We start from the raw sequence: 230,686 nt of genomic DNA, 5'->3' as shown, positions 1-230,686 counted from the left end.
TGCAGGATATGCCTGTCGGGCCTTATTTCAGGATCGGCTATGCCGTTCTTCTGTTATTTCTCATCATTTATCTCGGAACATTAATAGACTTTTTGTTCCAGCCTGTTGTGATTACGGTTAAAACCTTGTTTCCGCCCATTGTATTATCGGGCGTCCTTTACTATTTGTGCCGCCCGCTCGTCAGAGTGCTGCATGCGAAATTAAAGCTGCCCGAAGGAATCGCGATTTTAGCGATTTATGCGGGAACAGCCGGCCTTTTTGTCCTCTTCCTTTATACGGCGGGCCCTGCCGTTCAAAAACAGTTTACAGCCTTCACAGATCATATTCCGGAGCTTTCCGCAAAAGCTGAAAATTGGATCGGGCATCTTCAGGACAGCAAATGGTTTTCCCGGCTTCAGCATGGGGATTCCTTTAAAAAATTAGCAGACAAAGCCGCAAATTATTCCGGTTCAATCGCTGATTCTCTCAGCAGCCTGGCCGGTACGGCTGCCAATGCCGCCATCACCGCAGCCATTATTCCGTTTGCGCTGTATTACATGTTAAAAGAAGGAAACAAAGCCCCCCGGCGACTGCTGCGGCTTCTTCCGGAAAAACATAAAAAAGAAGGAAAACAAATCCTTCAGGACATGGATGAAGCTCTCAGTTCATACATACAAGGACAGCTGCTCGTCAGTTTTTGTGTCGGCGTACTCGTCACAATCGGCTATTTTATAATCGGGCTCGATTATCCGCTCGTTCTGGGCGCGTTCGCCATGGTGACAAACCTGATTCCGTTTATCGGGCCTTGGATCGGCACATTTCCCGGAGTCATTGTCGGATTGTTCGATTCACCGACCGAGGCGGTGCTGGTGATTACGGTCGTCGTCATTGTACAGCAGCTTGAAAGCCAGCTGATTTCCCCGCAAATTATGGGACGGAAGCTGGACATTCACCCGCTGACCATTATTTTTCTTCTGCTTGCCGCCGGCAAATTCTCAGGAATTGCCGGGATGCTTCTGGCCATTCCGGGATATGCGGCCGCAAAAGTGGTCATAAGCCACATGCAGAAACTATTCATTCTCAGAAAAAAAACAAAGCTAGGAGAGAAATGATTCATCCCCCATGTCTTCACATCGGTCAAAATGAAAAAACGGCGGGCTGAAGAAACCCGCCGCACACGGAGGTAAAAAAGATGAACATCGGTGATGTCATTTTTCAATTGATTTCATTTATTGCAGCCGCATTTTTCCTGTTTGCCGTGATATACGTATTCAGAAGCTTGAACAAGCGCCGCATACAATTGGACAGAATCGAAAAGAAACTCGACGCGCTGCGCGAAGAAAAAAACGAAAAGTTATAGTTCATTCAGAAGCAGGCGCAACGAGCTCCACTTTTATCCGATCCGGGTCCTCCGTGTATACGGCGTAATGCGTGCTTCCGCCTGCATATGGATGGCGGTCCCTGTAAAGCACGGGGCATCCTCTGGCAAGCAGCTTTTCTGTCATCTCGTCAACCTGCTCTCTTGATGCAGCATGAAAAGCCAGATGGTTCAGCCCGACCCGGCATCTGTGGTACTCCGGTGTTAAAAAACGCTCCTCTGTCTGTACAAGCACAACATAAAATCCTGCGTTTTTCCAGCTGATGCCGGAGTCCCAATTTTGAAATTCTCTATAACCGAGCTCACCTAAAAACCATCCCCAAAACCGGGCGGAGGCTTTCAAGTCAGATACATACAACTCAATATGATGCATCATAATATTCGCTTCCTCCTCCCATCACACCCGCCTTACCAGCACCTCTTCAACTTTATGGCCATCACCTTTTCTCAAAATCAAATCCGATCTGAATTTTGTCGGCAGGATATTTTCATACAGATTCGGACGGTTGACGCTCTCCCAAATGGAGGCGGCCATGGTATCCGCTTCTGCATCAGACAAATCCTTAAATTTATGAAAATAAGAAGCCGGATCCTGAAAAGCGGTTTCTCTTAAGAGGCGGAAACGCTCCAAATACCACGTGAAAATCCGGCTTTCTTCGGCATCCACATAGATCGAAAAATCAAAGAAATCCGATACAAAAATCCGCGGATCTTCCCTGTCGTCCTCTAAGGTCGGCGACTGCAGGACATTGATTCCTTCGATAATAACGATATCCGCACCTTCGACAACCTCGACGGCGCCCTCTTCCCTGTCATACGTAAGATGGGAATATACGGGCGCCTCCACTCTCTCTTTCCCCGACTTTATATCGTTCAGAAACTCAAGCAGCGCTTTCACGTCGTAGCTTTCCGGGAATCCCTTTCTGGACAGAAGGTTTTTCCTTTTTAATTCCGCCGTCGGATACAAGAAACCGTCGGTTGTCACCAGGCTCACCTTCGGCCTGTCCGGCAGACGGGAAAGAAGCTTTTGCAAAATTCTCGCCGTCGTGCTTTTGCCGACGGCGACGCTGCCCGCGATTCCGATGATAAACGGGATTTTCGCTGAATGCGGATGCTTCAGAAACACATTGACATGCTGATTCCGTCTTGCGGCAGACGTGACATGAAGATGGAGAAGGCGCACAAGCGGAATGTAGATCGTTTCTACTTCTTCCACCGACAGGTAGTCATTCAGCCCCTCTACCGCCTTGGCTTCTTCCTCTGAAACGGCAATGGAAAGATGGCCGCCGAATCCGGCCCACGACTCGCGGCTGTGCTGCGTATACAATGTATGTAAGTTCAATTCTTTACTTTTCACAATTCACACCAATCTCTCTGTATGGCTTTCCGATAAAAAAACAAACGCTTACAAAGATTGTAACGGAAAACCGCTTCACTGTCTGCCCATTTTTTTCAAAAATGAGGAACCGATCCGGCTGTACTCTTCCATTTCCTCCTCCGGAACCATGCTTCCGCCGGTGCTCCACACAAGGTGCACGGCATTTTCCATCTCAAGCCCCCGCTCTTTTATATAACGGTTTCCGGCTTCGGTCTGAACGACCTTGACGGCCCCGGCCAGTCCGGCGAGTGCAGAGGGTTCAAGGCTCTTATTCTCGGCCGCCCTTAATTGATAAAGCAGCGAAAAAAGCGTGCCGTCATCGGCGGTATAACAGCCGCTTAGTATAGGCTCCATCAGAGGGCCGGCCAGTCCGGACGGCCTTCCCACCGCGAGTCCGTCGGCGGCCGTTTGATTATCAAGACCGATATCCTGCACGCTGATTCCGTCATGCAAGCCGGAAAACAGTCCTAACAGCATACACGGTGAATGCGTCGGCTCACCGAAAAAAATATGGACATGCTCGCCATAGATCAGCTTTAGCGCAAGCGCGACGCCGCCCGGGCCTCCTCCGACCCCGCACGGCAAATAAACGAAAAGCGGTTCATCTGCATCAGGCTTTATGTTCATTTGGTCGAGCTGCTTTTTCACACGGCTTCCCGCAACGGCATACCCCAAAAACAGATCCCGGGAATGCTCATCATCAATAAAATAACAATAAGGGTCCTGCTTCGCCTGCATGCGCCCCTCTTTGACAGCCAGACTGTAGTCTGCTTCATATTCGATGACGCGAACCCCCTTTTCCCGGAGCAGCTCCTTTTTCCACTGCTTTGCGTCACTGGACATATGAACGGTCACACAAAAGCCGAGCTTCGCGCCGATTATGCCGATACTCAGACCTAAATTGCCCGTAGAGCCGACGGCTATAGAGTATTTTGAGAAAAAAGCGGTAAACCGTTCTTCAGTCAATATGCTGTAATCGTCGTCTGCTGAGAGCATTCCCGCTTTTACCGCGAGATCTTCGGCATGCTTCAGCACTTCGTAAATCCCGCCGCGCGCTTTAATGGAACCGGAAATCGGAAGTTCGTCGTCGCATTTCAAAAGCAGACGCCCGGGGAAAGCCTGAGCGGCGCTGTGTTCCAGATGCTTCTTCATTTCATTAATCAAGACAAGCGGAGATTCAATGAGGCCTCCCTCCGCTTCCGTCTCCGGAAAAGCCGACGCGATATAAGGCGCAAACCGGCGCAGCCTTTCTTCCGCTTCGGCAATCTCCTTTTTCCATTCAGCGCCATGCTTTACTGGATCATCGGTTTTATGCGGATTGATCCAAAATACTTCACGCGCCTCCGCCATTTGCCTGACTAAAGGCTCTGCCATCAATGCCTTGTGTATATCCCGGTCGGACATTCCTTTTTCCCCCTTGTTACTTTTTCTTTAATGCGCGGCCGGCCAGTTTTTCTGTAAACGATGGGAAAAGCTGATACAGCTTCGTCCCGAGGCTCATCCATCGCGGAAGATTCATTTCCCGTTTATCCGTCAGAATCACGGATGTAATGCGCTCTGCCACATGGTCGGCATCAAGCATCCATCTGCCGACGCTTTTCACATAACCGCCCTCTTTATCTGCAATTGTAAAGAAGTCTGTTTTGATCGGACCGGGATTAACCGTTGTCACGGCTACACCCGTACCGGCCAGCTCAAGCCGCAGCGCATTGGAATACCCTAACACGGCGTGCTTCGTTGCGGAATAAAGGCTTGATTTCGGCGTCGCCAATTTGCCGGCCTGTGAGGCGATATTGATAATATGGCCGCTTTTCGCATGAAGCATCACAGGAAGACAGGCCTTCGTACAGGCGATTAATCCGAAGACGTTGACTTCAAACATTGCCTTCATATCATCCAAAGATGAATCAGCGGCCGTTTCAAAAATGCCGAAGCCGGCGTTGTTGATTAATACGTCAACATGACCGATCAAACGCCTTACGTTTTCAGCCTCTTCTGCATGCCGGACGTCAAACGGAACGACATCACACTGTCCGCCGCGCGCGGTAATCGTCTTTTTCACTTCCTGCAAGCGGTCCTCCCGCCTGGCGGATAAAAAAACATGAGCCCCTTCTGCCGCGCAGGAATATGCAAGCCGTTCTCCGAGTCCGCCGGATGCTCCGGTGATCCAAATCCGCTTATCCGTTAATCTGCCCATTTCCTTCACCCCTTCACAGCTTTAAACTTCAGAGTGTTCCCCGACTGAAAGGATACAGCCTTCCCTTCGGCGGCCAGCACGTCAAGATGGCCGATCGTTTCTGACATCGTTAAAAACAATTCATTTTCATACACAGCCGGAAACAGCCGCCGGCATACCTGGAAAGCCGTCAGCGTTTCCTCTGACAACAGGCGCAGCACATATTCCGACCGACTTCTCTGTTTTTCAAGCCGCCTGTCAAAAGCAGGCTTTACGTCTGTCAGCAGATCGCCGTGTCCCGGATATAAAAAGGACGGGTTTACGTCATACAGCCGCTTCATTGAGTTCAAGTAGTCGAGCATCGGGGCCGCGCGCACGCCCCCCTTTTCCGGAGCTTCCAGAATCGGATTGGTGGAGCTGTTGGATAAAAGCAGATCGCCGCTGAACATTTCACCGCTTTTTTCATGGTAGAGCGCAATGTGAGAAGCGGCATGACCCGGGATTTCGAGCACCGTCCAGCCGTTAAGCCCGTCAATTTTTCCGCCTTCCCTCACTGTTTTCGTTAACGGACGGTTTGCAGAAAATAAGTATGACAGCTTAACTGTTTTATGTATGTCTTCAGGCGTCAGGGGAACGTCCATTTCAGTCATAAGCGACAGAAAAAAGTCCTCCTGCCGGGCGATATACGACTGATCCTGAGTAATGTACCTGTCATTCAGCGGATGCCCTATTACTTCCGCATCGTCGGAAAAAAGGTGCAGCAGACCTGAATGATCTGCGTGATGATGAGTGAGCACCACCTGTTCTATATCCGCCGCAGAAACCCCGTGTTCCTTAAGCTGCAATGAGAGCGATTCAGCCGCTTCCTTTGTATTCGGGCCGCAATCAATAAGGGTTAAGGCTTCATCTTTTACTAAATAAACGATAACGTCGCCGACTGCAAACGGAGTCGGCACACGTATCGGAATGATCTTTCTCGCTGCCATGTTTACGCTCCTTCGTTCTTTTCATTCCTGAATAATCATATTTTAGCGTTTTCTTTTCACTGTGTCATTATTGCCGCATATCGGAAAAAAAGATTGACATCCCGCTCTTGCGCATAGCATAATGAACAACAAACTAGAAAACACGGAACGCGATGACGAGGAACTAGTATATAAACAACGGCAGCAGAGAGCAATGTCCCCGGCTGAAAGACATTGCGGCCCTCTTGTTTACAGAACCTGCCCTCAGAGCGGTTAGGAAAACCTAAACGTATCCCCTCGTTACGGGATTTGAGCTGAGCACGGCTGATTCGTGCTAATGTAAGGTGGTACCGCGAAACCTTTTCGTCCTTTTTGACGGGAAGGTTTTTTTGTGTTTTGAGAAGAAGGAGGATTTATATGAAGAAAATCGGTTTTATCGGGGCCGGATCAATGGCGGAAGCAATGGTGAACGGACTGCTGCAAAGCGGAATGACAGCCCCCGGACATATATATATGACAAACCGGTCAAATGACAGCCGGCTTGAAGAGCTCCAAAAAACGTACGGAGTAAAACCGTGCCGGGATAAAGAAGAGTTTTTCAGCAATACCGACATTCTCGTTCTCGCCTTTAAACCGAAAGATGCGGCAGAAAGCATTGAGAACATTCGCGAATACGTGAAAGATCAGCTTGTGATTTCTGTCATCGCAGGGCTGACGATTCACACGATTCAGCAATATTTCGGCAGAAAGCTCACCATCATCCGGGCGATGCCGAATACATCCGCGGCCATTCAGCAATCGGCGACCGGTTTTTCCGCAAGCTCCGAGGCGAGTGAAGCTGAAATCCGGACGGCAAAAGAGCTTCTGGAAACAATCGGAGAAGCGACGCGCTTTGAAGAAAAACACCTTGACGCCGTCACAGCCATTGCCGGAAGCGGTCCCGCCTATGTGTACCGGTATGTCGAAGCAATGGAAAAGGCCGCCCTTCAAGCCGGCCTGCCGGAAGAAACGGCAAAAGAGCTGATTTTACAAACCATGGCCGGGGCGACGGAAATGCTCAGAACAAGCAGCAAACGGCCTGAACGCCTGCGCAAGGAAATCACAAGCCCGGGCGGCACGACTGAAGCAGGCCTTCGCGCATTAGAAGAGCGCCGCTTTGAAGAAGCCATCATGCACTGCATCGCAGAAACCGCAGCACGGAGCGCCGAAATTAAAGAACAATTCGCAGGCTCCGTTCTGCAAAAGACGGACCAGTGATAAAGCATGGGGCTTCCCATGCTTTTTTCATTCTGTTTAACTGCCGTATAAGCGGCTGATTCTCTCTTTTACTTCAGGAAGATGGAATGTGGCTTCGTGCATTTTCACCTCTTCCTCAACCGCTTTTGTCAGCTCTCTTTTGATCCGTGCGGTCACATTGGTTTTCAGCGCAACCAGTGAGGCTCTCGGTTTATCCGCCAGCAGCCGGGCTAATTCGCGGCCTCTTTGAAGGACGTCTTTTTTCGGCAGCACTTCAAACGGAACTCCCCGTTTTTCCAGAGCGGCGCCGCTGAAATTCGCGGCAGTAAACAGCATTTCTTCCCCGAGGACAATTCCCAGTTTTTCAGGCACAATATACGTCGCGCCCATTCCCGGTGTAAATCCGTACTTCATATAATTACAAGAATAAAAACTCTCTCTGCTTAAAATCACGAAATCCGCGCTCAGACCGATCGTAAAGCCGGCTCCGATCGCATGCCCCTGCATGACGGAAATCACAGGGATCCTGCAATCCAATAAAAGACTGTGAAGCTTTAAATCTGTAAATTGGAGCTTTCCGCTCTGAATGGTCAAAAGCCCCTCCTGCGTTCCTCCCGTGCAGAAATAATTTCCGTAACCCGTCAGAAGGACGGTTTTATAGGACGGATGGGCATTGATGTCTTGGAATACCCGGTGCAGCTCTCTGACAAACTCTTCTGACAGCCCGTTTTTCCCGGCCGTATCCTGCATTGTGACCTGCACAATGCCCGGTTCTGTTTCCTGTACATCAATCATTGGATTCATGTTTATTCTCCGTTTCTTTAAAAATACTCAAGCCTTTCCGGCTCTTATACTAGGTCGTCCATTCATACTTTCTGTGAAACTCTTTTATTTCAGTCAGCACCAATCGCGTTTTTCCTTGATGCGCATTCGGGATGTCTGCTGCGGGCGCGGCATTTCTTGTGCCGAATTTTACGATGCCGCTGTCTTGGAGCAGCCGGTCATAATCAGCCATCGATAAACGGACGCGTTCATCCAAATGCCGGCTGATCTGAAATTGATTCTGCCGCGTACGGCTTTGCGGCATAACGACACCGCTGTAAAATTCAGAGCAGCAGCCCGAACCGTATGAAAAACAGCCGACTCGTTTCGGCGTTTCAAAAGAGCCGTTATCAATCGTGCTGGCAAGAGATAAAAATACGGTGGCCCCCATGATGTTGCCGACGCGCTGACAGTATTGAATCCCAGGCAGCACGCGTTGCTGAAAATCCGCTTCAATGTCTTGCGGCGTAGCCTTTGCCAATTTTCTCATCATCGTCCGATGCGCTCCTTTTACCATTCCGCCAAACGGAGTATGAAAAGAAAGGTATTGAAATGTATTCTTATAATCCGCCCCGCTCACACGCTTTCGGTATTCCTGAAATGATTTTTCACAGCAGTCCAAATAAGACATGAGCGACAGATCAGCATCCCCCGCTTCACTATCCGGAATCGGACGGCAGGTATCCATGACTTCATACCCGTAATACCCGCTTGCGCCTTGATCAAGCAAAAAGACATGAGGGGTGCTGCTGACTAAAAGCGCCACAGCTCCCGCCCCCGCACTCGGTTCGGCATAGGACCATTCCTCCGTCAACGCGTCACCGCCTTCAGCCACCAAAAAGCGGGAAATATCCGTTCCGATGATGAGCGCTTTCGCTCCCGGCGATGTTTGCGATAAGATGAAATTCACGCCCATTTGAAACCCGGCCGTTAAAGAATAGCAAGCCTGTTTCACCTCAAATAACCGGCAATTCCGCTTCAGCTGCAAATAATCATGGACGTATGTACTGATGGATTTGCCAAAATCAATCCCGGATTCCGTACAGGTGATCACCATTTCAATCTGATTCCGTTCCTCTTCTGACAGAGAGTCGATAATCGGTTTTGCGGCATTTACGGCGAACGTAATCGGATCTTCAAACGGAAGCGCCACCACTTTTTCTTTCATCAGCAGGTTCTCAAACCTTTTTTTATCCAAGTCCCGATGTTCCGCAAGCTCCATGACGTCTACATACGCGGTTCCGCCAAACACGTTCATTGCTTCGATTCCTACATTCATTTCTCCAAGCCCCCAGAGTAAAGAGGCTTCCTGCGGAAGCCTCTTTTATTTTTCCGTTCAAAATTCAACAAGCAGCCTGTCAACGCCGTGAAATACAGGGCTCGGAACCAGATTCGGCTCTTGATCCTCAGTAAAACGCCATGCGGGCATCTGTTCAAAAAAGTGGGAAAGCGCGATTTTCGCTTCAAGCCGGGCCAGCGGCGCTCCTAAACAATAATGGCTGCCCTGACCGAATGACAGATGCTGATTCGGCTTTCGTCCCAAGTCAATCTGATCGGCATTTTCAAACTTCTTTTCATCTCTGTTCGCCGATCCAATCCACGCATACACTTTTTCTCCGGCCGGAATCGTTTTTCCGCCAATCTCGCTCTCAACCGCGGTGTAGCGGGTTACCCGCTGAATGGAAGGTCTGAGGCGGATGACTTCCTCAATAAAGTCAGGAAGGAGCGCCTTATTTTCAAGCAGCCGGGGCAGAATGTGCGGGAACTCCTTGAGACTGAGAAATGAGTTTCCGATCACATTTTCCGTCGTTACGTGCCCCGCGACAATCAACAAGCCGCAAAAACCGATTAATTGCTTGTCTGACAGCGGCTCTCCGTCTAAATCAGCTGAAATTAAATGGCTGATTAAATCATTTTGCGGCTGTTTTCTCCGCTGTAAAATAAACTGCATGAAGTATCCGATCATCTGCTTTTGCACTTCATTCATTTTCTTTTCATCTTTTACATTCTGGCTTTGGTCGACCCAGCTTTTAAAGATATCTCTGTCTTTCGGAGGAAATCCTAAAAGCTCTGCGATCACGATAATCGGAAGCGGAAATGCGTAATCTTCAATAATGTCCATCCTGCCTTTTGAACGGACGGCCTGAAGCAGGTCATCAGCGATAGCGGCTATACGCGGTGTAAGAGACTCAACCGATTTCGGCATGAACGGCTGATTGACCAATTTTCTGAAGACGGTGTGTTCAGGCGGGTCCATTTTCAAAAGGCTGTCTTTGTTAATATGCCGAATCATTTTTTCCTGTTTGTCCGCACTTAAGTATTTATGATCGGAAGAAAAATGACTGTAGTCAGAAATCACCCGCTTCACTTCATCATAGTTGAAGATTTCCCAGCAATCTTCCTTTTCATTGTAATGAACGGGAGAGGTTTCTCTCATCGTTTGGTACCACTTGTACGGCTGCTGCTGTCTGATTTTTGTTAAACTGGTCATTTTCATTCCTCCAAGATGTGATCAAGATTTGAAATGACCCGCCGAAGCTTACGAGTAAACCCGGCGGGCGGATATGTGAATTTACGGTCTTGTTTTGGCGGGCTGCTTCAGCATCTCACCATGCACATTCAGTATCTTTTCCTGCAGCTGCAGGAAGCTGTGTTCTGTCATTCCATCTGGCGAATATAAAACGCCGCAAAATTCAGAAATCGTTTCGGCTGCGCTGTCTTCAGCCAATAACGTCATATGGTTGGATACCGCCACATCCATGATGGCGATATTTGTCATATGCTCTTCCCACTGGCTCCAATAGTTGACGAAATCAGCGGATAAAATATCAGCCCTGATTGTAAAATACGGATCAAGCTCACCCAAGAAAATACCGTTTTTATTTCGGAAATAATAGCATGTCACCCCGTTCGGATCCGGAAGCGGCAGGAGTTCGTAATCAGTGATTTCGTAAGCGTCCTGAACGTTTATATTCTGCCTGATCAGATTTTTCACCAACGCGTCCGTCTTCGTTAACCCCCGCTGTTTGGCTTTTGCGATTAATTGCTCTAAAAATATATCTTCATGAAGATCGGCATCTAGTTCATCACGATGAATCAAGGTTTCAGATATGCGTTCCGGATGTTGATAGATCGGTGCAAATAAAGCCATGTTCACCGTCTGCAGCATCATATTTTTATCAAATAATTCATCAGGAATGTTTATTTCCCGCGCACCCGCTGAGTCAAAGGAGTCGAGCATGACGATTGACTCAACGGTTTCTCCAGCCAGCTGCAATTGCCGTGTGACTTCATAAGCGAGCATGCCCCCTAATGAATAGCCGCCTACATCGTAAGGACCCCGGGGCTGCACGGTACGTATGAGCTTAACGTAATACTCGGCCATGTTTTTAATGCCGCGGATCGGTTCCCGTTCTGTCATCCATCCTCTTGCCTGAATTCCGTAAAAAGGACGCCCGGTCCGTTCGGCAACAGGCTGGTACAGCTCCACTGCCCCCAGCGCTGAATGAAACCAGAAAATCGGTCTTCCCTTTCCACCCGGGTTAAGACAGATCAGCTCGGGCGGTTCTTGATCATCTGTCTCTTCTGATATATCGTTTTGTTTCGTATGTTCCCCATGTACTTCCTCAGTGTCTTTTTGGACAGAACCGGTCAGATACCCGGCTAATGTTGCGATTGTCGGATATTCATAGACCAGATTTGCCGTAATAGACGCTTGATAGGTTTTATTAATGGACTGAACCCATTCCACACCGATAATAGAATCCAGCCCCATCTCAATGAATGCCTCATGCTCATCAATATCTTCCGGCTTCAGAAACAGGATGTCCGCAAGGCTTTCTTTGAGCTCTTTGCGCAAAGTGCCGTCAGCGATGCCGGCAAGGGGAGTTTCTGCTTCCGGGATTTGCGGACGTACCGCTGTTTCCTCCGCTTCAGCATACTCGGGTTTCTTTATTTGCCCCGCTATATATTCCGCAAGCTCCTTAAGCGTCGGGTGTTCATACACCTTATTGGCAGTAATCTCAGTGTGGTGCGTTTTATTTACTGTTTGTATCCATTCAACCCCGATAATGGAGTCAAGCCCCATGTCGATGAAAGGCTCATCAGCATCAATATCTTCCGGTGACAAAAATAAAATATCTGCCAGGCTTATCCTCAATTCTTCAAGCAATGTTCTATTGTCTTCGAAAACGGCTTTTTCTGGCTGATGGACAGAAACAGTACCATCCAAAGGCTGTAACACGATCGGTTTTTGCAATGTCTCCGGTTCAAACGCTCTCATTTCGATCTCAGTTAAAGGAGTCAGAGAAAGCAGCCCTTCATGTTCAGGCTGCGGCGAAGACGGGAGAACGGTTTGCGTTTCAGACTTTTTCTTGGCTTGACCTGGTAAAGAACTGTTTACATCACCCGCCCAATACCTTTCTTTTAAAAACGGGTAGGCAGGAAGCGGCGTTTTATAATATTGCCCTCCGTCAAAAAGCCGTGTAAAAGGAAGATCATACCCTCTGCAAAAAAGGTCAGCGATATGTGCCAGGCTTTCTCTGTACTGTGCGGGCGAAGCCGCCGAGCGGCACTGTTCAATGCATTCCATTCCGAATGTTTTCATTCCGGCTTCTTCTGCCGGCTTCTGATCCTTCAAATTGGACACAAACACACCCGGAAGCTCTCTTTTTACAAGCCACTCCGATAACACCCGCTTCAGTTCGTCCGCACTGCTTACGATACAGGCAAACCGGTGATGTAAATGCTTTCTGCCGAGCAGGAGCGTATAACTTATATTTCCCAGATCGCTGTCTTTGTTCTTGCTGAGTGAATCCAGCAGGCGTTCTGCCTGAATTTCCAGCTGACGCTCCGTCCGCGCAGATAAAGGAATGAGGCAGGCCGGTTTTGCCGGCGACCGGCGCACAGTTTGCGGCGCCTCTTCAATCACAAGATGGGCATTTGTTCCGCTGAATCCGAATGAACTGATGGCGGCTCTGCGCGGTGCATCCGGATTCCGTTCCCACGGTATCAGTTTTTCATTCACAAAAAACGGGCTGTCCGCAACTTGAATATGCTGATTGGCTTGATGAAAATGCAGGGAAGCCGGAATCTGCCGGTGCTTCAGCGACAGCAGGATTTTAAACAGTCCGGCCATCCCCGCGGCCGCAGCGGCATGTCCGAGATTGGTTTTCACAGAGCCGATGGCGCAATATCCTTTTTTATCCGTATAGCGGCGGAAAGCGCGCGTTAATGCGCCGAATTCGATCGGGTCGCCCAGTGCAGTGCCCGTTCCGTGAGCTTCCACCATTTGAATGGTTTCCGGATCAATGTGAAAAGTGTCATAGACATGCCGTTCCAATCGTTCTTGAGAAAGCGCGCTTGGGGCGGTTATTCCGTTTGTAGCGCCGTCCTGATTCATTGCAGAGCCTTTTATGACGCCGTACACATGATCTCCGTCACTAACGGCGTCGCTAAGACGTTTCAGCACCACCGCTCCCACGCCTTCACCAGGCACGAACCCGTCCGCGCTTTGATCAAACGTATGGCAGCGTCCGGTCGGTGACAGCATATTCGCCTTATTTGACGACTGATAAAAAGCGGGAGTGGATTGAATGAAAACCCCGCCCGCCACCGCCATTTCCGTTTCTTTCGTCCAGAGCCCCTGACATGCCAAATGAATGGCTGTCAGCGAACTGGAACATGCTGTATCAACAGTGATCGCCGGACCTTGTAAATTAAGGTGATAGGCGATCCTTGCCGGAGTGACGGAATTGTGATTGCCCCAAAAAGCCTGCGCGGGCCCCTGCTGTTTAAAAATGGCCTGGTAATCTCCGCCGCAGGAGCCGGCATACACGCCGCATTCCCGGCCTCTTACCGAGTCTCCCGCATATCCCGCATCTTCAAGCGCTTTCCATGATTCTTCCAAAAACAGCCTCTGCTGCGGGTCCATATAGGTCGCTTCACGTCCCGATATATGAAAGAAAACGGGGTCAAAACATTCAATGTCCTCTATAAAACTGCCATACTGGCATTGGCTGTCAGAGACATCCCATCTGTCTGCTTTTTTAATCAGATCCCGTCCGGCGGCTAAGTGTTCCCAAAACTCTTGGAGATTCTCCGATTCAGCAAACCGCCCGCTCATCCCGATAATCGCGATCGGTTCTTTTTCAGGTAACACAGCTGCTGATTTTACTGTATCGGCCGGATCCTTTTGTTCGGAGCGATACGTCATTTGATACGGCTCAGAAACGCTGATGACGATTTTCCCGATATTTCCGCGGTCATCCAGACAGTGATACGCTTCTTTTATGTCTTCAAAGGAAAAGATTTTTGAGATGACAGGCTGAATGACTCCCTCTTCCGCCAGCCGCTGCAGTTCCAATTGATAATCCTTGACCTGATCCGGATTTTGAAGGGACAGCTTCCGCAAATCCACGCTGTGAAACGATTGATTGTTATGAAGGACGGACAAGTCGACTGATTTAGCGGATTTCAGCGCAGTCATGGCAATTTCGATATATCTTCCGCCCGGCGCCAGGCAATTCATTCCTTTTTGCATGGCATCACCGGCCAGGGTATTAATGACAACATCCACCCCACGGCCGCCGGTCATTCGCATGATTTCCGTTTCAAAATCTTCTTCTAAATAGCAAATGGTATTGTGGACCCCGAGCGAATGCAAATACTCAATTTTTTTCTGTGATCCGGCCGTGGCATATATTTCCGCGCCGATATGCCGGGCCATTTGCACCGCGATCAGCCCCGTTCCTCCCGTCGCGGTCTGAATTAATATTTTTTCGCCTTTTTTAAGTCCGGCTTTCCGGAAGGCGTCTATCATTGTCACCGCCACGGTGGGAAGAGCGCATGCTTCTTCAAAGGTCAGCCGGGCCGGTTTATGATAGACTTGATGTTCTTTACATGTGATGAGATTCGCCTGAGATCCAAATTCCTCTCCCATGCCGACAATCACTTCATCACCTGGAATGACAGATGTTACATGCCTCCCTGTCTTGATCACGACGCCGCTTGCTTCAAATCCCGGAGTGAACGGATAAGGCGGCATCGTCGGGTACAGCCCTCTGACACAAAGCAAGTCTCCGAAGTTTAAAGAAAAGGCGCGGACGGCTATTTGAACCTCGTCATCTTTTGTCTCGGGCACTTCACTGCGGGCAATCGTCAGATCTTCAATGCCGCCCGGACGGTCAATCACAACCCGGAACATTCCCGAGTCATCGGACTTTGCGAAAGAAGGCGGCATACGTTCTTGTTTCGGTTTCTGATAACCGTTTTCCTTTCTTTCCGTCTGCAGAGGTTTTTCAGCAGGCCGTTCTTCCTGAAGCGCCGGGCGGATTTTCGCTCTTTCGGTCTCCAGAGAAGAGGCTATGATGGTTTCGTATTCTTCCGAGATATAACCGGTCAGCAGTTTCACATGATAGTAATCAAATAAAATCGTTGTCTGCAGTGTAAGATTCAAACGCTTATTAATCTCGTTAATCACATTGACGGCCAAAATGGAATCAATGCCGTATTCAGAGAAATTCAGTTCTTCCTGAATATCCTCTTCTTTCATTTTTAATACATCGGCAATACTTGTTTTGATGACTGAGCGGACATGGGAAGCGACCGATTCCCCATCAGCCTTAACAGCTTGATGCTCCTCTGGCGCGCGGCTGCGGGGAACAGGCTGTGCGGGCTTTCGGAAAACTTCGGCCGGGGCGGCGTATGGCTTTCTGCCGTCTCTGATCCCTTGCATCCGGACGAGTCCGTCACTCTCAGCTGCGATAATCTGCTGACCTAAATCATGAGCCGTTTCAGCAGGGAAACAAACCGCTCTGTATCCTTCCGAATGCAGCACACGCTCCCACGATTTTGGATATAAGCCGGGACTTCCCGGAATCCGAAGCTCAGCATCCTCATAGGACCACCAGCCGTCAAGCAGCCCGAAGGTTAAATGGGTAAAAACAGAACGATCGCTGATTTCGTTTATCAGAATCATCCCGTTGTATTTCAGAAGCGCTTTCAGACGGCGCAGTGTCAAACCGATATTTTTTGTGGCGTGAAGCACATTGGCGGCGATGACAATATCGTAAACACCCGTTTTGATATTTTGTGATTCGCAAGGCTCCTCCGCATTAAACAAGGCTGTTGTCAAATACGGCACATCAGGTCCATATTCCTGTTCGGCATGCATTAAAAAAGCTTTAGAAACGTCCGTATAACAATATTCCGCAATCTGTTTTGCGAATGGTTGCAGTTTTGTAAACAGCATGGCGCTCGTTCCGCCCGTCCCGGCCCCTACTTCTATCAGCCTGATGCGGGCATCGGGGTGTTCTGTAAGATAGGCTTTCAGGTAAGCGGCCGCGGAATCTGCTAACACTTCATTAAAATAATCCGCGACAGGATTATGCTTATAAACACCTTCAACGAGCCGCATTGATGAATCGGGAAATACGATATCCGTAGCCGGACGTTCCCCTTTTAAAATGGAAGGCATCGCTTTTATCGTCGCCTCAGCCAATTCAGCTTGCGCAAGCTCCCCATTGGGAAGCAGGCGTTTATGGGCATTCCACTCATTCCAGACTGTGCGGCCGTCCGGACGCTGATCCGTGAGGAGGGTGATCGTGTATCCGTCATACGCGATATATCCGTTTTCTTTTAATAGATTCAGGCTTTCTTCCAGCCATCTGCCGTATGTGCCGATCACGCCGGCGCTCCGCATGGATGCTGCAGGTGTAGTGACAGGCTCGCTGAAAAACCCGATTGACTGTAATTGGTAAAAGAGCAGTTTGCAAAGAAGGCTGTTCATATGCGCAACTCCATTTCTCGTTTTAAAGTCTCAAGCCGTTCATTCCGATCCGGATTTTGCCGCTTGACGCTTTCCATAAATGAAGGCTCCGGGCCGGATACAACCGATATTGCATCTTGATCCGTCAGCGCGGCTAAGCCGTGCGGAGCAGCTTTAATGAATGCCGCTTGGCTGAACGGTTCTGATAGTAAGACTTCCAGCGCCTCCATTGCTTCATCGGGTTCAATAGAACCGATCCCTGACGCCTCCATCCGTTTTCTGTAAGACGGGTCTGATACAACGCCCAGACTGCCCCAATATCCCCAATTCATGACTTTCACTTCACAATCAAGCAAGGAAGCGATATGGCGGGCAAAGGCGTCTTGAAATGTACACCCTGCCGCATAGTTGCTTTGCCCGGCATTTTTTGTGAAAGAATTAACGGATGAGAAAAACAGCACAACATCAAGCGGTTCTCCCTTAAAAGCTTCGATCATTCGGACGCTCGTATTCACCTTAGCTGAAAAAGCGTTTCTGAAAGAAGCTTCATCCATATTCGCCATACTTTTGTCGGCAAGCGTTATCGCGGAATGGATGACTCCCGTTATATCGCCGTATTGCTCTCTTACGGAACGGACGGCAGCCTTAAGCGCTGCGGCATCTTGAGCATCAGCCTGTATATAATGCGGCGCGGGACCTGATAGCGCCAGCCTGTCTATTTTGCTCTGAATCTCCTGATCCTTCGGCCGCCTGCCGATCCATATTATCCGTGCCTTGTAACGGGTGATCATGTATTTGCTCCATGCTTCTCCGATGCCGCCCGCTCCGCCGATGACAGCATAAACGCCGCCTTCTCTGTACGACATACGCGGAGCGGAGCTTGTCAGCACCCGGACTGTTTTTTGCTTGTGCCAAGCTCCGTTGCGGTACGCGGCAGCATTTCCGTCCGGATCTGGAGGGAGGCGCCAGATGTCTTTCATTTCAGACGAATCACTGTCTTCTTCTGCATCAATCAGCCTGATGTCCCAGTTCGGATATTCTTTTGCCAATGAACCGATCAAACCGTGTACGCCTGCATGCTCAGGCTGCGGCAGATCACCCGGATACACGCACTGTGTCTGCCGGGTGACCGCCGTAAAGCTGATGTTTCGATTTCCATACCCGAGTGACAGCAGCGCTTTGATGAAACGGAAACATTGAATCACCCCATTCTCCTGCTCATCAAGCATTTCCTGACTGACGGATGCGGGTGCGAAACGATCCGGCGCAATCCATAAGAAATGGCGGATATCTTGATACCCGGCTGTCAATTTACGTAATGTTTGCTCGCTTGAATGATCCGGCGTCTCCGCCAGATGGGCGCGGGGCCACATTTTTGCCGCGGCCTTTATGGTATTTCCCGGCTTTCCGATGATCAGCAATTGTTCCTGATCAACCGCTCGATTTTCTTCCAGGGAAAAGAAAGTTTTGTCCCAAACAGGGGCAAGCATCGCCGTCTGAACTTCCTGCCGTTTGCTTTCGGTTTGGTTTGTCTGCCGGACCGCCCGGCAGACAAATCCTGTCAATCTCATACAAACAGCGCCGTTTTCATCACATAAATCAATATCCAGCGTCAGCGCTCCGTTATCTGACCGATCGCTCTGTTTGCGGACAAGCGCCCACATCGTTTTCTGAGTCGGCTGAAATATTTCTGCCTGCCTCAGGGAAAACGGCAGCATCGGAGTGTCTCCGGCAGTATCTGAACCGGCACCCAGTGACGCCTGAAACGCGGCATCTAAAAGACTCGGGTGGATGACAAACTGATCGGCGGTACTGTCTGCCGATTCCGGCAGCGACAGCCGGGCTGCAGCGCCCCTCTCTCCGATCATCAGCTGATCAATTCCTTGATGGCTCGGCCCGTATATCATACCCGCATGCCGGAAAGCCTGATAAACCTCATCAGACGTCATAACCGATTGGCCGCAGCCGGACAGCCAGCCCTCTAAGTGAACTGACGGAACCGCTGCTATCTCTCCTGATACCGCGGTGCCTTTACTGTATAAAATCCGTTCTCCCCCGGGTTCTTCCGATAGGCTGTAAATCGTAAATTCAATGTCTTCATTTTCCTTAAGGATAAGGCTGATATGGACTTCTACATCCGTCCCATTATGAACGACAGGCCTCATCCATATGAGATCTTTCAAATACAGTCCTTTACGTCCGTCCGGCACAGCGCATGCGGCACGCTCAACGGCCGCCCTGGCCATTTCGATCACGGCGGCTCCCGGGAGCACCTTCTCCCCATTGACTGTGTGATCAGTGAAAAAGAATTCCCGTCCGGTAAAAACGGATGTGAATTTCAGCTCCCACAGATCGGATGTGTTTTCATGAAGCAGCGGATGGATCACCGTTTTGCCGTCATCCCTTTTTGAAACCGCCTCGGCTTCATCTTGAATCCAGCATCTGACCTTTGCAAACGGATAGGCGGGAAGGCTGCTTCTCCGGGGTTTTTGTCCCGAATATAACAAGTTCCAGTCCACATCGACTCCCTGCACCCACATGTTCAGCAAATGACCGTACTTTCTCTTTTTCAGCCATTTGACCATGGCTTCCTGCAAATCTTCATCAGATTCAAACACAGCCACTGTCTCATGATTTCGCTTCGCCCGCCCCCTGTAAAGATGCGGTGCGTTTTCATTTTCCAAGTACGATCTGAGCTTGTCCTCCAGCTCCTTAAGGGAGTCCGCAATGAAAGCCAGCCGCTCATCCATCGCTTCCCGCCCCGCCTGTAAAGTGTACGCGACATCAAATAAGTCCGGCTTATCCGTATGCTTCTTTTGAAGAAAAGCAAGAAGGCGCTCCGCATATTCTGTCAGACGCTCCCCGTTTTTCGCAGACAGCAGAATGACAGCCGGCTCTTGGCTGCTGATTGCTTGTTTTACCGGAGCCTCATATTCTTCAATAATGATATGCGCGTTAGAACCGCCCGCACCAAAGCTGCTGATCCCCGCCCTGAGCGGCTGTTCTTCTCCGTCTGCGGCAATCCGTTTCCAATCTGTTAATTCCCGGCAGACGGAAAACGGCCCTTCGTCAAATTGGATATTCGGATTTAAAACATCCGCATGCAAAGATGGGGCGATTTGTTTGTGCTTCATCTGCAGCAGCACTTTTGTGACAGCCGCGATGCCTGCTGCCGATTCCCCATGTCCGATATTTGATTTGACAGACCCGATGAGACATGTTTCAGGAACATCACCGAATGCATCGGTTAAAGCCCGGATTTCAATCGGATCGCCTAATTTCGTCCCTGTCCCGTGCGCTTCCACATAGCTGATCTGGCCCGGAGACACCCCCGCTTCCTGTAAAGCTTGAGAAATGACTTCGCTCTGCGCCTTGGGGTTCGGTACGGTGTAACCGCTCGCTCTTCCGCCGTGATTAATGGCAGCTCCTTTAATGACGCCGTAAATCCGATCTCCGTCTTGTACGGCGTCTTCTAAACGTTTAAGAAGCAGCACCCCGACTCCTTCTGCCGGAATATAGCCGTCACCCCCGGCGCCGAAACTCCCGCAGTGTCCTTTAGATGAGATGAACTGCCCCTGGCTCAGCATGAAGTACTTGTTAGGATGAACGGTGAGATTCACTCCGCCGGCAAGCGCCGCGCGAATCCGATGATCCCGCAGATCCCGGCACGCCATGTACAATGAAGTCAGAGAACCCGAACACATCGTATCGACCGAAATGCTCGGCCCTTGAAAATCACAAAAATAGGAGACACGGTTAGCAATGGATGAAATCCCGCCGGGGAGCCCGATATGCCGTCCTTTCACTCCCGCTTCAGCCGCGAATAACGGGTATTCCTGATACATGACACCGGCATACACACCTACCTGACGGCCCAGTTCAGGTGATGTCCTCGTATATCCCGCATCCTCCATCGCCATCCACGCATGCATTAAAAACAGCCGTTCCTGAGGATCAAGGTGTTCCGCTTCACGGGGGGAAATCTTAAAGAACTCAGGATCAAAATCGGCGATCCCGTCAATGAATCCGCCCCATTTGCTGTAGATCGCTCCCGGCGCCGTCCGGTCCTCGGAAAAGTAATGTTCCCATTTCCAGCGGTCTTTCGGAATTTCGGTAATGCAATCCTTTCCTTGTTTGAGATTTTCCCAAAACGCATTGATATCATCGGCCTGCGGATACTTGCCGGAAATTCCGACAATGGCAATATCCAGCGGGTTTCCTTTCGTTTTCTGACGGCTTTGATTCCCGGACGGGGCAAAAGACGCATTTTCAAGCCGATTTGGCTGAAGCACCTCTTTCACAGACGCGTTTTTCAATTCCGCCAGCTGTTCTCCGGTATGGCTGAGGACTGCGGCGTCAAATGAGAGAAACCCGTCTTTTTTATGTTTGATTGTATTCACCACATAGACGGTATCAGACATGACAGGTCCGTAAAGCGTCAGCCTCTCAATCATGAGCGGGACGTGAATCCGCTTTTTCAGCTGCAATTCTTCTTCACCGAGCGACATATAACAAGAATTCAATATAAGCGGGTCAAATGCAAAGTGATGCAGATCGCCTTTTTCTTTTTTTCCTGATAAGTCCAGCTGCAATAAAAAGGAGCTCTCACTCATTTTGTATCCCGCCGTTACCGTTTTCAGCATCGGGCCTATCGTGAAGCCGGCAACCGAATCGTACAGACGGGAAATGACATCCGGCGCCACCTTTTGTGCATGCGCCTTCATTTGTTCAACGTCATATGATTTTTTCACGGGTGCCTCTATACCTCTGCTTATTTCTCCTTCGGCACACGTCTTCCGGCTTTCTTTACCTGAAACAGAGCAGCTTGCGGTAAAGCGTTCGGCACTCTTTTCTGCTGCAAATGAAATGTCAATATGTGCGGCCTCTCCCGTCTCCAGCGTGACGGGCCCGCCCGTAAAACGGATATCTTTCAGCTCGGCGGGATACGTGTCGGAATGAGACGTTCCGGATGTTTCAAGCACCAGACACGGATACACTACACCCATCAGTGCCGGTTTGCCGAAAACCAGATGATCCTGAAGGAATGCTTCATGTTCATAGAAAGTAAATGTCTGACTGCCTGATTGCGTTTCAGAGACCGGTGCTGCATCCGCGACAAGGCCGGATGATTCATCTGTCCCTTTTGTTTTTATGTCTTCAAGCAGCTCGGATATGCTGCTGCATTCAAATAAAAGAGTCGGATTCAGACGCAGATCAAACGCCTCTTCGATGTCTTTAATAATGGCCAGAAGCTGTGACGATTCAAGGCCTAATTCAAAAAACACGGTGTGCGCATCATTTCTTGTGACAGGACGGCCTACGTATGTTGAGAAAATGCGGTATAAGGTTTCCTCCATCTGCTGAACGCCTGGTGTCAGCTGCCGGTCTGTCCGCACCTTTTTGGCTGTCAGGCCGAGCAGTGAAGCAATATGCGCACCGCTGGGGTTGTAAAAGTCAATATCCATTTTCACCATTTCAGACGGCGTGCCGGACTTTTTCGAAATCACCGCGTAACAGCGCTCCGTAACGGTTTCAGCGGCAAAAAACGAATCATAATAAATCGGTAAAAACAAACCGGCGCCTGCAGCTGTCTGCAATACGCCGGAGGCCATGGCGGCACCGTCCATCAGCGCGGGGTGAAAGAGAGCGCCGGGGAGATTTTCCTGGCATGAATCAGACTGCCGAATATCAAGGAAACATTCCTCTTCATTTGCATAGATCTCTCCTTCCGGCTTCATCAGCCCGTCATGCGACAGTCCCCGGCTTCTCGCGTCTTCGTAAACCGTATGCAAAGAGACTGATGGAAGTGCGGCTTGTTGTTTTTTCTCCCCTGCGTCAAGGCGCCTATCTGATGAGAAGACTCCTTCATGCACCTCCGCTGATAAGAAAACCGTCCCGGAATCCGCCCCGCAAATCGAGGCAGTCCAGAACTCCTTTTCTTTACTGAATATGACACTCACATCAAGCCGCTCTGACCGCTTCACTGATAAAGGATGATAAATGGTCACCCGTTTCAGACAGATGGAACGGAATGAAAGATCAAGGCTTTGCTTTGCCAGCTGATACAGCATATCAATATAGGCCAGACCGGGCATGACAGATTCCCCGTGAACAAGATGGTTTTTCATAATGGGATGTTCTGCCGTCAGGCGCAGATTCACTGTTTTTTTCATGGTTAGTCCCCTTTTAAAAACGTCACGTTGTCACCTGCCAAAACGAGTCTGCAGGTGCAGTGCTTGTCTCTGCTTTTTTCTCATATTTCTTTAAAAGATCCGCAATGTCTGTTTTTTCATTACTTGTTTTTTCCGCTTCATTCTCCGTGCTGTTCCAGCCGCCCAAAAGGGGGTAGTGTTTTTTTCTGAATTCCGGCGGCTGAGGCGCCCGGTGATGTTCCCGCTGCCTTTCACCTCTGTATTCTTCAACGAGGATATGAGCATTTGTCCCGCCGTCAGGAAATGAACTCTGAGCTGCGACGCGGGGTTTCTTCTCTGAATGCCAATCAACGGGTTCACGATTAAAATGAATACGCGACGCTTCAAAGTCATAATGTTCAAATGGCTCACGCGCTGATAAGAAAGGCGGAATCCGCTTATGATAGACGCTCAGCACACATCGGATGAAGCCCGCAAGACCTGAAGACAGAAGCAAATGCCCTACATTCGGTTTCACCGATCCGATCCGGCAGGGCAGAAGCGTTTTCCGGTTCAGCTGATAGACATCTGAGAGCGCCTTGATTTCCACCGAATCAACGATTGGGGAACCGCCTCCGTTCACTTCTATATATCCAATGTCTTCGGGCGACTTTTCCGCCATGTCAAGCGCAGTTTGAATGGCGTCTCTCTGCGCTCTTATATTCGGTGAACCGGGACCGAGCGTCCGGCCGTCATTGTTTACCGAGACGGCTTTTATGACGCCGTAAATACGGTCTCCGTCCCGCACCGCATCGCTCAATCGTTTGATAAAAACCGCCCCCGCTCCTTCTCCGAGCACTTCTCCCGCTGATTCACGGTCGAATATATGAAACACGCCGTTCTCATTTAAAATGTTGCGCGCTCCGAATAACCGGTGCGCGGACGGAGATAAGAGCAGACTCACCGAACCGACTAAGGCCGCGTCAATTCTTTTGGCCAAAAGGGCGTCTTTTGCAAAGGACAGCCCGATCAGCCCTGAGGAACAGGCTGTATCCACGACAAGGCTCGGCCCTGTGACATTCAAAAATCGTGAAATGTTGGCCGCCAAATAGTTTTGCCCCGCCCCCAAAATCGGGTTAGGCGCCTGCAGGATATGTTCCATACTGACTGAAGGCTGCGCCCTGCCGCCGATGTACACGCCGACTTTCCGGCCCGATAAATCCTTTTGGCCGTACCCGGCATCATTTACTGAATGAACTGCTTCTTCTAATATGATCCGCGCCTGCGGGTCCATAATTGCCGCGTCTTTTTCAGAGATGCCGAAAAAGCCAGCATCAAACATGTCGATATCATCAATCCACCCCGCATAATCCTTTGCATTTGCTGTTGCATGCCAGCGCGATGCGGGGACAGGCCGAATGGCGGTGTTTCCTTTCATCAGCAGCTCCCAAAAAGCATCCGTTCCGCCCGCCCCCGGAAAACGGCAGGACATACCGACGACGGCAATATCGTCTTCGGTATCCGCTTTCGGCTTTATGGATGTTCTCTCTTCAGCGGCGGCGGTTGAATCAGGCTGGACGTCCCTGTCTTGAACGAAACCATTTTCTTTTGTCACAAAATCGGCTTCATGATGCGCTGCGAAATAGTCAACCATTTCTGTAATCGTTTGATATTGAAGCATTAAGGACGGTGTTAACTTTATGCTGATCCGTTTTTGCAATGATTGAACCAATTCCGCAAAGAGTATTGAGTCAATCCCGTATTCATCAAACGGCATATCATCTTTTATCTGCTCATCCGTCATTTTCAGTTCTTCACTGAAGACTGTGCGCACCCATTGACGAATCATATCCTTCACCTTTTGGTCACCGGCAGTGCTTTTTTTCACGGGAGCTTCAGATTTCTTCACCTTCAGAAGATCACCAAAATCAGTCTCACTGTCTTCTGGAACACAAGGAATTCCGCAGCTTTGTCCGTTTAAAATGATGTAATCTAAAAACTTCAGTCCGTCTTTGGCAGACAACCTGGAAAGTCCTGATTTTTGATAAGCAGGTGTTTCCGGCAGGCCTTCAGCCATGCCGGTTTCTTTCCAGACGGGCCATTGAACGGCTTTAACAAACACGTTCCCTTTACCTGCTTGATGATTTGCAAAAGAGTCCATAAACGAATTAGCCATCGCGTAGTCACTTTGCCCCGCAGCAAGCGAAGGGATCAGGCCCGAAACGGATGAGAACAAAATAAAAAACGACAGCGGCTCATTCTGAACAGCTTCATAGAGACCGCGAAGCCCTGTTACTTTCGGCGTGCAAACGCTTTCGATTTCAGTTTCGGTTTTGTTATAAAAAGCGGGGTGTTCTCCCATTGCACCCGCGCAATGAAAAACGCCGGTAATCGATCCCATCGTGCCGCGGATGCTGTCCATCATGTTCCGGAGCCCCTTTTGATCCGTAAGAGAAACGCTGTAATAGCGGATCTCCGCGCCCCGCTCGGCTAACCTCTGCATCCGCTCGGCTTTTTCCGGGAGAATGCCGTCCTTTTTCATGTCTGCCCACTTTGAGGAATCGGGAAGCGGCTCCCGCCCCATGATGACCAGTTTCCTGCATCCGCGTGAAACGGCATGCTCCGCCGCAATTGCGCCGATCCCGCGCGATCCGCCCGTTATTAACAGCACATCATAAGACGAATAGGAAAGCTCAGGCGCCGCCGAAACATTCATACCCTGCTTCAGAAACGGCACATAACGGCGATTCAGCCTGTAGCAGCATTCACTGACGCTTTTGGCCCGCGGCTGTAAAAATTCAGTCTCAATCTGTCTGCTTAATTCTTCTGTATGCTCAATCTCACAATCGCTATCTATCGTAAAAGAATGAATGTTGGCATACTCAGCGCCCAGCATCCGGTACAGCCCCGCCATTTTCGCCCCTTGCATCAGAGGTTTACTTTCCTTGAAAGGCTGGAGGCGGTGTGTCACTTGGCTGAACACAGCGCCGCTATGACGGAATGACTCAAGAGCCTGCTGTAAAAAGGCAAGCTTTCCGTGTTCTATCTCTTCCTGCCGTTCATATTCCGCGTCATATGCGGTTATGTCGACGACCCCGAGTATCTGTTTGTTTTGAAGAGACTCCCGCACTCTGCCGTAAAGGTTTCGCCCCGATGCGGCGGCGTAATAATCGGCGCCGTCTTTTGCCTGATGGATGAAGCAGATCGTTTCAATATGGCCGTTTCCTTTAAAAAGAGCATCGGCCAATCGGCTCGTCTTATCAGTTGCAAGTATCATTACTGTTCCTGATAATGCTTCAGATTCCGCCGGATCTTGCTGCTTCCAGTCTTTTTGAAGAATGATCTTTTGGTTTTCCGCCGGTTCGTCTGTCTGTTTCCGGATATCCGCGGGCACAGGCACCCAATACCGCTCCTTCGCGAACGGATATACAGGAAGGCTGACCCGTTTCGACTTCTCTCCTTCGTATAACAGGCTCCAGTCAACGGCGGTTCCTTTTGCCCACTCAGTGAGCAATCTGGAATATTGCTTGTTTTTCAGCAGCTCGGCCATTCCTGCTGATGAAATATCATCTTGAGCACGTCCGCGGAAACATCCTTCAATTTCTGTTTTCCGTTCAAGCACATCCTTCAGTTTCGCTTGCAGGCCGCAAACGGATGTAACGATCAATGCCAGCCGTTCAGGCATCGCTTCTCTGCCTGTTTGAAGCGTGTAGGCCAGGTCTTTAAGGTTGACTTCTTTTTCCCGTAAAAAGCGGTCATACCGTTTGACATATTCTAATAGGCGTTCTTCATTTTTTGCCGAAAGCAGAAACAGAACCGGCTCGTCTTCCCGTATATTTACCGATTTCTTTTCAGCCTGCGGCGGCAGATATTCTTCTATGACAAAATGGGCATTGCTCCCGCTGGCGCCAAAAGAACTTAAACCCGCTCTTCTCGGCTGGTCAGAATGTGACGGCCGTTCCCATTCTTCCAGCCGGTCCGCCACATAAAACGGCGTGTCCGGAAACGGAATATGGGGATTCAGCGTGTCCGTGTGCAATGACGGAAAGATTTCTCCATGCTTCAGCTGCAAAAGCACCTTTGTTAATCCGGCGATCCCGGCGGCTCCTTCTAAATGGCCGATATTTGATTTGGCAGAGCCGATGGCGCAAAACCGCTTCTTGTTTGTCCATTTGCGGAATGCGCGGCTCAGCCCTTCAATTTCAATCGGATCACCCAGAGACGTGCCTGTTCCGTGGGCTTCAATATAGCTCAGTGTCTCCGGATCAATGCCGGCACTCTGAAAGGAATCTGTAATGACTTCCGCCTGTGATGCCGGATCAGGCACGGTCAAACCGGATGTTTTTCCGACATGGTTTAAAGCGGAGCCTTTTATTACGCCATATACCGGACAGCCCATCTTTTCCGCTTCTTGAACGGTTGTCAGTAACACCGCGCCGACGCCTTCTCCCGGCACATAACCGTCACCGCCGTCGGCGAAGCTTTTGCAGACGCCTTCTGAAGACAGAAATCCGGCATTCGCCAAAAACGCATATTTATGCGGGTGTGTGACCGCATTCACACCGCCGGCAATGGCGAATTCGCACTCCCCCCTTTTTATGCTTTCACATGCCAAATGTATGGATGTGAGCGAAGAAGAGCACATCGTATCAACAGCCATTGACGGCCCTGTAAAGTTCAGGCAGTGAGACACGATATTCGGAACAGAGGCAGGCGTCACGCCCATAGACAGCGGTGTGCCCCGCTGTGTGATTTCAGCGCCGAACAGCTCATAATGGTTCCAAAACACACCTGCGAATACCCCGACGCGTTTTCTTTTTTGTGAAGATGGCCCGCGCGCCGTTCTGTCCTGATAAAAACCGGCATCTTCACAAGCTTCCCAAGCCGTCTCTAAAAACAGCCGCGCCTGCGGGTCCATCATTTCAGCCTGGCGCGGAGTCAGATTGAAAAACAGCGGATCAAAGCTGTCTATGCGATCTAAAAATCCTCCGTAACGGTAGAACTGATCTGCTTCATATGAGAAAGAATAACCTTTCCATCTGTCTTTCGGCATTGTTGTGATGCAGTCTTTACCAGAGCGCAGATTTTGGTAAAATTCATCCATGCTTCCCGCTTGCGGATATCTTCCCGCCAATCCGATTACCGCAATATCGTGCTCTTCTGTGTGTCTCTCTTGTTTTCGGCTCCTTCTCTTGACAGCTGCATGGGATAATGAAGAGCGGTTCTTGTCTGCCATCGGACCCAATCGGCCCATGCTTTCAGTTACAGCGGGCTCCTTCCCGTATAAAATAACGGATTGCAGTTTGCCGAGTCGCAGCATATATTCAAGTGAAGCCATCCCTTCCCCGGCCGGAAGCGGGCTGGTGCCGGTTGCATCATTCATGATCTCTTTCATCAAGCTGTCAACCTGCATGCCGCCATCTTCCCAAAGCGGCCAGTTGATCGTCATAGAAGCCCCGGTCCGTTCGCCTTTTTCCGCTTTGCAATCGCGATATTTCATATATTCATCCATAAAAGCGTTCGCTGCGGCATAATCTGTCTGGCCCGCATTTCCGGCCAACGCCGAGAATGAGGAAAATACGGCGAAAAATTCAAGCGGTTCATGCCGTGAAGCTTCGTCGGCATGAATCAGGCCGCTGATTTTCGGCAGGAACACCTGCTTCAAGTCAGAACTGTCTTTTTGGATGATAAATTGATCTTTTAAAACACCGGCACAATGAAAAATACCCGTCAGCCGGCCGAAGGTTTCTGTAATCTGAGCAAATGCCCGCTCTGTTTCGGCTTTATTGCCGATGTCCGCTTGAACGTAAAGAACTTCTGCGCCCAATGCTTTCAGTCTGCTGATCTTCTCAGACTGTTCCGGCGAACGGCCGATGAGTGCGAGCTTCACTTTTTCTTTTTCTGCAAGGTGACGGGCAAGCAGAAATCCAAGACCGCCGAGGCCTCCTGTAATGACATATACGCCGTTTTGTTTCCAAGGAGACTGTGTCTGCCCGTCCAGTTTCTCAATACGTTCGAACAATTTGATCTGCCGCATATTGTCTTTATACCGAATGTCTGTGCAGCCTGCATAAGAGCAGTCTGCTTCTGCTCTAATGATTGCGGCCGTCTCACTTGGCAATCTCTCATTCTTGTCACAGAAGGTGATCACCTGAGTGCGAAGAGCCGGATTTTCCAGATGTGCCGTTTTCAGCATAGCCCCGAGAGCGGAAGACAATGCCGCTCCATTCTCAACGGCGCATACAAGCTGAATCAATGTATGTTCTTTCGGATGGTCTGTCAGTTCCCGTTTGAGCATACGAAATATGCGCTCGGCATCTGCTTCAAACTGCTCATCTGCAACCTTATGCTCCCTTTTCAGTTCTATCACTTCCGCTTCCGGGCAATGTGCGCCGAGTTCACCGGTGAGACGGGGTCCTGCATCGGCAGCGATAATGAGATGACGGGTGTGTTTTTGCCCGTTCTGCACCGCCGTTTCCAGCGGATGATCTTTCCAGGCGGGTTCAAAAAACAGAACCTCATCAGCGATGTCAGCGTCTGATGTTTGCCGTTCTTCGGCCGAATCTTTCAGCACACAGCCCGCTTCATTGATAAGGTAATCCGCAAGGCGGCGGACAGATGAATATTCAAAAAGCAGTGTCGGATAAAACTGCTGCTGAAAAGTCTGCTCTAATATCTTTACAAGCTTCAGCAAATGCGCCGAGTCAAGCCCCATATCATAAAAGCCTTTCCGCACATCAATATCCTGTGCCGGACGATTGATCAGCCTGGCGATTTCCGACTTTATGTAAGTCGCCATGTTTTGTTCCGGCGTTTGCTGTTCAGACACGTCTTCTGCGGCCACAGGACTTTCGGGCTTTCCACGGCCGCTTCTGTTCTGCTGAGGCGGCTTCTCTTTGTCTATCAGATGGGTAATCATATTCGCTTGTCTGACCCTTTTTACTATCAGTTTCTCACATTCGGCCAATACGTTCCCTGCCCTGTCGTAAATCGTGAAGTCGGCCGAATAAACATCAGGTTCGCTGTCTGATGCGCCGCTTTCAGTGCGGCTGTTTTTCGCAGAATAAGTGTAAATCGTTTTCGGAAACGGCTGATGTATGCAAAAACGATTGATCATAAAAGGAATATAAGGTGTGTCATTTTGCTTTTGGGCCGACAATGCAAAGGAAGAGCCGGCAAGGGTGGACGCATCTAAAAAAGCCGGATGCGCCTTAAATTTCTCCCGGAATCCTTCAGCCAAATCACTCAGAGTGAGCTCCATTAATTCTTCTTTATCCTGAAGCTGATAAACGGCCCCTTCATTTTTCATAAACTCGCCATGTTCAATATGGCTTCTTCTTGCAATTCCGTAAATGTCATGCATGTCCCATTTTCGGCTTGCGTTTTTCATGAACGCTTCAATATTCAGTTCTTTTGCCCGGGGCGTGTCTTCTTGCAAATAAAGCTGGCATTCCATATTCTCATCCCGGTTTCCGCCAAGCGGTGTGCCGTTTTTTGCTTTTTCGCTAGTGATCTCAACTTTCCAGCTGTCACGCGCCGGCGTAAAGGTGACATACAGGTGTTTATCAAACTCTTCAGATGTTACAACAGGCTGCTTAAAAATAATCTGTCTTAATTCTATAGGCCTTTCACCGAGGTACCCGGCGGCGAGCCGATACAGCATATCTATTAAAGTCACGCCCGGGAGGACGCGGATTTGATGAACGCGATGATCCCGGACGATATAATTCGTATGGCTGATTTTCTGCAGGAACGTTTTGACTTGATCGGTGGCAACTGCCAATCTATCACACCTCGCTTATTTCAAACATTGCTTCTGTGCCCGCCTCATTTTCTTCCGCTTCGGGCAACTGTGCTTTTTCAGGCCAATACCGCTGTTTTCGGTATACTGTCTGGCCGCCTTTCGGTTCCATGGCCGCTTTTCGCTCTTTCGGTATTCCTTCGTTGCTGACAATGATATGGGCATTATTCCCGCCCAAACCGAACGCGCTGACCCCGGCCCTGAGTATCTCTTTTTTTCCGTCCCACCGCTTCAGCTCAAGCACAGGATAAAGCGGCGAATCATTAAATTGAAAGCGGGGGTTCGGTTTATGGCAATGCAAAGTCGGCGGCAGTTCTTCATTGGCAATCGCCAGCAAAACTTTGATGATTCCCGCCGCGCCCGCCGCACTCAGCAAGTGGCCGATATTGCTTTTGACGCTTCCTACACCGCAAAATTGTTTTTCATCGGAATAAGCAGACAAGACATTGGTTAATCCCTTTAATTCAATCGGGTCGCCGATCAATGTACCGGTTCCGTGCGTCTCTACGTATGTCATGGTGTCCGGCTCGATTTCCGCTGATTGAACCGCCTGCTCAATCAAGTCCTGCTGCGCCCGGGGATTCGGCGTCGTCACGCCCATTGTGCTGCCGTCATTATTAATCGCAGAGCCGTCAATAACGCCGTATATTTTATCTTCGTCTTCTATCGCTTTTTCGAGCGGCTTCAGCATCAGCACACCGCAGCCCTCTCCTATTCCTGTTCCGTCCGCATCGGCATCGAAAGATTTTGAACGGCCGTTTGGCGATAAGATTCTCGCCGCGCTCATTGTGAGAAAAGGTTTTTCATCAAGCAAAATGTCAACCCCGCCCGCAAAGGCCGCTTCCGCTTCTCCATTTTGAATAGCCTGCACGGCCAAATGAATTGCCGTTAGCGAACTGGAGCAGGCCGTATCTACGACCAGGTTGGGCCCTGTAAAGTTATAAATGTGCGCCATATGTGCGGTAATAAAATTTTGCCCCGCGCCAATAATCGCGTCTTTTTGCAAATATTGAAATTTCTGATGAAACGCACCTGCCCTTGCACCGGCAAAAACGCCGATACGGCGGCCCCAGAGATCCTCTTTTTGATAACCGGCATCAGCCAAAGCTTCCGCGCTCACTTCGAGCCACTGCCTTTGCAGCGGGTCTATCATCGGTGCCAGCGTTTCTGAAATATTAAAATACTCCGGGTCAAATTGATCAATATCGTGAATAAAACCGCCCCATTTACTGATGCTTTTTCCTTCTTGATATTCACCCGGCTGATAGTGTTCCCCGGTGTCCCATCTGTCCGGCGGAACTTCAGTGACGGCATCCGTTCCGCTGCGGAGATTCTTCCAAAATTCTTTTATATCCCCCGCTTTCGGAAAATGGCAGGCCATGCCGATGATCGCAACCTTTCCCCGTTTCTCAGGCTTATATGCCGTTTTTTTGCTCCGTTTCGGCGTCTTCTGCAAAGGAACCTTCTCCGCGGAAACTGCTGCATCTGCCGAAAAAGCTTCCGGACAATGTGCGGCTAAATAATCCGCGAGCTTTTCTATGGTAGGGTGTTCCAGAAGGACAGTCGGATCAATTGAAACGGACGGCAGTTTTTGATCAATCTTTGTCAGTACTTGCGCCAGAAAGATTGAATCCATTCCGTATTCCTGAAAAGGCACATCGATATCCATATGCGTTTCATCGATACTCAGCTCTTTTGCCAAAAGCGACCTCAGCCAAGATTGAATATCAATCCGGTTATGTTCCCGTTTTTTTGTTTCAGGAGGTTTGGAAGCTGTTCTCATTTCTTTATGGGCGGCTGGCTTGGCGTTTTCCAGCGCTTTGATGTCCCAATCATGTTTCACTTGTGCCGGCAGCACGACAGCTCCGGGTCTTTCTCTTAAAATGTAATCAAGCATCTTGAGACCTTCCGCGTCAGAGTGCCGCAGCAATCCCGTTTGCTCATAAATCCCGCTTTTTGTATCCCTGCTCATGCCCGTCTCATCCCATGCCGGCCATTGTATGCTGATGATGCCGCTCTCATTGTTTTCTGCAAAATAGTCCATGTAAGAATTAGCCATCGCATAATCGCTCTGTCCCGCCGCAAGAATCGGGACGGCTGCCGAGACAGATGAAAACAGGACGAAAAATGCCGGCGCATCATCCTTTACACTCTCATACAGACTGTGAAGGCCGTCTGCTTTCGGGGCGAGCACCCGCGCGATACTGTCTTTGGATTTGCGGAGAAAAGCAGGGTTTTCACGGTCCGCAATTCCCGCGCAATGCAGAATGCCTCCGACAGGTCCGAGCGTTGAGGTTACCTCTTTTATAAGCCGTCCGACTGCCTGCTTATCCGTCAGATCAACTGCTGAGACGCACACTTTTACGCCTTGTGATTCCAGCTGCCGGATAAGCTGTATTTTTTCCGAAACGACAGGGTCTGTTTGCTCAAGATCCCACTCGGTTTTCGGCGGCAGCTCCTTTCTGCCTGTCAAAAGCAGTTTCTTCACACCATATGCGGAAACGAAATGCTTGGCGCATAAAGCGCCGAGTCCGCGCGTTCCTCCGGTTATCATCAGGACGGCGTCTTTTGGAAACGCAGTCCGGTCTGTTTGCACGGCTTCTGGTTCAATCTGATCAGTCTGCCGAAGAACATAGCTGAAGCGCATGCCGTCCCTGCAGCAAACAGCAGATTCCGTTAAGTCTGATTCAATTTCTTGTTTAATAAAAGCGGCTGTCTGCTCCAGCGGCTCTTCAGGATCAATATCGGCGTGACAGGTGAGAATATGGCTGTATTCATGCCGCAGCATGCGATAAAGCCCCGCTTTTTCAATACCATGCATAGCGGCCGCCTTATTTTTGAAGGCTTCAAGCCCTTTTGTAAGATAAAGCATTTTCATCTTTTCTTGTCCGCGGCCGTATTCAATCAGCTGCTGCAGCGATGCCACCCAGCTGATGTCCTGCCGCTTTTGTCGGGAGCCGCAGCCGGTGAAGTCAATAAACCCCGAATAGATGGCCGCATTCGGACCCTGTAAGAAAGAGATGAGCTGATTTTCCTGCACAATGTCAGCATCATTCAGCTGTTTTTTCACCTCGGCGGCAAGGTCTTTTGTATCCTCGGAGACGATGAGCGCTATTTTGCTGTTGAACGGCTCGGATGAAGACACTGCCTCGCACGGTTCCCATGTTTTTTGCAATACTACTGTTTTTTGATTCGAAAGCGGCAGCTGCTCCCGTTTCGGCACCCAATAGCGGTCTGCTCTGAACGGATAGGAGGGCAGGCTGATGCGGCGCGGCTTACTGTCCGTATACAGCTGCTCCCAATCCGTGTCAAATCCGTTTGCCCAGAGCCGCAGCACTTTCCTGTATTTCTTTTTCTCAAGCCAGGCGCTGACGAGGTCAGCGGCGTCTTCATCGTCTGAGAACATGGAAATCGTGTTATTCTCGCGTTTTTTACGGCCGCTGATGATATCTTCGCTGTTTTTTTCCATCAGAAACGCGTTCAGTTTTTCAGTCAGTTCCTCTGCGGAGCCTGCAATGATTCCCAGCCTCGCTTCCATCGCATCCCGTCCGGTCTGCAGTGTGTATGCGGCATCTGCAAGATCGATATGGCGGAATGATCCGTTTTGGATAAAATCGCGAAGGAGACGCGCTCTTTCTTTCAGCCGCTCTTCATTTTTAGCCGACAAAACAAAAAGAGATGACGCTTTCTCACGGGTTTCCTGCTGTTCCGTCTCACTTCTGCCCATGTATTCTTCAATAACGATATGCGCATTGACGCCTCCGAAACCGAATGAGCTTACACCCGCCCGGCGGGGCAGGACCCGGCCGTTTTCATCACGCAGCGCTTCCCACTCCTTTGTTTCTGTCACAATGTAAAACGGGCTGTCCTTCAATTTGATATGGGGATTGATGTTCTCGCAATGCAGACTTTTGGCGAGCGTCCGATGTTTCAGCTGCATCAATACTTTGATAACGCCCGCAATACCTGCCGCGAGCTCCAAATGTCCGATATTTGTCTTCACTGAGCCTATCCCGCAATATCCGCCCGGAGCCCCGTCTGTTTGGAAAGCTTTTTTCAATGCATTGATCTCAATCGGATCTCCGAGTGCCGTTCCTGTTCCGTGCGCTTCTATATAAGTGATCGTTGACGGGTGAATACCGGCTTTTTGATAAGCGCTTTTCAGCACATCCGTCTGAGCCTGCGGATTCGGCGCGGTAAGCGACGCTGAGCGTCCGCCGTGATTTTCCGCTGTACCGCGGATGAGGCCGTAGATGTGATCCCTGTCATGCTCTGCCTCTGAAAGCTTTTTCAAGACAATCATGCCGGCACCCTCTCCTCTGACATAACCGTCAGCCTGATCGGAAAATGTTTTGCAGCGCCCGTCTTCACTAAGCATGCCTGCTTTTTGAAAACCGATATGCCCTTCAGGCGTGACGATCGTGTTGACGCCCCCTGCGACCGCCATATCACAATCTCCCGTTTCAATGGCTTTTACCGCGTGGTGAATGGCGACTAAAGAGCTTGAACAAGCGGTTTCTACCGGCTCGCTCGGCCCGTGAATATCAAGAAAATAACTCATCCGGTTCGGCCCGACGGACGGCACGATTCCGGTCATCGTATACCCCTCGACAGGAAGACCCGCCTTATTGATTAAGGTTTGATATCCGCTTCCCAATGTGCCGGTGAAAATACCGGTTTTTGTTCCGGCAATCCGTTTTGCTGAGTACCCCGCGTCTTCAATGGCTTTCCACACATACATCATTAATAGACGCTGCTGAGGATCCATCATTTCAGCTTCTTTCGGAGATATCCCGAAAAACAGCGGGTCAAACCCGGCGATACCATCTATAAAACCGCCCCATTTAATTGACGTTTTATTTGCGTCCGCTGCCGGATCGCCGTAATATTCGCGCCAATCCCAGCGATCTCGGGGAATTTCTGTGATGCAATGCTCCCCTTTTTGTAAACGTGTCCAGAATTCATCTATGTCTTTCGCCTGCGGAAAAATACCGCTGATTCCGATAATGGCTATCGGTTCGGTTTTTTCTTCTGATTTTCCTTTTACGGATACGGGCGTTTCCCGCTTGGCATGAACGGCCGCCGGAGCTTCAGCTTTTCTTATTCCGGCTTTTGGAGCGGTTTTTAAACTCTCTCTTTCTAAGCCGCTGAATGCTTCTTTCCATTCAGATATCAAATGACCGCTCAGTTTGCGCAATGTCGGAAATTCAAAGAAGATAGTCGGGCTGAGCTCAAGCTGATAAGTCCGATTTAATAGATTTGTAAATTCAGTGAAGATTATCGAATCAAATCCGTATTCCGTCAGTTCGCTGTCAGCCTCAATATCTTTCATGCTTACCTTTAAAAGATCTGATACATGCCGCTTTAGTTTCTCTTGAACCTGATCTTTCAGATCTCTTGCATCTGCCACTGCCGGAGCTTGTCCGGCGGCGCTTTGTTCTTCGCCCAGATCGAAAATATGCCTGCGAATCCGTTTTTCGTCGCCTTCTGCCACCATGACCTGGTGTTCTCCGGAGGCAAAAGCGGCGTACAGCGCTTGGATGCCTGAGGTCGATCGCATGGCTTTCATTCCGGTCTGTTCGTACATCAGCCGTTCGGTCTCTTTGTCCACGCGCATACCTCCTTCTTCCCAAAGCGGCCAGTTGACAGACAGGGTCTGCCCGCTCCGCTCGTTGTCCCGCACGAGACGGTTCCGGCGGGCTGCATATACGTCCATAAATGCGTTGGCTGCCGCATAACCGGCCTGCCCCGGATTTCCCATGCCTCCCGCCAAGGAAGAAAACAGAATGAAAAAGTCCAGCCGCATATCTTTCGCTGCTTCATCAAGATTGATAAGCCCTTTCACTTTCGGCGCCATGACGGCCTTCCGTTCGTTTTCTGTCTGGTTCAGAATGTAGTTGTCAGCGATCACGCCTGCGCCGTGAATGATCCCGTCGAGTGTTCCGTGCTCCTCCTGTATGCCGCGGACGAGGGCGCTGACCGCCGCCCTGTCTGTCACGTCAACCGATTGATACAATACACGGGCGCCTGACGCTTCCAAGCGCCGTAAGCGGGCGGAGCGCTCTTCATCAAGCACTTCTGCCCTCCCCGTTAATACGAGGACGGCGTTTTTGACGCGGGAGGCTATTTCTTCAGCGAAAATCAGGCCGATGCCGCCCGCTCCCCCGGTGAGGAGGTAGACCCCTTCGTCTTTCCACGGAACGGCGCCGCTTTGAGAGGCCGGCAGATGACGCCAGTTTCTGACGAGACGTTTGCCGTCTTCATAACGGATTTCCGCTTGTTCAGGATGCGCCCGATTTTCTTTCAGCTTGGCAAGAAGCGATGATGCTGACTCGTCCGGATCGGCTTGGATGACTTGGCCGTACAGCTTCGGATGTTCAAGGTGAGCCGTTTTCAGAAAAGCGGCCAGCCCCGCCAATACATTGTCTTCCCCCCTGTCGGGGACAAGAAGCTGGATCAGCGTTTTTTTCTTCTGTTTTTCTTTGATAAGACGCGTGACGATCGCTGACAGCTCCGCCGCGCAGGCGTCATAACGCTCTTCAATCGGACCTTCGCTGTCAGCCGCACATACGGCGCCGCTTATGTCCTCAGCGTTCATTCCGCCATACAGCGTCACGTATCTGAAAGACTCTTCTTGTCCGCCGCCTTCACCCGGCGGTGATTCCTGCCACTTTGGCTGAAGCAAGAGCGGTTTTTCCTCCGTTTCCTCTTCCAGAAAACGGGCGGTGAGCCCCGTCAATCGGACACATACCGCACCGTTTTCATCACACAGCTCAATATGATAGGCGCCGTCCTTTGAGGAAAGCACCGCCCACATCGTCTCACGGCACGCAGAAAACACCTGCATATCCTGAAGGGCAAACGGCAGGAACGGCCGTCCGGACGCAGAACCGTCTGAGAGCACGAGACCGATAGAAGCCTGAAGGGCGGCGTCCAGCATGCTCGGATGCAGGATGAACGGCTCCTTTTCCTCGCGGGCGGACGGCGGGAGAATGAGCTTCGCGAGCACTTCTCCGCTTCCGGCATAGACGGCGTCAAGCGCCTGATGCGACGGTCCGTAGGTGATGCCGAGGCTGTCGAATGCTTCATAGCACTCAGCCTTTGACAAGTGACGACCGCCGCAGCGCGCCTGAACCGCTTCCACATCGAGTACAGGAGCACGCTCCGTCTCTTCGAGCACGGCCTTTCCCTGGAAAAAGACAAGCGGCTCTTCTCCTTCGGCATACGCTTCAAAAGCAATGTCTCCGTTTTCTTCCGGCTGAAGCTTTACATGAAGCGTCACTCCTTCAGAAAGCGCCGTCACCGGCCGGAGCCAAACGATCTGTTTGAGCCGGACACCCGTTTTCCCGCCCGGCAAGTCTTCAGCAGCAAGTGTAACGGCGGCCCGGGCCATTTCTAAAGCAGCTGCGCCCGGAAGCACCGGTTTTCCATTGACGATATGATCGGCAAAAAACGGTTCATGCCCAGAAAAAACAGAAGTAAAGCGCTGGGCGGTAAAAGTCGATGTATTCGCGTGAAGCAGCGGGTGGAGCTTTTCGCGTTCAGCTGAATTCCGGCTTTCAAGCTCTCTCTGAAGACGATCGGACGCCCAATACGTCTGCCTGGCAAACGGGTAGCCCGGCAGATTGCCGATTCGCGGCAAAGGTCCGCCATAAAGCAAGTCCCCTTCGATTTCATAACCTTGACAATAAAAATCTGCTAGCACGCATAACAGCTCCTGATATTTTCTATGGCCAGAATATGAGGCGCTGCACTTGCCGAGCACTTCTATTATGTGCTCCTGAATATGCTGACGGCCTGCAAAGTGCTGCGGTACTTTTCCCGAAAACACATAAGGATGATGTTCATTAAGCTTTGCCTGCTTCCATACATACACTGCGTCATCAGCATCTTGCACTACGATGGCGGCGCGATGGTTAAAGTGATGCCGTCCTTTTAACAACGTATAGCTGAGCTGGGCCAGATCATTTTCTTTCAGTCCGCCGTTTTCCGCCCAAGTGATCATATCTTCGATTTTTTCGTGAAGAGCCTCCTCTGTTTTTGCAGACAAAGTAAGTAAATATGCAGGGGCATCACGATGAGGTGAAGCGCTGCGCTTATAGCTTTCCATAACGACATGGGCGTTTGTTCCGCTCATCCCGAATGCGCTGACTGCCCCCATTCGGTTTTTACCCGGCAGAGAAGGCCACGGTTTACCCGTTTTATTCACATAAAAAGGACTCTTCTCCCAGTTGATATAGCGGTTTTCCCCGCTGCAATGCAGACTGGCGGGAATCATTTCACGGGAGAACGCCTGTAAAAGACTGATCAAACTGACAATGCCTGATGCGGCAAACGTGTGGCCGATATTGGTTTTAATTGATGTGAGCGCGCAAAATGCTTCTTCGTTTGTATAGGCAGAAAATGCGTCATAAAGCGCGTTAATTTCCACCGGATCACCGAGTTTTGTACCTGTGCCGTGTGTGACGATATATTCGATATCTTCAGGGTTGATACGGCCCCGGTCATAAACGGAAGTAAGCAGCCGGGTCTGCGCGACGCCGCTCGGAGCGGTAATTCCGTTTGTTTTCCCATCATAATTGATGCCGCTCGCCCGAATCACCCCGTAAATCGGATCACCATCCGCTTCCGCCTCTCTCAGCGGCTTCAGAACAACCGCCGCGGCCGCTTCCCCCGGAACCATGCCGTCAGCCCTTTTATCAAACGCGAAGCATTTCCCGTTTTCCGACAGCATTCCGGCTTTATCTATCGTTTCAAAAAAGTCCGGGGTATTCATGATATTCACCCCGGCCGCAACAGCTGTGGTGCACTCTTTATTCTGCAGGCTTAATACCGCCTGATGGACAGAAACGAGTCCCGAAGAACATGCTGTATTTATCGCCATCACAGGACCTGATAAATTCAAGTGATAAGCCAGCCGCGCCGCCAAAATACCGTTATGATGAGACGTGACATTGCCTTTGTCCCGTGTTAAAAGGTGATAATCTCCTTCTTCCGCCCCCACAAACATACCGATCGTCTGCTGCCTGATGTGACTGGCGCCGTAGCCGGCGTCCTCAAGGGCCCTCCACGCTTCCTGAAGAAGCAGCCGCTGTTTCGGATCCATCGTTTCAGCTTCCCTCGGCGATATTTCAAAAAATAAAGGGTCGAATTCGTCCGCCCCCGGTACAGCGCCGAGTTTCCATTTTGAACTTGTGAAACCTTTTTTTGCGACCGGTGCGACAACATCCTTTTCCTGAAACAGAATGTCCCACAGCTCGTCCGCCGTGCGCGCCTGAGGAAATCGGCCGCTCATGCCGATAATGGCAATGGAATCAGCTGCCTGACTGCCCTCGGTTCCGGCGTTCAGCTTATTTCTTCCCCTCTGCTTCTTTCGCTTTTCCGTTCCTGTCTTTTCAAAGACAGATTGATCTGCGGATTCAGGTTTCTTTTCTTCATAGACATGCTCCATGACGGACTTGTGTTCCGTCAGAAAATAGCGGACGACCTTCTCCAGTGTGGAATGTCCGAAAAACAGGGCCGGTGTCACTTCAATTCCGTAATGAGCGGACAAAGAAGAGGCGAATTCCGCCAAACTGATAGAATCAAAGCCGAAATCAGCCAGATTGTCAGTGTCCGTCAGTCTGTTCTTGTCTATTTTCAAAAGCCCCGCCGCCAGTTCTTTCACATCCCAGCTTACGCATTCTTCCAGTGTAAAGCCTTTCATTTCACTCCGCCTTCCTGAAAACGGGACGTTCCTGTTTACAGAACCCGAAATCGGCCGTTCGCCTTGATCTATCTGCAGGAAGCGTTTGGCCCTCGACGGAAAACCGGCCAGGACGAGATACTGGCTGGACGGCTGGACTAACAATGTTTCAAAAGCGTCGAGTCCTTCCTCTGTGTATAAATAACGCTGTCCGCTTGATTTTAAATACATATCGGTGCTTTCCGCCGTGCCGACATGCATCCCCCCTTCTTTCCAAAGCGGCCAATTGATTGCAAGTGACTTGCCGCTTCTGAGTCCGAGGCTCACAAGTTTTTCCCGATGACGGACAAAAGCCATTTGGAAGCGGTTCCCCATCGCGTAGTCACAAGAACCGAAGTCTCCTAAAATCGCTGAAGAAGAAGAGAAACAACAGAAGAAGTCAAGCGGCTCCCGTGACAGAACCTGATCTAACACCGCGGTGCCGTCCGCTTTTGGCGATAAGACTTGCTGAAAGGTTTGCAGATCTTTCTCCAGAATGCTTTCAGTGCCTTGAAGACCTGCAGCGTGAATGACACCGTGAATCGGCCCGCATCCTTTCTCTTTCGCTTCTTGCAAACCTTTCTCCATCTGAGCCTGATCTGCGGCATCCGCCTGCACGTAAAACACCTTGGCGCCTGATTCTTCCAATCTCTTTATCTTGTTCAGCACCGGGCCGCCTGCCGCTGATCTCCCCGTCAAAATGAGCGTAACCGGTCCTTTTTCAGCGAAATATCCGGCAAATAACAAGCCTAATCCCCCGCATCCGCCGGTAATCAAGTACGTTTTCCCGCTTTTTATCACACGCTTCTCAACAGGGGCAATATCCGTCTGCTTCATTTCCATGACGTGACGGATTTCCCCACTGTACATGACACTGCGGAACGACTCGCTGTGAAGTTCTTCACATACGTTATGGATCAGTTTTTCTAACGGTCCTTTTTGTTCAAAATAAACCGCGGCCGTATCCGTCTCCGGCAAGATCAGTTTCAGCGACCGTTCCAGCCCGATCCATGACTCGGCGTAACTGATATCGGTATCGCTCCCGCACTGAGCGGAAAGAAAGATTCGCCTCGGTTTAAAACGCAAAGAAGCAGCTGCGCGGATCACATGATACAGAATGGAATAGTCTTTCACGGTCTTTTCATCTTCAAGCGGCCATCCATACAAAATGGCATCCGCTTTGCCTGCAGCCGTTTCAATATGCCGAAACGTTTCTTGATATGCTTGTCCGTCAGTGATTTTAATTTGATAATGCGTGTTTGAAAGCTTTTGAGTTTCCTCACCCTGTGAAATAAAAAACACGCCGGCTCCCGGATAAAGGGATTGTAAAGACTGATAAGCATGCTTTCTGGCAGCTTCTCCCGTAAGAAAACAGATGACCGTTTTCAGCTCTTCATGAATGGATTTCTTCAAAGGCTGCTGCGTCCACATTTCTTCAAATATCATCATCTCGGATTGTTCCTCTTGCCCGTGATCCTGCTGAGACGGCAGTCTCATTCTTATCCCTTTGATTTCTGCGCAGACAGTGCCGGTTTCGTCACAAAATTGAATGTCACAGCCGGTTTGATTCTTTTTATTAATATACATCCACATGCCGGATGAGCACGGACGCATGACGCGCAGTTCTTCAACCGCTTCAGGCACGATATGGACTGACGGCTCCGTTTTTGCCAGGACTTGAAAAGCTGCGTCCAGAAATTCCGGCGGCAGATGATATCCCGGATTACAGCCGCTTTCATCTATAAGAGCAAGCTTCGCCCAAACCGCATTTTCTCCCGCATAAAGCTTTTCAACGGTGCGGAACTCCTTACTGATCGTTACACCTGACGTGCCTGGTGTTTCATAATCGAATGACAGCGGGCGGCAGTCTTTTTGTAAGGAGGCAATATCCAGCACGCGGGATGGCTGTATGTTCCCTTGTCCGATGATTCCATAATGATGCAGCTTCTCTTCGTCACTGTATATTTCATAATGGATGCCTTCCTCGTCTTCAGACAGAAGGGAGAGATTGACGCCCGCACCGTGATGTCCGCCGGTAATCGGATCAGTCCATGCCGCCGTTCGGATCCATATCTCTTTTTCTTCAGAGCTGTCTGCCGCATGATGATAAGCCGCAAGCGCCATTTCTAAATAAACGGCTGCCGACAGAACCCGCTCCCCTCTCACATCCTGGAAAACGTGTTCCCGGCCTGTAAAAGATGTATGATAGCTTTGCTCCGCCAAGGTTGACGTATTTTCATGCAGGAAAGGATGCACATATTCAGTTGTTCCTGTTTTTGGTTCTTCCCGCTTCATCCAGTAGCTTTCTTTTGCAAATGGATAAGACGGCAGACTGATACGATGCGGCAGCGCGCCTTTATATAAAGATGCCCAATCGACGGGCGCCCCGTGGACCCAGGCATTCAAAAGACTGTCAAATTGACGTTTTTCCATCCAATCACCGACTGTGCCTTCCGTCTCTGTGACAGCACTATCACTCCGGCCCGTAAACACCCCGCTTACGGAACCGGCATTATTCAGAAAAGCAGTCAGCTTCTGTTCCAATTCAGAAACAGAGTCCGCTGTCATCGCCAGCCGTTCTTCCATCGGGACCCTGCCGACTTGAAGGGTAAATGCCGCGTCAAGCAGATTTGCATCTGTAATTGTTCCGTTTCCGGCGGCATTCGACAGCAACAGAGCCCGCTCGCGCAAGCGGTCTTTATCTTTTGCCGATAAAACAAAAAGCGCCGGACGGCCGAAGTCCGCCGAAGTCATTTCAGCCGGTTCATACTCTTCTATAAGCAGGTGGGCATTTGCCCCGCCCGCTCCGAAAGAAGATGTACCCGCGATTCTCGGATATTCCCGTGTTACTCCTTCAGATTCTATGACCGGCCGTCTCCATTCCGCCGTTTCCTGCTGCACGATAAAAGGAGAAGTTTCAAAATCAATTTCCGGGTTCAGCTGCTTTGAATGCAGCGACGGCACCAGATATCCGTGTTTCATCTGAAGAAGAATTTTGGTGACCGCAGCAATGCCCGCCGCACTTTCCAGGTGTCCGATATTGGATTTAACAGAACCGATGGAACAAAATTGCTTTGCATCCGTATAGCGGCGGAAAGCCTTGGTTAACCCCGCGATTTCAATCGGGTCTCCCAAGGAAGTGCCGGTGCCGTGGGCTTCCAGATAGCTGATTGCTCTCGGATCAATCCCTGCCCTCTCCATCGCGTCTGCGATCACTTCCCCTTGTGCATTCGGGTTCGGAACGGTGAACCCGTTCGTTTTGCCGCCGGCATTCAGAGCGCTTCCTTTAATGACACCGTATATATGATCATGATCTTCAACAGCCTTCTTCAACGGCTTTAACACGATACAGCCGACGCCCTCTCCGTCAACAAACCCGTCAGCCTTATCACCGAACGCTTTGCACGCGTTTGACGGCGACAGCATTCTCATAGAAGAAAGTCCGATATAATGAACCGGATCTGTAATCAGGTTTACGCCGCCGGCAATCGCGCATTCAGATGCACCTGTTCTGATGCTTTCTGCGGCGAGATGAATGGCGGTTAAGGATGAGGAGCATGCGGTATCGACCGCGATGCTCGGACCGTGAAAATCAAACACATAGGATACGCGGTTCGGGATAAAGTGGTAGTGGGCCCCTGTCGGATAGTTGCCGTTCATGACACCTGCAAAGACACCAACCTTTTTACCGGCGCATAGTGAATCAGGGGTATATCCGGCATCCTCAAGGGCCGCATAAGCGGTTTCCAGAAACAGTCTCTCCTGCGGGTCCATGCGCTCCGCTTCTTTCGGGGAGATTTTAAAAAACAGCGGATCAAATTTATCAATATCTGTTAAAAAGCCGCCCCACTTCGTATACATCCGGCCTTCCTTACCTTTTGTCTCATCATAGTAGTCCCGCCAATCCCAGCGGTCTTTCGGAATTTCGGTGATTCCGTGTTCACCGGTCTTTAACCGTTCCCAGAACTCATTAACATTTTCAGCTCCGGGATACTTCCCGGCAAGACCGACAATTGCCACTTCAAGGTGTTTTGAGGGCGGTTCGGAAGCGGGCGGCGCTTTTTCAGAAAAAGATGCCGCTTGGCGCTTCGTCAATCCGGCGCTTTTTTTGCGGCTTTGCTTTTTCTGTAGAGTGTGCGGCACCTTTTCGGCTTCTTTATTTGTCTTGAAAATCCCAGCCATATCTTCCTGTCTTGAGCTGACGAGATATTCCGCTAATCCGCCGATTGTCGGATACTCGAAGAACAATGTGCTGCTGATATCAGGGACGTCTTCCCGCACGCGGTTGGTCAGCTGTACGATTAAGATGGAATCGATTCCGTATTCTTCAAGGGGCGTATGGGCTTGAACGTCCTCAATCGGCATCTTTAAGATGACGCTGACGATCTGTTTCAGATACTCTGTGCTTTTTTCAAGCAAAGAGCCGGATGATACCGCTTCAGTATGAGGGAGTTCTTCTGAAAATCGCGCATGCAGTTCGCGCTCCTTCGTTTCAGCCAAGTATGCGGCAAGCTCTTCTATCGTCCGGTATTCAAAAAACAGCGTGCTGCTGATATCAGGGACGAGATCCCGCAGCTCATTCGTCAGCTGAACGATCAGAATAGAGTCAATGCCGTATTCATCCAGAGGAGCCAGCGGGTTTATCTCTTCTGCCGGCATTTTTAATACTTTTGCCGCAGCCCTTATCAGAAAAGCCGCTGTCTTTTCCGAAAGCCCCTCTCCCGCTTGTTTGATGGGGAGCTGACGATCAGAGGATGTTCGCGGTACGTTTGATTGGCGCTTTTGCGCGGTGTAAGCTTCCCTGCTCTGCCTGATGACTCCGTTGCTTTTCGCTGTGATAATCTGCTGGGTGTGCAGACGTTCGTTTTCAGCCGGAAATTGAATGGAATGAAAGCCTTCAGCCATTAAAACGGATTTCCATGTTTCCGGATAAAGACCGGGGCACCCCGGAATCCGCAGCGCCTCATCTTCGTACAGCCACCAGCCCTCTAATAAGCCGAATGTAACATGTGTAAACGGCGTATGCCCGCCCAGTTCATTAACGAGCAGCAAACCGTCTTTTTTCAATACGGCTTTTGCCGTCCGTAAGGTTTTCCGGATATTTTTGGTGGCATGCAGCACGTTTGCGGCGATAGCGATATCGTAGGTTCTCAGATGTAATCCCTGGCCCGCCGCAGGCTTCTCCACATTAAACAGCTGATACGTCAAAAACGGATTGTCCGCGCCGTATTCCTTTTCGGCATGCATTAAAAAAGCTTTTGACAAGTCGGTATAACAGTATTCCTGAATATGGTTTTGATAGGGGCGGAGCTTTTTAAACAGTGTGCTGCTCGTTCCGCCGGTGCCCGCTCCGATCTCCAGCAGACGGATGTTTGCCTCAGGATTGTTTTTAATTACATTTTCCACATAAATACACGCTTCATTTGCCAGCACATCGTTGTAATAATCAGCGAGAATGTTATGCTTATAGATTCCTTCAACAAGCTCCATTGAAGAATCGGGAAACATCACGTCAGTGGCTTTTATTTTGCCTGTTAAAATGTCAGGCAAAGCTTGAATGACGGTATCCGCCAGCAGAGCCTGCGCTTTCATATCCGGATCTTTCAGCCATTCGTTTTTCTTCTTATGCCACTCTTCCCACACCGCGGCCGTTTCACCGCTTTTAAAATCGCTGTCTAAAAGACGTATGCTTTCTTCCAGCCAGCGCTCATATAAAGGCAGACAGGAAGCTGCCGGCGCTTCGCCGGTCAGACCCATTGAACGCAGCGTCACCCGCAGCACTTGCAGCAAAAGCCGATTCAATTCTTTCATTTGATTGCTTATTTCTGTTCTTAAGGATAACTGTGTACGGTCTTTTTGTTTGTCTCCCTTACCCAAAACCTTATCCTCCTAAGAAAATTAAATTTGCTCCGTCATTTTGACAGGCAATCAGATAGTCACAAATTCATGAGGGTTCATTCCCTCGATCGGAATCGGCTTGGTCAGCTTCATCAGCCCCATGCGGGAGATCGGCTGCGTCAGCAGAGTTTCCAGCGCCTGCATCCCTTCCGCCCGGCTGATCAGTCCGAGACCGATTGCACTCAGTCTGTCAAACTCTTCAGAAATGTGATTGTCAGCCCGCTCCCAATACCCCCAGTTCATCACTTTGACCGGGCATGACAGCCGCCCGGAAAGCTCATGGGCAAATGCGTCTTTAAATGCGCACCCCGCCGCATAATGACTTTGATTCGGATTCTTAATATATGAAATAACCGAAGAGAAAAAGAGAATAAAGTCCAAAGACTCTTTCGCAAATACTTCGGCAATGTTGACGGAAATATCCACTTTCGCCGCAAGGCCGGCGTGAAACTGTGATTCTTCCATATCTTTTACGCTTTCATTCGCAAATACCATCGCTGAATGAACGACGCCGCTGATGGTGCCGTATGTGTTTTTAATCTGTTCATAGACGCGCTGAAGCGATGGAAGATCAGAAGCATCTGCGGCTATATATTCGGGAGCCGAGCCTGATGGCCGGTACCGGTCTATTTTTTGGCGTATCCGGCTGTCCAGCGGCCGCCTTCCGATCCAGACGACTCGGGCTTTATACGTCGTCACCATATAATCTGTCCAAACCTCGCCGATGCCTCCCGCACCGCCGATGATGACATATACGCCTCCATATCGGTAAGGAACACTTTCAGACGGCCCGCTTTGGACCGGAAGCAATTGAGGCCGGTGCCATTCCTGATGTCTGCGCACCCATGCTTTACCCGTACGGTCGCGGGGCAGGCTGAATATGTCTTCTGTGGGGAAATCCCCCCCGTCTTCAAGATCGACCAGACGGATGTGCCAGCTCGGATGTTCTTTTGCAAGAGACCCGACGAAACCATGCACACTGGAATGAGCGGGACGCACCTCATCATATTGGGTGATAGGCTGTGCTTGGTGCGTAATCACCGTCATCCCGAGCTGCTCTTTTCCATACCCGAGACCGATAAGAGCTTTGGCCGCTCTGAAAATTTGCAGCACCCCGCTTTTTTGATCATGGATGTAAGAATCAGCCGGCTGAGGGGCAAACCAGATCATATGCTGAATCTCACCGAGACGGCGGAGCCGATCGGATATCACTTCAACGGAAGCACTTTGGCTGCTATCAAATCGCACAGCTTTAGGAAACAATCGTAAAACCGCGTCCGCCTGCCCGTCTGTACCGCCTATGATGACAGCTTTTGCTTCAGAAACGGGGAAGCCGGTTTGGTTGTCTATCGGTTCCGCGTCCCATACCTGCATCAGTTTGACGGCTCCGGTAAGGTTACCCGGCAGATCGTATTGCTTGTCATCCGTTTCAGCCGGCGCACTTTCGGCCATCCGGGCAGAAAATCCTTTTATTCTTACACACACATTGCCGCGTTCATCACATATATCAATGTCCATTCTTCGCACGGCCGGTGTTTCATGCGTCACAAATACGGCCGCCCACATGTTTGGACTGCACGGATGAAAAACGGTCAGTTCATGCAATTCAAAAGGCATTAACGGCTGCTCCGGATAACCCGCTTTATCTTCATTCATAACGCCGATGGCCGCCTGAAAAGCGGAATCTATCAGACTCGGATGGAGCACAAACTGTTCGGCCTCATCACAAACGGAAGCAGGGAGCACCAATCTAGCCAAGGCTTCTTTTTCCCCGCAATAAATGTGATCAATTCCTTGATGTGAAGGTCCGTATACCATTTCCGCCTTTGCAAATGCCGCATAGCAGTCTTCCTTTGACAGCACTTTTTTGCGGCAGCGCGCTTTCAGCTGTTCAATATGCAAAACCGGCGCCTCAGACAGCGGCTCAATCACAGCACTGCCTTCACAATAAATGTCTGAATCGTTGTCATTGCTGTACACTTGAAATGAAACATTGCCATTATCCTCCAAGGAAAGACCTGTCGTCATACGCAGCGGCTCTTTTTTATGAACGGCCTGGCGTATCCAGCTGATATACCGCAGCGAAATGCCGGTTTTAGCCGTGTATTCAGCGGCTAACGGCGCGGCAGCCAGTTCAGCCGCGGCTCTCGCCATTTCAAGATAAGCCGCCCCGGGGAGAACACGCTTGTTTCGGACGATATGATCGGCTAAGAAGAATTCATCTCCGTTCAGTACCGTGCTGAATTTTTGTTCTAACAAATCTGATGTATTGCGGTGAAGCAGCGGGTGAAGCCTGCTTTCTGTATTTACGGAAGTAACGGGATGATCGGGCTCCGGTATCCAATATCGTTCCTTTGCAAACGGGTACGTCGGCAGACTCATCCTGCGCGGTTTCTCCTCCTGATACAGCCGCGTCCAGTCTATCTCAAATCCTTTTGACCACAGCTCCGCAAGTTTTTTGTAAGTGCCGCTGTCCGTCCATTTTCGGATCAGCTCCTCCGTATCCTGATCATCATTCAGGAAACCCCTGATTTCCGTTCCGCTATCAGACCGCCCTTGAAAGCAGCCGTCAATCTGCCGTTTTCGTTCTGTAAATTCGGTTAATTTCCTGATCAGGTCCGCTTGATCGTTCACTAAAAAAACAAGCCGTTCTTCCATTGCCAGCCGTCCCGTTTGCAGCGTATATGCCAGTGACCGCAGGGAAAAAGATTCATCAGGCTGCTTATCTAAGCCGGACTGACCGAAAAGACCGGAAAGAATATTCTTATGTTTCTCATCGTTTGTAAGACATTCTGCTAAAGTCCGGACGGAAGTATGCTGTATGAGATCAGTCATGTCTATTGCCAGCCCGTATTGATCCGTCATCAGCTCAGAAAACTGTGTCAGCTGCATGACATCCAAGCCGAATTCCTTCCAATCCTGTTCATCTTCTACCGTGCCGGCCTCTACATGCAGAACATCCGCCAGAACGCTGCGTAACGCATTTTCCAGCTGATTTTGCATTGTATCTCTTTTGTCATGAAGCGGCCCGCTTCCTTCAGGCGCTTCATCTTTGAGAAACATCAGCAGGCGGGCAGCGTATTCTTTCAGCCGCTCCGGATTTTTCGCTGACAGAGGCACAATATACGGTCTCTCTTGATTCTCCGTAATGCCGGGGCTTTTGGGCCTGTACTCTTCTAAAATGAGATGAACGTTTGACCCCGTCGCCCCGAATGAACTGATGCCTGCGCGTCTCGGACAGGAATGTTCAATGCCGTTCTCTGTATACGCCGGCTTTTTCCATGACTCGGTTTTTTGCTGCACGTAAAATGGCGAGTCCTCTAAACGGAGATACGGATTAATCGTCTCTGAGTGCAAAGAAGGGACAAGCGTTTTGTGAAACAGCTGCAAAACCGTTTTATGAAGCCCGCTGATCCCGGCGGCTGATTCCGCATGTCCGATATTCGATTTAACGGAACCGATCGCACAAAATTGCCGATCCTCTGTAAACGTGCGGTAAGCTTTAACAAGACCTTGTATTTCAATCGGATCTCCTAAAGAAGTTCCGGTTCCGTGCGCTTCCACATAAGAAATCGTCCGGGGATCGATCTCCGTCTTTTCAAGGCATTCAGCTATCATATCCCCCTGCGCCACGGGGCTCGGCACGGTAATCCCGCTGACGGTCCCCACGTGATTGACGGCGCTGCCTTTTATCACCGCATAAATATGATCCTTATCTTCTTCGGCCTTGTGGAGCGGCTTCAGCAGCACGGCTCCGATGCCGTCAGCTGAGACATAGCCCGTGCCTCCTTCGCCGAACGTGCGGCACAGTCCGTCACTCGAATGCATATCCATCAAGCCGTATGTGATATATTTTGTCGGGTGCAATGATAAATTGACGCCTCCGGCAAGAGCTGCTTCACATTCACCGCGTCTCAGACTTTCCGCCGCCATATGGACGGCCGTCAGAGATGACGAACACACCGTGTCAACCGCCATGCTCGGCCCGTGAAAATTGCAAAAATATGAAACCCGGTTTGCGATCGGCGCATAGTTCAAGGGATAAGGAAAGACCAGCCCTTTGGCCGCAGCTTCAGCGCCGGCAAGAGAATAATCCATATGCATCACCCCGGCAAACACACCGACGTTCATTCTCTTATTCGGCCCTTTCGGCTGAACGATTGTTTCCGGGGTGTAGCCCGCATCCTCAATCGTTTCCCAGCATGTTTCTAAAAACAATCGTTCTTGCGGATCTTTAGCTTCTGCCTCCCGCGGAGAAATCCGGAAAAATTTCGCGTCAAAACAATCCGGATCGTCTATAAAACCGCCCCATTTGGAAATCGGCTTGCCGGACGGCGATCGCAAATGCTCATATGTCCTCGTATCCCAGCGGGAACGAGGCACTTCCGTTACGCTGTTTTCTCCATTTTTTAAATTTGTCCAAAATTCACGAAGATTTTTGGCGCCGGGGTACCGTCCCGCCATCCCGACGATGGCAATATCTCCATTCTGCGTTCCGGCTGACGCCGATTTTTTCACGCGGATTTGGGTCGTCCTCTTTTTTTCCCGGTGCAAAGGCTCAGCACTTGAAGGCCCGCTTTGAGCATGACCGAAACCGGCTCCGTAATGTTCGCACAAATATCCCGCCAATTCCGCGATTGTCGTGTATTCAAATAACAGTGTCGGCAGAAGCTGCGTTCCGATTTTTTGTTCAATTTCCTTTACCATGTCCAACAGCCCCGGAGAATCCAGCCCCATTTCATAGTAGCCGATATCCGGGTCAATCTCTTTCACAGGTTTGTTCAATCGGGCGGCAAGCAATTCTTTTAAATAAAGGATGCACTGTTCAGTAAGGCTGGCGGAAGCCTCCGCATGGCGGGGCTCAGAAGGCGCCGGTTCCGCTTGCGGAGCCGGGACGGCATTCCGCCCGTCAGGTTCTTTCTTTTGCCGTTTCTGATTGATCAGTTCCGGGTCCCTCACCAGTTTATTGGCGAAGTTTTTCAGTTCGCCGACTTTTCTGCCTTCCTCATTGAAAAACTCCATTGTCACGTAAACGAGATCTTTCTTACGGGTGACGGATTCTTTTTTTATCTTGGTGATACATGTTGTCTGCAGCAATTCGGCGCAATAAAACGATTCATAAAACAGCGGCAGAAATAATTGCCCCTCCTCCCTCGTCAAAGGAGCGAGATATACATTGGAGCCGATGCTGCTCGCATCTATCAATGCGGGATGAAACATCGCCTCTTCTGCATGTTCCAGCTGATCCTTTTGCACCGACAGATCAATATAAATCTCTTTTTCAGTTTGGTAGACGCTTCCGCAGCCTTTCATCATTCCTGAATGAACCAGTTCTTGATCCCTGCATTCCTCGTAAATGTCCTCAAGCGGTATTTCTGCCGCCGTTTGTTTTACGGCATCTATCCGGACGCTTTCTTGGAAGCCGGCGGGCTTGACGGAATGCATTTGCGCCGCGGCATATACCTTTGTCTCTGCTGCTTCGTCACCTTGTTTTTGCCCTTTCACCTCTACCTTCCACTGCCCTTCGCCGTTCTCTGTACAATCAACGGAAAGCAGGATTGTTTCTCCCTGTTCAGGAGCTAAAGGGTGAAAAATCGATAAGTGCCTGAGTTCAAGGCCGGCATGAAAAAAACCGTTTTCTCTGAAAGTCTGATAGATCAGGTCAATATAAGCCAGACCCGGCAGCAGTTCCTTTCCATAGGCTTTATGATGTTTCAGAACGGGATGCTGATTGTTAATAAGAAGCTGCTCTTGCATATGAACTTCCTCCATATCGACGTTCAATTTTCAGCGCAATCAGTAAGTCTTCATTTGTTTCCAAAACGTATTCGGACGGGACTTATGTGCGTTTTCATGCAGGCTTTCGGCTTTGTCCGAACGAATAGGCCGGCGTTTTAATTCCTGTCTCGGCAAAGGCTTTCTAACCGGGGTATACGCCTCTTGCTCCCAGGCTTCCACTATGACATGGGCATTCGTCCCTCCGTCAGCGAAGCTGCTGACGGCGGCAATCCGCGGTGAATCCGTCCATTCACGCAGCGCGTGCGAAAAATAAAACGGCGAGGCGGACAGATCGTAATGCGTCATCGGCTCTTTGCCCGAAAGGAAAGGCACACGCATTCGGTGCGAGAGCATAAGCACTGTTTTAATAAATCCGGCAATCCCTTCAGCGCATAACGGGTGTCCGATATTCGGCTTCATCGACCCCAATTCGCAAGGCGCGCTGTTTTGCATGCGGTACACCGCTTCAATCGCCCTCAGTTCCAAAAGGTCTGTTACTTCAGAGCCTGAACCGTTTGCTTCAATGTAGCTGATATCCTCCGCTTTTCTGCCGCTTTTGGCAAGCGCCTTGGCCATCACTTCTTTCTGCGCCTGTATATTCGGTGTGGCAGGCCCCGCGGTTCTGCCGTCATTGTTTACGGAAATACCTTTAATGACCCCATGAATCCGGTCCCCGTCTTTTACAGCCTGGGCCGCTGTTTTTAAATACACCATTCCGACGCCTTCTCCCAATACGATGCCGCCGGTGCGGCGGTCAAAAATATGAAACGCAGGCTCTTCGCTTAACAGATTGCGAAGTTCGAACATCCGGTGGGTTTGACCGGATTCCAGCAGACTGACTCCCCCGACCACCGCTGAGTCGATTTCACCGCAAGAAAGCGCCTGTATCGCCATATTCATACCGACAAGCGCTGAAGAACAGGCCGTATCCAAAACGAGACTCGGCCCCTTCAAATCAAAGAATTGAGAAAGATTGGCCGCTAAGTAATTCGGGCCGGCGGCGACTATCGGATTTTTTGCATGCTTCAGACGGTTTTCGTCAGGCATACTGCCTCCGCGTCCTCCTAAATAGACACCGGCTGACCTGCCTTTCATTTCTTGTAAAGAGTAACCGCTGTCTCTGAACAGATGAAGCGCCTCTTCTAATATAAGAAAGGACTGGATATCCATTGCCTTGATGTCTTCTTCGGGAATAAGGAAAAACTCCGGGTCAAAATGCGTTACATTTTTTAAAAGGCCCGCATAATCCGCCTTCTCCGTTTTCCAGCGCTCTTTCGGCACCCTTTGAATGGCTGACGTTCCTTCAGACAGCAGCTTCCAATAAGCTTCAATTGATTCAGCTCCCGGAAAACGGCAGGACATTCCGACAACAGCGATGTCTTGCGCCGCTCTAGCACCAGAAGGCTGAATAACAGCGGCTGCTGTTTGTTTGGGAACGTCCGGGATTACAGGCTGAACCGGTTTTGAAACGGCAGCTTTGATTTCCGGATATGCTGTTTCAAGCCATCCGGCCAGCGCAGCAACCGTAGGGTATTCATACAGCACCGCCGGGTCAAGGTCAGCTTTGATCCTCTTTCCGATCGCTCTGGACACTTGGGCAAGCATGATGGAATCGGCTCCGTAATCTTGAAACGGTGTATCAGATTCAAATCTTGACGGCTCCAGTCTTAATTCCCGGCAGCAAATGCCCGTCAGCCACTCCTCAACACTTTCTGTATCGGCCTGTTCCTGCTGCTTTGTTTCAGTAAGGCCGGATGAAAGCAGCAGACGGTCAGGCTCCCATTTTTCCGGGTGAATGACGGCCGGCATAATAACAGATCCGCAATCGCCTGCCATGATGGCATCAAACAGGCTCAGCCCTTCTCTGTCAGTGATGCTCTTTAAACCGCTTTTCAGATAGGCCCGGCTTTTTGATTCGCCCATACCCGTTTCTTTCCAGCTCGGCCATTGGATGCTCAGCACCGGAAAACCTTTTGCGGCCGCAAAATAATCCATATAGGCGTTAGCCATGGCATAATCGCTTTGCCCCGCTCCTAATTCCGGCATCACGCCGGACACTGAAGAAAACAGCGCAAAAAACCGGAGAGGCTCCTTGTGCAGCGCTTGATACAACAGGTCCAGTCCGTCTGTTTTAGGCTCAACCACGGGCATCATCTGTTCTCTGGTTTTACGGATAAAGGCCGGATGATCGAGATCTACGGCTCCCGCTGCGTGTAACACGCCTCCTATCGGCCCCATTTGATCTTTCACACGGCTGACGGCCTGCTCATATTCAGGGCCGGAAGATACAGACAGCACTTCCGTTCGGACACCTTTTTGTTCGAGCTCTCTGATTCTTCTCACTTTTTCAGAAAACGGGGAATTCCGTTTGATATGATCATCCCACTCCGCTTTCGGCGGCATGGTTTCTTTTCCTGTAAGCACGAGTTTCGTGACTCCGTATCGTTCGGCAAAATGCCGGGCGAATAAATATCCGAGTCCCCGGGTCCCTCCGGTGATCCAGAGCACATGGTCTTTCGGAAATGAAAATTCTTTTTCTGCTAAGCTGTTTGTTTCTTTTAACCGCGCGTGATAGCGCACACCGTTTCTGTAACACACTTCGATGTCTTCAGAATCGCGAAAAAACTCCTCTGCGATCTGGTTTGCCAGCTCAGGATCTTCGGCAGTCCGTTCTGCATCCATATGCCGCGAGCGGATATCCTTATACTCACTTTGGAGCATCCGGTACAATCCGGCCTTTTTTGCACCTGAGAAATTTATCGTTTCATTTGCAAAAAGTTCAAGCCCCTTTGTCACACAAAGCAGCTGAAGCTTTCGGCCGCGGTTTCTGTTGTCAATGAGAGACTGCAGATGATGAATCCAGCCGTCATCATGATTGATTTCCGTTCCGCATCCGGTCACATCAATCAGACCGCCAAACCGGGACGCGTCCCCAGATATTTCCGATGACGCAGCGTCAATGATTTCAGACTCGGGGAAATAACGGCACAGCTCAACGGCCAAATTTCCTGTCTGGTGATCGGCGGCTATTCCGATGACGCCCCGCACTTCCTTAACCGAAACACTGCTGCTTTCTGCCCAGCTTTTCTGTAAAAAGCGGGTTTCACGCAATGTTTCAGAATGTGTTTCAGCATCACGAACATTGTCCGGCGCTGCATCGACCGGCCAATACCGGTCCTTTATAAATGGATAACCGGGAAGGCTGATGCGGTGCGGCAGGCTGCCATTATAAAGCTCTGACCAATCAATCTTCAGCCCTTTTACCCAAAGTTCCAGAAGCTTCGCGAATTTTTTTCGTTTCATCCATTTACGGACGGCGTCCTGCATATCTTCATCCTTAAAAACGGCTAGAATGTCTTTATACTGTTTGCTTTTTCCGATAAAACAGCCGTCTGTCCCGCCATCAATAAAACGCTGCAGTTTTTCCGCTAACTGCTCTGTCGACGTCACGATAAACGCCGCACGTTCTTCCATCGCTTCTCTTCCGGTTTGAAGGGTGTAAGCCGCATCCCGGAGGCTGCGGTCTGTGACGTCATTTTTTCTGATCGCTTGAAGAAGCTGCTGCGCCCGCTGCTTCAAGCTGGCCTCCTGTTTGGCGGATAATAAAATGACTGCGGGATCTTCATCTGTGAATGGCTCAGAAATCTCCCTATCAGGTTCAATATATTCTTCTATCAATATGTGGGCATTTGCCCCGCCCGCGCCAAAAGAAGAGATGCCCGCGATTCTCGGAATCTCCTTTTGCGCTCCGTTTTCCTCAATGACCGGCCGTTTCCAGTCTGCCAATTCACGCTGCACCACAAACGGCGTCCGGTCGAATACAATATTCGGATTCAATTTCCGGCAATGTAATGAGGGGGCCAGCTTGCGTTTTTGAAACTGAAGCAGCAGTTTCGTTACACCGGCAATGCCTGCCGCGGCTTCCAAATGCCCGATATTGGATTTAACTGAGCTGATGGCGCAAAAGCCTTTATCTGACGTTTTCGTTTGAAATGCGCGGGTCAAACCGTCAATCTCGATCGGATCTCCGAGTTCAGTGCCCGTGCCGTGGGCTTCGATACAGCTGATCATCCGCGGATGTATTCCTGATTTATCAAGCGCGCCGGAAATCACGTCAGCCTGGGCGCTCGGACTCGGCACTGTATACCCGTTTGTTCTGCCTCCGTGATTGATATGAGTGCCGCGAATCACACCGTAAATATGGTCCTTATCAGCCATCGCTTTTGACAGCGGCTTTAACAGCACGGCCCCGACGCCTTCACCGGGAACAAATCCGTCCCCGCCTTCACCGAAACTTTTGCACGTTCCGTCTTTTGAAAGCATTCGATAGGCGCTGAGCTCCGCATAAGCCGAAGGATGCGTATACACATTCACACCGCCGGCAATCGCCATGTCGCATTCGCCGCGAAGGATGTTTTCACACGCTTCATGGATTGCAGTCAGCGAAGATGAGCACATCGTGTCGACCGGCATGCTCGGCCCTTTCAGATTAAGAAAATAGGAAACTCTGTTGGCCGCTGAACTGAACGACGTTTTCGGCTGCAGGGTGCCGCCGTTTTTCCAGTACATTCCGTACCCGTTTTTCGTAATGCCCGCAAAAACGCCGACCCGGCCGTTATACAGATTCTCAAGCTGTTCCTTCGTATAACCGGCATCCTCCAGCACCTGCCAGCACATTTCAATAAAGAGACGCTCCTGCGGGTCCATATTCAAAGCATCACGGGGTGAAATTTGAAAAAACAGCGGATCAAAGAAAGCGGCATCTTTCAGAAACCCGCCCCGCTTACTGTAACTTTTCCCTTCTTTCACGGCCGTTTCGGGATCAGGATTGTAGTATTTGTCCTTTTCCCAGCGCTCTTCGGGAATTTCCGTCACACAGTCTTTTCCGGCAGCTAAGTTATCCCAGTACGCTTCAAGTGTTTCAGCTTGCGGATAACGTCCGCTGACTCCAATAATCGCAATCCCTTCTTTTGTCTGGTTCTCATTGGATAAAGAAGGCCGTTTCTTTCGCTTGATAAACGACGGAAGCACCGGAAAATCTTCATTTGCCAAAACCTGTTCTGATATGCCTGAACGGTGGTCATCATCATTTGTCCACTTTCGGCATTCTTTTGGGTAATCCGTGACGAAGTGAGCTGCCAGGGAGCCCAGTGTCTTATATTCGTAAAAAACCGTTTTGGAAAGGTCACCGAAAAGCAGAGACAATTCGCGGTTCAATTTCGTCACAGTGACTGAGTCGATTCCGTAGGTTTCCAGCGGCTCTTCAGTGTCTATGTTGGAAACAGCAATTTTTGTAGTCAGGCCAAAAAGCGTTTTGAGCTGAAGAAGCGTTTGTTCATACAAACGTTCACTGCGGTGTTCGGCTTTGGTTTTTCCGGGAGCGCCCGTCTTGATGACAGGCTGCAGCTTCAACCCCGACAGGGAAGCCCATATTTTTCCTTCTCCGTCACATAAATCAATATAAAAGCTCCCCGCCTTCTCTTGTATCTCGGCCCATACCTTGTCAGGACAAGGTTCATAAAACAAAAGCTCGTCCAATGAAACCGGGGCGAGCGTTTTATATTCTTTGCCGCCAAGCAGCGCGCATGCCTCTGTCACACTTTGCATCACACAGGGAGGGAGGCCGAATCGGGCGGATTCTTTTTGGTCTGTCAATGGAATTGATATGTCTGCCAGCATCCGTCCTGCTGAGGCGTAAATACGCTCAATTCCTTTCATGTGCTCACTGTATTGAACGGTATCGTTCTGAGTGATGGCTTCAATTTGCTGCTGATCCATCAGGAAGCCGCTGTTTTCCTTCAAGCGGCTGATATCCAGCATACCAGGCGCAGCATCAACTGGCTGAATCGTCCCTTGGCTGTACACATCATGATGACTGAAATCGGCAGAAAATGGATTATAAATCTCAAACCTTTTGGCTTCACCCTCTGCGGGTATCAGCCTGATTTCGATATGGAACGGTTCAGCCTCAGTCAGAATGGGCTTTGACCACACGATATGTGTCAGCCGGACAGCCTCAGTCTCCTTTACTGTCAAAGCAGCCGCAGCTCTCGCCATTTCCAAAAGAAGTTCTCCGGGCATAAGCTTTTTACGCTGTAAAGAAACATCAGCGAGAAAAAATTCCCGGCCGCTGAAAGCTGCCGAGAATCCCAGTCCCGTTTCATCGGAAATATGCTGCTGAGCAAGCGGATGAAGGGAATCCGCTTGGCGAAGTCCCATCCGCATATCATAATCGCGCAAAATGCCGATCGCATCCTGTTTTGTCATTTTTTTATTTTTGACGTCAGAAAAAACCCGGTGCAGAAACTCTTTCATATGGTTTCCTCCATTACGCTAATCCCTGTAAAAACCGATCGTTCTTTTTACAGCGGCTTCTATGCTTATTTCGTTTCTCTCCAATTCATCAAGCAGGTGTTCATAAGTCTCAAGCGGGGACATATCAGTCTCATAAGTCTCCCGGTGCCTTATATGCTGCGCTCTGTGCGGTATCCAGCAATGTGTTTTCGCAAAAGGATAGACGGGCAGGCTGACTTTTTTTGGCCTTTCGTCCGGATATAATTTATTCCAGTCGACATGCAAGCCTTGCACCCATAATTTTGCAAGCATTGCATACTTTCCTGCTTCAATCCATTGATCTATGGTCCCGCTCATTTCTGCGTTGTCCGTCATCTCTGTAAACAGCTGTTTCATCGCTTTGTTCCGGCCTGTAAAGAAATTCTGCCCCGTCTCCTTGCCGCTGAGGAAATCATTCAGCGCGTTCGTAAGCTCTTCTTTTGTTTCAGCAATGACGGCAAGGCGCTCTTCCATTTCATCCCGGCCAAGCTGAAGCGTATAAGCGATACCTTCAAAAGTTCCGTCAGCTGATTGTGACTTTTCCAAATATCTGCGCAGCTGTTCCGCACGTTCCTTCAGCTGTTCCGCCGTCTTTGCCGAGAGAATGAATAAGGACGGCTGAAGTTCACCGACAGTCCATTGTTTCTCTTCAACAGGAGAAACATATTCTTCGAGCACGACATGAGCGTTGACACCGCCAAATCCGAACGAGCTGACACCCCCTCTCCGCGGCAGTTCATTTCCGCTATCATCAGTCGCCGCTTTCCACGGCTGAGTGTCGCGGACGAAATAAAACGGGCTGCCGTCGAGGCTGATATACGGATTAACGGTTTCACAATGCAGACTTTTAACGAGCGTTTTGTGCTGCATCTGCAAAATAATTTTTAAAAGCCCGGCCATGCCGGCGGCAAGCTCTGTGTGGCCGATATTCGTTTTGACGGAACCGAGGCCGCAATGAGGCTGATCGGGTGCCGTTACTCCGGCTTTCTGATAAAGCGCTGCAAAAGCCGCTTTGAGTCCGTTGATTTCTATCGGATCTCCGAGCGCCGTTCCCGTGCCGTGGGCTTCAATATAACTCACTGTACGGGGGTCGATGTTCGCTTGCTGATACGCTTTTATCATGACTTCTGTCTGTGCTTTCGGATTTGGCGATGTAAGGGAAGCCGCCCTTCCGCCATGATTTTCCGCCGTTCCGCGAATAACGGCATAAATACGGTCGCCGTCACGTTCCGCAGCGGATAATGTTTTCAAAACAATCATACCGGCACCTTCAGCTCTGACATACCCGTCCGCTTGATCGGAAAATGTTTTGCAGCGCCCGTCTTCACTGAGCATTCCCGCTTTATTAAAGCTAATATGCATATCCGGCGACACAATAGCATTGACGCCTCCTGCAATCGCGATGCCGCAGTCTCCGGCCTGAATTGCCCTGACCGCACGGTGAACAGCGACCAATGAGCTTGAACAGGCGGTTTCAATCGGTTCGCTCGGCCCATGTATATTCAGAAAATAGCTCATGCGGTTCGGACCGATTGACGGAACCGTTCCGGCGGCGGAAGAACCCTCAATCTCTATATGGAACTTTGAAGCTTCCTGAGCGTAACCGCTGTTTGTAGTGCCTGCAAAGATGCCTGTATTTGTACCTGACAGGCTTTTGGCAGAGCAGCCGGCATCTTCAATCGCTTTCCATACATGCATCATTAAAAGTCTTTGCTGAGGATCCATCATTTCGGCTTCATGCGGAGAAATACCGAAAAATAAAGGATCAAATTGAGCGGTTTCATCAATGAAGCCGCCCCACTTTACATTGCTCGCATTTTTATCTTTCTGCGGATTTCCGTAATACTGTCTCCAGTCCCAACGCTCCGGCGGTATTTCAGAAATGCAGTCCTTTTCTCCGGCTAAATTCTCCCAAAACATTTCCGGATTTTCAGCCATTGGAAATGCACAGCTGATTCCGATTATCGCCACGGGCTCAGGTGCAGCTGCGGCTTTTGTTTTAGGAAGGCGGGACTGAATCGAGAATGGCTCCGTCTTCATTTTTTTACGCACAACCGGTTTCTCCGTTTCTGTTTCTGCCTGTGAGCCGAATGTATCCGGATGTTCCGTCAGCAAGTATTGGGCAAAACTAAAGACTGTCGGGTATTCAAAAAACACGGCCGGTGTCAGTTCAAGCCCATACGTTTTATTTAGTTCATTTGCAAACTGCGTGAATGAAACCGAATCAAAGCCATAATCTCTCATCTCTGATTCAGCATCTATCTCGTCTTCTTTCACCTTCAGAATGCCTGATATCATATGTTTGAGTTCCGCTTGTACTTTATTCGGCATATGGACGGGCGTCTTCCTTGACACATGAATGCTACGGGATGGTTCCGGCGCTTCAGGCATCAGGTTTTTTCGAATCCGTTTTTCGTCGCCTTCTGCCACCATGACCTGGTGTTCTCCGGAGGCAAAAGCGGCGTAAAGCGCCTGGATGCCTGAAGCCGAGCGCATGGCTTTCATTCCGGTCTGTTCATACATCAGCCGTTCGGTCTCTTTGTCCACACGCATACCGCCCTCTTCCCAAAGCGGCCAGTTGACGGACAGGGTCTGCCCGCTCCGCTCGTTGTCCCGCACGAGACGGTTCCGGCGGGCTGCATATACGTCCATAAATGCGTTGGCTGCCGCATAACCGGCCTGCCCCGGATTTCCCATGCCTCCCGCCAAGGAAGAAAACAGAATGAAAAAGTCCAGCCGCATATCTTTCGCTGCTTCATCAAGATTGATAAGCCCTTTCACTTTCGGCGCCATGACGGCCTTCCGTTCGTTTTCTGTCTGGTTCAGAATGTAGTTGTCAGCGATCACGCCTGCGCCGTGAATGATCCCGTCGAGTGTTCCGTGCTCCTCCTGTATGCCGCGGACGAGGGCGCTGACCGCCGCCCTGTCTGTCACGTCAACCGATTGATACAATACACGGGCGCCTGACGCTTCCAAGCGCCGTAAGCGGGCGGAGCGCTCTTCATCAAGCACTTCTGCCCTCCCCGTTAATACGAGGACGGCGTTTTTGACGCGGGAGGCTATTTCTTCAGCGAAAATCAGGCCGATGCCGCCCGCTCCCCCGGTGAGGAGGTAGACCCCTTCGTCTTTCCACGGAACGGCGCCGCTTTGAGAGGCCGGCAGATGACGCCAGTTTCTGACGAGACGTTTGCCGTCTTCATAACGGATTTCCGCTTGTTCAGGATGCGCCCGATTTTCTTTCAGCTTGGCAAGAAGCGATGATGCTGACTCGTCCGGATCGGCTTGGATGACTTGGCCGTACAGCTTCGGATGTTCAAGGTGAGCCGTTTTCAGAAAAGCGGCCAGCCCCGCCAATACATTGTCTTCCCCCCTATCGGGGACAAGAAGCTGGATCAGCGTTTTTTTCTTCTGTTTTTCTTTGATAAGACGCGTGACGATCGCTGACAGCTCCGCCGCGCAGGCGTCATAACGGTCTTCAATCGGACCTTTGCCGTCAGCCGCACATACGGCGCCGCTTATGTCCTCAGCGTTCATTCCGCCATACAGCGTCACGTATCTGAAAGACTCTTCTTGTCCGCCGCCTTCACCCGGCGGTGATTCCTGCCACTTTGGCTGAAGCAAGAGCGGTTTTCCCTCCGTTTCCTCTTCCAGAAAACGGGCGGTGAGCCCCGTCAATCGGACACATACCGCACCGTTTTCATCACACAGCTCAATATGATAGGCGCCGTCCGTTGAGGAAAGCACCGCCCACATCGTCTCACGGCACGCAGAAAACACCTGCATATCCCGGAGGGCAAACGGCAGAAACGGCCGTCCGGACGCGGAACCGTCTGAGAGCACGAGACCGATAGAAGCCTGAAGGGCGGCGTCCAGCATGCTCGGATGCAGGATGAACGGCTCCTTTTCCTCGCGGGCGGACGGCGGAAGAGTGAGCTTCGCGAGCACTTCTCCGCTTCCGGCATAGACGGCGTCAAGCGCCTGATGCGACGGTCCGTAGGTGATGCCGAGGCTGTCGAATGCTTCATAGCACTCAGCCTTTGACAAGTGACGACCGCCGCAGCGCGCCTGAACCGCTTCCACATCGAGTACAGGAGCACGTTCCGTCTCTTCGAGCACGGCCTTTCCCTGGAAAAAGACAAGCGGCTCTTCTCCTTCGGCATACGCTTTAAAAGCAATGTCTCCGTTTTCTTCCGGCTGAAGTCTTACATGAAGCGTCACTCCTTCAGAAAGCGCCGTCACCGGCCGGAGCCAAACGATCTGTTTGAGTCGGACACCCGTTTTCCCGCCCGGCAGGTCTTCAGCGGCAAGTGTAACGGCGGCCCGGGCCATTTCTAAAGCAGCCGCGCCCGGAAGCACCGGTTTTCCATTGACGATATGATCGGCAAAAAACGGTTCCTGCCCAGAAAAAACAGAAGTAAAACGCTGGGCGGTAAAGGTCGATGTATTCGTATGGAGCAGCGGGTGAAGTCTGGCTGCTTTCTTACTTTCCGCTGAGCCTGTTTTGTCAAGTGACACATCAGCTTTTGTCACCCAATATCGGTCTTTGGCAAAAGGGTAGGCCGGGAGACTGATGCGGCCCGGGTTGCTCTGATAAAGAGCTGACCAATCGACGTCAAGTCCTTTAACCCAAAGGTCAAGCAGCTTTCCGTATTTCCCTTTTTTCAGCCAGGCATTTATAGTAAGCGCCATATCTTCATCAGAAGTGAGCGAAGCCGCCAATGAATGATGTTTGGCTGTCCTGCCCCGCCAGATATGAGCATGGTCGATATTATGATCGTTTGAGAAACTCATAAGCTTCATTTTCAGTTCTTCTATCGACTCGGCCGTAAATGCAAGCCGCTCAGCCATCGGTTCTCTTCCCGTCTGAAGCGTGTAGGCGATCTTGGCTAAATCCCCATCAGAACGTTTTTTTCTTATGACATCATCCAGAAGCTGGCGGGCGCGCTCTGTCAATTGCTGCTCATTTCGCGCTGATAAAATGATAACAGCCGGTTTTTGCGGAGAAACGAGCACTTTTTCCATTGGTTTCAGGCTGTCAGACGGCACATATTCCTGAATGATGACATGTGCGTTTGAACCTCCTGCTCCAAACGAGGAAATGCCGGCAATTCTCGGATATTCCTTCATTTCACCCGTGATATTCAAGACAGGTCGTTTCCATTCCGTTTCTTTTTGCTGTACGAAAAACGGAGTGTGCTCAAACTCAATATTCGGATTCAATTCCGCCGCATGCAATGAAGGGGCAATCCTCTTATGTTTCAATTGCAGAAGCAGTTTGGTGATTCCCGCAATCCCGGCAGCGCTTTCTAAATGTCCGATATTTGATTTAATGGAACCGATGGAACAAAACTGCCGGTCTTCTGTTGTCAGGCGAAAAGCTTTCGTTAACCCGTCGATTTCAATCGGATCTCCGAGCGCAGTGCCCGTTCCGTGGGCTTCCAAGTAACTGACCGTTCTCGGGTGAATGTCTGTCCGTTTCAACGTCTCTGCGATCAGATCAAACTGCGCTTTCGGATTCGGCACCATATAAGCGTTTGTCCTGCCTGCTGCGTTCAGCATGCTTCCTTTGATAACGCCGTAAATATGATCGCCGTCTTTCTCCGCTTGAGCAAGCGGCTTTAACACAATCGCCCCTACTCCTTCACCGTCAACAAAACCGTCCGCACTGTCTCCGAAAGATTTGCATTTATCACCGGGAGACAGCATTGAAAAAGCGGACAGCCGCTCATAGTGGGCCGGATCAACGATAAGATTGACTCCGCCGGCAATCGCTGTTTCACTCATTCCGCTCCGCAGGCTTTCTGCGGCGAGATGGACAGCTGTTAAAGAAGAAGAGCATGCTGTATCCACAGCCATACTCGGCCCTTGGAAATTGAACAAAAACGATACTCTGTTTGCGATAGACCAGTCGCTGGGGACTGTCGGGTAATTGCTGTTCATCACACCCACAAAGACTCCGATTTTCCGGCTGTCACAAAGCGTGGCCGGGGTGTACCCCGCATCTTCAATGCTTGAATAAGCAGTCTGCAGAAACAACCTTTCCTGCGGATCCATCCTTTCAGCTTCCGCGGGAGATATACGGAAAAACAGCGGATCAAATTTATCGATGTCATCGAGAAAACCGCCCCATTTTGAATAAATGGACCCCCATTTTCCGCGTTCCTCGTTATAAAACGTTTTCCAGTCCCAGCGATCTTTCGGCACTTCAGTAATAGAATGCCTGCCGGCTTTTACATTTTCCCACAGCTCATCAACGTGATCGGCGCCCGGATACCGACCTGACAGACCGATGACAGCGATATCCTGGATATAGGGATCTCCGTTCGTCCTGCTGCCTTCCTCGTTTTGAGGAATTTTGTTTTGTTTTACATTCAGGTTATCTGTGTGATCAGACAGCTGCTCCTCACGCACACCCATCGCTTTCATAAATGCTCCCCGCTGAGAAAGAAGCAGGTAATCCGCAATTTCTTCTATCGTCTGATATTCAAAAAAGAGGGTGCTGGTCATTTGGTCAAACACGTTACGAAAAGCATTCGTGAGCCTGACGACCAGAATAGAATCCAAACCGTATGCGGTTAAGGAAACCGACGGATCCATTCTCCCGCTCGGAATCTTCAGCGTTTTTCCTATTAATTCCGTCAGATATGTGATGCCCCGTTCTCTTACGTTTGGAATCGGCGCGGCGCTTTCTGCGGGAGCCTGCACCCGTCCGGCGTTTTCGGGATGAGCCGGTCCATTCCCGAATTGCCGCTCGAGCGCTTCTTTACGGGAAGACAGAAAGTAATCAGCAAGCTCATCAATGGTTTGATATTCAAAAAACAAAGTGCTGCTGACAGAACCGAAGACGTCTTTTAACGCGTTGGTCAGTCTGACGACCAGTATGGAATCCAATCCGTATGCGGTTAAAGGTTCATGGGATAAAAGACGATGCGCCGGCACTTTAAGCGCTTCACCGATGACCTTCTTCATCAGTTCAACGCTTTTTTCTCTCAGGCTGAAATGCAAAGTATCATCCGAAAGACCATCTACGTCATACGGACGGCGCTCCGGCTTCTCTTCTGACGCCTGCGGGAGGGCAAGCCTGACCGTTCCGTCACTTTCAGCCGCTATAATCTGCTGGCCTAAGTCGTGTGCGGCTTCAGCCGGAAACAGAGGATGGACGAATCCTTCAAGCGAAAGCGCTTCCGCCCAGCCGGCCGGCTCAACCCCCGGACAGCCCGGAATCCGTAAATCATGATCCTCATACAGCCACCAGCCTTCAAGAAGGCCGAACGTCACATGGTTGAATATGGTGCGGCTGTTGATCTCATTTATAAACAGCTGGCCGTTTTTTTGCAGCATTGCTTTCGCATGGCGCAGCGCAGAGCGGATATTTTTTGTCGCATGAAGCACATTGGTCGCAATCACTGCGTCATACGTGCCGATGTCCGGCGCTTCTGTTGATACCGGCTGCTCAGCGTTGAATATTTTATAAGTGACATAAGGATATTCCGGACCGAATATGTCTTCTGCATGTAAAAGAAATGCTTTAGAAATATCCGTGAAACAATATTCGGCAATATGCGCTTCATACGGTTTCAATTTTCTCATGACCGCGGCGCTCGTCCCGCCCGTTCCGGCTCCGATTTCTAAAATGCGGATTTTCGCCTGCGGGTCTTTTTCCAGACGTTCCTTCAAAACTTCAATCAATGTGTCAGCAAGCTTGTCATTGAAAAAATCAGAAATGATATTATTGCGGTAAATGCCTTCCACAAGACGGAAGGAGGAGTCAGGGAACATCACTTCCGTTGCCGGAAGCTTACCGGTTAAAATGTCTGGAAGCACACGCAATGTCTCTTCTGCCAATTTGACATGCGCCCTCATGTCTTTCTGGCGCAGCCAAGTCTCTTTTTTCCGCTCCCATTCCTCCCATACCTGCCCTAAATCCGTTTTTTCCGGAGCAAGCGCTAATTCAGTCAGGAGGACAAAGCTCTCTTTCAGCCATCTGCTGTATTGTTCCGTTATGCCGGCAGCCGATTGAAATAACGGCAAAGCCTGATCAAGCCCGGCTCCCATCTCATAAAGGGTTGATACAAGCATTTTTTCAATAAGGGATTCCATCTCTCTCATGCAGCTCATGACACTTGATGCTTTTAACCGCTCAGCTTCGTCATTGTGCGTGATGTTAACCGCTAATTGTCCGAGTGCGGAAGGAATCTTTTCCGGATAAACCGTTACTTGTTCTTTCAGATCGTCTTTCATAAAAACCGGATCTGTCGTTTTAATCAGCGCCAGCTGGTCATGAGGTCCGGAAAGCAGGGTTTCCAGCGTTTTCATCGCTTCGGGCGCCTCAATAGAAGCGATTCCGTCCCGCTCCATCCGTTTCCGGTATTGTTCTGAAGCGACAACGCCGACACTTCCCCAAAAGCCCCAATTGACAACTTTTACGGCATACGGCGCTTTTTGTGAGACCCGCTTAGCAAAAGCGTCTTTAAACGTGCACCCGGCGGCATAATTGCTCTGTCCCGGCGCTTTTTGAAACGACATCATCGAAGAGAAAAACAGCAAGAAATCAAGTGGTTCCCCTTCAGCTATCCGGGCAATCTGCAAGCTGACATCGGTTTTTGCAGAAAGTGAAGCGCGGAATTGATCCTCTTCCATATTGGCAAAACTTCGGTCTGATAACACGATGGCGGAATGAATGATCCCGCGGACCTTTCCATTTTCCTTCACAATGGTGTCATACGCCCGTTTGAGAGAGTCATAATCCGCAGCATCCGCGCTGAAATATTGCGGTGCGGGACCTAAAGCTGCGAGTCTTTTCAGTTTTCTTTCAATCTGTGTATCTTTTTTCCTTCTCCCGATCCAGACAATTTTCGCCTGATAGGTCTGAATCATATATTCAGTCCATACTTCTCCTATTCCGCCTGCTCCGCCGATAATCACATAAACCCCGCCGTGCCGGTATAATGAAGGCTCATCTGTATGAGGCTGGCAGACGGCCAATTGCTGGCGGTGCCACTGACCTGCACGAAAGACCCACGGGTTTCCCTCGGGGTCCGCCGGTAAAGAGAAGACATCGGGAAGATGCCGGTATCCCCTTTGAGATTCCAAATCAAGAAGCCGGATGCTCCAATTGCTGTATTCTTTTGCGAGCGACCCCGCTAATCCGTGTATGCTTGCATGACTGGGATTGACCTCATCATGTTCATGAATCGGCTGTGCTTGAAACGTGCAGATTGTCAATGATAGTTGTGCCGTGTCAAAATTCAGAAGCAGAAGCGCTTTTATCAGCCGGAAAAGCTGCATGACCCCGTGCTCCTGTCCGTCGGCCGTATCCGCATCATAAACGGATGGAACGGGATGATCCGGCGCCGCCCATATCATGTGTTGAAAAGAACCTTGCGCTTTCAGTGTTTCAGCCATTTGTTCCGCGCTGTCCAAAGAAGTGATGTCCGGAAAACGGACATCGGAATACATCTCTTTCAAAGCCTGCTGAAAATCCAGCCCGGCCCCGATGACGATTATTTTTTCTTCACGCATGAAAGGCATGCCGGTTTCCGGAATGGTGACGGTGTTCCAAACCGGTGTCATAAGCAATTCCGTTTCACGGCTTTTCTTCGGCGTGAGGCCGGCTTTTTGGTTAAAGCCGGCGCTTTCCTGCACCTCTTTTATGATAAAATCTTTCACTGCCGCCAACAGCACGCCGCGCTCATCACAAATATGCAGATCAAATTGGTGAACGGAGGCCGCTTTTACCTCCGCATGCACAAATACGGTTTTCGCTAACGGTTCAAGCAGCAGTATTTCTCCGAAGGAAAACGGTACGATAAGCGCAGGCTCTTTTTGAAATTGCAGCACATGCGCCATTGCGGTTTGAACAGCGCCATCCATTAAGGACGGATGTAGGATGTACTGTTTAAAATCGGCTTCCAAGTGTGACGGGAGCGTTAATTTGGCCAGTGCTTTCCTTTCTGTATAAGAGAATTCGCGGATGACCTGAAAACTGTCCTTTTGCACGATTCCCGCCTCAGAGAACGAGTGATAGATGTCTTTCGGCTCCGTTCTCTGCGCAAATAACGCCGGGAGCTGAAAGACCTGGGCCTCAAAAGGCGCTCCTTTTTCTCTACAAATCACTTCTCCTTGCGAAAAGAGAGTGCCGGCCGCTCCTTTTTCCTTAATGACATAGCTTATACGCTCTTTTTCCGCTTCAAACTCTATCATGACGGATCTTGGGTCTGTCCCTGTCACAATCGGCTCCATGTACCACACATTTTGGAGAGAGACGGCCGGACGTTCTCCCCACAATGCCGCGCCGTATGCCGCCATTTCCAGATGACAGACTCCGGGGAGCACATATTTTTCGTTCACTAAATGATCTTTAAAGAAATATTCATCCTTGGAAAATATCTTTTGAAACGTCCCTTTCCGGGCGGATGAAACATTCTCATCAAGCAGCGGATGCAGCGCTTCACGCCTTTTGATAGATTGGGGCTTTTTCGTATACCGCTTTTTTTGATCGGTCAGCCAGGACGTTTCCTTTAAAAACGGATACGTAGGAAGCGGAACTTTCTGATACGGCGTCTCCGGCTTTTTGAAACCTTGAAGGCCTTTGACCCACAGCGCGGCAAATTTTTCAGGATCTGAAACGGATTGGCCTGAAACGTCCGGCCGCCCGGGTGACGCTTTTCCGAAGTAAATATGTCTGCCGTCACTGTGGCCGCTGACAAAGCCGTCCAATCGCTGTTTCAGCTCAGAAAGGGATGATGCGATTACCGCAAGCCGGAAGGAGAAAGGCTCTCTGCCTGACAATAGGGTGGCAGCGATATTTTCCAGGCTGTATCCGCCGGCAGAAGGCGAGTTTTCCAATCGGGCAAGAAAGGAGCTCAATTTCCCGGCATATTCTTTCAGCTGCTGTTCGGAATGTGCGCTTAGTACGACGGCATGCGGTTTTTGTTCAGTATTCCCGTCCGCTTGCCGTTTTGGCTGATAAGCACCTACGATCAGATGGGCATTAGAGCCTCCTGCGCCGAATGAACTGATTGCGGCGATTCTCGGTTTATCTCCTTCAGCCGGCCACGGCCGATTGTTTCGGACAACATAAAATGGCGAATCAGAAAAAGAAATCTTGCGGTTCAGTTCCTCGGCGTGCAGACTGGCGGGAAGCGTTTCATGTTTCATGCTTAAAAGCACCTTGATTAAACCGGCGATCCCTGCAGCCGCTTCCAAATGTCCGATATTGGATTTCACCGAGCCGATTCCGCAGTCATTTTTCTCATCGGCCTGTTTCTCAAATGCCATAGACAGACCGCGTATCTCAATCGGATCGCCGAGTGCCGTGCCGGTACCGTGAGCTTCAATGTAGCTGATATCCTCCGGACTTACCGCGGCTCTGTTTATAGCGGATAAAATCAGGTCCCGGTGCGCTTCCGGATTCGGCACCGTATACCCGGTCGTTTTGCCGCCGTGGTTAGTGGCGGACCCCTTAATGACACCGTAGATGTGGTCGTTGTCCGCAATCGCTTTTTTCAATGGTTTTAACAAAACGGCTCCCGCGCCTTCACCGGGCACGTAACCGTCTCCGCCTTCACCGAAACTGCGGCATTTTCCTTCAGAAGACAGAAAATGCGATTGGCTTAAAAACATGTATTTTTGAGGATGTAAGCTGAGGTTGACGCCTCCGGCAAGCGCCATTTCACAGTCGCCCGACATAATGGCCTGACAAGCCTGATGGACGGCGACAAGCGATGAAGAACACGCCGTATCAACAGCGATGCTCGGCCCATGGAGATCAAGGAAATAAGAAACCCGGTTCGGAATCCCCCAATATAAGGAGCCGGGGCCTTTATACTGATCTTTGAGGAAACCTTCTTCGTGTGCAATTAATGAATATTCATTCCAGGTCACTCCGGCGAATACACCGATTTGATCCGTCGGCCTCGCCGCCGGGTTCCCGTAACCGGCATCCTCCATCGCCTCCCAGCAGCACGTGACATACAGTTTTTGCTGAGGGTCCATTAAATCAGCTTCCCACGGGGAAACAGAAAAAAACAGCGGGTCAAATCGATCCGGACGATCAATAAAACCTCCCCATTTACTGTATGACGCGTATTCTGCCGTTTTCTCTTCCGAGTAATAAGAGCTGTCCCATCTGTCCTCAGGGATTTCGGAGACACAATCTTTATTTTCCATTAAATTGTCCCAAAAATCATGCTGGTTTTCCGCTTTCGGAAACATCCCGCTCATTCCGATAACCGCAATATCAGAACTCCTGTCCGTTCCCGGTTCGGGCACCTTTTCAGCCGCCTGTACAGGAAGCACTTCTTCCTGCCGGCTTCCCATATCAGGCTCCGTTTCTTTGAATTCAAGAACGCTTTCGGGATTTCGTTTCTGCGTACTTAAAAACTCACTCAATTTCTCAATGTTCGGATATTCAAACAGCAGCGTTTCAGAAAGGCCGGTAAATTCTTTATGCAATATGGTCATGATTTCTTCACTGATGAGAGACGTCACGCCAAGAGTAAAAAAAGCGGTTTTATCTTCTGCTTCGGTCACCTCGGCACCCAGCTTTTCCGCTATTACCGTTCTTAAAAATTCGTTAATACATTTCATGAGGATACCATCCCTTGTACAAAAGAATTTTTCTGTGCTTTAACAAGTTAATCCGCCGTCTATCGCCATTGTCTGTCCGGTCATAAAGGACGATTCAGGAGAAAGCAGGAAACGAACGAGTCCGGTCATATCGTCTGTTTCGCCTAAACGCCCCATCGGCGTCCTTCTGATAATCTGCGATTTTTGTTTTTCCGGCATATTTTTCGTCATATCGGTGTCCACAAAACCGGGCGCAAGTGAATTGACACGGATTCCTTTGGACCCGAGCTCCCTGGCCAGACTTCGCGTCAAGCCGTCAAGAGCCGCTTTGGATGCGCTGTAGACTGAAGTGCCTTTAAATCCTCTTGAACCGATAATGGAGCTTATGTTAACGATTGATCCGGAATTTTGTTTCAGCATGACCCGGGAAACGTTTCGGGTCAGCTTGATGACTGAACCGATATTCAGATTGAGGATGCGGTCAATGTCTTCATCATTGGTCAGGGGCAGCAGCTGATCAAGGTTCAAACCGGCGTTATTGACCAAGCCGTCTATTCTGGAAAACTTGCGGTATACTTGAAGAACAAACTGTTTCATGGCGGCATCATCCGCCGCATCCGCCGCTTCCCAATAAAAACGGTCACGGTACTTTTCACTCTCTCTCAATGTGTTAATAAAATCAGATTCACTGCGGCTGAAAGCGGCTACTTTGTAATTCTCATCCAAAAGCGCCTGTACAATCGCTTTTCCGAGCCCCCGGCTACCTCCGCTGACGACCGCTACTTTTCCGTTATTCATATTTGCCTCCTGTTTTACACGTTTCTTATTTTTTTAAATCGGTCATTAGACAGTTTCCGATCTGTAACAGAGATGATCTGCGGTATCTGATATGGCTGCAGCTTCTGTCTGCAATGAGCTACGGCCCGCTTTCTGAAAGATTTGATATCTTCCTCTTTTTCAAGCACGGCCTCTGCCGCAACAATCTCGCCCGTAATCGGATTTTTTCGGCCCGTTATGAGAACATCCCGGACATTCGGTATCTCCAGAAAGACGCTTTCCACCTCTGCCGGAAACACTTTCTCTCCTCCCACATTAATGATTTCACTCTTTCTTCCGAGAATTCTTATATATTCGCCGTCTGTTTCCACCTGGTCACCGGTGTCGTACCAGCCGTCTTCATCGAAAGGTGAGGGTGCGTTTAAATAGCCGAGCATCGCCGACTCAGAACGGACCCAAAGCGTGCCTCCGGTAATTTTGGTCTCTGTTCCGGCACCGCCTACTTTCATCCAAGTGGATTGGCTGTCTTTTGATTTCGTTGAGAATATACCCAGTTCAGTTAATCCGTATGTTTGTTTCAGCCGTACATCCGGAAACAGCCGGTGAATGCCGCGCAGCGTTGATTGCGGCATCGGTTCTGTGCCGTAAGTGATCAGCCGGAGTGAAGAGAGGTTATAGCCGGCACCCGCCTTGGACATCAGCAGCATGTTTAAAAAGGTCGGGGTGGCGGGGAGCACTTGGACAGCATGTTTGTCGACCGCCTGATAAACGGACTCCGGCGTTCTGCTGACTGATGTGACGATCGTTCCCCCGTTAAACAGAATCGCAAACAGCGTATTAATGCCGCCGATATGATCTAATTTCAGAAAAATGAGCGTACGCAGCGGTTTTCTCTTCGCCGTTTTGTATTTTTCAAGCAGCCGGCCGGCGCTTAACACGGATGCTTTGCTTTTGCCGGAGGTTCCCGATGTGAAAATAATAATGCCTGATTCCCCTCTCTCGCGCAGGTCATCAAGCAGAGGGTGAGAGGCGCTTTCAGAACCTTCACGAAGCGTCCAGCTGTCATTTTCATTTATTTCAATGATTTGATTCACTTTCGCGTCTTCAAACATATCGAGGTGCTTTTCCCTTGATTCATTGCTGAGAGGGACAACGATATTTCGGTTTAACAAAAGCGCCATCAGCAAAAAAATGGCGTTCGGGGAATAATCCCCGATAAGCGCCACACATTCTCCTTCACGTATTCCGTTTTGTTTAAGTTCTTTCTGAAAAAAGCTGATTCGTGTCAGCAAATCATCATACGTAAAAGTCTGCCCTTTAAAAATGAGAAACTCACTGTCTTGCGTTTCCCTAAGCTTATCAGTCACCCAGCTGATATCTCCCCTGCTTTCTGTTTTCATGATTGAGCACTGTCCATATATTTTTGATAAATATCACAAATGCTGCCGACGGTTGTAATGCTGGAAATTGTTTCTCCTTGGGAAAAAGGATCTACTCCGGTTTCCATCTCCATCTGTGCGACTAATTGAGCGATATCCAGTGATGAGAAGCCCAGATCCTCTATGACTCTCACTTCATCTCCCGCTTCGACGGCCCGATATGACTGCTGTTCTTGAATGTCCTGAATGATTTGAGCGATGATCTGCTTCATTTCCTTGGTTTGTTCCATTTGCTTTCAGCTCCATTCTTCATTTTATAAACTTCTGATGACCCGTTTATAATCCGGAATATGATCTTGTGAAGAGGTCGGCACCGCCAGCAGCTTATCCACCTTGGAAATGGCCAGCAATGTATGATTTCTTTTCATATAGACTTCAATCTGATAGCTGATTTTCGCCACTGAGATCATACTGAGGGACTCACCGTGAAAGTCGGGATCGCATTCTTCAATGTGTCCCGTCATATAAATATCAAGCTCTTCATCTGCAAAACAATTTCCGTAATAATACGTCTCTCTTTCAAGCAAAAATAAATGCCGCGCGATTGAAACCGGAAAACCCGGCTTCGACCGGCGCGTCATCCATTCAAATTCCGCCGCATCCATTATCTTGCTGAATTTCGCAAACACCATGGCATGCCCGGGCGCAGCATCCTGATCAACAGGAACCCGATATAAAACGGGGTCTGCTGTTTTGAGATTGCCCGGCTTCATACCGAAGGCGTCCGTTCTGATTTTCTTTGACCGCATCAGCGCGTAAGGCGGCTTGGCTAGCTTAGAAAGTTCCGCAATGCACTCAGCCTTAGGCGCTGAGACTTTGCGGGTCGAACCTTCTGTTTGTGTGACGTCGACGACAATTAAACTATTGGCTTTCATTGAAGGAAACCGTCCCCGGTCCCACTCGCTTTTATCAGAGCTGACCGCTCCTTTCGGCCCGAACAAATAATCAGATTCTAATATGGTTTCTCCAAAGCGGGAGATATCGACTCCGACGGAAACCTCGTCCCATAATCGGTACTGATCAAGAGGCTTATCTGAAGGAACTTTGAGATGTGTCATAAAATAAGCCGGATACAAAATCAGCCCTTGGTGATCGGCCATCTGATCAGGCCGGAATCCCGTTCCGTCCGTTAAATGGTGACTGTGTGCGTTGCCGAATAACAGCAGCAGCGCGTACTCATTCAAATTCCCTAACCCGACATGGCTCATCGTTAATTCATGATTTTCAATCAGCATGGTCTGTCCTCCGCAGAAAAAATGTAATGGCTGGTCATACTCAGCCTGTAATCGATACCAGCCTTTGCGCAAGAAGGCCGGCTGTTTCTTCCATGAGCTGTTTGCCGATCAGATCGACATGCCTGTTTCTCCAATTTTCAAGCGGGGTTCCTTTCACCCACTGATTAAACGCGCCGAGCGCAGGGCCGCAATGAATTTGGTAATCTATTTTACTTTCGCTTTTTCCTTCCAGAGCGAGCCTTGTCGTATGAGAAAAATACCATTTAAATACCATCGCCATTTTGTGTTTCGGATTCTGTTCGGCTTTGGCAATCTGTTCAGGAGATTTATCACGTTTCAACTGCTCATACACTTCTTCAAAACCGCGCTGGAAATACTTATCTTCAATTAATGTTTTCGTTTTTTCATCTATTTCATCTAAAGAATTGTATTGTCTGTACAAGTCAAAGAGTTTATTGGCTCTTGCCGGGAAAAACAGTCCTTTTTTCAGCACCTGAACCCTCGCGCCCGCTTCAAACATATCTCCCGCGGGAGCGTATGACGTATCCTGCACGTTCGCTTCCTGAAGCAGATCTTTCACTGAATCACTTGTCCCGGCTTCGACCGTGCATTGATTAATAGAACCGGTTCCGATAAATTCGGCGCCGAGCAGAAACGCCGCAGCAGCCGCTTCCGGAGTGCCGATGCCGCCGGCTGCGCCGATTCTTACTTTTTTCGCATAACCGTGCTTCTCCATCATGCGGTCTCTGAGTCTGATCATGGCAGGCATTAATGTATACGGAATCCCTTGGTCGGTATGCCCTCCTGAATCCGCTTCAACGCAAATGTCATCAGCCATCGGAATTTCTTTTGCAAGCGCCGCTTCCCCGGCTGTCAGCCGATTATCAGACACAAGTCTTTCCAGCACATGAGCCGGAGCAGGATTCAGAAAGGCCTCAGCGACTTCAGGTCGGGATACTTTCGCGATGATTCTGTTTTGAACTGACACCGACCCGTCATGATTCCTGCTTAATCCCTTTGCCCTGTATATAACAAGAGCGGGAGTTATGCCCATAAATGCCGATGCTTCAATAAGATGAATGCCGTTTTTCAAATATAAATCTATCATTCTGACTTCCTTGTCAGGTGACATCATATGATGAAGAAGATTCATTCCGAATGTTTCCCCTTGCCGCAGTGCAGACCGGATGGTTCCGATGGCCTGTCCGATCCGTTCGATACTCAATCCGCCCGTTCCGAAAAAGCCCAGCATTCCCGCTTTTGCCGCTTTAATGACCATCTGTTCCGAAGCAATTCCCCTGTACATGGAGCCCGTCATGTAAGCATATTGGATGTTATAATCTTTTTTAAAATCTTCGTTCCCTAATCTCATTCCCGCCGTTTTTTGCGGATCAGCTGACGATGCTTTGACATCGGCAGTATCAGACTCTTCTTTCGGCATAGGTAATGGGGCGGCATCTTTTTTAATCTGCCGCGTCAGTTTTGTCAGCACTTCCCCGGGCCCGACTTCTGCAATTTCATTATTTTCAAGTCCCATCAGACGGCGTATCGTGTCCGTCCACTTTACCTGATTGGTCATTTGCAAAGTCAGATTTGTTTTGATTTCATCATTCTGATAAGGTGCGGCATGAAGATTTGAGATCACCGGAAAACGAAGAGGCAAAAACGCCGTTCTTTCTAAATAATCCGCGAACTCTTTTTCAGCATCTTTCATATAGCGGGAATGGAAGGCGCCGCTCACATTTAAAGGAAGGTACATTCTCACGCCGGCTTTTTCAAAGACGGGGCCCGCTTTTTCAATGTCTTGTTTCGTTCCGGCGATCACAATTTGCGAAGGTGAATTGTGGTTAGCGATATCAATGCCGGTCAGATGATAATCGGATAGAACCTCTTTTACTTGTTCAGCCGTAAACCCCAAAACCGCCGCCATGCCTCCGGGAGCTGCCTTGCTCATGAGCTCCCCTCTTTTTTTCACAAGCTGCAAACCGGTCTCAAAATCAAAGCAGCCGGCCGCAAATAACGCATTATATTCTCCTAAACTGTGCCCTGCGGCGTAATCAGGCTCTCTGCCGGACTCTTTCATTTTCTTTAAATAACTGAGTGCACTCACCGTATATAACGCCGGCTGGGTAAATTGCGTTTTCCCCAGCTGGTGATTCGGATCCTCCAGACACAATTCTTCTATAGAGTAGCCTAATATGTCATCAGCCTGACGTGTCAGATCTTGAAATTCATCAAACAGTCCGGCTCCCATTCCTTTAAATTGAGAACCCTGCCCCGGGAACACAAACGTAAGCATCTTATCCTCATCCTTTCCGCATCGCCAATTTTGTACATCACATGTGGATCTCCATACAAAAACGTCTCTTATTTCATATATTGACTGGTGTAAACACCGGCATAAAAATAAAAACACAAACGCGTTTGCGATTCAGCACAGGTTTAGAAATCGCAAACGCATTGTGTTTTCCTTTTCTAACATAATTTATATAAAGACATCTTGCTTGTTTACTGAATGTTTCGCATGACAAGCTGCAGTGCCAATATGCCCGAAAACAGCCATGACGGCACACTTCTCCCTTATCATGTATATGTAGATATATACACTACAATCATTTTTATAATCCCTATTTCCTCTTCAACGTGCCGAAACAGCGATTGAAATTTAATAGGTGCTTTACATCAATTTAATAAATTTAACAAATAGTTGCTATTTAAAGAGAATAATATCAATTTATAGATAATAATGTCAAGGCTTTATTTCGTTATTTTCTGACATTTATTCCACAGTTTTATGTTCGGTGGACAGTCGGCATAATTGTTTCGGGATAAATGTCAGATAATTCCCTGAACCCTATTCATGTCAAAGAAAATTCATCGCTTCTCTGTCAATTGGGTCTATACTTATTTTTCATTTTCATATATTATGTAAAAAAAAGACGAATTAGAAAAATTTTTAATCACTTTAAATACTATCCATTAAATACTTTCTTTGTATAATAATTTCTTATTATTCTAAGGAGGACCCAGTCATGAAATGGTACGCACTTTTTGTAGAGTCCGGAAAAGAAGAAACAGTTCAAAAATTTCTGCGTCTGCAGTTTGATGAGCAGGCTCTCTACTCAATCATACCCAAGAAAAAAGTCACAGAACGAAAAGCCGGAATCAAATACGAGGCACTCAAAAAGATGTTTCCGGGATATGTGCTGTTTAAAACGAAGATGACAGAGCGGACATTTCATAAAATCAAAGAACTCCCCATTTCATGCAGAATCGTGAATAACGGCGCATATTATTCCAAAGAGCGTAAAACCTATTTCACGACAATTAAGGATGAAGAAATCCTCCCTATCATTAGGCTGATCGGAGAAGGAGACACTGTAGATTATTCAAAAGTCTATATTGAAAATTCAAAAGTAACCGTTGCCTCAGGGCCTCTTAAAGGAATGGAAGGCATTATTAAAAAGATCGATAAAAGAAAAAGACGCGCCAAAATCTGCCTGTCTTTTATGGGACTGGACAAAATGGTCAACGTCGGAATTGAAGTGCTCTCCAAACCCTAGCATTTCAAAAAAAGCATCAACAGCATGTGCCGTTGATGCCCTTTTTATATACAAACGAAAGCCCGACACCGAAATAACCCCGCTCACCACCGTCACGGTCAAACTTTTTGACATAGTTGACCTGAAGCCGGGCTGCGCCCATGAGGCAAAATCACATTTAGGGGAAGATACATTTTAATCAAGAGCGGTGAATTGACGGTTGAGCTTGATGACGAAAAGCATGTGCTGACTTCGGGCGATGCCGCACAGTTATTTTAATTCCTCGGATGAACCGGTGACATATTTTATGCTGTTCTATTATGCTGAACCGGCTTAAACGCACATCAGGCTTCTTCAGACAGAAGCCTGACGGACCGCAACCCATTCTTGTATGCATTGAATCAGTTTCTGGACAGAAGGTGTCTGCGTCTCCTTTGTATGAGCTGTCAAAATGCCGAGCTGCCTGGAGACATACCGGTCGAACCGTTTGATGAGCACATCACAATCATTCACCAAAAGCTGCGGCAAGATGCTGATCCCCAGATTGTTCCGCACCATTGCAATAATCGCTTCATCCCCTCTGATTTGATAAGCGACCCGCGGCGTAATCTTTTCTTCCTTCAGCACTTTCAGCACATCAAAATGTGTCTCCGGATAAGGCACGATACATTTGACGGACTCCATGACATGTAACGGAACCGTTTCACATTGCGCCAATTCATGCTGCGGGCTCATCACCGCTACAATCGGATCCTCGCCCAACGGGTAAAAATGCCACTTCTCGCTGTGGGATGTGCCGATCGCCGCATCAATCCTGTCATCTTTCAGCCATTCTTCCAGTTCAGTAGAATTTCCTTCAAACAGATGCACCTTAATGGAAGGATACAGCTCATTAAATTCCCTCAAAATTTTCGGCAGCCATTTTACCGCCACGCTCGTAACAGTGCCGAGCCGGACTTCCCCTCTTTCTAACCCATTAATATTATCAACGGTTTCAGACAGTTTTTCATAGTTTTTTTGAATTTCCTTCATAATATGTAACACTTTCAAGCCATTTGCGGTGGGCCTCACTCCATGCCGCTGTCTGATCAAAAGCGGAAAACCGTACTCTTCCTCTAATTTACTGATCATTTGGCTGATGTTCGGCTGTGTGTAATTCAATATGGCAGCGGCTTGGGTCAGGCTGCCGCTTTCAACCGTTTTAATAAAGGCTAAATGCTTCTTTAAATCCAACCGGCTTCATCTCCCAGATATCATTCTTTATTATCCAATGCATTAGTTATATTTAGTTTACTTATACATCAATCAAAAATAAAATGGCAATGTTTCCATCATTATACTTGATCACAAACAGAAGGTGAGCGTTTCAGCATGAGTTTTCTCATTCAATTTTTTATCGGCGGCACCGTTATGGTGGCCGCCGCGTATTTAAGCAAATCGAAATACTTATTCTTATCAGGCGTTATCACATTGCTGCCGATCATGACGTTACTGAATATTCACTTGCAGCTGAAAAATATGAGCCCCGACGATTTCAGAACCAGCTCAAAAAAACGGAATATTCGGTGCCTTCGGCGCAGTGATCTTCATCAGCAGTATTTTCATCCTGACAAACTGGTTCAAAGGAGGCCACGCAGTCATCGGTGCGTTTCTCATCTATATTTGCTATATGATCGGCTGTAAATGCCTGTTATGAAGATACGGCCACGCTGTGTATAAAAAAATGCCCGTCCAGAACAATAAGAACGATGTGTTCAGTTGTGAGCAGTTTATATGACTGAATGATCATGAGTTGTTATAATCAATGTCTAAAAACATTCCGGGAGGCGAAATAAATGGCCAGAAAATTATTCACACCATGGACCGTTAAAGATGTAACGATCAAAAACCGTATTGTTATGGCACCGATGTGCATGTATTCCTCACATGAGAAGGACGGAAAACTGCAGCCTTTTCATATGGCGCACTACATATCGCGTGCAATCGGACAGGTCGGCCTGATTATCGTGGAAGCGACAGCCGTTAATCCTCAAGGGCGCATTTCCGATCAGGATTTGGGCATTTGGAGCGATGATCATATCGAAGGTTTTGCCAAACTGACGGAACAAGTGAAAGCGCAAGGATCTAAAATCGGCATTCAGCTTGCGCACGCCGGACGTAAAGCTGAGCTTGAGGGAGACATTTACGCTCCGTCAGCCATTCCGTTCGATGAGCAGTCCAAAACACCGGCTGAAATGACGACAGAACAAATTAAAGAAACCATTCAGGAATTCAAACAGGCAGCGGCGCGCGCGAAAGAAGCCGGCTTTGACATTATTGAACTTCATGCCGCACACGGCTACTTAATGCACGAATTTTTGTCCCCTCTGTCCAATCACCGTACAGACGAATACGGAGGCTCACATGAAAATCGCTACCGCTTCTTAGGCGAGACCATTGAAGCCGTCAAGGAAGTCTGGGACGGCCCGTTATTTGTCCGTATTTCTGCATCGGATTATACAGACAAAGGGCTGGACATTGCGGATCATATCGGTTTTGCGAAGTGGATGAAAGAACAGGGAGTCGACCTCATTGATTGCAGCTCAGGCGCACTCGTTCAAGCTGATATTAACGTCTTCCCCGGCTACCAAGTGAGCTTCGCGGAGAAAATCCGTGAACAGGCCGAAATCGCAACAGGCGCCGTCGGTTTGATAACGACGGGAACAATGGCCGAAGAAATTCTGCAAAACAACCGCGCTGACCTTATTTTTGTCGCGAGAGAACTTCTGCGCGATCCGCACTTTGCAAGGAGTGCAGCGAAGCAGCTGAATACTGAAATACCGTCACCGGTCCAATACGACAGAGCATGGTGATGAAGTGACAGCCGGAGTTTTTCGATCCGGCTGTCTCTTTTTTTATTTTTCGAGAAACGATTGCCGAAGCTTCTCCGTCTTCCCTATAGAACCAATTAGAGGAGATGACTCCAATGAAAGCAGCATGGATGGAAAGGACATATTTGATTGACGGGTGTCCGTTTTATACGAAACACCGTAAAGGCGCCGGCGAAGTGACGATCGTCTTTGAAGCCGGCTACGGCACTTCTTCTGAAACATGGACATCATTACTCGCTGACATAGATGAAGAATTTGGGGTTTTCACATATGACAGAGCCGGAATCGGCAAAAGCGGACGAAGCCGAAACAAGAGAACGGCGGACCATATGGTACAGGAATTAAACGCTCTTCTTCTGAAGGCCGGCGTCAAGCCTCCTTACCTTGTCGTCTCGCATTCATACGGCACGATTATCAGCAGACTTTGGGCGAGCCGGAACCGCCGGGATATTCTCGGGATGGTGCTGCTTGATCCGGTTTCTGAGGATCAGGAGACGAAAGTGCTTCCGCTTCTTCCTGAAGAAATGAAGGCCGCCTATTTGAAACAGTTCAAATTGGAAGGATCACACGCGGAATTTTTAACGAGCCTTAGGCAGATCCAGCATCAGCAGATTCACTTCGGCGATATGCCGCTGTTGATTTTATCATCGGGAGAGCGGGATGAGCGCTTAAAGCACGCTCATGAACAATGGGTGAAACTGCACAGAAGCATGCTTGATGTCTCTTATCAAAGCGGATGGATTCAGGCCAAAAACAGTTCTCATGCCATTCACCACGATGAACCGCACATCGTCCACCTTGCCATTTATGATGTTTGGTGCGCGGTGCGCCAGCAAATGAATGCTCCTGCCTATCAGGCGGTAAACTGATAAAACAAAAGCCATTGTGCAACGGCACAATGGCTTTTGTTATCGTGATCTATTTTGTCTCACGATGCAAAGTATACTTTTTCAACCGGGGTGAATACTTTTTCATTTCTAACCGGTCCGGATTCGTCCTTTTGTTCTTCGTCGTGATATAATTTCTGTCCCCTGTCTCTGTACAGGCCAATGTAACATTCACACGCATCATTTTCACCCCTTATATAAATCGTAATTATTACGTTTTATTATATCTCATCAGAAAAAAATGTCAAGCGTCTATTTTTTAAGACCGCTCCACAGTGACCTCCATGAAGTCAAATGCGATCTTACTGTTCTCAAATACCGCTTTCGCCTCATGTTCGAGACGCTCTATCGGCGATTCACCCTGATACCTTGCGCTGATATGAGTTAAGATCAGCTGTTTGGCGCCTGCTTTTTTTGCCGTTTGCGCAGCCTGTTCTGTCGTCGCGTGATAATAATTATGTGCGAGCTTTGCATCTTCCTTGGCAAACGTCGCTTCATGAACAAGCACATCCGCATTGCGCGCAAGCTCCGTTACCCGCTCTGATGCCCTCGTATCCCCGGAAAAAGCGACGATTCTCCCTTTTTTCGGGGATTCCAGAAAATCCCGCCCGTTAATGATTCTGCCATCGTCAAGTGTGACCGTTTCGCCTTTTTTAAGTTTCTGATAGACGGGTCCGGGCGGGATATTCATTTCTTTCAATCTGCCGGCCTGCAATGCGCCGGGAATATCCTTTTCCTGAACCCGGTAGCCGAACGCTTCCACACCGTGAATGACGGATGCTGCGGTAACAATGAATTGCTCATCTTCAAAAACCGTCCCCTCTTCGATTTCATGTACGGTAAGAGGATACGTCAGATGAGTCGCCGTCACGTTCAGGCTTGTTTCGATAAAGGCTTTAATGCCTTTTGGCCCGTAAATCGTCAGCTCTTCTTCACCGCCCTGAAATGAACGGCTCCCCAACAGACCCGGAAGACCGTAAACATGGTCGCCGTGAAGGTGGGTGATGAAAATCTTTTCAATTTTCCTCGGTTTGATTGTTGTATGTAATATCTGATGCTGAGTGGCTTCTCCGCAATCAAACAGCCATACCGAACGCCTTTCTTCAAGAAGCTTCAGCGCGACGGACGTTACGTTTCTCGTCTTTGCCGGCATGCCGGCCCCCGTCCCTAAAAATAATAATTCCACAATGCTTCCTCCTAGATCTTTGTACTACTAAGAATACAGGATCAGGCTGAAAATGTGAATTCACCCGGGCCTTCTCCGGCCTAATTAATTTTTTTCCGCAAACCGCAAAAAACAGGCTGAAATGTTTGCTTTCAATGAATTTTAGATTTAAAATGAAGGAAATATGCGGGGTTTTAAACCATGCTTCAGATAAAGTGAGGTACTCTAAGTGAAAACAAACGACAAACCAAAAGCAGTAATTGTAATATTTGGTGCCACAGGGGATTTGGCAAAACGAAAACTTTACCCATCCATTCACCGTTTATATAAAAATGGTCAAATTGGTGAAGAGTTTGCAGTTGTAGGTGTTGGAAGAAGACCTTGGTCAAACGAGGACCTCCGGGAAACGGTTAAAACGTCTGTTTCTTCTGCCGGGCAAAAAGACATAGACGATTTCACATCTCATTTTTATTACCATCCGTTTGATGTAACGAATCCGGGTTCCTATCAGGAGCTGAATGTCCTGCTGGATCAGCTTGAACATACATATGAAATCCCGAACAACAGAATGTTTTACTTGGCGATGGCTCCTGAGTTTTTCGGCACGATCGCAAAATCACTTAAAAACGAAGGTGTCACAGCGACAAATGGCTGGTCCCGTCTCGTCATTGAAAAACCGTTCGGCCATGATCTGCCGAGTGCGAAAGAGCTTAACAAAGAAATACGCGAAGCTTTCACGGAAGATCAAATTTACCGGATCGACCATTACTTAGGCAAACAAATGGTTCAAAATATCGAAGTCATCCGGTTTGCGAATGCGCTGTTTGAGCCGCTGTGGAATAACCGCTACATCTCAAACATCCAGATTACGTCAAGTGAAGATCTCGGCGTTGAAGACCGTGCGAGATATTATGAAAAATCAGGCGCACTCCGTGATATGGTTCAAAACCATATTTTACAAATGGTCGCTCTCTTGGCGATGGAACCGCCGATTAAACTGAACACGGAAGAAATCCGCAGCGAAAAAGTGAAGGTGCTGAGAGCTCTCCGCCCTGTCGCTCCAAACGAAGTGAGTGACTTCTTCGTCCGCGGACAATACCAAGCAGGTACGATTGACGGAAACGCTGTACCGAGCTATACAGATGAACAAAATGTAGCACCGGATTCCAATACGGAAACATTCGTGTCCGGAAAGCTGTTAATCGATAACTTCCGCTGGGCCGGCGTTCCGTTTTATATCCGCACAGGGAAACGGATGAAAGAAAAATCAACGAAAATCGTCGTTCAATTTAAAGACATTCCGATGAACCTTTATTACGGCAATGAAACGAATGTAAATCCGAACCTGCTTGTCATCCATATTCAGCCGGATGAAGGCATCACACTATATCTGAACGCTAAAAAATTAGGCGGAGCCGCTCATGCTCAGCCGATTAAGCTGGATTACTGCAGCAACTGCAGTGATGAAATGAACACACCGGAAGCCTATGAAAAATTAATCCATGACTGTCTGCTCGGTGATGCGACAAACTTTGCCCATTGGGACGAAGTGGCGCTTTCCTGGAATTTCGTCGATGCGATTTCCGAAACGTGGGCAGCCGACAAAACCCTTTCTCCGAATTATGAAGCCGGGTCAATGGGACCGAAAGCTTCGGACGATCTTCTTGAAAAAGACGGCCTCCACTGGTGGAATATATAAGAAAAAATTAAAAAACCGCGGCGCCGTTCATGACGGCCCGCGGTTTTTAATATCAGGAAAAGCCCCCGCAATCAATGCGGGGGCTTCTTCATTACTTCATCCATTCAGTATGGAAAATGCCTTCTTTATCTGTGCGTTCATACGTATGCGCGCCGAAGTAATCACGCTGCGCTTGAATCAAGTTTGCAGGAAGCACTGCCGTACGGTAGCTGTCGTAATACGCAAGTGCGCTTGAGAACGAAGGTACCGGCACGCCTTGGGCTACGGCAAGTGAAATCACTTGGCGAAGGGCGCCTTGGTAGCTTTCTGCAATGTTTTTGAAGTAGCTGTCTAACAGCAGGTTGTCAAGCTCCGGTTCACGGTCATATGCGTCTTTGATCTTTTGCAGGAACGCCGCGCGGATGATACAGCCGCCGCGGAAGATCATCGCGATTTCACCGTATTTCAGATCCCAGTTATATTCTTCAGACGCGGCTTTCATTTGGGCGAAGCCTTGTGCGTAAGAACAGATTTTACTCATGAAGAGCGCTTTTCTGACCGCTTCAATCAGCTCTTCTTTATTTTCAGTGACCGGCTTAACGTCTGGTCCGGACAGAAGGCCGCTTGCTTTCACACGCTCTTCTTTCATTGCGGAAATGAAACGCGCAAAAACAGATTCAGTGATAATCGGAAGCGGCACGCCTAAGTCAAGAGCGCTTTGGCTTGTCCATTTACCCGTTCCTTTTTGGCCAGCTTTATCAAGGATGACGTCAACAAGCGGTTTGCCCGTTTCTTCATCTTTTTTAGTGAAAATATCAGCCGTGATTTCAATCAGATAGCTGTCAAGCTCTCCTTTGTTCCACTCAGCGAATACTTCGTGAAGCTCTTCGGCAGACAATCCGAGCACCTGTTTCAGAATGAAATATGACTCAGAGATCAGCTGCATGTCACCGTATTCGATACCGTTGTGCACCATTTTTACATAGTGCCCCGCTCCGTCCGGGCCGATGTATGTCGTACAAGCTTCTCCGTCCACTTTAGCAGAAATGGCTTCTAAAATCGGTTTTACGAGTTCGTGCGCTTCCTTTTGGCCGCCCGGCATAATAGAAGGCCCTTTCAGCGCTCCCTCTTCACCGCCTGATACACCCGTTCCGATAAAGTGAATGCCGCTTTCGGCAAGCTCTTTGTTCCGGCGCTGTGTATCTTTATAGTATGTATTTCCGCCGTCAATCAAAATATCGTCTTTTTCCAGATGAGGAAGAAGAGATTGAATCGTCGCATCCGTTGCAGTTCCCGCTTTAACCATTAATAAGATTTTACGGGGTGTTTCAAGAGACTGGACAAACTCCTCAATGCTGTATGTGCCGACAACATTTTTGCCTTTTGCCTCTTCTAAAAACTCTTCCGTTTTGCTGCTTGATCTGTTGTATACAGACACAGAAAATCCCCGGCTTTCGATGTTAAGAGCCAGATTTTTACCCATTACCGCAAGACCGATAACTCCGATTTGTTGTTTTGACATATTCTAACGTCCCTTCTTCAAACGTTTAACCATTTTAAAATTTAAATTAAAATAAAATGATATTTATACTAAAGAAATTATCATACATAACCCCTTTTTTCAAGTTATTCACCTTTTCTTTTCATCCTGAAAAAAGTCTCTGTTAAAGCTCGTTCCCCTTGTTTTGCTTTCTTCTTTTTTTATAACGGCGCCTTTTCTGATCAGGTTTTGGCCGTACTTTTCATTCAGCTCGTTCATCATCTGAAAAATCGGCTCATCCTTTGCGTCCTCCTTGAATGAAAACAGATCAAGCTGTTTATACGCCTGCTGTTTTTCAACCAGTTCCGTCCCGGTGATGCCGAGAAGCCTTACCGGATTTTGGTTCCAGTGCTTGTCAAACAGTTCCATCGCCGCTTCCATGATGTCTTTTTTCTGATCAGCCGGATTGCTGAGGGTCATGCTTCTTGTGACCGTTTTCCAATCCGCATACCGAATCATGATGAACAGCCGGCAGGCCATGACCTCCTTACGCTGGAGCCGTTCGCTCACAGACAGCGCGAGCCGGTCAAACACGCCCGTTAATTCATCCCAGTCAGCCGAATCATGCGACAGGGTGGATGAGTTGCCGACGCTTTTAAATTCATAAATCCGCTCGGGATTGACTTCTGCAGGATGGATGCCGTTCGCTTTATCCTTCAGCCTCGGGCCGTTTATGCCGAGAAGCGTTTTCAGCGCATGTTCATCTCCTTTTGCCAAATCACCGATCGTTTTGATGCCGAGCGTTTTTATTTTTTCCGCAGTTTTCGTTCCTATACCGTGCATCTCTTCAATCGGAAGAGGCCATAAGACGTCCGGCAGCTCTCTTTTTCTTAAAATGGTGATGCCGAGCGGTTTTTTCATGTCAGACGCCATTTTAGCGAGAAATTTATTCGGGGCGATGCCGATGCTTGACGGAAGCAAAAGCTCTTTTTGCAGTCTCGCCTGAATGTCTTCTGCTGTCTCATACGCCCTGTGTCTGTGCGGTGTGTCCGTAATATCCATGTATCCTTCATCAATAGAAACAGGCTCGACTAAATCCGTATACTCCCTCAGAATGCTGAACATTTCTTTTGACGAACTCCGGTAGCGGTCAAAATTCGGAGGCACGACGATGAGTTCCGGACAGAGGCGTTTTGCCCGCCACACCGGCATGGTGGTCTTTACGCCCCGCGCTCTCGCTTCGTAGCTGCAGGTGACGATGATTCCTTTCCGTTCCTTCACGTTTCCGGCAACGGCGATAGGTTTTCCTCTTAAAGACGGATCATACGCCATTTCTACAGAGGCATAAAAACTGTTCATATCGATATGAAATATAATTCTCCCTTTTCCGGCCACTCCCGGCGCCTCCTTTCCTTACATAGACAACCTTATATATATGTAGTAAAATAAGAGCTGAATGGATGTGATAAAATGATTCTTGAGTCAATGAATGACTTTTTATTTTTAGTCGATTTTTTCACAATTATTCTTCCCGCTCTGACCGCGATCGGCATCGCTTTTCTTTTGCGTGAGCGCCGCGCAGGCGAGCATTGGAGAACGAAACGAATAGATGAACATCAAGCAGTCGTTCAGCTGAACCGAACAGACTTTCTTATTATTATATATCATCGCATTACAACTTGGATACGTAAAGTCATCCGCATGAATTCACCGGCGAATGATGATGAAGATGTCAGCTTCCTCCTTTTATAACGGCAAGTGAAGATAAAAAGGAGGAGACATAATTGTCTAAAACATATCAAAAATGGATTGCATTCGGATTGTTTTTTATCGTACTGTGCACAGGCCGCTCGGCTTTTGCGGCGACATCTCAGACTCAGACGGGAGGCCTCGGGAATATCGGTTTTTTCCACGATTACCTGATCGAGCCGTTTTCGGCACTTTTAAAAGGGGTGGCGGGCCTGTTCCACGGTGAGTACGGACTGTCGATTATTCTGGTGACGATTATCGTCCGGATCGTTGTATTGCCTTTGTTTGTGAACCAATTTAAGAAACAGCGGGTGTTTCAGGAAAAAATGGCTGTGATCAAACCGCAGGTCGACAGCATCCAGGCTAAAATAAAACAAACGAAAGATGCGGAAAAACAAAAAGAACTGCAAATGGAAATGATGAAGCTTTACCGTGAGCACAATCTGAATCCGATGGCAATGGGATGTCTTCCGATGCTGGTGCAATTCCCGATTTTGATCGGTTTTTATTACGCCATCCGCTCAACGCCGGAAATTGCTTCACACTCATTTCTGTGGTTCAGCTTAGGGCATTCTGATATTCTTGTATCACTGTGCGCGGGGGCCATGTATTTCTTACAGGCTTATATTTCCCAAAAATTAAACCAGAAATATTCACCGGCTGCTCAAAATCCGGCCGCGATGCAGTCAGCAAAAATCATGGTCTTTATTTTCCCTGTCATGATGACCGTTTTTTCGCTTAACGTACCGGCTGCGCTGCCGCTTTACTGGTTTACAAGCGGACTGTTTTTGACAGTGCAGAACGTACTTTTACAGCAGACGCATCATAAAAAGAAACAGGCTGCGGCTCAGGCGGAGCCCGCCAAATCATAATACTGAAACCCTGCCGGAACCTATCCGGCAGGGTTTTTTTCTTGTATCTGCGAAGCTTTACGCCAATTATCATGAAGAATGAAAAAAGCACCCGATCAACTGGGTGCTTCGTTTTTAGTTGGCCGCTGTTTCGATAATGGCAACGACCATTTCCGCCGTTTTGACGAGCTCTTCAATCGGCATTTTTTCATTTTTCGTATGGATTTGTTCATAGCCTACTGACAGGTTGACTGTCGGAATGCCGTGGCCGGCAATGACGTTTGCATCACTTCCGCCGCCGCTTGTCTGAAGTTCGCTCGGACGGCCGATTTTTGCCGCTGCTTTTTTCGCGACTTCCACAACCTGATCGCCGTCCTGATATTTGAAACCCGGATACATGACCGCGATGTCCACTTCCGCGCGGCCTCCCATCTCAGCTGCAGCAGATTCGAAAGCTTCTTTCATTTTCTGCACTTGCGCTTCCATTTTTTCAGGCACTAATGAACGCGCTTCAGCCAGAATATCAACCTGGTCGCAGACGATATTGGTTTGCGTGCCGCCTTCGAAACGGCCGATATTAGCCGTTGTTTCTTTATCAATACGGCCGAGCGGCATTTTAGAGATTGCTTTTGATGCGATGGTAATCGCGGAGATGCCTTTTTCCGGTTCCACTCCCGCATGAGCCGTTTTCCCGAAAATGGTTGCTCTCACTTTCGCTTGTGTCGGCGCGGCTACAATAATGTTGCCGACTTTTCCGTCTGAATCAAGCGCAAAACCGTATTTCGCGGTAATGTCTGAACGATCCATTGCTTTTGCCCCGACTAATCCCGATTCTTCTCCGGCCGTGATAATGAATTCAATGGTGCCGTGCTCGATGTTTTGTTCTTTCAGCACTTTAATGGCTTCAAACATTGCGGCAAGACCCGTCTTATCATCAGCGCCGAGAATCGTCGTGCCGTCGGATTTTACATAGCCGTCTTCCACAATCGGCTTAACGCCTTTGCCCGGAACAACCGTGTCCATGTGCGAAGTGAAATAAATCGTATCCGCATCTTTTGTGCCCTTTAACGTACAGATTAAGTTGCCGGCTCCATGCCCGGTCACTTCTTTTGTATCATCTTCTTTTACGCTCAATCCTAAATCAGTGAATTTTTGTTTGAGCACCTTGCTGATTTCCGCTTCATGTTTTGTCTCTGAATCAATTTGAACGAGTTCAAGAAATTCTTCAAGCAGACGTTTTTCGTTTACCATTTTCAGTTCCCTCCGTTTAAAGCGGTATATTACCGTGCTTTTTTTTCGGTCTTTCCTCTTCCTTATGCGCAAGCATGTCAAATGCCTGAATCAATTTTTTCCTCGAGTCTTCCGGCCGGATGATATCATCCACCATTCCGCAGGCCGCCGCTTTATACGGACCGGCGTTTTCCTTTTCGTATATGGCTTTTTTTTCGCGCTTCGTCTTCTCCGGGTCGCCAGAAGCCTGTATGTCTCTGCTGTATAAAATCGACGCCGCGCCTTCCGCTCCCATCACGGCGATTTCCGCATTGGGCCAGGCGAATACAAGATCTGCCCCGAGCCCTTTCGAATTCATGGCGACATAGGCGCCTCCGTAAGCTTTTCTGATGATGAGCGTCACTTTCGGCACCGCCGCTTCGGCAAAAGCATACAGCAATTTTGCTCCGTGACGGATGATTCCCGCATGTTCCTGCTGAAGGCCCGGAAGAAATCCCGGAACATCAGCGATCGTCAATAGCGGAATATGAAACGCGTCGCAAAAACGGATGAATCTCGACGCTTTGTCAGCGGCATCAATCGTGAGGCTCCCCGCCAAGTGTTTCGGCTGGTTTGCGACAACACCGACTGTACGCCGTCCGAGTTTCAGAAAACCGACAGCAATGTTTTTGGCAAAATACGGCTGAATGTCAAAAAACGTTCCGTCATCCGCCAGCTCTTTTATTACCTGTAACACATCGTAAGGTTTCGAACTGTCCGCGGGAACGAGGGTGTTTAATAACGGTCTGGCGTCTTCCTTTTTAACGGGTAATGCCGTCTGTCCGCCGTGCGGGAGATAAGAAAGCAGGGTTTTCACAGCGGAAAGTGCCTCTTTTTCCGTTCGTGCAGAATAGTGGGCATTTCCGCTTATCACATTATGTATTCCCGCACCGCCTAAACTTTCCGCGTCAATCTGTTCACCCGTCACCTGTTCAATGACTTTCGGGCCTGTAATAAACATGTGCGACGTATGTTCCGCCATAATCACAAAATCAGTCAAAGCGGGTGAATAAACAGCACCGCCGGCACACGGCCCAAGGATGACAGAAATTTGCGGAATCACTCCCGAGTAAAGGACGTTGCGCCTAAAGATATGACCGTATCCATTTAATGATACCACACCCTCTTGAATTCTCGCACCACCTGAGTCGTTCAGCCCGATGATCGGGGTTTTGTTTTTCGCCGCCAGATCCATTACCGCCGCGATTTTTTCCGCATGTGTCTCGCCGAGCGTCCCGCCGAGTACGGTAAAGTCATGGGCAAACAAATACACGGGCCGTCCGTCAATTGTGCCGTATCCGGTAACAACGCCGTCTCCCGGAGCATTCTGGCACCCGGGCGTGCGGCTTTTGGCAAACGGCTGCAGCTCTGAAAAACTGTCTTCGTCCAATAAATAGTCAATTCTTTCTCTTGCCGTCAGCTTGCCTTTTTTGTGCTGTTTTTTATTTTTTTCCGCTCCGCCGCCGTTTGTTAAAAAGGAACGTCTTTCGTTTAAGTGTCTGATATGATCACTCATGTTCATCTTGAGTTTCTCCTTTTTCAATTGTTTCACAAAGCTCAATCAGGACGCCGTTCGCCTCTTTTGGAGAGAGAAATGCGATCTTCTTCCCGCCCGCTCCGTTTTGCGGTTCATGATGAATCAAGGTCATGCGGCATGATTCAAGCTCCTTGATCGTTTCCTTCATATCGGCGCAGCGGAATGCCAAATGATGCAGCCCTTCGCCTCTTTTCTGTAAAAAAGAGCTGACGGGAGACGCGTCCGACAGCGGCTCAATCAGCTCAAGCTTTGTGCCTCCCGCTTCTAAAAAAGCAACTCTCACATTTTGGCCGTTTACCAGCTCGTCTCCCATATACGTAAGCCCGAGCATCCGTTCGTAAAATCCTCTCGCGGCTTCAATAGAGCTGACGGCAATGCCGACATGATCAAGTTTTTTCATAGCGCGGCCACCTGCTTTCCGCCATAGGATATGGCTTGTTCATACAAGCAAAACACGTTAAAATGGTAGACAGTAATCTTAAGGAGTGAAACAATGTCTCAAAAATTTATGAAAAGCGCCGTCATCGTCATTTTGGGCGTATTTATACTTTCAACCCTCCTCTCAGGTATTATGATGTATTTGCGGTAAAAAAGCAGGCGCCTCATTGCAAGGGGGTTTCCTGCTTTTTTATGAGGGCTTTCCGCTCTATTGCAATGTCCTCAAATGAGCGGTTTTCTTTTGTGATCAATACTTTCGTTCCGGGAGGGATAATCCGGAAAATACGGATGACATCCCGGTTTTTCATACGGATGCAGCCGTTTGATACAAATCCCCCGATCAGCTCTTCTCTGTTTGTTCCGTGAATGCCGTATATCCTGCCGTCGGTTCCTTTCGCATCAAAACCGATCCAGCGGACGCCGAGCGGGTTTTCCGGCGCGCCTCCCTCTACATTTTTCTTCCGGTAATACGGATTGACGGCTTTGACCGTTACCGTAAATTCTCCTTCAGGCGTCAAATCATCCGTTTTTCCCGTCGCCACCTGATAAATGCCTTCTATTCGGTTATCCTTCACAACAGCAAGCGCATTTGTGGCTTTATTGACGATAATATAAGGGTCACCCGGCAAAGGGTTCGCGCCAAGCGGCCAAAGCGGAGACAGCAGCAGGGCGGCTGACAATAAAAAAAATCGCATGGGCTCCCCTCCTTTTTTCATTAGAATGACCAATGAAAGGAGGACTCATGCGATTGATCCATATGTTTTTTTACAGCTTGATGCCTTTGAAATAACTTTTAATCACGAGATATTGTTCCATCTCACCGAGGAGGTGGAACAAAGCCGCCCGCGCTTCAAACTCCTCGCGCGTTGCCGGGAGCGGCATTTCTTCAAATTCCGTTCTCATTTCTGCAAGTCTTTTTAAAAATTTATGAGCGGTATTGCCGGGATGAATGGCTTCCCTTAATTCATGGATGAAATGGGCGATTATTTTGCCCTGCTCCACCGTTATTGAAATAGAGGTAATCTTCGGCAGCAGCCGTTCAATGATTTCAAATTGTTTCTGTCTCATCTTAAAATAATGATAGTAGAGATTTTCATGACGCAAAATATGATTCTGCACGTCCCGATAGGCGAGGTTTTTCGCCTCTTGAATCATCTGATGCGTCTCCGGTATTTCCTTCCCCGTCCAATCTTGCTCACCAGTTAACAAATACCGTTCGATTTCGGCGAAGATGACGGAAAAGTTGTCCTCGATTTTTTTCCTGTACGCCGCGAGTTTTCTGTCGAGGCTCGGCATATACAGATTCATTAACAGCGCGACGCCGATACCTACGGTGATCAGCTGGAACTCATTCCAGATAAACGCCATCGTAATGCCGCCGGACATATATAAATGAAGAATGATTACTGAACTGGTGACGATCCCTTCATTTATTTTTAAAGCGACTGTAGTCGGAATGAACAGCACCAGCAATATTCCGATCGCAAACGGGTAATAGCCGATCAGTCCGAAAAAGACATATGAAAAGACGATCGCCAATAAACAGGCGGCAAATCGGGCCCACGAGGCCTGAAGCGACCGCTTTTGCGTAATTTGGATGCACAATATGGTGATGATTCCTGCGGATGCGAAGTTTTGCAGATGCAACAGCTGGGCTAAATAAATGGCCAGCGCCGTTCCAAGTGCGGTCTTTAGTGTCCGGTAACCGATTTTAAACATTGCTTGCTCCATTCTGTTTGTTTCTTTCTCAAAAAAAAGAAGAAGAGCACCCTTCTTCTTTTCTTACAGTTATATTTTATAATATTTTTTCTAAAAAGTCCTGTGCTCTTTTTGACTTCGGAGAAAGAAAAAATTCTTCCGGCTGCCCGTCTTCCACGATCGTCCCTTCATCCATAAATAATACGCGGTCTGCGACTTCTTTGGCAAACCCCATTTCGTGCGTTACGATCACCATCGTCATGCCCGTCTGCGCAAGCTCTTTCATCACCTCAAGAACTTCTTTGACCATTTCCGGGTCAAGAGCCGAGGTCGGTTCATCAAACAGCATGATGTCAGGATTCATCGCAAGCGCACGCGCGATGGCGACCCGCTGCTTCTGTCCGCCTGACAAACGGTTCGGATAGTCGTTCCGTTTGTCAAGCAGTCCGACTTTTTCAAGGAGAGCGCACGCCTTTTCCTCCGCCTCCTTTTTAGACTCTTTCTTCACGCTGACCGGCGCGTATGTGATATTTTCAAGCACCGTTTTATGAGGAAACAAATGAAAATGCTGAAATACCATGCCGATATTTTCCCGCACTTTCAGTTTATTCGTTTTAGCTGCGGTAATTTCGTTTTCTTTAATGGCAATCGTTCCGCCGCTCGGGGTTTCCAGCAGATTTAAGCAGCGCAGAAACGTTGATTTGCCGGAACCGGAAGGGCCGATGACAGCGACGACTTCCCCTTCTTCGATCTGTGTTGAAATGTTTTTCAGTACTTCATGTTTCCCGAATGATTTTGACAGGTTGTCGACCTTAATCATTGGCTTTCAGCTTCCTTTCTACGCCTTTTCCGATGAATGCTAAGATCAAAACGAGCACGTAATAGATTAAGCCCGCCACAATAAGAGGTTCTAAATAGTTGTATGTTGCGGCGCCAGACTGGTAGGCCCGTCTCATAATGTCGCCAAGACCGATAACTGTGACGATCGCCGATTCTTTCGTTAAGGTGATTAATTCGTTAATAATAGCCGGAGAAATGTTTTTAAACGCCTGCGGCAGCAGCAGATCTTTCATCATTTTTCCGTACGGCACGCCGAGAGCGACGGCAGCCTCTTTTTGTCCTTTGTCAATTGCGTTGATTCCCGCTCTGATAATTTCAGAGACGTAAGCGGCTGAATTGAGCGATAATGCGGTGACCGCCGCCCAAAATTGATCGATCTGAAAGCCAAGGAGCTGCGGCATACCGAAATAGATGATCATCAGCTGCAGCACGAGCGGCGTGCCGCGGAATATCGAAGTATAAAAATCCGCAATCCATTTCAGCGGACTGATCGTGCTGATTTTAAATAAGCTGAGCACGATGCCTAATACAAGACCGATGAGCGCTGAAACGAGCACGATTTTCAATGTGACCGCAAGGCCTTCCAATATAAAAGGAATTTGGGGGATTGTCGCTGAGAAATCCAAATTCATACGTGTGATCTCCTTTGTCTTTATTCAAGATAAAAAGCTCAACGAAAAGTTGAGCTTTCTTTTATTTCTCGTTGGTGAACCATTTTTTCTTCAGTTTTTCGATTTCTCCGTTTTTCTCCATTTCTTTCAGCGCTTTGTTGAACTTCGCTGTCAGATCACTGTCTTTGCGGAACGCAATCGCGGAACCCGATTCGTCTGATTTCGCATCTGCTGACGCAAAGCCCTGCAGATCGTTATTTGAACTGAAATAGCCTTGTGCTACGATGTCTTCGATAATCGCGGCATCAAAACGCCCGGATTTGATCTCTTCGGTTAAGTCTGAGATCCGGTTGCGGTCTTCGAGCTGAAAACCGTATTTCGAAGCGAGCTTCTTGCCTTTTTCCTCTTGAATGGAGCCGAGCTGAACACCGACGGTTTTGCCTTTCAGATCATTCAGGGATTTAATGCTGCTTCCCTTTTTCGTAACAATCATATTGTTAGCAGTATAATAAATATCAGAAAAATCAACTTGCTTTTTCCGTTCCGGCGTAGGTGTCATTCCAGATAAAATCATATCTACCTGCTTGGACTTCAAGGCTGTAATCAGGCTGTTGAAGTCCATGTCCCGCACCTCAACGTCATAGCCGGTCTTTTTGCCCAGAGCTTTCGCCAGATCAACGTCAAACCCGGTGATCTGATCGCCGTCTTTATATTCAAATGGTTTATAGTCAGCCGATGTACCCATAATCAGCTTGTTCTTTCCGCCCTCTGAGCCTGAATTGCCTGATCCGCAGGCGGACAGCGCAAAGGTGATACATGCGGCAGCTAATACCAACAGCCATTTCTTCATGATTCATTTCCCCCATATCTACTGATCTCTTAAATTTGAATATTTATTCGTTAACTTGTATTTTAAACACTTTTTAATTGTGATGCAATACTATTTTTGAAAAATATATTTTCCTTTCTGTGTTTATTATAGTCATTGTTTTTCAGATTAGTGACAGCTGAACGCCGATGTATAAATATTTATATTTATACAGATTCCATATAAAAAAAACCCCGCAAGCGCTTGCTCCGGGGTTTTTCTTTCACTTATACTTCTTCACAATATTCTTCAAATGCTTCCTGCAGTTTTGTGACGACGGCCATCGGCTCATGGCCTTCAATTTCATGGCGTTCCACCATTTTCATGATTTTCCCGTCTTTTAAAATGGCAAATGACGGAGAGGACGGCGGATAGCCTTCAAAGTATTCTCTCGCTTTGGCTGTCGCTTCTTTATCCTGTCCGGCAAATACTGTCACAAGCTGATCCGGGCGTTTATCGTAATGTACGGAATGGTACGCGGCAGGCCGTGCAATACCGCCTGCGCATCCGCACACAGAGTTGACCATGACGAGTGTCGTTCCTTTTTTCGAAAGCGCTTCGTCCACTTCCTCAGCGGTTTTCAGCTCTGTATACCCGGCGGCCGTGATTTCCTGGCGGGCTTGACGCACGACATCATTCATAAATAAATTAAAATCCATATTCAACTGGGACCTCTCCTTTTTGATCATCTCTTCTTATGATAGCAAGGAACCTCCCTATCGGCAAATGACACCGCTCATATCCAATTGTTTTTTGTCCCTTTTATGTTTCCCGATGTAAGTTTATGACCCTTTAAAAACGGGAAACTTGGTAAGGAGATTGTCTGAAATAAAGGAGCAGTCATATGAGCCAACGGAAAGCAGTTTTAATTTATAACGGAAACGCCGGTCAAAAGCAGATTGATAAAACGCTCGGCACGGTCGTCCCCATTTTGGCCCAATCAGCTGATGAACTTTTGATTAAACCGACCAAACATCAGGAGGATGCCCGTCAGTATTGTGAAAATCTCGACAGTTCAGTTGACCATTTATATATTTTAGGCGGAGACGGCACTGTGCATCAATGCATCAACAGCATCAGCAAGCTTGATCACAGACCCGCTGTCGGCATTTTGCCGGGAGGAACGTGCAACGATTTCTCCCGGGCGCTCGGCATCCCGCAAAACCTTCAAAAGGCCGCTGAAGCGCTCGCGGCCGGACATAAACGGATGATTGACGTCTGTAAAACGGATGACGGCTATTTTCTGAACTTCTGGGGCATCGGACTGATCACCGAAGCATCAAGCCATATCAATGAAACTGAAAAAGCATGGCTTGGTAAAATCAGCTACTTCACGAGCGCCTTGCGGACGATGACAAGCGCGAACCCGTTTCCTGTCAAATTGACGATTGACGGCGAGGTGAAAGAAGACGAAGCCGTAATGGTGCTTGTCATGAACGGGCATTATATCGGGACAAACAGAGTTCCCCTGCCTGATGCCAGCCTCCGGGACGGCTTAGCCGATGTGTTAATCTGCCGCAACACAAGCCTTGCCGCGTTGCGGGAGCTGATGACGATGGAGCAGGGTTCATTTGATGATTTCAAAGGGGAGCTGTCCTATATTCAGGCCTCCAGAATTGAAATCGAAACCGGACGTGAAATGGACGCGGATACAGATGGCGAGGTATACGGAACAACACCTTGTACGATCGAAGTGAAAAAACATCATCTCACTATGCTTGTTCCCGAGAATTCACAATAAAAATAAAAAAAGCTCCTTTTGCCGCCCGGGCAAAAGGAGTTTTTTTAATAGACGGAAGTATGTTCATCAATGTTTTCTAAAATCTCTTTGACGCGTCCGAGGAATCGGCCGCACACGAGCCCGTCGAGCACCCTGTGATCTAAAGACAGGCAAAGATTAACCATATCACGAACGGCGATCATCCCGTTATTCATGACAACCGGACGTTTGACGATAGATTCTACCTGAAGAATCGCCGCCTGCGGATGGTTGATAATGCCCATAGATTGAACTGAGCCGAAAGATCCCGTGTTATTGACGGTAAATGTGCCGCCCTGCATATCTTCCGCAGTAAGTTTTCCGTTTCTCACTTTTTTCGCAAGATCCGTTATTTCTCTGGCTATGCCTTTAATCGTTTTTTCATCAGCATGCTTAATAACCGGAACAAACAGCGAATCTTCCGTGGCAACGGCAATGGAGATGTTGATGTCTTTCTTTTGGACGATTTTGTCTCCCGCCCACATGCTGTTCATCTGCGGGAACTCCTTGAGAGCCTGAGCCGCCGCTTTTACAAAGAAAGCGAAAAACGTTAAATTAAAGCCTTCTTTCTGTTTAAATGAGTCTTTAATGCTGTTTCTGTACGCCGTCATGTTCGTGACGTCGACTTCCATCATCGTCCAGGCATGCGGAATTTCTGTTTTGCTTTTATGCATATTGGCGGCGATGGCTTTTCTGACGCCTGTAACCGGAATTTCAATATCACCGGCTGACAGAGCTGGTGCCGGTGCTTGTTTTTGCTGTTGTTTCGGCGCTTGTTGCGTTGTTTGAACGGCAGCCGGCGCCGGTGCTTCCGACTTCTGCTGCATTCCCGAATCAATGATCTTTTGAATGTCTTTTCGCGTAATTCTTCCGCCTGCACCCGTTCCTTCAACTTCTTCAAGCTGAATGCCGTGTTCTCCCGCTAATCTGAGCACGGCCGGCGAATAACGCGCTTTATTCGACTGATCTTTACCTTGACGGTTTGCATCAGTGTCTGAAGGGGTATTCTGCTCTTCTTCCCGCTTCGGCGCCTCTTCCGTTTCCGTTTCTTCTGTTTCAATTTTGCAGATGATCTCGCCGACTGCAAGAGTCTGGCCTTCTTCTCCTACAAGTTCTCTAATCGTACCGGTAAAAGAAGACGGCACCTCCGCATTCACTTTATCTGTCATGACCTCCGCGATGGGGTCATATTTATTCACTTGATCACCGGGAGATACCAGCCACTTGCTGATCGTCCCTTCCGTCACGCTCTCTCCGAGCTGAGGCATAGCCATTTTTTCAATCGCCATGTCAAAAACCTCCTTACGTCTTTAAAACTCCGCTAATTCTCTCATCGCGGCTTCTGCTTTGTCAGGATTCATCATGAAGTATTTTTCCATTGCCGGCGCATAAGGCATTGCCGGAACATCAGGACCTGCAAGCCGCTTGATCGGCGCGTCTAAATCAAATAAGCAGTTTTCAGAAATAATGGCGGCGACTTCGCTCATAATGCCGCCTTCTTTCGTATCTTCTGTGATCAGCAATACTTTTCCCGTTTTAGACGCGGCTTCAATGATGGCTTCTTTATCTAACGGATAAACCGTACGCAAGTCTAATACGTGCGCGGAAATTCCGTCTTTTTCAAGACGCTCGGCAGCCTGCAGAGCAAAATGGACGCATAATCCGTACGTAATAACAGTAATGTCGCTGCCTTCGCGTTTTACATCCGCCTTTCCGATCGGAAGGACGTAATCATCCGCAGGGACTTCGCCTTTAATCAGACGGTACGCCCTCTTATGTTCGAAAAACAGCACCGGATCTTCGTCACGGACTGCAGCTTTCAACAGCCCTTTTGCGTCATAAGGAGTTGAAGGCATGACAATTTTAAGGCCCGGCTGGTTGGCAAAAATGGCCTCCACAGATTGGGAATGATACAACGCGCCGTGCACGCCGCCGCCGTAAGGCGCTCTGATGACCATCGGACAGCTCCAATCATTGTTTGAACGGTAGCGTATTTTTGCCGCTTCTGAAATGATTTGGTTGACCGCAGGCAGAATGAAATCGGCAAACTGCATCTCGGCAATCGGACGCATGCCGTACATCGCGGCGCCGATCCCGACACCGGCAATCGCTGATTCAGCAAGCGGCGTATCCATTACCCGCTCTTCTCCGAACTGTTCATAGAGACCCGCCGTGGCTTTAAACACGCCGCCTTTTCTCCCGACGTCTTCCCCGAGAACAAACACGCGCGGATCTCTTTCCATTTCTTCCTTCATTGCTGCATTAATACTGTCAATATAAGACATTACAGACATAAGTATTCCTCCCTACTTCGCATAAACGTGATCAAGCGTTGATTCAGGAGATGCGTATGGCGCTTTCTCCGCTTCGTCTGTCGCTTCGTTTACGATAGCCATGATGTCATCCAGCATGGTCTTTTCTTCTTCTTCACCTAGAAGCCCGGCTTCTTGCAAGTATGCTTTGTATAAAAGAAGCGGATCTTTTTTCTTTGCTTCTTCTACTTCTTCGCGTTCTCTGTAGCTGCTGTCGTCGTCATCACTGGAATGCGGCGTCAAACGGTAGGAAACCGTTTCTATTAATGTAGGGCCTTCGCCTTTAGACGCCCGTTCGCGCGCTTCTTTTACGACCCGGTAAACTTCCAGCAGGTCGTTTCCGTCAACAGTGACTCCCGGCATGCCGTAGCCTGCCGCCCGGTCGGATATTTTCTCGCACGCCACCTGTTTGTCATACGGGACAGAAATGGCATACTTATTGTTTTCACACATGAAAATGACCGGCAGTTTATACACGGCGGCAAAGTTTGCCCCTTCGTGAAAATCCCCCTGGTTGGAAGATCCTTCTCCAAAGGTAACAAAAGAGACGATATCCTTTTTATCCATGCGTCCCGCAAGCGCGATTCCGACTGCATGAGGAACCTGCGTCGTAACAGGGGATGAGCCCGTTACGATTCTGTTTTCCTTTTGCCCGAAGTGGCCCGGCATCTGCCTTCCGCCTGAGTTCGGGTCAGCTGCTTTCGCAAAACCCGACATCATCAAATCCTTTGCAGTCATACCGAATGCAAGCACAACTCCTATATCTCTGTAGTACGGAAGCACATAGTCGGTATCACGGTTTAAGGCATAGGCCGCGCCTACTTGTGCCGCTTCCTGTCCTTGACATGAAACAACGAACGGAATTTTGCCCGAGCGGTTTAAGAGCCACATTCTTTCGTCGATTTTTCTGGCTAACAGCATGGTTCTATACATTTCAACGGCTTCTTCGTCAGAGAGCCCTAATGCTTGATGGCGGTTTGTAGTCATTCAAACCCCTCCTTCTTTCCTTTTAAAAATGAATCGCGTTTCCGTCTGCGGCTAACGCAGCTTCTCCAATCGCTTCTGACAGCGACGGATGCGGATGTATGGATTGGCCGATTTCCCAAGGCGTCGCGTCGAGCACCTTGGCAAGCCCCGCTTCAGAGATCATATCGGTGACGTGCGGGCCGATCATATGAACACCGAGAATATCATCTGTATTCCGATCGGCGACGATTTTGACAAAGCCGTCGCTTTCTCCGTATACAAGAGCCTTTCCGATCGCCATGAACGGAAACTTCCCGATCTTCAGGTCATGCCCTTTTCGAAGAGCTTCCTCTTCTGTCAGACCGACGCTCGCCGCTTCCGGATTTGAATAAATACATCTCGGCACAAGAGCGGCATCAAGCGGAGCCGGATTAAGACCCGCCATATGCTCAACGGCAATGATGCCCTCACGGGAGGCCACATGCGCAAGCTGCAGCCCGCCGACAACATCACCGATCGCATAAATGTGCGATTCCTTCGTCTGCCCAGCTTCGTTCACGATGATAGAACCGTTTTCCGCTTCAATATCCGTGTTTTCAAGCCCGATCCCTTCAATGTTCGGCTGGCGGCCGATGGAAACAAGCATTTGTTCCGCGTGATACGTTTCTTTTTTTCCATTCTTTTCAGCGGCAATTGAAACGCCGTCCGCTTTTTCCAATGTATCCGGAAGCACTTTCGCACCCGTCACGATCTTAATTCCTTTTTTCGTTAACAGTTTTTCCATCTCGTTTGAAATATCACGGTCTTCCGTCGGCAAAATGCGATCCGCATATTCAATCACAGTGATATTGACGCCGAAATCGTTCAGCATGGATGCCCATTCAATTCCGATGACACCGCCGCCGACGATCATCATGGAATGGGGCAGACGTTCAAGCTCTAACGCTTCATCTGATGTCAGAATATATGTACCGTCTGCTTCTAAACCCGGCAGCATTTTCGGCCTTGAACCGGTTGCGATAATCAATTGTTTCGGTATCAGCATGTCGTTTTCTTCACCATTTGCGTATTCGACGGAAACCGTACCGGGAAGAGGTGAGAAGATGGAAGGGCCGAGCATACGTCCGTACCCGTTGAATACATCAATCTTCCCCTTTTTCATCAAGTGGGCGACACCGCCGGCCAGCCGGTCAACGATTCCCTGCTTTCGTTTTTGCACGCTGTCAAAGCGGAGGGAGACACCTTCCGTTTCAATGCCGAATGCTGCCGCTTCCTTTGCGGTTCGGTACACTTCCGCGCTTCTTAACAGCGCTTTACTCGGGATACATCCTTTATGCAGGCATGTTCCGCCGAGCTTTTCTTTTTCTACAACGGCCGTTTTTAAGCCGAGCTGGGCCGCTCTGATGGCGGCTACATAACCGCCCGTGCCGCCGCCCAGAATGACCACATCATACTCAGTCGCCATTTGTTTTCACTCCTTCGCCGATCTGATATTGCTTTGACTGCTCCTCACCGGCTAAAACCCGAAGCGCGCCTTGCGCGAGAGATTGCAGTTCATTTTCTCCCGGGTACACCAGTACATCCGAAATCCAATCTATGTACGATCTGATGGCGGATACGAAACTTTTCCCGTACGCCAATCCGCCCGTCAGGACGATAATGTCTACTTTTCCTTTTAAAACGGCGCTTGCCGCCCCGATTTCTTTTGCTACTTGATAAGCCATGGCGTCATAAATGAGACGCGCGTTTTCATCTCCGGCCTGAATGCGTTTTTCCACCTTCACCGCGTCCGTTGTCCCCAGGTAGCCGGAGAGTCCGCCCGTGCCGACAAGTTTTTTCATCATATCGGCTTTTGAATACTTGCCGGAAAAACACATTTCTACCAAATCACCCGCCGGAACAGTTCCCGCGCGCTCCGGGCTGAAGGGTCCTTCTCCGTGAAGCCCGTTGTTGACATCCGTCACCCGTCCGCAATCATGGACACCGACTGTGGTGCCGCCGCCCATATGAGTGACGATCATCTTCATCTGTTCATACCGTTTGCCGAGGGACGCTGCCGCCTGACGGGCAACAGCTTTTTGGTTCAAAGCATGGAAAATGCTTTTCCGCTTGATTTCAGGCATTCCTGATACTTTGGCGAGCGGAGTCATCTCATCCACCACGACCGGATCGACGATATACGCGGGGATATTTAATCCGTCAGCTATTTCCCTGGCAATAATTCCGCCCAGATTAGAAGCATGCTGGCCGTTGTAGCCGTTTTTCAAATCAGTGATCATGGCGTCATTCACTTCATAAGTGCCGCCCTCAATCGGTCTGAGCAGGCCGCCTCTGGCACAAACGGCATCGAACTTTGAAATGTTGATGCCCTGTTCGTGCAAAGACTCAAGAATGCTTATTTTTCGAAATTCGTATTGGTCGATAATGCTGTTAAATGTTTTCAGCTCTTCTTCGGGATGCCGCAGCGTCTTTTCAAAGATACAGCGTTCATTGTGAAAGACACCGATTTTCGTTGATGTTGAGCCTGGATTCAGAATGAGAATGCGTTTTTCCTTTTCGAACATTTTCATACCTCCAGATCAAATTCCTATCGTCTGCTTAATATACTTTGGCCGTTTTGCAGAAACTGGCTTCTTGAACGGCGCATGCGCTCAATTCGTTCCTCAGCCAGACGGTCAGCCGCTAAGTATGTCGGAATGCCGTCACGCGCGGAAATATCGAGCACCCGCTCAATGTTTGCATAGATGCCTTCAACCTTTTTCAAAGCCCGCTCAGCATTGTAGCCGTAAAGCTCATCGGCCACATTGATGACGCCGCCTGCATTGATGACATAATCCGGAGCATACACGATTCCCATTTCATGAATGGTATCGCCGTGACGTGTTTCTTTCAGCTGGTTATTGGCCGCTCCCGCAATGACTTTCGCCTTCAGCTGTTTAATCGTGTCATCGTTAATGACGGCGCCGAGAGCACATGGGGCATAAATATCGCACGCCTGTGAGTAAATGTCGTCAGGATCAACTGCGCGGGCGCCGAAGTCCTCAACGGCACGTTTAACAGATTCTTTATTGATATCCGTTACGATTAAAGAAGCGCCTTCTTCGTGAAGGTGGCGGCATAGATTGTAAGCCACATTTCCCACGCCTTGCACGGCAATTGTTTTACCTTCCAGTGAATCAGTGCCAAACGCCGCTTTCGCTGCGGCTTTCATCCCTTTGTAGACGCCGTATGCCGTAACCGGGGACGGATTTCCTGATGAACCGAATGCCGGAGAAATTCCGGTTACATAGTCTGTTTCATCATGAATGATGTCCATATCTTCAACGGTTGTGCCGACGTCTTCCGCCGTAATATACCTTCCGTTTAAGCCTTGGATGTAGCGCCCGAACGCGCGGAACATTTCTTCATTTTTATCTTTGCGCGGGTCTCCAATAATAACGGTTTTCCCGCCGCCTAAGTTTAAACCGGCAGCCGCATTTTTATAAGTCATGCCTTTTGCGAGTCTTAGTGCATCTTCAATCGCCGCTTCTTCACTGTCATATGTCCACATTCTTGTTCCGCCGAGTGCTGGGCCGAGCGTCGTATCATGAATCGCGATGATCGCTTTTAATCCGGATTGTTCATCTTGGCAGAATACCAATTGTTCGTAATCATAAGTCTCCATATATTTAAAAATTTCCATAGGTTCGTTCCTCCTACTGTTCTTGTGATGCGCAAATCGCAAGCGCAATTGAATACAGTTTATTTTCTGCGGTATCCGCTCTGCTCGTTAATGCGATCGGCGCTTTTGCACCGGCGATGACGGCAGCAACATTTGCTTTCGCAAAATAAATCATTGACTTATAAAGCATATTTCCGGCCTCGATTGAAGGAACCAAGAGAATATCCGCCTGGCCCGCTACGCTTCCGGAAATCCCTTTTTGCAGCGCAGCCGCTTGGGATACGGCATTATCCAAAGCAAGTGGTCCGTCCGCAATGCAGCCGGTAATCTGTCCTCTGTTGCACATTTGGACGATCGCAGCCGCGTTCAGCGTCGCCTCCATTTTCGGATTAACCGTTTCAATAGCGGCAAGGACTGCGGCTTTCGGCATAGGGTTCCCTACTGAATGTGCGACGTGAACCGCATTTTGCAGAATATGCCCGAGCTCTTCAAGAGACGGGGCAATGTTCAGCGCTGAATCAGTCACATACATCAGCCGGTCATAGTCCGGCACCTCAAAAACGGCTACATGTGATAACACCCTTTTTGAACGAAGCCCCTCATGGCGGTTTAAAACCGATTTCAGAAGAGTTGAGCTCGGGAGATTCCCTTTCATTAAAACGTCCGCCTCTTGTTCACGCACTGCGCGCACTGCTTTTGCCGCAGATTCTTCGGGTGAATCGGCGTGGATGATTTCAGCATTGAACTTCGGCTCATTTGCCAGGAGCTCTTTCAGCTTTCCGCTGTCACCCGTCAGTAAAAATCGTGCCGACAAGTGTTCTGCCGCCATTTTGACGGCCTGGATCACTTCTTTATCTGCTGCGTGGGCCACTGCAATGGTTTTTGCGTTTTTTGCCGCGGCTTTTTCAACTAGGTCTCTCAGCTTCATTTTGTACCACCTTCCTTGTGCGAATCCGCTTTTAACAATGCAAGTTCCGTGCCAAATATGCGGGAGGGTTTATTCCGGCTTTTTTCAAGAAAACATGCAGCTGTTTGCGCTTTCTCTGCAATTTATTGCATGCCGTCATTTGCAAGGCCGTACTTGTCCATTTTGTAGTACAGGTTCCGAATGCTGACACCAAGCGCTTTTGCCGTTTTGGTTCGGTTGAATTTATGCTTTTCAAGCGTTTTTTGAATGACGTGCGCTTCAAATTTTTCAACAGCCTGAGACAGCTTTTCCCCTTCCACATCCGGAAAATCACTTTGGGTGCCGTTTTTTTCATTCAGCTCTGATTCAAAAACAGGCAGATGCTGCTGTTCGATCCGTTCCATGTGCGGCTCTAAAAATATCATTGCCCGTCCGAGAACATTTTCAAGCTCCCGGACGTTTCCCGGCCAGCTGTAGGCTGATAAAGCTCGCAGCGCGTTCGGCGTGAGCCCTTTTACATTGCGGCCGTAATCCTGATTGATTTTTTCAATGAGCCGAATGCTCAGCGCTTCAATATCTTCTTTGCGCTGCCGAAGCGGCGGGATTGAGATCGGATAGCGGTTAATCCGGTAATACAGGTCTTCACGGAACGCGCCTTCCGCCATGGCCTTTTCGATATTGACGTTTGTCGCTGCGATAATTCTGACATTGACAGAAATCGCTTTAGCGCCGCCGACTCTGATAATTTCTTTTTCTTGCAGAACTCTGAGCAGCTTTGCCTGGGTGCTTTGGGTCAGCTCTCCAATTTCATCTAAGAAAATGCTGCCGTTATTCGCTTCCTCAAAAAGTCCTTTTTTGCCTCCGCGCCTCGCGCCCGTAAACGCGCCTTCCTCATAGCCGAAAAGCTCGGATTCTAGCAGGGATTCAGACAGGGCCGCACAATTGACCCGAATGAACTTATTGTATTTTCGGTCGCTTTCATTATGGATGGCGTGGGCGAAAAGTTCTTTTCCAGTGCCGGATTCTCCCCGCAGCAGAATCGTCGCCGGCGTTTTCGCCCCGAGCTTCGCCTGTTCAAGGGCGACGAGCATTTGTTCACTCGTGCCGATAATGTCATCAAACGTGTATTTCGCTTCAAGCGTGCGGATGATCTGGCGCGCCCGATTCAGCTCAGCAGTCAGCGTTTTAATTTCTGACACATCGTGAATGACGCCGACGCTGCCTTTTAAAATACCGTCCACAATAACGGGGGCAACATTTACGATAACATCCTTTTTATTGGGGCCGACCTTCATCCTCACACCCCGCACGGGCCGCCTTGTCCCCAATACTTTCAGGTGCATGCTCTCCCCTTCTGAGATATCGGTGGAAGCGGGTTTTCCGATGACTTCGCTTTCTGACAGCCCGGTCATTTTTGTATACGCTTTGTTGATTAACATTCCGATGCCGTTTTCATCAACGACAGAAATGGCCTCGTCTGATGATTGTATAATCGCTTCAAGCATGGTGCGGATTTGTTTTAAGTTCGTGACCTCTTCCGCCAGTTCAACTGCGTCGGTGATGTCTTTAAACACGCATAACGCGCCGAGAAGTTTTCCGCCTTCATCAATGATCGGCAGTCTTGTCGTGACAATCTGCAGGTGCTTTCCGAGAAGCTGCTTCTGGTTATATTCCGGCTCTCTCGTTTCCAGAATCCGCGGCAGCTTTGTGTTCGGCACTACATCTTTAATTGGGCGGCCGATGACATCCTCCCGTTTTTGGCCGACCATTTTTTCTGCCATCTGATTAAATAAAATGATCGTTTCGTTGACGTCTATAAATATCATGCCGTCGTGCGTTGAATTAAAAATCCGGTCATGCTTATACGTCTGCGACTTCAGCATTTGGATAAGCTGCTGTTTTTCCTCCATCAGCTGAAACACCATGTACGCCAATTTTCCCGGCATGACGATGGTTTGTTCTTTTTTTTCATGGAGCAGCTCATCCATGACCGCTTTATCGCCTGTTGTATGGATGATAATATCTATATCTTCAGTTATGTAGGGTTTCCAATCTGATGAGGTTGCAATTCCATATTTCCGGGCTTCTTGCAGCCCTTGCGCCTCCGGATCTTGATCAACCACCGCAATAATCCGGATCAGCTTTGTTTTCATCAAAATCTGTAGGAGCGCCGTGCCTCCTTTACCAGCACCTATAATCAGCACCTTCTGCATCCCGATACCCCTTTATATGAAAAAATTTGCACACCTGTATTTCCCGTTGCAATAATTTGCACAACCCCTATGTTACCACGTTTTGATCTCTTGACAAAATATTTTTTCGATTGGACAATAAAGGAAAACATATCGTAAAGGGGTTTTCTGAATATGAGCCGGCTTGTTGCGCTTTTGATTCTGGTCCTCCCCGGCGCTGTCGCGGCGCTCGGCATTAAGCTGATGAGAGATGCATTATTCGGGCATGCGTTTTCCCCGTTTCCGTCCCTTTTTCTTCAGGGGGCGGCCGGATTGGCGTTTTTTTTGTTCGGCCTTTATGTTCTGGCCGGATTTATTCTGTACAGAGATCGGAAACGCAATCAAGTCAGCCCGCGGTTCAGGAAAAAAAAGCTGTAAAAAAAGCCCTTGCAAAAAAAGGGCTTTTTCAGTCGTCCGGCAGTATTGTTTTGGCAATGGATTGATCCAGTTCTTCATAGTCATCGTAAGCGATCGTTTCATATAATTCTTTTCTCGTCTGCATATCCGAAAGCCCCTCTTTTTGCGAGCCTTCTTCTTTCAGAAGGCGGAAAATACGCTCAAAAGCCTTGGCTGCCGTTCTGAGTGACGTGACCGGGTAAATGACCATCTGACAGCCCATATCGGAAAATTCATCAGCACTGTAATACGGCGTTTTTCCGAATTCAGTCATGTTTGCGAGAATCGGCACACTGATTTGTTTGGAAAACGCTCTGAATTCACTTTCGGATTGGAGCGCTTCCGGAAAAACAGCGTCAGCACCCGCTTTTATATAAGCGGACGCCCTTTTTAATGCCCCCTCCAATCCTTCCTGCTGCCTGGCGTCTGTTCTCGCAACAACAAGAAGAGTCGGCGCGGCCCGCTTGACCGCTTGGATTTTTTGTGCCATTTCTTCAATCGGCACGAGCTGCTTCCCATTCAGATGTCCGCATTTTTTCGGCAGGCGCTGATCCTCCATCTGGACGGCGGCCGCGCGCGCTTCATACATTTCTTTCGCCGTCCGGGCGGCATTCAGCACGCCTCCGAAACCCGTGTCAATATCGACAAGGACGGGCAGATCAGACGAGCGGACCAGATCTTTAACCCGTTCAGCCATTTCCGCCGACGTGATGATCCCTAAATCGGGCAGCCCTCTGCTCGCCGTGTAAGCCGCGCCTGATAAATAAAGAGCCGAAAAACCCGTTTTCTTGGCGATAAGAGCGGCCATGGCATCGTGAGCGCCGGGAATCTGCAATAGATCCGGCGCTGCCATCAGCGTACGGAACCGCTCTGCAAGCTCCTCTTGAGACGACTGCTTGCTGACGATCCACGTCATGTTTGTCACCCTCCTATTTTATACGAGAAATAAGTCCATAAATTCACTAACGCTGAGCTTCTGCATTCGGCCGCTATCTTTACAGACCTCTTCGATTTTCCGCTGTTGCTTCAATGAAAAATGAGTGCTGATGTTTGCTGAAAACTTGGCAAGAATCTTCGGAACGGCTTCTTTTCTGCGGAATCGGTGCCCGAGCGGATATTCACATTCAATCCGTCCCGTAGCCGTGCCGTCTGTAAAATGCACCTGTACGGCATTTGAGATGGATCGCTTATTCGGGTCTAAGTAATCTATTGAGTACGCTTTGTGTTCCGTCACCTCCATTTTGCTCCGCAATGTATCAATTCGCGGGTCAGACGCCGTTTCCTCTTCATAATGATCCGCCGTGATATCTCCGAAAAGCAGCCCGATTGCCGTAATGTACTGGAGGCAGTGATCCCGGTCAGCCGGATTGTGAAGCGGCCCTTTTTTATCGATAATCCGGATTGCCGACTCATGCGTCATAATCGTGATCCTATCAATGTCTTCGATGCGGTCTTTCACCTCCGGATGAAGCCGGACCGCGCATTCCGCCGCTGTCTGGGCATGGAATTCAGCCGGGTAGGATACTTTAAACAAAACATTCTCCATCACATAGGACCCAAGCGGGCGGGCAAGCTTTATTTCCTGCCGGTTAAATAATACGTCTTGAAATCCCCACCCAGATGCGGTCAGAGCCGTCGGGTACCCCATTTCACCTTTGTGCGCCATAAGGGCCAAATATACCCCTCTGCTCGTCGCGTCGCCGGCCGCCCATGATTTGCGTGATCCGGTATTCGGCGCATGACGGTACGTTCTGAGGCTTGAATTATCAATCCAGGCATGAGATACGGCGTTATTGATTTCCTCTTTTGAGCCGCCCAGCATTTGCGCGCAAACAGCCGCAGTCGCCACTTTCACAAACAGCACATGGTCAAGCCCGACTCTGTTTAAGCTGTTTTCCAAAGCGAGAATTCCTTGAATTTCGTGCGCTTTGATCATTGCGCAAAGCACATCGCGCACGATAAGCGGTTCTTTCCCTTCTGAAATCCGCACTCTGGATATATAATCCGCACAAGCCAATATGCCTCCGAGATTGTCAGACGGATGACCCCATTCCGCAGCAAGCCACGTATCATTATAATCGAGCCACCTGTTGATACAGCCGATATTAAAAGCAGCCGTGACCGGGTCTAAAACAAAAGGCGTGCCCGGGACTCTGCTGCCGTTGGGCACGGAGGTTCCCGGGACAATCGGGCCGAGCAGCTTTGTACATTCGGGATAGCTGAGCGCCAAAATTCCGCAGCCTATCGTATCAAGAAGCACATGTCCTGCCGTAGCGAAAGCTTCTGAACTGTCAATCTCCTGATGGAGCACGTAGTCAGAAATCTCTTCGATTACAGCGTCCATTCGGCGGGGTTCTGTCATGTTTTCATCTTCCTTTCTCATCTGTTTACAGGCGCGCTCCGGTATAGCGGACACGCGGGCGGAAAAGCCGGTTTCGGCTGTGCTGTTCAGTGACGTGGGCACACAGGCCGACCGTGCGTGCGCTGAAGAATATAGGCGTGTACAGCGGTATCGGGATGCCGAGCATGTAATAGACCGGCGCTGCGTAGTAATCTAAGTTCGGATAAAGGCCTTTTTTCTCCCGCATGACGGTTTCGCCGGCTTCACACATATGATAAAGACGGAAATCACCTGAAAGATCAGACAGCTTTTTTAACGCTTCTTTCATCATAAGCGCCCTCGGGTCCATTTTTTTCATGTAGACACGGTGGCCGAAACCCATGATTTTTTCTTTGTTTGCGAGTTTTTGAGTTAATAATTGTGTAAACCCGTCTGTATCCTTCGCTTCCTCAAGCATGTACATAACCGCTTCGTTCGCGCCGCCGTGAAGGTTTCCCTTAAGCGAGGCGACAGCCCCGGTCAGCGCGCCGTAAATATCCGATTGCGTCGAAGCGATGACACGGGCCGTAAACGTTGAGTTCGGCAATTCATGCTCACTGTATAAAAGGAGCGACCGGTCGAAGATTTCTTCTTCCAAAGATGACGGCGTTTTTCCGGTAATCATATATAAAAAGTTTGCGCTGTATGATAAGGTTCCGACCGGCGCCAAAGGCTCCAGCCCGTTGATGACTCGATAGCTGTTGACTGTCAGATTCGGCATTTTGCCTATCAGTCCGCGTACACGGTGCTGATTTACGGAAGATGAACGGTCATCGCTGTCCTTGTCAAAGCCTCCAAGCGCGGACAAGCCCGTCCTCAGTCCGTCCATCGGGTGAGTATGTTCGGGCAGCAGACGGCATATGTGCAAGATTTCCTCGGGAAGGTGTCCGCCGCGCCGAACGTCTTCTTCAAGCGTTGCCTTCTCTTTCGCATCAGGAAGTCTGTCTTCCAATAAGAGATGAACAATGTCCATATAGCCGGCCGTTTTAGAAAGCTCAATCAGATCGTGGCCTTTGATTAAAATACTGCCCTGCTGTGTATCCAGGAAAGAAATCCCCGTTTCCACCGCAATGACGCCATCTAAACCGGGAGAATAAGATTCCATGGTTTCGCTCCTTTGCGCACTTTTTATTGAAGAAGATACTTAGAAATAATCAGCCTTTGAATCTCATTGGTTCCTTCATAGATTTGCGTGACTTTCGCATCCCGAAATAAACGCTCCGCGGGATACTCTTTCATATAGCCGTAGCCGCCGTGAATCTGCACAGCCTCCACCGCCGCTTTCATCGCCGCATCGGACGCGAATTGCTTCGCCATAGATGCTTCTTTTCCGCACGGAAGCCCTTGCTGATACAGATCAGCAGCATGATAGACCAATAATTTGGCAGCTTCCGCATTCGTCGCCATGTCAGATAATTTAAATGAAACGGCCTGATTCGAAGCGATGGGTCTGCCGAACTGGCTGCGGGTTTTGGCGTACTCCACCGAGCAGCCGAGCGCCGCTTCGATAATCCCGAGCGCCTGAGCCGCTATGCCGATCCGTCCGACTTCAAGGTTTTTCATGGCGATTGAAAAGCCTTCGCCCTCTTCGCCGAGCCGGTTTTCAATCGGAATTTCCGCTTGGTCAAACTGCAATTCGACAGTATTGGAACCTAACAATCCGAGCTTTTTTTCTTTTTTTCCGATAGAAAAACCGGGTGTGTTTTTTTCAACGATAAACGCTGAAATCCCCTTTCTCCCCTTACCCGGATCGGTTATGGCGAATGTCAGATACAGATCTGCCGCTCCGCCGTTTGTAATAAAGATTTTTGAACCGTTCAGAATATATGAACCGCCTTTTCGCACGGCCGTTGTTTTCAGGCCTCCCGCATCAGATCCGGATTGAGGCTCAGTAAGCGCAAAAGCCCCAATATATTCGCCCGCTGCCAGCTTCGGAATATACGTTTGTTTTTGGGCTTCTGTCCCGAAATGCAAAATCGGGATTGTCCCTACCGATGTGTGGACGGATAAAATGACGCCGACGGCCGCGCTGACTTTTGATATTTCATGAATCGCTAAAATGTAAGATGTTGTATCAGCACCCGCCCCGCCGTAAGCTTCCGGGACGGGAATGCCCATCAATCCCGCTTCGCCCATTTTTTTAATCAGCCGCTCCGGAAATTCATCTGTTGATTCCATGAGCTCAACCATCGGCGCGATTTCCTTTCGGGCAAAATCACGCACCATTTTTCTCATCATGATGTGCTCTTCTGTAAAATGCATGGCTGCCGTCTCCCCTCATGATCTTTACGTCATCTGCCGTACTCATAAAAACCGCGCCCGCTTTTTTTGCCGAGCCAGCCGGCGCTGACATATTTTCTGAGCAGAGGGCATGGGCGGTATTTCGGATCTCCGAGCCCCGCATAGAGAACCTCCATAATGGAAAGGCACGTATCCAGCCCGATGAAGTCAGCTAAAGTTAAAGGACCCATCGGGTGCCGCATGCCGAGCTTCATCACCGCATCAATCGCTTCCTTTGAAGCTGCTCCTTCGTAAAGGCAATAAACGGCTTCGTTAATCATCGGCATTAATATGCGATTAGATATAAAGCCCGGGAAGTCATTGACTTCGACAGGGGTTTTATTCATCCGGACGGCAAGCTTCTTTACTGTTTCCGCCGTTTCTTCCGATGTGGCGAGTCCTCTGATGACTTCGACAAGCTCCATGACAGGAACCGGATTCATAAAATGCATGCCGATTACTTTTTCAGGCCTTTTTGTGGCCGCGGCAAGTTCTGTAATGGGAAGAGAAGACGTATTGCTTGCCAATACGGCATGAGGGGGACAGATTTTATCAAGTGTGTCAAACAATTCTGCTTTTGCTTTTTTGTTTTCGGCAATGGCTTCAATTATAAAATCAGCATCTTCCGCTTCTGTGAGTTCTGCCGGGGAAATACGGCTGAAAACGGCATCTGTCTCCTGCTGTGACTTCCGTCCTTTTGCCTGCTCTTTCTCCAGGTTTGTCTTTATGCGGTGAAGACCTTTTGTTACCGTTTCCGGCTCCCAATCGTATAACTTGACGGCAAACCCGGCTTCTGCAGCCGTCTGCGCGATGCCTGCTCCCATCTGACCCGCACCTGCGACCATGATTGTTTTCATCTTCATCCGGCGCTCCCTCCTTTGATCAGTACACCTCAAGCAGGACGGCATCTCCTTGAGCCGCTCCGCTGCATATAGCAGCTACGCCTAACCCCCCTCCGCGACGCTTTAATTCGTATATTAAACTCATGATGATTCTTGCTCCGCTTGCGCCGATCGGGTGGCCGAACGCGATTGCCCCTCCGTTTACATTCACTTTTTCCCGGCTGAACCCGGCTATTTTTTCACTCACCAGCACGACGGACGCAAATGCTTCATTTACTTCAAACAAATCAATATCGTCAACGGACAGTCCGGTTTTTGTCAAAAGCCGGCTGATGGCCTCTCCCGGCGCGCTTGCCAGCTCGGACGCTTCCAGTCCGACTGACGCAAAGCCAAGTATCGCTGCGAGCGGCCTGACATGCTGCTTTGCGGCTTTTTCCTCTGACATCAGCACAAATGCTCCGGCCCCGTCATTTACACCGGGAGCGTTTCCGGCTGTAACCGTTCCGTCGGCTGTAAAAATTGGCTTGAGCGCTGCAAGCTGCTCAAGGCTCGTATCAGGACGCAGCCCCTCATCCGCTTCAACAGTATGCTGTTTGCCCTTTTTGCCGGTCCAGGTGACGGGGACAATTTCTTCACGCAATTTGCCCGCCTCGGCCGCCTCAGCCGCGCGTTTCTGGCTCAAAAGAGCGTAATGATCCTGTTCATCCCGGGAAATGCCGTACTTTTTGGCCGCAGTGCTTCCGTGGACAGCCATATGCACCTGGTCGAACGCACAGGTCAGCCCGTCATGAACCATTAAATCCTGAAACACCCCGTCCCCCATCCTCACACCCCAGCGGCCGGCCGGAATGGCGTACGGAATGTTGCTCATGCTTTCCATTCCGCCTGCAATCAGCACGTCCGCATCTTTCGCCCGGATCATTTGATCACAGATGGTAACGGCCCTGAGCCCTGATGCACAGACCTTATTAATGGTTTCAGCCGGAACGGACCACGGAAGCCCGGCATATCTTGCAGCCTGCCGTGCCGGAATCTGCCCGGCACCCGCCTGGACGACCATTCCCATCACCGCTCCTTCCGCTTCGCTTTCACTGATAGCGGCGCGCTTGATTGCTTCTTTTATGGCAATGCCGCCAAGCTCGGCCGCCTTTACCTCTTTTAATGCGCCGCCAAATTTTCCGAACGGCGTTCTTGCCGCACTGACGATAACCGTTTTTCCCACAATTTTGCCTCACTTTCAATAAGATAAAAGATAACGCTTACACAAAACGCCCTGTTACAATATATGAACCGGCTGACCGAGTTATGAGTGCACCGCCTTTTTCCCGCCCATAAAAAAAGAAGACTGTCTGAACAGTCTTCTCAGCTGCGGCATTCTTCTTTTATAGAAACAGCCAGCTTTGGATAATCGGTGAAAATTGCGTCTGCTCCCGCTTTCATCAGCTGCTTCATATCCTCAGGACGATTGACGGTGAACGGACGGAGCGCCGCTTGGTGTTTTGCAAGATGTTTGATCACTTCAGCGCTCACCGCCGGCGTACCGAGCTTCGGATGATAACCCGAAGCGGGAATGGCGGCAAGATACCGTTCAGGCCGGTACAGCACATCCATTGTCAGCACCGCCCGTTCAATTTCAGGCGCCAGGGCGTGGCAAACCGCGAGACTCTCATGATTAAATGAAGAAAAAATAACGCGCTTTTCCAGTCCGTAATATCTGACTTTTTTAATCACTTCTTCTTCCATTCCTTCGTAACGGAATACACTGTTTTTCAGCTCAATGTTTATCAGAAAATCAGCACGTTCCGCAAAACGCAGCACATCTGACAAAAGCGGAATTCTGACACCTTTAAAAGCATCTTTCCATTTTCCGGCGGCATCGGCGGTTCTGATTTTGTCATACGCCGTATCTTTCACAAATCCTTTCAAAGACGTCGTGCGGTCGAGGGTTTCATCGTGAATGACCACGATCCGGCCGTCTTTTGTCATCTGTACATCAAGTTCGATTCCGTCAGCCCCGTCCTTAATCGCTTTTTTGAACGCGGGCATCGTATTTTCAGGGCAGTCGCCCGACGCCCCCCGGTGGGCAAAAATATTCGTCATATGTGTCACCTCAGGTGTTTGTCATCGGTTTTCTCTATTATAATCGTTATGCACATAAGGAGGGCGCTATTTACACATATTTTATAATTACCGTCCGCTGTAATAGGTTTCGATTCCGTTTACAACGGCGTCCGCGGCGTGCTCTTGTCCGTTATCGCTTTTCAGCTTGTCCGCATCTTGAGGATTTGTGATAAAACCTAATTCAGCCAGCACACTCGGCATCTTTGAATATGTAATGACATAAAAAGGAGCTTCTTTTACGCCTCTGTCCTTCATTCCTAAAGACGTGACAAGCTGCTGCTGGATGTCGGAAGCAAGCCTTTCGCTGTCTGCTCCTTCATATGTCGAATTAAAATACGTTTCCGTGCCCGATGCCGTTGAGACGGCTGAATTCGTATGGAGGCTGACGAATAAATCGGATTGGCTGGCGCTTGCTTTCGCCACCCGCTCGTCCAAACGTAAAAAAGTATCGTCAGTCCTTGAAGCAACAGGTTTTGCGCCTTCTGTCTCCAATTTGGCGATCACCTTGTTTGACACCGCTAAATTGATGTTTTTCTCAAGCAGTCCATTTCCGCCGGCCCCGCTGTCTTCTCCGCCATGTCCGGCATCGATATAAATGGTTTTCCCTTGCAAAGGTTCAGCTGCATAAGCAGACGGCGCAAGCAGAAGAAGAGCGGCACCGAAGGCAGCAGCGCTTTTTGTCAGTAAACCCACGTTTTTTCCTCCCCGTTTTCACATATCTGTTTCTTTTTTCAGTTCCTCAAGCCGTAATTGTCCGTTGCTCTCTTTTTTATAGGTGATTTGCACCGCCGTATGTTCAGGCAGAGACTGACATTCAAACCGCTTAGCGAAAGGCACCTTCACCTCTTGCCTTTCTCCGTCAATTTCGACCGCGATCGTATCGTTTCCGGCCGATTTTATAAATGTTCCTTCCTGTGTAAATGACGGCGCCGCATCAGCCTCCGCGGTATACTCGCAGCCTGATAACAGCCATGCGGTGAAGATCAGAAGTATGACAGACTTCACACAGATCACCTCACGTTTTCTCATTCGGCTTTATCTTTGAACAGAATGACCGATTTGTAAAGGGAGCCTCCATTCCTCCAACGCTTTTCCATATTTGGAATGAAGGCTATCTGACCTGCTGTTTACCTGAACTTAGAAAGAAAACAAGCTGATCAGTCTATGAAAAAAGTTCTGTCTGAAGGCCGAATATGCAGAATTTAACGGAAACGGACGACTTTCTGTTCATTTTGAAAAAATATCAGATCGGCAAAAAAAGAGAGCCGCGTCATGCGCTCTCCCGAATAGAAACATTCATATTTATTTTGAGCTTTTCATAAAATGAACGGGACAACTTAAAAGAGCAGCGTATTGGCGGCAATGATGAGAATAATCACTCCGCTCAGCACCGTGCTGAACTGTCCGACGTGAAAAGAACCGATGCGCAATGACGCGGCTTTTTTTCCAAGCGAGCAGCCGATCCATATGGTCAAAAAGCTTCCGACCGCCGCAGTAATGGAAATGGCAGCGGGAGAAAGCCCGATCAACCCCGCGCTTAATCCGTTGGTCAGCGCATTTGCGGATACGGCCACCCCGAGAACCATGGATTCCAATATACCGATTTCTCCCGAACCGTCGGCATCCGCTGCCTCCGGATTTTGCAGCAGACCGGCAAAACGGCCTTTTTTTCCTGACGCGCCAACACGCGCTGTTTTTCTCGGCACAGCCAGCAGAATGATGCGGATACCGATGACAGATAAAATAAACGCCGCCAGCAATACAGGAAGAAAGCCCGGTAAAACGGCTGAAATCCATTTGCCGAAATAAATTCCGATATAACTGAATACAAAACAGATAAAAGCGATCATCATATTTGACGCATGCAATATTTTGATTTTTCTGATGCCGTATGACATCCCCACTCCTAAATTATCAATGCTCGAGGACACTGCCAAACCTAAAATCAATAACCAAGCCATGTTCGTTTCTCTCCATTCTTTGATGTCTTTTCAACATGTTGTGCCGTTGAATCTACACTATCCTATTCAGCAGCACAGAAAAGGTACCTTTTCTGCAAAAATTATTGATTAATGATCATCATTCCGGCGGAAACGAGGTGACACCCTTGACAGAAAATAAAAATACGACACTGGGGCCCCTTTTAAAATCACTGCTTGATAAGCACTCGCTCTCCATGAGAAAACTCGGCGCCTTAACAAACATTGATACGGCCACCATCTCCCGGATTATAAACGGCAAGCAGAAGGCCAATTTAAAGCATCTTCAGGAATTTTCAAAACATCTCCGCACCCCGCTGGAGGAATTGCTTGAGGCGTCAGGCATAGACATCGGCCATGAAAAAGAAGCTGCGCCGCAAGACCCGATGCACGCGATTCAGGATATGCTGAATATGGCCGAGATGTTTGATCAGCCTTTTTCCCGGGAGCAAATTGAGCGCGAACTGACCAGATATGAACAATATGCCAAAACCCAGCAGGGCCATCGCCTGATTTGCGATGAGTTTCAAAAGAAAATGGACAATGAAGAAAGCGTCGGCCCTTTTATTGATCATTTGAAAAACATGCATCATCAGTATATGGATGAATCAACACCGGCTGAAGACCGCGCGATTCTCGGGAGCGCGCTGCTGTATTATATTTTAGCGACCGACGTCATTCCGGATTACATGTTTCCGATCGGCTACCTGGATGACGCCATCGCCGTTCAAATCGCTTTGAACCGGCTGAAAAAAAAGTAAAGGCGCTTAAAAAAGCGCCCTTTTTGTGTTGAAAAATATGAAACACCGCATTACGGTTTTGTCAAAACAGAGACAGCTGTCATATGATACATCAACCTAACAAAAAGGAGGGTGTCTTCTATGGACAGCAACACAGTTGTGGCAGTGTGCGCTCTGTTAAGTGTTGTGATTCAGATCGGAACGATATTCGCCGCAGGAAAGTGGAAAAAAGAATAAATAAAAACAAATTGACGGTTTTTTCGCACAAGCGTATGCTTATAAATAACCTTGTAAAAGATAAGAAAGAAGATATGCATATGAAAAAAATCATTCTCCTCTTCGCCGCCGCTGTCATATTCAGCTCGATCGGCCATCAAATTTCAGGAGGATATAAAGATCCTGAAAAGGAACGGAGAAAACCGTTTCATTCGTTTAGATGGTTCAGCCGGTCATAACCTCAGGAAGAAGAACAAGCAAAATAATTGCACACAATTAAAACATAAGCTAGAATACGGACGAGTTAAACTCCTAAGGAAGAAGGCGAAATGATGAAGCAAACTTATAAACCGCTGTTTGAACCTTTTACGTTCGAAAGCGGCGTCACCATACCAAACCGCATTTCAGTCGCACCGATGACACACTATTCATCAAATGATGACGGAACGATTTCCGACCGTGAATTAAGCTACATTACTCCCCGTTCAAAAGAAATGGGCATGGTTATTACGGCATGTGCAAACGTAACGCCGGACGGCAAAGCGTTTCCAGGCCAGCCCGGCATCTATGATGATTCTCACATTCCCGGCTTGAAAAAACTCGCTCAGGCGATCCAGTCTCAAGGAGCGAAAGCCGTTGTGCAGATTCACCACGGAGGATTGGAATGCCCTCCTGAACTCGTGCCAAACAACGACGTCGTCAGTCCGAGCGGCTCAGAAGAAGACGGGAGACAAACGTCCCGGGCTCTCACCGAACAAGAAATTGAGCACATCGTGAAAGCATTCGGCGAAGCGACACGCAGAGCGATTGAAGCCGGCTTTGACGGTGTTGAAATTCACGGGGCAAACGGGTACCTGATTCACCAATTTTATTCACCGAAAACAAACCGGCGCACAGACCGCTGGGGCGGAAGCGATGAAAAGCGCCTTGCGTTCCCGCTTGCAGTCGTTGACGCTGTCAAACAGGCAATTGATACACACGCTGAAAATCCATTCGTTCTCGGCTACCGCCTGTCACCGGAAGAGCCGGAAACACCGGGGCTTACAATGAAAGAAACATTCATGCTCGCTGACGCGCTTGCGGAAGAGAACTTGGATTATCTGCATATTTCACTGATGGATGTCAATTCCAAAGCCCGCCGCGGAGCGGATACTTCACGGACGCGGATGGATTTATTAAACGAACGCGTCGGCCATAAAGTGCCGCTGATGGCCGTCGGTTCCATCTATACCGCGGACGAAGCGCTTGCTGTATTAGAAAGCGGAATTCCGCTGGTGGCTCTGGGACGTGTCATTTTGATTAACCCCGAATGGGCGGTGCTGGTCAAAGAAGGCCGCGAACAGGAAATCGAAAAAGCCATTCAAGCATCTGAAATTGAGAAATACCGACTTCCTGAACCGTTATGGGAAATGATTCAGAATACAGGCGGCTGGGTGCCGTTTGAAAAGTAGACTAAAAAAACTGCCGGATGTCCGGCAGTTTTTTTGATTTACAAGTTTTTACCGCTTTGTTTACTCCTATTTCTAACACACAGCGTACATATAGTAAATAGATTAATAGAAAGGAGACCGTATATGATGGCTGGTTTTCCTATTACGATTAACAGTCTTTCCGGAAACGGGGTTGTCAATGTCGGCGGTGCGTTTTCGATAAGTCCTTTAACCGTATCAAAAACCGTCTACGGCTCAGGTGGGGGAAATACAGGGATGGTCCTGCAAATGAATCAATCCAGCACATCTCAATCTTCAAGCTCTCAATACTCTGATCAAAATGTAACGAAAACACTATGACATCCGTATTTCCCTCCCTTTCCGGCTGGCAGCAGCCGGATTCTTTTTGCCGTTTTGTTTAATCTTATTCCATATCACAGCGTACATATAGTTAGTAGACTGTGAGAGAAAGGAGAAAAAATAGAATGAGCGGTTGCCCGATTACGATAAACAACGTATCAGGAAACGGAGTTGTCAATGTTGGCGGCGCCATATCCATCAGTCCGCTGACTGCATCAAAAACCGTTTTCGGTGCCGGAGGGGGAAATATCGGCATTGTCATTCAAAACAATGCTGTAAGCCAGTCCAAAATGTTTGAACATCAATTTTCAGATCAGAATATTGTAAAGTCAATTTAAGGGCTGCCAAGCAGCCCTAACTGCATAAATAAAGCAGGCACACTGATTTCCCGAAAACTTGATTTTAAACATCAGCGATCACCTTTCCATGTTTTGAATGATTTCAGTTAAAGATGAATAGAATGCAGATTGAAAGCATGAGTACTGAATCTCATTAAGGAAAGAAGGAATCGTGATGAAAAAACTTTGCCGGGAAGTTTGGATTGAAGTTGACCTTGATGCGATAAAAAAGAATGTACGGGCGATCCGCCGCCATATTCCGAATACGTCTAAAATTATGGCCGTCGTAAAAGCGAACGCTTATGGCCACGGGTCTGTGGAAGTAGCGCGGCAGGCACTGGAAAGCGGGGCGAGCGAGCTCGCTGTCGCAAGTGTCGAAGAGGGAATTGTGTTACGGAGAGCGGGAATTACGGCACCTATTCTTGTGCTCGGCTTCACAGCTCTCAGCTGTGTGAAAAAATCTGCCGTTTGGAACATAACATTATCAGCGTTTCAAGTCAGCTGGATCAAAAAAGCGAATCGGATATTGGAAAAAGAAGCAGATTCGAAACGGCTGTCCATTCATATCAATGTGGATACGGGAATGGGCCGGCTGGGTGTGCGTACGGAAGAAGATCTTTTAGCAGTGGTGAAAGCGCTCAAGTCGAGTACATATCTGTCATGGGATGGCATCTTTACACATTTTTCAACAGCGGATGAACCGGACACTGAGCTGACGATGCTGCAGCACGAAAAGTTTATCAGCTTTCTCCGCTTTTTAAAAAATCAAGACATTACGCTGCCTACCGTGCATATGTGCAATACAGCCGCCGCTATCGCATTCCCGGAATTCAGCGCCGACATGATCCGTTTAGGCATTGGGTTATATGGTTTATATCCGTCCGCCTCGATAAAGGAACTGAACCTCGTGGATCTCACACCCGCACTAAGTTTAAAGGCGCGTATCGCTTATGTGAAAGCCATGGTGACAGATCCCCGGACCGTCAGTTATGGCGCCACATATATCGCCGAACCTGGTGAAACCATCGCGACGATTCCAATCGGCTATGCTGACGGTTACTCCCGCGCCCTGTCCAACCGCGGGTTTATTCTTCACCGCGGCAGACGGGTGCCGGTGGCGGGGAGAGTGACAATGGATATGATCATGGTCAGTTTAGGTGAGAATGAGGGCAAACAAGGAGAAGAAGTCGTCATCTACGGTAAACAACAAGGAGCCGAGATTTCCGTTGATGAAATTGCCGAAATGCTCGGTACGATCAGCTACGAAGTCTTATCTGTGTTAAGCCGCCGCGTCCCCCGCTTTTATTTCAGAGACGGCAAAATCATTAAAATATCAGCTCCGGTATTATACGTGTAGACGGCATAGATCCCGCATTTATGTATAGAACAAGTACCGGCGTGAGTGATTTCCATTGTTTTCGTCAGCAAAATTTCAAAACGCCTTCTCTTCCGCGTTCATGCACGGAATAGAAGGCGCGAAAAAGACATTTAGCCAAAAGCTTGCGTTACGAAGCTTTATGCTCCAATCTCAGCTTGTCAGCAACCATCGCGATGAACTCTGAATTGGTTGGCTTTGCTTTTGTCATGCTTACCGTATATCCGAACAGTGAAGAAATGGAATCAATATTTCCCCTGCTCCATGCGACTTCAATGGCGTGGCGGATGGCCCGTTCTACACGGCTTGCGGTCGTGTTGAATTTTTTGGCGATGTCGGGATAAAGGACTTTTGTGATGCTGCCGAGGAGTTCAATATCGTTATACACCATGGAAATGGCTTCACGCAAATAAAGATAGCCTTTGATATGGGCAGGCACACCGATCTCATGGATAATGCTTGTAATGCTGGCATCGAGATTTTTCCGCTTCGGCTCAGGCTGGCTGCGGATAATGCTGCTTTGCGCAGACGGCGCACGGTGTGTGACACTGCTGACATTTCCGCTTACCTGGCGAATATGGCCGACAAGGTTTTCCATATCAAACGGCTTCAGGATGAAATAGGACGCGCCTAAATCGACGGCTTTTTTCGTAACGTCTTCCTGACCGAATGCCGTCAGCATGATGACGTTCGGCTGCTTCTCGAGCTCTGATTCCCGCAGACGCTCCAAAACCGCAAGTCCGTCCAGATGCGGCATGATAATGTCTAAAACGAGCACATCTGGATTCTTATCTTTAAACAAAGAAAGACATTCCTGTCCGTTATAAGCAACGCCGATCACTTCCATATCATCCTGTCCCTCTATATATTCACTCAACAGGCTTACAAGCTCTCGATTATCATCAGCAACACAAACTTTAATTTTCTCCACGTTTCTTCCTCCCCCAATGTATTAACAGGACGCAACCCATTTGACTGCTACATGTTACATTCGACAAAACCACTACTTCCCCTTTTAAAAAATCCATATTTACCAATAATAGTGGTATATCTTTGTTTTTCTAGCATTTTCTAGGTTTTTCGACTAAAAATTAAGTTTGACAAATCAGGAAACGTGAATTTGTCGAAAAATCTTCATGTCTTATTTTACATGAATCCAGGAAAGAAGTGAAGAACGCATCACATAAAAAAACTGCCGGATCATCCGGCAGTCAGCTTGCTTTGTCTTTCCCGTAAACATCAACACCCGCTTCAGACAGCATCCATTCGATATGAACGCCGTAGCCGCTTGTCGGATCATTGACAAATACGTGGGTTACGGCTCCGACGACCTTTCCGTTCTGGATGATCGGGCTTCCGCTCATCCCCTGAACGATTCCGCCGGTTCTTTTCAGCAGTTTCGGATCTGTCACTTTCAACACCATTCCCTTTGTCGCCGGGAATTTTTGCGGCGTGGTGCTGACGATTTCAATATCAAATTTCTCTACTTTATCGTTTTCGATAACCGTCAGCATTTGCGCAGGTCCTTTTTTCACTTCATTTGACAAAGCAATCGGAAGCGCTTTGTCGGAAATGTTGTTTTTAATCGGCTGATGCAGTGTCCCGAAGATGCCGAACGGGCTGTTGCGGTTAATATCGCCGATCGTTTTCCGTTCTGACGAAAACCTTGCCAGTTTTTCGCCGGGATTGCCGCCTTTTCCTTTTTCAATCGATGTTACAGTTGAACGGACGATTTCTCCGTCTTCTACAACAATCGGTTTTTTTGTATCCATATCAGAGATGACGTGGCCCAATGCGCCGTATTTTTTTGTTTTCGGTTCAAAAAATGTCATGGTGCCGATGCCGGCTGCCGAATCGCGGATATAAAGGCCGATTCGATATTTCCCCTCGGCTTCGTCCTTTGTCGGAATCAGCTTTGTTTTGATTTTTTGCTTATCGCGTTTCACCAATAAATCCAAAGATTCACCGGTTTTGCCCGCTTTTTGAATAAACGGGGCGATGTCGCTCATTTTTTCAATTTTATGTCCGTTCATTTTAATAATGATGTCGCCAGATTCAATTCCCGCTTGTTCTCCCGGAGACTTTTTTCCATCCTTTGTCATCACTTGGTGAAAACCGACCACCAAAACACCGACTGAATGCAGTTTTACACCGATGGACTGTCCGCCCGGAATGACCTTCAATTCTGGAAGGACACGCACTTTTGTTTTTTTAATGGGAAACCCGGCAAGATCATATACTACTTCTGACCGGCCTTGTGTTTGCCCTGTTATGTTTGCATGGCCGTGCTCTTCTTTCAGCGTAAAGGCTTCTGATAATTCGCCCTTTTCAGCGCTTATTGATGCATTGACCGGAACGGCCTGTGTCTGGTTTTCAAAGACGCTCATTTCTGATGGTATCAGTAAATATTCTTTAAACGGCTTAAAAAAGCCTACACTTAGTAAAGAAACAAGGAGAATTACACCTATTGCTTTCCTCATGTTATCGTGCATTCATTCCTTCACTCTCCTCGCTCCTATCCCACACCACTTTCTTTTTCTGCTACATCTATACTTTTGCCTTCCTGCGCTTGATTTATAACCGGCATACGAAGAAAAACATTGGATACACTGTTAGAGAAATGGAACAAAAAAATAAGCTGCCTGTATCAGCAGCTTATCCTGTCGTTTTTACCTGTCCGGCCTGTTTTAAAAGCTCTTGTGCATGCCGTTTTGTCAGATCGGTCACTTCGACGCCCGCAATCATGCGGCCGATTTCCGCTACCTTGTCCTGTTTGGAAAGCGGCGTGACATGCGTTGTCGTCCGGCCGTCTTTGAATTCTTTTGCGATTAGAAGGTGCGTATCCGCCATAGCTGCAACCTGCGGCAGGTGTGTAATGCAGAGCACCTGTGAACCGGTCGATACTTTATGGATTTTTTCCGCGATGGCTTGGGCAACCCGCCCGCTTACACCGGTGTCCACTTCGTCAAAGATGATGGAGGTGACATCCTGCTGGGAAGAAAAAATACTCTTCATCGCCAGCATCACCCTTGAAAGCTCGCCTCCGGAAGCGACCTTTGACAGCGGTTTTAAAGGCTCACCGGTGTTTGTTGAAATTAAAAACTTCACAAGGTCAATCCCCTTTTGGGTAAGCTGCACGGGCTGCCCGTTAACAACCGGTGCTTCACTGGCTGACGGATCGGTTTTCACGAGAAATTCCGTATCAAACGTTGATTTGCCCATATACAGACTTTTTAATTCCTGATGAATCGCTTCCGCCAGTTTCTTAGCCCAAGCTTTTCTGATTTTTGATAAATTGGCGGCTTCTACGGCCACATCTTTGCCGACCGACTCCAATTCCTTCTTCAGCGCTTCAAGGTGGCTGTCGCGGTTCTCGATTTGATCGATTTCCTCTTCTATTTTGGAGCCGTATTCCAAAATGTCTTCTACCGTCGCTCCGTATTTGCGCTTCAGCTGTTTAATTTCGTTTAAACGGGTTTCAATAAAATTCAGCCGTTCCGGGTCATATTCCAGATCATCTAACAGATTGCGCATCTGAAAGGTTGCATCCTCCAGCAGATAATAGGAACTTGACACACTTTCTGACAGCTTTTGCAGCGGTTCATTGATATCCGAAATATCTTCAAGCTGGGCAGAGGCCATTCCGACCCAGTCAAGCCCCCCCTGTTCGCTGCGGAGCGCATTATAGGCGTTTTGCAATGATTCATAAATTTTTTCAAAATTGGATATCTGCTTCCGCTCTTCCTGAAGAAGCTCGTCTTCATTCAATTCAAGCTTCGCCGACTCGATTTCTTCAAGCTGAAATTGAATCAGGTCTAACCGATGCGCCATTTCCTGCTCGCTTTCTGACAGCTTCTTCACTTTTTTGAGCAGCTTCATATAACGCTCATAGCCTTCATGGTAAGCCTGAAGCGCGGATTCGGCCTCAGCGCCCGCAAACCTGTCCAACAGCTCTAAGTGTTTATCGTCCTCCATTAACAGCTGGTTATCATGCTGTCCGTGAATATCTAATAAAAGTCTGCCGATCTCCCTTAAAGCCGCAATCGTTACTAATTTTCCGTTGACACGGCAGACGCTTTTTCCTCCGGCATTAATGTCCCTTCTCATGACAATCATGTCGTCAGATGCGTCTATTCCCTGCTCACGGCATACTTCAAAAACGGGATGACCGCTGTCCAAAAGAAACAGTCCTTCAAGCTCGGCCTTTGTTTCACCGTAACGGACAAATTCAGACGAGCCGCGGCCGCCGACTAATAGGGAAACGGCGTCTATAATAATTGACTTGCCGGCCCCTGTTTCTCCCGTCAGGACGGTGAGCCCCCGTTCAAACGAAATCGTCAGTTCCTCTATAATGGCAAAGTTTTTTATTGATAGTTCAGCTAACAAACAGCATTCCACCTTTTATCTGATAATTACGCTACAGCAGCTCCAAAAGACGGCTTTGAACGCCCTCCGTATCTTCAGGCGTCCTGCAGATGATTAAGATCGTGTCATCTCCGCAAATCGTGCCCATGATTTCTTCCCATTCGAGATTATCCATCAGAGCGCCGATTGCCTGAGCATTCCCCGGCATCGTTTTTAATACGATCATATGGCTTGCTGAGTCAATTTTTACGAACGCATCCATTAATGAACGCTTCAGTTTTGACAGCGGATTGAACCGCTGATCCGCCGGCAGGCTGTATTTGTAGGAGCCGTTGTTTGTCGGCACCTTTACGAGATGCAGCTCTTTAATGTCTCTGGAGACAGTCGCCTGAGTTACCTTATATCCTTCTTCTCTCAGCATGTCAACTAAGTCATCCTGCGTTTCAATCTCATGGCTTGTAATAAGCTCTCTGATTTTTATATGCCTTTGGCCTTTTGTCATGTAAGCACCTCTGTTTTCAAGCTGTTCTTGTCATTATGTTAACCGCTTCTTGATAAAAAGTACATGATGGCAGAAAAAAGGAATAATAGCCCCCTATTATTCCGGTACATCTGTCTTTTTGGCTTTTAATGTTTCATGTGCTTCGCGGACGGTACGGAGAATGTCTTCTTCCGGCAGTTCAGCGCCGTTTCCGTCTTCTCCGCCCCATTCCAAATGAAGCAGAAACTCAATATTGCCGTCTCCCCCTGTAATCGGTGAGAAGGACAGTCCTTTCACTGTATATCCTTCAGAAGCGGCAAATTGATTCATGCGGCGGAGAACGTCAGTATGAACGCCGGGATCTCTGACAATGCCTTTTTTTCCGACGGATTCCCGTCCGGCTTCAAATTGCGGCTTTACCAGTGCAATACAATCGCTCCCCGGTACAAGCAGCGTTTTTAAAACCGGCAGAATGAGGCGGAGTGAGATGAAAGAAACATCGATTGTCGCAAATTCCGGCAAACCCTCTGTGAAATCGGAAGGCTCGGAATAGCGGAAATTCGTCCGTTCCATGACGACGACCCTCTCGTCCTGTCTGAGCTTCCAAGCAAGCTGATTATAGCCGACATCCACTGCGTAGGACCGCTCGGCTCCGTTTTGGAGGGCGCAATCCGTGAATCCCCCTGTAGACGAGCCGATGTCAATCATCGTTTTGCCTTTTACCGAGACAGGAAACACTTCCAAGGCTTTTTCAAGCTTTAATCCGCCTCTGCTGACGTATTTAAGAGGGTTTCCTTTTACCGTTAACGGAAGATCCCGGGCGATTTTTTCACCCGGTTTGTCCAATCGGTTTTCATTTGAGTATACGATGCCCGCCATAATGGCGCGTTTCGCTTTTTCCCGCGTTTCCGCAAGGCCTTTTTCTACAAGAAGTACATCTAATCGTTCTTTTTTTGCTGTCATGATCCAATTCCTTTATGTGTCTTCGGGGGCATCAGCAGTTTTATCCGGTTCATAACCTCAGCCTTCGTGAGACCGATTTCTTCAAGCAGGGCGGTTACGCTGCCGTGCTCAATAAACCGGTCTGGGATGCCCATTCTGTCAATCGGTGTATGATACATGCCGAGGTTATGAGCGAATTCGAGAATCGTGCTGCCGAATCCGCCTTCAAGCACGGCTTCTTCTATCGTTAAAATCGGCAGACCTTCATTAAGAATGGCCTTCATCATTTGTTGATCAATCGGTTTTATGAACCGCGCATTCACGACACGCACGGACAGGCCTTCTTTTTGCAGTTCTTCAGCCGCTTCCAGCGCCATTTCAATGGTCGTACCGAATGTTAAAATGACCGCGTCTTTTCCGGGACGGAGCACTTCCCATGTTCCGATCGGAATGGTTTTCAGCTCTTTATCCATCTTTACGCCGAGTCCGTTTCCGCGCGGGAAGCGCATCGCAATCGGACCTTCCTCGTAGGAAAGGGCTGTATTGACCATATGGCGGCCTTCATTTTCATCCTTCGGCATCATTAAAACGAGGTTCGGTATATGCCGCAAAAAGGCGATGTCAAAAACGCCTTGATGCGTCTCCCCGTCAGCGCCGACCAAACCGGCGCGGTCAATGCCGATAAATACATTCGCGTTTTGACGGCAGATGTCATGGACGACCTGATCGTACGCCCGCTGCAAAAAGGTCGAATAAATCGCAAGAAACGGCTTCATGCCTTGGAGCGCCATTCCAGCCGCCATCGTCGCCGCATGCTGTTCTGCGATTCCAACGTCAAACATGCGTTCAGGGAATTCTTTCGCAAACCCTTCCAGTTTGGAGCCGACCGGCATGGCCGGTGTAATGGCGACAATTCTGTCATCCTCACGCGCCAGCTCCTGCACGGTGCCGCTGACAAGTCCGCTCCATGAAGGCGCCGCGGCTTTCGGCTTGACGAAATCACCCGTATTGATTTTGTACGGCCCCGTTCCGTGCCATGTGCCGATTGTGTCGGTCTCAGCCGGTTTATAGCCTTTGCCCTTTTTCGTAATGACATGTAAAAGGACAGGGCCTTTCGTTTTTTTGGCGTATTGCAGGTTTTCAAACAGTTCGTGGTAGGAATGACCGTCAACCGGGCCTAAATACGTAAAGCCCAGCTCTTCAAAAAACATGCCTGACACAAGCATATATTTTAAGCTGTCTTTTATCCGTTCAGCTGTGGCAGCCAATTTTCCGCCGACGGCCGGGATGCGCTTAAATAAATATTCAAGCTCGTCTTTTACCCATTGATATTTGCCGGCCGTGCGAAGCCGTCCCAGCATAGAATGAATCGCCCCGACATTCGGCGCAATGCTCATCTCATTATCATTCAGGATGACGATCATGTCTTTTTTCTCATCACCGATATGGTTCAGCGCTTCAAGCGCCATTCCTCCGGTTAAAGCGCCGTCTCCGATAATCGGGATGATATATTCTTTCGATCCTTTAATATCACGGGCGGCAGCCATTCCCATCGCGCCTGAGAGCGAGGTTGAGCTGTGGCCTGTTTCCCATACGTCATGTTCGCTTTCGCTGCGTTTCGGGAAACCGCAAAGCCCTTTATATTGGCGCAAGGTTTCAAACTCCTTGCCGCGTCCGGTTAACAGTTTATGAACATAGGACTGATGTCCGACATCCCATAAAAATTTATCTTTCGGACTGTCAAATTCTTTGTGAAGCGCAATTGTCAGCTCGACAACCCCGAGGTTCGGCCCGATATGGCCGCCAGAAGCAGACAGCGATGTGATGAGAAAATTGCGGATCTCCTCACTCAGCTCTTCCAGCTGTTCAATTGACATCTTTTTAAGAAATGACGGGTCCTGTATTGATAAAAGATCCAAAGCGGATCAACTCACTTTCAGCATGAATTTCTGCAAATTAAACAGTGTCTTTTTGAAAAAAGAAAAAGACTCCCTTTGTATTTTCATCGAAACTGCTTACATTTTACCATAGGAGCGGCAGCCCCTTCAAATCAGGACCGTTTTTAATGATCTCTCGCCGCGATTAAATCACAGAGGTCATGCAGCAATTCTTTCTGAAGAGAAAGGCCGCTGATAATCTGTTTCGCCTCGCTGATATGATACGCAAGCTTTTCTTTCGCGCCTTCAAGCGTTAAAAGCGACGGATACGTTGATTTTTCGTTCGACGTGTCTGAGCCGACCGGTTTGCCGATCCTCTCCTCATGCCCTTCAATATCAAGGATGTCGTCTCTGATTTGAAATCCGATGCCGATATGGCTGCTGAACAAACGGAGCTTTTCGACTTCATCCTCCGGCGCATCTGCCAAAATGGCGCCCGCCGTCACGGAAAAACCGAGGAGCTTGGCCGTTTTCCGCTCGTGGATGGATTCCAGCTCCTCAAGCGTTATCCGCTTTTGTTCCGCTTCCATGTCGGCAGCCTGTCCGCCGACCATTCCTTCCGTTCCCGCCGCGCTGATCAGCTCATCGACGAGACGGAGCCGTTTTTCTGCTGAAACCGCCTCAGACACATGAGATGTGATCAATTTAAAGCTTTCTGTCAGAAGCCCGTCTCCGGCCAATACGGCCGCCGCTTCTCCGAAGACTTTATGGTTTGTGGGCTTTCCCCGGCGCAGATCATCATCGTCCATGCAAGGAAGATCATCATGGATTAAGGAATACGTATGAATCATTTCGACAGCGCATCCGACCGGAATCCCGTCCTTTTCATCTTTTCCGTAAGCATTCAGAACGGCTAAGACGACGAGGGGGCGCAGCCTCTTACCGCCCGCTTCCAAAGAATACAGCATAGATTTTTTGAGGGTTTCAGGCATCGCAAGCCGTTCTGTATACAAAGAAAGCTGCTGTTCAATCAGTTGTTTGCGCGATGCTAAAAATGCGTCCAGTTTATTTGTCACCTTCGTCTTCCTCCTGAACGCTGAAAGGTGCAAGTTCTCCGTTATCTTTTAAAATAAAGTCCATTTGCTTTTCGACATGCTGAAGCTTTTCATGGCACATTTTTGAAAGGGCCATCCCTTCCTGAAAATAATTAATCGCCTGCTCCAGCGGCACGTCTCCTTCTTCAAGCTTTGCCACAATGCCTTCAAGGCCTTTCATCGCCTCTTCAAATGTCAGCTCTTCACTTTTTTTGGTTTCTGTCATTTTCGTTCGCCTCTCTTTTGCAATACTTCACACGTCAGAACGCCGTCTGTCATCTTTACTTCTAGCGTATCATTTTGTTCCACTTGATCAACGCTTTTGATCAGCTCTTTGTCTTTATAGGCCAGACTATATCCTCTCTCCATCACCTGAAGGGGACTTAATGCATTCAGTTTACCAAGAACCGTCTGAAACTGCGAATGAAGCTGCTTCAGCTGGACATTCATGCTTCGGGCGAGCTGATTTGAGCGCTCCTCGTACCGTTTTTTCGCCTGTTTCAGCTGGGTTTCAGGGTGGAGCGCCGTTAATCTGTACGTATTCCGCTCCAGCTGCCTTTGTTTCATGTCCGTAAGCCCTGTGAGCTGTGATTGGAACTGCTGATACAAAAGGTCAAACTGCTGTTCTTTTTGGGTATACAATCGTTTCGGAAAACGGAACGCGTAGGATGACTGGAGCGATTGAACCCGTTCTTTTTTCTTGCTGATATGCTGCTGCATCGCTCTTGTCAGGCGGACTTCCGCCGTTTTTGTCCGTTCCATTAAGTCCGTCGTGTGGGGGACGGCGATTTCTGCCGCTCCTGTCGGCGTTGCCGCCCGGATATCCGCGACGAAATCACTGATTGTAAAATCTGTTTCATGTCCGACGGCTGATATAATCGGAATGGCGGAAGCAAAAATCGCCCGGGCCACGATTTCTTCGTTAAATGCCCACAATTCTTCGATCGAACCCCCTCCCCTTCCGACGATCAGGACGTCACACATTTTTTGTGCATTGGCTTCTTCAATGCGCTTCACAATCGATCTGCTGGCATTTTCACCTTGAACGAGCGCGGGAAGCACAATGACTTTCACAAGGGGGTATCTTCTTTTGAGTGTGGTAATGACGTCTCTGACGGCTGCTCCCGTCGGTGACGTGACGACCCCGATCGTGGCCGGAAAAGCGGGGATGGCCTGCTTATGCCGGTCATCAAACAACCCTTCGCCGGCAAGTTTTTTCTTTAATTCTTCATATGCTAAGTAGAGCGCCCCCACACCGTCCGGCTGCATTTCTTTCGCGTACAGCTGATAGCTTCCGCTCGGTTCATAGACGGAGATGCCGCCTCTTACGATGACCTTCATTCCGTCTTCGGGCTTAAACGCAAGCCTCGAACTTTGCCTCTGAAACATGACGGCCTGCATGCGGGCATGCTCATCTTTTAATGTAAAATAGATGTGGCCTCTCGTATGGATTTTAACATTGGAGAGCTCACCCTTAATCCAAATGTCTTCAAGATGAGGGTCCACATCGAATTTTCGTTTAATGTATTTGGTCAGCGCGGAAACCGTGACATATGCCGCTTCACTCACATCCTGCACTCCTTTCATAAAGGCTTTTTGCCCTAAACTAAGAAAACCCGCTCTGGCTGAAAGGAGCCTTAAGAAGCGGGTATCGTGCTCATTGTCACACTTTTTGTGACTGTCTCCGGTTATCTATGATAACGTACGTCTGGCAGATTTAACAGTATTATGCGCAAGCATTGTGATGGTCATAGGACCTACTCCGCCCGGCACCGGCGTAATGAAAGATGCTTTTTCTTTCGCTTCATCAAACTGAACGTCTCCGCAGAGTTTTCCGCTTTCGAGACGGTTGACGCCGACATCAATGACAATGGCGCCCTCTTTGATTTGATCGGCTTTGATGAAGTTCGCTTTACCGACCGCTACCACAAGAATATCTGCTTTTTTCGTATGCTCAGACATATTTTTCGTGCGGGAATGGCAATATGTGACGGTCGCGTTTTCGTTCAGCAGCAGCTGGCCGACCGGTTTACCGACAATATTGCTTCGTCCGACTACAACAACTTCTTTGCCGGAAAGATTTACGTTCGTCTTTTTCAATAACTCGACAATTCCGTGCGGCGTGCATGGAAGAAATGTATCTTCGCCAAGCAGCATTTTCCCGACGTTGAGGGGGTGGAAACCGTCAACATCCTTATCAGGGGAGATCCGCTCTATTACGGCTTTTTCAGAAATATGATCCGGGAGCGGCAGCTGGACGAGAATGCCGTGGAATTCCGGATTTTGATTATACTGATCAATCACTGTTAAAAGCTCCGCCTCGGTTAAGCTTGAGTCAAAGCGGTCAAGCTTAAATTTCATTCCCATTGTTTCAGCGGCTTTTTTCTTGCCTGTCACATATGAAACAGAAGCGGGATCGTCTCCGATTAAAATGACCGCCAATCCAGGCACTACGCCTTGTGCTTTCAGCTCTTCTACTTCTTTTGCCAATTGTTCGCGTTTTTCTTTAGCCGTTTCTTTTCCGTCGATGATTGTTGCAGTCATTTTCTTTCCTCCTATGATTCGATATCAGTTTTAATGTTAGAAAGAACCCCGTTTACGAATTTTGCAGCTTTATCGTCGCCGAACCGTTTTGCCAGCTCGATTGCTTCGTTTAATGACACGTTAGCAGGAATGTCGTCAGAATAAACCATTTCATACACCGCCAGACGCAGGATCGCGCGGTCTACGTTTGCAATCCGGTCAAGCTTCCAATTGACAAGATGGCCGGAAATCATTTCATCAAGCTGAACCTGATGTTCGATCACTCCGTACACCAGCTGTTCAAAGAAGGCATCTGTTTTTTCACCATCAAGCGCGTGCTCAATGGCATCGTTCGGTGCAATATCGCTGACATCAATCTGAAAAAGTGCCTGCAAAGCTTTTTCTCTAGCTGTTCTTCTTTTCATTTTCTTTCTCCTTCAGATCCGCTTTATCCGCTTGTCGTTAAGCTTAAAGAGATCATAACATATTTTTTTCTCAATCGCATGTCGAAATTTAGGTTTTTTCACCCTAATGCCGAATATTTTCACAAACAGTATTAATTTCATTCGGATTTCACAGCATGAAGAAACTCGGCTGCCGTTTGTAAGCCGGCTTTCTTCATGCCTGAAATGACGGGAAACGTATAAAAAACCAAAGGGCTGCCCATCCCCTTGGTTTTTATACGCTCATTACATTTCTTCGTCGATTTCGACTTCTTGGGCTTTCGTGTCAAATTGAATGCCGACGATATGAATATTGATTTCATTAATGGTCAGAGACGTCATGTTTAATAAGGTTTGGCGGATATTCTCCTGAACGCTTGCCGCCACTTTCGGGATCGAGATCCCGAATTGAACGACGCAATAGACGTCGATGGTAATCCCGTCATCGGCTAAATCGACCTTTACGCCTTTGCCGTGATTGATTTTGCCGAAGCGTTCTACGACGCCCGTGGCGAAATTGCCGCGCATTTCAGCAACTCCTTCAACTTCGGAAGCGGCGATGCCGGCAATGACTTCAATGACTTCAGGAGCAATTTCAACCTTGCCTAAATGAGCCTCGTCATGATCCATTTTAAGCACACTGTTGTCTTCCATTCAATTCACCTCCCGCAAAAATTATGAGCCCATTACATCATATGTTTCTAAAAACTTTGTATTAAACTCTCCGCTGACAAATGTTTCGTGTTCAAGCAGTTTCAAATGGAACGGGATCGTCGTTTCAATACCTTCAATCACGAATTCGCTCAGCGCGCGTTTCATCCGTGCGACTGCCTCATCACGCGTTGTTCCGTATGTGATGACTTTAGCAATCATACTGTCATAGTACGGCGGGATCGAGTAGCCGGGATATGCGGCTGAATCCACGCGTACACCGAGTCCGCCCGGCGGCAGGTACATGTTAATTTTACCGGGTGAAGGCATGAAGTTTTTCGCAGGATTTTCAGCGTTGATGCGGCATTCAATCGCCCAGCCGTTAAATTCAACGTCTTCCTGTCTGAGCGAAAGCTCCTGTCCGGATGCCACTTTGATCTGTTCTTTGATCAGATCCGTTCCCGTCACCATTTCTGTGACAGGGTGCTCTACTTGAATACGCGTGTTCATCTCCATGAAGTAGTAGCGCTGTTCTCTGTAGTCATAAATGAATTCTACTGTGCCGGCTCCCGTGTAACCGACGGCCTTCGCTGCTTTTACCGCTGCTTCACCCATCTGCTCCCTGATTTCAGAATCAAGCGCAGGTGACGGTGACTCTTCAAGAAGTTTTTGCAGACGTCTTTGGATAGAACAGTCACGCTCTCCGAGATGGATCGTGTTTCCGTAATTATCCGCAAGCACCTGAATTTCAACATGGCGGAAATCTTCTATGTACTTCTCGATGTACACACCCGGATTTCCGAATGCCGTAGCGGCTTCCTGCTGGGTAATCTCAATGCCTTTGATCAGTTCTTCTTCTGTGCGTGCGACCCGGATGCCTTTTCCGCCTCCGCCCGCAGTGGCTTTTATAATGACAGGATACCCAATTTCACCTGCAAGCGAAACCGCTTCTTCCGTATTTTTTATGATTCCTTTTGAACCGGGCACAATCGGCACGCCCGCCAGCTGCATCGTGTCGCGCGCGATATCTTTTGTTCCCATTTTTGAAATGGCGTCAGCCGTAGGGCCGACAAACGTTACGTTTAATTCCTCGCACAGCTCGGCAAAGTCGGCGTTTTCAGCTAAAAACCCGTATCCCGGATGAATCGCATCCGTGCCGGTCAGCTTTGCGACGCTGACGATGTTCGTTACGTTTAAATAGCTTTCTTTTGATGTTTTCGGCCCGATACAAAAAGCCTCATCGGCCATTTGGACATGCAGGGCGTCTTTATCTGCCTCAGAATAAACGGCTACAGTTTCAATGCCCAGCTCTTTGCAGGCCCGGATAATTCTGACGGCGATTTCTCCTCGGTTGGCGATCAATAGCTTTTTAATCATAATAGCAGGTCTCCTTACTCAGCTTTTACAAGAAATAGAGGTTGTCCGTATTCGACCAGCTGGCCGTTTTCAACTAACACTTCAACGATTTCTCCTTTTACTTCGGCTTCAATCTCGTTAAAGAGTTTCATTGCTTCTACGATACAAACAACTGTATTTTCGCTCACTTTTGAACCTTGGTTTACGTAAGGGCCGGCTTCCGGCGATGAAGATGCATAAAACGTTCCGACCATCGGAGACGTAATTTTGTGCAGGTTTTCGTCTTGTTTCGGCGCTTCCTGAGCAGGAGCGGCTTCACGCGCTTCCGGTTTTGCAGCCTGCGGAGCAGGTGCGTAAGCGGCGGGAACGGCTTGGGCTTGTCCCGTTACATTCACTGCCGGCGCTTCATTTTTTTTCAGTTTGAGGCTTACGCCTTCAATTTCGTAAACAAATTCGTCGATGGAAGATTCATCGATTCTTTTTATCAGTTCATGAATTTCGTTGATTTTTAACATCAGTTTCCACTCCTATGTATAAAAAATAGAAATTTATGGGTTGCTACTAAAAGTACATACTATGTTTATCTTACAGGAGCGCTTGTGTAAATTCAACACTGATCTAAAATGACATCAGAAAAGCCCGCAGCGGGTGCGGGCTTTTCAGGTCTCTTACTTTGTCGGTTCAAACGTGACGGCGACGTCTTTCATCGTCTTGATTTCTTTTTCCACCAGGTCAATGATAGCGGAAGCTTTTGCGTTTGAATGTTTGTCAGACATGACGGTAATGTTGATTTTGTCTCCTTCAGCATCCACGAGCGCATCTTTGTAGCCTTGTGTTTTAATCAGCGTTTCCAGCTGTTTTTCCGTCCCTTCAGCATTGCTCAGCGCCGTCATTTTATCGTAGGCTTCGCTTTTTTCCTTTGCGGTCGCATCATCGCTTGAAACAATGCTGTTTAACTGTTCCCTTTCTTTGCTTCTCGCGTCTTCAAGCTCCATGCGGTATGCGGTAAATAAGTTTTCATCAGCTGTTTCTGTGGCGACCGATCCGTCTTTGTCCGATGCTTCGGCTGATGTTTCTTTATCCTCTTTTGTGCCTTTAGAATCTTTCGTTCCTTTTGTTCCGTCTTCTTTTTCCGTGCCGCTTCCGCTCTTATCTTTCGTTTCAGGAGCCGGCGTTTTTTCAGTGGCGACTTCTCCGCTGCTTTTTTCGCTTTTCATCTGCACGGCATTTTTGCTTTCCGGCGACATAATATAATAAACACTTAATACCACGACGAGACTGAGCATTGTTAAAAGCCAAACCGTTTGTTTTTTCAGCATGATTTATGAATCCTCCTTGATTTTTTTAGGGGCAACCGCTACACGGTAGCTCGGAACATCAAGCACCCTTGTGACGGCATCAATGATGGTTTTTTTTATTTGAACGTTGTCCACTCCCTGAGCGACAACGAGTACACCGCGGATATCGGGCTTTTTCGTCTGGACGACGACCGGGGTTTCCTGGTCCCCGTTTCGAATAATGACAATTTGTTCTTCAGAGGTTTGATCGGTTACGCTTCTTTTGCCGCCTTCTTTATCGGTTTCTTCAGTGGTGGTGTCTTTTTTCGTTTTGTTTTTCTCAAACACTTTCAAAGATGTTGCGTCTACGTTTACGACAATTGAGACATCCTCCACGCCGATAATCGTTTCAAGGATTTCTTTCAGCTGGTTTTCATAGTCTCTTTCGTAATCATCAATTGTGGTTTTGGCGCTGCTGTCTTTCGATGCCTTAAAAACGGGTGCGCTTTTTTGCCCGCTTTTGTCTTCCGTTCGGCCGGACATGACGGTCTGCGCCGTTTGGTCCTTCCCGGTTTTCTCCGGTGAAGAGAACAGCTGGCTGACCAGCATAAAAGATACTCCGAGCACAAACACGAACAGAAAGTAATGATATTTTGTCAGTTTTGGTTTTTCTCCGTCTTTCGCCTGTCCGATCATCAGCTGTTTTTTGAGTATGGTCCATAGTCCGTTTTTATTCATGGCCGTTTTTCTCCCCGCCTTCCATATAAACCGTAATTTTCTCACTGCCGATTTCCCATATATCCGCAAGTTTTTCTTTGATGTCTGCGGCCTCTTTTTTGTCGGCTGCGCCTTCCGGTTCGTATTTGCGGTCTGTGCGGATGTCGATCGGTGCGACGGTTTGCACGGTTTTTTCAGAAGATGGGGCCATATACACGCTGATCGTTTTTACATCTTCTTCTGAACGAACCTGTTCTTCCGCTGTAAGGCGGATGTCGTCTATTTTGTATTCGTCATGACTGAACATCTCCTCCGCTTTCTTTTTTAGTTGGACAGCCATTTCTTCTAAAACATATGCGCGGTTTGATGCTTGTATTTCTTTTTTTTCTGATTTGATTTGATTTTTTATATCAGCGGATTGAGATTGCTCTTGTTTTGTCAAATAATCGAAGATGATTTCCGGGTCTGTTTTGAAAAGTTTGAATATCGGGTTGAGCATGACAATGATTAACAGCAGGCTGACAACCATCTTTGCATATTTTTGCATACTGGAGCTGGGCAGCAGCATGTCGATGACGATGGCGAATAAGATAAATAAAATAATGCTTGTCAGCCATTCTGTTAAAAAGCTCATATCCAATGGGCCTCCTTTATTTCATCATCATGGTGAGGTTGCCTGCTGTAATAATGACTGTGATGCTGAGGAAAAACATGAGAGAGACGATGGCGAGCGCCGCGAAAATATACAGTACGCTTCTGCTGATGACACCGAGGCACGTAATGACGGGCCCGCCTCCGAGCGGCTGCAAAATAGCGGCCGCGAGCTTATAAATAAAAGCGAGCGAGAGCACTTTGATCGCCGGAAACGCGGAGATGCAGATCAAAATTCCGACTCCGAGGATTCCCACAGTGTTTTTTAATAGGAGCGAGGCGCTGATGACCGTATCCGTCGCATCCGTAAACATCCGGCCGAGCACGGGAATAAAATTGCCTGTTATAAATTTTGCAGTCCTGAGCGTAATCCCGTCCGTCACGGCAGCCGAGGCCCCCTGTACGGAGATGACGCCGAGAAACACGGTGAGGAATACGGCAAGCGCGCCGATCGCAATATTTCTGAGCAGATTGGCAAGCTGCGTGACTTTATATTGATCCGTCATCGTGCTGACGATACTTAAAATCGCTGACAGGAAGATAAGCGGCATGACGATGTTTTGAATGAGAAGGCCGCTCGTATTCATCAGAAATAAAATAACGGGGTGAAAAAAAGCTGCGGAGACGGCTCCCCCGGAAGACGCCAAAAGCGCGAGTAAAAGCGGGATGAGCGCGAGAATGAAGCTTGTCATCGTCTGGATCGCTTCACTGGCATAATTGACAGCAACATGAAAGCTGTTTAAAGCGAGAATAATCAGCACCATGTAGACGATTGCATAAGCCACTTTGCTGACGGTGCTCTGCTGGAACGCATTTTGCAGGAGCTGCAGAATGACACAAAAAATGGTAAGAAGAATCAAAGTTCCCAGAAGCTTTCCGTTTGCGAGCACTTCATGAAACAAGTATGAAAATAAAGCCTTCAGCCATGCCTCCGGTGAGAACGTTTTTTCACCGTTAATAAAGTCGATGATGCTTCCCTTTTGGCTTTCAGGCAGAAGACCGCCGTATTCTGTCATGATGTCGTCCCAAAACTTTCCGATGCCTTCTGTTTTCAGCGCTTCGGCCTGCTTTTTCGCCACTTCATCAGCGGATTCTTGGTGAACTGCGGTTTCCTGCGACGCACCGTCTGTTCCGGCAGCTTGTACACATTCAGTCTGAAAAAATAAGAGGATGAACAAAAAAGCTCCCGCCCACCGAAAGCGCTTCATTTTTTGTGCCCCCCTTTCCATTTTATTTATGATCATGAAGGAATAAGTCCGAGAATCGTTTCAATAATGACGGTGAGTATCGGCACGGCCATTACCAGTATCAAAATTTTTCCGGCCAGCTCTATTTTCGAAGCAATTGCTCCCTGGCCCGCATCCTTTGTAAGCTGCGCTCCGAATTCAGCGATGTAGGCGATGCCGATAATTTTTAAAATGGTTTCCACATAGACCATATTGACATTTGCATTGACGGCTATTTTTTCTATCATTCTGATAATGTCGTAAATCTGGTCGATGAGATAAAGAAAGATCACGCAGCCGCTGAAGACGACAATCATAAACGCGAAAGTCGGTTTCTGTTCTTTCACGATCAGGGAGAGAAATGTGGCGATCAGGCCTAAACCTACAATTTGAACAATCTCAATCTGTAAGCCCCCCTATCCTTGGAATAGAAACACAGCTTTGATCTTTTTGAACAGGTCATCGACAATCGTCGCCACCATAAATAAAATATAGATAAAGCCAAGCAGCGTCACCCACTGGGCGTATTCTTTTTTTCCCATTTGATCAAGTATGGTGTGCAGAAACGCAACCACGATACCGACTCCGGCGATTTGAAAAATGACATTTACGTCGACTCCCATTTTATGTTTGCTCCCCTCATGTTTACATCAATAGAAGAATGAGTAACAGTCCGGCTAAAAATCCTAAGCTTTTCACCATTTTTTCATTTTTCGCCTGCGCCCGTCCGGCATCCGCTTCCGCCGCTTCCAAATGTGTAAGCGCAAGCTTGATATGTTTCTGCTGAGAAACACGGTCATGGAGCCCGAGCGTCTCTCCGAATTGCTTCAGCACATCATATTCGCTTTTTTTCATCGCCATGGAAGGCCAGTTATGTTTCAAGCTCTGTTCCCAAGCCGTTTTGGCGGAATCACTTCCCTGCTCAAGCCTTCTGCTGAAAGCTTGAAACAGTAACGATACGGGTTTGGAAAGCTGTGCGGCAATTTGTCCCGAGGCGGTATGCAGCGGTGTATGCCCGAACATGATTTCCGCTTCAAGCGATTGGAGCGCCGCGCGCAGCTGGCGGATCTGCCTCGGCCTTTCAATATACATTTTGGCGATCTCAAACCCGGTCCAAGTCGTCGCTGTCAGAATAAACACGGCACCCAAAAGCTTCAGCATGTCATCACGCTTTCAGCATGCGGAACAGGTTCCCCGTCCTTTCCGTACATCCTGCTGATCGTTCCCGGACCGCGGCGCCTTGACAGTTCAACATACCGGTCAAACACGTTTTCCTCCCAAAGCATTTTCAGCGACGGCCTCTTGACCAAGTCTTTCATGTTCCACCCGTGCGCAGATACGATAACGGATACGCCCGCATGGAGCGCCTCCAGCAGCGCTTGTGAGTCTTCCATTCTCCCTATTTCATCAACAATAATGACATCAGGACTCATAGAGCGAATCATCATCATCAGCCCTTCCGCCTTCGGACAGGCATCAAGGACATCGATTCTGCGGCCGAAACTGTGCTGGGGAATGCCCCGCAGGCAGCCGGCAATTTCCGAACGTTCATCTACGATACCTGTCTTTTTCGCCGGAATGCGTTTTGATCCGGTGCTGGAAAGCCGGGCCAAATCACGAAGCAAGGTCGTTTTCCCCGTTTGCGGAGGACCGATGATCAGCGTGTTCAGCCAGTTTTCTTTCCATAAGAAAGGAATGAGCGGTTCTGCGATCCCCAGCTTCTCCCGGGCGATTCGGATATTAAAAGAAGTAATATCCCGGAGTCCTTTGACGGCTCCGTTTTCGACGATGACTCTTCCGGCCAGCCCCACACGGTGGCCTCCTCTGATTGTGATGTATCCTTTTTTCAGCTCTTCTTCCAGCGTGTACATACTGTAATTGCTGAGCCGGCTGAGGATCAGCTGTGCGTCGCCGGCTGTGCACACATATGACAAATACAAAGGTTGTCCTTTTCGGATCAGTTCAACCGGCCTGTCGACGCGGATTCTGATTTCTTCTGTATCCCGCCTCGCTTCTTCGGGCACGGCGGAGATGGCATCTCTCAATAATTCAGGGAGAACCTCTGTAATTTCATTCAATAGAGTCTCCTCCTTTTTTACCGATTGGCTTCTTTAAAATGTATGATCCGGGACAGACTTTATGACACCCCGGCCCTCTATTTATGCACACCGGCCAAAATCAGCACCACTCCCGCAAAAATCAATATTAATTTTGCATATGAGAGCTGTCCGGCAATCTGATAAATGCCGATCGTCATCGTGATGATAAAGATCAGCGGGCCGACGATTGCCAAAATACTATTCACCACAACCGCTTTTCTGATGTCGTTTGTCAAAAGCATGATAATAGCGGCCGATAATTCAATGAGCGAGGACAAAACTCGTAAACCGGCCATCGTTAAAACAGTAGAATTGATTGAACCAAACAAAAATTTCATTGCAATCCCCCAACTTCAAGCATTTTGTTACACTATATGCTCTAGCTGACGGAAGTAGTCTCACTATTTTCATATAGAAGAAAGATTCTGAGGCAGAACGCAAAAAAAGCCTGCCCCGTAAAAGGAGCAGACTCCGAATGTCTTTGACTACGCTCTTGACACGTAAGAGCCGTCTGATGTATTTACAACTAGCGTATCGCCTTCGTTCACGAAGAACGGTACGTTTACGACAAGACCTGTTTCCGTTTTGGCAGGTTTTGTGCCGCCTGACGCCGTGTCGCCTTTAATTCCCGGCTCAGTTTCAACAACTTTCAGTTCAACTGTGTTCGGCAGTTCAATACCGAGCGTTTCAGACTGATACATCATGATGTGCACAGACATATTTTCCAGAAGATATTTTAATTCTTCTTCGATTTGGTTTTCGTTCAATTCAAGCTGTTCATATGAGCTTGTATCCATGAACACGTGCTGATCGCCGTTGGCATAAAGATACTGCATCGTTTTTGTTTCGATTTGCGCTTTCGCGACTTTTTCACCTGCACGGAATGTTTTCTCCTGAATAGCGCCCGTGCGCAGGTTACGCAATTTAGAACGGACAAATGCCGCTCCTTTTCCCGGCTTTACGTGCTGGAAGTCAACGACGCGCCAAATGCCGCCGTCTACTTCAATCGTTAGTCCTGTACGAAAATCGTTAACTGAAATCATGTTTGATGTCCTCCTATATTCCGATCACAAAATAATTAATTCTTTTGGGGAATGCGTAATTGTCCGGTTGCCGTCCTCAGTGATGATGATATCATCTTCGATTCTTGCGCCCCCAACATCCGGTATGTATATGCCCGGCTCGACCGTTACCGCCATGCCCGGCTCAAGAACGGCCGATGACCTGAAAGACAGCCCCGGTGATTCATGGACTTCCATTCCGAACCCGTGTCCTGTCGAATGGCCGAAATACTGTCCGTAGCCTTTTGCGGTGATGTGATCCCTCGTCAGGGCGTCCGCTTCTTTTCCCGTCATGCCGGGTTTAATATGCAGGACACCAAGCGCTTGGGCATCGTATACGACCTGATAAATCTCTTTCAGTTTATCACTTGGCTCTCCGACCGCGACGGTGCGTGTGATATCAGAACAATAGCCTTTATAATAAGCGCCGAAATCGAGCGTGACCAAGTCTCCCTTTTCAATCAATTTGCCGCTTGCCACTCCGTGGGGAAGGCTGGATCTGACTCCCGAGGCGACGATCATATCAAAGGAAGAGCCGTCTGCTCCTTGACGTCTCATATAAAATTCAAGCTCGTTTGCAACTGAAATCTCTGAGATGCCCGGTTTGATAAACGTCAGAATATGTTCAAACGCATCATCCGCAATCTTCGCAGCTTCCTCTAATATCTTAATCTCTTCACTTGACTTAATCAAGCGCAACTTTTCAACGGAATCCGCGACGGGAACCATCTCCGCTTCCTGCAGCACAGCTTGGTAGGATGCATATGTTCCGTACGTCATGCTGTTTTGCTCGAAGCCGAGTTTTTTAATGCCGTACTCAAGAATCGTATCCGCAGCCGTTTGGATTAAGCTTCCGCCGTGCTCGATAATGTCAAAACCCTTCACTTGCGTCTTCGCCTGCTCGGTGTAACGGAAATCCGTGATAAATGCCGCACGTTCTTTCGATATGACCGCAAGGCCTGACGAACCCGTAAATCCCGTCATATACTGCAGATTGGCGGAGCTTGTCACCAATATTCCGTCTATATCCAGCTGACCGAAAAGATTTCGCAATTTCTCAAGTTTCATTCCCTTTCTCCTCCTCGCCGATTCTTGACTGCCGCCTGACAACGCGGGAGCATCCCCGCCCGGTTTTCAGCATAAAAAATGTTCACTTCTCGTGAACATTTTACCATACCGGACAGGGATTATACACTTATTCACTTGTTGCCAAGCGCCCTTGCAAGCTTGTCTGACGTAAGTTCATTGTAGTTGAAGGAAATTGAGTAGCCGACAAACAAACCGTACAGAATGTAAAGGCAAAGCGTCGTCACGATTGTATCTGATTTCAATTCAGTAACGGATTTCACATCTTCGAAAATCGGATTGAATAAGAAAAAAACCGCACACCATAAAATGACGCCGTACACCATCCCCGGCCACATGGTTTTAAAACGCTTCAGGCACACGAAATAAATGAACGCTCCGGCAATTGAAATCAACCCGATGACAACGATGCTGACCATCGTGCCGAGCCATTGTTTTTTCCATTCTCCGATCATAAACGGCTGAAGAATCATGTTGGGGCTGATCTCTGAAAAATGAAAGACATACCCGAGATAGCCGATCAAACTCCAAAATACACCGCCGGCAAATCCGATACCGCAAATTCTGCCGGTAAATGAAACAGGCTGCTGATCATCATCCTGCTTCTTCTTTTCTTCCTGTTCTGAATGTTTTTCGCTTGTCATCATGGCACCTCCAGTCATAGACTGCCCCAAAATTGAAAAGTCATAAAAAGCTGCGCCATATTTTCATTCAATGAGTAAAATCTAAAGAAACGGGGTATACTGCAAGTAGAAAAAGCATTGATTTTCCGGCTGTCTAACTAGAGCTTTACCGAGGTTTCCTGTACAATAGAGTGAAAGGAAATGGTTAGTAAATCCTAAGAAAACAGGCAGGTTGATAAACAATGTCCAAACAAAAAACGCCCCCTGCATACGGCGGGCAGGCTGTCGTTGAAGGAGTCATGTTCGGCGGCAGAAAAAATTATGTTACCGCCATCCGCAGGAATGACGGAAGCATTGATTTTTTCAAGCTTCCGAGAGTGCCGAACGCCAAGCTTTCGGCTTTAAAAAAGATTCCTTTTTTGCGGGGAATCATCGCCATCATTGAGGCGAGCGCCAACGGCACAAAGCATTTAAACTTTTCCAGCGAACGTTACGGGCTTGATCCTCAAGATGACGCCAAGCTGGAGCAGGAAGATAAGAAGGGTTCGGGCTTATCGATGTTTTTCAGCCTGGCGGTGATCGGCGTTCTGTCGTTTTTGTTCAGCAAATTCGTTTTTACGCTCGTCCCGGTCTTCTTAGCGGAGCTTGTAAGGCCCGTATTTTCCTCAGATGCCGCGCAGATCGGAATCGAAAGTCTGTTTAAGCTGATTCTGCTTCTCGGCTACATTTATTTTTTATCAATGACGCCGTTAATTAAAAGAGTGTTTCAATATCATGGAGCCGAACATAAGGTCATAAACTGTTATGAACAGAATTTGCCAATTACAATAGAAAATGTTCAGAAACAGTCACGGCTTCATTACCGTTGCGGTTCAAGCTTTATTTTATTTACGATCATTGTCGGCATGTTCATCTATTTACTCGTTCCGACAGATCCGCTTTGGGTGCGGATTTTAGACAGGATTGCGCTTATACCGGTCGTTCTCGGCATCTCCTTTGAAGTGCTCCAGCTGACGAACAGAGTGCGGAATATCCCCGTTTTGAAAGTGCTCGGTTATCCCGGCCTGTGGCTGCAGCTTTTAACGACAAAGGAACCGGCGGATGACCAGGTCGAGGTTGCCATAGAAAGCTTTAACGAGCTTCTCAGACTGGAAGACATTTCAGAACAGAGCGAAAAACCGTCTCACAACGTAATCTGAACCGTTACCGTTATTATTTTGGAGGTGGGCAGTTATGAATCATCGTGTACAACCTTTTTTTGCTGTATTGATAGCGCTTGGCGCATTCGGTTTCATTTATGCGGCGGTAACCAACCCCGGGCAGATGATTTCAAGAGCGATCACCGTTATTATCGCAGGCATCATTATTTATTTTATCGTGAGGACGGTCCTGAACCGCCGCACCGGCCGTGACGGAACCGCTTTCAGAAAAGCGGCCAGACAATCGCGGCTCCGAATGAAGGAGCAAAAAGCGAAGCACCGCGCCGGACACAGAGGCCGGGTCAGCCATTTGCGGAGCGTGCCGAGCAGCAGCAGACCGAAGCCGATGATTCTTAAGAAAAAAAGCCAGACCCAGCTTACCGTCATAGAAGGTAAAAAGAATAAAAAGAAAAACAGAGCGCTTTTTTAATAGCTCCATTGCTTCAAAAATTGCTCTGTTCTGCTTTTTCCTAGCTCAATGAGAGCTAGTTTTTTTTGCGGTGTGAGATGAAACTCCGTCGCCATCACATGTTCCACCGGAATAAAAATAATATTCTGTTCGTACTTTGTCGCGATATGCCTGGCATCATGAGCGTCTTTCATCGTTTCAAACAAAGCCCCGAACAGCTCAAAAGCGTTGCGGATTGATTTTTTCGGGCGCTCTTTTTCGTTGGGCGAAAGCGAAATTCCGATGACCGGCCGTTTGCGTTCTTTTGAATACAGCCAAATCGGGAAATTGCTTAACACGCCGCCGTCAACGACCGTCGAGGTGCCTTTTTCGGTCTTCAGTTTTATCGGTTCAAAAAAATAAGGAATGCTGCAGCTCATTCTGACGGCTCTGGCAACCGGGAACATCTCCGGATTTAATCCGTAGCGGGGAAGATCGTCAGGAAGCACGATCATCGTTCCGTTCGTCAGATCTGAAGCGATGAGACGGAGCGAGCCTTTTTTCAAATCGCCGAACGCGATGATGCCCTTCGCTTTTAATTTATCCGCAATCCATTTTTCCAACATATCGCCTCTGTATAGTCCGAGGCGCCAATATATCGACACCCACCGCAGGATTTTCAGCGGGAGGAATGAGTATCTCTGATCAAGCAATTGCCTTCCGTCCACCTCATCTATGATGGAATGAACCTCTCTGCTCGTATAGCCCGCAGCGATAAATGCGGCAATAATTGCGCCGGCGCTTGTTCCGGCGAGCCTTTCAAAGCGAAAGCCCTTTTCTTCCAGCGCTTCATAAGCGCCGGCAAGCGCCACCCCTTTTATCCCCCCGCCCGAAAATACGCCGTCAATCTGCATAGCGCGCCCTCTCCCTTCCATCTCAAGGTGTATTATTATTTTAAGAAACGGCTGGGCGAAATAGACCAAAGAATGAAGACATTAAAAAAAGGGCGCCCCATTTCGGGCTGCCCTTTATTCACCGGGATTTTCGGTTTTTTTCTGTACGGATTTCAATTCTTTTTTCCGGCTTTCGTCATCTTCAAAATACTGAACGAGGTCGCCGATACGGTCAATACTGTTCCAGCTCAGATGATGTTCGATTCCTTCAACATCATTGTAAATCTTCTCTTCATCAACACCAATGATTCTTAAAAACTGCTCAAGCAATTCGTGTCTGTATACGAGCCGTTTGCCGATCTTTTTACCTTTTGACGTCAATACGAGCCCGCGATATTTTTCATAAATCAAATACTCGTCTTTATCTAGTTTTTGAACCATTTTCGTTACAGAGGAGGGGTGGACTGCCAAAGCTTCCGCGATATCAGAAACCCGTGCATATCCTTTTTCTTCTATCAGCATATAAATCTGTTCAATATAATCTTCCATACTTGGTGTTGTCATAAGTAACCCTCCCAAAAAGCACCTTAACTTTTATAAACCATTACAAGTTTACACTAACGGTCATGAAAAAACAAGGATGCTTCCGGTCTGTCAAGCCTTATCAGCGCTTATAATTCCATTCATCAGACGCGTATTTCGTCTCAGCCAGCTCATTGACAAATGCAAGCTCTTCAGACGTGAGTGTGTAAGGCTCAAGATGAATGTTCAGCCCTTCCTCAAAACCGGCTTTAAAAGCGATTCTGGCCTCATCCATCGTTACCCGTTTCGGCGCTAAGGCGTTGATGGCTACCGCTTTGTTTTTGAAATTCCGCTGCATGCGTTCACGGACTCTGTCGCTCGGATATAAAAACAGATCAAACAGCTTATCCTCATCAATGTCAAGCAGGATGGAACCGTGCTGAAGAATGACGCCTTTTTGGCGTGTCTGTGCGCTTCCAGCAACTTTCCGTCCTTCGACGACCAGTTCATACCACGAAGGCGCATCAAAGCAGACGGACGAGCGCGGATTTTTCAAGCTTTCTTTTTCTTTCTCCGTTCGCGGAATCGCAAAGCAGGCATCAAGTCCAAGGTTTCTGAATCCCTGCAGAATACCTTCTGAAATCACCCGGTACGCCTCTGTCACCGTGGCCGGCATTTCCGGGTGATCCTCTGAAACGATTACGCTGTATGTCAATTCTTTATCATGCAGAACACCCCGTCCGCCTGTCGGTCTTCTGACAAACCCGAGGCCGTGTTTATGTACTGCGTCAAAGTTAATTTCCTTCTTAATATTTTGAAAATACCCGACAGACAAAGTTGCCGGATTCCAGCCGTAAAAACGGATCACCGGAGGAATTTTTTTTTGGCTATGCCAATATAAAAGCGCTTCATCCAGCGCCATGTTAAATGCCGGGCTTTCATTCCCTGAGTCAATAAACCGCCATGTTTCTTTTTCCATACACTGAACCCTTCTTTATCGTTTTAATAAAATCAGTTTAACAAACTGCCTTGAAAATGAAAAATATTTCGTTTCATTAAGGATGACAATCGCTTCATGCTTTACTATAATAGTATTTGTCCCAAAACGTCCGGTAAGCCTTGTTTTCAGGAAGCAGGGTTTTATTTTATAAGCTAAAGGAGTAGAATCGCATTGTCTAATATGATTGCTTTAATTATTGTTGCGGCGTTTATCGTTTATATGATCGTGTCGTATTTTTACCAGCAGCGTTTAATGAAAACACTTACGGAAGAGGAATTCCGCGCGGGCTACAGAAAAGCGCAGCTGATTGACGTCCGTGAACCGAATGAATTTGAAGGCGGCCATATTCTCGGCGCGCGCAACATTCCGCTGTCACAGCTGAAACAGCGCAAAAGTGAAATCCGTCCTGATAAACCCGTTTATCTGTACTGCCAAAACAATGTCCGCAGCGGACGCGCGGCACAGACGCTCCGCAAACACGGCTGTAAAGACATTTACAACCTGAAAGGCGGATTTAAAAAATGGGGCGGAAAAATTAAAGCAAAAAACTAATCATAAAAAAGAGCTGTCCGTGTTATACGGAAGCTCTTTTTTTACACCGTGTCAGCGGCTGACGTGAGGTGTATGTTCGTACTTTAAAACCGGCTTTCTTGCCGCCTTGGTTTCATCCATTCTTTTGACAACTGTTGTATGCGGCGCCTCCTGAACGATTTCAGGCGATTCCTCCGCTTCCCGCGCAATTTGAATCATGGCATCTATAAACGCATCAAGCGTTTCCTTCGATTCCGTTTCCGTCGGTTCGATCATGATGCTTTCTTCAACATTGAGAGGAAAATACACAGTCGGCGGATGATAGCCGAAATCCAAAAGCCGTTTGGCAATATCAAGCGTTCGTACGCCAAGCTTTTTCTGCCTTCTTCCCGATAACACAAATTCATGCTTGCAATGACGGTCATACGGGAGATCATAATAAGGCGCGAGTCTTCTCATCATATAATTTGCATTTAAAACCGCGTGTTCGGTCACGGCTTTTAAGCCGTCAGGCCCCATGGAACGGATATACGTGTAGGCTCTGACATTAATGCCGAAGTTGCCGTAATAAGGTTTTACGCGCCCGATCGACTGCGGCCGGTCATAGTCAAAAGTCAAACGGCCCTCTTTTTTCGTGAGAACGGGTTTCGGCAGATACGGAATGAATTCTTTTTTCACTCCGACCGGCCCTGAGCCAGGTCCTCCCCCGCCGTGCGGCCCGGTAAATGTTTTATGCAGATTAAGGTGAACGACGTCAAATCCCATATCTCCCGGTCTTGCTTTACTTAAAACGGCATTTAAATTCGCTCCGTCATAATAAAGCTTTCCGCCGGCCTGATGGACGATTTCAGCCATTTCCGTAATGTTTTCCTCAAATAACCCGAGGGTGTTCGGATTCGTCAGCATCAGCGCCGCTGTTTCTTCATTTACCGCTCTTTTCAAATCTTCAATGTCAACCAGCCCGTGCTCATTTGACTTGACGGTAATCGTTTCAAAACCGGCGACCGTGGCGGATGCCGGATTCGTACCGTGGGCTGAATCAGGGACAATCACCTTCGTCCGTCCGAAGTCTCCCCGCGCTTCGTGATAGGCGCGGATCATCATCAGGCCGGTCCATTCGCCGTGAGCGCCCGCCGCAGGCTGCAGCGTTACCTCGTCCATGCCCGTAATCTCCTCCAAGTGTCCGCTTAAATCGTATAAAAGCTCAAGCGCCCCCTGAACAGTATCCTCGTCCTGAAGCGGATGAATAGCGGAAAAACCTGCGAACCGGGCAATTTTTTCATTTAATTTCGGATTGTATTTCATCGTACAGGAGCCGAGCGGATAAAAGCCTGAATCAACTCCGTGGTTTCTCCTAGAAAGAGCGGTATAATGCCGCATAATATCGAGCTCTGATACTTCCGGCAGCTTTGCGTCTTCATCGCGGATATAGTCACCGGGAAGAAGGCTTTCAAGCTCTGTTTCCGGCACATCAAGCTCCGGAAGGCTGTAACCGACACGCCCTTCGCGGGACATTTCAAAAATAAGCGCCTGATCTTGATTATTCATGTTGATCCCCCAATCCCGCAATAAGCGAATCGATCTCTTCTTTTGTTCTCAGCTCTGTGACGGCAATGAGCATATGCTGATTCAGTTCCGGATACGCAAGGCCTAAGTCATATCCGCCGATGATGCCGTCTTGCAGGAGCCGCCGGTTTGCTTCCTTGACGGGAAGATTCAGCCTGACGGCAAATTCATTAAATATCGGGCCGTCAAATGCTACGTGTAAGCCGGCTTTTTCCGCTTGGCGTCTCGCGTAATCAGCTTTCAATATATTTTGGCGGGCCATGTCTTTGACGCCGTTTTTTCCGAGCGCCGTCATCGCGACTGAAGCCGCTAAAGCATTCAGCGCCTGATTTGAACAAATGTTAGACGTGGCTTTGTCTCTTCTGATATGCTGCTCGCGCGCCTGAAGAGTGAGAACAAAACCTCTTCGCCCGTTTTCATCCTCCGTTTGGCCGACAAGCCGGCCCGGCACCTTTCTCATCAGTTTTTTCGTTACTGCAAAATAGCCGCAGTGCGGGCCGCCGAACGCCGCAGGTATGCCGAAAGGCTGCGCGTCCCCGACGACGATATCAGCTCCGTATGCCCCGGGCGGTGTCAAAATACCGAGCGCGAGCGGGTTTGAAGAAACAATCAGCTGGCTGTTTCCTTTATGTGCGAGCGGCTCAATGTCCTTTAACGGCTCGATTTGTCCGAAGAAGTTCGGATACTGGACGATCACGGCGGCCGTTTCATCACAAACGGCATGTTCCAATGCTTCAAGATCTGTGGCGCCGTTTTTCGCAGGCACCTCTACAACCTCAATATATTGGCCCTTTGCGTATGTTTTCAAAACATCCCGCGATTCCGGATGAACGGCTGCGGAAATGACGATTTTTTTCTTTTTCGTATGGCCTGACGCAAGCATCGCCGCTTCCGCCAGCGCCGTTCCCCCGTCGTACATAGAGGAGTTTGCGATATCCATTCCCGTTAATTCACAGATCATCGTTTGAAATTCAAAAATCGCCTGCAGCTCTCCTTGTGAGATTTCAGGCTGGTAAGGCGTATATGCCGTGTAAAACTCTGATCGGGATATCACATGATCGACGATAACCGGCTGGTAGTGATCGTACACTCCTGCCCCCAGAAAAGATGCATATGTAACAGCGTCTTTATTTTTCGCCGCAAGCTTCGTCAGCTCTCTCGTCAGCTCAGTTTCTGACTTTGCTTGTTTAATTTGGTAGTCTTTTTGAAACCGTACATTTTCCGGAATATCGGCAAACAGTTCATCAATTGTTTCTGCGCCGATGGCTTTCAGCATTTCTTTTTTATCCTGTTCTGTCGCGGGCAAATATCGATGCTTCATATGACTCTCCTTTTTCAGCTCTGTTTTGGACGTTTATAAAACGGTGTGCGGACAATCTTCGCTTTTACCGTTTTTTTACGGATTTCCACTTCTACTTCCGTTCCGACTTCACTGAATTCCGTTTTGATTAGGGCAAGGCCGATATTTTTCTTTAAAGTCGGAGATTGCGTGCCTGTCGTGACTTCACCGATCGGAACACCGTCTTTTTTCACGGCGTACCCGTGTCTCGGAATCCCTTTTTCAATCATCTCAAGTCCGACCAGCTTTCGCGGGGCTCCTTTTTCTTTCTGTTCGCGCAATACTGATTTCCCGAAAAAATCGGAATCTTTCTTGTGTTTCACGGCAAATCCGATTCCGGCTTCAATCGGTGTAATATCTTTCGTCAATTCCTGACCGTATAAAGCAAGCTTCGCTTCAAATCTCAGCGTATCACGGGCGCCGAGGCCGCACGGAACGAGGTCTTCATGCTCTCCCGCTGCAAGTATCTCCTTAAATAGATGAACCGCATCTTCATTGCGGCAATATAACTCAAACCCGTCTTCACCGGTATAGCTTGTTCTTGAAAGCAGGACTTGACGTCCGGCAACGTCTGCCTCGTCAATAAATGTAAACGGCTTTAAGGAGGACAAATCACATTCAGTCAGCTTCGTAAGAACCGACTGAGCATTCGGCCCCTGAACAGCAAGCAGTGAAATCCCGTCAGACTGATTCGTCAGCGTGACATCGCCTTCCGTATGTTCCGTCAGCCAAGCGATGTCTTTTTCAATATTAGACGCGTTAATCACGAGCAGATAGCAGCTCTCGCTTTTCTGATAGATCAGCAAGTCATCGACCGTACCGCCGTCAGGATAACACATGGCGGTATAGAGCGCGTTTCCCGGCTTTAAATCGGCAACGTCATTTGTCATCATTTTTTGGAGAAAAGACAGGGCGTCTTTACCGGATACTTCGACTTCCCCCATATGGGACACATCAAACAGGCCCGCTTTTGTGCGGACGGCTTCATGCTCCTCTTTAATAGAAGAAAATTGAACCGGCAGCTCCCATCCTCCAAAATCAATCGTTTTTCCGCCGTATTCTTTATACACGTCATAAAGCGGTGTTCGTTTCAGCATCATCTTCCCCCTTCAGTCATTGGCGCATTGTAAAAACATATAAAAAAGGACAGAGAAACACCTCATGAAAATGAAGGTTTCTCTGTCCCGGCACCTGAAAGTTTACTTTATGAACATATCATAAAGACGTCCCCTTTGGTGGCCTGCTTCTTCTAAACGCAGACACTCTCCAGAGTTGCGTCGAGCAAGAGTTCTTTTGCCTGAGAGATTCACTCCGCAGTTTGCTCCTTCGGCGCCCGGACGCCCATCTTCCGTCCGAGTCTCTCCCCTTGCTGTCATCCGCTCATATTTACCAATTTTATGGACATACTAAAGCAATATCTTTTAGTGAAATCATTACTTATATCCTACCACCCTCACTTACGTCCGGCAACAAAAATTATGATAAATCAGTTTTTTAAAAGAAAGGCGGTTTTGTTACATATGACAGCAGAGATCATATTTGATGCAAACTGGCCGGGAGAGTTTTCTGAGCGGCTGAAAACGGACGGTCCCTGGTCAAATTGGGAGATGTACAAACTGTCGGCTGAAGTCCAGCAGACCCTTGCCATTCCTGAATTTGAAGGATTGAGGGCTCCTTTATACCTTCCCGATTTCACTCCGCTTCCCCATCAGCTTGAAGTCGCGCAGAAAGTCGTTGAAAAAATGAACGGCAAGGCAATTTTGGCTGATGAAGTGGGGCTCGGAAAAACGGTGGAAGCAGGCCTGATTTTAAAAGAATATATGATTCGCGGGCTGGCCAAAAAAATCCTGATTCTTGTGCCGGCATCACTCGTTTCCCAGTGGGTGAAAGAGCTTCAGGAGAAGTTTTTAATACCCGCTGTTGAACAGAAGAAAAGCTATGTGTGGGAACAGTGCGATATCGTCGTTTCTTCTATTGATACGGCCAAACGCTCGCCTCACAAAGACATTGTGCTTTCTATTCCGTATGATCTCGTCATTATTGACGAGGCGCACAAGCTCAAAAACAGCAAAACGAAAAATTATGAATTTGCGAGAAGTCTTGTGAAGAAATACTGCCTGCTTCTGACGGCGACGCCGATTCAAAACCGGATCGAAGAAATCTTCAATTTAGTGTCACTGTTAAAACCCGGCCATTTAGGAAACGAAAGCGGGTTTCAAGAAACCTTCAATCGGAAGGACGGGATTGACGCTCATGAGCATTTGAAAGAGCTCGTCAATAAGGTAATGATCCGCAACACGCGGAGCGACACCGGCCTTACATGGACGAAGCGCCATGTGGAAACAGTGCCGATCACCTTTTCACCGACGGAACAGGCGCTTTACGATGACATCGTCGCACTGAAAAACGGCACGGAAAAGCCCGCCAGCGCATTTTCCATTATGACGCTGCAAAGAGAGTGCTGTTCAAGCAGGGAAGCCGTGTATATGACGCTCAAAAAAATGCTTGACCAAAAAGACAAACAAGCGCCCGCATTCGATGATCAGACGATCGCTAATTTAATGGACCGCATTAATCAAGTCACGCAAAACTCAAAAGCGATTCAAGTTGTTGACTTGATCCAAAAGATTAATGATAAAGTCATTATTTTCACTGAATACAGGGCGACACAGATTTACCTGCAATGGTTCCTTCAGCAGAACGGCATAAGCTCCGTTCCGTTCAGAGGCGGATTTAAACGCGGAAAAAAAGACTGGATGAAGGACCTCTTCCGCGGCAAAGTGCAGGTGCTGATCGCTACAGAAGCTGGAGGCGAAGGGATCAACCTGCAATTCTGCAACCATATTATCAATTATGACCTCCCGTGGAACCCGATGCGGCTTGAACAAAGAATCGGAAGGATTCACAGACTCGGTCAGGAAAGAGATGTCCATATCTACAATATGGCGACAAAACATACGGTGGAAGAGCATATCTTAAAACTTCTGTATGACAAAATTCATTTATTTGAAAATGTCGTCGGAGAATTAGATGACATCTTAACAAAAATCAAAGTGAGCAATTTCGAAGACCATTTGCATGATATTTTATGCCATTCGCTGACAGAGGAAGAAATGAGAATCAAAATGGACAATCTCACCTCTTTTCTGTCGTACGGTACGGAAAAGCCCGCCAGAAAAAAAGGATCTTAATCTAAAAGGAGGAAGCGCGACATGAGACAGCAGGAGGTTCACGAATTTTTACTGCGATTTTTTGAAGCGAACCACTGTCCGATTACAGAACACGGGCCGGGTTTTATGACGGTTCAGTTGACGGTCGAGATGGACAAACAAATTATGAACCGCCCGTTTTATTGGCATTGGCGTGAAAAAACGGGCGGCGAACCGAACCCGATGAAGATTACGTTCATCACTGATAAAGAAACGGCTCCGGAGGATATGGACGGCGAATTTATTTACTTTGGAGCCCCGCGCCTCTTTCAAATCTTTCAAGCAGTTAAACAAAATGGGAGATTTACAAGAATATATGAGAAAATTGTATCAGCCGGAGCCAGAGTTCCGCTTCAGCCCTGGCTTGGATTAAATGTAGTGATTTCATACCAATCCGACATGAAAAAAGACAGACTTTTGTCTTTAGGCCTGCATCTTGTTTCTGGAACCATTATAGAAGGGTTTCAGCAGAAGCTTGCACCGCTTCCGCTGACCTCGCAAATATCAGACTATTGCTTTACCATATCGCCGATGATTAAGCCGGAAAGCGGGATTAAAAGGATGGAGCATTACTTAAAAGACGCTGCCGCCAAAGAGCCGTCAGCCTGGGCTGACAGCGCGATCGCCAGATGGAAAAAGGACCTCAGGCTGCTCGATCAGTTTTATGAGCAGACAGAGGAAAAACCTGAGGAATACCATTTGGAAAAACAAGCGCTGAAAGCCTTATATCAGCCGAAAATTCACATTCAGATCGAAAACGGCGGTTTATTTTTCCTGCAAAGTAATTTTTCTGGATAAGCGTTATCCATTCGACACCTTTCCCGTTTTTTCTGGAAATTCTATATTATAATAAAAGTATATAGAAAAAATTTCTGGCGTTTCGCATGCGATGAATCACTTCCAGACATGTAAAGAAAAGGTCATGGGCGGATTGGCTGAAATACATAAACAAGTATTTTAGGAGGAGAAAATGCATGAAAAATGCAAAAATGGAATTTTCGCAATTAGATAAGGAATGGGTTGAGCTGATATTAGAAGCCCAAAAAGCAAATATCAGCCTAGAAGAAATACGCAAATACCTGCTTTCGAATAAAAAGTCTTCTCAACATATCCAGGCAGCCAGAAGTCATACCGTAAATCCTTTCTGAATGTGCTATAATATCACAAGGAAGGTGATGACATTGATTGGCCAGCGTATTAAACAATACCGAAAAGAAAAAGGCTACTCACTATCAGAACTAGCTGAAAAAGCTGGGGTAGCGAAGTCTTATTTAAGCTCAATAGAACGAAATTTACAGACGAACCCCTCCATTCAATTTCTCGAAAAAGTCTCCGCTGTTCTGGACGTCTCGGTTCATACTTTACTTGATGAAAAACATGAAACCGAATACGATGGTCAATTAGATAGTGAATGGGAGAAATTAGTTCGCGATGCAATGACATCCGGGGTATCAAAAAAACAATTTCGTGAATTTTTAGATTATCAAAAATGGAGAAAAGCGCAAAAAGAGGAGTAGTGCCGCCATATGTGCACAACTCCTCTTTTAACTGTCCGACTTTCGGATTAGTTTTTATCCTCACTGTGAGCCTTTTCATTTTCCTTGACGTAACCGTCTTTATCCGTATGATCTTTCTTAATGGTCAAGCCGTTCCATTGCGTTGCTTCAAAAGAGAATTGAAGAGAAATCGCATTGCCTTGGAACTTGTTTTGCACACTTAATCCGTCCGCAGTTTTTGCGGTGTCATTTTTAAATTGGATTTCCATTCTCACCTGGTCATAATCAGCAGGCGTTTTCGGAACTCCGTCGTACTCAGGAGCTGTTTTGCCGTTAATGGTTGCCACATTGACTTTTCCGCTCTCACTCAGGAATTTCGGGTCAATGTGCTTGCTGATCGCTTCGGCAGCTGCTTTATCCTGCTTTGTTGACATTAAGTATAAGTCTTTCAGGCTGGCCGCCTTTAAAATGATATTTTTAGGATAGCCGTTGCCCCCTTCTTTACCGACTGTCAGAACCGTAATTTCAAACTGGCTGAGGAAATCCTCCGCAGATTCATTTCCTTTCTTTGCTCCTTTAAAGTCAGTAAAATTCAAAGCCATCAGCACTTCTTTAATGGCAAGTGAACCGTTGTTTCTGAATTCGAAATCTTTCGTCAATTTATCACCTGGTTTTAAGTTTGACAAATTGACATTGGCTGATTGTTCTTTAGCCGATAAATCAAGTGTTCCTGAGGCAAATGTAGCGTCTGTCGACTTCACATCATTAAATGCGGCCCATGTGCCTCCTCCTACTAATGCTAAACCGAGTGCGGCTGAGGCAACGCCCAAGCTTAATTTCTTTTTCATACCCATGTTTGTACTCTCCCCTTACTTTTTAGTTTTGTTATCAAATCCTGTCGCCAGGTTGCAACCGTATTCATGTAGAGATGGTTCCCTTTTTCGCATGTTCTTCCAGCGCTTTCGTTTTCCGCTCAATATCGCGGAGGGCGCTGACAATGACTGTTATGGAGTAAATCAAAAGCATGACGCCGGGAACGATTAACAGAATCGCCGTTCCGATCGGCTGGCTGGCCAAATGGATGACATATCCGGCATACGGAAGCTGATATCCCGTATACTGGGCCGCCACTTTTTCAGCTTGAACGGGTGCGGCATCCGGGGCGGCATTATGATCCCCTTTTGTCTCAAACAGCAGGTTCCCGTCCTTTTTTGTGATCCCGATTATTCTGTGTGTGACGGCTGTCCCGTCATCTTGCGTAAAGGTGATCACATCCCCTTTTTTTAAGTCATTCACGTCGGAAATTTTCTTTACCGCTATGAGCGAACCCGTCTTAAATTCCGGGTCCATTGAACCCGACAGCACGGATTTCAGCGTATAGCCGAAGATGGCCGGCTCACCCCCGGAAGCCCGGGTCGAAATCACCGTTAACGTCAGCACAATAATCAAGCTGAAGATGACGGCATACAAAATATTACTGATCAGTTTCAGCGTTTTTTTCATGTTCTTCCCCGCTTTCTTTTACCGGCTCTGCCGGCTCTTTCTCCGTTTTATTTAGATCGGAAACGGTCGCCTGTTCCCGGCATTTGACGAGTTTCATCGGTTTTGACCACTCAAATTTTTCTTCGTCCGCCGGATACCCTTCAGGCTTGTAAACCTTGAATGCGTATATGCCCGGCTTCAAAGACCGCTTTGACTCAATTTTATAAATCGTTTTGCTTTTTTTATCAGTAATAAGCCCTTTATCCACAACATTGCCGTTTCGTAAAGGCTGCTGCTGAGAAGCGATTTTATGGAGCTCCCATTTCCAGTCAGAAACAGTCCGCTCTTTTCCCTTATTCTCCAGCTCGGCATAGAGTTGAAGCGGCGCACACACGGTGCCTGACGTATCAGTTTGATTTGTTATATGTAAATCACTTTGATCCCAGCGTTCGTCATAACGGCAATCGTCATCCGTATATTGAAAATCTCCGCACGTTTGAACCGGGAGACTGAAGCTTTTCACATCATTGAAGGAGGAACTTGTATCACCTGTGAACTGAGCACATATCGTCACAGACAGGCAAAAAATGAACGAAAGCCGTAAAAATAGCATCATCCGCCATCTCACCTTGCCCTTTTTTTCCATTCGCAACAATCGGAACATGCCTTACCCCCTGTAAAACTGTTAATAAATATGACAACCGTTCTCTTTAAAGAACTGTATGAACAAAGTATAATCAAGGATTATCGTCTTGAAAAATGTCAAATTCGGTCAAATTGTTCGTTTTTAAGAATGGTATCTTTCAAAAACATCGTTTTGCTTCAAATTACACACCTTTTTGGAATTTTTTCTAATAAAACGTGAGAAAATAACGAGGTGCTTAGAACAAAATGGAAAGTATATACAGCGAAAGGACGAAGAATGATGATCAAACAAAGTCTGATTTGCCTTTCTCTTCTTGTTTTCGGGGTTTCAGGAACAGCTCAGGCGGAAACGGTGCCTTATTATGCTGTTCACCATCAATCAAAATGGGAAAAGTTAGCAGAAAAAGAAGCTAAAAAAAGATATCCGCTCGCCCAAACGTTATTTATTCAAAAGGTGTGGGATCGGAAAAGAACGGACGAAGCAGTCAAGCAATACCACTTGACATTGCGGGATGGCGCAAAAGAATTTGGCGTGTTTGTTACGATTTCTTTTAATCCCTACAGCCAAAAGGTAAATAAAATTGCCGTCATTGAGGAATACCAATAAGGCCCTCCTGTATCAGGAGGACCTTTCATGTGATTCAACTTTATTTTTTCCGCTGCATCCATAGCTTAAAACTGTACGGCAATATTCCGAACCAGTGCTGAGAAGCCGGTACTTTCTTTTCTTTCCGCACTTCTTTTCGCTCTTTCCGTTCCTGTTTCGGCGTATCGAAATATTTAACGAATTGCTCAGTCATATATTTTACATAATCATTTGTTTTCACGGCTCTCACCTCATAGTGCTGTCTTTACTATGAAGTGTTGTCCCGCCGCCTCTTTTTTATACTTCAGTCCATTGAATCAGCTGTTTCTTCTTCTGATCGAACAAAAGGTGAGCCTCCCGTCTCGTGCCTGTCGTGGTTTCCGCCTGAATTGTAATCTGAACCGTTTCCCGGCGATCACTCCCCGTGATGTGAAAAGAAACGGTGCCATACGGAAAACGCTGTGTACCAGTTCGGGCCTTTTTTCCCTGTGTCATATGGCGGCTTGACAGCAGCGCGCCGTTTTGGAGCAGGTTCTCTCCGATCCAGTACTCCCCTGCCTCTTTTGCAAATGTTTTTCGGGTGATGAAATCAGATGAAGTATAGCTGATGACAAGTAAAACTGCGGCAGAAACAAACAGAACCGCGGGATATATAAAACCGTCAGATTTGTACATTTAATCACCTTTAAAAGAGCTGTAAACCGGAATAACCGACTGATTCTTTTTACCTGCAACGCTTGAGATCTCTAATAAGATCAGGCCGTTTTTCACATCAGCCGTTAATGATGCCGCGTTTTGCAGGATCGGCACGTGGCCTTTTCCGTTTACTCTTTTCCTTATCATCTTATGATAAATTTCAAAACGCACTTCTTCGCCCCCTGTTTTCCGGCATGCTAACGCCCGTCCGCCGTCCGCCGGCTTCACAGTCTCGGCCTGTTTACATTCGTTCATGATCTGCTGAACGGCAATTTGATGCTCCCGGCTGTCTAATCCGCCGTTATCGGCCCGGTTTGATAAAAACAGATGTAAAATCGGGCCCAGGGTTCCTGATAGGAAAAGACAGACTGCTAAGGAGAACAAAACATTAAGAAGCGTAAAGCCAGTCTGTTTTGAGAATACTGAGGCACATTTCTTTTTCGCTGCGGTCAGCCGCACACACTTTGTAATACTCACCATCCTCCTTCCACTTCACACCGGGAGACGGCGGCTTTTTTCCGGTCATCATATAAGTGCTGATATGTTTCTGAAGAAGCTGGTACGCTTCCTGGCGATCTTCTATTTTCAGACCATCTGTCAGCATGTCCGTCCAGACCGGAATGATAGACGTCATAAGGAACAGCCAAATGGCCATTGCTGATAGTGTTTCAATAGTAGAGAACCCCTTATTTCCGTTTAGCATGGACATTTCCGCTCCCTAAGTAAACTGTTATCTCATAGGTGAACCCGGCGCTCTTCAATTGAATCTTTCCTCCCGAATTCGGATGGCCTTTTTCGTTAAATTCAAGGCTCTCTGGTAAAGTCACAAGTGTAATATGAAGCGAATCAAAAGAACGCTCGACAATCCTTCCGCCTGACTGCAGTTTGTATTTATGCTCTTTTGGAAGAAAAGTGATTTTTGTTCTTTTATGTTCTGCGATAGCCGTTTCCTGAGCAAGCTGAATATCTTTTTGGAGCTGTTCTGTTTTTTGCCGCATGGCAAGGTGGGTGCAGACCGGCGGAACCGTCGTGAACAAAACCGTCAGCAGGACGGACGCCAGGCTTAACACAATCAGGCTTTCAAGAAGGGTAAACCCATTTTCTGTCCGCCTGTTATTGTTCAACAGTAACTTCTCCGCCACTAATTAAGATCTGTTTACCATTCGGGCAGGCTGTATTCTTTTTGATATACCCCTCTGATTGTAAATCGTTCATATCCGGCATTTTACCTTCATGATCGATTTCGTACGCCGTCACTTGGGCTTTCACCATATTCTGCAGTCCTTCACAGCCTTTATGCTGAATGCTTTGATTATGTTTTGTAACGTTAGGAATGGTAATTAAAAGCAGAATGGAAACGATAAATAAAACAATCAGCATTTCAATTAAAGTAAATCCATCTTGATTTTTCAGACGAAGCACTCCCTTACATTTGGTTCATCATCTGGTACATCGGCATCAGCATTGACATGTAGACAATTAAAATCATACCGGCCACAACACCGTAAATGACAGGCTGGAGAATGCCGGTATACTTCGCCGCGTTTTGTTCAAGACGCTCCATCATAAACTGGCTGTACGTATAAAGTTCGCGGTGAAGCAGACCGTTTGCCTGTCCGTGGCTGACTGCAGCCGCAAGATCTTTTTCATAACACGGATGCCCGGAAAGAGCGGACTCTATGGTTTCTCCGGCTTTCAGACGTGTAATGAGCATCTCTGCTTCTTCACGATAAAAAGGCAGAAAAGATTGTTCTTTAAAAGCTGTTAAGCTGTCATAGATAGAAAGGCCGGATTTCAGAAGACTGCTGAGCTGTAAAGAGAAAAAGTAGCTGTTAAAAAGAACGGCCGCTTTTCCTAAGAGGGGTATTTTCACAACAATCAGCATTTTATCTTGCGGGGATTTTTTCTTACATAAGAACCAAACGTACAAAAACAAGCAGAAAGCGGCGGACAGCGCCAGTGCGCAGGCTTCATGTAAATGCCGAAAAAACGCAAAGATGAAAGCAGTCGTACCGGATGTATTCATATTCATTGATTGATAAATCCCAGAAAACTGCGGAATAATTAAACTTTGCAGGATATAAAACATGACACAGACGGAAGATATTAAAAACATCGGATACCGGAGCATTTTTTTGATTTGATTCGTCTGCATGAGCTTTCTCTGTAACAAGTCGCCGCTTTGTTTCATCGCCCCCGGCAATTCCCCGTGTTTCTCAGCGAAATAGCAGATAGAGACGGCTTCTTTATGAAAAGACAGTGCCTCAAGCACTTGGTAAAACGCATCACCTTCCCTCAGCCGGCGGATTCCGTCCGTCAGCTCTGCAAGCTGACGTTTATGCAGCTGGAGTTTCAGCAGTCTGAGCCCTTCAATCAGACTGTATCCTTTTTCCGTCATTTCACCGAGCCTTTTCAAAAAAGCCGCTTGATCCTTCAACGGCCAGGTTCGTTTAATCCGCTTCATGATACACCCACCGATCGTAATTGTCGGTCGTGACATAGCCGAGCGCGATTCCTTTTCTGATCAGCCTGCGGAGCGTCTGATATTGAAAATTGGCGTGCTCTCCCTTTGCTTCCTGAAAGCATTGGGTGAGGTTTTTCCCGTAGAGCAATTCATAAATGCCCGCACGGCGTGTCTGCCTGTACATCCGGCAGTACACGGAACAGTTTTGCTCTTTGCAGAACGGACATGTTAAATCAACCAGACGCTGAGCGGCAATAGCAATGACGGTTTGTTCAATTTCTGTCATGTTCACGCCAAACTCCAGCAGCCTGTATATGGCGCCCTTAGCATCTCTTGTATGCAGGCTTGAAAGAACGAGGTGTCCCGTCATGGCCGCGCGGACTGCGATTTCAGCCGTCTCGGCATCCCTGATTTCCCCTAAGATGATCATATCGGGATCATGTCTTAAAATCGCTTTTAAACCGGCGGAATATGTGACTCCGGCTTTTTCATTCACCTGAACTTGCAACACATCCTCATCTCTTGTTTCTACGGGGTCTTCAAGCGTGACAATACGCCGGTTGAAATGCCTTTTTGCATAGTTGACAAGCGAGTAAAGAGTGGTCGTTTTTCCAGATCCGGTGGGGCCGGTAAACAGAAGCAGGCCGTGCGAATGCTTCAGAAAGGACAATAATGCGGCGCCCGCCCCCCGAAATAAGGACAATTTATCCAGAGGGGGAATCTGCCGCTTAGGCAAAAGCCTGATGACAAGACTTTCATCATTCATTGTCGGCAAGGTTGACATTCTCAAATGAACGGTTTCCGTCGGAAGCGGCAAAGACAATGACCCGTTTTGCGGCTTCCGTCTTTCTCCTATATCCATGGCCGATAAAAACTTAAAATGAGAAATAAGCCTTACGCATTCCTCTTTTTTTAAGACTCTTTTTTTCACAAGAGCATGGCCGATGCGAAAATGAATGAAAGCATCCTTTTCTCTCGGTACAATGTGTATATCTGAAGCCCTTGCCGTATATGCCTCGTTTATGATGTTCCTGCTGTATGTTTCAATATTTTTCACAAGACTTCCCTCCTTCCGCACGTATTGTAAATCAGATACACAAAATCCGGCAAAGGAGAGATTATGCGTTTTACACTGTGTAAAACGTAAAAAAATAAAAAATAAGCCCCCTGACTTTGATTTACCGAATGAAATCGGGAACCATTCGGCCATTTTCAGCCAGCCATCAAAAAAAGCAGGCGTTTGCCTGCTCTTCTTAGCGTTTCTTTTCTTTCCGCAAATATTTTTTTTGATGCTCCCTCAAAATGTCCCCTGTCCAGCCTTTCTGCCGCAGATAAATATAAATCAGCAGGGTTGATACAATAATGAGCACGATGGAACAAATATACGCATATTTCCAATGAAGCTCCGGCATGTTATCAAAGTTCATCCCCCAGAGAGCTCCAAGCGCCGTCATCGGTGTAAAGAGAGTTGTAAAGATCGTCAAGGCTTTCACAATTTCATTTCCTCTTTGGGAGGTAATGACTTCCTCGGCGTGCAGCAGATTGCTCAATTCCTGATCAAACTCATTGATATATGTAATTCCTCTTTCCATCTTTTGATGAGCTCTGAGGTAATCTTTCTGCCTGTCATTTTTCGGGAGAAAAGCTTCTTTTAAAGCCATTTCCACTTTTTTAGCCCCCAGTGTAAGGCCTTTCCAAATGAACAGCTCATGGCGCAGTTTATGCACATTTTCCAAGATTCCTTTGCTGTTGTCATCATGAATCTGCCATTTCAGCGTCCGCTGCTTGACTTCAAATTCATCCAGTCCGATCAGATATGAATTCATCAGCTCTCCCAGCAGAACAAAAAAGCCTTCAATCGGATTTTCACAGGTTTGAATCTGCTGTGTGGCATGCTTTTCTTTTACACCGCGCAGCAGCGAGAAATCAAAATTAATTGTAAAAAAGAATTCTCTCGTAATATAAAAGTGAAATACGGTATGGTTTTTTTCATCATCTAATCCTTGATGATAGATTAAAGAACCGAAAACCGCTTCATTATTCTGATCATTTGTATCTGAGCGCAGAAAGTTTATATGATTTTCATGTTCAAACCACTTTTCGCATTGCGGCCAGTGATTGTGATGGATCATTTTTTTCGCTTCCGTTTTTTCATGCGGACCGAGCTGGTACCACAGCCAGTCCGCTCCCGAATGTACCTTCATCTCTTGTCATCCTCCAGTATCGCTTTCTTGTTTTATTACCGTAAATGAAGCAGGCTAAACCAGGTTCGATGTTTGAGCAGCTTTCTACAGTGGTATTATTCCGAAAAAAGGGAGGTGCAAGCCTTCCTTCGCGGAAGGCGTTACATTGTATATCATCAAACTATCTGCCATCGTACTATTTATTTTATTAACGGCGTGTTTTGTCGCCATAGAGTTTTCAATCGTTAAAGCAAGGCGCTCCCGCATTAATCAGCTCATTGAGGAAGATGTAAAAGGAGCAAAAGCAGCCAAGCATGTCATTACACACCTCGATGAATATTTATCGGCGTGCCAATTGGGCATCACCGTCACCGCTTTGGGAATCGGCTGGCTGGGTGAACCGACAGTCAAAGCAATGCTTCAGCCGTTATTTTTAAAGACCGGAGTTCACGAAGCGGTTGCCCAAGTCCTGTCATTAATCATCGCCTTTCTGCTGGTTACATATGTGAATGTCGTTATCGGCGAACTCGCCCCGAAAAGTTTTGCTATCCAAAAAGCCGAGCGGATTACACTTTTGTCTGCCAGACCGATGATTTTGTTTTATAAGTTAATGTTTCCGTTCATCTGGCTGCTCAATCATTCCGCCCGCCTGATTACAGCCATGTTCGGCTTGAAGCCTGCTTCCGAACATGAAATGGCTTATACGGAAGAGGAATTGCGGGTGCTCCTTGCCGAAAGCTATCGAAGCGGCATGATCAAAAAAAGCGAGCTGCATTACGTAAATAACATTTTTACATTTGATAAGCGCACTGCCAAAGAAATTATGGTGCCCCGGAATGAAATGGTGAGCCTGCCGTTAGACAGCGGATCGGGACATATGCTCCGGGACATTATTAAAACAAATAAATATACCCGGTATCCTGTAGTAAAAGGAGATAAAGATCATGTAGTCGGTATCATCAATATAAAAGAAGTTTTATTCAGATTCCTGTCAGAAGGAGCGGCGTTTACAAAACACGAACTCAGCCCTTACATCCAGCCGGCAATCCATGTGATAGAGACGATTCCGATTTATCAATTATTCGTTAAAATGCAGCGGGAACACACCCATATGGCCATTCTCATTGATGAGTACGGCGGAACCGCGGGATTAGTAACGGCGGAAGATATCATTGAAGAGATCGTCGGCGAAATCCGCGACGAATTTGATACGGACGAAACACCTTCCGTTCAAAAGCTTGGGGAGAACCGCTATCTCCTGAACGCCAAATTGCTGATCAGTGACGCCAATGATGTACTCGGAACAGAGATTACGGCTGATCAAGTCGATACACTCGGGGGCTGGTTTCTTACTCAGCATATTGACGCGAAGCCCGGGAGCACCATTGATTTTGAAGGCTACACATTTACGGTAAAAGAAATCGACAGCCATCATATCATTACGATTGAAGCTGACAAAGCTGAATAGCTGAGGGAGAAATCCCTCCCGGCCATTCAGCTTTTTATCATCTTAATGATTCTTTTACGATAAATCCGTTTTTTGCCAGTGCTTTCGCCAGACTCTGCTCCGTTTTCACCTGAGAAAAATCGATGCCGAGCTTCACGACGGTCTGCGCGATTTCCGGCCTGATGCCTGAGATTGTCGTTTCTATGCCAAGAAGTTTTGTGCTGTCAATCACTTTAAAAATCTGATAAGCGACCATCGTATCCACAATCGGCACACCTGATATATCTAAAAATAGATAAGAAAGACGGAGTGAAGAACATTGATCAAGCACCGATTCCAAAATCATTTTTGCCCGGTAGGTGTCAATTTCACCGACGAGCGGCAAAATTCCAATACCGTCGGCAATCGGCATAATCGGCGCGCTTAGTTCGTTAATCATTTCTTTTTGGGCGTTTAATTGTGTAACCGTCACTTTATAATATTCCTCTGTAAATACTTCAATCATATGGTCAATTGCTTTGTTCAGCTTCTCTCCCCATTGGAATACCGCATTCGCCCCAGGCTTCTCAGACATCGTTTCACAGCATGTCTGTATGCGGTTCCAAACCAATCTCCGGAATTCTTTAAAGCTCGTGACGCTTTCATAGACCGGTACTTCATGGACGGCCCGGTCCCTTGCGAACTGAAGCGCCCATTTTGTCAGCTCCTCTTCCCCGCCGTCTTTTTCCGATAAAATGCCGGCAACGATTTCAATTAACAGACGGTGCTGCATTTCCGCTTTCTGATCATCTGAAGGCCGCCCCGATTTTGGTATGAGCAGCCATTGGCGTGTGATTTCACCTGATTCTTCAATTAAGGTTCGAGATAATGTTTCATTCAAATGTTTCACAGGTCTCCTCCATTCAAATTCCTTTGTATGTATAAATCGGCGCCTGACGCACATACTGTAATTACATCCGATGGGCTATAGCCAAGCGGTAAGGCAATGGACTTTGACTCCGTGATCGTTGGTTCGAATCCAGCTAGCCCAGTCCCGCAACCGCAAAAAACGAAGATTAGCTGATAAATTTGATCAGCGGATCTTCGTTTTTCTCTTATGATACAGATTGATGTATCGTTTTTTTCTTCGTCAGCTTCATCAGTTCTCCTGGATTGTATCCGATAACGAGCTTATTGCGATCGATCAGAATCGGACGCCGCAGCAGTTTCGGCTTCTCAGTCAAAAGCTTCAGCACTTCATTTACAGTCATTTCTTCAATGTTCAGGTTGAGGTTTTTAAATGTTTGGCTTCTCGTCGCCAATATTTCATCAATTCCTTCGGTCGTTAATGATAAGATCTGCTTCAATTCATCAATTGTCGGTGTCTCCCTGAATAGATGGCGCTCTTGAAAGTCAACATTGTGGGCTTTTAACCAATGTTTCGTTTTTCGGCATGATGTGCAGCTCGGGTATGAATAAAAAATAAGTTCTTTCATTTTTAAAAATTCCTCCCTCGGATAATCCGTCTCTTTGTTAACATAAGTACCCTGAACTTTTTTTCATTAAACATATTTCAAAAAGATTTTTCGGATCTTTTTCAGAGAGCGGCATAAGATATAAAACACAGGGAAAGACATAAATTCCACAATAAATATAATCATGAAAATGTTTACATTTTGAGTGCCGATCTATTATAATAAACTTCAGATAGACTCTCGGGAGGGGATAAGGAATGAATCGCATGTTCCGGGTGTTAGGATTTTGGACGGGTATATTTGCAGTCATGTTTTTTTTAGGGGGCATGAAAGACGCTTCTCTTTTGTTTTTTGGACAGACGATCTTTTTCGTATTTCTTTCTTATTTGAATCTGACTGAGCGGATGTATATTTATATTTTCGGAGCTTACTTAACCGTATTTTTCGCCGGATTTACATATTACTCTATTTTTATTATGACACCGGGCGGCGGAACCCACTGACAGAAAAAGACAGACCATTATGGTCTGTCTTTTTTCATTTACAGTGAAAAACCATTGATAAACGGGTTTCGCTCCTGCTCTGTCTGGATATCCGTTTCCGGCCCGTGCCCGCTTAATACAAGTGTATGTCCGGGAAGCGTGAGCAGTTTTTGATGAATGGAATCAAGCAATACGTCCTGACTTCCGCCGTGTAAATCAGTTCGGCCGATGCCTCCCTGAAAAAGCACATCACCTGAAATCACCAGATCAGCGTCCTTCACATAATAAGAAACGCTTCCCGGTGAATGTCCCGGCGTAAACAATGTCTCCAAATGGAAAGGTCCGATGTCCAATATGCCGTCGCCTTCAATCAGCCGTTCGGCGGGCCGTGCCGTTACGGCGATGCCCCGCAATATGCCTGATCCGTTTAAGGAAGAGTCCTCCAGCCACTTTTCTTCATTTTTGTGAAGATATACGGGAACATCCCATCTGTCTCTTACTTCATCAAGCGCGCCGATATGGTCAAAATGAGCGTGCGTCAGTAAGATGGCCAGCGGCTTCAGATTGTTTTCTTTTATGTAATTGTTGATTTTGTCCGCTTCCCCGCCCGGATCAAAAATAAGACAGGACTGATCCTCACTGACAAGAAAATACGCGTTTGCCTGAATCGGACCGGCCGGCATTCGTCTCCATTTCACTTTCATCACCTCTTTATGTATATGCCCTTATTATGAAGGTTTTCTGCGGAAGATTCAATGAATGCGTCCGGGAAAACGCTATCGACAAACAAAATGAAAACGGTTAAAATGAAATGGAAAGATTTTCAGGTTCCAATGACAAAGGAGGAGCATGATGTTACTTGTTGTAATCTTCGGCCTTGTCGCATTATTAGCTGTATTAGGAGTCCTGCGGGCTGTCAGACAGAGAAATATCCTGGGATTTTTGTTAGCCGCCGCCACGCTGGGCGTGTTTGGCTGGTTTACCGTAATGACCGTTGTAACCAGCGGCTATCCGACTGCACATTAAAAGCCTGTATCCAATGGATACAGGCTTATTTTTTATTGCTGCAAATGTTTGCTGACACTTTTGATTTTGCTCTCCAGCGTCGTTTCTTTATCACGTCTGTCATCAATGCGGATATTTGTCGCCACTCTGTGCAGCCCTTTTTGGAACGGGGCTTCGTGAATGTCCTGAATGACTGCGAATAAGTCGCTCAGCTCACCTTCAATCAACGTGTTCATCGGCGTGAGCTGAAATTTGATTTTGCCGGCAGCTTTGTAACCCTCCAAAATGTTTTGCACATCCGCTACATACTCACTGACGCTCGGTGTTTTTGTTCCGATCGGAATGATTGTCACATCTGCAATTGCCATTTGGTTCAAACTCCTTTTTCATTTGTTATGATTGGTTCTGTCATGCCTGTTTTCAGTGAAATCAGACGGTCATACGTAAAGCCGTATAAAGCGTATTCCCCGTTCGGAGAGATCTGAATCGGCTCCATTTCCGTGTTTTTGAGCACCGTCCGCTCCCGTTCGTCTCCTAAGTCAAAGCTGATCAGATTGTAAGAGCGGCCTTCAGGCTTGAATATGTAAAACCGCTTGTGTGTCTGATCGTAATCATATTCCATCGGCGCAAAGCTCTTATACTTTTCTTGGAGAGGAAAGCGGTGTGTCACGGATGCCGGCTTTTGGAAAAGGAACTCGCCGTCTCCGTCCGATTGATCCGTTTGTCTGACGGCAATCGCCATGCCCGGGCGGGAATCAGCCCAGATGACGTGATGAAGCACTCTTTTTTCTTTTTTTGTCTGCAAGTCATAAGAATATAAAGGACCCTCTTCCTCCGTTTTTCCTTGCTTGATATATTGGAATTCATCAGTGGAGGTCCAATGGACAAAAGGGGCCTGAACGGGACTCTTTTTTAAAATGCCGTTGTTCATATCGGCCGTATAGGCTGTGAAGTCCCATGTTTCAGTAAAAACGGTAATCATCACTTGATACGGGTCATACGGATTCCAGGCCGTCTCCAGCTCATAAGAGTTAAAGGCTTTGTGATAAAGTCTTTTCCCCCGCTTGTTCATAAGCACAAGCTCAGTCTGACCTTTGCTTGTCACCTGTACGAGAATCAGCTGTTTTTTCCGGCTGATCTTTACATTGACAATATTGCCCTTTGTTTCATAGATCCGTTCGGATTTTCCGCTGAAAAGATCATATTTCATCAGCTGATGATGTGCTGTATACAGGATCGTTCTGTTATCCAGCCATCCTTCCGTTTTCTCCGCTTCCTTTTTACTGAGCGGAACGATTTTCTGTTCTGCCGATTTTGCCGAAACGCCTGTGTCTTGCTGCTGATGAGATGGTTCACAGGCCGCTAAACACAGAACGAATGCGGACAGCAGAACACAAACCAAGTATCTCACCAGCCTTCCCTCCATTCTTTTCTATTGTCCCATATTTGTTTATGTAAACAAATGAGAAATTTCACAGATGTCTCAAAAAACAAGCGACCTCCACAAAATACCTTCCGTCGCTTGATAAATATCAGCAAACTGATGAAAAGGCAAAGGGTTTTTTCCCTTCCCGAGCTCAATGGTATAGCCCTCTTTTCCATACTGCTGTATAAACCAATCCCTAAAACCGGCATGGCTGTCAATGGTTTTAACGCCTTGATAGCGGTTTCCGCTTATCGCTTCAAACTCCCGAATCATCCGCGATGATTGCTCCGGTTCACATCCTTCGTATCCCCAATAAATCTCTTCTCCCTGCGTATGAAGCGCGATCAGCCTGTCAGGCGGCTGTTCCGTTATCAGCCGGTGCATCGCCTGCGCCTCCGGTTCAGTGAGCGGCGCCGTCCCCGGAAAATCACGGTACGAAGGGGCTTTCGGTTTGCGCCTCTGTTCAATATCCCAATTGGATGGGAAATGTTTATTTAAATCCACACCGTTTATATTCGCCTTCCATTCGCGGAAATCGGGGCGGTGCTCATTTAATTGATTAAGAAATTCATTTTTTTCTGATAAATCTCCACATCCGTAAAGTACGAGATCAACCCCGTCGGGATTTACGAGCGGAACGAATGACAATGATGTCCGGCTGAATATATCAAGCGCAGAGTGCCCGAAAACGGTTTTATTTTCGCATAACGCCGCGCAATATTCTTTATACCATTTAAGCGCGACCGAGGTGGTGATCCATTCATTGGCATGAAATGAGGCGTTTACATGGACTTTTCTTTCAGCCGTATCCGCACCTATTTTCAGCTCATATAGCGGCTTTCCCAATACGGAACTGCCGATTTTACGGCATGTGACAAACGGAAAGACATCCGTTATTTTCTCAATTTCTTCATAAACCGATTCGGAGCCGTACACCTTTTCTTCCTTCACCCATTGATCAGCGAAAAGAATCCTTTCACAGTGCCGGATGTATCGCGAAAGCCCGCTCAGCGTCTCAAGCGGCGGACCCTCTGACTGCCCGCTCACGGCAAAGCCGGGACAAAATAATTCATCGTTTTCCGCCGTTTTATCAGCGGCTTTCAACAGTTTTTCATCAATTGAAAGCACCTTTGCAATATCTGTCATATGCTGTTTCAATTCAGGTTTGACACGAATTCCGGCCATGTTCATCCCCCTTTTTAAAAACTATATGACAGGGGAGATAAAAAAAGAAAGCCGCCCGCGATATGGGCAGGCAGACTTTCTTCAGCAGTTTTGATGTTTGAGCCATTCATTTTTGGCAATCCACGCCCCGCCGATGACTCCAGCGTCATTTCCAAGTGCCGCAATCGAAATATCGGCCGCTTCCGCAGAACGCGGGAACGCGGTGATTTTGAAAGTCTCTTCCACTTTTGACCGCAGAATTTCACCCGCTTTAGAGACCCCTCCGCCGAGCACGATTTTCGTCGGGTTCATGGCGCTTGCCAGATTTCCGAGCACGAGGCCTAAATGTTTTGCGACATAATCGACGACTTCAAGCGCTGTCTTATCCTGCTGTTTAGCCGCTTCGAACACGTCACGTGCCGTCAGATCATCCACTTGTAAGAGCGAAGAGCCGGAAACCGCCGCAAGCTTTTCTTTCGCGATGCGGACGATGCCTGTTGCGGACGCAATCGTTTCGATGCAGCCGGATTTTCCGCAGTTGCACGGAGCTCCTCCTTCCGGAATACTGCAAATATGACCGATTTCTCCGCCGGCCCCGTTTTTACCGTGAACGATTTCTCCGTTGACGATGATGCCTCCGCCGACTCCGGTTCCGAGCGTCACTAAAATGACATCTTTGGCCCCGTCACCTGCACCCTTCCACATTTCTCCGAGCGCCGCGATATTGGCATCGTTTTCAATGACGGCCGGAATACCCGTTTCCGCCTCGAGATGGTCTTTCAGCGGATAGTTTTTCCACCCCATATTTGTCGTCTCATAGACCACTCCCGTCGCCATTTCCACGGGTCCGGGCGCTCCCATTCCGATCCATTTTACGATCCGTTTCGGCTTGTTCAGTTCTTCCAGCTTCTGATCAAGCGCTTTAGCGATCGTGACCGTAATTGTGTTTCCTGATTTATCGGTCGGAACTTCCCATTTATGCTGAATTTCACCGTACATGTTGATGAAGGCCAGCTTGATGGTTGTCCCGCCAAGATCAATCCCCGCAAACCATGTATCTTCCATAATAATCTCCTTTTCTTATTAAAATCCTGCTGTGTTATCTGCCTTTGATCCGCTCCGATTCTCTCTGAAGAACTCCGGCGGCTTTTTGCCATAATTCTCTTTCAATCACGTTTGACAAGTACATTTCCTTTAATTCATCTTTCATAAAGTCAATCTCGGCTTGTCTGTCACCGAAATAAACGATATGTCCGAATGACTTAAACAGCTGCTGCACGTCATAAAATGAATTCATCTGCTTCACCATTTCTATTCTTCTTAATATAAGCGTATTTCATCACTGATCCGGGCGTCAAGCAAAAAACGATTGGAGAAAATATCCTTGTGTCTTTTTCATAAATTGTATATTCATAATTGTAAAAAAACACTCATTTATGCGTTTTTCTGTTACAATACTTTCGTGCCCAAAAGCACAAAAGGATTAAAGTTTGATGGGGTGTTGTTTTGAAACAAGAAAAAAGGCTGACGTTCATCTCAGCCATCAGTTTATTTGTCTTGATGTTAGCAGTCATTATGTCCTGCCTGTTTTTCTTTCATACAGAGCCGCATATGCCGCTGTTCTTTTGCGTCATTATTCTGTCTCTGGCAGGTTTGTGGCTCGGTTTCTCGTGGGACAGTCTTGAAAAAGGAATTGTCAGCGGATTGAAAAACGGTGTGCAGCCGATTATCGTGCTGGCTTTGATCGGTGTGCTGATCGGCGCCTGGATGTACAGCGGCGCCATTCCCACCGTCACCGTTTACGCTTTGTCAATTATACAGCCGAGTCAGCTGCTTTTGACCGCATTATTTTCCTGCATGATCATTAGCACGCTTGTCGGCTCAAGTCTGACAACTGTCAGTACAATCGGCGTCGCGCTGTTAGGGGTAGCAAGCGCGGCGGGAGTTCCGCTCGAATGGACGGCGGGAGCAGTCATTTGCGGGGCTTGTTTCGGTGATAAAATGTCACCGATGTCCGACACGACGAATTTTGCCGCCGGAATCGGCGAAATTCCGATTTTTAAGCATATTCGCCATATGATGGGCACTACCGTTCCGGCACTGCTGATCACGATTGTTCTTTTTTATATTCTCGGTTCATCGGTTTCAATAAATGCCGCTTCAACGCAAAATATTGAGGCTGTCATTTCCGGAATGAAAGAGGCCGTGCACGTTACGCCTTGGTCGCTTCTTTCACCTCTGTTGGTGATCATTTTAGCTGTGAGACGGGTTTCCGTGATTCCGGTGCTTACCGCCGGTATTATTTCCGCAGGGCTTCTGACTGCTGTTTTTATTCCTGACAGCAGCATTCAAGGATTTATATCCGCCCTGCAAAGCGGGACAGCGTTTAAAACCGGCGACCAGGCTGTGGCCAGCATTATCAACAGAGGCGGGCTCCAATCGATGATGGGTTCAGTCTCTCTGATCATGATCGCCTTTGCGCTCGGCGGCCTGATGGAAAAAACGGGCCTGATCGCGGCGCTGCTTCAAGGATTGATAAAAGGCGTGCATACGAAAGGACGTCTTGTCATGGCGACCGTCTTCTCAAGTATAGGCGTAAACCTTGCGACAGGTGAGCAGTATTTGTCGATTTTAATTCCGGGTCAATCTTATAAACCTTTATATGACAAGCTCAGCATTAAGCGGATTCACCTTGCGCGGTCGCTTGAGGACGGCGGAACATTGATTAACCCGCTGATTCCCTGGGGAGTAAGCGGCGCTTTTATGGCAAGCGCATTAGGGGTTTCCGTCATCGACTACCTGCCGTTTACCTTTTTTCTGTACATTTCTCCTATGATCTCAATTCTGCTCGGTTTCCTGAAAAAAAGCTGACAATACGAGAAAACCTGCCGTTTTTTACCGGCAGGTTTTCTTATGCAAAAAATCCCGCTGAAAAACGGGATTTGTTTAAAATGCCTGCTGAATGAATTTGTTTCTGATAAACGGTATTTTTAAAAAGAAATGAATGAATGACCGTCTGATCCCCGGCTGGCTGAGCACGCTGTTCATCAGACGGTAGCGGTTTTGGTAAACGGCTAAAACAGATACGGCGCATAATGAGTAGATCAACAATTTTTTCATCTTATCCCTCCTGCCCCTATCGTTTGTCAAACAGCGAGAATTATTCCGGTGCAAGAAGTTTTTTATGCGATTAAGCGATGGTTTCAGATTCAGTCACGATCATATCGACCGGAATATCGTGGGGCATGCGGGGAATGCGGTCTGTCAGCTGGCAGTCAAAGAGAAGCGACACGGTACGGCCTTTATAACCGGACAGGTACCGATCATAATATCCTCCGCCGTATCCGATTCTGAAGCCTTCCCGGTCAAAAGCCACGCCTGGCACAATCACAAGGTCAATGTCATTTTGGGCGGCTTTTTCCGTCAGGCTCTCGATCGGTTCACTGAGGCCCGCATATACGGTTTCCAGCTGATCATACGCAGAAAATGTACGGAACTCCATCGCTCCCGTCTGCGGAAAGCATTTTGGGATACAGACTTGTTTTTTCTCTTTCCAGGCCTGTTCAATAATCGGCCGTGTCGGAATTTCCAGGCGTGTCGAGATGGTAACGGCGATCACGCGGGCCTGTTTCCATTCTTTTAAAGAAAACAGCGTTTCACGCATGCTGCGGCATTTTTTCTCCCATTCACTTTCTGTCATGTCAGAAAGCTTTGCTTTTATATCGGTTCTGATTTGCGCTTTCACGTTTCTCAAACCTCCCTGAAAGACAAAAAAGCCAGAACTTTATTGAAAGCTCCAGCTTTTTCCGCTGTTTTAAACAGCTTATTTTGTTTCACGGTGTAACGTAGATTTTTTATCACGTGGGCAATATTTTTTAAATTCAACGCGGTCCGGATTGTTGCGTTTGTTCTTTTTAGAAATATAGTTACGCTCACCACATTCAGTGCAAGCCAAAGTAATATTAACGCGCATTATTTTCCCTCCAAACTAAATATCATTTACTTATTCAGACTTATATATAATACCACTATAATGGACGGAATGCTAGAGTGATTTACATGAAATGTTGTTTAAGTGCAGAAAACATCAGTTTACGCTTCTGATCCTCTGAATGAGCTTGCGTCAGATGAAGGGAAAATATGACGAAACAGGACAAAAAAGGGCTTTCTGATGCGAAATCTATAGAGAAATAACCGTTTGCTCCCCGAATAAAAAAGATTTCCCGACAAATTTCCGTTTTTTTCTCTATTTCCTTTAGAATGGCGGCGTTTTATGGTATAAAAAAGAAGGGCAAATTAATAATAGAAGGTGATGAAACGTGGAAATTGCTATTATTGCGTTGTTTATCGTCAGTATAGCGCTTATTGCATTCTCATATTCTCAAAGAGATCCGATGAAAGATGTAGAACAGGAGCTTGAAACGCTTCAGCTTTCCGCCATGCAGGAAATTTACAAGCTGAAAAAGAAAATGACGGTGCTTGAAGAAGAATTGCTGGAAACCAACCTCGTGATCCGCAAAGCCAAAAGCAGCGGCATTAATCAAAAAATCGCCAAACAAATCATTTCAAAATATAACAACGGAATGTCTGCGGAAGCCATCGCAAAAGCGGAGCACGTGTCTGTCGAGGACGTCAATACCATTATTAAAGATAATGAGAAGGTGCTCGTATGACAAAACGGGGCATTCAGGCTTTTGCAGCAGGCATGATTTTAGCGACGGCCGTCCTCGCCGCTGTCTTCTATTTGACTGACCATGACCAGGCAGCCGCCGTTAAAACCGAAAAAACAGCATTGACAGAAAAAGAAGTAAACAGCTACCTGGACGATCAGCAAAAAGTCTCCGTCAACCGGGATGACTATCAAAAACTGCTTGATTCTAAAGAAAAATCGTTAAACAACGACCAAAACACAGACGCCAAAAAGAAAAAAGTAACATACAAACTGACGATTAAAGACGGAATGAGCACTGCTGATGTGTCATCCATTCTTGAAAAAGAAGGGATTATTCCTTCAGCGAAGGACTTTAATGATTACGTCATTGACGCAGGCTACCATAAAGAAATCCGCGCCGGCCATTTCAAAGTCGACTCAGATATGAGCTTTAAAAAAATCGTCAAAACATTAACCCGCTAAAAAAGCTTGCAGGCATCGTCCATTCAGATGGATACGGCCGGCAGGCTTTTTTAATAGGCAGTATAAAACGGACCCGGTCAATGGCCGGGCCCGTTTTTTTCATCCGAATTTTCCGGTGATGTAATCATGTGTTTTTTGATGATCCGGCTGAGAAAATATTTTGCCCGTATCGCCCCACTCCACCAATTCGCCCATATAGAAAAACGCGGTTTGATCAGAGACCCTCGCAGCCTGCTGCATGTTGTGCGTCACAATGACGATTGTATACTTTTCTTTCAATGTCAAAATCAGCTCTTCTATTTTTCGCGTGGACACGGGATCAAGAGCAGACGTCGGTTCATCCATCAGAAGGACGTCCGGTTTTGTGGCGAGCGCCCTTGCGATGCACAGCCGCTGCTGCTGACCGCCTGACAGTGAAAGCGCCTGCTGGTGAAGGCGGTCTTTCACTTCATCCCAGAGCGCAGCTGCCTTTAAAGATTCCTCGGCGATTTCAAGCAGTTTCTTTTTATTTTTTTCGCCGTGAATTCTCGGACCGTACACGACATTCTCAAATATCGACTGGGGAAACGGATTGCCTTTTTGAAACACCATACCGATCTGTTTTCTTAACTCTGCCGCATCCGTCTTTTCTTTCAGCAGATTGCGCCCGTTATAGATCATGTCGCCTGTCACTTTGACATTCGGGGCCATTTGCAGCATTAAATTTAATGTTTTAATAAAAGTGGATTTCCCGCAGCCGGACGGACCGATGATCGCAGTTACCTTCCGCTCCTCAAAACCGATCGTAATGTCTTTTAAAGCCTGATGGGCTCCGTACCATACGTTCATGCCGTGAATATCAAATAAATTATGTGTGTGCACCGCTTCCTTCACAAGGCTCACAGTCCTTCCCCCTATCCGAACTTTCCGTTAATGTAATCATCTGTCTTTTGCGCTTTAGGACTCGTAAAAATTTGTTCTGTCTGCCCGTATTCCACCACTTCCCCGTTTAAAAAGAAAGCCGTTCGGTCAGACACCCTCAGCGCCTGCTGCATGTTGTGCGTAACGATAATAATCGAATAATCTTTTTTCAGTTCTGTCAAAAGCGTCTCGATTCTGGCGTTTGAAATAGGGTCCAGAGCTGAAGCGGGTTCATCTAAAAGAAGCACGGCAGGTTTCATCGCAAGCGTACGGGCGATGCAAAGGCGCTGCTGCTGGCCGCCTGATAACGACAGAGCCGATGAATGAAGCCGGTCTTTGACTTCATCCCAAAGCGCAGCCTTCGTTAAGCTTTCTTCGACCGCATCATCCAAAACGGCTTTTCTGCGTTCACCCGCATACTTCAGCGCATGTGTGATGTTATTGTAAATGGATTTCGGGAATGGATTCGGTTTTTGAAACACCATACCGATCTCCCGTCTGAGAGACACGACATTAACCGCTTCCCCCAAAATATTCAGCCCTTCATAAAGAATCTCTCCCTCACTTCTTGCCGAAGGAATAGCATCGTTCATTCTGTTAATCTGTCTCAAAAATGTTGATTTCCCGCAGCCGGACGGACCGATCAGAGCCGTCACCGCATGTTTTTCAATATTCATGTTTACATCTTTAACCGCTTGTTTGTCACCGTAATAAATTGATAGATGCTTCACTTCCAAAACCGAAGACTCCGGCGAACGCTTTGTCTGTTCCGCATGTTCCCTGATGATGTGATCAATCATGTTTTCGCCTCTTTCCGATTAATTTGCCGTAAGCTTTTTATAAATGACAGATCCGAGCCATCTTGCACAAAGGTTAAACAAGAGCACCGAAATCACCAGCACCGCCGAGCCGCCGTTTGCAATCGCTTCGGCATCAGGGATGATTCCCTGCGTATTGACACTCCATATATGAACCGCCAGCGTCTCAGCCGGCCTGAAAATGTTGAAAGGAGATGATTCAGAAAACGGGTTTAAATCGGTAAAATTCAGCCGCGGCGTTGTCAATCCCGCTGTAAATAACAATGCGGCCGCTTCTCCGAATACTCTTCCTGATGCGAGAATGGCTCCGGTTAAAATCGAAGGAATCGCACTCGGAATCAGCACCGTTTTGACGGTATGCCATCTCGATACGCCTAAAGCGAGAGAAGCTTCTTTCAGCTCCTTAGGAACTGCAGTGAGCGCGCCTTCTGTCACCCGGACCATAACGGGAAGGTTAAAGACCGTTAATGCGAGCGCGCCTCCGATAATCGTGTAGCCCCATCCGGTCAGATTTACAAACATCAGCATGCCGAACATCCCGATGACAATGGACGGAAGCGAAGACAGCACCTCAATACACGTTCTGATAAAATCGGTGATTTTATTTTGGGGCGCATATTCAGCCATAAAAACGCCGCCCCCCACACCAAGCGGTATCGTGATCAGCATGGTGATAAACAGAATGTAAAAGGAGTTAAAAAGCTGATCCCGTATTCCGCCGCCTGACGAAATGGCGCTCGATTTTGACGTAAGAAAATGCAAGGAGATTTCAGAGACGCCGTGAATGAGAATGTACAAAAACAATCCTGCCAAAATCGCCGCGATTACAGCAGCGCATAACCCGAATACACCGGTGGCCAATTTATCCGTTATTTTCCGGTTCATTACACTTTCCTCCTAGATGACAAGTAGCGTATGAGCAATATAAACAGAAACGACATGATGAGAAGAACAAGCCCCATAGACCATAACGTATTATTTTCAATACTGCCGTATGTGGTATGGCCCATGTTTAACGTGATAATCGTCGTTAATGTTCCCGCCGTATCAAGCAGGCTTTCCGGCAGAAGCTTTGTATTTCCGATAACCATCTGTACGGCGAGTGCTTCTCCGAACGCTCTTGCCATCCCGAGCACGACGGCGGTCAGCAATGTCGGAAACGCCGCCGGGATAAGCACCTTTCTGATTGTCTGCCACCTCGTCGCACCAAGCGCGTATGAACCGTCGCGAAGATGTTTCGGAAGTGACGCAAGCGCATCAGCGGAAATCGATGTAACAGTCGGCAGAATCATTACCGAGAGTACGATCGTCCCCGCCAGAAGGCTGTGACCCGTTCCGCTTGATTTAAAAGAGCCGATAAACGGAACCAATACTGTAAGACCTATGAATCCATAAACGACGGACGGAATGCCGACAAGCAGCTCAATTACCGGCTGCAGCACCTTTTTTCCCCAAGTCGGCGCAATTTCCGTCATAAACACGGCACCCGCAATACCGAGGGGCGCTGCGATCAGAGCCGACAGAACCGTGACCGCAAATGATCCGAAAATAAAAGGCAGCGCGCCGAACTCAGGTTTTGCCTGGGTTGGATTCCAATTCAGACTTGTTAAGAACTCAATCGGGCTTACACCATTTACAAAAAAAGATTGCAGCCCCTTAATGCCGAGAAAAATTGTGATCGCCGCTGATGCCGCAATGATAATCGCGGCACACACAGACACAATCACCCTTCCGCGGACTTCATCCATTTGCCTGTTTTGTTTTGAGCTTATTAAGCGTTCGCTTACAGACTCTTTTTCTCTGTGATTTATCATTTGTTTACACTCCTATAAGGAAGAAGAGGCGGGGAGCCCGCCCTCCCCTCAGCTTTGCTTGCCGTTTGCGTCACGTGTGACTTTCATATCAGAGATCGGAATGTAGCCTTGATCTTTTACGATACTTTTCTGTACTTCATCGCTGTTCATATAGTCAAGAAACGTTTTTGTAAGGCCTGACGCTTCACCTTTCGTATAAGAGTGCTCGTAAGCCCAAATCGGATACTCGCCTGTGACGACGTTTTTCTCTTCCGGTTTGATGCCTCCGATCGATAAAGGCGTTACTTTGTCATCGTTTATATAAGAGAATGCCAGATAACCGATAGCTCCCGGCGTTTCCGCAATGATTTTTTTGACTGTATTGGAGGAATCCTCTGTAATGCCCTCAGCAGGATCTGCTCCGTCAAGCGCGTATTTGACGAACGTAGCGCGTGTTCCTGATGAATCAGGACGGTTCACGAGTGTAATTTTTTGATCTTTACCGCCAAGCTCTTTCCAGTTTTTAATTTTTCCTGTAAAGACGTCTGTCAGCTGTTTTTTGGTTATATCCTTTACGCCCGCACCGGGGTTGACCGCAGCCGCCATCGCCACTACCGCTACTCGGTGGTCTTTTAGGGCTTTCGCATCAATGCCTTCTTTTTCTTCAGCAAAGACATCTGAGTTGCCGATTTGCACTGCCCCTTCAGACACTTGCGAAAGACCTGTTCCTGAACCTCCCGCTTGCACCTGCACATCAGCATCCGGATGTTTTTCCATAAACTTTTCCGCCGCTGCCAGTACTAACGGCTGCATGGCTGATGAACCAGAAATGGTTAAAGAACCTGATGCTTTTTTATCCTCACTTGCAGATTGACTGTCTGTCTTGCCGCTTTCCTTTGCATTTCCGCATGCTGCAGCAACAATCATAACAGCAGCCATCAGAAGCATAAGCATCCATTTGTTTTTTTTCATTTCCTGAATTCCCCCTGCATTTAATGTGTAATTTGTCCTACAGGTCTAGAGTAAAGGGTTCTTGTAAAATGCGTATAAATCAAGTGTTAAGGTTTTGTAAATCCGGATGTTTTTTTGTATAAAAAAAACGCTCACAGATTGTGAGCGTTTTTCTATTAGTTGTTTGTATTGCCGTTTTCAGCGTCTTCCTGAATTTTATCTTCGTTTTTCTGCTTCGTATTATTATCTTCTTGTTTCTTTTTCAGCTCAAAGTATTTGTCCAGAGCTGCTCTCCCTATATCATTCGTAATCGAATATCGATCGCTGTAATCAATATAGGCCCAAGGAACGACTACAGAAATAGCCACTTCCGGATTATCCGCAGGTGCATAAGCGACAAGAGTCGTATTATACGTTCCTTCACCCGTCTCTGATTTGTCCGGACCGTCATAGAAAGATTGCGCCGTACCCGTTTTACCGGCAGGACTGTATGTCGCCGTCGCAAAATCAGTTGCGGCTGTCCCTTTTGTCATGACGCGTCTGAAACCCGCCTGCACTTCTTTAATATCTGCATTATTCATATCAATCTTGTTCAGTACTTGGGGCTGAACAGACTCTACAACGGCTCCGATTCCTTTTTTCGAATCAGGCTGCCTGACCTCTTTTACAAGCTGAGGCTTCAAACGATAGCCTCCATTGGCGATTGTAGATACATACTGCGCCATTTGCAGCGGTGTAAACGTATCATACTGTCCGATGGCAAAGTCTAACAGAAGACCGGAAATTCGCTGTGATCCTTGGTACCCGGTCGCTTCATTCGGGAGATCAATTCCTGTCTTAACTCCGAGTCCGAACTGATTGAAGTAGTATCTGAAAGTATCGAATGCCTTCATATCAAGCGGCAGGGACTGGCCTTTTTTGTACTCCCCTTTACCGACAGCAATCGCCGTTTTGAACATGAACACGTTTGATGATTCCTGAAGCGCTTTTTCGATATCTACGGGACCTAAATTCGTCCATGATTTTTTCGGGTTTTTACTTCCCTTGAAATACATAGGTTCATCCTGAAAAACGGTGTTCAAATTAATCGCGCCCGTCTGCAGTCCGGTCAACACCGTCGCTCCTTTGACCGCCGATCCCATTGCGTAGGAGGAAGTCATTGCGCCGAGGGCATAATCATTAATTTTGTACTTTCCATGGTCATTCGTAATCTGTTTGCCGGCCATCGTCAGCACTTCTCCGTTTTTCGGGTTCATCATGACGACGAAGGCCCGATCAAGAAGCTTCGTGCTCGGTCTCGCTTTTGCCGATTTTAAATTTTTCTCAATGATTTTTTCAACGGATTTCTGCAGGTCCATATCAATGGATAAAACAAGGTCTTTGCCGGCCTGTCCTTTTGAAATCACTTTGCTGCCCGTGACATTTCCGGATGAGTCGGTTAAGTTCTGCACTTTCTCTTTTTGGCCCTGCAGCAGGCTTTCATATTGATATTCTAAATAGCTTTTTCCGACCCTGTCATTCCGGCTGTAGCCGAGTGACAGATAATGATCCAGCAGGTTGGACGGAAGACCTTCGTTCGAACTGGATACACTGCCGAGCAATGTCCGGATCAGGCTTTTATAAGGATAAGACCGTTCCCAGTCAGACGTCACGTCAACTCCCGGCAGTTCATCTAAATGTTCGCTGACGACGGCCATTTCTTTTGCCGACACGCCTTCATTTTTGATGTATTGAGGCGTCAGGGAGTAGCCTGAATCCATCTGCCTTTTGATCGCAAGGATCTGCATGTCTTTTGAAGTGAGTTCATTCAGCTGTTTGTCTGTGATGCGTTTCAGCTGAAGCTGATATAAATCATCGTCAGACAGTTTTTTGTCTTCAGCTTTTTGCTTTTCTTCGGCCGTAATCAGTTTTTTCGCTTCATCAGGCCTCGTTAACATCCAATAGTCTTTTTTATCCCGCTCAGTCACCTTTTTGGTGCTTACCTTAATCATACCCGACAGTTTTTTTGCGATTTTTAAACGCTGTGCCTGGGTGGTTGAGGCTGAACGTGTATATGTAATCGCATTTAATGCTTTATTCGTTACGATGGGATTTAGGTTCCGGTCGTATATTTTCCCTCTCGGAACCGCCGTGCTGACATCAGACTCCTCCTGCTTATTGGCGGCGTTTTTATAATCATCACCCTGAACGATCTGCTTGATGCCAAGCTCGACGATAATCCAAGTGAAAATAAGAAACGCGGCCAAAAACAAAAAATTAAGCCGGATCGGCAGTGATTTTTTCTTTTCTTTGTTTACAGCTATTTTCTTTTTATTTCTCCTCATGACATCACCTTTTCTTATTTACAGAAAGAAATGACACCTTCTGTTCAGGTGCCATTTTTCATTCTAAAGGTTTTTTCGATATTTTTCTACAGATAACCCTTTTATCTTTCTCCTTTTATAAAATTCGGTTCCGCCGCCTGTTTTTGTCGGTCTTCTTCTACTGTTTCATCAGAAGTTTCCGTATCCAGTTTGATGTCTTTTATAAAGTAATAAATCAGCGGATGGCCGGCTCCGAGCAGCACGAGCGCCGCCGGTATTCCCACTTTTTCCTTGAACAATGTAACGATTACAAGGAAACAAAGGATGGAAACGATCCGGCCCGCATTTAAAAATAACTCCCTGAGCACAATGTATTCAATTCTGGCTTTTCTGGCAAGCCGCGCCCGGCCTATCACATCATATGTAAGCGAGACATACGGCACGAGCAGAACTGGATAGCCGATCGCAATAAACACTCCGTACAAAAGGAGCGTCGTGAAGCTCATTTTAAAAATGATGAGAAACAGGGCGCCGTACAAGATCAATCCGCCGATAAGAATCGCCTTTTTTCGCGCTCTTTTTTTGATGAGCCTTGATGCAAAATAATAAGCAAAAAAAGAAACCGCGGAATTGACGAGGCCGAAGGTTCCGAGCGCCAGCTCACTGTTTGTCGCAATGAATACAAATACGCTGATTAAAAAAACAAAAATCCCTTCTCTCAAGCCTTGAAAAAAGTGCGCGTTGGTAATCCGGCGCCAATTCAGATTCGTGTGGCGCTCATCAAAAACTTTTTTCAGCATAAACCGGCCTTTCGACTCCCTCCGCTTCAGAAAAAAGCTCATGACCACGGCAAGGGCAAATAAGCCGAGCGACAGGCTGAAAATGATTGTATAACCCGTATTGTTTTCAAGTCTTGAAATGACATATCCGGCCACAATCGGACCGATCATGCCCGCCGATGAAGACAAAATGCCTAAAAACCCGTTAAAAAAATCTCTCGTTTCCGGTTCCGTGATTTCGAAAGTCAGCACATTAAAAGCCAGCCAGTAAAAGCCGTATCCCACTCCGAGCACGGCCCCTATCAAAACGAGACGGGAAGCCGCAGTTTCTCCGGCAAGCAGCACACTTAAATAAAAAGCGGCCAAAAAGATAACGCCGAACCTGAGAATAAACACCCTGTCAATTTTTTTAGCCAGCCGGCCAGCCAGCAGAAAGGTAATCGGCTGCATCGTTACGACCGACAAATTGTATATGGCCAAATCAATAAATTTTCCCGACTGCTTCCACAAATACACGTTGACAAATGTATTTGACAGCGCGATGCCCAATGAGTAAAGGCCGCCAATCGTCAATAGCAGCAGCAGCCCTTTATTTATTTCGATGTCGCCGATAATTTTTTTTATTTTGCTCATCATTGACTCCCCTTTACTACACATTAGTTTGTCTCACTCAAACTGAGATATGTAAAAGGAATCAAAGTCAATAAAAAAACAAGGCCTCCCGCGGGAGACCTTGTGATCATTCAACTCAATTATTTTGCTTCGCTGTAAAGACGGGCAACTTCATCCCAGTTCACAACATTCCAGAAAGCTGAAATGTAATCAGGACGGCGGTTTTGGTAGTTCAGGTAGTAAGCGTGCTCCCAAACATCAAGACCGAGAACAGGTGTTTTACCCTCTGAAAGCGGTGAATCTTGGTTTGGCGTGCTTGTAATTTCAAGTTTGCCGTTGTTTACAACGAGCCAAGCCCAGCCTGAACCGAAACGGCCTGCAGCTGCTGCCGCGAATTTTTCTTTGAATTGATCGAAGCTTCCGAACGTGCTTTTGATCTCTTCAGCAAGCTCACCAGTCGGTTCGCCTCCGCCGTTCGGAGATAAAAGAGTCCAGAATAAAGAGTGGTTTGCATGTCCGCCGCCATTGTTGCGGACTGCCGTGCGGATGTCCTCCGGCACTGCGTTCAAATCAGCAACAAGCTCATCTACAGATTTCTCTGCAAGCGCTGATCCTTCGATCGCTTTGTTGAGGTTTGTCACGTATGTGTTATGGTGCTTCGTATGGTGAATCGTCATTGTTTCCTTATCGATATGCGGTTCTAAAGCATCATAAGCGTAAGGCAATTCTGGAAGTTTGTAAGCCATAATTTTTTCCTCCTTTAAATATATGTACTGAAATGCCGCTTAACGCGAACTTTTCTAATCTCAATGTAACAAAAGAAAGCGTGGTAATCAATGAAAAAGCTCACAATCCGGCGATTCCAGCAGACATATTACACTTTATCCGTTCACGGCCGAAATTAAACCTTTCTAAAGCACCGTCCATAAGAAATATCCGATCATAAAGAGCTGAATGACGCCTTTTGCCGCGACACTTGTTAAAAAGCCGATTAACGAGCCGAGCCCCACTTTTGCCGCGGACTTGATATCCTTTTGATGAACAAACACCTCAGCGCAGAGAGCACCGATAAACGGGCCTAATATAATGCCTGCCACGGGAATAACGAAGGGCCCGACCAATAATCCGATCGTGCTTCCCCAGATTGCCGCCCTGCTTCCTCCGTACCTTTTAACGCCAAGTAAATTTGACACATAATCAGCTGCGAATAAAACGGCCGCAAATACCGCCTCAATGAGCCAAAACAGGTAAGAATAAGGACTGAAAGAAAACAAAAATCCGTAGAGAAGAAAACCGGCCACAATAAAAATAACGCTTGGAATCACCGGATATACAAGTCCGATAAAAGCAATGACGAAGACTGCAATGATAATCAGCCAATACAAAACACTCATGACAAAAACACCCTCCTTTGTTTTGCGGGCGATCACCGCTTCCCGCTTTATCTTATTATGTATGATTCCTTATCACCGCTTTAAATACTCTCACTTGTGTTCATCCCCTGTGAACGATACAATAAGCAACATATACCAGTTTAGGCTAGGAAGTGAAGATGTTGAACATATTTACGGCTTTATTGAAAAGTACATACTCTCCGGTGGATATTGCAAAAACACGGTTTCAGGGGATAGGAAAAGCGATCCTTTATGTATTTTTGCTGTCTGTCCTTTTTACGCTGCCAAGCGCTTATTACCTTTGCTCCGGCACCGTAAACTCAATGAACGGTTTCAAAACCGTGTTAAAGAAAGATTTCCCTGATTTCAGCATTTCAAACGGAGAATTGCAGACGAAAGCGTCCGCCTCTAAGGAAACGGAAGCGAACGGCTTTGTCATCGTGTTTGATCCGACAGATGCTTACGGCGCGAAACAAATAGCGGCGAAACAAAACGCGATCGGCATTTTGAAAAATAAAATGGTGCTTGCTGTAGACGGACAGGCGACAGAAATGAATTATTCGCTGATGCCTGCTGATATCACAAAAAAAGAAATCATATCAGCATTAAACCAAAATAAAACAATGATCGTCACCGTCCTGTCCGTTTTGCTGTTCATCATGACAGCGGCCGGAAAATTCATTGAAGTATCATTTCTCGCTGTCATCGGCCTGATATTGAAAAATGCGCAAAGAAAGACATTGAATTACCAGCAGCTCTGGAAGCTTTCGGCTTATTCCATTACACTTTCGACCATATTCTTTACGATCATGCGCGCGCTTGTTATTACAGTGCCGAGTGAATTTTTAGTGAATTGGTTTGTAAACTTTATCATCCTTTTCCTCGTCTTAAAAGAGATACCGCCAAGAAAAACAGCTGTGTAACAAAGACTGCCCCCGGCGGTCTTCTTTTTTGTCATGAACAAAATGGGACAAGCATACAATGAAGTAAAAATGTATGCGGGAGGCGGTTGGAATGAAGCGGCTTACTTTTGTATTCGGCAGTTTATTTGTGATATTCATTATCTTTTACGATCTTAAAATCGGCACGATCCCTTCTCAAGACCTTCCAGCATACGCAGCGGCGGCACAGCCAGCAAAACAGGAAGCTTCATACAGAACGGTTACGGTCAAAAAAGGCGATACGGTGATGTCGATAGTCGGCGCACATAAAGCGCCTGATGATATTGCACAAGATTTTGAAGCGCTGAATCCGAATGTAAAAGCAAACGCCATTCGGGCAGGCACCGCTTATAAATTCCCCGTCTACCGCAATTAAACGTTAATTTCTTGTCAGTTCGGCAAATACACTGTTACAATATAACATGTAAATAGAAGTTGCCTGACATGTAAAAGGCTCAGCCTGCAAAAGCGGTAACTACAATTAAGGAGCGATTGACAAGTGAGTGAAATCACACATCGTACAAAAACGCGTCCCGTCAAAGTGGGACCTTTAACAATAGGCGGAAATAACGAAGTCGTCATTCAGAGTATGACGACGACCAAAACACACGACGTAGAAGCAACAGTTGCGGAAATCAACCGTTTAGCCGAAGCCGGCTGCCAAATTGTCCGGGTGGCATGTCCGGACGAACGCGCCGCTAACGCGATTGCCGACATCAAAAAACAAATTTCCATCCCTCTCGTTGTCGATATTCATTTTGACTACAAGCTTGCATTAAAAGCAATTGAGGGCGGCGCCGACAAAATCAGAATCAACCCGGGTAACATCGGCCGCCGCGAAAAAGTGGAAGCCGTCGTAAAAGCGGCGAAAGAAAAAGGTATTCCGATCCGGATCGGTGTAAACGCGGGTTCTTTGGAAAAGCGCATTTTAGAAAAATACGGCTATCCGACTGCTGACGGAATGGTTGAGAGTGCGCTTCATCATATCAAAATCCTGGAAGACCTTGACTTTCATGACATCATCGTCAGCATGAAAGCGTCTGACGTCAATCTCGCCATAGAAGCATACGAAAAAGCGTCAAAAGCATTTGATTATCCGCTCCACCTCGGAATTACAGAATCGGGCACGCTGTTTGCCGGAACGGTAAAAAGCGCGGCCGGACTCGGAGCGATTTTAAGCAAAGGAATCGGAAACACGCTCCGGATCTCTCTGAGCGCCGACCCGGTTGAAGAAGTAAAAGTAGCCAGAGAACTGTTGAAATCATTCGGTCTCGCTTCAAACGCGGCTACGCTTATTTCATGCCCGACATGCGGACGGATCGAAATTGATCTCATCAGCATCGCAAATGAAGTGGAAGAATACATTTCTAAAGTCAAAGCGCCGATTAAAGTAGCGGTTCTCGGATGTGCCGTTAACGGACCGGGCGAAGCAAGAGAAGCCGATATCGGGATTGCCGGCGCGCGCGGCGAAGGTCTTCTTTTCCGCAAAGGCCAAATCGTCCGCAAAGTCCCTGAAGAAACCATGGTCGAGGAGCTGAAAAAAGAAATCGACAAGCTGGCAGAAGAACACTACGCAAAGCTTGAAGCGGAAAAAGCAAAAGCAGAACAAGAAACACAAAAAGCTTGACGGATATTCCGCCAAGCTTTTTTTTGCGTTGTGTTAAAAAAACGGTGTAATGAAGATGCCGAGCACAAGGGAAACAATACCGATTCCCATCGCCCATCCGCCTAAAGCGCCTGCTCCTCTTCTTCTGGCGATATAGCCGACGATAATGCCGCATGCCCCTAATAAAACAGGGAGCACAAACAGGGAAATGATAGAAATAGCCAATGCTGCATACCCTATCCCCCGGCCTTCACTTACTCCGTCCCGGTTATCATCACGGTCTGCTGCCCGGTCAGAAGCACGATATGGCTCTGAAATTTCAGCCGCTGTTTCTTCTGAATAAACATCACGCGTGATATCGGTTCCTTCCGATCCATGATCCACATAGTAGTCGTTGCCTTTTCGATTTTCGTAATCGTATGCCACCTTCAATTCCCCCTTTTTCTTTTATGAAAGGAGCTTTTTTAGTTTCCGCGTTTTTTACGGATTCATGTTTGCTAAACTTTTCTGGTATTGTTAATTGTTTATGTTACACTTGAAGGGATGAATTTATAGGAGTGTGGACATGTTACGGTTAGGTATAGATATTGACGGCACAGTTACGGCACAGGATACATTTGTCCCTTATTTAAACCGCTCATTTCATCTTTCCATTACCTTGGATGATATGACTGATTATGATCTGACGAAGCTTTTGAACATTACAGACGAGGAATTTTGGGAATGGATGAACGTTCATGAAGCAGCCATATATAAAGAAGCGAAACTCGCGGAATTTGCCAAGCAGGCACTGGACGGACTGAAAGAAGAGCACCGTCTGATCTACATTACGGCAAGACGCGGCCACTTAGAAGATGTTACGCTGGACTGGTTTGCAAACCGGGACATTCATTACGATCACATTGAGCTTGTCGGAGGCCATCACAAAGTGGAAGCAGTCAAAAAACACGGCATTGATTTATTTTTCGAAGATCACCACGGCAATGCGACAATGATTGCAAAAGAAGCAGGCATTCCGGTTATCCTTTTTAACTCCCCATATAATCAGCTCCCCATCGATTCCAATATTATCAGGGTGCAGAATTGGCTTGAAGCCGTCGCCTGGATTAATAAAAACAAACATAGCTTTCAGCATGTTAAAAGCTGAAAAAAACCTCCTGTATAAGCAGGAGGTTTTTTATCGGCACGCCGGACAGGTGCCGTAAATTTCAAACTTATGGCCGCTGATTTCATACCCTTCCAAATCATCGTGCAGCTTATCCATCGGACAGGACTCAATTTCCTTCGTTTTCCCGCAGGTTAAACAGATAAAATGGTGATGATGATGGGTATAAGAGCATGTAAAACGGAACAGTTTTTCTCCGGAAAGCTCCGTCGTTTCCAAAATGCCGAGTTCTTCATATAACGAAAGATTTCTGTATATGGTATCAAAGCTCAGACCCGGATAGTCGTCATTTAATGCGGCAAGCACGTTTTTGGCGGTCAGATATTTATCAGAATCAGCAAAAAGCTGCAGCATGTCTTCTCGCTTACTCGTATATTTATACCCTTTTTCTTTCAGCAGGTTCAACGCTTCTTGTACGTTCATGAGGACCTCCCCTTTACAACACGGTATCGCTCCAAAAAGAAAATGGCAGCTGTCTGAACAGCAGGCCATTTTCTTATGATGTATCAAATTATACCTATAAAATGATGAAAAGTAAATGAAAGCCTAGTGAATCGCGGTTTTGAACTTACCGCCCCTCGTTTCATGGGTATTCATGATCGTAATAAAGGCGTTTTTATCAATTTCAAACACAATGGATTTCAATTTAGTCACTTCAAGCCTTGTCACGACCGCGTAAATGACTTCTTTGGTTTCATCCGTATATCCGCCTTTACCCTGAAGTTTGGTGGTTCCCCGTCCAAGCCGGTGCAATATAGCATCTGAGATCTCAGCATATTGCTCTGCAACAATAATGACCGCTTTTGTTTCATCAAGCCCCTGGATGACGGCGTCAATCGTTTTCATGGCAATATAATAAGTCATGAAAGAATACATTGCCTGCTCCGGACCGAACACAAAACCGGCCCAAATGAAAATAAACACATTGATGAGCATAACGAATTCCCCGACTGAAAAGGGCAGCTTTTTCGTGAGAAGGATACCGAGGATTTCAGTACCGTCCATCGAGCCTCCGTTTCGGATGACAAGGCCTACCCCGAAACCGAGCAAAAGCCCCCCGAATACCGTCGCCAAAATAGGCTGGGTCGTAATGGCCTCCACATGGTGCAATGAGGATTCAATCAGCGCTAAACCGACGATTCCGATAACAGTAGAGATGAGAAATGTTTTTCCGATATATTTATATCCGAAAATCATAAATGGAATGTTGAGTAACACAACGAATAAGGCAAAATTGAGGAGGGGATTGGACATAAAGAGGTGGTCTAAAATTAATGAAACACCGATAATGCCTCCGTCGATAAAATTATTAGGGACCAGAAACAATTCAATACTTACGGCGGCTGAACCCGCCCCGATCAGAATCATAATGACCCTGAAGATAAAGTGTAAAAATGATTCTCTTTTATGCTGTTTATTTGGGGTCATAAAATCTCCTTTCCTATAATAACTATTTTAAACAGTAAGCAACTTTATTTTACCATTAAAAGCTGTAACATTTTAATGATCTGCTCAATACATTATGTCTAAAGAGGTGAAAGTATCGATGATTTTAATACAAAGAATTATTTTGCAGCGGCTCAATCAAGTCACTGCGGACGATCTGCTGAAATATTCCAAGCAATACGGAATCAGCATTACGAGGAGTCAAGCGGCTGAGGTAGCGGCTCTGATGCACGGAAAAAACATCAATATTTTTGATGAACAGGAGCGGCTGCGCCTCCTGAAAAAAGTGGAAACGATAACCTCAAAAGAAACGGCGCGGAAAGTTGACGAACTTTTCAATCAATTCTCAGGGTAAGAAAGGAGGGACACCCGCCCCTCCTTTCTTTCTTATTGAGCTGATATTTTTTCAAGAAGCTCCTTATCAAACTGTTTTTCTTTCAGCATTTCGATTTCAAAACGGTACGGCGGCTTCTTATTTTTCTTGTCTTCGCCTACATACGGTGTTTCGAGGATTTTCGGAATATCGGCAAGCTGCTCGTGATGAACGATGTACTGCAGAGCGTCAAAACCGATCTCTCCGAACCCGATATTTTCATGGCGGTCTTTCCGGGCGCCTTTAATATTTTTACTGTCGTTAACATGAAGGACTTTTATCCGATCGATGCCGACGATTTTATCAAACTCGTTAAGAACACCGTCAAAATCATTAGCGACATCATACCCGGCGTCATGGGTGTGGCAAGTGTCAAAGCAGACGGATAGATGTTCATTATGCGTGACTCCCGCAATGATCTCGGCCAGCTCTTCAAAGCTTCTCCCGCATTCTGATCCTTTGCCCGCCATTGTCTCCAGCGCAATCTGCACGTTTTGCTCGGGAACAATCACTTCGTTTAGACCTTCAATGATTTTTTTGATGCCCGTTTCAGCTCCGGCTCCGACATGCGCTCCTGGATGAAGCACGATCTGTCTCGCGCCGATCGCTGCTGTTCTTTCAATTTCAGAACGCAGAAAATCAACGCCCAGCTCAAATGTTGCCGGATTTGTCGTATTTCCGATGTTAATGATGTACGGCGCATGCACGACAATCTCGTCGATACCGTTTTCCTTCATATGGGCGCGGCCCGCTTCGATATTCAAGTCTTCAATTTTTTTGCGGCGCGTGTTTTGGGGAGCGCCCGTATAGATCATAAATGTATTCGCCCCGTACGAAACAGCTTCCTTGCTTGCGGCAAGGAGCATATGTTTTCCGCTCATTGAGACGTGTGAGCCTATTTTCAGCAACCCGATTCCCCCTACTTTCCTCTGTTAGATTTGTTTCTTCTCTGCTTCTTTTTAATTTTTTCCATTTCGTAGCTCATTTTCTTTTTATAGCCCGGCTTTACTTTTTTCGGCTTTTTCACGAGGCGTTTCGCAATTTGGTCAGCCTCATTTGCCGTCTTTTTGCGATTTTTACGGCGGTGGCGGTCATCGCCTTTCTTCCATTCGCCGTTTACAAGCTCCGCATAGTCAAACACAATGCCCATCTTTTCGAGTCTTACGAGCGCATCTTCGTCAGAAAGCTCATAAATGGTCAGTGCTTGGCCTGATGAACCGGCGCGTGCAGTTCTCCCGACGCGGTGAACATAAAAATCCAGATCGTCCGGAAGCTCGTAGTTGATGACGTGGCTTACGCCTTTAATGTCAATTCCTCTAGCCGCAAGGTCTGTCGCAATGACATAAGTGAACTCCAGATCATTAATCTGCTTCATTACCTTTTTGCGCTCACGCGGCGTTAATCCCCCATGCAGAAGACCGACCCTCATTCCTTTTTCAGTCAGGTATTTCGCAATATGGTCAGCCGTGTTTTTCGTATTTGCAAACACAATGCCCAGATAAGGATTCAGATGAGACATCATATCAAAAAGCAGTTTGTCTTTATCACGCTGTTTAGAAGGAACCAACACATGTTCAATCTTTTCGGCTGTGATTCTTTTCGGCTCAACATGCGCATACTTCGGATTTTCCATATACTTTTTCAAAAACGGCTTCAGCTTTTCCGGAATCGTAGCTGAGAACACAAGCATCTGCAGTTCTTCCGGCATACGCGATCCGATATAATCAACGTCTTCTAAAAAGCCCATATCAAGCATCAGATCAGCTTCGTCAATGACGAGAGACTGCGCTTTATAGACGTTCAATGCCTGCGCCTTAATCAGATCCGCGATCCGGCCCGGCGTTCCGACGACGAGATGAGGCTGTGTTTTCAGCTTATCAATTGATTTTTGCTTGTCCGTCCCGCCGATGAAGCATTTTGTCCGGATCGGCTCATCTTCCGCACCCTGTGTGATTTTGAGCGCTTCCTGATGAATCTGATTGGCAAGCTCTCTCGTCGGCGCCGTGATAACGGCCTGTACCGTATCAGAACCCGGATCAATCCGATTCAAAATTGGCAATAAATAGGCGTGGGTTTTCCCCGTCCCCGTCTGGGACTGCCCGATCACGCTTTCGTTTTTCAGTACGGCAGGTATCAGACGCTTTTGAATATCTGTCGGTTCATAAAAACCAAGGCGGTGAACTGCATCTATAATAAACGGTTTTAAATTGTATCCATCAAATTTAGTTTCTTTCATTTTTCCCAGCTCCTTAAAGCGGCACATTCTGTGTCCATCATCACATTATAACCGATTTTACTTAAAAACACCATGTCTTGGGGGAATCCTGTTTTCGAGACAGAAAAGCAAATGCCCCCCCCGATGCATATTGTAATAGCAGAGAGACAGAAAGGAGGTACAAGTATGTTTCCACAGCAGCCGATGAGAAATATGGCGCAGCAGGGACGGCCGTTTATGAATCCACGTATGATGATGGGAGGAAGACCGTCATTGCCGGGACGGCAGCTGATGCAGCAGGGACGGCAGCTTTTCCCTCAGCAGCAGATGGCCGGAGCGGGCCTGAGAAACGCAGGCACGGGCGGCGGAGGGGGCTTAAAAGGGATGCTTTCCCGTTTTTTACCCGGTTCAGGAGGAGGAAGCGCTGCCGCGTCGGCACCGGCGGCGGCCAGCGGAGGAGCAGGTGCAGGACTGCAGGGAATACAGAACCTGGCAAGTCCGGCATCCCTGTCGAGCATGCTCGGCAACGTTCAGAAGGTGCTCGGCGTGGCGCAGCAGGTTACGCCGATGATCCAGCAGTACGGTCCTTTAGTACGGAGTCTGCCCGCCATGATGAAGCTTTACAGCCAATTAAGCAGCAGTGATGACGAGAATGAATCTGACGAGACGAAAGAAACAGACGAACAGGACAAAAAGGATGAAGCTGAAAAAACAGATGAAACAGAAGATGAAAACAAATCAGACGCCTCATCCAAAACATCAAAGAAGACGTCTGAAAAAGCATCCGCTTCAAAAGAAAAAGACGCCGCACAGGCAGACTCAGCGGAACAGCCGCGTCCAAAAAGAACATCGGGCAGATCAAAGCCGAAATTATATATTTAACATTCTTTGATATCTCACGAAAGATTAGCTATAATGAGATCAGAAGAATGCAAGATTTGAGCCGTTTAACTACGGCTTTTTATATTGCCTCTACACTCACTTTTGATAGGAGGACATCTACATTGGACGTTATCAAAATATCGCCGCGCGGCTACTGTTACGGCGTTGTTGATGCCATGGTCATAGCCAAAAACGCGTCACTCGATAAAACACTGCCAAGACCTATATATATACTCGGAATGATTGTTCATAATAAGCATGTCACAGATGCGTTTGAGGAAGACGGCATTTACACGCTTGACGGCACAAACCGTCTGGAGATTTTAAAGCAGGTGGAAAAAGGAACCGTTATTTTCACGGCTCACGGGGTATCTCCGGAAGTAAGAAAAGCCGCTGAGGAAAAAGGGCTTGTTACGATTGACGCCACATGCCCGGACGTCACGAAAACACATGACTTAATCCGAAAAGTAAAAGCTGAAGGCTATCACGTCATATACATCGGTAAAAAAGGCCACCCCGAGCCTGAAGGAGCCGTCGGCGTCGCTCCTGAAATCGTTCATCTCGTTGAAACAGAGGAAGACGTGAGAAACCTCGATATTCAGGCTGAGAAATTAATCGTTACAAACCAAACGACCATGTCCCAGTGGGACGTCCATGATATTATGGAATCAGTTCAAGAAAAGTACCCGCACGTGGAATATCATCAGGAAATCTGCCTGGCTACACAGGTTCGTCAAGAAGCTGTCTCAGAGCAGGCAAAGAAAGCGGACTTAACCATTGTTGTCGGCGATCCGAAAAGCAATAACTCCAACAGACTGGCGCAAGTGTCAGAAGAAATCGCCGGAACAAAAGCCTACCGAATCGGAGACATCAGTGAACTGAAGCTCGAATGGCTGAAAGACGTCAATACCATCGCCGTTACCGCAGGCGCATCAACACCGACACCGATTACAAAGGAAGTCATCCGCTTTTTAGAGCAGTTTGACCACAACGATGAATCGACATGGCAGCTTGAACACAGTGTGCCGCTTAAAAAAATCCTTCCGAAAGTAAAAATAAAAAACTGAGGCCCGAGGCCTCAGTTTTTTTATAAGAAGGTAAATGGGTTTGTATCTGTTTCGGAAGCGAAAATGCGCACATCATAGTTTTTCTCTCCGGCCATTGCCGTAAGCTTCTCAGCCGTGCCTTTTCTCATGATCTTTTCAGCATAATGCCCCGGGTCCACGACGTTTAATCCCATCATCATCGCATCATGCGCTACATGGAAATAAAGATCGCCCGTCACGTAAACATCTGCACCCTTCCGCTTTGCCTGATAAATATATTTATTTCCGTCACCGCCAAGAACCGCGACTTTTTTCACCTTGCTGTTTCGCTCTCCGACCATCCGGACTCCGTTAACGTCAAACTTTTCTTTCACAAACAGCGCAAACTCTTCAAGCGTCATATCTTGCTGAAGTTTTCCGATGCGGCCGAGCCCTTTTTCAAGCGGAGACTGCTCCACCGGATAAATATCATATGCCACCTCTTCATACGGATGGCTTTTTTTCAGCGCTTTTACGACGGTTCTCTCCATACTTGCCGGAAAAACGGTCTCAAGTCTCACTTCATGGACGAGCTCCAGTTCTCCCGTCTGTCCGATAAACGGTTCTGCCCCGTCCAGCGGCTTAAAGCTGCCGATTCCCTCAGAGGAGAACGCGCAATGGCTGTAATTGCCGATATGTCCCGCTCCGGCGTTGCCAAGTGCAGTTCTTACAGCTTCTTCATAGTCTTTCGGAACATATACGGCAAGCTTTTTCAGCGGGTCCGAATATGTCGGGACGAGCACCTCTGTGTCTGTCAGGCCGAGAGCTTCGGCAAGCAGATCGTTCACACCGCCGTCCGCCACATCAAGATTCGTATGAGCGGCATATACGGCAATATCATGCTTTATACATTTCTCAATCAGTCTTCCGCCAGGCTGATCAGTGGTGATCTGTTTAAGCGGCCGAAAAATCGGCGGATGGTGGGCGATAATTAAGTCAACTTTTTTCTCAATGGCTTCATCTACCGTTTGTTCCAGAACATCCAGTGTCATCATGACATTTTTCACCGGCTTATTCAATGTACCGATCTGCAGACCGATTTTATCTCCTTCCACCGCAAAAACCTTCGGTGAAAATTGTTCAAACAGCTGGATGATTTCCTGTCCGTTCACATGTTTAGGCATGTCCGATTACCTCCTTGAGTAGAGAAATCCGCTCTTTCAACTCAGCTAATTTTTCATGGTTTTCATGCTTTGCGCTGCGGCTGATCTGTTCATAAATTTGTTCAGTATGCTTAAGTTCCTGGCTCCATTTCCGAAGAAACACTTCATTCCTCTCTTTTAATAAAAACGGACCCGCAAGCATTCCGGCAGCCATCGGCACGTCCCGATACGGCGCATCACGGTCGCCAGTTTCCGCAACGAGGATTTCATAACACTTTCCGTCTTCTTCGAGAATCACTTCATCAAGCAGTTCATAGCCTTCCTGATACAGCCACTCTCTTATATGAACGGCATGAATATTCGGCTGCAGAATCAGCCGTTCACGCCCCGTCAATTTCGTTTTTCCGGACTCCAAAATATGAGCGATCAGCGCTCCGCCCATGCCAGCGATTGTAATGGCGCCGGCTTCTCCTTTTTCAAGGACGCTCAGCCCGTCACCTTTCCTTACGGAGATAAGAGTGCTTAAGTCCAGTTTTTCCACCTGCTGTTTGGCGGATAGATACGGCCCGTCTGTAATTTCACCGGCGATTGCCCGGCTTGCCAAATGATTCAAAACGGCATAGCAAGGAAGATACGCGTGGTCTGACCCGATATCAGCAACCAGGGCACCCGGAGGGATATATTCCGCCACAGACTGCAATCTTTTAGATAACTTCATTTCATTCACAATATCACAACTTTTCTCAGGTTCTTTTTCCTTTACTATCATATAAAAAAACCGCCCGGAATCCAAGCGGCGGATAGAGTTTTTCATATGTCTTTTATATAGGGACCGGTAAAGCTTTATTTAATGTCAGAAACCCATTTTGCCATGTCATCCAGCTTTTCGGCCGGCACAAGGCCCGCGGGCATCCCGTTGCCGCCTTTTTCAATTTTTGTTTTAATCTCAGCGACATCTTTTCTTTTGCCGACGCCTTTTAAGTTCGGCCCTGACACACCTTCATAGTTTTCCCCGTGACAGGTGATGCAGTTCGCTTTATAAATCTCTTCAGGTGAAGCGTTTGCAGTTTCCTTCTCGGCATTTTTGCTTTCATCGCCGCTTGCGATCTGATGCGCATCTCCATTGCCTTTTACAGCTAAAAAGAAAGTCAGCCCTATTCCCAGCACTGCAATGAGCAAAAAAGGAATCAGCGGATTCCACTTCATATCTCCATCCCCCTTTTTCATTCTCCCCCTATGTAAACACTTCTAATTCTAACTTATTTTTACAAAAAGTAAATGGTCTTGCTCAGCAATTTCATTGATTTCACAATTTATACAAAAAGCAAAATAACTGTTTTGTTTATCACAAAATTATCTTTATTCTATTGTATAATGAATTGTATACGCTTACAATAAAGAATATAAATAAACTTATCTCATTTTCCCCCTTTCAGGACATGCCGCATTTTTTCCGAACTCATTTGCAAAACATATGCTTATCCAGTAAAATAAAGGTATATTATCCATATATCTTATACATAAAAAAGAACGGATCAAAAAGACCCGTTCCATTCTATTCGAGAAAATCCTTCAGACGTTTGCTTCTGCTCGGATGTCTCAATTTGCGAAGCGCTTTTGCTTCAATTTGGCGAATACGCTCTCTCGTTACTCCAAACACTTTGCCGACTTCTTCCAAAGTTCTTGTGCGCCCGTCATCCAGACCGAAACGGAGACGCAGCACGTTTTCTTCACGATCTGTCAACGTATCCAGCACATCTTCCAGCTGTTCTTTTAAAAGCTCATATGCCGCATGATCCGACGGAGATGTCGCTTCCTGGTCTTCGATGAAGTCACCGAGATGTGAGTCGTCTTCTTCACCGATCGGCGTTTCTAAAGAAACAGGCTCTTGAGCAATTTTTAATATTTCACGGACTTTTTCAGGCGTAAGATCCATGTCTTCAGCAATCTCTTCCGGTGTCGGCTCTCTGCCAAGATCCTGAAGAAGCTGACGCTGCACCCGGATTAATTTGTTGATGGTTTCCACCATGTGAACCGGGATACGGATTGTTCTCGCCTGGTCAGCGATGGCGCGTGTAATCGCCTGTCTGATCCACCAAGTCGCATACGTACTGAATTTATATCCTTTACGGTAGTCAAACTTCTCGACTGCTTTCATGAGACCCATGTTTCCTTCTTGGATCAAGTCTAAGAAAAGCATGCCGCGGCCGACATACCGTTTAGCAATGCTGACAACTAAACGAAGGTTTGCTTCAGCCAGTCTGCGTTTAGATTCCTCGTCACCCTCTTCAATTTTTTGAGCGTAGGTGATTTCTTCTTTAGCAGAAAGAAGATTTACCCGTCCGATTTCCTTAAGGTACATGCGGACTGGATCATTGATCTTTACACCAGGCGGTACGCTGAGGTCATTAAGGTCAAATTCTTCTTCGGCTTTGGCAAGCTGTTGAATATTAGGATCTTCCGTTTCTTCATTTTCACTAATTAATTCAACACCTTGTTCTCCTAAAAATTCATAATACTCATCCATTTGGTCTGATTCAATTTCAAAGCTGGACATGCGTTCAGCAATTTCTTCATATGTTAAAACGCCACGTTTTTTTCCAGTTTCAGTAAGCTGCTCTTTTACCTGGTCTAATGTAAGTTCTGTTTCTGTTTCGTGGGTTTGTTTATCAGCCATTATGGATCCCTCCTTCCAAAGCTTGCAACGAATTCTAAAAGCGGTATGTTTCTTATCCGACCCGGAAGCCTTCTCTCTTTTTCAGCATGCAGGGCTGCGGATAATAAATGACAATTCATGATGAGGTTAAGCGATCTATTTGCTCCTCCGCAAGGAATCATTGCCAATCAGAACGCAAGCCTCTTTTTGGTGTTACTTTAATGATCGGTTCAATGCAACAATTTCTTGAGCCAGAGACGCAGCTTTCACGAAGTCTTTCTGCCTCTCCGCATCCGCTCTTTCTGCTTCTTTTTCCTTTATCATTGACCATTTTCGGTGATCCAACACTTTTTTTACGTAATCGGATAACTCGGCCTCTGAGAGCTCCTCGTTTACTTGGAGCATCCCTATATCTGAAAGCAGCTGGCTGATTTCCTCATCCTGCATTCTCGCCATAAGATGCTGCGGCGTCATGTCAGCGCCCTCTTCATAAACAGCGTACAGGTATGCTGCCAGCGCACGATGTCCGTCAATGTTAAATTCAAAGCCGACACGCTCAATCACTTTCTTTATGACGTTTCGGTCTCTCAGCATATGAGCGAGCAGAAGTCTTTCCGCGTTCTCATAGGCGGGACGGAGACGGCGCCGTTTCGCTTTTGTCGTCACCCTGGCCCGTCTTGTCTGCGGTTCGGCGTTTTTGTCGCCGGGGGCGTTTTGTCTGGCGTAGATGGAAAGCTGTTCCGTCAAAGATTCTACCGAAAGAGAAAATTCCGAGGCGAGCTGCTTCACATACATTTCCTGCTCAAGCGACCCGGAAAGAGCGCTGATTTCTTTCAGCACTTCTTTCATGTAAGCGAGCCGGTCTCCTTCGTCAGATAAGTTTTTCCCTTTGCGGAAATACTGCATTTTAAAAGCCATGACCGTAACGCTTGCATCAATGATATCGGTCCGGAATTTTTCTCCGCCCCGGGTTCTGATATAATCATCAGGATCAAGCCCGTCAGGCAGCATGCTTACTCTTACCTTACAATCGGCTTTCTGGAGCAGGCCGGCCGCTTTCAGCGTAGCTTCGTACCCGGCTTTATCCGAATCGTAGCAGAGAATGACCTCCTGAACATTTCTTCTGAGGATTTTCACATGTTCTTCGGTGAGCGACGTCCCCATTGTGGCGATACTTTCTTTTACGCCTGAGCTGACGGCGGATATGACGTCAGCGAATCCTTCAAACAGAACGGCTCTCTCCTCTTTCCTGATCGGCAGGCGCGCTTTATGAAAGTTATACAGCAGCTTAGATTTATGAAACAGCGGCGTTTCCGGGCTGTTCATATATTTCGGCTGCTGGCTTCCGAGCGCCCTTCCTGAAAAAGCCGCCACGGCTCCGTGGTGATCATGAATGGGAAACATAATTCTGTTTCTGAAACGGTCAAAATACCCGCTGCCGTCTTCCCTTCTGATCAGCAGACCCGCTTTTTCCATCAGTTCTTCCTCAAAACCGCGCTTTTTCAAGAATTTCGTCATGAAATCCCAGGAATCCAGCGCGTAGCCGATTTCAAACTCATCTATGAGCTCTTTCGTAAAACCCCTTGATAAAAGGTAATCTAACGCTTCCTGGCCTTCCTTTGTATTTATTAGCAAATGATGGTAAAATTTCTTCAGAAGCTCGTGGGCTTCCGCCATCTTCTGCTCTCCGGAAGATTCAGGCCTGGATGCAGAGTGAATCGTTATATCATCAGGGAAATCAATCTGATATTTATCCGCAAGGTGAGAAACAGCTTCCGTAAATGAATAGCCTTCCATCTGCCGTAAGAAAGAGAAAACGTTCCCGCCCGCACCGCATCCGAAGCAATGAAAGATCTGCTTATCGCTGGAGACGGAAAACGAGGGCGTGTTTTCCCCGTGAAACGGACAGAGCCCAAAGTAGTTGCGGCCTTGCTTTTTCAATTGGACATAATCACCTATGACTTCAACAATGTCTGCTGACTGCTGCACCTGATTAACTACTTCATCTGGTATGCGGTTTCCCATCTTATAACACTCCGTCGTACATTATTCGATGCTTTGATTTGAAATCCCTTCATCATTCGACAGGATTTTTTTAAGCAGGGTAACAAATCGATTCCGATCTTCTTTATTTAATTTTTTAGGTCCTTTGGAATGAATGCCGCTTCTTCTCATTTTGCCTGACATATGACGGCTCATCAGAGCGAAGTCAATCGTGTCTTCAGTATAAGAACGGCCCCTTTCCGATAAGACGGCAATATTTCTGTTCAGCAAAAGAGAGGCTAAACCGATATCCTGCGTGACTACGACGTCTCCCGATCTCACATGGTTTGCGATATATAAATCTGCCGCTTCTTTATGAGGATCAACGTATACCCAGTTCTCGTCTTTGCTTCTGGAAAGCTGGTAGTGTTCAAATGATGCGACGAAAATAACCCGAACGCTGTATTGCGATGCAATGAGCATTATTTCCTCTTTTACGGGGCATGCGTCTGCATCGACAAAAATCGTCTTTTCTTTTTCATTTAGAAGACTAATTCTCCATCCCTCCATCAATCTCCTGCATAAAAACAAGCGAAATCGCATATGCTCCATGACTGCGGATCTATTTTGAGCTTTGTCGAAAAATTTCCGGGAGTTATTCTTGACATCTTACCCATAATAGTTTATTCGTATCACACGAAGCTTAAACCTAAAAATAAACATTTTATCACAATTTTTTATTATAATACAAACTTCGCGAAGATGCCATCCTTTTTGTTTATTCCCTATTTGCATACCCAAAAACCCAGGATAAAGCGTCCTGAGTTATCGGCCCTTTGTTTTGAGATGATGAATGATGTTCGCTGTTTCCTCGACCGCTTTATTCGAAACGTCAACGACTTGGCAGCCGATCCGGTCCACGATTCTCTCAAAATACTCCAGCTCTTCTTTAATTCTGTTGATATTGGCGTAAATGGCTTTGTCATTTAAGCCGAGAGATTTTAACCGTTCTTTTCGTATATGGTTCAGTTTATCAGGGCTGATTTTTAAGCCGATGCATTTTTTCGGATCAACGCTGAACAGTTCTTCCGGCGGATCGACCTCAGGAACGATCGGCACATTGGCCACTTTCAGACGCTTATGGGCAAGATATTGTGATAATGGGGTTTTAGACGTTCTGGATACTCCGAGCAGGATGATATCAGCTTTTAAAATGCCTCTTGGATCCCTGCCATCGTCATATTTGACGGCAAACTCAATCGCCTCGACCTTTTTGAAATAATCTTCATCAAGCTGACGGACGCGGCCCGGTTCATATTTGGCGGTCAGACCGTAAGCCGATTCCATTTTATCGATGAGCGGACCGATAATATCGTAATACAGCACATTCGCTTTTTCCGCTTGTTCAACCAGGTATTTGCGCATTTCAGGAACAACGAGCGTAAAACAAATAATGCCGCCGTCCGCTTTGGCGAGAGACACGACTTCATTAATGGTGCCGATATCTTCCACATAAGGTATTCTTCTGATATGCGTATCATCGGCTGAGCCGTTAAACTGGCTGAGCGAGGCTTTTACAACGAGTTCGGCGGTTTCTCCGACTGAGTCTGATACTACATAAATGATGCGATTGTCCATGTTATCCCCCCGTTAGTTTTCAAGCTTATATGATTTCATTTTCTGATAAACTGACAAGTATCTTAGTCATATTCGTTTTGGTAAACCGGCCGATGACCTCAAAGCCTTTATCCGTATCTTTAATAACGGGCAGGGCATCGATCTGTTTTTCAATTAAATACTTGGCGATATCCATCACATAATCGTCACGCCGGCAGACGGCGATATTCGGCATTCTTGTCATGATAATATGAACCGGTATTGAGGCAAGTTCCTGCTGGCCGATGCTCGCCCGCAGCAAATCTTTGCGTGACAGCACACCGACTAAGACAGCATCACGATCTACGACAAATAACGTGCCGACATCTTCTAAAAACATGGTGCAGATGGCATCGTATACCGAGACATTCTCATTGATGACAACAGGGATCGATTGAAAATCTTTCACTTGCAGCTTTTTCAGTTTATCCGCAAGCAGCTGATTTCCCGTTTTCCCCGTATAAAAATAACCGACCCGCGGACGGGCCTCTAAGAAGCCTGACATGGTGAGTATGGCCAAGTCCGGCCGCAGCGTAGCCCTCGTTAAATTGAGCTGTTCTGCGATATGCTCTCCGGTAATCGGGCCGTTTTCCTTTACAATCTGTAAAATTTGTTCTTGCCGTTTATTTAATTCGATCGTACTCACCACCTTTATGGAAGGGTTTCTTTATCTATGTTTTCATTCTGTGATGTTTATGTAAAAGGGGAAAAGACGATTGCCGATCACACAGCAACCGTCTTTTTCTTTATTTTACAATAAGATGATTCATATTAGCAAAAGACTTGATCACATCTGCAAGAGCGGTCATTTGCGCTAAACGGTTGGTTTTTAATGTTTCATCGTCCGCATTTACCATCGTGTGATTAAAGTAGTCTTCGATCGGCTCCTTTAATCCGCTGAGCACAGCAAGCGCCTGTTCATAGTTTTTGGAGACAAAGCTTTCAGCGACACTGTCTTTTGTTTTTTGATAAGCGTCATACAGCTTTTTCTCCTGTTCATTTTCAAACAGATCCGGCTTGACATCGCGACTCTCGCCTTTTTTGCTGATGGAGATGACCCGGCCGAGTGATTCAGCCGTTTCTTTGAAGCCGGGTGTGCCGAGGTGCTTCTCAAGCACTCTTGCCTTATGAACGGCTGCATACGGCTCAAGCTCTGTGCTGTCCAGAACGGCTTCAATAACGTCATGACGGATGTCTTCAGCGTTTAAGACGTATTTCAGACGCTGTGTAAAGAAATCAAGGAGCTCATTTTCTTTTTCCGTTTCTGTCAATGACAGCAGCTCTTTAAACGAAATGCCCCAATTGCGGTCGATCAGAATGGAAACGATGCCGCTTGCCTGACGGCGCAATCCGTACGGGTCCTGAGAACCTGTCGGAATCACGTCAATGCTGAAGAAGGAAGCAATCGTGTCCAGTTTATCAGCTAAAGCCACAACCGCGCCGGTAAAGGTTGAAGGCACTTCTCCCCCGGCTGCTCTCGGCATATAGTGCTCATTGACAGCGGCAGCGACGGCATCATCTTCACCGAGCATGCGCGCATATTTTTCTCCCATCACGCCTTGAAGCTCTGGGAACTCATAGATCATATGTGTAACCAGGTCAAATTTAGAAATCTCTGCGGCGCGCTTCACAAGTTTTTGCGTCTGTTCATCCGCTTTCAGGCGGACGGCAAGTTTGCCCGCAATGGCGGCCACTCTTCTTACTTTATCTCCAAGGGAGCCGAGCTCTTCATGGAAAACGATATTTTCCAGTTTCTTCACGTTTTCATCAATGTTCAGCTTTTGGTCTTCTTTGTAGAAGAACGCAGCATCTGAAAGCCTTGCTCTCAGCACTTTCTCGTTTCCGCGGGCAACATTTTCAATTGCATGGCTGTTCCCGTTTCTTACCGTAATAAAATGAGGCAGCAGATTTCCGTTTTCATCTTTTACCGGGAAGTAGCGCTGATGCTCTTTCATTGTTGTTACAAGCACTTCTTCAGGGATAGAAAGAAATTCGGATTCAAAAGATCCGTAAAGCGCTGTCGGGTATTCCACCAGATGGTTGACTTCGTTCAGCAGGTCCTCATCGATCGGAATATTCCATTTCTTCTCGGCCGCAAGCGCGTCCAGCTGGCTTTGGATCATTTGTTTGCGTTCTTTCGGGTCAGCAATGACGCTTTGTTCTTTCAGCAGCTTTTCGTATGATGCCGGTGCATCAACAGATACTTCTTGGCCGAGAAAGCGGTGTCCCTGCGTGTGCCGGCCCGTCTCGACATTTGTGATTTCAAACGGGATGACGTCTTTCCCAAAGAGAGCGGCAATCCATTTGATCGGACGGATATAGCGCAGATCCTGCGTGCCCCAGCGCATGTTTTTCGGAAAATGCATTCCGGCAATCAAATTTTCCAGCTGCGGTAAAAGTGTCTTCGTCTCTTGTCCCGCCTGGAATTTTTGAACGAAGACATATTCCGTGCCGTTTACATCTTTTATATACAGGTCATCCACTTCGGCGCCTTGGCCTTTTGAAAATCCGATAGCGGCTTTTGTCCAGTTTCCGTCAGCATCCTGAGCGATTTTTTTCGCCGGGCCTTTTGCTTCTTCCTGAATATCAGCCTGTTTTTCTGCTACGTCTTTTATATATACTGCCAGACGTCTCGGCGTATTAAAAAGTTTCACTTCGCCGTGGGCGATATTTTTTTCAGCCAGCCAGCCGGTCAGCTTTTCACCGAGCTGCACCATGCTGTCATGTAAAAACCGCGCCGGCATTTCCTCGAGTCCGATCTCTAAAAGCAAGTCTTGTTTACTCATGGGAAGAGCCCTCCTCTTTAAGCATTGGGAACCCTAATTTTTCCCGTTCTTCATAATACGTTTTTGCCACTTTTCTCGCTAAGTTGCGGACACGGCCGATATAACCCGTCCGCTCTGTCACCGAGATCGCGCCTTTTGCATCGAGCAGATTAAATGTGTGAGAGCATTTCAGCACATAATCATAGGCCGGATGCACGAGCCCGTTATCCATTTGTCTGATCGCTTCTTTTTCATAGGTGCTGAACAAATGGAAAAGCATATCCACGTCAGATGTTTCAAAAGTATAAACGGAATGCTCATATTCAGCCATCATAAATAAATCTTTCACAGTAAATCCTGACGTCCATTCAAGATCAAAGACGTTTTCTTTATCCTGAATATATGACGCGAGACGTTCAATACCATATGTGATTTCAACGGATACCGGTTTACATTCAATTCCGCCCACCTGCTGGAAGTATGTAAACTGAGTAATTTCCATCCCGTCAAGCCATACTTCCCAGCCGAGACCTGCACAGCCTAAAGACGGGTTTTCCCAGTTGTCTTCTACGAAACGGATATCATGTTCAAGCGGGTCAATGCCGAGCGCACGCAATGAATCAAGGTAAAGCTCTTGAATGTTATCAGGCGACGGCTTGATAATGACTTGGAATTGGTGATGCTGATAGAGCCTGTTCGGGTTTTCACCGTACCGTCCGTCCGCAGGCCGTCTGGACGGCTCAACGTAAGCCACTCTCCACGGTTCCGGCCCGATGCTTCGTAAAAATGTATACGGGCTCATTGTGCCTGCGCCTTTCTCCACATCATACGACTGCATGAGCACACAGCCTTCATTCGACCAGTGCTTCTGCAAGGTTAAAATCATATCTTGAATGTTCATTTCAAGCACCTCCACTTTCTCCATTCTTTTACAAGTGCGGCGGCAACCAAAAAACTCCCGTCTCTATGCTTGCCGGCCGCAAACATAGGGACGAGAGTTCTCCCGCGGTTCCACCCTAGTTGCTGAGGATGTGAATCACTCAGCCTCTTTTTAAAGGGTTGCTCGAGAATGCCTTTCGTTGCGCGCTCATCCTTAGCTTACACTGCCCTAAGGTCGCTTGTATGAGTTGGACGCAAGTACTTCTTTCTGTCACTGCAACATATTTTATAATAAATGATCATATAAAAAGATGGGCAGAATGTCAACTTTTGTTTTCATCCAAAAGGTTCTTCATGCTTTCCATCTGATCTAAAAACCGTTTTGACTTTAAATAAAGTCCTGAGTATTCCTCGTAATACAGATCAATGACCCGTTTAATTTCGTTTTTGGTTTCCTGTTTTAACGAGACGCTGCCGAGCCTTCCGATATCAAAGTAATAAAAAAGCCTTAGCAGCCTTGCCGTTTGCGGCGAAATCGGAACTCTGTACGGATCCTTTTCAAAGCAGCGGTGGCAGATAAACCCGTTATCTCTTATCGAAAAATGAAACGTCCCTTCCCCGCTTTTGCAGTGGACACAATGATTCAGCTCCGGATACAGCCCCATGACGCCGAGCATTTTCATCTGCACGATGAAGGTGATCACGTCCGGGTCAGTCCCGTCATTCAGCCTCTTAAAGGATTCGAGAATCAATTCGAATAAATAGGGGTTCGGTTTCTTCACTTCCGTTCCTTTGTCAGTGAGTTCAGCGATAAAAGCGGCATACGCCGTCAAAAATAAATCTTCTCTGATCGTTCTCATGCTGAGAATCATTTCACCCTGCTGGAGCGTGCCGAGTCCGGATGTTCTTTGCATTAAAAATGACCCGTACAAAAACGGCTGGCTGACTGCTGACAGCCGGCTGGCTGACTTCCTGGCGCCCCTTGCCATGACGCCGATTTTGCCGTGTTCCCTCGTCAGCAATGTCACGATTTTATTCGTCTCCCCGTAGTCATTCGTACGGAGCACGATTCCTTCACATTTAGTCAGCATTTCCGCACCTTCCAACAACGGGAGGGGCCAAGAGGTTTACAAAATTGGAAAATCAATTCGGGCTAGCTCATCTTCCGGTTCTTCGGGTCTTTCCAGGTTCTCTTTTTCCAGTTCTTTAAAAAGAAGGTACGTATCAACACTTCCTGTTTGAGAAAATACGTTCCAGGTAAAATTCAACACAAAAAACCCACCTTTCATCATTAAACTAGCTTTGCAATCCAAATTCTTACCCTTATCTTGACCTGATGTCCTCCTTTTCATGTTAAACAAATTTTGCTAACGAATCCCTGCTTCTGTGAGGTAATCTCACACCTCAGGCATGCGCCTTAGATGAATTAATATTCATCCTCTTTGAAGCCGAAATCACGCAGCTGAGACATTTTATTCCGCCAGTCCTTCTGCACCTTCACCCATAATTCCAGGTAAACGCGTGAGCCCAAAAGAGCTTCAATATCAGCCCGCGCTCTTTTGCCGACTTCTTTCAGAAGCGCTCCTTTTTTGCCGATGACAATGCCTTTTTGAGAATCCCGCTCGACCACAATGGTGGCGTCGACATGGACGGAGCCGTTTTCCTGCCCTTTAATGGACTCGATGGCGACAGCGATGCTGTGCGGCACTTCTTCCCTTGTCAGATGGAGCACCTTTTCCCTGATCAGTTCAGAAATAATGAACCGCTCGGGATGGTCAGTCACCTGATCGCTCGGATAGAACTGAGGCCCTTCCGGTAAATACGCTTCAATCTGCGCGAGAAGGGTTTCGACGTTGTTCCCTTCCAAAGCTGAGATCGGCACGATTTCCTTAAACGGATAGCGCGTACGGTACTCATCAATTAAAAGAAGCAGCTGGTCAGGGTGGATCTTATCAATTTTGTTTACGATCAGAAAGACCGGCGTGGACGTCTGTCCGAGCTTTTCAATGATAAACTCGTCGCCTTTCCCGTACCCTTCTTCGGCGTTAATCATAAATAACACCAAGTCAACTTCTTTCAGCGTATTCTGGGCCACTTTCATCATAAAGTCGCCAAGCTTGTGCTTTGGTTTGTGAATGCCCGGTGTATCAATAAAAATGGTCTGCGACGTGCCGGTTGTCAGCACCCCTTGGACTTTATTTCTTGTCGTCTGGGGTTTGTCGCTCATGATAGCGATCTTTTGACCGATGACCCTGTTTAAAAAGGTAGACTTTCCTACATTCGGCCTTCCGATGATAGATACAAATCCTGATTTAAAGCTTTCGTTCGTCATGTAAATCCTCCGATGAAAATGCGCCCGGCAATAATTCTTCCGCAGTCATTTCTTTTATTTGTCCTTGTAAGTTGGTCAGAATAACAAGCATATCCTTTGAGCACAGCTCGGAAATTACTTGCCTGCAGGCTCCGCACGGCGAAACCGGTCCCGGAGTATCCGCAGCCACGGCGAGCATCGCAAATTCCGTATCCCCCTCGGAAACAGCTTTGAATATCGCCGTGCGTTCAGCACAGTTGCACATGCTGTATGCCGCATTTTCAATGTTGCAGCCTCTGTACACTTTTCCGTCTTTGGTAAGAAGAGCGGCTCCCACTCTGAAATTTGAATACGGCACATACGCTGTGTCCCGCGCTTTTAATGCTTCTGCAATCAATTCTTGTCTGTTCATGTGTACTTAATTCCTCTCTTACCTTTATCCTGTATGATACCGCTGTCACTTTTATTTTACATAATTATGATTGGTTTTTCACGCCCATTTTTGGCAATGTAAAATAATTGTAAGAATCTTCTGCTAACATATCTTCGGCAAGAAGATGAGTAAACCAATGATACACGATATCACGGCAAAGACGCAAACGGCTCCGGCGGCCGCGTCCTTTGCCGCTTTTGCGAGCGGGTGATACTGATCGGTAACTAAATCCACAACATGCTCTATCGCCGTATTTAACAGCTCCAAAGCAAGCATTCCTCCGATCAGCATCAAAACAACGGCCCATTCGGCTGTGCTCAGCCCGGTGAGAAAACCGCAAACGATAACGGCGCAGGCCGCGGTAATATGAAATTGAAAATTCCGCTCTGCCCGCGCCGTTTTCCAGATTCCCCTCCATGCATGGACAAAGCTCTTCAGGAACCTGCTCCACTCGTTTTTATGATCTCGTGAGTCCATACTCATCCAGCAAATCCTTTTGCTTTGAAAACATTTCTTCCTCTTCTTCTTTTGTCATGTGATCATAGCCAAGCAAATGCAAAAAGCCGTGCACGGCCAGAAAACCGAGCTCTCTCATAAACGAATGGCCGTACTCTTCCGCCTGCTCTTTCGTTCTGTCTGCGCTGATGATAATATCTCCTAAAACAGGCGGCATGTCGGCGCCTACGATTTCAACCTCGTCTTCGCCTTCTTCTTCAAGCGCAAACGAAATGACGTCAGTCGGAGTGTCTTTTCCCCGGTAGTCTCTGTTGATTTCTGTGATTTCTTCATTTGTCACAATCGTGACCGATACTTCAGCCTGATCCTGAACGCCTTCTTTTTCCGCCGCGAATTGGAGCAGCTTCTCCACTTCTTGGAGCGCATCAGCTGAGACGCTGTTCGTTTCATCAACAATATCTATGAGTAAACCCATTTATTTCACCTTCTTCGTAGCCTCCGGATATTCAATCCGGGAGTGGAAAATTCCTTTTAAAGTCGCACATAGTGTTTTTGCGATCGTATCCAGTTCTCGGAACGTGAGATCACATTCTGAGAATTGTCCGTCCTGAAGCTTATCGGATATAATTCCCCGCACCAGTTTTTCGATCCGCTCGGGATTGGGATTATGCATGGAACGGACGGCGGCTTCAACGCTGTCGGCCACTGAGATAATAGCCGCTTCTTTCGATTGCGGCTTCGGCCCCGGGTAGCGGAACTCTTTCTCTGTAATCTGGTCGCCCTTTTCTTTCGCTTTATAATAAAAGAATTTTAAAAGGGACGTTCCGTGATGCTGCTCCGCGATATCCACAAGCTCTTTCGGAAACTTATAGCTTCTGAGCATATTCGCACCGTCTGTCGTATGTGCGATAATGATATTTTTGCTGAGCTGCGGAGACAGCTTGTCATGCGGATTATCCATATTCATCTGATTTTCAATAAAATATTGCGGACGTTTCGTTTTGCCGAGATCGTGATAATACGCTCCGACCCGTGCCAAAAGACCGTTTGCCCCTACGGCTTCACAAGCCGCTTCCGACAGATTTGCCACCATGACGCTGTGATGATATGTACCGGGTGTTTCCGTTAAAATCTTTCGAAGCAGGGGATGATTCGGATTAGACAGTTCAATCAGCCTCATCGTTGAAAGAATGCCGAATCCCGTCTCAAAAAACGGCATCAGACCGATAATTAAAACGGATGAAGCAAGTCCCGAGACGACCCCCATCAGCATCAGCGTTCCGATTTCAACCGGTGACAGCGCCGTATTTTGTATTAATAAAAGCGACAGCACGATAATCATATTAATAAATGAGACGAACAGTCCCGCCTGCAATATTTTTGATCTCGCATTGTGTTTCCCTAAAAACAGAATGCCTGAAATGCTGCTGATTAAATAGTAAATGCCGATGACGTAATTAAATGTTCCCGTCACACCCTGATTAAACATCATACTGCCGCAGATCGCCAGAATGATGCTTCCTAAAATGGCGAGCCTTTCATTGAGCAGCAGCCTGATTAAAATCGCGCCGGCGGCGATCGGCACAAGATAGCCGATATTGGTGTATTCAATCTTCTGAAAGAGACTGACGACTTCCATAATGACGAGAATAAGCGTTGTAATGATAGAAAACAGCAAAAGAGATTTATTTTTCAGCTTAAGCTCCTGCTGCTGTTTCTCAAAATAGTAGACAAGCGTGGCAATAAACAGCCCGATCATCAGAAGCAGACCGCTGATCGGTTTTAACAGGTTGGAATTATTCAAAAGCCCCGTCAGTTCAAGCTTCCTGTATACTTCCCGGTCGATCAGATCATTCTCTTCCACGAGAACCTGTCCCTGTTTGATCTGTACCGGCTGGACGCTGTCTGACGCTTCCTGGCGTTTTTCATCCGTCGCTTTCGGATCAAATACGTAATTCGGGATGACCGCGTATTTTCCGATTTCAGTCGCAGCCGCTAAATATTTTGACGGCACAGAAGCGCTTTTGAGCTCTTTTGCGACCTTATCCTTCGCTTCAGCAAGCTTTTCAGAAGGAATTTCACTGCTCATCACCGTATTCACCGCGGTAATGACGGAATCCCTCACAAATGAGAAATCTTCATTGTTTGCATGGAGAAGCGATTTAATGGCATCTTCCGAGACGGATTCATTGACATCCTGTGTCAGCTTGTTTTTCACCGATTTTACCAGTGATTTTTCCGAAGGTGACTTTTTGTCTTTTTCCGCATCTTTTTTCACTTCGCCGATGCTGTCAAAAATGGAAGTGATCAGGTCAAGCCGGTTGTCGGTATAGCCTTTTTTCAGAGTGTATTGATCTTCCACCGCATCTTCGGCCGCCTGCTTTTTCGATTCCGTCGCCTGCTGATCTTCCACTGTGGCGGGCGCGTAAATCGTCTTATCACTGACTGCAAACAAATCCAAATTAAGTGATTCAGGTTTTACATGAATAAAGAGCAAACCAAACATGATCGCTGAAAGCAGCAGGTACAGCAGCACATGGGCTGAGCGGGCATGTCTGAAACTGCGGAACCGTTCCCGGGCGCTTTTGCCCTTTCCCTTCTTTTTCAAAACAAGAACCTCCTCCCTGAAACATCAGGAACACATCATATAAAAATGACCCGATAACGGGAGATCGGGTCATTTTTGCATTACTTTTGCTTATCATAAGCTTCAATAATTTTTGCAACAAGCGGATGCCTGACCACATCTGTCTGGTCAAGTTCAATCACGGAGATGCCGTTTACGTCCTTCAGCATGTCCTTCGCTACTGCAAGTCCCGATGTGACGCCTTTCGGCAGGTCAATTTGGCTTACGTCGCCCGTAATGATCATTTTAGAGCCAAAACCCAATCTCGTCAAAAACATTTTCATTTGAGCGGGAGTGGTATTCTGGGCTTCATCAAGAATCACATACGCGTCGTCAAGCGTCCGCCCTCTCATATAGGCAAGCGGGGCGATTTCGATAACCCCTCTTTCCATAAGACGCTCCGTATGGTCGCTTCCGAGCACATCATGGAGCGCGTCATACAGCGGGCGCAGATAAGGATCTACTTTTTCCTTTAAATCTCCGGGCAGAAAGCCGAGGCTCTCGCCGGCTTCCACAGCGGGTCTTGTTAAAATGATTTTTTTAATGTGGCCGTTTTTTAAAGCGTGCACCGCTTTTACAACCGCCAAATAAGTTTTGCCGGTTCCCGCCGGCCCGATGCCGAACACCATGTCGTTTTTCTTCATCGCCGCCACATACTCTCTTTGGCCGATGGTTTTGACACGGATCGGTTTGCCTTTTGCCGTTTTCGTTATTTCCTCTTCATACATGCTTTCAAAATAGTCCAGTTCATCTTTTTTTGCCATTTTCACGGCATACAGCACATCACGTTCCGAAATCTCGATCCCCTTGCGAATTAAAGTAAGGAGCGAGCCCAATAATCTGTCAGCGATCTCAAATGTTTCATCATTCCCGGAAACGTAAATGGTTTCACCGCGTGTGATGAGGCTAATGCCCAGATCCTTCTCCATTAAATGTAAAAAGGCATCTTGGCTGCCGAACAAAGAAAGTGCTTCGTCCGGGCTTTTCAGTTTGTGATTAATCGCAAGTAAATGTTCTGCCATTCTTTAGTCTCCCTGAACAATAGGTGTGGTTTGAACGATATCTTCTATAACTTGGTAGAGAATAATCAACTTTACTTTACCATTCTCAACGGATTGGTGCAAAACTTTTTCACTTTCCACCTCTCCGCTGCCGTTTAATCGCTTTTCTACATCTTGTCTTCCCATTTTGATACCGGCCTGAACCGCTTCGACTTTCGTATAAGTCCGCACGGATGTTTCACTTTCTCTTGTCTGTTCTTGAACGTAAGAAACCGGAAGCTTCATCCCCAGAAATTGAAACGGATGCTTTTCTTCCTCTGTTTTCGGATGTTTCAGCGGCTCCTCATTAAACCCGAAGCCCCAAAAAGGCACGCCCCATGATCCGAAAGACAGCTTGTGCTTCGTCCTTACTTTACCCGTATATAGCGTAAATGATGTTTCAAGAGGCACGGTTACTTCTGACTTGTACCATGTTTCTCCGTAAATTTCCGCTTTTGAGGCGACTTTCCGGTCTTCATTTCCGATCAGTCCTGAGACGAGGAGCTGTCCTTTGTCAACATGATCGTTCACAAAAGCCATCGGCTGCCCCTTTTGCACGAACATCCTTTTGATGACCGCCTTCTTTTTGGCAACGATATGGCGGGGGCTCACGTACTTTTCTTTTGTCGGTTCGTTTTTTTCGACCACTTTCATATGAAGGGCTGTCCCGTTCAATTCCACACCGACCCACGTAATATTATCGATACCGTTTGTTAATGATTTTTGAATTTTCTCCGGCGTCATCATTAAAAATTGCAAACGGCCTTTTTTTACACCGATTTCTTCAAGGTGCTTTACCATCTGATGCTCGGTTTCTGGCTTGGCCCCTTTAATATCAATTTCCCAAATCATGTTGGACAAAAGAAACAATATAACAAAAAATATCACAAATCCCGCAGTGAAACCCAGATTTAATTTTGATTTGAGAAGCAGAAAGGGAAGACCCTTTCTTTTTGTGAAGCTTGCTTTGCATTCATGTTTTCTGATGACTCTTCTGAAAGCATGTACATCTTGAAGCTGAATCATCAGCAGAACACAGTCTTGCTTTTTTTTCACCGCAAAGATGGCGATTCCGTTTCTCGTGCATTCATTCAGCAGCCGTTCAATCCCTTTTCCTTTGACTTCCATTTGGACTTTACCCGAAAAAAATGACAGCCATTTGTTTTTCACATTATTTCCCCCCGGCTTTATGAATCGACATATCGTACGTGATCTATCGTGCCTTCCAAAAGGATTTCCTCAGGAAGGATTGCCTTAATGACCAAGTTTTTTCCTGATATGATACACTGCCCCTGCTTGAGCATCAGCCTGACTTCTTCTTCGCTGAACAGCAGGAGGCCTCTGTGATTCTCTATGTAGATATGAAGTCTGCCGACCATCGTAATACGAGGCAGATCCATCATAACGTCCGGGGGAATTTCCAATGCTCTTGTCAGCCATGCCTTTACACGATTCTTTCTTTGCCCCATAAAAAAAGAACCCCCTTTCATCTCATATGTATGATTTGAAAAGGGGTTCTAACACTTTATTTTTTACCGATGTTCCGCATGGTCCGGTGCGGTTTTTTTGCACGGGGCGGCCCCAAAATCTCACTGAATATAATGCCTTGGACCGCAGTTTCTTTATTTATTTTGAGGGCTGATTTCTTCAGAGACGCGTTTCGTGCGCGTGGGGATGTCAGCTTATGTTCAAGCCCGTTAAACATCTGCTCCGTCTCCGAAAGGCGCTGTTCAGCTTCCCTTCTTTTTTGCTCAAAAGGGTTCTCCTCTGAAACGGCAGGCAATTCTTCCGCTTTTGGCTTATGCTCTTTCTGCGGCTGTTTTTGATCCTGCTTTTTTGCCTGATTTCCGGGACGTGTACCCGGCGGACGTTTTTCATCTTTGTTTTTCTTGCCGAATATTGCCGATATAATGCCGATGACGGCGGCAATGACGAGCGGATTTGTCAGAATCTCGTGCATATAGCGGCTCCCTCCTTAATAGAGAGGTTATTGTTGGTCTTCATCTTGCTGGTCATTCGTCAGCTTGCCGATAGAATCCCTCATGTCCGTATCCGCGTCGATATTTTTTATGTTCATATAGTCCATGACGCCGATGTTTCCTTCACGCAACGCTTCTGCCATCGCAAGCGGCACTTCGGCTTCTGCTTCCACGACTTTCGCACGCATTTCTTCTACGCGAGCGCGCATTTCCTGCTCTTGGGCGACCGCCATGGCGCGGCGCTCTTCGGCTTTGGCCTGCGCAATGTTTTTGTCTGCTTCTGCCTGATCCGTCTGAAGAATCGCTCCGATGTTTTTGCCGATATCAACGTCGGCGATGTCAATCGAAAGAATTTCAAATGCAGTGCCTGAATCCAGCCCTTTGCCAAGTACGGTCTGCGAAATCATATCAGGGTTTTCAAGTACTTTTTTATGATTGTGTGAAGAACCGATTGTCGAGACAATCCCTTCTCCGACACGGGCGACAACCGTCTCTTCTCCCGCTCCTCCGACAAGGCGCTCAATATTGGCTCTTACCGTGATTCTGGCTTTTGCTTTTACTTCAATTCCGTCCATGGCGACACCCGCGATAAACGGTGTTTCAATGACCTTCGGATTGACGCTCATCTGTACGGCTTCCAATACATCACGCCCGGCCAGGTCAATGGCTGCGCAGCGTTCAAATGTCAGCTCAATATTGGCGCGCTGTGCCGCAATCAGGGCATTGACCACCCTGTCGACATTACCTCCGGCCAGATAATGGCTTTCGAGCTGATTTGTTGTTGCGGATAGGCCGGCTTTGTGCGCTTTAATTAACGGATTGACAACGCGGCTTGGTATGACGCGCCGCAGCCTCATCCCGACCAAAGTGAAAATGCTGATTCTGACTCCTGCCGCAAGCGCCGAAATCCATAGCATCACCGGTACAAAGGTGAAGAATATGGCTAACACAATAATGGCAGCAGCAACTAATGCTAAAATCGCCAAACTTGACAGTTCCATCTAATTCCTCCTCAAGGTTATCATCTATATTTCTCTCACGACAATGCGTGAGCCTTCCGCTTTCACTACTTTCACCTGTCTGTCTTTTTCAGTGAATGATCCTTCCGAGACGACATCCAGACGTTCATCATCAATAATGACGGTGCCTGACGGTCTGAGGGCTGTAGCGGTAACGCCGACTTTTCCCAACAGCTCCGTCCGGTTCTGATTTGAAACATAACCGCTCTCCGTGCTTGTTGAATCAGTTAATATTAATTTTTTAAAGAATTTCATTCGTTTCCCCAACACCCTTGTTAATATGATAAAGGCTGTAATAGACACAGCAATGGCGATCAAGAGAGAAACCGCCATTACGGTAAAGCTGCCCGCAGCGAGAAAGAGGCTCGCGATGACGCCTGCAATACCGATAAGACCGATTATGCCTCCGGGCAGAAATATCTCTAAAAGGATAAAAACGAAGCCCGCGCAAAATAAGAATACGCTGTCATAGCCGGCGAATCCGGCAGCGATATGCCCGGTGAAAAACAGCAGCATGGCCGTCAGTCCGACGGCACCCGGTATCCCGAGGCCCGGCGAGAACAATTCAATGGTCAAACCAAGCAAAGCAAGCGTTAATAAGACGGGGACAACAAACGGATTTGTCAGCCATCGGCCCAGTTTGCCGACGAAACCTTCTTCTGCATGGTGAACATCCGCTTTGTCAAAACCGAGCTTTGTATATAGAGCATCAAGGTCTGAAACCGTGCCCTCCGAATATCCGACTTCCTTGGCTTTTTCAGCTGTCAGTGTCAGCAGTTTTCCCTTTGGGGCGCCCGCTTCCTTTGCATTGATGGCGGGATCTGCCATGGCCAGGGCGTATTTCGGATTTCGATTGTTTTTAACCGCTGCGTCCTCCATTTCTGCATGCCACAGTGATTGGGCCTTTTTGTCTGCCGCGTTTCCTTTTCCGTCGATGATGGCTGCGGCACCCATTTTTCCGCCCGGCGCCATATAGATTTCATCTGCCTGAAGCGCTATATACGCTCCGGCAGAAAGCGCCCGTTTATTAACGTAAGCGGTAACAGGCACATCCGCGCGGCCGATGATATCCGCAATATCCAAGGCTGATTGAACGGCGCCTCCCGGTGTATTGATGTCAAGAATAATGTGTGACGCGCCGGACTCCTTCGCTTCTTTGAAAGAACGCGATAAAAACGAGGCGAGTCCCTGTTCGACATTTTTCTCAACCGGGATGACATAAACCGATGGATGATCAGCTTTCGCGTTCAATTGAACCCCTAATAAAGATAATACAAATAAGCCCAATAGAGCAACAGCAATTCCGGTTTTTTTTCGGAACAAGGCAAATATACCCTCCTTCCCGTTTCGTTCTTCTTTATATACGTAACAAATGTACTTTAGTTTCATTTTTTTATGTATAAAAAAAGACATCTCTCAAGGAAAGATGTCTTTTTTCTTGTCAATTAAGATAATTGACTGCTGACAAGTCTGTTAATTACGCTTCCGTCAGCTTTACCTTTTACTTTAGGCATAATAGCACTCATCACTTTGCCCATGTCCGCTTTGGAGCTCGCACCGACTTCAGCGATGGTTTCATTTACGATTGTCTGCAGCTCTTCTTCAGAGAGCTGCTTCGGTAAATAAACTTCTAAAATGTCCAGCTCTTTTTGAACTTTATCTACTAAATCTAAACGATTAGCGTTTGAAAATTCATGGAGGGAGTCTTTACGTTGCTTAAGTTCACGAGATAGGACAGTAAGTTCCTCATCCTCGGTCAAACTGTCTTTCTTAAGCTTAATTGCTTCGTTTTGAAGTGAAGCTTTCACCATTCGAACGACAGTCAGTTTGTCTTTCTCACGGCTTTTCATATACAGCTTCATATCTTGGTTAAGTCGCTCAAGAAGACTCATAAATCCACCCTCTTTTAGAATTTGCGTTTTCTAGCAGCTTCTGACTTTTTCTTGCGCTTTACGCTAGGTTTTTCATAAAATTCGCGCTTTCTTGCTTCTTGCAAAGTACCTGTCTTTGATACACTGCGTTTGAAGCGACGAAGAGCATCTTCAAGCGATTCGTTTTTTCTAACGACCGTTTTTGACATTCTCTTTCCCTCCCTCCGAATACACCAATCGACTACCTTTAAAAAGATACATATATAAACATGTACTTTGACATTATAATATAAGCCATCAGTCAGGTCAACTAAGCGAGCTCACTTTTCCGTCATGAATAAGGCTGCTTGTCTATATAATGATGGAAAGGGGTGTTTCGTTTGATGATACTGATTCTCTTTACCGCACTTATCCTGGTTTTTTTACTCGGAATGAGCCTGCTCAGGCAGGGGCTGATCGCATTAACGTATTCAAAAATTGAGAAGAGCCTGCTCTTATTTACCGACCACCCTTTGAAAGCTTTTCTCATAAGCATCGTATTCACTGGTTTTCTTCAGAGCAGCTCAGCCTTCATGGTCATTGTCATCGGCTTTGTCAGCGCAGGCGCTTTATCTTTTAAACGGACCATTCCGATGATTCTCGGCACGAATGTCGGCTCAACGTTTACGACGGAGTTTTTAGCCATAAAGATGGATGTGCTCATTTGGGTGCTTTTTATCGGAGGCCTTGTGTTTATCCTCCTCCGTAAATATCCGTTCAGGCAGATCGGCATAAGCTTCCTCGGTCTCGGCATCATCTTTTTTTGCATCACATGCTTCAGCCGGCTCGCCGTTCCGCTGACAGAAATGAAGGCGGGGGCGGAGGTTTTGCGACATGTGAATGATTCGAGCTGGTCCGCTCTTTTTATCGGTATGATATTGACGGCAATCATTCATTCAAGCTCCGTCTGCATCGGCATTTTGATGAGTTTTATGAACGAAGGGGTGATCGGCATTGAACAAGCGGTCAGCGTCGTTCTGGGATCTAATATCGGGACATGCGTCACGGCCGTCATGGCTGCTGTTTCAGGCGGTTATGCCGCCAGACAGACCGCCGGTGCTCACGTTGTGTTTAATATTCTCGGCGTGCTGCTCGTATTTCCCTTCCTGTCCGCATCAGCAGGTTTTACGGAGCGCCTGTCTGATGATCCCGCGCAGATGATTGCGCATTTCAGCCTGTTATTTAACGTAGTCACCGCCCTATTGTTTCTGCCGTTCACACATTTGTTTTACCGGCTGATTGACAGGCTGATTCCTCCGAAACCGTAAAAAAACCGATGCGGGAAGGCACCGGTTTTTTTACATATGTTATGAAGACATGCGCATGTTTCGGGTCATTTCATCCTCAACGACGCGGACGAATTGTCCTTCATTGTACGGATAGCCCGCTTTTTGAATTTTGACTTTGACAAGTTTGCCGATTAGATCTTCCGTGCCTTTGAAGACGACTTTCATGTAATTGTCCGTATAGCCGACGAACATGCCGTCTTCATCAGACTCTTTAAACGTCTCTTCAGGAATGATTTCCAGAACCTCTCCTTCATAATCAGAGGCGTATTCTTTGGCAAGCTGGTCTGACAGCGCGATCAGCTTATGCACCCGTTCGTTTTTCACGTTCTCGTCAACCTGGTCTTCCATTCTGGCCGCAGGTGTTCCGGTGCGTTTGCTGTAAGGGAATACGTGAAGCTCTGAAAACTTATGTTCTTTAATGAACCGGTATGTTTCCATAAATTCTTCTTCCGTTTCACCCGGGAAACCGACGATGACATCAGATGTGACGGCAAGACCCGGCAGCGCTTCTTTCAGCTTATTTAAACGGTCCGCGAAAAATTCCATCGTATATTTGCGTCTCATCCGTTTCAGAACGGTGTTTGATCCTGACTGAATCGGGATATGAAGGTGACGGACGATTTTATCAGACGCATCCAGCACTTCAATTACTTCATCAGTGATTTGGCTTGCTTCAATAGATGAAATTCTGATCCGCTTCAGTCCTTCTACACGCGTATCCAGCTCGCGGAGAAGCTTGGCGAAATTATAATCTTTCATATCTTCGCCGTAGCCGCCCGTATGAATCCCCGTCAGGACGATTTCTTTATAGCCGGCATCCACCAGCTGCTGCGCCTGTTTAATGACTTCTTCCGGATCGCGGGAACGAAGCAGGCCGCGCGCCCAAGGGATAATGCAGAACGTACAGAAGTTGTTGCAGCCCTCTTGGATTTTTAACGATGCTCTTGTGCGGTCAGTAAAAGCGGGAACATCCAGCTCTTCAAACACGCGTGCTTTCATAATATTGCCGACGCCGTTGATCGGCTGACGCTCTTCCCTGTACTGCTCAATGTAACCGAGCATTTTTTCACGATCCTGTGTGCCGACGACGATGTCAACACCCGGGATGGCCATAATTTCTGCCGGAGAGGTTTGCGCATAGCACCCTGTTACGCAGATGACGCCGTCAGGGTTTTGGCGGATCGCCCGTCTGATGACTTGACGGCTTTTTTTATCTCCCGTGTTTGTTACCGTACATGTATTAATGACATATACATCTGCTGTCTGTTCGAATTCTTTTCGTTCATAACCCGCATCTTTAAACAGCTGCCAGATTGCTTCTGTTTCATAATGGTTGACCTTGCAGCCAAGGGTATGAAAAGCAACAGTTGCCATTACTGATCACCTCTTAATAACTCTGTATGATAGGAAACTGCGCTTAACGCGTAAAGAGGCGCAGTTTCAGTCCGTAAAATTCTCGGTCCGAGGCCGCATAAGACGGCGCCTTTTTCTGAAAGCTGATGAACTTCAGACTCAGTCAGACCGCCTTCAGGGCCGAATACGATTAAAAGAGACGAACCTTGCGGAAGGCTTTTGAGCTCCGCGGCGAAAGCGCCCGTTTCTCCCTGCTTTGATGACTCCTCGTATGCAACGACACATTTATCGACATTCTCCGCCATTTCAAGCAGCTGCCGGAACGTATGAACGGTTTTCACTTCGGGAATTTCATTGCGGTACGATTGCTCCGCCGCTTCCTTCGCGATTTTCGCCCATCTCTCCCGTTTTTTCTTTGCCTTTTTGTCGTCTAGCTTAACAACGGATCTGGCGCCTTGAAAAGGGATGAACATACTTGCCCCCAGCTCGGTCCCTTTTTGGATAATCCATTCAAGCTTATCGCCTTTCGGAAGGCCGCTTGCGATCCTGATCTTCAAAGGCAGTTCACGGTTTTCACCCGTCCACTCAGCAATGCTGCATGATATATGATCTTTAGAAACCTCTTTAAGCAGGCATAACGCTTCATGGCCGTCTTTCGAACAGCAGATAATCCGGTCTCCCGCACTCATTCTCATGACGTTCGCTATATGGTGGACGTCTTCCCCCGTGATTTGAAAATCAGGAGTTTCGTCCATCTCCTGCTTCGTGAGCTCGATAAAATATCGTTGCATACGCTGTGACACCTACTAACTGTTATTTTTTTGCGATGATGCTGACCCAATCTTCCATAGACAGAATTTCTATGATGGTAAAGCCGGCTTTTTCCAACGCTTCTTTTACTTCCTGTTTTTTCTGGCCGATAATGCCTGAAGTAATAAAATGGCCTCCGTCTTTGAGCAGGTCGTACGCCTGTGATGTAAAGCGGAGAATCACTTCTGCCAAAATATTTGCGACAATGACATCATGTTCGCCCGTGATGCCGTCTAACAAATTGTTCTGCTTCACTTCGGCCGTATCACTCACTTTGTTCAATTTCACATTCAGACGCGCGCTTTCAACAGCGACCGGATCAAGGTCATACGCATGAACCGATTCGGCCTCAAGCATGGCGGCCGCGATGCTTAAAATTCCTGAACCGGTGCCGACATCAATGATACGGTCGCCTTTTTGAACGATACGCTCAAGCGCCTGAATGCACAGAACTGTTGTCGGATGCGTTCCCGTACCGAATGCCATACCCGGATCCATTTCGATAATCAGTTCATCTGTATGAACAGGTGTATACGTTTCCCATGTGGGAACGATCGTGAACTTTTCAGAAATTTTCACAGGATGATAATACTTTTTCCAAGCTGTCGCCCATTCTTCTTCATTGACTTCAGAAATGGTTATTTTGTTTCTGCCCAAATCAATGTCGTACAAAAGCAGATTATTAATCGTCTCTTTAATGCCGTCCACCGTTTCGCCGAGGAAACTGTTGATCGGCAGATACGCTTTGACAATGACACCCTCATCGGGGTAATCATTGGGGTCGAGCTGGTAGATTTCCCCGTAAACATTCTCACGCTCTTTCATTAAATCAAGCGGATCTTCGATGACAACCCCGCTCGCACCAGCTTCATGCAAAATATTTGAGATGGGTTCGACCGCTTCATGTGTTGTGTGAATGCTGATTTCGGACCATTTCAAAACTACCAACTCCTATCCAATCATTACTCGCCTTTAAATGCGCGTTTTACTTTGTCAAAGAAACTCATTTCTTGTTCATCCGGCAGGTTTCCGCTGACTTCAGCGAACTCGCGGATGATGTCTTTTTGTTTGTCTGTCAGATTCGTCGGTGTGACGACGCGGACGACAATGTGCTGGTCGCCTTGTCCGTAGCCCCGGACGTTCTGAACGCCTTTGCCTCTTAATCTGAATTTCGTGCCGGTTTGTGTGCCGGCAGGTATTTTCAATTTCACTTTTCCGTGAAGCGTCGGCACTTCCACTTCGTCTCCGAGTGCCGCTTGGGCAAACGTTAACGGCATTTCGCAATAAATATCGTCTCCGTCGCGCTCAAAGAACTCGTGGGCGCGCACATGGAATACGACAAACAGATCTCCCGCAGGCCCTCCGTTTACGCCCGGTTCACCTTGGCCCGGTACGCGCAGCTGCTGTCCGTCATCCACACCGGCAGGAATCGTGACATTGATTTTTTTCCGTTTTTTCACTTTGCCCGTGCCGCCGCAGTCAGAACACTTGTTTTTGATGATTTTTCCTGTTCCTTCACAGTGGTGGCAGACTCTTCGGTTAACCACTTTGCCAAACGGCGTGTTCTGTTCGACGTTCAGCTGGCCTGAACCTCCGCAGTGCGAGCACGTATCCGGCTTTGTTCCCGGCTTCGCGCCAGACCCTTTACATGTTTCGCAATTCTCTTCGCGCGGAATTTCAATGATCGTTTCTTTTCCGAAAGCCGCGTCTTCAAATGACAGGGTCATTGTATACTGCAGATCCGCGCCTTGCCGCGGCGCATTCGGGTCACGGCGTCTCGTGCCGCCTCCGAAGATGCTTGAGAAGATGTCATCGAAACCGAAGCCGCCGAAGTCTCCGCCGCCTCCGAAACCGCCGCCGAATCCCTGGTTAGGGTCTGTATGGCCGAATTGGTCATATTGAGCGCGTTTTTGGTCGTCTGAGAGCGCTTCGTACGCTTCTTTTACCTCTTTGAATTTTTCATCTGCTCCGGATTCTTTATTGATATCAGGATGATATTTTTTTGAAAGCTTCCGATAGGCTTTTTTGATTTCATCCTTTGAAGCGCTCTTACTTACCCCAAGCACTTCATAGTAATCACGCTTACTCATCTCGCTTCACTCTCCCGAATTTCTCACATAAATTAGATTGTATCATTTTGAATTATGTTTTTTCAATTCCTTTTATCCCGGGCAAGAAAAAAAAGTCAAAGCCAAGAGATGCCTGACTTTGACTTTCTGTCTGTTGAATCAGAATATGCTGTGTGTTCTTCCGCCTATAGCCTATGCGGGAAAGAACTTATTTTTTCGTTTCGTCGTCTTTTACTTCTTCGTATTCCGCATCGACAACATTGTCGTCCGCTTTTTTGCCTTCAGCGTTTGCTCCGCCTTCAGCCTGCTGCGCTTTCGCCGCTTCTTCGTAAAGCTTCATAGAAAGCTCTTGAACGATTGTTTGAAGTTCATCTTTTTTCGCTTTGATGTCTTCAATTTCGTTTTTCTCGATAGCGGCTTTCAGCGCGTCTTTCGCGTCGTTTGCTTTTTTCACTTGCTCTTCGTCCACTTTGCCTTCCAGATCTTTTAATGTTTTTTCCGTTTGGAACACAAGCTGGTCAGCTTCGTTGCGGACTTCGATTTCTTCTTTTCTCTTCGCATCAGCGTCAGCGTTTTCTTCCGCTTCTTTTACCATGCGTTCGATCTCATCATCAGAAAGACCTGAAGAAGATTTGATTGTAATGTTTTGTTCTTTTCCTGTGCCTAAGTCTTTCGCTCTTACGTTTACGATACCGTTTTTGTCAATATCGAAAGAAACTTCGATTTGCGGTACGCCGCGCGGTGCAGGCGGGATATCAGTAAGCTGGAAGCGGCCGAGCGTTTTGTTGTCGGCAGACATCGGGCGCTCACCTTGAAGCACGTGAATGTCAACAGCCGTTTGGTTGTCAGCTGCAGTTGAGAATACTTGAGACTTGCTCGTCGGAATTGTCGTGTTGCGGTCGATCAGTTTTGTGAACACGCCGCCCATTGTTTCAATACCGAGAGAAAGCGGTGTAACGTCAAGAAGAACAACGTCTTTTACGTCTCCCGTGATGACGCCGCCTTGAATCGCTGCACCCAGCGCTACAACTTCATCAGGGTTTACGCCTTTATGCGCTTCTTTACCCGTTTCTTTCTTGATTGCTTCCTGTACGGCAGGAATACGTGTTGATCCGCCGACAAGGATAACTTTATCGATTTCGCTTGCAGAAAGATCCGCATCTTGAAGAGCCTGACGGACAGGAGCCATTGTGCGCTCAACAAGGTGAGCGGAAAGCTCTTCGAATTTAGCGCGGGTCAGTGTCAGCTCAAGGTGAAGAGGACCTGCTTCTCCCGCCGTGATAAACGGTAAAGAAATTTGTGTGGATGATACGCCGGAAAGATCTTTTTTCGCTTTCTCAGCCGCATCTTTCAAACGCTGAAGCGCCATTTTGTCTTTTGAAAGATCAATGCCGTTTTCTTTTTTGAATTCTGCTACGAGATGATCGATGATGACTTGGTCAAAGTCGTCCCCGCCAAGACGGTTGTCACCGGCAGTTGAACGGACTTCAAACACGCCGTCGCCAAGTTCAAGAACAGATACGTCAAACGTACCGCCGCCAAGGTCGTAAACAAGAATTGTTTGGTCTTCGTCCGTTTTATCAAGTCCGTATGCAAGCGCTGCTGCAGTCGGCTCGTTGATAATACGCTCTACTTCAAGACCGGCGATTTTACCGGCATCTTTTGTCGCTTGGCGCTCAGCATCGTTGAAGTATGCAGGAACCGTGATAACGGCTTTTGAAACTGTTTCGCCGAGGTAGCTTTCAGCATATGCTTTCAGATGCTGAAGGATAATAGCTGACACTTCTTGAGGCGTGTAGTCTTTTCCTTCAATTTCCACTTTATAGTCAGTACCCATATGGCGTTTAACAGACATGATTGTGTTAGGATTTGTGATTGATTGGCGTTTCGCCACTTCCCCTACTTGGCGCTCGCCGTTTTTAAATGCAACGACTGACGGAGTCGTACGGTTTCCTTCAGCGTTGGCGATGACTGTAGGCTCTCCGCCTTCAAGCACTGCCACACATGAGTTTGTCGTACCCAAGTCAATTCCGATTACTTTACTCACTTTGAATTACCTCCTGCTATGTAGTTATTGATTCACTTTTACCATTGAAGGACGGATGACGCGATCCTTCAGTTTGTAGCCTTTTTGCAGTTCTTCGATAACAATATTGCTGCCGAAGTTTTCATCTTCCACCTGCATGACAGCTTGGTGAAGGTTCGGATCAAATTCTTGACCGACAGCTTCGATGGCTTCAACGCCTTCTTTTTCAAGTGCGTCCATCAGCTGGCGGCGGACCATTTCCATACCTTGCAGCAAGCTTTTTGTCTGCTCGCTTTCAGCTTCTACCTGTAGCGCCCGTTCAAAATTGTCGAGAGCCGGAAGGATTTCCGTTACGACGTTTTGAGAACGGTATTTCTGAGCAGCTTCCATTTCAAGGCGGCTGCGTCGTTTATAGTTTTCAAAGTCTGCTTGAACACGCAAAAGCTTGTTTTCTTTTTCATCAAGCAAACCCTGCAATTCATCAATTTGGTGCTGAAGGGCTTCTTCCTGACCTGCCGTTTCTTCATGCTGCTCTTGTGAAGCGGCTTGTTCTGCCTGTTCTGTCACTTCTTCTTGTTCTGCTGCTTCAACCTGTTCTGCGGTTTGTTTTTCTTCTGACATTGTGTTCACCTCCCTCAAATGCTGTAAAAAGATGACTGAAAATGATTGCCAAAATTCCCTTATTCATCATACAAACTTGTGAATGCTTTTGACAAGTCCGAAGTCACGTGCTGCAGCAGGCTGACGACTCTTGAATAATTCATGCGCGTCGGCCCGATAATCGCGATTGATCCGATCTGTTTCGTATCAACTGTATAGGTGGCCGTGATTAAACTGCAGTTTTCCATTTCTTCGTAGTCGTTTTCTTTCCCGATTTTGATTGAAATCCCGGCTTTTGATGACTGAAACAGCTTCAGAACATCCTGCTCTTTTTCAATTAAAGATAAGAGCGAGCGGACCCTTTCAATATCATGGAATTCCGGCTGATTCAGCATGTTGATCTTTCCGCCGAAAAACAATTTCTCAACGTGGGCCGCCGGATGGAATGTGGAGCGGAGCGATTCAAGTATGCTGTCATAGTTGGCGATATGCTGCCTTAAATAGGTGACAACCTCTTTGAAAATGCGCTCATTCAGTTCGTCCATCGGCACGCCCGCTAATCGATCGTTTAATATATTGACCAGTTTTTCAATATCGGCCAAATCCACTTTAGCCGGGAAATTGATGGTGCGGTTTTCGACATGCCCCGTGTTTGTGACGAGGATGGCGACCGCCTTATCCGGCTGGATCGGAACGATTTGAATCTGTTTAAGATAGTTCTCGCTCAGCGTCGGCCCGAGGACAATCGATGTGTAGTTTGTCAGATCGGACAGGATTTGCGCTGATTTTTGGACTGTTTTTTCCAGCTCGAAGATTTTTTCTTTAAATATCGAGTGAATTAAATCCAGATCGGTTTTTGTCAGCTTGACGGGTGACAGCAAATGATCGACATAATACCTGTACCCTTTTTCCGACGGAATCCGTCCTGAGGATGAATGGGTTTTTTCAATAAAGCCCAATTCCTCCAAGTCAGCCATCTCGTTTCTGATCGTTGCAGAGCTGAATGTAATCTCGTCTTTTTTTGAAAGAGTTCTTGATCCTACAGGCTGCGCTGATTGTATAAAATCATTAATAATCACTTGCAGGATCAACAGCTGACGATTTGTTAACATCATCATCACCCCTGTTAGCACTCAAGGTCAGCGAGTGCTAATTCTATATCAAAAGTAACAAACCAAAAGAAAAATGTCAATTATAACTCACCCAAAAAAGCGCCAAAAACCTCATTTCCTAATAATTTGCCCTCATGCGTTAATGCAACCGATTCTTCCGCGTCACAGATCAGGCCTTTTTCGGTTAAATCTTTGAGAACATCGGGAAACAGTTCGTCGACCGAGCGTCCGAATTTATCGAGAAAAGCTTGCTTTTGTACGCCGGACATTTTTCTGAGACCGAGGAACATTTCTTCTTCAATCTGCTCCTCACGTGTCACCTTGTGCGTGTCACGGTAAGGCAGCCCCTTTTCTTCGATGAGCTGCATGTAATGTTTCACAGGCCCGGCGTTGACGGTGCGCGTGCCGCTGATATATCCGTGAGCGCCTGCGCCAAAACCGAAATACTCTTCATTGCTCCAATACGTCAGATTATGCTGGGACTCGTATCCGGGCTTTGCAAAGTTACTGATCTCGTATTGACGGATGCCCGCCTCACTCATCTGTCTCATGACCGTTTCATACATCTCGGCCTCTTGTTCTTGCGCCGGGAGATGCAGGCGGCCTTTTTGCATTAAATTATAAAACACCGTTTTCGGCTCTACGATCAGCGAGTAAACGGAATAGTGCTCCGCATCAAGAGACAAAGCCGTTTTGACGGAATTGTCAAGATCGGCCAGCGTCTGACCCGGCAGGCCGAACATCAAATCGAGACTGATGTTGTCGAAGCCGAGAGCCCTCGCACGTTCAAAGGAAGTGAATACGTCCTTTTGTTTATGCACTCTGCCGATTTTTTGTAAAAGCTCATCTTCAAAGGTTTGAACACCGAAGCTCAGCCGGTTGACACCGGCATTTTTCATGATTTTTAATTTTTCCGGGGACAAATCATCCGGATTCGCTTCCGCGGCAAATTCTATGAGTCCGTCAGAAGGCTTCAGCACGCGGTGAATGGAATCCATCAATTTTTCCAGCTGGACGGGTGAGAGCGATGTCGGCGTGCCTCCCCCGATAAAGATCGTACGGAGATCAGGGCGTCCCGTCCGTTCTATTGTATTTATCATTTCCTTTTCGAGTGAGTTTAAGTACTCATCGACAGGCTGGCTCTGAATAAAATATTTATTGAAATCGCAATAATGGCAGATATGCTCACAAAACGGAATATGAATATAAGCTGATTTCATTTTGAAACACCTTCTTCTTTACAGAAAGAAGCCGCAGCGCGGGACTGCGGCGGCTTCCGTTATTTTTTCGGGCTGTCATCCATTTTAAGAACGGCCATAAACGCTTCCTGCGGCACTTCTACTGAGCCGACCTGCTTCATCCGGCGTTTTCCTTCTTTTTGTTTTTCAAGAAGCTTCCGTTTCCGCGAGATGTCTCCTCCGTAACACTTTGCAAGGACGTTTTTCCGCATGGCCTTAATGGTTGAGCGGGCCACGATTTTCTGTCCGATCGCCGCTTGAATCGGTACTTCAAAGTGCTGGCGCGGAATAAGCTCTTTCAGTTTTTCCACAATTACTTTTCCGCGTTCGTACGCGTAATCGCGATGCACGATAAATGAAAGGGCGTCGATTTTTTCTCCGTTCAGCATAATGTCCATCTTGACAAGTTTAGACGGTTTGTAGCCGATCAGTTCGTAATCAAAGGACGCGTAGCCTTTTGTGCTTGATTTCAGCTGATCAAAAAATTCATATACGATTTCCGCTAATGGCATGTCATAGACAATGCTGACACGATTTGCGTCTAAATATTGCATGTCGATAAAATTGCCGCGTTTTCCTTGGCAAAGCTCCATCACCGCACCGACATAATCGTTCGGCACCATCATTGTCGCTTTGACATAAGGTTCTTCCACCCGCTCTATTTTTTGCGGGTCAGGCATGTTGGACGGGTTGTCGACAACAACCTTTTCGCCGTCTGTCATATACACATCATAGATAACACTCGGTGCCGTTGTGATCAGGTCGATTTTAAACTCACGCTCAATCCGCTCCTGGATGATTTCCATGTGAAGCATACCTAAAAATCCGCAGCGGAAACCGAATCCGAGCGCTTGGGATGTCTCTGCTTCATATTGAAGCGATGAGTCATTCAGTTCAAGTTTCTCAAGAGCTTCCCTTAAATCGTTGTATTTGGCCGTATCGATCGGATACAAACCGCAATACACCATCGGGTTCAGCTTGCGATATCCAGGCAATGCTTCGGCAGCCTGATTGGCCGCGCTTGTTATCGTGTCACCGACGCGTGTGTCACCGACATTTTTAATCGCAGCAGTTAAAAAGCCTACATCGCCGACAGTCAGTTCATCTGTCGGAGTTGCTTTCGGCGTGAACACACCGACTTCTGTCACTTCAAACTCTTTTCCG

The 230,686-nt window shown here is 47.6% G+C and carries 195 protein-coding genes, 1 tRNA gene, 2 pseudogenes and 1 riboswitch (1 of these 199 cut by a window edge); of the genes and pseudogenes, 42 read left to right on the top strand and 156 right to left on the bottom strand.

Translation table 11 applies throughout. From position 1 onward, the window contains the following. Window positions 1-8 precede the first annotated feature (8 nt). Both BXO87_RS14005 and BXO87_RS20575 read left to right on the top strand, forming a co-directional pair. Window positions 9-1,091, top strand: coding sequence for an AI-2E family transporter (locus tag BXO87_RS14005; RefSeq protein ID WP_020956036.1), 1,083 nt, complete (start codon window positions 9-11; stop codon window positions 1,089-1,091). A gap of 80 nt (window positions 1,092-1,171) precedes the next feature. Continuing rightward, window positions 1,172-1,339, top strand: a complete 168-nt coding sequence (locus BXO87_RS20575; RefSeq protein WP_007409388.1) for a DUF4083 family protein — start codon at window positions 1,172-1,174, stop codon at window positions 1,337-1,339. Between the two features lies 1 nt (window position 1,340). Here BXO87_RS20575 and BXO87_RS14000 read toward each other — a convergent pair whose 3' ends face one another. From BXO87_RS14000 to BXO87_RS13980, 5 genes are all read right to left on the bottom strand, one after another. Beyond that, window positions 1,341-1,730, bottom strand: coding sequence for a VOC family protein (locus tag BXO87_RS14000; RefSeq protein WP_029973629.1), 390 nt, complete (start codon window positions 1,728-1,730; stop codon window positions 1,341-1,343). A gap of 24 nt (window positions 1,731-1,754) precedes the next feature. Next, the gene (gene coaA, locus BXO87_RS13995; protein ID WP_003153290.1) at window positions 1,755-2,714 is read right to left on the bottom strand and encodes a type I pantothenate kinase; all 960 of its coding nucleotides are present in this window, start codon (window positions 2,712-2,714) and stop codon (window positions 1,755-1,757) included. Window positions 2,715-2,789: 75 nt separating this feature from the next. Continuing rightward, a complete protein-coding gene (dsdA, locus tag BXO87_RS13990; protein WP_038464056.1) occupies window positions 2,790-4,139 on the bottom strand; it encodes a D-serine ammonia-lyase in 1,350 nt (449 codons plus the stop codon). Window positions 4,140-4,155: 16 nt separating this feature from the next. Continuing rightward, window positions 4,156-4,932: an SDR family NAD(P)-dependent oxidoreductase gene (locus tag BXO87_RS13985; RefSeq protein ID WP_039063282.1), complete on the bottom strand. Its 777-nt coding sequence runs from the start codon at window positions 4,930-4,932 to the stop codon at window positions 4,156-4,158. A 5-nt stretch (window positions 4,933-4,937) separates the two neighbouring features. Beyond that, entirely contained in the window at window positions 4,938-5,897 is a 960-nt protein-coding gene (locus BXO87_RS13980; RefSeq protein WP_076851371.1) for an MBL fold metallo-hydrolase, read from the bottom strand. 396 nt (window positions 5,898-6,293) lie between these two features. Between BXO87_RS13980 and proC the strand changes: the two genes are divergently transcribed. Beyond that, entirely contained in the window at window positions 6,294-7,133 is an 840-nt protein-coding gene (gene proC / locus BXO87_RS13975) for a pyrroline-5-carboxylate reductase (RefSeq protein WP_007409383.1), read from the top strand. Between the two features lie 36 nt (window positions 7,134-7,169). Here the strand turns inward: proC and BXO87_RS13970 are convergent, their stop codons facing one another. The 15 genes from BXO87_RS13970 to fabD all read right to left on the bottom strand — a co-directional run bounded on the left by BXO87_RS13970 (window position 7,170) and on the right by fabD (window position 76,686). Further along, window positions 7,170-7,916 (bottom strand): polyketide synthase, encoded by a 747-nt coding sequence (locus tag BXO87_RS13970; protein ID WP_076851370.1) that lies wholly within the window; start codon window positions 7,914-7,916, stop codon window positions 7,170-7,172. A gap of 49 nt (window positions 7,917-7,965) precedes the next feature. Further along, on the bottom strand, window positions 7,966-9,213 hold the full coding sequence (locus tag BXO87_RS13965) for a hydroxymethylglutaryl-CoA synthase family protein (protein WP_076851369.1): 1,248 nt from the start codon (window positions 9,211-9,213) through the stop codon (window positions 7,966-7,968). A gap of 57 nt (window positions 9,214-9,270) precedes the next feature. Further along, a complete protein-coding gene (locus BXO87_RS13960) occupies window positions 9,271-10,425 on the bottom strand; it encodes a cytochrome P450 (protein ID WP_038459063.1) in 1,155 nt (384 codons plus the stop codon). Between the two features lie 81 nt (window positions 10,426-10,506). After that, entirely contained in the window at window positions 10,507-16,722 is a 6,216-nt protein-coding gene (locus tag BXO87_RS13955) for a beta-ketoacyl synthase N-terminal-like domain-containing protein (protein ID WP_076851368.1), read from the bottom strand. Then, complete coding sequence (locus BXO87_RS13950; RefSeq protein WP_038459068.1) at window positions 16,719-22,874, bottom strand: type I polyketide synthase; 6,156 nt, start codon at window positions 22,872-22,874, stop codon at window positions 16,719-16,721. The genes BXO87_RS13955 and BXO87_RS13950 overlap by 4 nt, the downstream gene beginning before the upstream one ends. A 22-nt stretch (window positions 22,875-22,896) precedes the next feature. Then, entirely contained in the window at window positions 22,897-30,615 is a 7,719-nt protein-coding gene (locus BXO87_RS13945; RefSeq protein WP_046702270.1) for a type I polyketide synthase, read from the bottom strand. A 4-nt stretch (window positions 30,616-30,619) separates the two neighbouring features. Beyond that, on the bottom strand, window positions 30,620-46,234 hold the full coding sequence (locus BXO87_RS13940) for an SDR family NAD(P)-dependent oxidoreductase (RefSeq protein WP_076851367.1): 15,615 nt from the start codon (window positions 46,232-46,234) through the stop codon (window positions 30,620-30,622). Between the two features lie 51 nt (window positions 46,235-46,285). Further along, complete coding sequence (locus tag BXO87_RS13935; protein ID WP_076851366.1) at window positions 46,286-52,012, bottom strand: type I polyketide synthase; 5,727 nt, start codon at window positions 52,010-52,012, stop codon at window positions 46,286-46,288. A 39-nt stretch (window positions 52,013-52,051) separates the two neighbouring features. Beyond that, window positions 52,052-58,348, bottom strand: a complete 6,297-nt coding sequence (locus tag BXO87_RS13930; RefSeq protein WP_038459078.1) for a type I polyketide synthase — start codon at window positions 58,346-58,348, stop codon at window positions 52,052-52,054. 18 nt (window positions 58,349-58,366) lie between these two features. Beyond that, a complete protein-coding gene (locus tag BXO87_RS13925; protein WP_076851365.1) occupies window positions 58,367-70,957 on the bottom strand; it encodes a type I polyketide synthase in 12,591 nt (4,196 codons plus the stop codon). A gap of 39 nt (window positions 70,958-70,996) precedes the next feature. Beyond that, window positions 70,997-71,734, bottom strand: coding sequence for an SDR family oxidoreductase (locus BXO87_RS13920; protein WP_003153268.1), 738 nt, complete (start codon window positions 71,732-71,734; stop codon window positions 70,997-70,999). Window positions 71,735-71,748: 14 nt separating this feature from the next. Next, complete coding sequence (locus BXO87_RS13915; protein WP_076851364.1) at window positions 71,749-73,113, bottom strand: long-chain fatty acid--CoA ligase; 1,365 nt, start codon at window positions 73,111-73,113, stop codon at window positions 71,749-71,751. Next, a complete protein-coding gene (locus BXO87_RS13910) occupies window positions 73,110-73,382 on the bottom strand; it encodes an acyl carrier protein (RefSeq protein WP_038459087.1) in 273 nt (90 codons plus the stop codon). Before BXO87_RS13910 ends, BXO87_RS13915 begins: the two co-directional genes overlap by 4 nt. Window positions 73,383-73,406: 24 nt before the next feature. Beyond that, entirely contained in the window at window positions 73,407-74,387 is a 981-nt protein-coding gene (locus BXO87_RS13905) for an LnmK family bifunctional acyltransferase/decarboxylase (RefSeq protein WP_038459089.1), read from the bottom strand. Window positions 74,388-74,427: 40 nt separating this feature from the next. Beyond that, window positions 74,428-76,686: an ACP S-malonyltransferase gene (gene fabD / locus BXO87_RS13900; protein ID WP_038459091.1), complete on the bottom strand. Its 2,259-nt coding sequence runs from the start codon at window positions 76,684-76,686 to the stop codon at window positions 74,428-74,430. A 733-nt stretch (window positions 76,687-77,419) separates the two neighbouring features. Here fabD and loaP point away from each other — a divergent pair. Next, window positions 77,420-77,950, top strand: coding sequence for an antiterminator LoaP (loaP, locus tag BXO87_RS13890; protein WP_007408401.1), 531 nt, complete (start codon window positions 77,420-77,422; stop codon window positions 77,948-77,950). Window positions 77,951-77,966: 16 nt separating this feature from the next. Here loaP and BXO87_RS21165 read toward each other — a convergent pair whose 3' ends face one another. Then, window positions 77,967-78,092: a hypothetical protein gene (locus BXO87_RS21165; RefSeq protein WP_007408400.1), complete on the bottom strand. Its 126-nt coding sequence runs from the start codon at window positions 78,090-78,092 to the stop codon at window positions 77,967-77,969. A 191-nt stretch (window positions 78,093-78,283) separates the two neighbouring features. Next, entirely contained in the window at window positions 78,284-79,162 is an 879-nt protein-coding gene (locus BXO87_RS13880) for a LysR family transcriptional regulator (protein ID WP_047935935.1), read from the bottom strand. Window positions 79,163-79,300: 138 nt separating this feature from the next. On the opposite strand from BXO87_RS13880, the pseudogene BXO87_RS13875 reads away from it, so the two are divergent. The 3 genes and pseudogenes from BXO87_RS13875 (at window position 79,301) to BXO87_RS13865 (ending at window position 81,668) form a co-directional block, all read left to right on the top strand. Further along, a pseudogene (locus tag BXO87_RS13875) lies at window positions 79,301-79,625 on the top strand (GlpM family protein). Between the two features lie 139 nt (window positions 79,626-79,764). Continuing rightward, on the top strand, window positions 79,765-80,781 hold the full coding sequence (gene namA / locus BXO87_RS13870) for an NADPH dehydrogenase NamA (RefSeq protein WP_003153250.1): 1,017 nt from the start codon (window positions 79,765-79,767) through the stop codon (window positions 80,779-80,781). Between the two features lie 113 nt (window positions 80,782-80,894). After that, the gene (locus BXO87_RS13865) at window positions 80,895-81,668 is read left to right on the top strand and encodes an alpha/beta fold hydrolase (protein WP_043867272.1); all 774 of its coding nucleotides are present in this window, start codon (window positions 80,895-80,897) and stop codon (window positions 81,666-81,668) included. A gap of 49 nt (window positions 81,669-81,717) precedes the next feature. Here BXO87_RS13865 and rpmG (BXO87_RS13860) read toward each other — a convergent pair whose 3' ends face one another. Continuing rightward, window positions 81,718-81,867 (bottom strand): 50S ribosomal protein L33, encoded by a 150-nt coding sequence (gene rpmG, locus BXO87_RS13860; protein WP_003153246.1) that lies wholly within the window; start codon window positions 81,865-81,867, stop codon window positions 81,718-81,720. Between the two features lie 78 nt (window positions 81,868-81,945). After that, window positions 81,946-82,872 (bottom strand): ribonuclease Z, encoded by a 927-nt coding sequence (rnz, locus tag BXO87_RS13855; protein WP_032866386.1) that lies wholly within the window; start codon window positions 82,870-82,872, stop codon window positions 81,946-81,948. A 208-nt stretch (window positions 82,873-83,080) separates the two neighbouring features. Here rnz and zwf point away from each other — a divergent pair, with 208 nt between their 5' ends. Next, window positions 83,081-84,550, top strand: coding sequence for a glucose-6-phosphate dehydrogenase (gene zwf, locus BXO87_RS13850; protein ID WP_012117935.1), 1,470 nt, complete (start codon window positions 83,081-83,083; stop codon window positions 84,548-84,550). Window positions 84,551-84,641: 91 nt separating this feature from the next. Here the strand turns inward: zwf and gndA are convergent, their stop codons facing one another. Further along, complete coding sequence (gndA, locus tag BXO87_RS13845) at window positions 84,642-86,051, bottom strand: NADP-dependent phosphogluconate dehydrogenase (protein WP_003153241.1); 1,410 nt, start codon at window positions 86,049-86,051, stop codon at window positions 84,642-84,644. A 108-nt stretch (window positions 86,052-86,159) separates the two neighbouring features. Next, window positions 86,160-87,404: a DNA polymerase IV gene (locus BXO87_RS13840; protein ID WP_029973901.1), complete on the bottom strand. Its 1,245-nt coding sequence runs from the start codon at window positions 87,402-87,404 to the stop codon at window positions 86,160-86,162. Between the two features lie 75 nt (window positions 87,405-87,479). Between BXO87_RS13840 and BXO87_RS13835 the strand changes: the two genes are divergently transcribed. Further along, a complete protein-coding gene (locus BXO87_RS13835) occupies window positions 87,480-87,761 on the top strand; it encodes a hypothetical protein (protein WP_003153239.1) in 282 nt (93 codons plus the stop codon). A gap of 32 nt (window positions 87,762-87,793) precedes the next feature. Then, the gene (locus BXO87_RS13830) at window positions 87,794-88,630 is read left to right on the top strand and encodes a membrane protein insertase YidC (RefSeq protein WP_076851362.1); all 837 of its coding nucleotides are present in this window, start codon (window positions 87,794-87,796) and stop codon (window positions 88,628-88,630) included. Between the two features lie 114 nt (window positions 88,631-88,744). Here BXO87_RS13830 and BXO87_RS13825 read toward each other — a convergent pair whose 3' ends face one another. Genes BXO87_RS13825 through mce form a run of 3 tightly spaced genes read right to left on the bottom strand, consistent with a single transcriptional unit; the run spans window position 88,745 to window position 91,815 of the window. Then, on the bottom strand, window positions 88,745-89,860 hold the full coding sequence (locus BXO87_RS13825; protein WP_003153237.1) for a tripeptidase T: 1,116 nt from the start codon (window positions 89,858-89,860) through the stop codon (window positions 88,745-88,747). A gap of 16 nt (window positions 89,861-89,876) precedes the next feature. Then, window positions 89,877-91,400, bottom strand: a complete 1,524-nt coding sequence (locus tag BXO87_RS13820) for an acyl-CoA carboxylase subunit beta (protein ID WP_076851361.1) — start codon at window positions 91,398-91,400, stop codon at window positions 89,877-89,879. Further along, entirely contained in the window at window positions 91,387-91,815 is a 429-nt protein-coding gene (mce, locus tag BXO87_RS13815; protein ID WP_069473494.1) for a methylmalonyl-CoA epimerase, read from the bottom strand. Before mce ends, BXO87_RS13820 begins: the two co-directional genes overlap by 14 nt. Before the next feature lie 93 nt (window positions 91,816-91,908). Here mce and prli42 point away from each other — a divergent pair, with 93 nt between their 5' ends. Then, a complete protein-coding gene (gene prli42 / locus BXO87_RS20660) occupies window positions 91,909-92,004 on the top strand; it encodes a stressosome-associated protein Prli42 (RefSeq protein WP_007408390.1) in 96 nt (31 codons plus the stop codon). Between the two features lie 13 nt (window positions 92,005-92,017). Here prli42 and BXO87_RS13810 read toward each other — a convergent pair whose 3' ends face one another. From BXO87_RS13810 to brxB, 6 genes are all read right to left on the bottom strand, one after another. Beyond that, entirely contained in the window at window positions 92,018-92,548 is a 531-nt protein-coding gene (locus tag BXO87_RS13810; RefSeq protein ID WP_003153233.1) for a L,D-transpeptidase, read from the bottom strand. A 70-nt stretch (window positions 92,549-92,618) separates the two neighbouring features. Continuing rightward, the gene (locus tag BXO87_RS13805; protein WP_076851397.1) at window positions 92,619-93,572 is read right to left on the bottom strand and encodes an aromatic acid exporter family protein; all 954 of its coding nucleotides are present in this window, start codon (window positions 93,570-93,572) and stop codon (window positions 92,619-92,621) included. 76 nt (window positions 93,573-93,648) lie between these two features. After that, entirely contained in the window at window positions 93,649-94,371 is a 723-nt protein-coding gene (gene artM, locus BXO87_RS13800) for an arginine ABC transporter ATP-binding protein ArtM (RefSeq protein ID WP_003153229.1), read from the bottom strand. Next, window positions 94,364-95,023: an arginine ABC transporter permease ArtQ gene (gene artQ / locus BXO87_RS13795; protein ID WP_032874096.1), complete on the bottom strand. Its 660-nt coding sequence runs from the start codon at window positions 95,021-95,023 to the stop codon at window positions 94,364-94,366. Before artQ ends, artM begins: the two co-directional genes overlap by 8 nt. A gap of 61 nt (window positions 95,024-95,084) precedes the next feature. Further along, on the bottom strand, window positions 95,085-95,852 hold the full coding sequence (gene artP, locus BXO87_RS13790; protein WP_038459116.1) for an arginine ABC transporter substrate-binding protein ArtP: 768 nt from the start codon (window positions 95,850-95,852) through the stop codon (window positions 95,085-95,087). Between the two features lie 245 nt (window positions 95,853-96,097). Then, a complete protein-coding gene (brxB, locus tag BXO87_RS13785) occupies window positions 96,098-96,535 on the bottom strand; it encodes a bacilliredoxin BrxB (protein ID WP_003153223.1) in 438 nt (145 codons plus the stop codon). Between the two features lie 179 nt (window positions 96,536-96,714). Here brxB and BXO87_RS13780 point away from each other — a divergent pair, with 179 nt between their 5' ends. Continuing rightward, entirely contained in the window at window positions 96,715-97,611 is an 897-nt protein-coding gene (locus BXO87_RS13780; protein WP_038459118.1) for a YegS/Rv2252/BmrU family lipid kinase, read from the top strand. 44 nt (window positions 97,612-97,655) lie between these two features. Here the strand turns inward: BXO87_RS13780 and BXO87_RS13775 are convergent, their stop codons facing one another. The 8 genes from BXO87_RS13775 to BXO87_RS13740 all read right to left on the bottom strand — a co-directional run bounded on the left by BXO87_RS13775 (window position 97,656) and on the right by BXO87_RS13740 (window position 107,688). After that, window positions 97,656-98,918 (bottom strand): dihydrolipoamide acetyltransferase family protein, encoded by a 1,263-nt coding sequence (locus tag BXO87_RS13775; RefSeq protein ID WP_038459120.1) that lies wholly within the window; start codon window positions 98,916-98,918, stop codon window positions 97,656-97,658. Between the two features lie 21 nt (window positions 98,919-98,939). Next, a complete protein-coding gene (gene bfmBAB, locus BXO87_RS13770) occupies window positions 98,940-99,923 on the bottom strand; it encodes a 3-methyl-2-oxobutanoate dehydrogenase subunit beta (RefSeq protein WP_032874088.1) in 984 nt (327 codons plus the stop codon). Window positions 99,924-99,935: 12 nt separating this feature from the next. Next, entirely contained in the window at window positions 99,936-100,928 is a 993-nt protein-coding gene (locus BXO87_RS13765; RefSeq protein ID WP_038459122.1) for a thiamine pyrophosphate-dependent dehydrogenase E1 component subunit alpha, read from the bottom strand. 22 nt (window positions 100,929-100,950) lie between these two features. Then, complete coding sequence (lpdA, locus tag BXO87_RS13760) at window positions 100,951-102,372, bottom strand: dihydrolipoyl dehydrogenase (RefSeq protein ID WP_038459125.1); 1,422 nt, start codon at window positions 102,370-102,372, stop codon at window positions 100,951-100,953. Next, the gene (gene buk, locus BXO87_RS13755) at window positions 102,362-103,477 is read right to left on the bottom strand and encodes a butyrate kinase (RefSeq protein WP_014721483.1); all 1,116 of its coding nucleotides are present in this window, start codon (window positions 103,475-103,477) and stop codon (window positions 102,362-102,364) included. The genes lpdA and buk overlap by 11 nt, the downstream gene beginning before the upstream one ends. Window positions 103,478-103,494: 17 nt before the next feature. Beyond that, window positions 103,495-104,589 (bottom strand): branched-chain amino acid dehydrogenase, encoded by a 1,095-nt coding sequence (gene bcd / locus BXO87_RS13750; protein ID WP_007612452.1) that lies wholly within the window; start codon window positions 104,587-104,589, stop codon window positions 103,495-103,497. Window positions 104,590-104,602: 13 nt separating this feature from the next. After that, window positions 104,603-105,496 (bottom strand): phosphate butyryltransferase, encoded by an 894-nt coding sequence (yqiS, locus tag BXO87_RS13745; RefSeq protein ID WP_015417787.1) that lies wholly within the window; start codon window positions 105,494-105,496, stop codon window positions 104,603-104,605. A gap of 122 nt (window positions 105,497-105,618) precedes the next feature. Beyond that, on the bottom strand, window positions 105,619-107,688 hold the full coding sequence (locus BXO87_RS13740) for a sigma-54 interaction domain-containing protein (protein ID WP_038459128.1): 2,070 nt from the start codon (window positions 107,686-107,688) through the stop codon (window positions 105,619-105,621). A gap of 153 nt (window positions 107,689-107,841) precedes the next feature. On the opposite strand from BXO87_RS13740, the gene BXO87_RS13735 reads away from it, so the two are divergent. Continuing rightward, window positions 107,842-108,084, top strand: a complete 243-nt coding sequence (locus BXO87_RS13735) for a DUF2627 domain-containing protein (RefSeq protein ID WP_007408378.1) — start codon at window positions 107,842-107,844, stop codon at window positions 108,082-108,084. A 28-nt stretch (window positions 108,085-108,112) separates the two neighbouring features. On the opposite strand, the gene prpB is transcribed toward BXO87_RS13735, so the two are convergent. The 10 genes from prpB to ytaF all read right to left on the bottom strand — a co-directional run bounded on the left by prpB (window position 108,113) and on the right by ytaF (window position 117,686). Beyond that, window positions 108,113-109,018: a methylisocitrate lyase gene (gene prpB, locus BXO87_RS13730; RefSeq protein WP_015417790.1), complete on the bottom strand. Its 906-nt coding sequence runs from the start codon at window positions 109,016-109,018 to the stop codon at window positions 108,113-108,115. Window positions 109,019-109,036: 18 nt separating this feature from the next. Next, a complete protein-coding gene (locus BXO87_RS13725) occupies window positions 109,037-110,464 on the bottom strand; it encodes a bifunctional 2-methylcitrate dehydratase/aconitate hydratase (protein WP_161941454.1) in 1,428 nt (475 codons plus the stop codon). 25 nt (window positions 110,465-110,489) lie between these two features. Then, window positions 110,490-111,587 carry a citrate synthase gene (mmgD, locus tag BXO87_RS13720; protein ID WP_038459135.1) on the bottom strand — a complete coding sequence of 366 codons (1,098 nt, stop codon included), beginning with the start codon at window positions 111,585-111,587 and terminating at the stop codon, window positions 110,490-110,492. A 23-nt stretch (window positions 111,588-111,610) separates the two neighbouring features. Continuing rightward, a complete protein-coding gene (locus tag BXO87_RS13715) occupies window positions 111,611-112,744 on the bottom strand; it encodes an acyl-CoA dehydrogenase (protein ID WP_038459137.1) in 1,134 nt (377 codons plus the stop codon). Between the two features lie 29 nt (window positions 112,745-112,773). Further along, the gene (locus BXO87_RS13710; RefSeq protein WP_038459139.1) at window positions 112,774-113,625 is read right to left on the bottom strand and encodes a 3-hydroxybutyryl-CoA dehydrogenase; all 852 of its coding nucleotides are present in this window, start codon (window positions 113,623-113,625) and stop codon (window positions 112,774-112,776) included. A 19-nt stretch (window positions 113,626-113,644) separates the two neighbouring features. After that, on the bottom strand, window positions 113,645-114,826 hold the full coding sequence (locus tag BXO87_RS13705) for an acetyl-CoA C-acetyltransferase (RefSeq protein ID WP_012117954.1): 1,182 nt from the start codon (window positions 114,824-114,826) through the stop codon (window positions 113,645-113,647). A gap of 140 nt (window positions 114,827-114,966) precedes the next feature. Then, window positions 114,967-115,704, bottom strand: a complete 738-nt coding sequence (locus BXO87_RS13700) for a glycerophosphodiester phosphodiesterase (RefSeq protein ID WP_047935946.1) — start codon at window positions 115,702-115,704, stop codon at window positions 114,967-114,969. A gap of 87 nt (window positions 115,705-115,791) precedes the next feature. Next, window positions 115,792-116,418: an N-acetylmuramoyl-L-alanine amidase family protein gene (locus tag BXO87_RS13695; RefSeq protein WP_017418119.1), complete on the bottom strand. Its 627-nt coding sequence runs from the start codon at window positions 116,416-116,418 to the stop codon at window positions 115,792-115,794. A gap of 18 nt (window positions 116,419-116,436) precedes the next feature. Further along, on the bottom strand, window positions 116,437-116,754 hold the full coding sequence (locus tag BXO87_RS13690; protein WP_032870622.1) for a hypothetical protein: 318 nt from the start codon (window positions 116,752-116,754) through the stop codon (window positions 116,437-116,439). A gap of 308 nt (window positions 116,755-117,062) precedes the next feature. Continuing rightward, window positions 117,063-117,686, bottom strand: coding sequence for a sporulation membrane protein YtaF (gene ytaF, locus BXO87_RS13685; protein ID WP_076851359.1), 624 nt, complete (start codon window positions 117,684-117,686; stop codon window positions 117,063-117,065). A 146-nt stretch (window positions 117,687-117,832) separates the two neighbouring features. Here ytaF and BXO87_RS13680 point away from each other — a divergent pair, with 146 nt between their 5' ends. The 6 genes from BXO87_RS13680 (at window position 117,833) to alr (ending at window position 122,145) form a co-directional block, all read left to right on the top strand. Then, window positions 117,833-118,465 carry a helix-turn-helix domain-containing protein gene (locus BXO87_RS13680; protein WP_007408365.1) on the top strand — a complete coding sequence of 211 codons (633 nt, stop codon included), beginning with the start codon at window positions 117,833-117,835 and terminating at the stop codon, window positions 118,463-118,465. A 296-nt stretch (window positions 118,466-118,761) separates the two neighbouring features. Next, the gene (locus tag BXO87_RS20840; RefSeq protein ID WP_162839613.1) at window positions 118,762-118,899 is read left to right on the top strand and encodes a hypothetical protein; all 138 of its coding nucleotides are present in this window, start codon (window positions 118,762-118,764) and stop codon (window positions 118,897-118,899) included. Between the two features lie 93 nt (window positions 118,900-118,992). After that, entirely contained in the window at window positions 118,993-120,111 is a 1,119-nt protein-coding gene (locus tag BXO87_RS13675; RefSeq protein ID WP_032863662.1) for an NADH-dependent flavin oxidoreductase, read from the top strand. A gap of 126 nt (window positions 120,112-120,237) precedes the next feature. Further along, a complete protein-coding gene (locus BXO87_RS13670; protein WP_007408362.1) occupies window positions 120,238-120,450 on the top strand; it encodes a spore germination protein in 213 nt (70 codons plus the stop codon). Window positions 120,451-120,575: 125 nt separating this feature from the next. Continuing rightward, complete coding sequence (locus tag BXO87_RS13665) at window positions 120,576-120,788, top strand: spore germination protein (RefSeq protein ID WP_003153181.1); 213 nt, start codon at window positions 120,576-120,578, stop codon at window positions 120,786-120,788. A 175-nt stretch (window positions 120,789-120,963) separates the two neighbouring features. Continuing rightward, window positions 120,964-122,145, top strand: a complete 1,182-nt coding sequence (gene alr / locus BXO87_RS13660; protein ID WP_047935947.1) for an alanine racemase — start codon at window positions 120,964-120,966, stop codon at window positions 122,143-122,145. A 148-nt stretch (window positions 122,146-122,293) separates the two neighbouring features. Here the strand turns inward: alr and spo0A are convergent, their stop codons facing one another. The 26 genes from spo0A to BXO87_RS13530 form a co-directional block, all read right to left on the bottom strand. Then, window positions 122,294-123,094, bottom strand: a complete 801-nt coding sequence (gene spo0A, locus BXO87_RS13655) for a sporulation transcription factor Spo0A (RefSeq protein ID WP_003153177.1) — start codon at window positions 123,092-123,094, stop codon at window positions 122,294-122,296. 280 nt (window positions 123,095-123,374) lie between these two features. Next, window positions 123,375-124,655, bottom strand: a complete 1,281-nt coding sequence (spoIVB, locus tag BXO87_RS13650; protein WP_007408360.1) for a SpoIVB peptidase — start codon at window positions 124,653-124,655, stop codon at window positions 123,375-123,377. Window positions 124,656-124,818: 163 nt separating this feature from the next. Then, entirely contained in the window at window positions 124,819-126,549 is a 1,731-nt protein-coding gene (gene recN, locus BXO87_RS13645; protein ID WP_007408359.1) for a DNA repair protein RecN, read from the bottom strand. A 31-nt stretch (window positions 126,550-126,580) separates the two neighbouring features. After that, a complete protein-coding gene (gene ahrC, locus BXO87_RS13640) occupies window positions 126,581-127,030 on the bottom strand; it encodes a transcriptional regulator AhrC/ArgR (protein ID WP_003153173.1) in 450 nt (149 codons plus the stop codon). Between the two features lie 96 nt (window positions 127,031-127,126). Continuing rightward, complete coding sequence (locus tag BXO87_RS13635) at window positions 127,127-127,972, bottom strand: TlyA family RNA methyltransferase (RefSeq protein WP_007612503.1); 846 nt, start codon at window positions 127,970-127,972, stop codon at window positions 127,127-127,129. After that, window positions 127,969-129,870, bottom strand: coding sequence for a 1-deoxy-D-xylulose-5-phosphate synthase (gene dxs / locus BXO87_RS13630; protein ID WP_038459154.1), 1,902 nt, complete (start codon window positions 129,868-129,870; stop codon window positions 127,969-127,971). The genes BXO87_RS13635 and dxs overlap by 4 nt, the downstream gene beginning before the upstream one ends. Before the next feature lie 143 nt (window positions 129,871-130,013). Continuing rightward, entirely contained in the window at window positions 130,014-130,904 is an 891-nt protein-coding gene (locus BXO87_RS13625) for a polyprenyl synthetase family protein (protein ID WP_007408353.1), read from the bottom strand. Further along, window positions 130,894-131,148 (bottom strand): exodeoxyribonuclease VII small subunit, encoded by a 255-nt coding sequence (locus BXO87_RS13620; protein WP_007408352.1) that lies wholly within the window; start codon window positions 131,146-131,148, stop codon window positions 130,894-130,896. The genes BXO87_RS13625 and BXO87_RS13620 overlap by 11 nt, the downstream gene beginning before the upstream one ends. Continuing rightward, window positions 131,145-132,491 (bottom strand): exodeoxyribonuclease VII large subunit, encoded by a 1,347-nt coding sequence (gene xseA, locus BXO87_RS13615; RefSeq protein ID WP_015388015.1) that lies wholly within the window; start codon window positions 132,489-132,491, stop codon window positions 131,145-131,147. Before xseA ends, BXO87_RS13620 begins: the two co-directional genes overlap by 4 nt. Before the next feature lie 123 nt (window positions 132,492-132,614). Next, a complete protein-coding gene (gene folD, locus BXO87_RS13610) occupies window positions 132,615-133,466 on the bottom strand; it encodes a bifunctional methylenetetrahydrofolate dehydrogenase/methenyltetrahydrofolate cyclohydrolase FolD (protein WP_003153164.1) in 852 nt (283 codons plus the stop codon). An 11-nt stretch (window positions 133,467-133,477) separates the two neighbouring features. After that, window positions 133,478-133,870, bottom strand: coding sequence for a transcription antitermination factor NusB (gene nusB / locus BXO87_RS13605; protein WP_007408349.1), 393 nt, complete (start codon window positions 133,868-133,870; stop codon window positions 133,478-133,480). 264 nt (window positions 133,871-134,134) lie between these two features. Further along, window positions 134,135-134,542, bottom strand: coding sequence for an Asp23/Gls24 family envelope stress response protein (locus BXO87_RS13600; protein WP_003153156.1), 408 nt, complete (start codon window positions 134,540-134,542; stop codon window positions 134,135-134,137). A gap of 21 nt (window positions 134,543-134,563) precedes the next feature. Further along, complete coding sequence (accC, locus tag BXO87_RS13595) at window positions 134,564-135,916, bottom strand: acetyl-CoA carboxylase biotin carboxylase subunit (RefSeq protein WP_007408348.1); 1,353 nt, start codon at window positions 135,914-135,916, stop codon at window positions 134,564-134,566. 14 nt (window positions 135,917-135,930) lie between these two features. Then, entirely contained in the window at window positions 135,931-136,410 is a 480-nt protein-coding gene (gene accB / locus BXO87_RS13590; RefSeq protein ID WP_007612510.1) for an acetyl-CoA carboxylase biotin carboxyl carrier protein, read from the bottom strand. A gap of 153 nt (window positions 136,411-136,563) precedes the next feature. Then, entirely contained in the window at window positions 136,564-137,214 is a 651-nt protein-coding gene (locus BXO87_RS13585; RefSeq protein WP_007408346.1) for a SpoIIIAH-like family protein, read from the bottom strand. 3 nt (window positions 137,215-137,217) lie between these two features. After that, complete coding sequence (gene spoIIIAG, locus BXO87_RS13580) at window positions 137,218-137,910, bottom strand: stage III sporulation protein AG (RefSeq protein ID WP_038464093.1); 693 nt, start codon at window positions 137,908-137,910, stop codon at window positions 137,218-137,220. Next, the gene (gene spoIIIAF, locus BXO87_RS13575; RefSeq protein WP_003153146.1) at window positions 137,903-138,523 is read right to left on the bottom strand and encodes a stage III sporulation protein AF; all 621 of its coding nucleotides are present in this window, start codon (window positions 138,521-138,523) and stop codon (window positions 137,903-137,905) included. Before spoIIIAF ends, spoIIIAG begins: the two co-directional genes overlap by 8 nt. Window positions 138,524-138,539: 16 nt before the next feature. Beyond that, entirely contained in the window at window positions 138,540-139,748 is a 1,209-nt protein-coding gene (gene spoIIIAE / locus BXO87_RS13570; RefSeq protein ID WP_003153145.1) for a stage III sporulation protein AE, read from the bottom strand. A 32-nt stretch (window positions 139,749-139,780) separates the two neighbouring features. Continuing rightward, window positions 139,781-140,170 carry a stage III sporulation protein AD gene (spoIIIAD, locus tag BXO87_RS13565; protein WP_071392571.1) on the bottom strand — a complete coding sequence of 130 codons (390 nt, stop codon included), beginning with the start codon at window positions 140,168-140,170 and terminating at the stop codon, window positions 139,781-139,783. A 12-nt stretch (window positions 140,171-140,182) separates the two neighbouring features. Beyond that, a complete protein-coding gene (gene spoIIIAC, locus BXO87_RS13560; protein ID WP_003153142.1) occupies window positions 140,183-140,389 on the bottom strand; it encodes a stage III sporulation protein AC in 207 nt (68 codons plus the stop codon). A 22-nt stretch (window positions 140,390-140,411) separates the two neighbouring features. Then, window positions 140,412-140,927, bottom strand: a complete 516-nt coding sequence (gene spoIIIAB, locus BXO87_RS13555; RefSeq protein WP_032874046.1) for a stage III sporulation protein SpoIIIAB — start codon at window positions 140,925-140,927, stop codon at window positions 140,412-140,414. Then, entirely contained in the window at window positions 140,921-141,844 is a 924-nt protein-coding gene (spoIIIAA, locus tag BXO87_RS13550; RefSeq protein WP_032874043.1) for a stage III sporulation protein AA, read from the bottom strand. Before spoIIIAA ends, spoIIIAB begins: the two co-directional genes overlap by 7 nt. A 77-nt stretch (window positions 141,845-141,921) precedes the next feature. Next, the gene (locus BXO87_RS13545) at window positions 141,922-142,203 is read right to left on the bottom strand and encodes a YqhV family protein (protein ID WP_003153124.1); all 282 of its coding nucleotides are present in this window, start codon (window positions 142,201-142,203) and stop codon (window positions 141,922-141,924) included. Between the two features lie 147 nt (window positions 142,204-142,350). Then, window positions 142,351-142,908 (bottom strand): elongation factor P, encoded by a 558-nt coding sequence (gene efp / locus BXO87_RS13540; protein ID WP_003153123.1) that lies wholly within the window; start codon window positions 142,906-142,908, stop codon window positions 142,351-142,353. 24 nt (window positions 142,909-142,932) lie between these two features. Continuing rightward, window positions 142,933-143,994: a M24 family metallopeptidase gene (locus BXO87_RS13535; RefSeq protein WP_032874041.1), complete on the bottom strand. Its 1,062-nt coding sequence runs from the start codon at window positions 143,992-143,994 to the stop codon at window positions 142,933-142,935. 131 nt (window positions 143,995-144,125) lie between these two features. Then, the gene (locus tag BXO87_RS13530; protein ID WP_029326080.1) at window positions 144,126-144,656 is read right to left on the bottom strand and encodes a YqhR family membrane protein; all 531 of its coding nucleotides are present in this window, start codon (window positions 144,654-144,656) and stop codon (window positions 144,126-144,128) included. Window positions 144,657-144,877: 221 nt separating this feature from the next. Between BXO87_RS13530 and BXO87_RS13525 the strand changes: the two genes are divergently transcribed. Together BXO87_RS13525 and BXO87_RS13520 are read left to right on the top strand one after the other, a co-directional pair. Beyond that, window positions 144,878-145,834 carry a DUF1385 domain-containing protein gene (locus BXO87_RS13525; RefSeq protein WP_038459159.1) on the top strand — a complete coding sequence of 319 codons (957 nt, stop codon included), beginning with the start codon at window positions 144,878-144,880 and terminating at the stop codon, window positions 145,832-145,834. Window positions 145,835-145,868: 34 nt separating this feature from the next. Continuing rightward, complete coding sequence (locus BXO87_RS13520; protein ID WP_007408340.1) at window positions 145,869-146,264, top strand: SA1362 family protein; 396 nt, start codon at window positions 145,869-145,871, stop codon at window positions 146,262-146,264. Here BXO87_RS13520 and BXO87_RS13515 read toward each other — a convergent pair. The 3 genes from BXO87_RS13515 to BXO87_RS13505 form a co-directional block, all read right to left on the bottom strand. Next, the gene (locus BXO87_RS13515; RefSeq protein ID WP_012117971.1) at window positions 146,261-147,136 is read right to left on the bottom strand and encodes a patatin-like phospholipase family protein; all 876 of its coding nucleotides are present in this window, start codon (window positions 147,134-147,136) and stop codon (window positions 146,261-146,263) included. The two genes, BXO87_RS13520 and BXO87_RS13515, sit on opposite strands and share 4 nt — an antisense overlap. A gap of 114 nt (window positions 147,137-147,250) precedes the next feature. Continuing rightward, complete coding sequence (mntR, locus tag BXO87_RS13510) at window positions 147,251-147,679, bottom strand: transcriptional regulator MntR (RefSeq protein ID WP_007408338.1); 429 nt, start codon at window positions 147,677-147,679, stop codon at window positions 147,251-147,253. A gap of 100 nt (window positions 147,680-147,779) precedes the next feature. After that, window positions 147,780-148,616, bottom strand: coding sequence for a lipoate--protein ligase family protein (locus tag BXO87_RS13505; protein ID WP_003153114.1), 837 nt, complete (start codon window positions 148,614-148,616; stop codon window positions 147,780-147,782). A gap of 192 nt (window positions 148,617-148,808) precedes the next feature. Here BXO87_RS13505 and BXO87_RS13500 point away from each other — a divergent pair, with 192 nt between their 5' ends. Beyond that, a complete protein-coding gene (locus BXO87_RS13500; RefSeq protein WP_007408335.1) occupies window positions 148,809-149,189 on the top strand; it encodes a rhodanese-like domain-containing protein in 381 nt (126 codons plus the stop codon). Between the two features lie 51 nt (window positions 149,190-149,240). Here BXO87_RS13500 and gcvPB read toward each other — a convergent pair whose 3' ends face one another. Genes gcvPB through gcvT form a run of 3 tightly spaced genes read right to left on the bottom strand, consistent with a single transcriptional unit; the run spans window position 149,241 to window position 153,170 of the window. Next, complete coding sequence (gcvPB, locus tag BXO87_RS13495; RefSeq protein WP_038459162.1) at window positions 149,241-150,716, bottom strand: aminomethyl-transferring glycine dehydrogenase subunit GcvPB; 1,476 nt, start codon at window positions 150,714-150,716, stop codon at window positions 149,241-149,243. After that, on the bottom strand, window positions 150,709-152,055 hold the full coding sequence (gene gcvPA / locus BXO87_RS13490) for an aminomethyl-transferring glycine dehydrogenase subunit GcvPA (RefSeq protein ID WP_038459165.1): 1,347 nt from the start codon (window positions 152,053-152,055) through the stop codon (window positions 150,709-150,711). Before gcvPA ends, gcvPB begins: the two co-directional genes overlap by 8 nt. A gap of 14 nt (window positions 152,056-152,069) precedes the next feature. After that, window positions 152,070-153,170 carry a glycine cleavage system aminomethyltransferase GcvT gene (gene gcvT, locus BXO87_RS13485; RefSeq protein ID WP_038459167.1) on the bottom strand — a complete coding sequence of 367 codons (1,101 nt, stop codon included), beginning with the start codon at window positions 153,168-153,170 and terminating at the stop codon, window positions 152,070-152,072. A 178-nt stretch (window positions 153,171-153,348) separates the two neighbouring features. Continuing rightward, window positions 153,349-153,449, bottom strand: a riboswitch (glycine riboswitch). A 144-nt stretch (window positions 153,450-153,593) separates the two neighbouring features. On the opposite strand from gcvT, the gene BXO87_RS13480 reads away from it, so the two are divergent. The 4 genes from BXO87_RS13480 (at window position 153,594) to sinR (ending at window position 156,799) form a co-directional block, all read left to right on the top strand. Beyond that, window positions 153,594-155,264, top strand: a complete 1,671-nt coding sequence (locus BXO87_RS13480; protein ID WP_038459170.1) for a DEAD/DEAH box helicase — start codon at window positions 153,594-153,596, stop codon at window positions 155,262-155,264. Window positions 155,265-155,285: 21 nt separating this feature from the next. Continuing rightward, complete coding sequence (locus BXO87_RS13475) at window positions 155,286-156,080, top strand: YqhG family protein (protein WP_007612541.1); 795 nt, start codon at window positions 155,286-155,288, stop codon at window positions 156,078-156,080. A 176-nt stretch (window positions 156,081-156,256) separates the two neighbouring features. Then, window positions 156,257-156,430, top strand: a complete 174-nt coding sequence (sinI, locus tag BXO87_RS13470) for an anti-repressor SinI (RefSeq protein WP_007612543.1) — start codon at window positions 156,257-156,259, stop codon at window positions 156,428-156,430. A 33-nt stretch (window positions 156,431-156,463) separates the two neighbouring features. After that, window positions 156,464-156,799 (top strand): transcriptional regulator SinR, encoded by a 336-nt coding sequence (gene sinR, locus BXO87_RS13465; protein ID WP_003153104.1) that lies wholly within the window; start codon window positions 156,464-156,466, stop codon window positions 156,797-156,799. A 47-nt stretch (window positions 156,800-156,846) separates the two neighbouring features. Here the strand turns inward: sinR and tasA are convergent, their stop codons facing one another. The 3 genes from tasA to tapA form a co-directional block, all read right to left on the bottom strand. Beyond that, window positions 156,847-157,632, bottom strand: a complete 786-nt coding sequence (tasA, locus tag BXO87_RS13460) for a biofilm matrix protein TasA (protein WP_003153102.1) — start codon at window positions 157,630-157,632, stop codon at window positions 156,847-156,849. Between the two features lie 64 nt (window positions 157,633-157,696). Continuing rightward, on the bottom strand, window positions 157,697-158,281 hold the full coding sequence (gene sipW / locus BXO87_RS13455) for a signal peptidase I SipW (RefSeq protein ID WP_012117977.1): 585 nt from the start codon (window positions 158,279-158,281) through the stop codon (window positions 157,697-157,699). Then, window positions 158,253-158,924: an amyloid fiber anchoring/assembly protein TapA gene (tapA, locus tag BXO87_RS13450; protein ID WP_038459173.1), complete on the bottom strand. Its 672-nt coding sequence runs from the start codon at window positions 158,922-158,924 to the stop codon at window positions 158,253-158,255. The genes sipW and tapA overlap by 29 nt, the downstream gene beginning before the upstream one ends. A gap of 258 nt (window positions 158,925-159,182) precedes the next feature. Here tapA and BXO87_RS13445 point away from each other — a divergent pair, with 258 nt between their 5' ends. Continuing rightward, a complete protein-coding gene (locus BXO87_RS13445; RefSeq protein ID WP_038459175.1) occupies window positions 159,183-159,512 on the top strand; it encodes a DUF3889 domain-containing protein in 330 nt (109 codons plus the stop codon). 40 nt (window positions 159,513-159,552) lie between these two features. Here the strand turns inward: BXO87_RS13445 and BXO87_RS13440 are convergent, their stop codons facing one another. The 9 genes from BXO87_RS13440 to BXO87_RS13400 form a co-directional block, all read right to left on the bottom strand. Then, window positions 159,553-159,732: a YqzE family protein gene (locus tag BXO87_RS13440; RefSeq protein WP_022552966.1), complete on the bottom strand. Its 180-nt coding sequence runs from the start codon at window positions 159,730-159,732 to the stop codon at window positions 159,553-159,555. Window positions 159,733-159,788: 56 nt separating this feature from the next. Then, window positions 159,789-160,166, bottom strand: a complete 378-nt coding sequence (comGG, locus tag BXO87_RS13435) for a competence type IV pilus minor pilin ComGG (RefSeq protein ID WP_038459177.1) — start codon at window positions 160,164-160,166, stop codon at window positions 159,789-159,791. Further along, entirely contained in the window at window positions 160,167-160,667 is a 501-nt protein-coding gene (comGF, locus tag BXO87_RS13430) for a competence type IV pilus minor pilin ComGF (protein ID WP_228842201.1), read from the bottom strand. Further along, window positions 160,576-160,890, bottom strand: a complete 315-nt coding sequence (gene comGE, locus BXO87_RS13425) for a competence type IV pilus minor pilin ComGE (RefSeq protein WP_038459179.1) — start codon at window positions 160,888-160,890, stop codon at window positions 160,576-160,578. Before comGE ends, comGF begins: the two co-directional genes overlap by 92 nt. Beyond that, window positions 160,874-161,311, bottom strand: a complete 438-nt coding sequence (gene comGD / locus BXO87_RS13420; RefSeq protein WP_038459181.1) for a competence type IV pilus minor pilin ComGD — start codon at window positions 161,309-161,311, stop codon at window positions 160,874-160,876. Before comGD ends, comGE begins: the two co-directional genes overlap by 17 nt. Continuing rightward, on the bottom strand, window positions 161,301-161,609 hold the full coding sequence (gene comGC / locus BXO87_RS13415) for a competence type IV pilus major pilin ComGC (protein WP_003153087.1): 309 nt from the start codon (window positions 161,607-161,609) through the stop codon (window positions 161,301-161,303). The genes comGD and comGC overlap by 11 nt, the downstream gene beginning before the upstream one ends. 4 nt (window positions 161,610-161,613) lie before the next feature. Next, entirely contained in the window at window positions 161,614-162,651 is a 1,038-nt protein-coding gene (comGB, locus tag BXO87_RS13410) for a competence type IV pilus assembly protein ComGB (RefSeq protein WP_038459183.1), read from the bottom strand. Continuing rightward, window positions 162,638-163,708 (bottom strand): competence type IV pilus ATPase ComGA, encoded by a 1,071-nt coding sequence (gene comGA, locus BXO87_RS13405; RefSeq protein WP_038459186.1) that lies wholly within the window; start codon window positions 163,706-163,708, stop codon window positions 162,638-162,640. The genes comGB and comGA overlap by 14 nt, the downstream gene beginning before the upstream one ends. A 196-nt stretch (window positions 163,709-163,904) precedes the next feature. Then, a complete protein-coding gene (locus BXO87_RS13400; protein ID WP_032874012.1) occupies window positions 163,905-164,855 on the bottom strand; it encodes a magnesium transporter CorA family protein in 951 nt (316 codons plus the stop codon). 145 nt (window positions 164,856-165,000) lie between these two features. Between BXO87_RS13400 and BXO87_RS13395 the strand changes: the two genes are divergently transcribed. Then, the gene (locus BXO87_RS13395; protein ID WP_038459188.1) at window positions 165,001-166,302 is read left to right on the top strand and encodes a hemolysin family protein; all 1,302 of its coding nucleotides are present in this window, start codon (window positions 165,001-165,003) and stop codon (window positions 166,300-166,302) included. Window positions 166,303-166,339: 37 nt separating this feature from the next. Here BXO87_RS13395 and BXO87_RS13390 read toward each other — a convergent pair whose 3' ends face one another. Continuing rightward, window positions 166,340-167,170: an STAS domain-containing protein gene (locus BXO87_RS13390; RefSeq protein WP_038459190.1), complete on the bottom strand. Its 831-nt coding sequence runs from the start codon at window positions 167,168-167,170 to the stop codon at window positions 166,340-166,342. A 71-nt stretch (window positions 167,171-167,241) separates the two neighbouring features. Here BXO87_RS13390 and BXO87_RS13385 point away from each other — a divergent pair. Further along, a tRNA-Gln gene (locus tag BXO87_RS13385) sits at window positions 167,242-167,312 on the top strand. 63 nt (window positions 167,313-167,375) lie between these two features. Here BXO87_RS13385 and BXO87_RS13380 read toward each other — a convergent pair. Further along, window positions 167,376-167,756 carry a Spx/MgsR family RNA polymerase-binding regulatory protein gene (locus BXO87_RS13380; RefSeq protein WP_038459192.1) on the bottom strand — a complete coding sequence of 127 codons (381 nt, stop codon included), beginning with the start codon at window positions 167,754-167,756 and terminating at the stop codon, window positions 167,376-167,378. 236 nt (window positions 167,757-167,992) lie between these two features. On the opposite strand from BXO87_RS13380, the gene BXO87_RS13375 reads away from it, so the two are divergent. After that, window positions 167,993-168,238, top strand: coding sequence for a DUF2626 domain-containing protein (locus tag BXO87_RS13375; protein WP_003153078.1), 246 nt, complete (start codon window positions 167,993-167,995; stop codon window positions 168,236-168,238). Window positions 168,239-168,276: 38 nt separating this feature from the next. Here BXO87_RS13375 and BXO87_RS13370 read toward each other — a convergent pair whose 3' ends face one another. After that, the gene (locus BXO87_RS13370) at window positions 168,277-168,915 is read right to left on the bottom strand and encodes an MBL fold metallo-hydrolase (protein WP_003153077.1); all 639 of its coding nucleotides are present in this window, start codon (window positions 168,913-168,915) and stop codon (window positions 168,277-168,279) included. Window positions 168,916-169,069: 154 nt separating this feature from the next. Here BXO87_RS13370 and BXO87_RS13365 point away from each other — a divergent pair, with 154 nt between their 5' ends. Beyond that, window positions 169,070-169,243 carry a DUF2759 domain-containing protein gene (locus BXO87_RS13365; RefSeq protein ID WP_003153076.1) on the top strand — a complete coding sequence of 58 codons (174 nt, stop codon included), beginning with the start codon at window positions 169,070-169,072 and terminating at the stop codon, window positions 169,241-169,243. 32 nt (window positions 169,244-169,275) lie between these two features. Here the strand turns inward: BXO87_RS13365 and BXO87_RS13360 are convergent, their stop codons facing one another. The 5 genes from BXO87_RS13360 to BXO87_RS13340 all read right to left on the bottom strand — a co-directional run bounded on the left by BXO87_RS13360 (window position 169,276) and on the right by BXO87_RS13340 (window position 173,121). Continuing rightward, entirely contained in the window at window positions 169,276-169,590 is a 315-nt protein-coding gene (locus BXO87_RS13360; protein WP_003153073.1) for an MTH1187 family thiamine-binding protein, read from the bottom strand. 5 nt (window positions 169,591-169,595) lie between these two features. Next, window positions 169,596-170,633, bottom strand: a complete 1,038-nt coding sequence (locus BXO87_RS13355) for a YqgU-like beta propeller domain-containing protein (protein WP_038459195.1) — start codon at window positions 170,631-170,633, stop codon at window positions 169,596-169,598. 72 nt (window positions 170,634-170,705) lie between these two features. Then, entirely contained in the window at window positions 170,706-171,833 is a 1,128-nt protein-coding gene (locus BXO87_RS13350) for a M14 family metallopeptidase (RefSeq protein ID WP_038459197.1), read from the bottom strand. Between the two features lie 81 nt (window positions 171,834-171,914). Beyond that, on the bottom strand, window positions 171,915-172,877 hold the full coding sequence (glcK, locus tag BXO87_RS13345) for a glucose kinase GlcK (protein ID WP_038459199.1): 963 nt from the start codon (window positions 172,875-172,877) through the stop codon (window positions 171,915-171,917). 34 nt (window positions 172,878-172,911) lie between these two features. Then, complete coding sequence (locus tag BXO87_RS13340) at window positions 172,912-173,121, bottom strand: YqgQ family protein (protein ID WP_007612586.1); 210 nt, start codon at window positions 173,119-173,121, stop codon at window positions 172,912-172,914. A gap of 197 nt (window positions 173,122-173,318) precedes the next feature. Here BXO87_RS13340 and nhaC point away from each other — a divergent pair, with 197 nt between their 5' ends. After that, entirely contained in the window at window positions 173,319-174,683 is a 1,365-nt protein-coding gene (nhaC, locus tag BXO87_RS13335; RefSeq protein WP_038459201.1) for a Na+/H+ antiporter NhaC, read from the top strand. Window positions 174,684-174,758: 75 nt separating this feature from the next. On the opposite strand, the gene BXO87_RS20565 is transcribed toward nhaC, so the two are convergent. The 3 genes from BXO87_RS20565 to rpmG (BXO87_RS13325) form a co-directional block, all read right to left on the bottom strand. Next, window positions 174,759-174,932 (bottom strand): hypothetical protein, encoded by a 174-nt coding sequence (locus tag BXO87_RS20565; protein WP_007408311.1) that lies wholly within the window; start codon window positions 174,930-174,932, stop codon window positions 174,759-174,761. 70 nt (window positions 174,933-175,002) lie between these two features. Further along, window positions 175,003-175,557, bottom strand: coding sequence for a 5-formyltetrahydrofolate cyclo-ligase (locus tag BXO87_RS13330; RefSeq protein WP_038459203.1), 555 nt, complete (start codon window positions 175,555-175,557; stop codon window positions 175,003-175,005). Window positions 175,558-175,635: 78 nt separating this feature from the next. Then, window positions 175,636-175,785, bottom strand: a complete 150-nt coding sequence (rpmG, locus tag BXO87_RS13325; protein ID WP_003153056.1) for a 50S ribosomal protein L33 — start codon at window positions 175,783-175,785, stop codon at window positions 175,636-175,638. Window positions 175,786-176,131: 346 nt separating this feature from the next. Here rpmG (BXO87_RS13325) and BXO87_RS13320 point away from each other — a divergent pair, with 346 nt between their 5' ends. Next, entirely contained in the window at window positions 176,132-176,485 is a 354-nt protein-coding gene (locus tag BXO87_RS13320) for a hypothetical protein (RefSeq protein WP_003153047.1), read from the top strand. Next, window positions 176,482-176,946 carry an endolytic transglycosylase MltG gene (locus BXO87_RS13315; RefSeq protein ID WP_007408308.1) on the top strand — a complete coding sequence of 155 codons (465 nt, stop codon included), beginning with the start codon at window positions 176,482-176,484 and terminating at the stop codon, window positions 176,944-176,946. The genes BXO87_RS13320 and BXO87_RS13315 overlap by 4 nt, the downstream gene beginning before the upstream one ends. Window positions 176,947-177,045: 99 nt before the next feature. On the opposite strand, the gene pstB (BXO87_RS13310) is transcribed toward BXO87_RS13315, so the two are convergent. The 9 genes from pstB (BXO87_RS13310) to BXO87_RS13270 form a co-directional block, all read right to left on the bottom strand. After that, window positions 177,046-177,828, bottom strand: a complete 783-nt coding sequence (gene pstB / locus BXO87_RS13310) for a phosphate ABC transporter ATP-binding protein PstB (RefSeq protein ID WP_038459206.1) — start codon at window positions 177,826-177,828, stop codon at window positions 177,046-177,048. A gap of 11 nt (window positions 177,829-177,839) precedes the next feature. Continuing rightward, on the bottom strand, window positions 177,840-178,646 hold the full coding sequence (pstB, locus tag BXO87_RS13305) for a phosphate ABC transporter ATP-binding protein PstB (protein WP_038459209.1): 807 nt from the start codon (window positions 178,644-178,646) through the stop codon (window positions 177,840-177,842). A gap of 18 nt (window positions 178,647-178,664) precedes the next feature. Beyond that, entirely contained in the window at window positions 178,665-179,549 is an 885-nt protein-coding gene (pstA, locus tag BXO87_RS13300) for a phosphate ABC transporter permease PstA (RefSeq protein ID WP_038459212.1), read from the bottom strand. Continuing rightward, entirely contained in the window at window positions 179,549-180,478 is a 930-nt protein-coding gene (gene pstC / locus BXO87_RS13295) for a phosphate ABC transporter permease subunit PstC (RefSeq protein ID WP_012117997.1), read from the bottom strand. The genes pstA and pstC overlap by 1 nt, the downstream gene beginning before the upstream one ends. Before the next feature lie 48 nt (window positions 180,479-180,526). Then, on the bottom strand, window positions 180,527-181,429 hold the full coding sequence (locus BXO87_RS13290; RefSeq protein ID WP_007408304.1) for a phosphate ABC transporter substrate-binding protein: 903 nt from the start codon (window positions 181,427-181,429) through the stop codon (window positions 180,527-180,529). 155 nt (window positions 181,430-181,584) lie between these two features. Continuing rightward, entirely contained in the window at window positions 181,585-183,732 is a 2,148-nt protein-coding gene (pbpA, locus tag BXO87_RS13285) for a penicillin-binding protein 2A (RefSeq protein WP_038459214.1), read from the bottom strand. 101 nt (window positions 183,733-183,833) lie between these two features. Next, on the bottom strand, window positions 183,834-185,123 hold the full coding sequence (locus BXO87_RS13280; RefSeq protein WP_007612614.1) for an MFS transporter: 1,290 nt from the start codon (window positions 185,121-185,123) through the stop codon (window positions 183,834-183,836). Window positions 185,124-185,242: 119 nt separating this feature from the next. Next, a complete protein-coding gene (gene sodA, locus BXO87_RS13275) occupies window positions 185,243-185,848 on the bottom strand; it encodes a superoxide dismutase SodA (RefSeq protein ID WP_003153025.1) in 606 nt (201 codons plus the stop codon). Between the two features lie 165 nt (window positions 185,849-186,013). Next, window positions 186,014-186,496, bottom strand: a complete 483-nt coding sequence (locus BXO87_RS13270; protein WP_038459217.1) for a DUF456 domain-containing protein — start codon at window positions 186,494-186,496, stop codon at window positions 186,014-186,016. Window positions 186,497-186,654: 158 nt separating this feature from the next. Here BXO87_RS13270 and BXO87_RS13265 point away from each other — a divergent pair, with 158 nt between their 5' ends. The 3 genes from BXO87_RS13265 to ispG all read left to right on the top strand — a co-directional run bounded on the left by BXO87_RS13265 (window position 186,655) and on the right by ispG (window position 189,064). Continuing rightward, on the top strand, window positions 186,655-187,419 hold the full coding sequence (locus BXO87_RS13265; RefSeq protein ID WP_038459219.1) for a DUF1189 domain-containing protein: 765 nt from the start codon (window positions 186,655-186,657) through the stop codon (window positions 187,417-187,419). Window positions 187,420-187,510: 91 nt separating this feature from the next. Further along, complete coding sequence (locus tag BXO87_RS13260) at window positions 187,511-187,813, top strand: LysM peptidoglycan-binding domain-containing protein (protein ID WP_025285006.1); 303 nt, start codon at window positions 187,511-187,513, stop codon at window positions 187,811-187,813. A gap of 132 nt (window positions 187,814-187,945) precedes the next feature. Further along, the gene (gene ispG / locus BXO87_RS13255) at window positions 187,946-189,064 is read left to right on the top strand and encodes a flavodoxin-dependent (E)-4-hydroxy-3-methylbut-2-enyl-diphosphate synthase (protein WP_169510269.1); all 1,119 of its coding nucleotides are present in this window, start codon (window positions 187,946-187,948) and stop codon (window positions 189,062-189,064) included. Window positions 189,065-189,097: 33 nt separating this feature from the next. Here the strand turns inward: ispG and BXO87_RS13250 are convergent, their stop codons facing one another. Next, window positions 189,098-189,475 (bottom strand): DUF308 domain-containing protein, encoded by a 378-nt coding sequence (locus BXO87_RS13250; protein ID WP_087920773.1) that lies wholly within the window; start codon window positions 189,473-189,475, stop codon window positions 189,098-189,100. A 133-nt stretch (window positions 189,476-189,608) separates the two neighbouring features. Between BXO87_RS13250 and BXO87_RS13245 the strand changes: the two genes are divergently transcribed. Then, on the top strand, window positions 189,609-190,190 hold the full coding sequence (locus BXO87_RS13245) for a nucleotidase (protein WP_007408297.1): 582 nt from the start codon (window positions 189,609-189,611) through the stop codon (window positions 190,188-190,190). Window positions 190,191-190,220: 30 nt separating this feature from the next. Here the strand turns inward: BXO87_RS13245 and zur are convergent, their stop codons facing one another. Both zur and BXO87_RS13235 read right to left on the bottom strand, forming a co-directional pair. Then, window positions 190,221-190,631 carry a zinc uptake transcriptional repressor Zur gene (gene zur / locus BXO87_RS13240; protein ID WP_003153018.1) on the bottom strand — a complete coding sequence of 137 codons (411 nt, stop codon included), beginning with the start codon at window positions 190,629-190,631 and terminating at the stop codon, window positions 190,221-190,223. A gap of 123 nt (window positions 190,632-190,754) precedes the next feature. After that, entirely contained in the window at window positions 190,755-191,636 is an 882-nt protein-coding gene (locus BXO87_RS13235; protein ID WP_007408296.1) for a YitT family protein, read from the bottom strand. A gap of 118 nt (window positions 191,637-191,754) precedes the next feature. Here BXO87_RS13235 and BXO87_RS13230 point away from each other — a divergent pair, with 118 nt between their 5' ends. After that, window positions 191,755-192,009, top strand: coding sequence for a DUF2624 domain-containing protein (locus BXO87_RS13230; protein ID WP_003153013.1), 255 nt, complete (start codon window positions 191,755-191,757; stop codon window positions 192,007-192,009). A gap of 32 nt (window positions 192,010-192,041) precedes the next feature. On the opposite strand, the gene BXO87_RS13225 is transcribed toward BXO87_RS13230, so the two are convergent. Both BXO87_RS13225 and BXO87_RS13220 read right to left on the bottom strand, forming a co-directional pair. Beyond that, the gene (locus tag BXO87_RS13225; RefSeq protein WP_038459221.1) at window positions 192,042-192,935 is read right to left on the bottom strand and encodes a deoxyribonuclease IV; all 894 of its coding nucleotides are present in this window, start codon (window positions 192,933-192,935) and stop codon (window positions 192,042-192,044) included. A gap of 11 nt (window positions 192,936-192,946) precedes the next feature. Then, window positions 192,947-194,263, bottom strand: a complete 1,317-nt coding sequence (locus BXO87_RS13220) for a DEAD/DEAH box helicase (RefSeq protein ID WP_038459223.1) — start codon at window positions 194,261-194,263, stop codon at window positions 192,947-192,949. 165 nt (window positions 194,264-194,428) lie between these two features. Here BXO87_RS13220 and vrrA point away from each other — a divergent pair, with 165 nt between their 5' ends. After that, entirely contained in the window at window positions 194,429-195,124 is a 696-nt protein-coding gene (vrrA, locus tag BXO87_RS13215) for a VrrA/YqfQ family protein (protein WP_038459225.1), read from the top strand. A gap of 122 nt (window positions 195,125-195,246) precedes the next feature. Beyond that, window positions 195,247-196,191 carry a 4-hydroxy-3-methylbut-2-enyl diphosphate reductase gene (locus BXO87_RS13210; RefSeq protein ID WP_038459227.1) on the top strand — a complete coding sequence of 315 codons (945 nt, stop codon included), beginning with the start codon at window positions 195,247-195,249 and terminating at the stop codon, window positions 196,189-196,191. Window positions 196,192-196,211: 20 nt separating this feature from the next. Here BXO87_RS13210 and BXO87_RS13205 read toward each other — a convergent pair whose 3' ends face one another. The 25 genes and pseudogenes from BXO87_RS13205 to rpsU all read right to left on the bottom strand — a co-directional run bounded on the left by BXO87_RS13205 (window position 196,212) and on the right by rpsU (window position 219,195). Continuing rightward, window positions 196,212-197,333 (bottom strand): Nif3-like dinuclear metal center hexameric protein, encoded by a 1,122-nt coding sequence (locus BXO87_RS13205; protein WP_038459229.1) that lies wholly within the window; start codon window positions 197,331-197,333, stop codon window positions 196,212-196,214. After that, on the bottom strand, window positions 197,326-198,030 hold the full coding sequence (locus BXO87_RS13200; RefSeq protein WP_038460841.1) for a tRNA (adenine(22)-N(1))-methyltransferase: 705 nt from the start codon (window positions 198,028-198,030) through the stop codon (window positions 197,326-197,328). The genes BXO87_RS13205 and BXO87_RS13200 overlap by 8 nt, the downstream gene beginning before the upstream one ends. A gap of 125 nt (window positions 198,031-198,155) precedes the next feature. Continuing rightward, entirely contained in the window at window positions 198,156-198,518 is a 363-nt protein-coding gene (gene cccA / locus BXO87_RS13195) for a cytochrome c550 (protein ID WP_038459232.1), read from the bottom strand. A gap of 349 nt (window positions 198,519-198,867) precedes the next feature. Next, entirely contained in the window at window positions 198,868-199,989 is a 1,122-nt protein-coding gene (gene rpoD, locus BXO87_RS13190) for an RNA polymerase sigma factor RpoD (RefSeq protein ID WP_003152998.1), read from the bottom strand. Between the two features lie 192 nt (window positions 199,990-200,181). Continuing rightward, window positions 200,182-201,993 carry a DNA primase gene (gene dnaG, locus BXO87_RS13185; RefSeq protein ID WP_007408290.1) on the bottom strand — a complete coding sequence of 604 codons (1,812 nt, stop codon included), beginning with the start codon at window positions 201,991-201,993 and terminating at the stop codon, window positions 200,182-200,184. Window positions 201,994-202,014: 21 nt separating this feature from the next. Further along, window positions 202,015-202,521 carry a YaiI/YqxD family protein gene (locus BXO87_RS13180; protein WP_007612647.1) on the bottom strand — a complete coding sequence of 169 codons (507 nt, stop codon included), beginning with the start codon at window positions 202,519-202,521 and terminating at the stop codon, window positions 202,015-202,017. A gap of 255 nt (window positions 202,522-202,776) precedes the next feature. Continuing rightward, window positions 202,777-203,589, bottom strand: a complete 813-nt coding sequence (locus tag BXO87_RS13175; protein ID WP_038459234.1) for a pyruvate, water dikinase regulatory protein — start codon at window positions 203,587-203,589, stop codon at window positions 202,777-202,779. 25 nt (window positions 203,590-203,614) lie between these two features. Further along, on the bottom strand, window positions 203,615-204,253 hold the full coding sequence (gene ccpN / locus BXO87_RS13170) for a transcriptional regulator CcpN (protein WP_003152989.1): 639 nt from the start codon (window positions 204,251-204,253) through the stop codon (window positions 203,615-203,617). A gap of 100 nt (window positions 204,254-204,353) precedes the next feature. Beyond that, window positions 204,354-206,393: a glycine--tRNA ligase subunit beta gene (gene glyS, locus BXO87_RS13165; RefSeq protein ID WP_038459236.1), complete on the bottom strand. Its 2,040-nt coding sequence runs from the start codon at window positions 206,391-206,393 to the stop codon at window positions 204,354-204,356. Then, window positions 206,386-207,273: a glycine--tRNA ligase subunit alpha gene (gene glyQ, locus BXO87_RS13160; RefSeq protein WP_003152984.1), complete on the bottom strand. Its 888-nt coding sequence runs from the start codon at window positions 207,271-207,273 to the stop codon at window positions 206,386-206,388. Before glyQ ends, glyS begins: the two co-directional genes overlap by 8 nt. Window positions 207,274-207,574: 301 nt before the next feature. Further along, window positions 207,575-208,342, bottom strand: a complete 768-nt coding sequence (gene recO / locus BXO87_RS13155) for a DNA repair protein RecO (protein ID WP_038459238.1) — start codon at window positions 208,340-208,342, stop codon at window positions 207,575-207,577. A gap of 36 nt (window positions 208,343-208,378) precedes the next feature. Further along, window positions 208,379-208,522: a YqzL family protein gene (locus BXO87_RS13150; protein ID WP_007408286.1), complete on the bottom strand. Its 144-nt coding sequence runs from the start codon at window positions 208,520-208,522 to the stop codon at window positions 208,379-208,381. A 155-nt stretch (window positions 208,523-208,677) separates the two neighbouring features. Continuing rightward, a complete protein-coding gene (era, locus tag BXO87_RS13145) occupies window positions 208,678-209,583 on the bottom strand; it encodes a GTPase Era (protein ID WP_038459240.1) in 906 nt (301 codons plus the stop codon). Continuing rightward, window positions 209,564-209,974 (bottom strand): cytidine deaminase, encoded by a 411-nt coding sequence (locus BXO87_RS13140; protein WP_003152976.1) that lies wholly within the window; start codon window positions 209,972-209,974, stop codon window positions 209,564-209,566. Before BXO87_RS13140 ends, era begins: the two co-directional genes overlap by 20 nt. 123 nt (window positions 209,975-210,097) lie before the next feature. After that, window positions 210,098-210,472 (bottom strand): diacylglycerol kinase family protein, encoded by a 375-nt coding sequence (locus tag BXO87_RS13135; protein WP_076851358.1) that lies wholly within the window; start codon window positions 210,470-210,472, stop codon window positions 210,098-210,100. Further along, window positions 210,453-210,926 (bottom strand): rRNA maturation RNase YbeY, encoded by a 474-nt coding sequence (gene ybeY, locus BXO87_RS13130; RefSeq protein WP_076851357.1) that lies wholly within the window; start codon window positions 210,924-210,926, stop codon window positions 210,453-210,455. Before ybeY ends, BXO87_RS13135 begins: the two co-directional genes overlap by 20 nt. Beyond that, entirely contained in the window at window positions 210,927-213,059 is a 2,133-nt protein-coding gene (locus BXO87_RS13125; protein ID WP_025649836.1) for an HD family phosphohydrolase, read from the bottom strand. An 80-nt stretch (window positions 213,060-213,139) separates the two neighbouring features. Beyond that, window positions 213,140-214,099 (bottom strand): PhoH family protein, encoded by a 960-nt coding sequence (locus BXO87_RS13120; RefSeq protein WP_007408283.1) that lies wholly within the window; start codon window positions 214,097-214,099, stop codon window positions 213,140-213,142. Then, window positions 214,063-215,287 (bottom strand): annotated as a pseudogene (yqfD, locus tag BXO87_RS13115) (sporulation protein YqfD). Before yqfD ends, BXO87_RS13120 begins: the two are co-directional and overlap by 37 nt. Before the next feature lie 17 nt (window positions 215,288-215,304). Further along, window positions 215,305-215,586: a sporulation protein YqfC gene (gene yqfC, locus BXO87_RS13110; RefSeq protein WP_003152966.1), complete on the bottom strand. Its 282-nt coding sequence runs from the start codon at window positions 215,584-215,586 to the stop codon at window positions 215,305-215,307. A gap of 56 nt (window positions 215,587-215,642) precedes the next feature. After that, window positions 215,643-216,077, bottom strand: coding sequence for a hypothetical protein (locus tag BXO87_RS13105; protein WP_038459244.1), 435 nt, complete (start codon window positions 216,075-216,077; stop codon window positions 215,643-215,645). A gap of 27 nt (window positions 216,078-216,104) precedes the next feature. After that, window positions 216,105-217,097, bottom strand: coding sequence for a flotillin-like protein FloA (gene floA, locus BXO87_RS13100; protein WP_014418409.1), 993 nt, complete (start codon window positions 217,095-217,097; stop codon window positions 216,105-216,107). A gap of 24 nt (window positions 217,098-217,121) precedes the next feature. After that, the gene (locus tag BXO87_RS13095) at window positions 217,122-218,438 is read right to left on the bottom strand and encodes an NfeD family protein (protein WP_038459247.1); all 1,317 of its coding nucleotides are present in this window, start codon (window positions 218,436-218,438) and stop codon (window positions 217,122-217,124) included. A gap of 122 nt (window positions 218,439-218,560) precedes the next feature. After that, window positions 218,561-219,007 carry a GatB/YqeY domain-containing protein gene (locus BXO87_RS13090; protein ID WP_007408278.1) on the bottom strand — a complete coding sequence of 149 codons (447 nt, stop codon included), beginning with the start codon at window positions 219,005-219,007 and terminating at the stop codon, window positions 218,561-218,563. A 14-nt stretch (window positions 219,008-219,021) separates the two neighbouring features. After that, a complete protein-coding gene (gene rpsU / locus BXO87_RS13085; RefSeq protein WP_003152957.1) occupies window positions 219,022-219,195 on the bottom strand; it encodes a 30S ribosomal protein S21 in 174 nt (57 codons plus the stop codon). Window positions 219,196-219,366: 171 nt separating this feature from the next. On the opposite strand from rpsU, the gene BXO87_RS13080 reads away from it, so the two are divergent. Next, window positions 219,367-220,293, top strand: a complete 927-nt coding sequence (locus BXO87_RS13080) for a Na/Pi symporter (RefSeq protein ID WP_007408277.1) — start codon at window positions 219,367-219,369, stop codon at window positions 220,291-220,293. A 39-nt stretch (window positions 220,294-220,332) separates the two neighbouring features. Here BXO87_RS13080 and mtaB read toward each other — a convergent pair whose 3' ends face one another. The 9 genes from mtaB to lepA all read right to left on the bottom strand — a co-directional run. After that, window positions 220,333-221,688 carry a tRNA (N(6)-L-threonylcarbamoyladenosine(37)-C(2))-methylthiotransferase MtaB gene (gene mtaB / locus BXO87_RS13075; RefSeq protein ID WP_015417847.1) on the bottom strand — a complete coding sequence of 452 codons (1,356 nt, stop codon included), beginning with the start codon at window positions 221,686-221,688 and terminating at the stop codon, window positions 220,333-220,335. After that, window positions 221,688-222,458 (bottom strand): 16S rRNA (uracil(1498)-N(3))-methyltransferase, encoded by a 771-nt coding sequence (locus BXO87_RS13070; RefSeq protein WP_007408275.1) that lies wholly within the window; start codon window positions 222,456-222,458, stop codon window positions 221,688-221,690. Before BXO87_RS13070 ends, mtaB begins: the two co-directional genes overlap by 1 nt. Before the next feature lie 22 nt (window positions 222,459-222,480). Beyond that, a complete protein-coding gene (gene prmA / locus BXO87_RS13065; RefSeq protein ID WP_014418413.1) occupies window positions 222,481-223,416 on the bottom strand; it encodes a 50S ribosomal protein L11 methyltransferase in 936 nt (311 codons plus the stop codon). A gap of 23 nt (window positions 223,417-223,439) precedes the next feature. Continuing rightward, window positions 223,440-224,567 carry a molecular chaperone DnaJ gene (gene dnaJ / locus BXO87_RS13060; protein WP_003152895.1) on the bottom strand — a complete coding sequence of 376 codons (1,128 nt, stop codon included), beginning with the start codon at window positions 224,565-224,567 and terminating at the stop codon, window positions 223,440-223,442. 187 nt (window positions 224,568-224,754) lie between these two features. Continuing rightward, complete coding sequence (dnaK, locus tag BXO87_RS13055; RefSeq protein ID WP_007408273.1) at window positions 224,755-226,593, bottom strand: molecular chaperone DnaK; 1,839 nt, start codon at window positions 226,591-226,593, stop codon at window positions 224,755-224,757. Window positions 226,594-226,617: 24 nt separating this feature from the next. Continuing rightward, entirely contained in the window at window positions 226,618-227,193 is a 576-nt protein-coding gene (gene grpE / locus BXO87_RS13050) for a nucleotide exchange factor GrpE (RefSeq protein ID WP_003152892.1), read from the bottom strand. Window positions 227,194-227,252: 59 nt separating this feature from the next. After that, the gene (hrcA, locus tag BXO87_RS13045) at window positions 227,253-228,284 is read right to left on the bottom strand and encodes a heat-inducible transcriptional repressor HrcA (protein ID WP_003152889.1); all 1,032 of its coding nucleotides are present in this window, start codon (window positions 228,282-228,284) and stop codon (window positions 227,253-227,255) included. Between the two features lie 80 nt (window positions 228,285-228,364). Continuing rightward, a complete protein-coding gene (hemW, locus tag BXO87_RS13040; RefSeq protein ID WP_038459254.1) occupies window positions 228,365-229,504 on the bottom strand; it encodes a radical SAM family heme chaperone HemW in 1,140 nt (379 codons plus the stop codon). A 59-nt stretch (window positions 229,505-229,563) separates the two neighbouring features. Continuing rightward, window positions 229,564-230,686, bottom strand: partial view of a translation elongation factor 4 gene (gene lepA, locus BXO87_RS13035; RefSeq protein WP_038459257.1) — the 3' portion only. 713 nt of this gene lie beyond the right edge of the window; 1,123 of the gene's 1,836 nt are visible here — the last part of the coding sequence; its start codon lies beyond the right edge, outside the window; the stop codon is at window positions 229,564-229,566.

The organism is Bacillus sp. GZB, from assembly GCF_001975995.1.
Lineage (GTDB): Bacteria > Bacillota > Bacilli > Bacillales > Bacillaceae > Bacillus > Bacillus velezensis.
Note: the sequence above shows the minus strand (reverse complement) of the source record. Positions and strands in the feature narration are given on the sequence as shown.

Coding starts and splice junctions, on each gene's coding strand:
- BXO87_RS14005 (WP_020956036.1), top strand. CDS start 9: ATGCCTGTCGGGCCTTATTTCAGGATCGGCTATGCCGTTCTTCTGTTA.
- BXO87_RS20575 (WP_007409388.1), top strand. CDS start 1,172: ATGAACATCGGTGATGTCATTTTTCAATTGATTTCATTTATTGCAGCC.
- BXO87_RS14000 (WP_029973629.1), bottom strand. CDS start 1,730: ATGCATCATATTGAGTTGTATGTATCTGACTTGAAAGCCTCCGCCCGG.
- dsdA (WP_038464056.1), bottom strand. CDS start 4,139: ATGTCCGACCGGGATATACACAAGGCATTGATGGCAGAGCCTTTAGTC.
- BXO87_RS13985 (WP_039063282.1), bottom strand. CDS start 4,932: ATGGGCAGATTAACGGATAAGCGGATTTGGATCACCGGAGCATCCGGC.
- BXO87_RS13980 (WP_076851371.1), bottom strand. CDS start 5,897: ATGGCAGCGAGAAAGATCATTCCGATACGTGTGCCGACTCCGTTTGCA.
- proC (WP_007409383.1), top strand. CDS start 6,294: ATGAAGAAAATCGGTTTTATCGGGGCCGGATCAATGGCGGAAGCAATG.
- BXO87_RS13970 (WP_076851370.1), bottom strand. CDS start 7,916: ATGAATCCAATGATTGATGTACAGGAAACAGAACCGGGCATTGTGCAG.
- BXO87_RS13965 (WP_076851369.1), bottom strand. CDS start 9,213: ATGAATGTAGGAATCGAAGCAATGAACGTGTTTGGCGGAACCGCGTAT.
- BXO87_RS13960 (WP_038459063.1), bottom strand. CDS start 10,425: ATGACCAGTTTAACAAAAATCAGACAGCAGCAGCCGTACAAGTGGTAC.
- BXO87_RS13955 (WP_076851368.1), bottom strand. CDS start 16,722: ATGAACAGCCTTCTTTGCAAACTGCTCTTTTACCAATTACAGTCAATC.
- BXO87_RS13950 (WP_038459068.1), bottom strand. CDS start 22,874: ATGAAAAAAACAGTGAATCTGCGCCTGACGGCAGAACATCCCATTATG.
- BXO87_RS13935 (WP_076851366.1), bottom strand. CDS start 52,012: ATGCAAGAGCAGCTTCTTATTAACAATCAGCATCCCGTTCTGAAACAT.
- BXO87_RS13930 (WP_038459078.1), bottom strand. CDS start 58,348: ATGAAAGAGTTTCTGCACCGGGTTTTTTCTGACGTCAAAAATAAAAAA.
- BXO87_RS13925 (WP_076851365.1), bottom strand. CDS start 70,957: ATGAAATGTATTAACGAATTTTTAAGAACGGTAATAGCGGAAAAGCTG.
- BXO87_RS13920 (WP_003153268.1), bottom strand. CDS start 71,734: ATGAATAACGGAAAAGTAGCGGTCGTCAGCGGAGGTAGCCGGGGGCTC.
- BXO87_RS13915 (WP_076851364.1), bottom strand. CDS start 73,113: ATGAAAACAGAAAGCAGGGGAGATATCAGCTGGGTGACTGATAAGCTT.
- BXO87_RS13910 (WP_038459087.1), bottom strand. CDS start 73,382: ATGGAACAAACCAAGGAAATGAAGCAGATCATCGCTCAAATCATTCAG.
- BXO87_RS13905 (WP_038459089.1), bottom strand. CDS start 74,387: ATGCTGATTGAAAATCATGAATTAACGATGAGCCATGTCGGGTTAGGG.
- fabD (WP_038459091.1), bottom strand. CDS start 76,686: ATGCTTACGTTTGTGTTCCCGGGGCAGGGTTCTCAATTTAAAGGAATG.
- loaP (WP_007408401.1), top strand. CDS start 77,420: ATGAAATGGTACGCACTTTTTGTAGAGTCCGGAAAAGAAGAAACAGTT.
- BXO87_RS21165 (WP_007408400.1), bottom strand. CDS start 78,092: ATGGGCGCAGCCCGGCTTCAGGTCAACTATGTCAAAAAGTTTGACCGT.
- namA (WP_003153250.1), top strand. CDS start 79,765: ATGGCCAGAAAATTATTCACACCATGGACCGTTAAAGATGTAACGATC.
- BXO87_RS13865 (WP_043867272.1), top strand. CDS start 80,895: ATGAAAGCAGCATGGATGGAAAGGACATATTTGATTGACGGGTGTCCG.
- rpmG (WP_003153246.1), bottom strand. CDS start 81,867: ATGCGTGTGAATGTTACATTGGCCTGTACAGAGACAGGGGACAGAAAT.
- gndA (WP_003153241.1), bottom strand. CDS start 86,051: ATGTCAAAACAACAAATCGGAGTTATCGGTCTTGCGGTAATGGGTAAA.
- BXO87_RS13835 (WP_003153239.1), top strand. CDS start 87,480: ATGATTCTTGAGTCAATGAATGACTTTTTATTTTTAGTCGATTTTTTC.
- BXO87_RS13825 (WP_003153237.1), bottom strand. CDS start 89,860: ATGGTAAACGAAAAACGTCTGCTTGAAGAATTTCTTGAACTCGTTCAA.
- BXO87_RS13820 (WP_076851361.1), bottom strand. CDS start 91,400: ATGAACATGAGTGATCATATCAGACACTTAAACGAAAGACGTTCCTTT.
- mce (WP_069473494.1), bottom strand. CDS start 91,815: ATGAAAAAACTTGATCATGTCGGCATTGCCGTCAGCTCTATTGAAGCC.
- prli42 (WP_007408390.1), top strand. CDS start 91,909: ATGTCTCAAAAATTTATGAAAAGCGCCGTCATCGTCATTTTGGGCGTA.
- BXO87_RS13810 (WP_003153233.1), bottom strand. CDS start 92,548: ATGCGATTTTTTTTATTGTCAGCCGCCCTGCTGCTGTCTCCGCTTTGG.
- BXO87_RS13805 (WP_076851397.1), bottom strand. CDS start 93,572: ATGTTTAAAATCGGTTACCGGACACTAAAGACCGCACTTGGAACGGCG.
- artM (WP_003153229.1), bottom strand. CDS start 94,371: ATGATTAAGGTCGACAACCTGTCAAAATCATTCGGGAAACATGAAGTA.
- artQ (WP_032874096.1), bottom strand. CDS start 95,023: ATGAATTTGGATTTCTCAGCGACAATCCCCCAAATTCCTTTTATATTG.
- artP (WP_038459116.1), bottom strand. CDS start 95,852: ATGAAGAAATGGCTGTTGGTATTAGCTGCCGCATGTATCACCTTTGCG.
- BXO87_RS13780 (WP_038459118.1), top strand. CDS start 96,715: ATGAGCCAACGGAAAGCAGTTTTAATTTATAACGGAAACGCCGGTCAA.
- BXO87_RS13775 (WP_038459120.1), bottom strand. CDS start 98,918: ATGGCGATTGAAAAAATGGCTATGCCTCAGCTCGGAGAGAGCGTGACG.
- bfmBAB (WP_032874088.1), bottom strand. CDS start 99,923: ATGTCTGTAATGTCTTATATTGACAGTATTAATGCAGCAATGAAGGAA.
- BXO87_RS13765 (WP_038459122.1), bottom strand. CDS start 100,928: ATGACTACAAACCGCCATCAAGCATTAGGGCTCTCTGACGAAGAAGCC.
- lpdA (WP_038459125.1), bottom strand. CDS start 102,372: ATGGCGACTGAGTATGATGTGGTCATTCTGGGCGGCGGCACGGGCGGT.
- buk (WP_014721483.1), bottom strand. CDS start 103,477: ATGAAAATGTTCGAAAAGGAAAAACGCATTCTCATTCTGAATCCAGGC.
- bcd (WP_007612452.1), bottom strand. CDS start 104,589: ATGGAAATTTTTAAATATATGGAGACTTATGATTACGAACAATTGGTA.
- yqiS (WP_015417787.1), bottom strand. CDS start 105,496: ATGAAGCTGAGAGACCTAGTTGAAAAAGCCGCGGCAAAAAACGCAAAA.
- BXO87_RS13740 (WP_038459128.1), bottom strand. CDS start 107,688: ATGCAGAAGGTGCTGATTATAGGTGCTGGTAAAGGAGGCACGGCGCTC.
- BXO87_RS13735 (WP_007408378.1), top strand. CDS start 107,842: ATGAGCCGGCTTGTTGCGCTTTTGATTCTGGTCCTCCCCGGCGCTGTC.
- prpB (WP_015417790.1), bottom strand. CDS start 109,018: ATGACGTGGATCGTCAGCAAGCAGTCGTCTCAAGAGGAGCTTGCAGAG.
- BXO87_RS13725 (WP_161941454.1), bottom strand. CDS start 110,464: ATGACAGAACCCCGCCGAATGGACGCTGTAATCGAAGAGATTTCTGAC.
- mmgD (WP_038459135.1), bottom strand. CDS start 111,587: ATGGAATCTTATTCTCCCGGTTTAGATGGCGTCATTGCGGTGGAAACG.
- BXO87_RS13715 (WP_038459137.1), bottom strand. CDS start 112,744: ATGCATTTTACAGAAGAGCACATCATGATGAGAAAAATGGTGCGTGAT.
- BXO87_RS13710 (WP_038459139.1), bottom strand. CDS start 113,625: ATGAAGATGAAAACAATCATGGTCGCAGGTGCGGGTCAGATGGGAGCA.
- BXO87_RS13700 (WP_047935946.1), bottom strand. CDS start 115,704: ATGACGAATATTTTTGCCCACCGGGGGGCGTCGGGCGACTGCCCTGAA.
- BXO87_RS13690 (WP_032870622.1), bottom strand. CDS start 116,754: ATGAGAAAACGTGAGGTGATCTGTGTGAAGTCTGTCATACTTCTGATC.
- ytaF (WP_076851359.1), bottom strand. CDS start 117,686: ATGGCTTGGTTATTGATTTTAGGTTTGGCAGTGTCCTCGAGCATTGAT.
- BXO87_RS20840 (WP_162839613.1), top strand. CDS start 118,762: ATGAAAAAAATCATTCTCCTCTTCGCCGCCGCTGTCATATTCAGCTCG.
- BXO87_RS13675 (WP_032863662.1), top strand. CDS start 118,993: ATGAAGCAAACTTATAAACCGCTGTTTGAACCTTTTACGTTCGAAAGC.
- BXO87_RS13670 (WP_007408362.1), top strand. CDS start 120,238: ATGGCTGGTTTTCCTATTACGATTAACAGTCTTTCCGGAAACGGGGTT.
- BXO87_RS13665 (WP_003153181.1), top strand. CDS start 120,576: ATGAGCGGTTGCCCGATTACGATAAACAACGTATCAGGAAACGGAGTT.
- alr (WP_047935947.1), top strand. CDS start 120,964: ATGAAAAAACTTTGCCGGGAAGTTTGGATTGAAGTTGACCTTGATGCG.
- spoIVB (WP_007408360.1), bottom strand. CDS start 124,655: ATGCACGATAACATGAGGAAAGCAATAGGTGTAATTCTCCTTGTTTCT.
- ahrC (WP_003153173.1), bottom strand. CDS start 127,030: ATGACAAAAGGCCAAAGGCATATAAAAATCAGAGAGCTTATTACAAGC.
- BXO87_RS13635 (WP_007612503.1), bottom strand. CDS start 127,972: ATGACAGCAAAAAAAGAACGATTAGATGTACTTCTTGTAGAAAAAGGC.
- BXO87_RS13620 (WP_007408352.1), bottom strand. CDS start 131,148: ATGACAGAAACCAAAAAAAGTGAAGAGCTGACATTTGAAGAGGCGATG.
- folD (WP_003153164.1), bottom strand. CDS start 133,466: ATGACTGCAACAATCATCGACGGAAAAGAAACGGCTAAAGAAAAACGC.
- nusB (WP_007408349.1), bottom strand. CDS start 133,870: ATGAAAAGAAGAACAGCTAGAGAAAAAGCTTTGCAGGCACTTTTTCAG.
- BXO87_RS13600 (WP_003153156.1), bottom strand. CDS start 134,542: ATGGAAGACAACAGTGTGCTTAAAATGGATCATGACGAGGCTCATTTA.
- accC (WP_007408348.1), bottom strand. CDS start 135,916: ATGATTAAAAAGCTATTGATCGCCAACCGAGGAGAAATCGCCGTCAGA.
- accB (WP_007612510.1), bottom strand. CDS start 136,410: ATGTTAAAAATCAACGAAATTCATGAACTGATAAAAAGAATCGATGAA.
- BXO87_RS13585 (WP_007408346.1), bottom strand. CDS start 137,214: ATGCTGAAAAAACAAACGGTTTGGCTTTTAACAATGCTCAGTCTCGTC.
- spoIIIAG (WP_038464093.1), bottom strand. CDS start 137,910: ATGAATAAAAACGGACTATGGACCATACTCAAAAAACAGCTGATGATC.
- spoIIIAF (WP_003153146.1), bottom strand. CDS start 138,523: ATGAGCTTTTTAACAGAATGGCTGACAAGCATTATTTTATTTATCTTA.
- spoIIIAE (WP_003153145.1), bottom strand. CDS start 139,748: ATGAAGCGCTTTCGGTGGGCGGGAGCTTTTTTGTTCATCCTCTTATTT.
- spoIIIAC (WP_003153142.1), bottom strand. CDS start 140,389: ATGGGAGTCGACGTAAATGTCATTTTTCAAATCGCCGGAGTCGGTATC.
- spoIIIAB (WP_032874046.1), bottom strand. CDS start 140,927: ATGCTGAAGCTTTTGGGTGCCGTGTTTATTCTGACAGCGACGACTTGG.
- BXO87_RS13545 (WP_003153124.1), bottom strand. CDS start 142,203: ATGAAATTTTTGTTTGGTTCAATCAATTCTACTGTTTTAACGATGGCC.
- efp (WP_003153123.1), bottom strand. CDS start 142,908: ATGATTTCAGTTAACGATTTTCGTACAGGACTAACGATTGAAGTAGAC.
- BXO87_RS13535 (WP_032874041.1), bottom strand. CDS start 143,994: ATGAAACTTGAGAAATTGCGAAATCTTTTCGGTCAGCTGGATATAGAC.
- BXO87_RS13530 (WP_029326080.1), bottom strand. CDS start 144,656: ATGACAAGCGAAAAACATTCAGAACAGGAAGAAAAGAAGAAGCAGGAT.
- BXO87_RS13525 (WP_038459159.1), top strand. CDS start 144,878: ATGTCCAAACAAAAAACGCCCCCTGCATACGGCGGGCAGGCTGTCGTT.
- BXO87_RS13520 (WP_007408340.1), top strand. CDS start 145,869: ATGAATCATCGTGTACAACCTTTTTTTGCTGTATTGATAGCGCTTGGC.
- BXO87_RS13515 (WP_012117971.1), bottom strand. CDS start 147,136: ATGCAGATTGACGGCGTATTTTCGGGCGGGGGGATAAAAGGGGTGGCG.
- mntR (WP_007408338.1), bottom strand. CDS start 147,679: ATGACAACACCAAGTATGGAAGATTATATTGAACAGATTTATATGCTG.
- BXO87_RS13505 (WP_003153114.1), bottom strand. CDS start 148,616: ATGGAAAAAGAAACATGGCGGTTTATTGACTCAGGGAATGAAAGCCCG.
- gcvPB (WP_038459162.1), bottom strand. CDS start 150,716: ATGAATAATCAAGATCAGGCGCTTATTTTTGAAATGTCCCGCGAAGGG.
- gcvPA (WP_038459165.1), bottom strand. CDS start 152,055: ATGAAGCATCGATATTTGCCCGCGACAGAACAGGATAAAAAAGAAATG.
- gcvT (WP_038459167.1), bottom strand. CDS start 153,170: ATGCTGAAACGAACACCGCTTTATGACGTGTATAAAGAATACGGCGGA.
- BXO87_RS13480 (WP_038459170.1), top strand. CDS start 153,594: ATGACAGCAGAGATCATATTTGATGCAAACTGGCCGGGAGAGTTTTCT.
- BXO87_RS13475 (WP_007612541.1), top strand. CDS start 155,286: ATGAGACAGCAGGAGGTTCACGAATTTTTACTGCGATTTTTTGAAGCG.
- sinI (WP_007612543.1), top strand. CDS start 156,257: ATGAAAAATGCAAAAATGGAATTTTCGCAATTAGATAAGGAATGGGTT.
- tasA (WP_003153102.1), bottom strand. CDS start 157,632: ATGGGTATGAAAAAGAAATTAAGCTTGGGCGTTGCCTCAGCCGCACTC.
- sipW (WP_012117977.1), bottom strand. CDS start 158,281: ATGAAAAAAACGCTGAAACTGATCAGTAATATTTTGTATGCCGTCATC.
- tapA (WP_038459173.1), bottom strand. CDS start 158,924: ATGTTCCGATTGTTGCGAATGGAAAAAAAGGGCAAGGTGAGATGGCGG.
- BXO87_RS13445 (WP_038459175.1), top strand. CDS start 159,183: ATGATGATCAAACAAAGTCTGATTTGCCTTTCTCTTCTTGTTTTCGGG.
- comGG (WP_038459177.1), bottom strand. CDS start 160,166: ATGTACAAATCTGACGGTTTTATATATCCCGCGGTTCTGTTTGTTTCT.
- comGF (WP_228842201.1), bottom strand. CDS start 160,667: ATGGTGAGTATTACAAAGTGTGTGCGGCTGACCGCAGCGAAAAAGAAA.
- comGE (WP_038459179.1), bottom strand. CDS start 160,890: ATGCTAAACGGAAATAAGGGGTTCTCTACTATTGAAACACTATCAGCA.
- comGB (WP_038459183.1), bottom strand. CDS start 162,651: ATGAAGCGGATTAAACGAACCTGGCCGTTGAAGGATCAAGCGGCTTTT.
- BXO87_RS13400 (WP_032874012.1), bottom strand. CDS start 164,855: ATGAAGGTACATTCGGGAGCGGACTGGCTGTGGTACCAGCTCGGTCCG.
- BXO87_RS13380 (WP_038459192.1), bottom strand. CDS start 167,756: ATGAAAGAACTTATTTTTTATTCATACCCGAGCTGCACATCATGCCGA.
- BXO87_RS13375 (WP_003153078.1), top strand. CDS start 167,993: ATGAATCGCATGTTCCGGGTGTTAGGATTTTGGACGGGTATATTTGCA.
- BXO87_RS13365 (WP_003153076.1), top strand. CDS start 169,070: ATGTTACTTGTTGTAATCTTCGGCCTTGTCGCATTATTAGCTGTATTA.
- BXO87_RS13360 (WP_003153073.1), bottom strand. CDS start 169,590: ATGGCAATTGCAGATGTGACAATCATTCCGATCGGAACAAAAACACCG.
- BXO87_RS13350 (WP_038459197.1), bottom strand. CDS start 171,833: ATGGCCGGAATTCGTGTCAAACCTGAATTGAAACAGCATATGACAGAT.
- glcK (WP_038459199.1), bottom strand. CDS start 172,877: ATGGAAGATACATGGTTTGCGGGGATTGATCTTGGCGGGACAACCATC.
- BXO87_RS13340 (WP_007612586.1), bottom strand. CDS start 173,121: ATGGTGAAGCAGATGAATTCATTTTATGACGTGCAGCAGCTGTTTAAG.
- BXO87_RS20565 (WP_007408311.1), bottom strand. CDS start 174,932: ATGAAAAAATTGTTGATCTACTCATTATGCGCCGTATCTGTTTTAGCC.
- rpmG (WP_003153056.1), bottom strand. CDS start 175,785: ATGCGCGTTAATATTACTTTGGCTTGCACTGAATGTGGTGAGCGTAAC.
- BXO87_RS13315 (WP_007408308.1), top strand. CDS start 176,482: ATGACAAAACGGGGCATTCAGGCTTTTGCAGCAGGCATGATTTTAGCG.
- pstB (WP_038459209.1), bottom strand. CDS start 178,646: ATGATTGATCACATCATCAGGGAACATGCGGAACAGACAAAGCGTTCG.
- pstA (WP_038459212.1), bottom strand. CDS start 179,549: ATGAACCGGAAAATAACGGATAAATTGGCCACCGGTGTATTCGGGTTA.
- pstC (WP_012117997.1), bottom strand. CDS start 180,478: ATGATAAATCACAGAGAAAAAGAGTCTGTAAGCGAACGCTTAATAAGC.
- BXO87_RS13290 (WP_007408304.1), bottom strand. CDS start 181,429: ATGAAAAAAAACAAATGGATGCTTATGCTTCTGATGGCTGCTGTTATG.
- pbpA (WP_038459214.1), bottom strand. CDS start 183,732: ATGAGGAGAAATAAAAAGAAAATAGCTGTAAACAAAGAAAAGAAAAAA.
- BXO87_RS13280 (WP_007612614.1), bottom strand. CDS start 185,123: ATGAGCAAAATAAAAAAAATTATCGGCGACATCGAAATAAATAAAGGG.
- sodA (WP_003153025.1), bottom strand. CDS start 185,848: ATGGCTTACAAACTTCCAGAATTGCCTTACGCTTATGATGCTTTAGAA.
- BXO87_RS13270 (WP_038459217.1), bottom strand. CDS start 186,496: ATGAGTGTTTTGTATTGGCTGATTATCATTGCAGTCTTCGTCATTGCT.
- BXO87_RS13265 (WP_038459219.1), top strand. CDS start 186,655: ATGTTGAACATATTTACGGCTTTATTGAAAAGTACATACTCTCCGGTG.
- BXO87_RS13260 (WP_025285006.1), top strand. CDS start 187,511: ATGAAGCGGCTTACTTTTGTATTCGGCAGTTTATTTGTGATATTCATT.
- BXO87_RS13245 (WP_007408297.1), top strand. CDS start 189,609: ATGTTACGGTTAGGTATAGATATTGACGGCACAGTTACGGCACAGGAT.
- zur (WP_003153018.1), bottom strand. CDS start 190,631: ATGAACGTACAAGAAGCGTTGAACCTGCTGAAAGAAAAAGGGTATAAA.
- BXO87_RS13235 (WP_007408296.1), bottom strand. CDS start 191,636: ATGACCCCAAATAAACAGCATAAAAGAGAATCATTTTTACACTTTATC.
- BXO87_RS13230 (WP_003153013.1), top strand. CDS start 191,755: ATGATTTTAATACAAAGAATTATTTTGCAGCGGCTCAATCAAGTCACT.
- BXO87_RS13220 (WP_038459223.1), bottom strand. CDS start 194,263: ATGAAAGAAACTAAATTTGATGGATACAATTTAAAACCGTTTATTATA.
- vrrA (WP_038459225.1), top strand. CDS start 194,429: ATGTTTCCACAGCAGCCGATGAGAAATATGGCGCAGCAGGGACGGCCG.
- BXO87_RS13205 (WP_038459229.1), bottom strand. CDS start 197,333: ATGCCTAAACATGTGAACGGACAGGAAATCATCCAGCTGTTTGAACAA.
- BXO87_RS13200 (WP_038460841.1), bottom strand. CDS start 198,030: ATGAAGTTATCTAAAAGATTGCAGTCTGTGGCGGAATATATCCCTCCG.
- cccA (WP_038459232.1), bottom strand. CDS start 198,518: ATGAAGTGGAATCCGCTGATTCCTTTTTTGCTCATTGCAGTGCTGGGA.
- rpoD (WP_003152998.1), bottom strand. CDS start 199,989: ATGGCTGATAAACAAACCCACGAAACAGAAACAGAACTTACATTAGAC.
- dnaG (WP_007408290.1), bottom strand. CDS start 201,993: ATGGGAAACCGCATACCAGATGAAGTAGTTAATCAGGTGCAGCAGTCA.
- BXO87_RS13180 (WP_007612647.1), bottom strand. CDS start 202,521: ATGGAGGGATGGAGAATTAGTCTTCTAAATGAAAAAGAAAAGACGATT.
- BXO87_RS13175 (WP_038459234.1), bottom strand. CDS start 203,589: ATGGACAATCGCATCATTTATGTAGTATCAGACTCAGTCGGAGAAACC.
- glyS (WP_038459236.1), bottom strand. CDS start 206,393: ATGAGTAAACAAGACTTGCTTTTAGAGATCGGACTCGAGGAAATGCCG.
- glyQ (WP_003152984.1), bottom strand. CDS start 207,273: ATGAACATTCAAGATATGATTTTAACCTTGCAGAAGCACTGGTCGAAT.
- recO (WP_038459238.1), bottom strand. CDS start 208,342: ATGCTGACTAAATGTGAAGGAATCGTGCTCCGTACGAATGACTACGGG.
- era (WP_038459240.1), bottom strand. CDS start 209,583: ATGACGAACGAAAGCTTTAAATCAGGATTTGTATCTATCATCGGAAGG.
- BXO87_RS13140 (WP_003152976.1), bottom strand. CDS start 209,974: ATGAACAGACAAGAATTGATTGCAGAAGCATTAAAAGCGCGGGACACA.
- BXO87_RS13135 (WP_076851358.1), bottom strand. CDS start 210,472: ATGGACTCACGAGATCATAAAAACGAGTGGAGCAGGTTCCTGAAGAGC.
- ybeY (WP_076851357.1), bottom strand. CDS start 210,926: ATGGGTTTACTCATAGATATTGTTGATGAAACGAACAGCGTCTCAGCT.
- BXO87_RS13120 (WP_007408283.1), bottom strand. CDS start 214,099: ATGGCAGAACATTTACTTGCGATTAATCACAAACTGAAAAGCCCGGAC.
- yqfC (WP_003152966.1), bottom strand. CDS start 215,586: ATGGGGCAAAGAAAGAATCGTGTAAAGGCATGGCTGACAAGAGCATTG.
- BXO87_RS13105 (WP_038459244.1), bottom strand. CDS start 216,077: ATGCACGAGATTCTGACAAATCCGCTCGTCATTGCCGCCGTCATCGGC.
- floA (WP_014418409.1), bottom strand. CDS start 217,097: ATGGAACTGTCAAGTTTGGCGATTTTAGCATTAGTTGCTGCTGCCATT.
- BXO87_RS13090 (WP_007408278.1), bottom strand. CDS start 219,007: ATGAGTCTTCTTGAGCGACTTAACCAAGATATGAAGCTGTATATGAAA.
- rpsU (WP_003152957.1), bottom strand. CDS start 219,195: ATGTCAAAAACGGTCGTTAGAAAAAACGAATCGCTTGAAGATGCTCTT.
- mtaB (WP_015417847.1), bottom strand. CDS start 221,688: ATGGCAACTGTTGCTTTTCATACCCTTGGCTGCAAGGTCAACCATTAT.
- BXO87_RS13070 (WP_007408275.1), bottom strand. CDS start 222,458: ATGCAACGATATTTTATCGAGCTCACGAAGCAGGAGATGGACGAAACT.
- dnaJ (WP_003152895.1), bottom strand. CDS start 224,567: ATGAGTAAGCGTGATTACTATGAAGTGCTTGGGGTAAGTAAGAGCGCT.
- grpE (WP_003152892.1), bottom strand. CDS start 227,193: ATGTCAGAAGAAAAACAAACCGCAGAACAGGTTGAAGCAGCAGAACAA.
- hrcA (WP_003152889.1), bottom strand. CDS start 228,284: ATGTTAACAAATCGTCAGCTGTTGATCCTGCAAGTGATTATTAATGAT.
- hemW (WP_038459254.1), bottom strand. CDS start 229,504: ATGAAATCAGCTTATATTCATATTCCGTTTTGTGAGCATATCTGCCAT.